Here is a 222626-nt window from a genome sequence, read left to right as displayed (position 1 = left end):
TCGAGAACCAGATCACCTATCCGCTGGCGACGACGATGCTGTCGGTACCGGGTGCGCGGGTGGTGCGGGGCTACTCCTTCACGGGCGACAGCTATGTGTATGTGCTGTTCGAGGATGGTACCGACCTTTATTGGGCGCGCAGTCGCGTGCTCGAATATCTTTCCCAGGTGCAGGGACGCCTGCCGGCGGGCGCGACCGCCTCGCTCGGACCCGATGCGACCGGGGTCGGCTGGGTCTATGAATATGCCCTGGTCGACAAGACGGGCCGGCATGACCTGTCGCAGCTGCGATCGATCCAGGACTGGTTCCTGCGCTACGAGCTGAAAAGCGTCCCCGGGGTCGCCGAGGTCGCGGCGATCGGCGGCATGGTCCGTGAATATCAGGTCGTGCTCGATCCGGCCAAACTGGTGTCCTACGGCGTCACCCAGGCGATGGTGAGCGATGCCCTGAAGCGCGCCAACCAGGAGACGGGCGGATCGGTCGTCGAGCTTGGCGAGGCGGAATATACCGTTCGCGCCAGCGGCTATCTGAAGACGCTCGACGATTTCCGGGGCGTGCCGCTGAAGACCGCGGCCGGCGGCGTGCCGGTCACGCTCGGCGAGGTCGCCACGGTCCAGATCGGGCCCGAAATGCGGCGCGGCGTCGCCGAGCTGAACGGCCAGGGCGAGGTCGCGGGCGGCGTCGTCATCCTGCGCTCGGGCAAGAATGCGAGGCTGACGATCGGCGCGGTCAAGGCGAAGCTGGAGGAGTTGAAACGCAGCCTGCCGACCGGCGTCGAGCTGGTGACGACCTATGATCGCTCCGCGCTGATCGACGCCGCGGTCGATAATCTCCAGGGCAAGTTGCTCGAGGAGTTCCTGGTCGTTGCGATCGTCTGCGCGCTGTTCCTGTGGCATGCGCGCTCGGCGCTGGTCGCGATCCTGACGCTGCCGATCGGGGTGCTCATCGCGTTCCTCGTGATGCGCCTCCAGGGGGTGAACGCCAATATCATGTCGCTGGGCGGGATCGCCATCGCGATCGGCGCGATGGTCGATGCAGCCGTCGTGATGATCGAGAACGCCCACAAGCATCTCGAACGCTGGGCGCACGACCATCCCGGCGAAACCCTGGCGGGCGAGGAGCGCTGGCGGGTGATCACGACGGCGGCGAGCGAGGTCGGGCCGGCGCTGTTTCTCAGCCTGCTCATCATCACCTTCTCGTTCATCCCCGTGTTCAGCCTCCAGGGGCAGGAAGGCCGGCTGTTCGCGCCGCTCGCCTTCACCAAGACCTATGCCATGGCGGGCGCGGCTTTGCTGTCGGTGACCCTGGTGCCGGTATTGATGGGCTGGCTGATCCGCGGCCGCATCCCGGCCGAGCGCAGCAATCCGATCAACCGCTGGCTGACCGCGATCTATCGCCCGGCGCTTGACTGGGTGATGCTTCGGCCCAGGGCCACGCTCGTCCTTGCCGCCCTCGTCTTCGCCACCACGGCCTGGCCGGTCAGCCAGCTCGGCGGCGAGTTCATGCCCCAGATGAACGAGGGCGACCTCCTCTATATGCCCTCGGCCTTGCCGGGCATCTCGACCGCCCAGGCGTCGCGCCTGCTCCAGCAGACCGACCGGCTGATCAAGACGGTGCCGGAGGTCGAGTCGGTGTTCGGCAAGGCCGGCCGGGCCGAGACCGCGACCGACCCGGCGCCGATCGAGATGTTCGAGACGACGATCCGGTTCAAGCCGCGCGATCAGTGGCGCGCCGGTATGACGCCCGAAAAGCTGGTCGAGGAACTCGACCGGACGGTGAAACTGCCTGGCCTCGCCAATCTCTGGGTGCCGCCGATCCGCAACCGGATCGACATGCTCGCAACCGGCATCAAGAGCCCGATCGGGGTCAAGGTATCGGGGTCGGACCTCACCGAGATCGACCGCGTCGCGCGCGACGTCGAGCGTGTGGCGAAGAGCGTGCCCGGCGTTAGCTCGGCGCTCGCCGAGCGGCTGACCGGCGGGCGCTATATCGATGTGAGGATCGATCGCGCGGCGGCCGCGCGCTACGGGCTCAATATCGCCGATGTGCAAAGCATGGTGTCGGGCGCGATCGGCGGCGAGACGGTCGGCCAGACCGTTGACGGCCTGGCGCGCTACCCGATCAGCCTGCGCTATCCGCGCGAACTGCGCGACAGCGTCGATGCGTTGCGCAACCTGCCGGTGCTGACGCCGTCGCTCCAGCAGGTCACGCTCGGCACCGTGGCGGACATCCGCGTGACCGAGGGGCCGCCGATGCTCCGCAGCGAGAATGGCCGGCCGACCACCTGGGTCTATATCGACACGCGCGGACGGGCGCTGGCGTCGGTGGTCGGCGACATCCAGAAGGCGGTTGCCCAGGGCGTGAAGCTCTCGCCCGGTATCAGCATCGCCTATACCGGCCAGTTCGAATATCTGGAGCGTGCGGCCGAACGGCTGAAGCTGGTGATCCCGGCGACGCTGCTGATCATCTTCCTGCTGCTTTATGCGACGTTCCGCCGGCTCGACGAGGCGGTGCTGATCATGGCGACATTGCCGTTCGCGCTGACCGGTGGGGTCTGGACGCTCTATCTGCTCGGCTACAACCAGTCGGTCGCGACCGGGGTCGGGTTCATCGCGCTCGCCGGCGTGTCGGCCGAGTTCGGGGTCGTGATGCTGATCTATCTGAAACAGGCACTCGCGGCGCGCGGACCGGAGCCTTCCGCCGCCCAGACCGAGGAAGCGATCCACGAAGGCGCGTTGCTCCGCGTGCGGCCCAAGGCAATGACGGTGGCCGTGATCCTTGCCGGCCTGTTCCCGATCCTGATCGGGCACGGCGTCGGCGCCGAGGTGATGAGCCGTATAGCGGCACCGATGATCGGCGGCATGCTCACAGCACCTTTGCTGTCGATGCTGGTCGTGCCCGCCGCCTATTTGCTGCTGCGGCGGCGATCGCTGATCGATCCGGCCGGCTGATCAGGAATCGGGTTCGAACGACCCGAGAAAGGCCGCGGCCGATGACACCAGGCGCGCCGGGCATTGAGCCTCGCGCAGCAGCTCGAGCGTCGCCTGTCGGTTGGTCACGATCTCCCAATGGCCGATACCGGAGAGTGCATCGGAGGACGCGCGCGCCCGGCCCAGGCTGTCCGCCAGGATGGCAGGGTCGGGCGCATGGACCGCCATGCCATCGCCGGCAAAGGCGGCGTCCGAGATGCCGAGCTGGGCGCACGCCGCCTCCAGTGCGGCCGAGTCGTCGATCCGTGCCTGACGGTGTGCCGCCACGATCTCCTGCGTGGCCCGGTCGGCGATGACGCCGTCCTCCAGCAGGACAGGGGCTTTGGTGGCCCATGCCTCGTCAGGGCATTTTCGGGACGCCGGCGCCATCGGTGTGAATGGACGGCTTTCGAGCGGATAGATCCGACAGATTCGGGGTCTGTTCGCATAATTGCCGCAGCGCATGTCTGCCTGGAGATGCGGGCACGCCCCCTGATGGTAGGCCACCAGCATCACATGGATACGAAAGGGCATGCCGCCGATCTCGACGGCGAAGGAGGTGTCACGCCGGCTGGCAAGTTCGCGCTCGTCCGGCAATGGGTCGCGCGGCCAGGGGATCGCCTCGCACAGAACCTGGACCTGATGGCCGTTGCCGGCCCAGACGATCGCCTCGTCAAGGCTGAGCGTGAGCCGCAGATCGTGGCAGCATCGCCCGCATTGCGTGCAGTCGAAGCATATCCTCGTCGTGCTGCTCATGACGGGGAATCTCCAGACGGTGGCCACCATCTGGATGTTCGTCGCGACCCGGCATCTGGTTACAGAGGTGCGCGCACTTTGCCGTCAGGCCGCGCTGAAACGCAGGGCGGCACCGTTCATGCAGTAGCGCAGCCCCGTGGGCCTGGGGCCATCGTTGAAGACGTGCCCGAGATGCCCCGCGCATCGGGCACAATGAACTTCGGTTCGTGTCATCCCGAAATCGGTGTCGTTCCGTTCGGCTACCGCATGAGCGAGATGGTCATAGAAGCTCGGCCAGCCGGTGCCGCTGTCGAACTTGGTGGCAGACGCAAACAGCGGGAGGTCGCATCCGGCACAGGCGAAGACGCCTTTTCGGTGCTCGCCGTTGAGCGGGCTCGAATAGGGGCGTTCGGTCGCGGCCGTTCTGAGCACGGCATAGCCTTCCGGTGACAGGCGCTGCCGCCACTGGGCATCGCTGAGCTGGAAGGCCGCCGGCTTCGCGGCTGCCGTCGATCTGCCTGTTGGCAGAACAATGGCGGCAAAGGCGACGGCCGCACCGCCACTGAGGCATGTGAGGAGGTCGCGACGGTTCGGGGCGAGGATATCGGTCATGTAGGGCAATTCGCGCGCGGCGCCGATCCGGTTACAATTGTTGCCGGCAGTAACCGAAGCGCGCTGCGCAACGAATGAATGAAGGAATTTCCCGCAGGAGTGCTTGCCATGTTTGGTCCGAAATCGATCGCCGCCTTGTTGCTTGCCGGTGGCGCGCTGGTCGCCTTCAGCAATCCCGGCGTCGCTGCCGGGGCGGTCAAGCAGGTGCCGGCGTCTGCCTTAAAGGCTCCGGTCGCCGGCACGCGCGAGACCGCGATCTTCGCCGGAGGCTGCTTCTGGGGGGTGCAGGGTGTCTTCGCTCATGTGAAGGGCGTCGTGTCCACGACGGCCGGCTATGCCGGCGGCAGCGCCGCGACGGCGCACTACGAGACGGTGTCGACCGGAACGACCGGGCATGCCGAGGCGGTGAAGGTGGTGTTCGATCCGCGCCAGGTGAATTATGCCGACCTGCTGAGGATATATTTCTCGGTGGTGACCGATCCGACCGAGCTGAACCGGCAGGGCCCCGATGAGGGGACGCAATATCGCTCGGCCCTGTTCCCGCAGACGCCGGGTCAGGTGCGGATCGCACGCGCCTATCTCGCCCAATTGTCGCGCGCGCACGTCTTTGCGGGGCCGATCGTGACCAGAGTCGAACGCGCGCCGGGTTTTTACCAGGCCGAGACTTATCATCAGGCGTTCATGGCGCGGAACCCGAACTACCCGTATATCGTGATCAACGATCGGCCGAAGGTCGAGGCGCTGCGGCGCCTGTTCCCGGGCAGCTGGAAGGCCTGACCCCCGCGTTTGCGTCGGCGGTTCGCCCAATCGGCGGCGAACCTCTTCGGCGTGGGGGAATCAAGGGCAGCAGGCACAGCCGGAGCAGCAGCCAGCAGGCATATCTGACATCGGCGCCGGTGAAGAACCGTAGGTTCAACAGGCCGTGCGCCATGCGGTGCCGGAGCGCTGGGCCATCGCCGTGATCGAATAGATCGTTGGCGTTAAATGCGTACGACCAGTTGCAAGCGGGCCGACTATTCCTCTTCGGGCACCGAATGGATTTCGTGCCAGAGCCCGTTGAGGATCGCGAAGACGACGGCGAGGCCGAGGCCGAGGATCCAGGCAAAATACCACATGACGGCGCGCTCCTCAGTAAAAGTCGGGATTGGTGCGGACAGCTTCGGCCGTCACCCGGCCGAACATGACGCGGTAGGCCCATGCCGTGTACAACAGCACGATCGGGAGGAAGACGACCGTTACCAGCAGCATGATCCACAGGGTCATGTGGCTGGACGATGCGTTCCAGACTGTCAGGCTTGACCGGGCATCGATTGAACTCGGCAGGATATAGGGAAACATCGAGGCGCCGACGCTGGCGATGATTCCGATCGTCGCGAGGCTCGAACCCGTGAACGCCATGGCTGGCGCGCGGCGCAGGTGCCCGAGCCAGGCAAGCGCCGCGCCGACAAATCCGGCAACAGGTGCTGCGATCATCCATGGATGCAGGGCGTAATTGTCGAGCCAGGCACCGGCGGCATGGACGGTGCCGCTGTCCAGCGGATTGGATGGTCCGCGCGGATCGATGCCGGCGCCCATCCGGTAGCCGAGATCGGTAAAGGCGATCATCGCGAACCCGATGGCATAGAGCAGGATCGCCGTGACCGCCGCGATCTTGCCGAACCGGCGAGCCCGGTCAGCCACGGCGCCGGCTTCCACCTTCATCATCAGCCAGCCCGTCCCATGGAGCACGATCATCGCGACCGAGAGCAGTCCGGCGACGAGCGTGAAGGGTGTGAACAGGCCGAGCAGGCCGCCCGCATAGTGAAGACGCAAATCGTCGTCGAAGCGGAAGGGGGCCCCGCTCAGCACGTTGCCGACCGCGACCCCGAACACGAGCGTAGGCACGAAGCCCCCGACGAACAGCGCCCAGTCCCAGCGCGAGCGCCATGCCGCGTCCTCGTGCTTGGAGCGGTATTTGAAGCCGACCGGGCGCAGGATCAGCGAGGCGAGAACCAGGAACATCGCCAGGTAGAAGCCGGAAAAGCTGACCGCATAGACGAACGGCCAGGCGGCGAAGATCGCCCCGCCACCGAGGATGAACCAGACCTGGTTGCCCTCCCAGGTCGGGCCGACCGTATTGATGACCATACGGCGTTCTGCATCGCTTCGGGCGACGAACGGCAGCAGCGTCGCGACACCGAGATCGAAACCGTCGGTCAGCGCGAACCCGATCAGCAGCACGCCCATCAGCGCCCACCAGATCACGCGGAGCACTTCATAATCGAGGGGAATGGTCATCTGAAGAACTCCTTATTCCGCCGCGATCGGCACATAGCCACCGGGATAGGGGGATGCGGTGTCACCCGCGGGCTCGGCGACCGGTTCCGGCCCTTGGCCGATCGCGTGCAGCATCAGCCTGACCTCGATCACCGCGAGCGTGCCGTACAGCAGGGTGAAGCCAGCGATCGTCGCCCAGAGTTGCGCGACGCTCAGATCGGACGTGCCGAGGAAGGTCGGGAGCACGCCGTCGATCGCCCACGGCTGACGGCCGATCTCGGCGAGCACCCAGCCGAACTCGGCGGCCAGCCAGGGGAGGGGGATGACCCAGAGCGCCATGCGCTGGAACCAGCGCCGGTCGAACTGCCGTTTGGTCGCGAACCAGAAGGCCAGGCCGAAAAAGGCGATGAACCCGAAACCCAGGCCCGCCATGACGCGGAACACCCAGAACATCGCCGGCACGTTCGGCACCGTGGACCAGGCCGCCTTGTCGATCGTCGCCGCGTCGGCACTGCGCGGGTCGGCGACGTACCGCTTGAGCAGCAGGGCATAGCCGAGATCGCCCTTGGCGTCCTCGAACTGGGCCCGTGCGGCAACGTCTCCACGGTCCTTCTTGAGCCGCTCGACGGCATCATAGGCAAGGATGCCATGCCCGATACGGGCGCGGGCCTGGGCGACGAGTTCGGTGATGCCGGTCACTTCGCCGGTCAGGCTGCGCGTCGAGATCAGCCCCAGGACATAAGGAATCTTGATCTCATAGGCGGTCTCATGCCGGCTGTTGCTGGGCAGCCCGAACACATCGATTCCGGCAGGCGCGGGTTCGGTGTGCCACATTGCCTCGATCGCGGCGAGCTTCATGCGCTGGTTGTCGGTCAGCGCGTAGCCGCTCTCGTCGCCCAGCACGACGACCGAGAGGGACGAGGCGAGGCCGAACGCTGCCGCCACCGTGAAGGAGCGTCGCGCAAGCGGCAGCCATTTGCCCTTGAGCATGAAATAGCAGGACACGCCGAGCACGAAGACCGACGCGGTCACATAGCCCGCGCTGACGGTATGAACGAACTTCGCCTGCGCCACCGGATTGAAGATGACCGCAGCGAAGTCGGTGATCTCCATGCGCATCGTGGCGGGGTTGAAGGCGGAGCCGGTCGGATGCTGCATCCAGCCGTTGGCGACGAGGATCCAGAGCGCCGACAGGTTCGACCCCAGGGCGACCATGAAGGTCGTGAACAGATGCGCCTGCTTGGAGAGCTTGTCCCAGCCGAAGAACATCACCCCGACGAAGGTCGCCTCGAGGAAGAAGGCCATGAGGCCCTCGATCGCGAGCGGCGCCCCGAAAATGTCGCCGACATAATGCGAATAATAGGCCCAGTTGGTGCCGAACTCGAACTCCATGGTCAGGCCGGTCGCGACGCCGAGCACGAAGTTGATCGCGAAAAGCTTCGCCCAGAAGCGGGTGACCTGCCGCCAGATGGGGCGGTTGGTCATCACATAGAGGCTCTCCATGATGACGAGCATGAAGGACAGGCCAAGCGTCAGCGGCACGAACAGGAAATGGTAGAGCGCGGTCAGCGCGAACTGGAGCCGGGAAAGCTCGACTACGGCCATGTCCATCGCTGGCGTCCTTCTCTAGACTCGGTCCGGCAGCGCCGGGGCACAGGTTTCAATTACTGTATGAACGAAAGTGTGTAAATAGACCGCGCATGGACCATATTTCCCCCAAGCCAGGCATCGGTTCCGGGCCTCTCTCATGGTGGATTCTCGACGCATTGTTGGCGGCGCTGTTTTCCTTCGCGCTTGCGGCTACACTCCATTTCCTGCTCGCCGGCACTTCGTATTTATCCCTAGTCTGGGCCGGTGTGATGGCTGCCGCGGCAGGCGCCCGCGCCTGGGTCCAGGCGCGGGTCGAGGACAGCGGGATTGCCGCTGCCGGCCGGGCCAAGGCTGTCGTGCGCGGGCGTCTCTTTCCGGCGCTGCTTCGCGCGCGGCGCGCACCGGGTCGCCTGCTCGGCGAAGATGTCGCGGCAGCGGTCGACCAGGTCGGGGCGCTGACCGCCTATTTCGGGCGGTTCGAACCGCTGCGTCGAGCAGCGATCGTCTCGCCTCTGCTCATCGCGGCCATGGTGGCGTTCGCCAGCCCGGTCTCCGCGGCGATCCTGATCGCCACGCTGCTGCCCTTCGGCCTCGGCATGGCGCTTGCGGGCGGCGCTGCCCGCCGCGCCGCGGACGCCCAGGTCTCGGCTTTGGGCCGGTTGTCGGGTCTGTTCGTCGATCGCGTGCGCTCTCTGCCGATCATTCTCGCCTTCGCTGGCGAGGACCGCGTCGCACGCCAGGTCGATGCTGCCGTCCAGGAGGTTGCCGACCGCACCTATGGCGTTCTGCGGATCGCTTTCCTGTCGTCGGGCACACTTGAATTCTTCTCGGCGCTCTCGGTCGCGCTCGTGGCGGTCTATTGCGGCTTCCAGCTGCTCGGGCTGCTGCCGTTCGCGGTGCCCGAACATCTCGACCTGCCCCGCGCCTTCTTCGCGCTTGCGCTCGCGCCCGAATTCTATCTCCCGCTGCGCCGGCTTGCCGCTGCCTATCACGACAAGCAGCTCGGCGAGGCGGCCCTGGCCGCGATCGAGGCGCGTTGCGCCAGTCTGCCGGCCGAGCCCGTCATCGCCATTGTCGATCCGCAGGACGCGCACGGCCTCGCGATCGAGCAGGCGGTCATTGGCTATGAGGACGGTACGACCATCGGCCCGTTCAGCCTGACGGTCGATCGCGGCGAGATGGTAGCGCTGACGGGCCCGACCGGAAGCGGCAAGTCATCGCTGCTCGGCATGATCGTCGGCCTTGCGCCGCTTTCGAGCGGCCGGCTGCGCCTCGGCGGAACGGACATGCGGCCCGGCGCATTCAATCAGGTGATCGCCTGGGCCGGCCAGCACGTCATGCTGCTGCCGGGCACGATCGCCGACAATATCGCGATGGCGTGGCCGGATGCGCCCCTGGACAGGATCAGCGGCGCCGCCCTGCGCGCAGGTCTGGCGGGCCTGCTCGGCTCGCGCCCCGAGGGGCTGGATACCGTCATCGATGCGCGCGGCTCGGGCCTTTCCGGTGGGGAAAGGCGCAGGATCGGGATTGCCCGGGCATTGCTGGTGGACCGACCGGTGCTCGTGCTTGACGAGCCCACCGCCGACCTGGATCGCGAAACCGCCGACGCGCTGATCGCCATGCTAAAGGCGGTCGCGGTCGAACGGGCCGTGATCGTCGCGACCCATGACATGTCGCTAATCGTGGCAGCCAATCGCGAGGTCGCGATCCGATGATGCCCGGCGTGACTGAAACGCTCGCTGCCTCCGGCAGGCCTTGGCGCGGCACGCGCCGCCTGGCCGTCGCCTCAGGTGTCGCGGTCGCGGTGACGACGATCGGCCTCCTCGCTTTGTCTGGCTGGTTCATCACCGCCGCGGCGATCGCCGGCGCCGCGGGACCGATCGCAGCGCGCACCTTCAACTATCTCATCCCGAGCGCGATGATCCGGCTGCTTGCCATTGTGCGGACGACGGCGCGCTATTTCGAGCGGCTCCTCAGCCACCGCGCGTCGCTTTCCACGCTCGCCAGCTTTCGCAGCCTGTTGTTTCGCAAGGCGGCCATGGCCGAGGCTCAAGGCAGCCTGAGACTCTCCGGCGGCGACGCCGCGACGCTGCTCGTCCAGGATATCGACCAGCTCGAGGACCACCTGGTCCGGACGCCGGCCCAGGCGGGCGCGGTCGCGGGCGCGGGTTTGACCGTCACGCTCGCCGCCCTGGCGGGACCATGGCCGCCTTTCCTGGTTGCGACGGCGCTCGCGCTCGCGGGCATCGCCACCCGGTCTCTGGCGCGGCACTGGTTGCCGCTGCGTGCCCGGGATGTTGCCACAACGGTGCACGAGCTCAAAGTGGCGGTCACGGACTATACCGCCTCGGCGGCGGAGATCGCGGTCTATGGTCTGGCTGGTCGCGTGTCCGGCCTGCTCGAGTCGCTCGCCCGCCGTCACGACGAAGCACTGCGGCGCCAGGCCCGTACCGAGGCGCTGATCGGCGCCATCCTTCCCGCCGCTGCGGGCATCGGCGCCGCGCTCGCGATCGCGAGCGCGAACAACGGCCCCGCGCTCGCTGCCATGGCGGCGCTGGCGGCGGCCGCGTCGGGCGAAGCATTGCTCGGCTTTGCCCGCGGACAGATCCGGGCGCCGTCGGTCGACGCTGCCGGCCGGCGCCTCGCCGAGCTTGCCGCGATCGACCTGGTCGACCGGCCGTCGGTGCGCTTCGCTGAGGCCGACATCGGCATCGCCCTTGGCGGCGTGGTCGAGCGTCTCTCGCGTGGCGAGCGGGTCGCAATCCTCGGTGCGTCCGGGACGGGCAAGACCCGCCTGCTCCAGACATTGGCCGGCCTGCGCGCCGATGCGCCGCAACGGCCGACGATAGGTGGCGTGCCGGCAGCCGATCTCGGGCTTTTCCGGCTCCGCCAGATCTTCTCTCTAGTGCCTCAGGAGGCGACACTCATTGCCGGCACGGTTCTCGACAATCTGCGGCTCGCCCGGTCGGGTCTGGCGGAGGACGAAATCTGGTCAGCGCTCCACACCGCCTGTCTCGACGACGCGATACGGGCGCTGCCGGACGGCCTCTCCCAATGGATCGGGGACGACGGCGCGCGTCTCTCGGGCGGGCAGCGCAAACGACTCGCGCTTGCGCGCGGCCTGCTGGCAGGCCGGCCATGGCTGCTACTCGACGAACCAAGCGAAGGGCTTGACGGCGCGACCGAGGCCGAGCTGGTCAGCCGGCTCGACGACTGGCTGGACCGGACACGACAGGGCCTGATCCTGGTGTCACACCGGCCGGCGATGCTCGAGCTCGTGCAGCGTGTCTTCACGTTGGTCTGATCGGAGCTGAGATCACTCGTAGCGCCGGAGAAGCTGTGCCGCCGGCTTGCTCCGCCCGCCGCTACCGACCGAGCCGGACTTTCCGGCCTCGCGCAGCCCGCCACCGCGGCGATGAAGCTGATCGCAAGACTCGCTTGGCCTATGCGACCGGCTCGTCATCGCCTTCCCCCCGGACAATGGACGCGAGCGGCGGCTTGCGACGCAGGCGCCGCACGAGGCGCTTTATCGGTACCAGAGAACCCCGAGGAAGCCGAGGACGACGGAGGCGAAGCCGCCAATGGCGACGCTGAGAACCCCGAGGCCCAGGCCGGGACCCAGATAGGCATTGGCTGCGGCCGGCGTTACAAGCAGCATCAGAACGGCGAGATGCGCCGGACCCAGCCTCATCGGGCGCACATCGACGGTCGAAAGTCAGAATACACACCCATCCGCGCCCCCTTGTCGGCAGCATCGTCGGCGCGCGGGCGCGCTATTTCAATCGCGTTGTTTTCGGCGGTCCGTCACCGCCAAGCAGAACGCCACCGACTGTCGTTCCGTAAGCCGATTGGCGCGCCATGGTGTCGACGCTGCCGCACGCCCTTCGCAGGTGCGGGGCCGGTCAGTCCATGCCGGCGATGGCGCGCAGTCGATAGCTGGCGACGATAAGCTGGCCCTCGGCGCTGATCCGCATGCTCTCGGCCTCGATCGCCTCGCGTTCCGCGTCGAGCAGGGCGAGCTGCGGCTTGGCGCCGACCTTCACCTCGAGCCTTGTACCGGCAAGGGCTGCTTCAGTCGCGGCGACACGGGCCCGGGCGGCCTCGAGCACGGCGCGGGCCGTGCGCACCGCCTCGAAGGCCTCGATCGCCAGCTCTTCCACCGCGAGCCGCACGCCGCGCGCGTCGGCCTCGCTGGCGGTCGCGTCGGCGCTTGCAGCACGAATGCTGGCGGCATTGCGGCCGCCTGAAAACAGCGTCCACCGGCCCCGAAGCCCAACCGTCGCGGAGTTGGCCTTGTAGCCTGGGAAGAACTGGTCGCGCACGGTGGCTGCTTCGGCGAAGGCGCCGATCATCGGCATTCGCTCGGCGCGCGCGGCATCGACGCGCCCCTGCGCCACATCAGTCGTCTTCTGCGCCTGCTGGAGCCTTGGATTGCCGGCGATCGCACGATCGACCGCATCATCGGCGGTGAGCGGCGTCACCGGCGGGTTCGGCAAGCCGGCGGGGGCTGCAACCGTCATACCGGTGAGCGCGGACAGCCTCGCATTCGCCGTCGCGACCTGACCCTGCGCCTGGGCGAGGCCAGCTGCGGCTTCGGCGCGACGCGCTTGCGCCTGGGCGATCTCGGTGCTGGTGCCTTCACCCGCCTTGAAGCGGAGCCCGGCCTGACGGACGAGCTCGTCGAGCGAGGCTTGCAAATGCTCGTAGCGCTGGACGAGCTGGTGCGCGGCAAGCGCGCTCGCATAGGCCTGGGTCACCTGAACCCGCAGGTCGAGGATCAGCGCGGCGGTTTCCAGCCGCGCGATATCGCGGCCGCCGCCGGCCTGGCGCTCGGCCGCCGCGACCCGGCCGCCGGTCCAGATCGGGAATTCGGCGACCGCCTGGGCGGAGCGCGGCGTCACGTTGTCGGCCGACAGCCCGAAATAGCCCTGCGGATCGAGCCTGCCGACGCCGACCTGGCCTTCGACCCGCAGTGACGGGCCGCGTTCGGCGCGGGCACCGTCAAGCCTCGCTTCGGCCCCGGATTCGCGCGCCTTCGCGGCGGCGAGCTGAGGCGAATGCGCCATGGCCGCGGCGATGACGTCGTCGAGGCTTTGGGCCGAAACAGGCACCGCCGCGAGCAGCGCCAGCGCGACGGCCGGAAACAGGAAGCGGGCAGTCATTGATGGCGATCAGCGAAACGCATTGCCGGGACGCACCCCGAACTGCTTGAACACCATCGCGGCCGGACAGAAGCCTGTGAGGCTCGCCTGCAGCAAATTGGCGCCGGCGAAGATCGACAGCGCGATCCACCACGGATTGACGGTCACCGACAGGATCGACCCGGCGAGGACAACGAGGCCGGCAAAGGCCAGCACGGCACGATCGAGATTCATGGCTATTCTCCTGTTGGAATGGCGGTTCAGAAGCGCAGTTTCTTCACGCCGAGGACGTGGAGGGCGAGCTTCTCGTAAAAGGGCTCGCTCTCGCCCTTGCGGATCTTGCGCAGGAAATATTTCTCGAAGCCGATCTTCGCGAGGTGCACCCATTTGCCCTCGGACGACCAGTTGACGTTGCGTGGCGGGATTTGCGGCTCGGCGACGAACGCAACGCCGCCATCGCCGAAATCGGCGAGGCAGATCGCGTTCCAGGTCGCCTCGTGCTTTGCCTCGCCACCCGTGTGGAGTTCGCGCAGGTTCTTGGCGACGGCGGTCACCATGCTTTCGATCATGAACCCGGTCTTGGGCACGCCGACTGGCAACGGCGTCGGGCCGACCGGCGGGATCGCGACGCAGACGCCGAGCGCGAAGATATTGGGGAAAGCCGGGTTGCGCTGGTGCTTGTCGATCAGGATGAAACCGCGCGGATTGGTCAGGCCCTCGATTCCGTGCACCGCCGGCACGCCCCGGAAGGCGGGAAGCAGCATCGAGAAGCCGAACGGCAGATCATGGGTGCGCTTGGGCTTGCCGTCCTCGTCGACCTCCTCGACGTGCATCATGCCAGGATCGACGCTCGTCACCTTTGCGTTGGTGATCCACTTGATGTGGCGGTTGCGCATCTCGCTTTCGAGCAGCCCCTTGGTATCGCCGACACCGTCGAGGCCGAGATGGCCGATATAGGGCTCGGGCGTGACGAAGGTGATCGGCACGCGATCGCGGATCTTGCGGCGCTTGAGCTCGGTGTCGAGCGTCATCGCGAACTCATAGGCGGGACCGTAGCACGACGCCCCCTGCACCGCGCCGACGACGATCGGCCTGGGGTCGGCGCAGAGCTCCTCGAACCTGGTGAAGGTGTGGGCGGCGTGGTCGGTCTGGCAGATGGAGAGCGTATTGGCGGCCGGGCCGAAGCCCGGAATCTCGTCAAAGGCGAGATCTGGGCCCGTCGCAATTACGAGATAGTCGTAAGTAAGTGACGTGCCATCATTGAGCTCGACTCGGTTTTCCTTCGGATGAACCCGCGCCGCACCGACTGCCGTAAAGCCGATGCCGTGCTTGGCCATTACCGGCGGAAGATGCACCCTGATCGCGTCGGGCTCGCGCCAGCCGACCGCAACCCACGGATTCGACGGCACAAACCAGTAATCCTCCGAGCTGGAGACGACTGTGACCTCGGCCTTTCCCTTGAGGGCGGCGCGAATCTCATAGGCGGCGATCGTTCCGCCCAGTCCGGCGCCCAATATGATGATCTGCGATTGCGCCATTTCGGCTCTCTCCAACTGATTGTGCTTGACGAATATTACACTTACACGATACACGCAATCATTAAATTGAAAGGCTCAGACAATGCTCGGTTTCGGAAAGCAAGCGGTCGCCAGGGAAATTGCGGTGGGCGACCTCAAGCGGTTGCTCGAGAATGACGCGGCCATCGTCGTCGATGTGCGCGAGCCCGACGAATTCGCCGCCGGCCACATTCCCGGCGCCGCAAATCTTCCCCTGTCGCGATTCGATCCTGCCTTCCTGCCCGAGACGAACGGTAAGCTGCTGGTCCTGAACTGTGCCGCTGGCCGACGCTCGGCTGCGGCCCTTGCACAATGTGCGAAGGCCGGGGCTCCGGTCGATACGCATATAACCGGAGGGTTTTCGGCGTGGCAGCATGCAAGGTTGCCCATCGCTTTCGGCCACTGAGGATTGACGATGGTCAGACACCGCACGCTAATCCTGCTCGCCTTGCCGGCAGCTCTCGCGCTGGGAGGATGCGGCAGCAAGGAGGCGGTTGACACGACGCGGGTCGTGGCGCCCGCGGGACCGCGCCTGGCCCTTCGCGCTGTCGAGACGACCGAGTGGAAGGAGGTGGGCGCGGAACTCACGACCACCGACCGGGCCGATGCGCGCGCCCGTATTCCGGGCGTGCTGGAGAGTCTCACCGTCCGCAAGGGCGACATGGTGCGCAAGGGCCAGGTGATCGGCCACATCGTCGACACGCGCCTGGCCTATGAAGGCAGCGCCTATGGCGCCCAGGCCGCCGCCGCTCAGGCGCAGGCCGTCCAGGCCCAGGCAGAGCTCGCACGTATTCGCTATCTCTATGACAATGGCGTCTATGCAAAGGCCAGGCTCGACCAGGCCCAGGCCGGCGCCGCGGCCGCCCGCGCGCAGGTCGCGGCCGCTCGTGCGCAGCAATCCGCTGTTGGTGCGGTTGCCGGGCAGGGGGCCGTCGTCGCGCCTGCCGATGGGCGCGTGCTGACCGCCGACATTCCCGCCGGCTCGGCGGTCACGCCGGGGATGTCGATTGCCGGAATCACGGCGGGGCCGCTTGTCCTGCGCCTCGACCTTCCCGAGTCCCTTGCAGGCAAAGTGCATGTCGGATCCCGCGTCCTTGCCGACGGCGTGGCCGGCGCCGTCACCAAGGTTTATCCATCGGTTCAGGCCGGACAGATCAGCGCCGATGTGGCGATGCCTGGCCTTGACGGCTCGCTGATCGGGCGGCGCGTCGCCGCCAGGATCGCGATCGGCACCCGCACGGCACTGATTGTCCCGAGGACATTCGTCACGACGCGCTATGGGATCGACTATGTGACGGTGATCGCGAAGGACGGTCAGCTATCCACCGTCCCCGTGCAGATTACCCCGACAGCCGAATCGGGCAAGGTCGAGATTCTCTCGGGCGTCGGTTCGGGCGATACGCTGGTGGCCAGGGCTTCGCCGCGATGACCCTCGGCATATCGGGGCGGCTGACCCGCGCCACGATCCGGTCTCCGTTGACGCCGCTGATGCTGCTGGCGGCGATCCTGATCGGCCTGATCGCCACGATGACGATCCCGCGCGAGGAAGAGCCGCAGATCAGCGTGCCGATGGTCGACATCCAGGTGGCGGCGCCCGGCCTCAGCGCGAGCGATGCGGTCGAGCTCGTCGCCAAGCCGCTCGAGACGATTGTCAAGAGCGTCGACGGCGTCGAACATGTCTATACCCAGGCCGAAGACAATGGCGTGATGGTCACGGCGCGGTTTCTCGTCGGGTCCAACCCCGAGGCCGCCGCCACGCGGATCAACGAGAAGATCGCGGCCAATATCGACCGGATTCCGGTCGGCATTCCGCCGCCCAAGGTGACGGTGCGCGGCATCAACGACGTGCCGATCGTGGTGCTGACCCTGACGCCAAAGGCCGGCGCCCCGGGACAATGGACTGATCAGTCGCTCTATGCGCTGGCCTCGCGCCTCCGCACCGAGGTGGCGAAGGTCGACAATGTCGGGTTGACCTCAGTGGTCGGCGGCCAGCAGGAGCGCATCAGGATTGCGCCGGATCCCGCCCGCCTCGCCTTGTACGGTGTGCCGCTCGGCGCGGTGATCGAGGCAGCAAGCCAGGCCAACCGGACGTTTCCCGCCGGCGGCGTACGCGAGCGCGGCGAGGCCGTTACCGTGATCGCCGGGCACACGCTGCAGGGTGCCGAGGATGTCGGGCTGCTGACCGTCCGTTCGGTGCGCGGCGAGAAAGTCTATCTGCGCGATGTCGCACGGGTCGAGCAGGGTCCGGGCGAGGATCAGGCGCGCTCGTGGCGCTGGGCGCGCGCCGAGGATGGCGGCTGGGCGATGGCGCCCGCCGTCAGCCTTGCCGTCGCGAAGCGCGCCGGCGCCAACGCCGTGACGGTATCAAGCTCGATCGTCGGTCGCGTTACGGTGCTCAAGGGGAGTCTCATACCCGACAGCGTTACCGTGACGGTCACGCGCAACTATGGCGAGAGCGCCAACGAGAAGGCGAACGAGCTGCTGTTCCACCTCGCGCTCGCGACCGTCTCAATCGTCATCCTGATCGGTTTCGCGATCGGCTGGCGCGAGGCCGGCGTGACCGCGATCGTCATTCCAACAACGATCCTGCTGACGATGTTCGCGTCCAACGTGATGGGCTTCACCATCAACCGGGTGAGCCTGTTCGCGCTGATCTTCTCGATTGGCATCCTGGTCGACGACGCGATCGTGATGATCGAGAACATCGCCCGCCATTGGGCGATGGCCGACGACCGAACCCCAGTGGACGCCGCGGTCGACGCCGTTGCAGAGGTCGGCAATCCGACGATCGTCGCGACGCTCACGGTGGTCGCGGCGCTCCTGCCCATGCTGTTCGTGTCGGGGCTGATGGGGCCCTATATGGCGCCGATCCCGATCAATGCCTCGGCGGCGATGGTCTTCTCCTTCTTCGTTGCAGTGATCATCGCGCCCTGGCTGATGGTCCGCTTCGCCCGGAAAACGCTTGGCGACGGACACCATGCCGACGCGCATGGCGGGAAGCTCGGCGCGCTCTATGGTCGAGTCGCGCGCCGTGTGATCGGCAGCCGCAAATCGGCGCGAACCTTCCTGATCGCGGTCGGCGTCGCCACGTTGGTCGCCTGCTCGATGTTCTATTTCAAGGCGGTGACGGTCAAGCTGCTGCCGTTCGACAACAAGTCCGAGGTGCAGCTCGTCGTCGACATGCCCGAGGGAACGAGCCTGGAAGGGACGGCGCGCGTGCTCGAGCAGGCCGCGGCGGTGACGCGCGGCGTGCCCGAGGTGACCGCAATGGAGGCCTATGTCGGCACCTCGGCGCCGTTCAACTTCAATGGCCTAGTCCGCCATTATTTCCTGCGCGCCAAGCCCGAAATGGGCGACCTGATGGTGACGCTGAAGGCCAAGGGCGATCGTTCGCGGTCGAGTCACGCCATCGCGGTCGCGTTGCGTGATCGGCTCAGATCCGTGGCACTGCCGGCGGGCGGGTCGATCAAGGTGGTCGAGACGCCGCCGGGGCCGCCCGTGCTCGCCACCCTGCTCGCCGAGATCTACGGTCCGGACGAAGCCGCACGCCGGGCGACCGCCGCCCAGGTCGAAAAGATCTTCCATAGCGTCCCGTATATCGTCGATGTCGACAACAGCTTCGGCCAGCTGCGGCCTGAATTGCGCCTGACGCCCGACCGCGCCAAGCTCGACTCCTATGGTCTGTCCGAGCGCCAGGTGTTCGACAGCATCCGCGCGCTGATGGGCTCACAGACCGTCGGCTATGCGCCGCGCGGTGACGGTCGCGATCCGCTGCCGATCGAGATCGCGCTCGATCAGTCGCAGCGCAGTTGGTCGACGGCGCTCGCCTCGACTCCGGTCGCGGCGACGCAAGGGTCATCGGGTCCGCAGTTGATCGAGCTGGGTCAGGTCGTCGACGCGCGTATGACCGAGGGAAGCCACGCGCTGTTCCGGCGCGACGGTCGGGCCGCCGACATGATCACCGCCGAAATGGCCGGGGCCTATGAGGCGCCGATCTACGGCTTGATGGCGGTCGATGACGCGATCGGGAAGTTCGACTGGAAGGCGCATGGGCTGGTCAAGCCGGAAATCCGGATGAACGGTCAGCCGACCGACGAGAGCAAGCCGTCGCTGCTGTGGGACGGCGAATGGGAAATCACCTGGGTGACGTTCCGCGACATGGGCGCCGCCTTCATGGTCGCGCTGCTCGCGATTTATGTCCTTGTCGTCGGCCAGTTCCGCAGCTTCACCCTGCCGCTCGTGATCCTGACGCCGATCCCACTTACGCTGGTCGGTATCGTCATCGGCCACATGATCTTCGCGGCACCCTTCACGGCGACCTCGATGATCGGTTTCATCGCGCTGGCCGGGATCATCGTGCGGAACTCGATCCTGCTGGTGGATTTCATCCGCCACGCGCGGAGTCCGGAAAAATCGCTGCGCGACACATTGCTGGAGGCGGGGATGATCCGGTTCAAGCCGATCGTGCTGACCGCGGCGGCGGCGATGATCGGCGCTGCCGTCATCCTGACCGACCCGATCTTCCAGGGGCTGGCGATCTCGCTCCTGTTCGGGCTTGCCTCCTCGACGATTTTGACGGTGCTTGTGATCCCGGCGATCTACATCGTCTTGCGCGATGATGGGCGCCCCGCCACGGTTACGGAATGATCAGCAGTGAAGCCATAAAGGCGCTTTATGACAATGCGGCCGAGGTCGCCGATCGGCTTCGCGTCATGGCCAACCGCGACCGGCTTCTCCTGCTGTGCCGCCTGGCGGCGGGCGAAGCCTCAGTCGGCGAGCTCGTCGCGGTGACTGGCCTTTCGCAGTCGAGCGTATCGCAACATCTGGCCGTGCTTCGCGAAGCGGGCGCGGTGCGGGTTCGCCCCGAACAGCAGACCCGCCATTACAGTCTCGCCGATCCCCGGATGCATCGGCTGATCGAGGCGCTGTGCAACGCGAGCCGTCCGATCGGGGAGCGATGATATGACCGAAGCTCATATCGTCTGTGCGAACTGCCGGGCGGTCAATCGCCTGCCCGAAGCGCGGCTGGCCGACGGACCGAAATGCGGACGCTGCGGCAAGCCGCTGCTGACCGGTGCCCCGGTCGCCGCCGATACGGCCCTGTTCGACCGGTTGGTCATGTCCGGCAGCCAGCCTGTCCTGGTCGATTTCTGGGCGAGCTGGTGTGGGCCGTGCAAGATAATGGCGCCGGCTTTCGCCGCAGCGGCAGCCGAACTCGAGCCACTGGTCAGGCTGGCGAAGGTCGATACCGAACAGGCGCCGGATCTGGCGGCGCGCTATGCGATCCGGTCGATACCGACGCTCATCCTCTTCGCAGGCGGCAAGGAGGTCGCGCGGCGATCAGGGGCGCTGGACCGCGCAACCATCATTGGCTGGACCCGGTCGATGCTCGGCCAACGACCACAATAGCCGTTCCGCCTCGCTCGGTGGGTGCCGCCGCACCCGGGGGGCGGGTGCGGCGGCGTCTCCGGCCGCAAAGGGAGGGCGACGGTCGGAGAATGGCGGGAACTCTGGCTTGCAGGTACTGAACATCCAGGCTGCACAGTGCTGTCCGGCGTCGGCGCGCGTCAACCTTGTCGGCGGTTTTCGGGCCGGCACGACAACCGGCTCACCGGGCTGTTTGCTTCATCGCGGTGATCGAGGGCGCACGCGCGAAATTGCAGCGACCGAATTGCTGCTCGCTATTCCATGCGTGCGAAAACCGCCGCCCCGCCACCGCTGCGCAGGTGGGCGGCCGCCGCTTCCGCGTGGGTGACGGCGACGGTGCCGGCAAAGGCGTCCAGCAGCGCACTCACATCCGCGATCCTGGCCTGGTTCAGCCGATAGAAGACCAGTTTCGCCTCGCGCCGCGTCAGGACCAGATCCGCCTTTCTGAGTATCGCGAGTTGTTGCGACAGGCCCGGTTGTCCGATTTTCGTGATCCCTTCGATCTCGCCGACCGATCGCTCGCCCCCGACCAGGGTCCGCATCAGGTCGAGCCGGACCCCGTGCGCGAGCGCGCGGAGCAGTTCGGCGGTCGCGTCCAGATCGAGCGTGGCAATATCGGCGTTCATTTGCCCGGCTCGTCGGGGACCGGGGCGTAAAACCAGTCAGTCGCATCGGGCGCGCCATGCACGGCCTCGGCGGTCTCGCCGGGTGGCCGAAGCAAATCCGCGCCCGGCGTCCATCCTGCCGGCGCGAGGACGTCGCCGGCATGGACGCGCTGCAAGGCTGCGATCATCCGGATCATCTCGTCGACTGACCGGCCGACCGTGGCGGGGTAGCAGGTCATTGCACGGAGGATGCCGTCCGGGTCGACGAAATAGCTCGCCCGCACCGCCGATGCGTCCTGCGCTTTGGGTCCGAGCATCCCATAGGCGCGCGCGATCACCATCGACGGATCCTCTATGATCGGGAAGTCGATCCTCACGTCGAACCGGTCATGGATCATCCGGATCCAGGCGAGATGCGAGAACAGGCTGTCGACCGACAGCGCGACGAGCGCGCAATCGAGCGCGGCGAAGCGATCGGCCGCCCTCGCGATCGCGACGAATTCGCTGGTGCACACCGGGGTGAAATCGGCCGGATGCGAGAAGAGCACAACCCAGCGGCCGCGCAGATCGGCGAGCGAGAACAGCCCCTGTGTGCTGCGCGCGGTAAAACCGGGGACCTCGTCGCCCAGACGGAGCGGGGCGGTGATGACGGGGGAGGGGAGTGGCGGCGGGTTCAGATCTGTCATTTTCGCTGGCTCGCATGAGGCTTGAATTGACGCAACACGATTACATACTTATATGGTTTCCGTAATCGAGTAAATAATTCTTTGGGAGACCCCGATGCCCGGCAACGATCTCCACGTCGATCATGCGATGAATTCGGCCACAAGGATCGTCAGCGAGGCCCGCCTTGGCGGCATGCCGACGCCAATGGTCAAAACCTTCTTCGACGAGGCGACGTTTACCGCCAGTCATGTCGTCCATGATCCGTCGACCGGCGCTGCTGCAATCATCGACTCGGTGCTGGACTATGATCCGGCGTCAGGTCGGACCAGCCACCGTTCGGCCGACGCGATTATAGGCCATGTCGACGAGCATGGCCTGAAGGTCCTCTGGCTTCTGGAGACCCATGCGCATGCCGATCACCTGTCCGCCGCGCCCTATCTGAAAGAGAAGCTGGGCGGCGCGATCGCGATCGGTCGCGACATCACCCGCGTACAGGAAGCGTTCGGCAGGATTTTCAACGCGGGCGATGCTTTCCCGCGCGACGGATCGCAATTCGACCGGCTGTTCGACGATGGCGAGTCTTTCGAGCTTGGCTCGATCGCGGCGACGGTTCTGCACGTACCGGGGCATACGCCCGCCGACCTCGCCTATGTGATCGGCGACGCGGTATTCACCGGCGACACGATCTTCATGCCCGATTTCGGGACCGCGCGTGCGGATTTTCCAGGCGGCGACGCACACCAGCTCTACCGGTCGATCCGGCGCCTGCTCTCGCTGCCCCGCGAGGCGCGGCTTTACCTGTGCCATGATTACAAGGCGCCCGGTCGTGACGCCTATGCCTGGGAGACGACGGTCGGCGCCGAACGGGACGGGAACGTCCACGTCCATGACGGCATTGGAGAGGATGCCTTTGTCGCGATGCGGACCGCGCGCGACGCGACGCTCGACATGCCAAGGCTGATCCTGCCGTCGGTGCAGGTCAACATGCGCGGCGGCCGGTTCCCCGAGCCGGAGGCGAACGGCGTGCGCTACCTCAAGATACCGATCGACGCGCTGTGACGATGGACGGCCGATGCTGACCACAGTCCAATATGTACTGGGCGCCCTGTCGGGTGGTCTGGTCGGGTTCACGCTTGGCCTGGTGGGCGGCGGCGGGTCGATCCTCGCCGTGCCGCTGATGGTCTATCTCGTCGGCGTCTCCAATCCGCACGTCGCGATCGGCACCAGCGCGCTGGCGGTGGCGGCGAATGCCGGCGCCAATCTGATCCCGCACGCCCGCCGGCACATGATCAAATGGCGGTGCGCGGGCATGTACGCCGCCGCCGGCGTGCTCGGCGCGCTGGGCGGCTCGACGATCGGCAAGGCGATCGACGGCCAGAAGCTGCTGGTGCTGTTCGCGGTGCTGATGGTCGTGGTCGGCGTCTTGATGCTGCGCGGCCGCGGGAACCCGGGCAACGCCGATGTGCAATGCTACCGCGAAAACGCACCCAGGGTGGTCGGCTATGGTGCTGCTACGGGACTGTTTTCGGGTTTTTTCGGGATCGGCGGCGGTTTCCTCATCGTCCCAGGCCTGATGGCGTCGACGGGCATGCCGATCGCCTATGCGGTAGGATCGTCGCTGGTCGCGGTCGCGGCGTTCGGGCTGACGACCTCGCTCAACTATGCCTGGTCGGGTCTGGTCGACTGGCCGCTCGCCGCCATATTCATCGGCGGCGGGGTGCTTGGCGGCTTTGTCGGCGCCTGGGCATCGCGGGCTCTGGCCACAAGGAAAGGTCTGCTCAACGGGGTGTTTGCGACGCTGATCTTCGTCGTCGCGGCCTATATGCTTTGGAAGAGCTGGAACGCGCTCTAGCCGAAACGGGAGGGAGGGAATCATGACCGCATCGATACCGACGAGCGATGAACTGAACGCGGAGGACTGAGCCGGCGCGATGGGCGTGAAGTGGCTCGCCAATATCGACCGTTTCGAGAGCATGATCGCGCCGGTCGGCGCCGCGTTCCTTGCGCGCGCGGCGTTCCAGCCCGGCGAGCGGGTCATCGACATCGGCTGCGGCGGCGGTGGGACCAGCATTGCCATCGGCGCGCAGGTCGGCCCCGACGGTTCAGTCCTGGGCCTCGACATCTCCCCGGACCTGGTCGCCTACGCCACGGCGCGCGCGCGGACGGCCGGCGCCGGGAATGTTTCGTTCGCACAGGCCGACGCGTCGGTCGCGTCACCGTCCGGCGCGCCCTTCGATCGCCTGTTCTCGCGCTTCGGCTCGATGTTCTTTGCCGAGCCCGGCCGGGCGTTCGGTAACCTGAAATCGCTGATCCGGCCGGGCGGCCGGGCCGACCTCGCGGTCTGGGCACCGGCGCGCGACAATCTGTGGATTGCGGCGATGATGGGGGTGCTCGGCCGATATCTAGAACTGCCGGCCCCCGTACTCCGCGCGCCCGGCCCCTTCGCCCTCGATGATCCCGATTACATTCGCGCCTTGCTGGGCGGCGCCGGGTTCGTCGACATCGACATCGCCGCCTGGGATGGCATGCTACAGGTCGGCGGTGCGGGGTCGAGCCCCGAAAGCGCGGTTGCCTTCGTTCTCGAAGCACTGTCGTTCGGCGAACTGCTCGCGGATGCCGCGCCGGCCGTTCAATCGGCGGTTTCTGGTGAGCTGATCGCGCTCTTCGCGCAGCATGTCGGTCCCGACGGGATCTCGATGCCCGCGCGGGCGTGGTTCGTTACCGCGTGTGCCTAGTCGATGCGCACTGGCCGACTGACGGCCGCCAGGGTCTGCGGGATTGCGATCCGGGCCTGACGATCATCTTTGGGGATCCGCAGGTGCGCGGGAACGGCCCCGACTTGGCTGCGGTATTATTGGGTTGCGATCAAGGAAGTGCGGCCCGGAAGCCCGGAGGTCACCAATGCTTTTTCGGCGATGGTGCGCTCGACACCATGGCCGGGGGTCATGGCGTTCGCGATCTCGGTGGCGATCCGCTGTGACGGCTGCGGCGCCTTTCATGCGGGCGCCGCGTACGGTCGCGATTTCGCAATGTTCGTCGATCGCACCGAGCCTGTGGCGCAGATAGCCGCTGTGGACGTCGATCAGATTCGCCTCCTTGCCGGCCTCGAGGCCGCCTCGAGGATCGGGTTTCGGCTGACCGTCCCGCCATTGAGCAGCACTGCATGATACTGCATCTGTCCGCGCCGGAGTCTCTGTGGCGTCGCGCCGCGCGCTGTTTGCCTCGTCGTAGTCTCACGGCACCGTGAGACTACGTATCCCCGGCGTGACGAAGGGGTTGTAGACGCTCGAATTCGGACCGCTCGGCGTCGCGGCAATTGCATTGTCGCTGACGGGCAGAAGCCAATCCGGACGTGATGGAAGATTGGGTCAGTCTATGAACGATACCTCCCCGCTCGGTTTGCCGCGATTCATGAGCCGGCCCACTCGCTTCCTGTTCTTCACGGGCAAGGGCGGCGTGGGCAAGACTTCGGTCGCGTGCGCGGCGGCCCTGTCGCTTGCCGACAGGGGCAAGTCAGTCTTGCTGGTCAGTACCGATCCGGCCTCCAATCTCGACGAGATACTGGACGCACCGCTGACGAATCACCCGGTCGCGGTACCGAATGCTGGCCGTCTGGATGTCCTGAACATCGATCCGTCTGCCGCGGCCGAAGCCTATCGCGCGCGGGTGCTGGCGCAGATGGATGTCGGGACAAGTGCGCAGGAGCGCGACACGGTTCGCGAACAGCTTTCCGGGGCGTGCACCACCGAGATCGCTGCGTTTGATGCATTTGTCGGACGCCTTGCCGACGGGGACGGCGCCTATGATCACATCGTCTTCGACACCGCGCCGACAGGGCATACCCTGAGACTGCTCAGCCTGCCCAAAGCGTGGAGCGGCTTCCTGGCGGACAACGACCAGGGTGCGTCGTGCCTGGGACCGCATTCAGGACTCAAGACACAGGAACAGCGCTTCAGATTGGCAATGACGGCGCTGTGCGATCCGTCGGTTACGACCGTCGTCCTTGTGACCCGGCCGGAACGCGGGGCGATCGTGGAGGCGGGCCGGACCTCGACCGAATTGCGCGTGCTGGGGCTCGGCAATCAGCACCTGGTCGTGAACGGCCTGTTCCACGCGAGCGACCCGTCAGATGCGACAGCCAGGTCATTGGAGGCCCAGGGGCAGCAGGCGCTGGCCGAAATGCCGGCCGTGCTTCAAGCGCTTCCGCGTGACGACATCCCGCTCCGGCCCTTCGAGATGATGGGCCTCGATGCGCTGCGTTCGCTGCTGCAGTCTCGTCCGTGGTCGGCGCGTGATGCTGGGTCCGCTATCGCTGCGCCATGGGTCGGCGACCTGCCTGCTCTCGATCAACTGATCGACCTGCTCGCGGCGGAGGGCAAGGGGCTGATCATGGTCATGGGGAAGGGTGGCGTGGGCAAGACCACCATCGCCGCTGCCATAGCGATCGGGCTGGTCGAGCGCGGCCATGGCGTCCATCTCAGTACCACCGATCCCGCCGCGCACCTGGAGATGACGATGGCCGGGGATGTCCCGGGCCTTCTGGTGGATCGCATCGACCCCAAAGTGGAAACCGAGCGCTACATCGCCAAGATCATGGAACAGCGCGGCAGCACGCTCGATGCTGAAGGGCAAGCGCTGCTGCGGGAGGACCTGGCCTCGCCCTGCACGGAGGAGGTCGCCGTATTCCACGCCTTTTCGCACATTGTTGCCGAGGCGCGCAGCGCGTTCGTCGTGCTGGACACGGCACCCACCGGGCACAGTCTGCTGCTGATGGACGCCACCGGCGCCTATCACCGACAGATGACGCGCCAATCGGCTATGCAAGCTCTTTCCGGTCGTATCACCACGCCGCTGATGCGGCTCCAGGATTCCGATTACACGCGAATCCTGCTGGTCACCCTCGCCGAAACCACGCCGGTTTCGCAGGCCGGCGCGCTGCAGGACGATCTGCGGCGCGCGCAAATCGAACCCTATGCGTGGATCATCAACAAGAGCCTGCTGGCGGCCGGCTCGGACGACGTGCTGCTGCGCCAGCGGCTCGCGGGAGAGCGGAAGCAGATCGATCGCATACGCGGCGCGATGGCGAAGAGGCTCTTCTTCGTGCCCTGGCAGGCCACGCCCCCGGTTGGCGTCACCGCGCTCGAAGGGCTCGCACATGGCCGTCCCATCCACAACGGTGAACTGCCGGAGCTCTCCGAGGTCATTTAGTGGAGGACATTTATTCGATGCCGGCCAGCCAGGGGAAGCCGGCCGGCACCGAGCGCTGGTTCAACGGGGGGGGCAGTTTGGCCAGCGCAGCCTTGTAAGCCTCATAATGCGCGCCTTCATCGGCCGCGATCTGACGGAACATCGCCGCGACCTTCAGGTCGCCGTTCGCTTCGGCCTGCTTTGCGAAGTCGATATACATGGTGACGTTCTCGTAATGCTCGCCGGCCATCGCATCCTCGAGATTGGCCGCGTCAGCGCCGCCGAGTTGCAACGCCTGCGCCTCGCGATCGAAATGTTCGCTCGCCTCGATATTCGCTGAATCGCGGAACAGCCTGGCGAGCTCGGGCCGGCCGGCGGCTTCGGCCTGGTCGGCGTACCGCAGATATTTGAGATTGGCATAGGCCTCGCCGTGCATCGCGGCTTCGAGATTGGCCCGGGTTTGCGGCGCGAGCGGCTTCGTCTCTGGGGGAGTGGCAATCGCGCCGGTGGAGAGAAAAGCGGCAACACCGGCCGCCGCCGAGAGCAGGATATGGTTCATGATGAAATCTCCGGTGCGCCGTGGGAGGGGCGACGACCGGTTTGTCGGCCAGGCTCCTGACACAATCCTGACGCGGGGCACAGAAAGCCGGATTTTCGAGTCGACCGAAAAATGTCGTTGCCTGTCAGGTTTCCGTCAGGCCCCCGGTGCAGATCGATCGGGCCGGGCAAGCATGTCCGACCTGTTGATCAAGGATATCCGCCATGAAGCGTTCCGCCCCGTTCAAGATCCTCTTTGCCACCGCCGCCCTGTCGATCGCGTCGATGGCCGCTGCCGCGCCTGTCTGCACCAAGCTGCCCCAGGCCAAATGGCTGACGCCGGCGCAGATGAAGGCGAAGATCGCGACGATGGGGTATCGCGACATCAAGGTCTTCCAGGTTTCGGGCAGCTGCTACGAGATTTATGCGCATACGAAGGACGGCAAGCGCGCCGAGGTCTATTTCAACCCGGTGACCGGCGCCGTCGTCCAGAACAATATCGATTGATCATGGACAAGGCCGCCACCCCGGTCGTTCCTCCTGATCCGGGCGCGTCCCGGGTCAGGGTATGGGACCCGCTCGTCCGTCTGTTCCACTGGGCGGTTGCGGCCGGCGTCATCGCCAACCTGACTTTTCTCCGCCACGAGGAGAAACCGCATATTTATGTTGGCTATGCCGTGGTCGCGGCACTGCTGGCCCGGCTCGCCTGGGGTTTCCTGGCCCGCGGACATGCCCGGTTTGCCAGCTTCGTGCCGGGCCGGCGTGGGCTGATCGCCTATTTTCGCGCGATGCGGGCGCGTCGCGAGCCGCGCTATGTCGGGCACAATCCGGCCGGCGCAGCAATGATCGTGCTGCTGATGGCACTGCTCGCGATCATCGGCGCGACCGGCTGGATGATGGGACTCGATGCCTTCTGGGGCGTCGCCTGGGTCGAGGCAGTGCATGAGGTGACGGCGAACATCCTGATCGGTGCCGTCGCGCTGCATGTGACCGGTGCGATCGTCGAGAGCGTGCGCCACCGCGAGAATCTGCCGCTCGCGATGATTACCGGCTACAAGCGGGCCGCCAAGGGGACTGATATCGATCATGCGCCTGTTGCTCGTTGAAGATAATGCCCGGCTGGCAAGCCTGATCCGCGAGGGTCTCGATCGCCAGGGTTTCGCGGTCGACTGGTGCGAAACCGTCGAGGGGGCCGAGCATGCGCTCCGGATCAATGATTATGACCTGATGCTGCTCGACCTTGGCCTGCCCGATGGCGAGGGTCTCGATCTCGTCCGCGGCCTTCGCCGCCGGAAGGACATGATGCCGATCCTGGTCCTGACGGCCCGCGGTGGACTCGACGATCGGGTGATGGGCCTGGATGCCGGTGCCGACGACTATCTGGTCAAGCCATTCCAGATCCCCGAACTGGCCGCGCGCTGTCGCGCCTTGTTGCGGCGTCCCGGCGCCTCGCTCGGCACCCATCTGACCGTCGGCAATGTCATCCTCGATTCCGCCGAGCGCTCCGTGACGGTTGGCGGAATTCCGATCGACGCCTCGCCCCGCGAGGTCGACCTGCTCGAATGCCTGCTGCGGCGCGCGGGCCATGTCGTCGCCAAACCGGCGCTCGAGGGCGCGCTTTATTCGATGGATGCCGAGGTGACGCCGAACGCGCTCGAGGCGTGCATGTCGCGGCTGCGCAAGCGCCTCACCGCGGCGGTCGCCGACGTGCAGATCCGCACGGTCCATGGGGTCGGCTATGCCTTGTTCGCACCCGTCGCCGTCGATGGATAGCGCCGGTAATCGCAAGCGCGGGCCGATGGGTCCGACACTGTTCCGTCAGATTGCAACCCGGCTGATCTGGTTCACGCTCCTGTTCGCGCTGCTCGATGTGGCGATCGTGGTGATCACTTATAGCCGCCAGCCGGAATCGCTCGCCCAGGAGTTGCTGACTCTGGAAGCTGGCAAGGCGCAGGCGGCGACCGCCCGGGCGCCTGACTTTCTCGCCGGCCCCCCGGGTGCCGAACGCTGGTCCGCGCGCTATGTCGATCAACCCGACGAAGCCGCAGCCTCGCCGGCTACCGGATCGGGCGCGGTCTCCGGTACGTTGATGGACTGGACGCGGCGGGAACGTATTCCCGAGGGCTATCGGATTTCGGGCGTCCGTTCGGTCGTTCAGGATGGCCGGCGACGCTGGCTGTTCATGCAGTTCGAAGGCGACGGCATCCGGCCCTATGTTCCCGTCATCGTCAACGAGATCGTCCAGCATGTCGCGCTGCCGCTGATCCCGCTATCGGTCCTGCTGCTGCTGTTCAACATTGTCGCGGTCCGGCGGGTTCTCACCCCGCTCAAGCGCGCGGAAGCCGAGGTCGATGCGCTTGACCCGGAGAATGGTCTGTCGCGCCTTTCGGAAGTGTCCGAGCCGCGCGAGGTCAATACGCTGGTGCGTGCGGTCAACCGCGCGCTGACGCGCCTCGATGAATCGATGGCGATCCTGCGCGGCTTCACCGCCAACGCTGCCCACGAACTGCGCACGCCGCTATCGATCATGCAATTGTCGCTCGACCGGCTGCCGCCGAGCGAGGTGCGCGACGAACTGCAGGCCGATACCCAGCATATGACCCGGCTGGTCGGGCAGATGCTCGATCTGGCCCAGGCCGATGCGCTGGCGGTCGAACCCCATGGGCTGGTGGATCTCGCCGAGATCGGACGCGACGTCGTCGCGGCGATGGCACCCAAGGTGTTCGCCGCAAACCGTGATCTGCGATTCGAGGCGATCGGCGAGACCAGGGTGCTGGGACATGCCGAGGCAATCACTCGCATCTATCGTAACCTGATCGACAACGCGCTCGCCCATGCGCCCGGCGAAACCCCGATCGACGTGACTGCGGGCCCCGGGCCCCAGCTCAGCGTACGCGACTATGGCCACGGCATTGCTGACGAAGACCTCCCGCATATATTCGAACGGTTCTGGCGCAAGGACCGCCGCAAGACCGATGGTGCCGGGCTGGGCCTTGGTATCGTCCAGCGGCTCGCGCAGGCGCATGGCGGCTGGATCACAGTCGAGAATGCGCCTCTTGGTGGCGCGCTGTTCCGCGTCACCTTTGCGGCACCCGAACCGCCACACCGGACCTGACCCGTCAGGCCTTCGTCAGGAGTCAGGACCAGGGTCACCGAACAATGGAGGTGATCATGTCCGACCTGTCGATTCCCCATCCCCCGTCTTCTACAGCTGTCCGCGTATGGGATCTGCCCGTTCGGCTGTTCCACTGGCTGCTGGTCGCCACGATCCTTGCGGCCTTTCTGTCCTCGGAAGAAGACAGCGCGCTCGCGCGCTGGCATGTCCCCGCTGGCTGGGTCGCCGCCGTGCTGATCGCGTTTCGCCTGGTCTGGGGCCTGGTCGGCGGCGAGCATGCCCGCTTCGTCAATTTCCTGAAGCCTGGCCAGATCGCGCATCATCTCGGCGGCCTGTTCAGAGGCAAACCCGAGCGGTCGGTCGGCCATAACGCGCTCGGCGGCCTGGCGATCGTCGCTCTGCTCGGCACGACGGGCGCCATCATCTATTCCGGCGCGACGATGCAGGGCGAGGGGGGCGAAGGCCTGCACGAAACGCTGGCCAACATCCTGCTCGGTCTGATCACACTCCATGTCGCAGCTGTCATCGCCATGTCGCTGCTCACCCGCGACAATCTCATCGGCGCCTTCATTACCGGCAGGAAACGGGCAGGCCTTCATCCCGGTGTGCCCGATGCCCGGCCGCCCGCAACGCTGGCGGTACCGCTCGCGGTGATCGCGATCGGGGGAACTACCTATGGAGCGACGGTGATCGACCCCCTAGCCTTTACCCCGGGTGCGCATGCCGGGGCTGCCGAACGGAGCGGTGGCGAGGCTGCATAGGGCGAGCATGACGATGACTAGACTTCACCTCCATCCCGAACGCCATCTCGTCTCGCGGGTCGGTTGGCTGCGCGCTGCGGTGCTCGGCGCCAATGACGGCATCGTCTCGACCGCGAGCCTGATCATCGGCGTCGCGGCGGCGGCAGCGAAACCGGCAGACATCTTGGTGGCGGGCGTTGCTGGTCTCGTCGCCGGGGCGATGTCGATGGCGGCCGGCGAATATGTCTCGGTCAGCTCCCAGTCGGACACCGAGCGGGCGGATCTTGCGCGCGAGCGCGGCGAGCTGGCGGGCAATGTCGAGTTCGAGGTGCACGAACTGGCCGGCATTTATGTCGGGCGTGGGGTCGATCCAGCCACCGCCGACACCGTGGCGCGCCAGTTGATGGCGAATGACGCGCTCGCCGCCCATGCTCGTGACGAGCTCGGCATTTCGGAGATGACGACCGCGCGGCCGATTCAGGCCGCGCTGACCTCGGCCGCGACCTTCACTGCTGGCGCCGCGTTACCGCTGGGAATCGTGATCGTCACGCCCGGTGGCTGGCTGGTCATGACCGAAGCCGTCGCATCGCTGCTGTTCCTTGCGCTGCTGGGTGGGATCGGCGCGCGTGCTGGCGGAGCCCCGGTGTGGGTCGCGACCTTGCGGGTCACATTCTGGGGTGCCCTGGCCATGGCGCTCACCGCCGGCATCGGGCGGGTTGTCGGGACGGCGGTGTGATGTCGGGCGACGTCCATGACGCGGGGGCGAAACCTTCCCGGCGATTGCGCGAGCGACCGCGCTTGCGCTTCTCGGCTATATTTCCACGGCCTTGCTGCTTCGGGTGGCGCTTGCCGTTGCCGTGGCGCTTCATCGCAGGGCTCCGACAGTACAAGCGGATGCCGCGAACGCAGACATCCGCCCGAGCGAGAGCGAGGCGGCATTGGCAGGCCTTCGAGTGTTTCGCGTAAGTCGCCGCGACTGTGAAGACGATACGCTCGACCAGTGCACGCCGCTCTTCGCCAAGGCGCGCGAGGCGCTTGCAAACCAGCCCGATCGTGCGATCCATCTTTTCTACGGCGTGCGCGACAGCCGCGAGCCGGTGTTCGAGACGGCAATCGACGCGATGCGAGACTACAAGATAAAGTGCATCTCAGGCGACATTCGTCGCTCGCCTACCAGCTGCGATGTGCTTCGCTGTCAATCCACCGGGCGATGCGATCATAGCGATCCGCTATGTCGCCGATTGCCCGGCGGTCTCCCTCGCGGCACTCGTGGCGCTGCCTGTCCTCCAGGCGATCGATCGCTCCGTGGATGCGATCGGCATCATCGTCATCGATCTCGTCTTCGGCAACTTCGTGGCGAAGTCGATCCTCGAGCATATGGGCTCGCTGCCCCGAACAGATGACCCGCGCCAAGCCATCATCGTTGTCGTCATGGTCACGATAGTAGCGGGGATACCCGCCACCTGTTCCAACATAAGCGCTCCAACTCTGGGCATTGGCCGAACCACTTGCGATGAGGCTCGCGCCCAGCACAATGACACTCCAAACCCTGCGCATAATCGCTCCTGACCAAATAGGACCTCGTCCGGGATTGCCGATTACGAAAGGTCTCTTGGCGGAATGCTGAATACGCCGTCGTGCCAGGCTTATATGCGACCGGCAGGCTCATTTCTGCGCTGGGCGATGGCGTGCCGGTAGCTGTCAGATGCGATTGAACGAACCGAACGGTTCAAGGTATGCCGCCAAATCGCTCATGTTCTGGTCATCATCACGCTCCGGCGAAGCCGGCTGCGCGAACCGGGACCCGTGCCAGCAACTGCAGGACAGCTACACCAATTCCGCAACAAGTCTGAAACGGGAGCTCGCGCAAAATCCGAGATACAAGGGCTCGCAAACACGCCCTTGCCGACATGTAAGCCGTACTCGACAGTTACAAACAGGCTCGTTCGGAACAGGCAGTTCGGAGACGTCGACCGCGGCCTGAGCTGGACGGCTTGGCTCTTGCCTGAAGAGTGATATACCCGCTGACGGCATTTCCGAATGCAGAGTCGGGCGCGGTGCTAGGCGTCGAAAGGTGAGAAAAACGTCCGACTGTCACCGATCGTTGGTGGAACCTGAAAATAAATTTTCGTCCGACTTTTCTTTTAAAATCAACAGCATAACATTTTGTCGGTTCCCGTGTCGGGATTTGTTCCCGGACGGAAATTATTTGCGTGTTATTTCAACATGTTATATTGCAATCAGACAATGGAGTGGGAGTGACGGATACCGTGGCGTGGAGCGGCGTAGTTTTTCCAGCTTGGCCGACATCCTTCGCAGCGACTTGCCGCTCGGCAAAACAGGCCTGTCGATCCCGGTCTGAGTCAGCATCCCGCCCAACGGGAATCCTGAATCTCAACGGGCTTCAGACTGGGAGATCATCCGGCGCTTTGCAAATCCGACCCCAGTCATAATCAAAATCTATGGGGTTCATCGAAATTCCGTCACTAGCATGGCATACCGTCCGCCTCCCATAATTTTATGACCGATACAGGGGGGCAAGATGAACGACCGGGAGGTCCTGACTGCAGCCGCATCGCGGGAGGAGCCGGAAGGAATGCGGTCGCGAAGCAGGGCGCGCCGGTTTTTCATAGCGGCGCGCGAACAACTGTACCGCATGTTCATGGCGCGGGCGGGCCTCGCCATCCCATCCCCCGGAACGCCCGGAAGGCAGGCTGTCCGAACGCGCCCGTCCGGATAGCGAGCAAGACACGACGAGCAGTATGGCAGGCACCGGACGAACGGTGCGGCTTCACCGTCACGCCAGGTTGCGCAACCGTATGACAGGACGGTAGCGACCCGATCTGCACCGCCAGCCCGGCATTCGGCGAGGAGTGGCATGCCATATCCGGTTTTATGATTGAATCGCCGCCGGCAAAATGGGCTGTGGGGGAGAACGGCGGGAGATATATTACGCCACCTTTGTCCCATATCTATGGTCCTCCACCTCGGCGAGGTTGGTCCATAAATATCGTGATAAAGCAACTATCTAGCGTAAAATTTGCTACTTTGAGGGAGGCCGGCGCGGGACTCGCGGAAATCCTGGAGGTAGAGCCCTCCGATAGGCGACGGTATTCCGGCGCGCCGAGTGGACCTAAACACGGGCCCCCGATACGACGTCCAATAGGGCATAGCGGTGGACGCAGTCATCGCGCACCCTTGCATCAATTTCATCTATGGTCCGAGACCAAGCCCGCATTATCCTTGAAATGCGGGCATATCCAATTCGGCTGATTCGAAACCCGCCTCAGCAGAAAGGCGACGCATGCCTGATCCGACGCCGTTGACAGACAAGAAGTTCGCGAGCCGCGTCGACTGGAACCTGATGCGCACCTTCGTAGATATCGTGCGGGCCGGCGGTATTGGGGCGGCTGCCCGGCAACTCAACAAGCAACAGCCAAGCATCAGCGCTGCGCTCAAACGGCTGGAAGACCATGTCGGAGCCGCCCTCCTGCATCGTACGGCCACTGGCGTGGAGATGACGGCCGCCGGCAAGGCCATGATGACATTGTGCGAGGACATGCTGGAGTCGGCGAGGATGATGCCGCACCAGATCGCGCAGGCGACGAAACGTGTCGAAGGCTTTGTCCGCATTCAGATTGTATCGGGCCTCGTTTCGCCCGAGTTCGATGAGGCCATAGCCAGCTTCCACAGGCGCAATCCCGATATTCACATCGAGATCCGCGTCTCTCCGTGGCGTCAGGTGCTTGATGCGCTCGAGCGCGGCGAGGTCGAGATCGGGGTGGGTTATGACAGCGATGTTCGCGGTAGTCTGGTGTACGAGCCGCTGTTCGTAGAGCGCCAGCAGCTCTATTGCGCACGCAGCAACCCCTTGTTTGGGCATCGCGTAAGTCGCCTCAACGAGCTTAAGGACGAAGGATTCGTCCTTACCGGCGACGACGAGATCGAGACGGTTACCCACCTTCGCCGCCGCTATCGGCTCGGCACCCATGTAAGCGGGCTTGCTGAGGATATAAACGAGGCGCGGCGGCTCATCGTCCAGGGGGTAGGCATCGGGTTTCTCCCGATTCTCGCTGTCGAGCAGGAGGTGGTCAAGGGAAGGCTCTGGCCTATGCTCCATGCCGACTCCGAGCCGTTTTACGACATCTTCCTCCTCGCGCGCTCCGAGCCGGCGCGGGACACAGCTACGCAGCTTTTCCTGGATGAAGTGGTCAGGCGCATACGTGCGCAGCGCAGGTCATAATGTAGATCTATGCCGTTCATTGCAAATTAGCGCCTGCCTCCATGGCGCGCGTTGGCGCATCGTCGCGACACTGAATGGAGGCGCGTCTGCGACTACGCCACAAAGCGATTGTTCAGCTCCGGGGCAAGCCGGAGAGGCATAGCGATGCCCCGGCCAGCCTACATCCGGACACCGCACGAGGCGCAACGGCGGCATGACGGCTGCGCGCGTCAGGCAGATCAGCGCAGCGCGCAGTGCACTGTTCCGGGGGGATCTTAACTCGACGCACAAGTTTGCCGCCGCGCAGGTGGCTGCCGATCCCGAGGATGCCGAAGGCCATTTTCTGCTCGGCATCGCGGAATCGAGCACGGGGCGTGTCCAGGCCGGCATCCAGCATGTCGGCCGAGCCGTCATGCTGGATCCGCAAGGCGAATATCGGGCGCAGCTCGCGAAACTCTTCACGCTTGTCCGACGCGATGGTGACGCCGCTGCGACGTTGCGGGATGCGGAACAGGCGCTGCCGACCGATGCGCTCAGCCGCGATACGATGGGCTGCGTCTATGCCCGGCTCGGTGACCACGCCGCTGCACTCCCCCATTTTGCCGAGGCTGTGGGACTTGAACCTCGAAACACCGAATATCGCTACAATTTGGCGGCCACCCTCAACTTTCTGGGCCGGACCGACGAGGCCGACGCCGCGCTGGAGGCGCTGATCGCTATGGCGCCGGGGGATGCCCGCGCCCATCACCTCCTCGCCGGGCTGCGCAAGCAGACGCCGGAGCGAAATCACGTCGGGCGGCTCGTTCGGACACATGCCGGGTCGCGGGACGGGCGCGGGAGACTGCTGCTCGGCTATGCGATTGCGAAGGAGCTGGAGGATGTCGGCCAGCCGGACGAGGCGCTGGACAGGCTTTGCGCGGCGAATGCCGAACATCGCAGGACGCTGCCCTACGCTTTTGCGCGCGATGCGGCGGTCTTCGACGCAATCGAAGCGAACTGGCCGAAGCAGGCGGCGGCGCCTGCGACCCAGGGGCCCTCCGACGCGCCGATCTTCATCATCGGCATGCCGCGCACCGGCACCACTCTGGTCGACCGAATCCTCTCGTCGCATCCGGAAGTCGAAAGCGCGGGCGAGCTGCAGGCCATGCCCCTCGCGGTGAAGAAGGCGGCGGGCACGCTCAGCCCCACGGTCATGGACCCCGAAACGATCGCCGCGGCCACGATCAGCGACATGGGGGCGGTCGGGCGCGATTACCTGCAGCGCGCACGCCATCACCGACGCGATCCCAGCCTCAGGTTCACGGACAAGTTTCCGGGCAATTTTCAGTATGCGGGGTTCATCGCACAGGCGCTGCCCTTGGCCAGGATCGTCTGCCTGCGCCGCCATCCCATGGACACCGTGCTCAGCAATTTCCGCAACCTGTTCGCGGTCAGCTCGCGCTACTACGACTATAGCTACGACCTCCTCGACATCGCCGCCTACTATGTCCGCTTCGATCGGCTGATGAGCCTGTGGCGCGAGGCCTTGCCGGGCCGCGTGATCGAAGTCCGCTACGAGGATCTGGTCGCCGACCAGGAGGGGGAAACCCGGCGCCTCCTGGCCCATTGCGGACTGGTCTGGTCGAACGACTGCCTGTCGTTCCACACCAACCATGCCCCGGTTTCGACCCCGAGCGCCGCGCAAGTCCGCCGACCGATCTACCGGGACTCGGTCGCGCGGTGGAAGCGGCACGCGGCGGTCCTGGAGCCGGTCCAGCGCTTCTTCGAAGAAGCCGGCATCGATCTCGACTGAAAAGGAGCACGCGCCATGTCCATGCCGTTTTTCTCTCGCGCGCGGATATTGGCGCTGGCTGCAATCCCGGTCGCTGGCCTTGTCGCCGCCCTCTCCTCGCCGGCATATGCCGCGACGGAGCCCAGGGCGCGGCTGGTGGCCTGCGAGGCCGGAAGTTGCCTGCTCGTGACAGGGTACCGTGCGAACACCGCATCGGCCGTGAGCATCAACGGGCGCGCGGTTCCCGCCGAAGGGGCGCGCAAATGGCGCGTCCGCGTGCCGGTCGATACCGTGCGCGAATGGTCCGCCCCCTTCGCGCGGACGATCACCATTTCGGTGGTCGACGCTGAAACCCGAACCGACGCCACGGCGGAGGTAGATTTGCCGATCGGATTGCTTGGACAGGTCGATCTTGCTGTGCTGGTCGTCAGCGCGAAGTAATAACCAGGCCCATGCCAAGTAATAAAATCATAAATGTCGGACCAGTATTGTAACTTTCATTGCCTGACACTATGTGAGCCGTAGTCGCCGGAGAGCGACGCCCGTTACGCACAGGAGAAGATGATGAAAACTGGCCTCATGGCCCTGGCCGCATTCGCCTTGGTGACCTCAGCATCCGCAAGCGCGACCGACAACCCCTTCGCCCAGGACAAGGCGACGCTCAACCTCAAGGGGCTCGATCTCTCGACCTCCGATGGACAGCAGCGCCTCGCCATCCGCATGGACCAGGCCGCGCGCGCAGTATGCGGCGAGCGTCTCGCGAGCGTGCACCTTGCCCTCGAACGTCAGGCGCAAGACTGCCGCACCGCCGTGATCGCGGATGTCCGCGCCCAGATCGAAACCCGCACGGCGCACGCCGCGACCGCGTCGCCGGTCCACCTGGCATCCAACCGCTAAGCTAACGGCCTCGTCCGCAGCCCGGAGCCCGGGCTGCGGAAGGTCATTTCTCGAATTGCGCCGGCTTGGGCCACCAGGTCAGGGTGTGGACGTCATGGGCTGACGTCCACAGACCCGCATGCGTGTAGCGCAGCGCGCCGCTCCCTTCCGGCTTTCCCACACGGGCGCGAACCGCCATGGTTTTCGGATCGATCACCGCGAAGGTCTGATCCTCGGTGGTGCGCAGCCACACCATTCCGCGACCCGTGTCGATGTCCCCGTATTTCAGCGCCGCCCCGACCTTGACCCGGCCGGATACTTCGCCGGTCCGACGGTCGATGCGGGCGACGGTACCGTCGCCCTGCTCCTGGACCCAGACCGCGCCAGCGCCGGCGGCGAGAAAGCCGGGTTCCTTCCCCAAGGCTGTGCTCTTGACGACAGTATTGGTGCGGGGATCGATGCGCTGAATGGACTGGCGTTCGCTGCTGACCGCCCAGAGGGATCCATGTCCGAACGCGAGATAATAGGTTCCCGGATCCACGGGAATGGAGGCGATTACGCGATTGCTGACGGGATCAACGCGGGCAATCACCCCCTTGGCGTCGCTTGCGACCCAGATCGATCCCGCCCCCGCCACAACATTGAGCTCCCCCTTGGGATTGGCGATTCCCGTGGCGATTGTGGCAGTCTTCTCCGCTCTCAGCGTATCGATCCGGTTGAGCGTGCCGTCTTTGCAATCGGCAACCCACAAGGTGTGATGCGTAATAGCCATAGCGCCGCACGGGTGGGACATGGCGACCTCAGCGAGCTTGCCCTGCCTCGACCAGCGCTCGACTCGCCCCTGGTTCGTGGCCCAGACGGTCTTCCCCTCGACCGCCAGGAAGTCCGCGAAGCCCGGCACGGTGATGACCTGCTCGGTCTGCGCTCCGGCAGCGGACGCAATCGACACACAGCCCGCTGCCATTGCCATGACCATTCCCCTGAGCTTTTGCATGACTTCCCCCCTTCGTTTCCGGTGGCTGCTATTGGTCAGTCGTCAGCTGCGCTGCGCGATATAGGCACGCCAGCCGCCAAGGCTGGTGATGTCCTCGGCATTCGTCTGCGCGCGCGGCTCGGCGACGAAACCCTTCACGCTGCTGCCGTCGGCCAGCGTCACGGTGCCGATGGCGAGCGGTGCCGGCACCTCGACCACGAAGCTGCCGAATTCGGCGACCCCCAGCTCATAGACTTCGACCGCGATCGCCCCGCCATCTTCGCTGTGCACCAGCGCCGGCTTGGGCGGGACGCTGTCCGCCATGGCGTAGAGCCGGTAGGTCGGCGCGGTCTCGAAGGCGCCGACGAATTTGGCCTCGCGGGAGGTGAGCTGCCAGTGCAGCGGCATGTCCTTCAGATGAGCGCCGACAACGGCGAGTTTCACGGTCTGCATTTTACCCTCCAGCTCGAGTGTTGGTGGTGACGGAAGATCCGCCACGGAGATGTACGCATCGGCCGCGTCCAGCAGGGCGATGTCGCTGTCCGCCGGGCCGATCAGCGTGATGCCGAAGCCGGTGGCATTGGCGCGGATCCCGGCGGGCACGGCGACGGCGGCCATGTCCAGCAGGTTCACGAAGTTGGTGTAGAAGCCGAGATTGCTGTTGAGCGCGATCGGTGCCGCCAGGATCTCGGCGACGCGGTAAGTCGTGCCGGTGGTCGGGAACGCCAGCATGTCGATGTCTGTCCAGAGCGTGTCCGCGTGGCGCTTGAGCTCGGCCAGGCGATAGATGCCGTTGAACAGCTCGACGGCGCTCATAGCCGCACCCGGCTCGACCACGGCGCGCACCGTCGCATCGACGGCATCGGGATTGTTGGCCAGGATGCCCGCCATGGCAGCGGCGCGTTCAGCTACCCAGGGGCCGCTATACAAGAGCTGCGCGGTCTCCTTCAGCGGCTCCAGATCGACTTCGACGATCTCCGCCAGGCCGGCGAGCGAGTCGAGCGCACGGTCGTAGAGATATTCGGATTCGGCATCGCCGAACCAGACGCGCTGGTCGCGGCGCGGCACGCCGATGGTCTTGCGCCCGAGCGGCCGGTCCGCCAGCACCTTCGAATAGGGGTCGGCCGGATCGAACGATGCGATCACCTGATCGACCAGGCGGGCATCCGCTATATCGTCGGTGAAGACAGTGATGCAGTCGAGCGTGCGGCATGCCGGCACCAGGCCTCGCGTGCTCCAGCGCCCCTTGCTCGGCTTGAACCCGATCAGATGCTGGAAGGCCGCCGGAACGCGGCCCGAACCCGCAGTATCGGTCCCGAGCGCGAAAGGCACCAGCCCGGCCGCCACGACAACCGACGAGCCGGCGCTCGATCCGCCGCTGACATAGGCGAGGTTATAGGCGTTGCGAGGACTGCCATAGGGGCTGCGCGTGCCGTTCAGCCCGGTGGCGAACTGGTCGAGATTGGTCTTGCCGACGCACAGGGCCCCGGCCGCCAGCAGGTACTCTACCACCGTGGCGGAGGCTTGTGGGCGATAGGCGAAGGCAGGGCAGGCCGCCGTGGTCTCGAACCCCGCGACGTCGATATTGTCCTTCACCGCGAACGGGACGCCGGCCAGCGGCAGGACTTCTCCGGCGGCCACGCGCGCGTCGACGGCGCGGGCGGCCGCAACGAACTCTTCCTGTGTCGCCCGGCTGATCCAGATCTGCGGCTGGACCGCATCATAGGCAGCGATGCGCGCCATCGTCTCTTCGGCCACCGCGACGGCGCTCGTCCGCCCTGTGTTGACGGCGGCGGCGATTCCCGCCGCGCTGCGACGATCCATCACGGTCATGTTTGCCTCGTGAGCGCCACCATCGGGGCGCCGGGTTGGAGCGACTGGGTCTCCCGGACGTAAAGCGCCGCGACCGTTCCCGCCGTGGGACTGCCGACGGCGCATTCCATCTTCATGGCCTCGAGGACGGCGATCGTATCACCGGCCTTCACTTCGTCTCCGACCGCAACGAGCAGCTTCCAGACGCTCCCGCCGAAGGGTGCCTCGACGAGGTCGGCGCCATCGGGGATGTCGATACGATCGGCCTGAGGGGCTTCGACCTCCGCCAGGTCGGTGATCCGGTCGAACTCGCCACGCCGCCGCCACTCGCTGCGCTCCTCCTCGAACGCGACCTGTCGCTGTGCCTCGAAACTTGCGATCGGCTCCGCATTCTGCGCGAGGAAGGCGCGGTAGTCGGCGAGACGGAATTCCGATTCCTCGATGCGGATCGAGCGCCTGCCGGTTGGAAAGTCGCGGCGCCAGTCGGTGAGTTCTTCCGCGCTCACGGGATAGAAGCGGATCTGATCGAAGAACCGCAGCAGCCACGGTTTTCCTTCGATGAAGGCGTCGGTCTGGCGATGGGTGTTCCAGACCTGAATGGTTCGGCCGAAGAGCTGATAGCCGCCCGGGCCTTCCATGCCGTAGATGCACATATAGGCGCCGCCGATGCCCACGACATTGGGCGGCGTCCAGGTGCGCGCCGGATTATACTTGGTCGTGACGAGCCGGTGCCGCGGATCGACCGGGGTCGCTACCGGGGCACCGAGATAGACGTCGCCCAGGCCCAGGACGAGATAGTTCGCCTCGAAGATCAGGTTCTCAACCGCAGCGACATCGGGCAGGCCGTTGATCCGCCGGATGAACTCGATATTGTCCGGGCACCAGGGCGCGTCGGCGCGGACCGCACCCATATATTTCTCGATCGTCTCGATCGTCGCCGGATCCCGCCAGCTCAGCGGAAGATGGACGATGCGAGAGGGGATGGCGAAGTCCTCAAGGTCGCCTAGCCGCTCCTCGGCGGCGATCAGCGCGGCCAGCGCCGCACGCTGGGTCATCACCGCACCGTCGAAATGGACCTGCAGCGAGCGGATGCCCGGGACGATATCGACAATGCCGGGCAACGCGAGCCGCTCCAGCTCCGTCATCAGGGCGTGCACCCGGATGCGCAGCTCGATATCCAGCACGATCGGCCCATATTCGACGAGAATGTTCCGGTCGCCCTGCTGGCGATAGACGGTGCGCGGGCAGCGCGGCCGTTCGGCGATCTCGGCAAGGATGGGGGAGAGCGTCTCCAGGGATCTGGCGGGACCCGACCCGGGCATCGTGCCCGTTGCAATCAGCTTGCGCTGCAAGGTGTCCGCCATGGTCGCATCGCCGATGTTGACCGGCTCGAAGCGGATCCTGTCTCCGGGGACCAGCTGGCCGATCTTCCAGCGATCGGCGGCGATGATCACGAAGGGGCAAACGAAGCCGCCGAGAGAGGGGCCGTCCGGGCCGAGGATGATCGGCATGTCGCCAGTAAAGTCGATGGCGCCGATCGCGTAGGGATTGTCGTGGATGTTGGAGGGGTGCAGGCCCGCCTCGCCGCCGTCAGCGCGGGCCCATCGCGGCTTGGGCCCGACAAGGCGGACGCCGGTGCGATTGCTGTTGTAGTGGACCTGCCACTCGGCGGCCACGATCACGTCGATATCATCATCCGTGAAGAAGTCGGGCGCGCCGTGCGGGCCGTAAAGCACCCTTATCGTCCAGTCGGTCGACAACTCGGGGAGTTTTACCGAGGGGAGGGGCTCCCCGGTGGCCTCGCCGGCCAGATGCAGCGTGTCACCAGCCAGCAGCCGGCGGGCGGCATGGCCGCCGAACTGGCCTAGCTCGAACGTGCTGCGGCTGCCGAGATAGGGCGCGATGTCGAACCCACCGGCGACGAGCAGATAGCCCCGCATACCGCCGCCTGAGGCGCGGCCAAGAACCAGCGTTTGTCCGGTGCCGACGTGGATCGCCTCGCCGCGCGGAAGCGGAACGCCGTCGAGTGTCGCGCCGAAGTCAGCGCCTGTCAGGCAGATGCGCGCGGGCGCGGTGAAGGACAAAGTCGGCCCGGTGAAGGTGATCTCGAGGCCCGCCGTCCCTTCCGGGTTTCCGAGCAGCCGGTTGCCGAGACGGAAGGATTGGTCGTCCATCGGCCCGGACGGAGGGACGCCTACCGCCCAGAGCCTTTGCCGGCCCGGCCAATCCTGCACGGTGGTCGCCGTGCCGCCGGTGATCACCCGGATGCTGCGGGGGGTGTAGGCGATATCGTCGAGAACGCGGGTCGAAACCTCGCCGCTGACGAACGCCGGCGATCGCACCACCTCGCGGAGCCATCGCAGGTTCGTCTCCATCCCGTCCACGCGGCTGTGCTCGACGGCCGCCTGCGCGGCCAGAACCGCTTCTGTGCGGGTCGGCGCGTGTACGATCAGCTTTGCCAGCATCGGATCGTACCAGGCGCTGACCGTGCTGCCTGCCATGCACCATGTCTCGACGCGGATGTCAGCGGGAAATTCGACGGCGGTCAGCGTGCCGGATGTGGGGCGATAGTCGAGCGCCGGATCCTCCGCGTAGAGCCGGACCTGGACGGAATGCCCCTGCGGCCTGGGCGGCTCGGCATCGAGGAAGGCGAAATCCTCGGCCCCGCCGCGGATCATCCATTCGACGAGGTCGATGCCCATCACTTCCTCGGTGACGCCATGCTCGACCTGGAGGCGGGTGTTCATCTCCAGGAAGAAGAACTCCTCGCGCCCGGCGTCGTAGAGGAACTCGACCGTACCCGCCGACCGGTATTGCGCGGCCTCGCCAAGCCGGACAGCGGCTGCGATGAGATCCTGGCGCACGGTGTCGGGCAGCAGCGGTGCCGGAGCCTCCTCGACGACTTTCTGATTGCGGCGTTGAAGCGAACAGTCGCGTTCGCCGAGCGGCACGATCCGACCCTTGCCGTCGCCGAATATCTGTACCTCGATATGCCGGGCCCGCCTGACATAGCGTTCGAGGAAGACGCCCGCATCGCCGAAATTGCCCAGGCCCTGGCGGGCCACGGCGGCGAATCCCTCGCGGACGGCCTCCTCGTCCTCACAGATGCGCATGCCGATGCCGCCGCCGCCGGCGGTGGCCTTCAGGATCACCGGGAAACCGATATCCTGCGCGGCCAGCACCGCTTCGGCTTCATCCGTGAGCAGGTCCGTGCCGGGCGCCAGCGGAACGTCGTGCGCGGCGGCGAGCGCGCGCGCGCTGTGCTTCAGGCCGAAGGTTCGGATATTGTCCGGCGTGGGGCCGATGAACACGATGCCGGCGGCGGCGCAGGCCTCCGCGAAATCGACATTCTCCGCGAGGAAGCCGTATCCCGGGTGGATGGCGCCGGCGCCCGTTCGGCGCGCCGCTTCCAGGATCGCGGCGATGTTGAGATAACTCTCCGATGCCCGCGCGCCGCCAATGCACACGGCCTCGTCTGCCTGGGAAACGTGGAGCGAGCCCTCGTCCGCTTCGGAATAAACGGCGACCGAGCGCAGGCCCATTCGCCGCAGCGTGCGGATGATGCGGGTAGCGATCGCGCCCCGATTGGCGATCAGAACGGTATCGAAGGTCATGCGGTCACGATCATCCGGACGGGCGTCGGGTTGAACCCGTTGCAGGGATTGTTGATCTGCGGGCAGTTGGAGACGACGACGACGACATCCATCTCCGCGCGTAGGTCCACGGTCAGCCCGGGCGCGGATATGCCGTCGACGATCCCGAGTGAGCCGTCCTCTTCGACCGGCACGTTCATGAAGAAATTGATGTTGGAGACGATGTCGCGCTTGCCTCTCCCTTCGGAGAGGTTCGCTTCGAGGAAGTTTTCCACACAGGCATGCTCGGCCCTGGTGTGATGACCATAGCGCAGCGTGTTGGATTCGCACGAGCAGGCGCCGCCGATGGTGTCGTGATAGTCGACGGACGTCGCGGCGATGGTCATCATCGGCCGGCCCTCGTTCGATCGCAGCACCGTGCCCTCGCGAAGGAACAGATTGCCCTGCGCTGCGACCGTGTCCTGCGCGCTGTAGCGCTCCGCATCGTCGGCGGCGGCGTAGAGGAGAAAGTCGACGGCCTGGTTGCCCTCCAGATCGACGATACGCAGGATCTGGCCGGCCGCGACATGATGCAGCCAGGGCGCCCGCGCGGGCACGACGACATCGTGGACGACGGTGCCCGGAAGGCCGGACAGATGGGGATCAACGCTCATTCGGGCATGGTCCTTGATTAACGGCGGAAATAGTCTTCGACATTCTCGAAGGCGCGCAGACCCTCGGGCGTCGCGTTGCGGATGGCGTCGTCGGCGGGCGTGACGGGACCGCGCCAGGCGGTTGCGCGTAACGGGGTCACCGTCCAGTCAGTGCGCGGATCGAGAACATGCGGGCAGTTCGCGATCACGACGATCGTGTCCATTTCCGCGCGCAGGACCATTGTCCGGCCCGGCGGAAACGGCCCGATCTGCGGCATGATCACGCCGTCGGCTTTGATCCTGGCGCCCTTGAACAGCGTCACGCAGGGATGGACGTCGCGGCGCTGAAGCCCATGCTTGGCCACGCCGAGGAGGAACCGGTCGCGTCCGCTGGGGCAGGGGCCGCTATTGCTGCCATTCCCATATTTGGCAGCGTTGGTCGCGGCGTTGGAGGTCCCGCAAAAGCTGTCATGCGTGCCGGCATCGTCTTCCAGAATGCTCACGAGCACGCGGCCCATGTCCGACAGCAGCAGCTTGCCCTGGCCGAGATAGGCGTTCCATTGCACCTTCACCGTGTCCGCGACGTTGAGCCGTTCAGTCGGCATCTCGGCGTTGAAGAGGAGCAGCGAAGCGCACGCGTCGCCCTTGACGTCGATCAGTCGCAGGCGAGCACCGCGCGAGAGGCGCCGCGTGGCATAGCCGCCTGCCGCGATGGTTTCTTCCCACAGCAATGCGTCCGTGGGCACGCCCGCCGGCAGATCGTCCGCAACCGGCGGCAGCACCGGCATCGCTTCCACCACCGTGCCCGCCATGCCGCGCGCATGGTCGCGCGCAGCCAGTGGATTCGCCAGGGTATCGGTCATGCGGCGGCTCCCGCAGCCTTGCTGTTCTCGGCCTCCTGCTCATGTAGAGGCGGCAGGAGCGCGGTGGTCGCGACGAGTTCGAGTTGCTGCACGCCCCGGACGCGCCGGAGCGCGTCGCACAATTCCTTCAGCCTCACGGCCGGGCCCTGCACCAGCAGAACCTCGAGCGACTGGTCATCCTCCAGAAACACGTGCTGGGAGGAAATAACCTCCTTGAGATAACGGGCCTGCGTTTGGGCCAGCTGATGCCGCACGCGGCCACGATCGCCGCGGTAGACCATCGTGATCGTGCCGGCGAGCAGATCGTCGGGCCGGGTGAACGCCTCGTGCTGGGCAAGGGCATGACGGATCAGTTCCGCCATGAGCTGAGAGCGCGACGGCAGTCCGCGCTCCTCCACCATCATATCCAGCTGGCGAAACAAATCCCCGGGAAGGCTCATGCTGAGCCTGGCCAGGCCGACGGGTTCGGTACTCATGTCCAATCCTCAACTGATTGATAATATTTCATTTGTTGGAATGCCGGGCTCTTCATCGGCCGTGCGGCCGGCCCTGTTCCGGAGCGGAAGGTCGTAGACGGCCGTCGCGCCAAACCGGTGGGGCGCGTGCGGATCGTGACGGCGCTTGTCGAGCGCGATCACGCGCGTTCCCAGGGCGAAGGCCTCGTGGATGTCGTGGGTCACCATGATGATCGTCAGCGCATAGTCGCGCCAAAGCCGGGTGATGAGCGCGTGCATGTCCGCGCGGATACCGGGATCCAGTGCGCCGAACGGCTCGTCGAGCAGGAGGATGCGCGGGCGCTTGATCAGGGCCTGGGCGATTGCCAGCCGCTGCTGCATGCCGCCGGACATCTGCGCGGGATAGAGGTGGAGGCTGTCGCCCAGACCGACTGCGTTCAACATCTCGACCGCTTCGTCCATCGCCGCACGCCGCGCCGCGCCGAACAGTCGCGCCGAAAGCGGAGCCTTTGCGCATTCGAGCCCGAAAACCGTGTTCCGCAATACCGACAGGTGAGGAAACACCGAATAGCGTTGGAAAACGACGCCCCGATCCGGGCCGCACTCCGGCGAGAGCGGAATCCCGTCGAGGAGGATGGTTCCGCGGGTAGGCACCTCCTGCCCGAGAATGATGCGTAGAAGGCTGCTCTTGCCCGCCCCCGAAGGCCCGATGATCGAGACGAAGGAACCGGCCTCGACGTTGAGGTTCACCCTCTCGAGGACGATCTTGTCGCCATATTCGACCCAGATGTTGCGAAGGCCGAGGAGCGCGCTCAATGGCTCGTTCCATGCGCCCAGGGAAACAGGCGCTCGCTCAGAAAGACCAGCGTCACGTCCAGCAGGATTGCCAGGACGGCGATCCAGGCGACGTACGGGATGATGACGTCCATGGCGAGATAGCGGCGAACGAGGAAGATCCGGTAGCCCAGGCCCACGTCGGATGCGATCGCCTCCGCGGATATGAGGAACACCCAAGCCGGACCGAGCGACAGGCGCACCGCGTGGAGAAGACGCGGCATGGCCTGCGGCAGCGCGACGCGGATCATGATCTGCCAGCTGCTTGCACCCAATGTCTGGGCCTTGACGATTTGCTCTCTCGGCAAGGCGCCGACATGGGCGGCGATGTCGCGCACCATGACGGGCGCTATTCCTATGACGATCAGGGCGATCTTTGCCGTTTCGCCCAATCCCAAGGCGATGAAGAGGATCGGAAGCAGGGCGATCGGCGGGATCACGGCGATGGCCGTCACCAATGGCCCCAGCGTGGCGCGTACCGGTGGCAGAATGCCCAGCACGAGCCCAATAGCGAGCGCCGCCAAGGTCGCGATCCCGAGCCCGATACCCAGCCGCTGAAGGCTGGCCAACGTATCGGCCCAGAAGAGCAGCTGACCGGAAAGCTGGTCCGGCTGGAAAAGAAGCGCGGCCATGGCCTGGGCCATGCCGCTGGGCAATGGGAAGATTTTGTCTGCCGGATTCGCGGCGTGGCGCTGCGCCGCCATGAAGAGATAAAGCAGCACCAGAAGCAGGATCGGCAGCGACCCCAGAAGGATACGGTCGCTCCGGCGAACTTGACGATTCACCCAACGCATGTCCTCACATTACCTTCGATGAGCAGGGGGCGATAAAGCCGAGCAAAGACGATCAGAGCTTCCCGTCGGCCGCCAACTTCATGAAGCTCTCGTCGAATCGAAGCGTCACATGCTGGGGATCGCCAAGGGTCTTTCCGCCCGGAAAAGCCATGCCGACCGCACCGGCAGACGACGCTCCTTTGAACAGCCCCTTGGAAAAGCTGAAATCACGCACCAGCGTCATGGTTTTCACGAGTGACGGAGCCGATGTCGCCGCCACGGCGGCCTTGGGGTCGGAATAGAGGTAGGTCGTCGCAAGCTGCCTGTCGAACGCCTCGGGACTCGTGCCGGACAGCTTCGCCATGGCCGCGCGCGCTTCCTTGCCCTTGGCATCCTGACGCTTCATCAGGGCCGTCGTCTCATACCAGATCCCGGCGAGCGCCTTGCCAAGGTTCGGATTGGCCTTGAGCGTGGCTGTATCTACGACCAGCAGGTCGAGGATTTCACCGGGAATGTCGGCGGAACTGAAGACCTGCTTAACGCCCGGTTCTGCCTTCATCACCGAAAGCTGCGGGTTCCATGCGACAGCCGCCTTGACGTCCGGACTGCCGAAGGCGCCGACGATGTCGGCGTCGGACGTGTTCACCGTTTTGACGTCGGTCGCCTTCATACCGACCGATTCCAGTCCGCGCGCCAGCAAATAGTGGGAAACCGACAACTCGACCAGATAGACTTGCCTACCCTTGATCGCACTGAGCTGGTCGGCGCCCTTGAGCAGGATACCGTCGTTGCCGTTCGAATAGTCCCCGACGATGATGGCGCTGGTGTCCTTGCCGCCCGCGGCGGGGATGGTGAGGGCATCCATGTTGGCGACGGTCACGCCGTCGAACTTGCCGGCAGTGTACTGGTTCACCGACTCCACATAGTCGTTCACCTGAACGATGTGGATCTTGATCCCGTATTTGTCCTCCCACTTCTTCACGATGCCGGCCTGTTGGGCATAGGGCCAGGGCATCCAGCCGGCGTAGATCGACCACCCGATATTGAACTCGTGGCGCGGCTCGGATTTACCGCCCGGCGCTTGGGAACACGACGCGACCAGAAGCGCTCCGGCCATCAGCGCCACTCCGCTCACCCTGCCAAACCCCTTGATCATGATTCGATCCCCTTTCGCATTGCAGCATCTCTGCAATCGAGAGGTTTGTCCATTAAAAATATTACGGACTACAGCATAGGTAATACCTTATCGATGGAAGCAAGCTGTTGTAACGACCGCTCCCGGCCCATCGAGCCGGACGGGTACGAGATGCCGGTGCGGCGCTCGTTCAGATCACCTCCGCCAATTTACGCGGATAACACCATCCCGGGCGACTCGGCTTTGCGATGATTCGGGAATCGGAGAGCGGGACAGCGATTCGACGGATGGATCGGGAGCGGTGCGCATTCGGCAACGCCAGTGGCGACCGGGTGGTGTCGTTTGAAATGTGACAGTTTTGTGCAGCGCAGCGCATCCAGACTTCATACTGAGCAACTGCAAAATTATTACGCTTGACGTATTCCGTAATATCCATACCTTTCCATGGTTGCTCCGTGAGGCGGCGGAGAGGAAAGGGTTCGGCAACGCCGTCATCGCCGGCTGAAAGTGGGGGTTCCGTGGATCGGAAGCTGGTCTGCAATGCTGCACTAATGGGCAAGTTGCCGCCGGTCGTCGGCGATGCGCGGCGCGCGGGCCGGCTTGGTTGGTCATGCGACCGTCCAGGCATGCACGACCTGTTTTTGGGGGATTCGCGGAGCCTCGGCAAACCTGTCGCACGCAGTGGCAGGGGCCGCGGAATATTGAAGACGACAGGACGCAAATCGACCGAAAAGGCGCCGGCTTAGCCAGAGCGCCAATGGGAGGGATGTCACTTTTCGACGGGCTCTATCGAAGGGGTCGAAGTGACTATGACATTGATTCGCAACACATTGCTTTGCGCGACCATGCTGATGGGCGTCGGAACCACGTCTGCGTTCGCGCAGGATGCGCCCGCCGGTAGCGGCGCCGAGGGCGACCCCAATGAGATCGTCGTGACCGGCAGCCGCCGCCAGACGACGCTGCAGGACGCGCCGATCAACATCAGCGCGGTCAGCTCGGAGCAACTCTCCAAACAGCGCATCGATGATATCAGGTCGTTGGCCGTCTTCACGCCGGGCATGACGGTGGTTGACACTGGGCCCGCTTCGACCGGCACGATCATCATGCGTGGCATCAACTCCAGCGACACGAGCGTCACCGGCTCGCAGCGCGAGAGCGCGGTCGGGGTATATCTCGGAGAAGTCCCGCTTTATTACGACTTCAAGTTGATCGACATCAGCCGCGTCGAAGTGCTGCAGGGCCCGCAGGGCACGCTTTACGGTCTCGGCACGCTTGCGGGTGCGGTGCGCTACATGCCCAATCGTCCGGACACTGACGACTGGTCGGTCGACGCGCATGGCCGCCTGTTCGGCATGTCGCATAGCGGGAGCTTCGGCTTCAACGGCGACGTGGCGGTCAACGTGCCGATTGTGACAGACCACATCGCCTTCCGCACCGCTACCGGCTATTTCGATAGTCCCGGCTTTATCGATTACAATTATCTGCTTCAGAAACCGGGCATATCGGACCCGCAGCCGGGCCGCAGCGCGACCGGCGCGGGGGGCTCGTTCGGCACGGCGGCCCAGCAAGCGGCCAACTTCTACCGCAAGAAGGACGTGAACTACGAACAGACCTTCACGACGCGCAACCAGCTCCTTCTGGAAGCCAATCCGGACATCAAACTCTACCTGACCTATGCGCATCAGCAGACCGCGACCGGAGGGCGCCAGGCCAATGGTGCCGGTGTCCTGGGCACCGGTGAATATGAAGGTCCGTGGCGCTATCTCGAGCCCACCGACCGCAAGGCAGATCTCTACGCGGCCGAGCTCAACATCAATCTCTTCGGCTTCGCGCAGCTCGTCAGCACGACCGCCTACACGAACCAGAAGATCGTCTCGCACCGCGACAATACCGACCTGCTGCTCGATCTCGATTATGGCTACGAGGCTTTCCCCGCTTTCTCGTCCTACAACGACTCGACCGCCTATTATCGCCAGTTCAACGAAGAGGTTCGCCTGGTCTCATCGCATGGCGGTCCGTTTAGTTGGGTCATCGGCGGGTTCTACAATAATTTGAGATACTATAATAACTACCAGGAACACACGCCCGGCTTCGCCAACTTCGCCGGGGTCAACCGACCGGACGATCTCGAATATATCTCTTTCGTCAATACACGCACCAAGGAGAAGGCGGCCTATGGCGAGGGCACCTTCCATATCACCGATGCGTGGCAGGTGACCGGCGGCATCCGCTATTTCAAATATGATGCGTTCGCGACCGGAGGCACCGACACGCCGCTGTTCGGTGGCGGTCTTACCCGTACGCCCTATCCGCTGATCCAGTTCGCGCCGAGTCGTATCAAGTCGGGCAGCACCGGCGATGACGGCGTCGTCTGGAAGGCGAACACGTCCTACAAGTTCAGCAACGACCTTCTGGCCTATTTCACCTACAGCACCGGCTATCGCACCGGCAATGTGAACCGCGTCGCGCCTTGTATCCTGCCGTTGCCGCCGGGCCAGAACGTCTGCGCGCTTCCCAGCGAGCTAGCCTATGGGCCGGACAAGACGCGCAACCTGGAAATCGGTGTCCGCGCCTCGCTGTTCGACAAGCGCCTTCAGTTCAGCCTGGACGGCTTCCACGTCGATTGGAGCGACATCCAGGTCGCGAGCCAGACGGTGAACGGCGCCGTGGGCATTACCGTGAACGGGGGCAAGGCCGTATCGCAGGGTGTGGAGTTCACCGGCCAGTTCAAGGTCACGCCGCGGCTCCTGGTGCAAGGCACCTATTCCTACACCGACGCGCACCTGACCGAGACCGCGCCGGGCGTGGTCGTCAGCCAGGGTGTCCAATATGACGCCCCGAACGGTGGTCGCCTGCCCGGATCGACCAAGCACTCGGGCAGTGCCGGGATCACCTATACCCACCCGCTGGCCGACGATCGTGACCTGGAGTTCAACTGGACCGCAACCTATACGGGAGACATTTATTCGCGCATTGGCCTTGCGGGCAACGGCGAGATCATCCCGGACTATACCACGCACCGCGCCTCGATCACCTATCGTTCGAAACTGGTCGATGTCAGCGTCTTCGCGGACAACATCTTCGACAAATATGCGGTCATCGCGGTCGAGAACGACGTCAGCTCATTCAATCAGGTCCGGACCGACGTGGTCGAGCGCTATTATGCCTATGGTGTGCTGACGCCGCGCCGGGTGGGTATCGACTTCCGCTTCCACTATTGATGCGAATGCCAGGCCTGAAAGGCCAGCGACAGGCCTGGCATAGCTGCTGGACATATCCGTTCGATCCAAAATTTTGAGCGTGCCCTCTTGGGCAAGGGCCTGATCAAGGTAGGAATGGCATGAAGCAAAAGCTCTTCAACCTCGTACCTCCGGCGACGGTCGCCATGGTCATATTGTTCTGGGTGTTCGGCCCCGCGTCCTGGATCGCAAGCCCATGGTCGCTCGTCGTGGCGGGCGCCCTCATAACGGCGTTCGTGCAAGCGCTTGAGGGGATCCACGAGCGGCATGTCGGCTGGCGGCTGAACAAGCGCGAATTTGCGACGGATCTTTTCTATGTGATCCTGAGCTATACCGTAATTGCGTGGGCCTCGACCAAGCTGGCCGAGGATCCGCTGAAGGCAGCCAAGCATTCTCTTGGCATTACCACCGAATGGGCCATGCACATGCCGTTTCTCGTGCAGGTTGCCTTGGTGGTTTTCCTTATCGAGTTCGGCCAGTACTGGTTGCACAGGCTGATGCACAATAATTCATTCTTTTGGTCGACGCACGCGCCGCATCACCATATCACGCAGTTGAACGCAATGAAGGGTGCAGTGGGCAACCCCCTTGAGTTGTTCCTGATCAGCCTCAGTGTGGTCGCGCTGTTTGATTTGCCACAAGCTGCCGTGTTCTGCGCGTTGAACGTCCTGACTGTGATTTCCACGTTCGCACACGCCAATGTGCGGTCTGACCCACCCCGATGGTACGCATTCTTTTTCACGACGATCCAGCATCACAGCCTTCATCATACTGCCTTGAGCTATGAAGATACGCGCTGCAACTACGGCAACTCGCTGATTTTGATCGATCGGATATTCGGCACATATCGCGACGGCGAATCGGCGATCGTGGGCCAGGACGAACGCAAAAGACTGTCGATCTGGGAACAGTTCATCTTCCCTGCCCGGCCGTTGATCGCGAGGATCAAAGAGAAACAAGCCCAATCCAGGTCGGTGGTCAGCTAGCCCATCGGCCAGGCTGGTGCCGCGCTCGCCACAAATACGCCCGCTCCGGATCCCACTGGTGGGTGGCCAACAGGCCAGGTCGAGCCGTCGCGCGGACGTGGCTTATATTTCGTGAGGAGTACGACTCAAATGGGGCTGGGCGCGGTATTTTCCCGATCGGGTTGGAAGGCAAATGTCTGTTTGGCTGGGATGCTCGCCAATGGGGTGCTGATCGCTCCGGAGGTGATGGCGCGGAGCGCCCCGGTTCCTGCGCTGTTCCACGAAAAGTGGATCGACGGCACGGGCGGCTCCGAACCGGAGGCGCAGGTCCAGTCGCTAGACCGCGACACTTATGTCATTCGGCAGTCGGTCAAGACCAATTTCGAGGCGCCTTTCCTCTACCTCATCTTCGGGCGGGACAAGGCGCTGCTGGTCGATACCGGGGCGGAGGACGGCAACATAAGGCCGGTCATCGACCGCCTAGTGGCAAACTGGCTGGCCGCGCATCATCGCAATGCTATTCCGCTCGTCGTCGCGCACAGCCACAGTCACGGCGACCATATCGCAGGCGACAGCGCATTTAGAGACCGTCCGAATACCGTCGTCGTCGGGCTCAAGCCCGCGGATGTGGCCGGTTTCTTCGGCATCAGGAACTGGCCGGACGAGGTTGGCCAGTTCGATCTCGGTGGTCGCGCCCTCAGCATCATTCCGACCCCAGGGCACCAAATCGCCCACATCATGATTTACGACCCCCGATTGAAGATTCTTCTGTCTGGCGACGTCCTTTATCCCGGTCGCCTGTACGTGCCGGTCAATCACATGGCCGAAGAGCGCGCCAGCATCGATCGCGTCGCTGCCTTTGCCGCCACGCACCGTATTCGTGCGCTGCTGGGAGCGCATATAGAGATGTCACGCACTCCCGGGCGCGATTATCCTCAAGCCGTGACGGAGCACCCGAACGAGCATCGCCTCGAATTGTCGGTGGAGAGTATCCGTGAGCTGCAAATCGGTTTGCGGGCGCCGCTCGATATCCCGGAACGCTCGCAGGTCCATGACCATTTCATCATTTATCCGGTGCCATGGCGCCTATCCGCTCTCTCATCGAAGTTGTCGCCGGCGCGGTCCGTTGCGCCCCGGCAGCGCCCATGAGCCGGGGCCGAGGGTAACCCCAATGATCCGTCGGTTTCGATCCACTCCGTAACCCCGACGAGCGCCTTGCCAGGGTAACCAGTCGGGCCGACGATGCGGCCTGAACAGGGCTATGCGCCCAGCAACCGCTTTTTGAACAGCCTCTTGACCAACCAAGCCTCGAGGATTCGTCCGATGAGATAGAGAGCGGCGAAGATCCCCGCAAAGACATAGGCGGCCGTGGGCGAGTGTTTCTTCTTTTCCTTTTCGGCCTTGTCGGCGCCGTCTTTTTTGGGCTTTTCGGGTGCGGGTGAGCCAAGGGCCTTGTCTATCGGGTTTTGCGGCAGTGCCGCCTGCTTTTTTTCGGGCTTTTTCGACGCGTCCGAAGCCTTGCCGGATTTGCCCGCTGCTTCGGTTGACGGTTTGTTGAGCTTGCCAAGGGCTATGGTGATCTGGGCGAAGCCCAGAAACAGCAGCGGCGCCAGAAAGCAGAACAGCAGTGCCCGGCTGGTCAGATGATAGCGCAGCACGGGCCCGGCCGCGCCTTTTTCGATTTGCAGGACGCCACCATCGAAAATGGACATCTTGTCCTGGGCCGCCTGGTCCTTCTTGCGGAAAGTCAGCGTGTCCCTTGTCCGATCGTGGCTGGTGCCGGCCTGGCGGAACAGGGTATCGAGCCTGCCAAAGGCTTCATCGCCCGATTGCCCGGGGGCGAGTTCCAGGCTGCCCCTGATGTGCCAGATCCAGTCGATGAAGCGCCGGTTCACATGATCTCCTGTTGAGATGGCTTTTCGATGCCGGCCCAGGGCGGGAAAGCTCAGGTGGCGGGCCTCAAGCGGCAAGGCTCAGGAAGCCGCTGATGGCGGCCCGGGCCTGGGCAGCACGAATGAGTAGCGGAAGGGTGTGCGGGCAGAGCAGTTCCGTCACTCGGCCGGCACCGCCTCCGGTTGGCCAGATCCTTCCCTGCCAAATCGTGCCTGGATCGACTTCCAGCCCTCGGTGAAGGGATAGGTCATCTGCTCGCGGATCGACATGCGGCGCCCGCCTTCCATGCCCAGCAGTTCCGCCTCGCCGTCGATGCAGGTACCGAACAGGCGGTCGATGAAGATAAAGGTGCCGGAATAATTGCAGCGGGTGGCTTCATAGTCCTGCGAATGGTGCAGGCTGTGATGCTCGGTGGTGTTGAACAGGAAGCGCCACCAGCGCGGCGTGTTGAAGCGAACATTGATGTGCTGATAGGTCCCGATTGCCAGGCCCAATGCGCCGGCGAGAAGGGCTGCCCTTGGCAGGAAGTCAAAGAATCCGTCCAGCGCAAGACCGATCAGGAAAAGTTCGACGGGGTTGCCGACCGCACCCTTGTTGATGTTCAACTGGGTGATGTAGTGATGCACCGAATGGGGCAGCCATAGCGGCTCCCAGTTATGCATCCCGCGATGCATCCAATATTGCCCAAAATCGACGATCAACGCGATCAGCAAGGCCTGCACCAGCAGCGGCAAGCCGGTGAACCATGCCAGCTTCTCCCAGTTGAAATTGTGCTGGACGGCTTCGATCACGGCGTCGCTGCCGATATAGCCGTCGACCATGCGGATAAGCGTATAGGTGAGCCCGACATAGAACAGGTCGGTGGCCGCCTCCTTCCAGGTCAGGCGCCAGCTCTCGTAGCGTGGATTGACCCACTCAAGCGCCAGCAGCAGCACCTTGAAGCCGATGCCGATGCCAACGGCGGTCGATGCCTTTGCAATGGAATTGGGCGCGTAATACCAGAACGCGATCAGCGCGAACAACGCTACGGGCTGGAACCAGGTGAAGACGAACTGCTTCACCGGGCCGCCTTCCACCCGGGGTATGTTTTCCCACCCCACGGTGACCGGCGACTGGGTGCCTATCAGCCTTTTACCTACGCGAACTCCGTCCATATGCGTGCTCTCGCAATGCTTGTCCTATCTCGCGGTTTTGTCCGGCCCGCCAAGGGACGAGGATGATGTCCGCAATAGGTTCAGCATCGTGAGAACGCATCCATCACGCCAGATGCCGTTAAAGTATGTATCTCATAGATACTGTCTATGCCGTCGTGTTTGGGTGGCGAGACGTCGAGCTAGGCAGGCGAACCGTTTCTATAGAAGCGGTGCCAGCGTCCGACGGTCAAATCCACGGCCCTTCGGTGTATCAGAGGTATTTTCGGGCGATCGATGCCGAACGTCTCCGGAATCTGAAAAATATCTTCTTCCCGCTTTTTCCTTGTAAATCAAAAAGCGTAGTTTTTGACGGCTTCCCAGTCGGGATTACGTCGTAATTTTAATAAATATCATTTAATATCAGATTGTTGCCTGTAATGTGAACAATTGAGTGGGAATGAGGATATAAACGGCGGGCGTGCACTCGCGTCGAGCGGCGCGCTTCCAGCGTCGAAAAAAATTGCAGGACCGCGTCGATTCCCGACAATCTCGTTCGTCGTCCCGATGAGACGCCAAAGGGGCGGGCTCGAACAAGGAGACAGACGATGCGGGTTATGGTGTTTGCGATAGCCACCGAGGACAGCGAAGCGGGCCTTGCCCCCACGCCCGAGGCACTCGAGGCGTGGGAGGCGATGGACCGGTTCACCGAAGAACTGGTCAGTGCCGGCGTGATGGTGGCCGGTGCCGGCCTGAAGCCCACCGCCGAGGGCAAGCGCATCGTCAGCGAGGGCCCCGGCCGCACGGTCATCGACGGACCGTTCGCCGAGAGCCGCGAGATCGTCGCCGGCTTCTCGATCTGGGAGGTCAAGGACATGGACGAGGCCGTGGCATGGGCGAAGCGCAGCCCCAATGCCATGCAGGGCCGGAGCGTGATCGAGATTCGGCCGTTCTACGAGGCGGCGGATCTGGCCGAGTTCATCACGCCGGAGGAACTCGCGACGCCGCGTGATGGAGAGCGCGGGAAGCTCGGCGTCGCCTGATACTGCCGCTGAAGCGGGCCAGGCGCATCGCGTGCCTGGCCCGTGTGGTGCGGACTATCGATCTTGCCGCGGAGCCGGCACGGGCTGCGCCGCATGCCTGCGCTATTTCCCCAACACCCCGCACAGATGCTCGGCCAGCCGGATCGAGAGCGTGATGATCGTGAAGGTCGGGTTGGAGATCCCGGTCGACGCAAAGACCGAGGACCCGGCGACGTAGAGATTGTCGAGCGCGTGCACCTTGAGATTCGCATCGACCACGCCCTGGGTGGGATCGGCCGACATGCGCGTCGTTCCGATATGGTGCCCGTTGACGATCAGCTGGTCCTTCACGCTTCCCCAGGAGGGGAAGTACACGTCGCCGTTCAGGGCGTTGACGGCGGTTTTGAACAGCTCGGTCGACTTGGTGTAGGTCGCCTCGTCCCTTGGGCCGAGCTCCCATGTGATCCGGGTCTGTTGCTGGCCGAAGACCGGATCGAGCGTGTCGGCAAGCGTGACCCGGCTGTCGGGATTTGGCGCCATCTCGAAATAATATTGGCCACCGCCGGCCCAGAACCAGCAACTGCCGATGCCCCACGCCCTTTGCTGATCGGCATTGGGGGAAAATCTGCCCGTGACCGTTACGCCATTCTTGTCCTTCCACCCGTCACCCTGCCGGGCTCCGGCGAGCGTTTCGCCGTTCATCAGCCTGGTTTCGCCGTCGGTAAGATAATTTCCCGTGATCGAGACGACGCCACTGGCGGAGAGCGGGTGGCACATGAAATAGCGGCCGACTTGGTCGTGCTCGTTCCCCGCGTTCGAAAGCAGGAGCTGGCGGGCGTTCGCGACCGCGCCGCATGCCAGCACGAAAACGTCGGCCTTGATGGTGAACTCGGTCGCCTTTTGCGGGGGCGATTGATCGTCCATGCTGGCCACTCGCAAGGTTTGCACACTACCTTGCGTATGATCGATATCGAGCAGGCTGGCGTTGAGGATCACATCGACTGCGCTCTCGCCGATCGTGATTCCATCGAACGTCCGGGTCGCGAAATTCAGATAGCTGGAACCCATGAACTGGTACATCTCGGTGTCGAAGCCGGAAAGATGGGGGACCTCGGCTCCCAGGACTTCCGCCCAATATTCGGCGCTGAAATCGTCACTATGGAGCGCGCAGAAAGCGGCGGCCTTCGCATAATAGGGGTCCAGGTCGGCGCGGCTGATCGGCCATCCGGGAAAACCGGGCCGCTCTTCGAAGGTGATCGGGTCGAGCGGGCGGGATTGGCCGCCCCAGTGAGAAGAGGTGCCGCCGAAGATACGCTCGCGTTCCCAGGCGCTGTTGCCCGGTCCGTAATAGGGCTGAAGCAGGAACTCGGGCTCGTTGGTCGCGAACAGGCCATCCGACGTCCCGTTGTAGAGGAAGACCTTGTCGGGCCAGCTCGCACGATAGTCGCCAGCTGAGCGAAAATCGCGGCTTCCCTCGATCAGGGTGACGTTCAGGCCAGCCTTTTGCAGATACCACGCCGCGGTGATACCGGCGGGGCCGGAGCCGATGATGCATATCTGAGTGGAAACCACAGAACCGCTGGCGATATCTTTGCCATTTCTGATCATCGAATCCCTCCCAAAGTTGTTTCTGAGCTAGAACGCGCCTCTAAATTTAGTCAAGAGTCAGGCGATCGCTTCGGTAATAACTCTAGAATCACGTTGATTATGATAATCAGCGGAAAAGACTTAATGTTGGGACTTAATTTCCTGGTGTGACAAGATAATAAAAACATCGAGATTTGGTTGTATCATGCTCATGCTTCGACGGCTTCTGTATTTTTACTGAGTACTTCGTGAATAGTTTAAACGGTGACGCGCAAGTGGGTGTGCAGCCGAGCAGCCTTGCTGTCGGACTCTTGCCTGCCAATCGGCTTGTCATAGAGATTGGGCGCGTGTCGCGGTCTTGCCGCCTTGCGTGCCCCCTGGAGATAGTCCCGTTCTGGCGACATCCGGCGCCGCCGGAGGCGGCTGCGGGTAAAGTCTGGCGCTCGCCGTTCGATACGCGGAGCGACCGGGCCTGAAGGATTCCGACCCGGTACCCCTATCTCACGCCCTGCACGCGTGCCTTTGCCCGTTCCTTGCCCCTGATCTCGATCTCGATCTCATGCGCCCGGGCCATCTGCGCCTCGGCGCTGCGCGTCAGGGCGTCCGCCACCTGGTCATTGCCCTGCTGGCGGTTGCTGGCGGCATTCTGAAGCTCGAGGACGGCATTGGTGCGGTGCTGCGCCACCTGCTTCAACTCCAGGATGATCTCGTCGTCGATCGCCTGGATGGCGCGCGCGACTCCGTCGCCCACCGTCGGCGCGGGGCGCGGGCCAGGTGGGGCGCCGGCAGCCGCTGGAGGCTTGGCGAACGGGTCCACCCCGTCGAGGATCGCGCAAGCGATTGCGCAGAGGTGCAATGGAACGCCTGTCGCCATGCACGCTTCGATGCATTTCTTCTGGCCAGCGGCGAAGATGGGCGGCCAGGGCGCTTCGGGCGGCCAGCCGGGCGGTGGCTCCTTGGGCCATGGCAGCGGGGTTGCCTGACGTTCGGCGGCGCCTGGTTTCTCGGGCATGAATCCCTCCAACGCTGGTGAGTGCCGCCGGCAAGAGGCCGTCAAACGGCACGGGCTCGCAATAGGTCGATAATGCTGCTCCCACAGATTCTAGATTGCAAATATAATCCGTAACTATTGATCATCATTGATGATTATACATCCGAATCCGGATGGATAAAATTGTAAGGAATCGACATTCATCACTTAAGTTATTGAATGACTGATCTATTGGATTGTCCGTATTAGTACATTTCGACTCGGCTCCGTCGTGGACAGTTCGTCGAGAGCAAGGCGCACCGTTGTGGCGAATTGCTGGTGCGGCACTGATTGCCGCCCGATCCCGATTGCCTTACGCCGGGCCATCCGGGAGCAGGGGGCTTCAATGCAGATCGAAAGTCGTCGCAGCGCCTCGCTTCCTTTTGCCCTGGTCGCGTGCGTCCTCGCGGCGGCCGTCGCCCGCGCCGATGCGCCGGTGGATGCTGGGCCACCCGTCTGGGCCTATCCCGGCAATGTTCCCGGTGCCGCGCAGCCGCCGCAGGACGCCGACGAAAAGCTGCGCGTGCCCGACAGCACAGTCTCCTTCGCCCGCAAGGAACTGCGCAACCTGTTCGCCGTGCCAGACTGGTACCCGGGGGATCATCCGGCGATGCCCGATGTGGTCGTGCATGGCCGAGCGCCAGGCGTACGCGCCTGCGGCTTCTGCCACCTGCCGAGCGGCGACGGCCGTCCGGAGAACGCCCCGCTTGCCGGCCTGCCCGAATCCTACATCGTCCAGCAGATGGCCGACTTCAAAAGCGGCGCGCGCACATCGTCGGTCCCGCATCGTCTTCCCACTGATTGGATGGCGGAAATCGGCAAGGTGACGACGGATGGGGAAGTCCGGAGTGCCGCCGCCTATTTCGCAAGGCTGCCGCTGCGATCGCACCTCTCGGTCATCGAGACCCCGACCGTCCCGCGCACCGTCGCCAAAGGCTGGCTGCTCACCCCGGTGCCCGACGGCGGCACTGAACCGCTCGGCGACCGCATCGTCGAGACGCCCGCCGACCTCGAACGCTTCGAGCAACGCGACGCCCATGTCCCGATCCTCGCTTATGTGCCGCCCGGCAGCATCGCCCGGGGCAAAGCGCTCGCAAATGGCGACGACACCAGGGGCATCCCGGCCTGCGCCGCCTGTCACGGCGACGATCTCGGCGGCACTGACGCGATCCCTTCGCTGGCTGGCAAGTCGCCCAGCTATGTCGTCCGCCAGCTCTATGATTTCCGTTCCGGCGCGCGTTCCGGCCCTTCGGCGGAACCGATGAAGCCTGTCGTCGCACCGATGAGTCAGGCCGACATGCTGAACCTCGCTGCCTATCTCGCCTCGCTGAAGCCAAAGCCGGCGAAACCCTGATCCCATTTCCTGTTTGACGACCGTCCAACAAGCGGGAACAACAAGCGGTGAAGAGCAGGAGGGAATGATGTCCAGGCTGGTTGTGCGCGTCCTCGGGCTGGCGGCCGTGATAGCGGCATCGTCACCCGTGTTGGCGGAAACGCTCTATGTCCGCGCCGGAAAGCTGGTCGATACCGAAAAGGGTGTGGTCCTTCCCGACCGCCTGATCCGCATCGACGACGGCCGCGTGACTGCCGTGACGCCCTGGGCGCCGCCGCCGCCGGGCGCGGCGCTGACCGACTGGAGCGGATACACGGTACTGCCCGGCCTCATCGACATACACACCCATCTCGCCGACACCGAACAATCGGCCAATGTCGCCGAGCCGCTGCTCCATTCGGGCGCCGACATTGCGCTGCTCGGTGCGAAGCACGCCCGCGATACGCTCGCTGCCGGCTTCACCAGCGTCCGCGACGTCGGCACCTTCCGTGCGTTCGGCGATGTGTCGCTGCGCAATGCGATCGATACCGGGATGGTCGAGGGCCCGCGGATGAGCGTCGCCGGCGCCTATCTCACCGTCCCCGGTGGCGGCGGCGAAGTCACCGGCATGGCGCCCGATGTGGAGGTCCCCGCGATCATGCGCATGGGCGTGGTCACGGGGCCGGCGGACATGACGGTCAAGGCGCGCCGCCTGTTCCAGGGCGGCGCCGATTTCCTGAAGCTGATCGCGACCGGTGCCGTGCTTGCCGCCGGTACCGAGCCCGGTGCGCCCGAGCTGACCGAGGAGGAGATGCGCGCCGCCGTCGCCGAAGCCGTCCGCAACGGCAGCTACGCCACCGCGCATGCGCACGGTGCCGAGGGCATCAAGCTGGCGATCCGCGCCGGCGTGCGCTCGATCGAGCATGCCTCGCTGATCGACGACGAAGGCATTGCGCTGGCCAGGGCGAAGGGCGTCTGGCTGGTGATGGACATCTATGATGGCGACTATATCGATCAGGTCGGCAAGCGCGACGGCTGGCCCGCCGAGATCTTGCGCAAGAACACCGAAACCACTGACGCGCAGCGCGACGGTTTCCGCAAGGCCGTTCGTGCCGGCGTGAAGATCGCATACGGCACCGATGCCGGCGTCTATCCGCACGGCCTGAACGCGCGGCAATTCCGGTACATGATCCGCTACGGCATGACGCCGATGCAGGCGATCCAGTCCGCCACCACCAGCGCTGCCGCGCTGATGGGCAAATCCGCCGATGTCGGTGCGGTCTCCCCCGGCCATTATGCCGATCTGATCGCGGTGACGGGCGATCCCGTCGCCGATATCGGTGTGCTCGAAAAGGTCGATCACGTCATGAAAGGCGGCAAGCTCGTTCGCTGAGGTCGATCAACGCGCACAGGCGCCATCTCTTCCCCCCGCTCGTTTCGGCATCGTTCAGAAGCGCCTCGCTACCCTGCGGCTGGATCGAATCGACAGGGGTGGCTTTATGGCGCGTTCAATCGGGTGGCGTGCGGGCGCCCTGGCGGCAACGATCGTCACGGCGAGCCCCGCGCTGGCCGAGGATTACAAGCCCGTCGCCTGCACTGCACACCAGCTCTGGCAAGGCCGCCCACTCCATGCGCCAGTGACGCCAGTGTTGGAAGGCGCCATCCCGGAAACCGCGCTGCCGTCCGCCACGGCCGCTCAGCTCGACAGCCTCTTCGACACCATGCGCAGCGCTGCCAGGGCTCAGGCGCTCGGCATCGCAGTCGGCCGGACAGGGGAGGGACTCTGGTCCCGCATCGAGGCACCCGCGGGAAAGCGCCTCTGGTGGGCCAGTGCCGGCAAGACCTTCGTCGCGGTCGTCGTCCTCCAACTCGCCGAGGAAGGCAAACTCTCGCTCGACGACTCAGCCTCGCGCTGGATCAAGGGCGTGCCGAACGGTGACGCCGTCACCGTGCGCGACCTGCTTGCCCATACCAGCGGCGTGTTCAGCGCCAATGAGGATCTGCGCATCCGCGCCAAGCCGCATTACCTGCCGCCCGCGGAAACGCTGGCGATCCTCCGCCGCCATGGTGCGATGTTCTGTCCGGGCTCGAACTGGCGCTATTCGAACAGCGGCTATGATCTGCTCGCGATGATCGTCGAGGCGGTCGATCGTCGTCCGCTGCCCGAGGCGATCGCGGCGCGCATAGCAAAGCCGCTCGGCCTCACCTCGATCGTCGCCTTGCGCGCCGGCCAGCCAACGCCGGACGTCGTTCCGCCCGCATTGTCGAGCGGCACGCCCATTGATGTCTCCACGGTCGGCGCGGGTGGCCCGATCGCCGGCGATCCCGCGGACATGGTTCGCTTCTGGAGCGCTCTGCTTGGGGGCAGGCTGCTCCGCCCTGCGACCATGAACCAGATGTTCGGCCAGCTCCATCCGATGTTCGATCCCGGCACCTGGTACGGGCTCGGCGTGATGGTCCTCGACGTCACTGACGGCGCGCGCACTGACATATGGCTCGGCCATGCCGGCGGCGCCCCTGGCGCCAGTGCGATGCTGGCCTGGTCACCCGCCGACCGAACGATCGTGGCGGTCGCGCTGACCGGAGACGGGCCCGCCGCCGCCGTAGCGAACGCTGTCCTTAAATCGCTCCGCGCCCCGCTGCGTTAGGCGCAAGATGCATTAGTATTGACTAATGCATTAGTGGTGACTAATGATTCGCGCATGCTCGAAGCCGCCGCCATCACCGCCGTCATGCGCACCCTTGCCGATCCCACGCGGCGCGGCATCTTCGAGCGCGTCTTCAACGCGGATGAGATCACCGTCGCCGAATTGACCAAAGGCAGCGGCGTCACCCAGGGCGCCATCTCGCAACACCTCAAATCGCTCAAACAGGCCGGTCTCGTCGCTGAGCGACCCGAGGGCCGCAACGTCTATTACCGCGCCCGGCCCGACGGCCTCGCGCCCCTGGTCGACTGGATGGACCATTATGGGGTCTTCTGGCGCGACCGTTTCGCCGACCTCCGCTCCCTGCTCAAGGAAATCGACCCATGAACCAGCTTGCCCAGAAGACCCGGGAATCCCGGGCCGGAACCAGCGACATCGTCGTCGACGAGGTCTTCCCCCATGCGCCCGAGACGATCTGGAAGACGCTGACCGACGGCCCCGTCATGGGCCGCTGGCTGATGGCGCCGACCGGGTTCGAGCCGGTGGAGGGCACCAGCTTCACCTTCCAGACTACCCCGGCGGGCGAATGGGACGGCGTCATCCATTGCCAGGTGCTTGAGGTCGTCGAGAACCAGCACCTCGCCTTCGCCTGGAAGGGCGGGCACGAGGGCAACAGGGGCTATGGATCGCCGCTCGACACGATCGTCACCTGGACGCTCGCTCCGGCCGAGGGCGGCACCCGGGTTCGCATGGTCCATTCGGGCTTCGATCTGCCGAAGAACGAGAGCGCGTTTTCCAATATGAGCCAGGGCTGGAAGAAGGTCGTGCCGGCCATGGCCAAGGTGGCCGGCGAGCTGGATTCGTAAAAGGCCCGATTCCGACCACCACCTCCTGCTGAATAAGGAAGAAGATGAGCGAACCCTATACCGGCGGATGCGCTTGCGGTGCGATCCGCTACTCGATCGCCGCCGAACCGATGTTCCAGAACGATTGCCAGTGCCGCGACTGTCAGCACAAGAGCGGCACCGGCCATGGCTCCTACCTCACCTTCGCGCAGCGCGCCGATGTGACGCTGAACGGCGAGGCGACTCATTGGGACATGGTCGGCGACAGCGGCAATGTGAAGACGCGCGGCTTCTGCCCGACCTGCGGGTCGCCGGTCTATCTCGGCTTCTCGGCCATGCCCGATCTGTTCACCGTCCACGCCGCCAGTCTCGACGATCCCGGCCGCTACCGCCCGCAGGCGGTGACCTATACGGTGCGCGGCCATGCCTGGGATCGCCTCGATCCGGCGCTGCCGGCATTCGCCACGATGCCGCCGATGTAGGGGAGAGGACTAAACCGGTAAGGGGTGAAGCAAGCGGCACCCGGATTGGCCGCACCGGCAAGCTCCGTTGCCAGTCCTCATCGAGCCACGTTCCCGCCAAGGATAATTGGGCCGGTCGATCTGCCTGCGATTGATACCTGTCTCGTCGATATGCCCGCCGGCCTCTTGCCGCCGCGAACACCCGTCGCTTTTTTTTGGAATAGAACGGGTTTGATCGCAAGGCACGGGATGTCGCCAAGTCCAAACCCGGTACGCTGGCATTATACAGCCGGGAGTTATTTCGATGGATTTGCGTGGCAAGACGATCATTATTACTGGCGCAAGCAGCGGTATTGGCGCGGCGGCTGCCTTGTTATTTTCCGACGCCAAGGCAAATCTTGTGCTTGGCGCTCGTCGCTCCGCCGAACTGGAAGCGATCGCATCGCGGATCCGCGGGCAAGGCGGCAATGTGGCAATCCTCAGCGGGGATGTGATCGACGAGGGATATGCCGACGCGCTCGTGAATCTCGCGAGGAGCGAATTCGGGGCCCTTGATGGCGCTTTCAACAACGCCGGAGTGGTGGGGGATATGTGCCCCGTGTCGAAGATGCCGATCGACAATTGGAACAAGGTAATCGCGACCAACCTCACCAGCGCGTTCCTCGCCGCAAAGGCTCAGATACCGGCGATGGTGGCCCGTGGGCGCGGCTCCATTGTGTTCACGTCTTCCTTCGTCGGCCATAGCAATGGCGGCATGCCCGGCATTGCTGCCTATGCCGCATCCAAGGCGGGCCTGATTGGCTTTGTGAAGTCGCTGGCGTCGGATCACGCGGCGGATGGCGTCCGCGTGAATGCGTTGCTGCCGGGCGGAACGATCACGCCGAGCGGCGGTGAGGGTGATCCCGCGACCTTGGAATTCATCGCAAGGCTGCACCCCATGAAACGCATGGCGGACGCCCGTGAAATCGCCGAGGCCGCTTTGTTTCTCCTCTCCGACCGCTCCAGCTTCATGACGGGATCCCCCATGCTGGTCGACGGGGGCATCTCCGTGCGGCTGGTCTAACGCCGGCGCAAAGGTGACGATGTGCGCTGCTCGGTCACCGAAACAATCTTTCCCTCATCGCGGATTGTCTATTAAGATACTGATAAATAAGTATAATATAGGACGATCAAGATGGCGAAAATGTCAGCAACCCTACTGACATTCTCAACACGCGCTCCCGATTAAAACCGTCCGCAAAGCCCGATAGACCCGTGGCTTGGCGGCGCACGCGCATCGCCTCTTTCTCATCGTTGCATCTGGTTCTTGCCTCACGAAACCTTGCGCCGCGCGCGCTGCTGGGCGACAGCGCGGCGATGCCGGATCTGTCCGAACCCACGCCCCGCGAAGCGACCCCCGCCGACGCGCCCGCAGTCATCGCCCTCTGGGAAGCCTGTGGCCTCACCCGCCCATGGAATGACCCGCTGGCCGATTTCACCCGCGCACTCGCCGGCCCGATCTCGACGATCCTGATCATGGGGCAGGGGCCTCTTGCCGGTTCGGTCATGGTCGGTTTCGACGGGCATCGCGGCTGGGTCTATTATCTCGCGGTCGCGCCCGATCACCGCCGGCATGGTCTCGGCCGTATCCTGATGGCCGAGGCGGAGGCCTGGCTTCGCGCTCGCGGTGCCCCCAAGATTCAGCTCATGGTGCGCGACGACAATCACGCCGCGCTCGGTTTCTACGAAGCGCTCGGGCTCGAACCGCAAAAGGTCGTGACGCTCGGCAAATTCCTGAAGGATTGACAATGGCTGCCACGCTCTATGGCATCAAGAATTGCGACACGATGAAGAAGGCCTGGACCTGGCTCGACGCGCACGGCGTGGCCTATGACTTCCACGACTACAAGAAGGCCGGCATCGACGAGGCGACCCTGCGCGGCTGGGCGGGGCAGGTGGGCTGGGAAGTGCTGCTCAACCGCGCCGGCACCACCTTCCGCGCGCTGCCCGATGCCGACAAGGCGGATATCGGCGAGGACAAGGCGATCGCGCTGATGCTGGCCAATCCCTCGATGATCAAGCGGCCGGTGCTCGATAGCGGCGGCAAGCTGCTGGTCGGCTTCAAGCCCGACATCTATAGTGCGGCAGGGCTTGGATAATCCGGGAGAAATTGAATGCCGACCGCACGCTGGAACGGGACTGTCATCGCTGAATCCGACGATACGGTGGTGGTCGAGGGCAATCATTATTTCCCGCCCGAAAGCGTGAACGCGGCCCTGCTTGAGGCGAGCGACTCGCACACGCACTGCCCGTGGAAAGGCGAGGCCAGCTACAAATCGATCGTGGTGGACGGAAAGCGCAATCCCGACGCGGCCTGGTTCTACCCCGATCCCCTGCCTGCCGCGGCGGAAATCAAGGGCCGCTTCGCCTTCTGGAAGGGCGTTCAGGTCGATTAGGCCATGTCGCCCGAAGATGACGGAGGGGCTGGAAGATCTCGTCGGATTAGGTCCGATTCAGCTGTAAATATTGCCATTTCGCCCCGGAAGGCGCACCATCCTTCTTCTCACCAATGGAGGGGAGAAGGTCATGACAGAGGACGGCGAACAGCCACCTGTTTGGTACTATGTCGTTGGCGGCGTGCTGGCGCTCTGGAGCGCGATCGGCTGCTATTTCTGCTACATGCAGTTCATCCACGGCGCCGAAGCGATGGGTCCCGCAACGGCATATGATCTCCAACTCTACGCAAGCATGCCTGCCTGGTACAATTATGTCTTCGCGCTCGCGGTGATCACCGGCCTGCTCGGCGCGATCGGCCTGCTCACCCGCTCGCGGGCGGTACGCATCCTCTTCATCGTCTCGCTGGTCGCGGCCGTCATCCAGTTCGGCTATCTCTTCGCGACGACCGACGTCATCGCGCACAAGGGTGCCGGCGCGACGCTGCCCTTCCCGATCCTGATCATTGCCATCGGGATCTTCTCGGTCTGGTTCGCCGGGCTCGCGAAGAAGCGGGAATATCTGCGCCCCTGAGGGGCAATGCTGGTGGGAGGAGGGTCACTCCTCCCACTGGAACACATCGTCGAGCGGCTTGCCGAACACTCGGGCGATCCGGAACGCCGCCTCGAGCGAGGGAGAATATTTCCCCGCCTCGATCGCGGCAATCGTCTGTCGCGTCATCCCGATCCGCGCACCGAGATCGGCCTGAGTCATCTCGCCCGCCATGAAGCGCAGGGTGCGGATCTGGTTCGTGATCGGGGTGTTAGCCATGCCGGCCTCGGCGATAGGCGAAGATGGCGGCGCCGTAGCGCAGGATCTCGGCGGTCACGAGCGCAAACAGCGCGGTGTTGGTGATCGCCTGGCCCTGTGCTTCGAACGGCATGATGATCCCGACCAGGATCATGCCTGCCATCAACGCATAATATGCGGTCGCGGCTGACCGTGCGGCGATCGCCCGGTCGCGCTCATCCGGCGGCAGGCGAGCGTCGGCGCCAGATCGGGCCCTGATCACGATCGTCCCGACAGCGAGAATCAATAATCGTATCGCCGTGGCGATGGCGAACAGCGCGACCAGGGTGAGCGTGTCGTGCGGCTCGCCCCGTTGCTCAACCATGCTCGCCGCGATGAAATAGGGGCCATAGGCCACCACCATCGCCACCACCGCGATCCACGCGGTCTTTTCGCGAAAGGGCGTGCCGGCGTCTGCGGTGCCGGACTGAGGTGCGAACTGGGTCATCTCAACTCCCCCGGCGATACAGGAACAACAGCGTTCCGGCCCGCACCAGTTCGGCGAGGACCAGCGCCAGCAACAGCGCGTTGCTGATCACGATCGGCACCAGCGTGACGGGCTTGCCGTTCAGCCAGGCCGGGGCGGTCGCCATGGTCAGCGGCGCCACCACGGTGAGCGTTGCAACGAGTGCGCTCAGAGTGACGAAGGCTGGCCGATAGGCCAGCAGCGCGAACTCCCGCTCGCGGTCGTCGGCCGGCGCGCTCGCCTCTTTCGGCGAGAGGATCGCCAGCACGACTGCCACCACCACCTGGACGACGGTCAGCGCCACCACTGCAAAGATGAAATTGCCCACCTCGGCGCCGACGTTGAAACGCGGTCCGTCCAGCGCGCGCATGAACCCCAGGAAATACCAGCCCCAGATCACGATCGTTGCCGCGACCGAGCCCCACATCATCTTTTCCCGAAACGCCATTCTCGACCTCCAATGTCAGGCTTATGCGACTCGATGTAAAATATATCTAACATTGAGTCAAATAATGAGAACATTGTCTCGGCCCTGGCGTTCGCTGTGGCTGGCGTCTCACCGGCGGCGGCGCTAACAGCGGGGCCATGTCCACGACCTTCACGATCGACACCTCGACCAGCCGCGCGAATCCCACGCCGGCACCGATGAAGCGGCTCACCATCCCGGCCCTGCGCAAGGCCAAGGGCGGCACGCCGCTGGTGATGCTGACGGCCTATACGGTGCGCACGGCGCAGCTGCTCGATCCGCACTGCGATCTGCTGCTCGTCGGCGACAGCCTTGGCCAGGTCGTCTACGGCCTGCCTTCGACGGTACCGGTCACGCTGGAGATGATGGCAGCGCATGGGGCGGCGGTGGTGCGGGGCAGTTATCATTCGGTGGTGATCATCGACATGCCGTTCGGCAGCTACGAGGCTTCGCCCGAAAAGGCGTTCGAGAGCGCCGCCTGGCTGCTCAAGCAGACCGGCGCCGCGGGCGTGAAGATGGAAGGCGGCGAGGCGATGGCGCCGACTGTCCGTTTCCTGGTCGAGCGCGGCATTCCGGTGATGGGTCATGTCGGCCTCACGCCCCAGGCGGTGAACGTCCTCGGCGGCTATGGCGCGCGCGGTCGCACGCCCGAGGAAGCCGCGAAGATCGTCGCCGATGCGGTCGCGGTGGCGGATGCCGGTGCCTTCTCGATCGTGATCGAGGGCGTGGTCGAGCCGATCGCCATCGAGATCACGCAGAAGGTCGCGTGCCCCACCATCGGCATCGGCGCGTCGGCCGCGTGCGACGGGCAGGTGCTGGTGGCGGAGGACATGCTCGGCCTGTTCGAGCGCACCGCGCGCTTCGTGAAGAAGTTCGACGACATGGCCGGCCGCATTTCCGCCGCGGTTGAAACCTATGCGGCTGACGTCCGATCCCGCAGTTTTCCGGGTCCGGAGCAGACCTACGCCCCCAAGGATTGATCCCTTCCGTTTGTGCGCGGCCATCGCTAAGGTCCGCGCCTTTCCAGCCTTCACATGGAGCATCACTTGGCCGTTACGCCGAATACCGACGAAGCATTCCTGCGTGAGGTCGATGAGGAACTTCGCCGCGATCAGCTCGCGAGCATGTGGACGCGCTATGGCCGCTGGCTGATCGTCGCGATCGTCGCCGGTCTCGCTGCGTTCGGTGGGTTCCTTTACTGGGAGCATCACAGCGCGGAGGTTGCGGGCGAGCAAGGCGAGAAGCTGCAGGCGGTCTATGACGACGTGGCCGTGCAGAAGATCGGCAGCGCCGAAAAGGGGCTGGCTGAACTCGCCGGGTCAAGCATCGCCGGCTACCGCGCGATGGCCCTGTTTACGCAGGCGGATCTCCTGCTGAAGAAGGAAGACGTGAAGGGCGCTGCCGCCAAATTCGGTGCGATCGCCGCCGACGGTTCGATCGGCCAGCCGCTGCGCGATCTGGCGCTGATCCGCCAGACCTCGGCGGAATTCGATACGTTGAAGCCCGACGTCGTCGTCAACCGGCTGCGGCCGCTGGCGGTGAAGGGCAATCCCTGGTTCGGCAGCGCGGGCGAGCTCGTCGGTGCGGCCTATCTCCAAATGAACAAGCCCGATCTCGCGGCACCGCTCTTCGGGCAGATCGCCCGGGACGAGACGGTACCCGATACGATCCGTCAACGCGCGGTTCAGATCGCGGGCACCATGGGCATCGACGCGGTCGGCCCGGTTGAGGAAAAGAAAGCGCAATGATGTACAAGAACCGGGCGGTGCTGGCCGGCGTCGCGCTCCTCGCGCTCAGCGGCTGCGGCATCTTCAAGGGTGGCGGCAAGAAGACCCCCGTGCTGGGCGATCGCGTGCCGATCCTGATGGCTGAATCCGAAGTGACTTCGGACAAGAGCCTCGCCGACGTACAGGTGCTGTTGCCCCCGCCCGAGGTCAACGACAGTTGGGCGCAGCCCGGCGGCAATGCCTCCAAGTCGATGGGCCAGCTGGCACTGGGTGCCACGCTCTCGCGCGCCTGGAGCGTCTCGATCGACGGCGGCTCCAATCGCCAGCGGCTCGCCGCGCCGCCCGTCGTCGCTGACGGCCGGCTTTATGCGATGGACGTGGACGCCAATGTCCATGCCTTCACCGCCGATAGCGGCTCGCAGGTCTGGACCACCAACATAGCCAAGGGCGACAAGAAGACGAACAGCGCTCGCTTCGGCGGCGGCGTCAGCTTCGATGGTGGCAAGGTCTATGCGACGGACGGTCTCGGCGACGTGGTGGCGCTTGACGCCGCGACCGGCGCCGAGGTCTGGCGCGCCAAGCCGGGCGGCCCGCTACGCGGCTCGCCGACCATCGACAATGACAATCTCTACGTGCTGAGCCAGGACAACCAGCTCTTCGCGCTGGCCAAGGCAACCGGCGCGGTTGTCTGGACTCAGTCCGGCTCGCTCGAGACGCAGGGCGTGTTCGGCGTTGCCGCACCGGCAATGGGCCAGGGCACGATCATCGCCGGCTTCTCTTCCGGTGAGCTCAACGCCTATCGCTACGAGAATGGCCGCACCCTGTGGCAGGACGCGCTGTCGCGTTCCACCATCTCCACCTCGGTGTCGTCGCTCGCCGATATCGACGCGTCGCCGGTCATCGATCGCGGCCTAGTCTTCGCGGTCGGACAGGGCGGCCGCATGGTCGCACTGGAAATCGTCTCGGGCCAGCGCATCTGGGAACAGAATTTCGCTGGCATCTCGACCCCCTGGGTCGCGGGCGAGTGGTTGTTCCTCATCACGGACGACGCCCGGCTCGTCTGCCTCGCCCGCGCGACCGGCAAGGTACGCTGGATCCAGCAGCTCCGCCATTATGGCAGCGAGAAGAAAAAGAAGAACCCGATCACCTGGTATGGTCCGGTGCTCGCGGGCAACCGCCTGATCCTGACCAACTCGCGCGGCGAGATCGTGTCGGCCTCGCCGGATACGGGCGAGCCCGGGACGGTGATCGAGGGTGGCAAATCGTACAGCCTCCCGCCGATCGTGGCGAATTCCACGCTGTACGTGCTCGATCAGAAGGGCCGGATCTCCGCCTATCGCTGATCGGCGGCGACTGCTTCGTGACCCCGGTGCGACTCCGGGGTGACGAATGCGGCGCGGCAGGCTAAGGCGCGCCATGCCCAATCTTCCCGTGGTCGCGATCATCGGCCGGCCCAACGTCGGCAAATCGACTCTGTTCAACCGCCTTGTCGGCAAGAAACTCGCGCTGGTCGACGATCGGCCAGGCGTCACCCGCGACCGGCGGGAGGGCGATGCGACGCTTGTCGGCATGGAATTCCGCGTTATCGACACCGCTGGTTATGAAGACCAAGACGCGGCCTCGCTGCCCGGCCGCATGCGTGCGCAGACCGAGGCGGCCGTCGCCCAGGCCGATGTCGCGTTGTTCCTGATCGACGCCCGTGTCGGCCTCGTCCCGCTCGATGAAGAGATCGCCCGCTGGCTGCGCGGATCGAAGACGCCCGTCATCCTGGTCGCGAACAAGGCCGAAGGCCGCGCCGGCGAGAGCGGCATCCTCGAATCGCTGTCGCTCGGCTTCGGCGATCCGGTCGCGCTGTCGGCGGAACATGGCGAGGGCATGGTCGAATTGTTCGAGGCACTACTGCCGCACGTCGAGAAAGACGAAGACCCCGAAGCAGTCGTCGAGGAGATCGATGAGGAAAGCCTCGATGCCCCGCTCAAGCTCGCCATCATTGGTCGCCCCAATGCGGGCAAATCGACCCTGATCAACCGCATGCTCGGCGAGGAGCGGCTGATCACGGGGCCAGAGGCCGGGATCACCCGCGATTCGATCGCGATCGACTGGACCTGGCACGATCCCGAGGGCGACGCCCGCGCCGTCCGGCTGATCGATACGGCGGGCATGCGCAAGCGCGCCAATGTGCAGGACAAGCTCGAGAAGCTATCGGTCGCCGATGCACTCCACGCCATCGACTTCGCCGAAGTGGTCGTGCTGTTGCTCGATGCGACGCGCGGGCTCGAGGCGCAGGATCTGCGCATTGCCGACGCGGCGCTGCAGGAGGGCCGCGCGCTGGTCGTTGCGATCAACAAATGGGATGTGGCGGAGAACGCCAGCAGCCTGTTCAACGGCATCCGCGGGGCGCTGGAGGAAGGCCTGTCGCAGGTAAAGGGCATTCCGGTGCTCACCGTCTCGGCGGCGACCGGCAAGGGCCTTGATACCCTGCTCAAGGTCGCGTTCGAGACGCGCGAGGCCTGGTCGCGCCGAATCGGCACGGGCGAGCTCAACCGCTGGTTCGAAAAAGCGATCGAGGCCAACCCGCCGCCGGCGCCCGGGGGCAAGCGGATCAAGCTGCGCTACCTCACTCAGGCCAAGACGCGGCCGCCCGGCTTCGTGCTGTTCGGCACCCGCGTCGATCAGTTGCCGACAAGCTATCAGCGTTATCTGATCAACGGCATCCGCCGCGATCTTGGCTTTGGCGCGGTGCCGGTGCGGCTGACCTTGCGCGCACCCAAGAACCCGTTCGACCGCTGAAAGCGGCGGCTGCGGCTGCGGAACTAGATTAAACAGTGATTTACCGGCTCATCCGGTCGAATACGCATCGCCGCGTCAACCCATCCTTTACCCCGTTTGCCTAAGAGCAGGGTATATCTTCGCGGTCTTGGTGGCCTCGGAGTGGGAGATTGCGGTGTCACTCGAAGATCCTGGCCTGATCGACTGGACGGTGTTTTCGCAGGCTCGTAGCGAGCTTGGCGCTGGCTTCGTGCGCATCCTGGGATATTTCCGGGAAGACGGCGTGAAGTCGGTCGCAGCGATCGAGACGGCCATGCGGGCGCTGAACGCTGCTGCCATGGTCCTGCCCGCACACACGCTCAAAGGAGAGGCCCGGCAGTTCGGGGCCGAGCCGCTGGGCGAGCTGGCGGAGAAGATCGAGACGATCGCCCGCGATTGCGTCGAGAATCGCGACACGCCCGATCAGGCGCTGCAGTCAGTAGTCGAACTCCGGCCGCTGTTCGACAAGACGCTGACAATGCTGGAGCGCGAATCGAACCCGCTGGTCGAGCGACGGCCCGCCGCCTTCGGCCGCCGCGCACTCTAATTCCCTAGTTTCTCAGCCGCTCGATCGCCTGGGCGAGGGCGACATAGAGTTTGCCCATATCCGACGACAGCAAGGTTACGCCCAGCGGCGACCCGTCGCGCTGCGCCAGGATCGCGCGCAGCATCGCCTCGAAATCATGGATATAGCGGTTGACCTGCTCGCGGAACGCCACGTCGTCGTCATAGAGTCGGACGATCTCGCGCGCCTCGCCGGCTTCGAGCAGGCGCACCGCGCGCCGCGTGAAGACACCGCGATCGCCCTTGAGATAGGCCGACCAGGCACTGTCCGACACCTCGGTCGAGAAGGATTTGGTGATGTCGATCGAGGCCGAGTTGAGCGACTCGATCAGCAACGAGACGCGGCGGGCGAAGGTGTCCTTGTCCGCATTCTCGCGCTCGGTGCGCGCTTCCTCGATCCGGCTTTCGACCGTTGCGGTTGAATCGGCGATCGCCAGCATCTGGCGGGTCAGCCGTTCGGAAGTGCGCTGGGCGGCCTCGGCCGCGGCGTCGCCGGCTTCGGTGATCGCCGCGATCTGCTGATCCAGCGCCACCGACGAGGCGCGCCGCATTGCCTCGGCGCTGGCATTCTCCAGCGCCATGGCGGCTTCCGGGATGACCGTGGCGAGCGTCTCGCGGGCGCGATCGGCCGCGGCGCTGGCGGTGTCGCGGACGCGCAGCAGCGCCTCGACCAGGCGCGGCGCGGCTTCCTCGGCGAAACGATGCGTCCGGCCGATCGTCTCTTCGACCATGTCGCCAAGCGCGTCGGCCTTGGTGCGGCCACTGTTGAGCGTCTCGATCAGCTTGCTCGACAGCTTGTCGACCGTGTCGCGCTGGCCGGCGATGACATGAGCGATCGCTTCGATCGCGTCGTGCGTGCTTTCGGCGGCGGTGACGAGCGCCAGCAGCTCCGGCTTCGCGTCGCCGACCACGCGCCGGCTGTCGGAAATCCGCGCATCGAGCCGCGCGAGCGCATCGGGCAGGGTTTCGTCGATCTCGCGCGCCGCGGCATCGAGCGCCGTCAGCAGCCGGTCGGTGGTATCGATCGCCGTGGTCGCGATCGCGTCGCCGGTCTTCAGCGCTTCGGTCATGGCATCGGCCGAGCCGCCGAGCGCGCTGATCGAGGCGGCAAGGGTCTGGGTGCGATCGACGCCCTGCGCATGGAGCGCGTCGAGCTGGCGGGAAACCCGGGTCAGGCCGGTATCGAGCTCGCCGATCACCATCTCGCTGGACACACGTTGTTCGCCCAGCCGGGCAGCGATCCGGTCGATGATCTCTTCGATCGCACCGATACGGGCCGCAAGCGCTTCGGCGCTGTCGCGGCTGACCCGGTCGAGCGCTGCCTGGTTGGTGCCGAGCATCGCCAGCATCGCCTCGCCCTGCGCGGCGATACCCTTGCGCGCTTCGTCGACCGCGCCGGCGGTGCGCCCGAGCAGCCCGTCGACCGCAGCCGACATTTCGCCGGTAACTGCCTCGAGGCGGGCGCCCGCCGTCTCGCTGGTCGATTCCATGCGGGTGATGTGCGCCGCGAGCTTCTGCGCGGCGCCGCCGGCGACGGCATCCGCTTCGCGCCCGCGTTCAGCGAGCGCGACCAGTTGCGCGTCGAGCGCACTGGCATGCTGGCCCGCGGAAATGCCGGTCTGTTCGAGCAGCTTTGCCAGGCCCTCGGTCTCGCCATGTGCCCTGGGCAAGGTAGCGAGCAGGATGCCGAGGCTGTTTTCCGCGGCGGCGGCGGCGGTGGCGAGCTTGTGTGCCTGTGCGTTGGCCAGATCGACCTGTTCGGCAATGCCGTTCCCGACACCGGCGAGCTTTGCGACCGCGCCGTCGCCCATCGCCATCAGGCTGGTGGTCTGTTCAGCAAGTCTCGCCCGGTTGGCCTCGATCGCTTCCGACAGCGTCGCGACCGTGCGTTCCAGGCTCGTGGCCTCGGCGCGCATGGCGCGGGCGGTGCGACCGAAGCGCTGCGCTTCGGCGGTGCTGGTGCGCAGGGCGAGCAGCATCAGGATGCCGATCAGCGCCGGGGGCACGCACAGAGCGGCGATGAAGCCGGTCAGTTCGATCGGCAGCGCGCGTTGCAGGCTGGGCCAGGCGAACCACAGCATGCCCGTGATCCAGCCGAGCGAGACGAGAATAGCGAGGGTGGGGGCGATCCAGCGGGCGCGCTGCGGCTCCGGCTCGTCTTCATGGTCTTCGATGGCCTGGTACAGCTCCAGCGGCTCCACCGCTTCAGCGCGCGGTGAGGACACATCTTCGGAGGACGCGGCGGGGCCGGTCCCTGGCCGAAGATCGATGATGCGCGAACCCCCGTTCATATCAGCTGTTTACCATGATTTCCGCCTGCGGGAAGCGAATAGCGAAACCTTCCTTTAAGCGCTTCCCTGTAGAAATACAGGCATGGCTTATGATCCTGGTGCAATCGATGCGACTCTGGCGGCGGCGGTGGGTGACGAACCCCAGCTGATTGCGGAGCTGCGCGAAGCCTTTCTCGATGGCGTCCGCCGCGGTCTCGACAATCTCGAGCGTGCCCGTGGCGGCGACGAATGGCGCAGCGCGGCGGCGCGCCTCAAGGGGCTTGCCGCGAGCTTCGGGGCGATCCGCCTGATGGCGATCGCGTCCGAGGCAGCCGATGCGGTGCCGCAGGATGTTAACCTGCTTCGCCGCCTGCGCCGGGCAGCCGAGCGCCTTTAAACGGGCGCACCCTTCCGACACCTTTGCCATTGGCGGTCGTTCCGCCTAACAGCCCAGCATGTTGGCCGGGCTGATTTTTGCGACCGAGGATGCCGATGACCGGCCCGGAACGCTTGCCGCGACCCTGCCGTTCGGCGGGTTGACCCTTATCGAGTTCCAGGCGCGGCTGCTCGTCGCGGCGGGCGCATCGCAGATCATCCTCGTCATTGCCCGGCTCACACCGGAGCTGCTCGGCGCGATCAACCGGATCGGCCGGCGCGGCGTCGCCGTCGATGCCGTCCGCACTGCAGCCGAGGCGATGGAGAAACTCCATCCCTTGTCGCGCGTGCTCGTCGTCGCGGACGGCGTGATGACGACCGGCGAGGTCGTGACGTCGCTCGCGGCGGAAACTGGCGACGCGCTGCTCGTCACCGACGATCAGGGCAGCGGTACCCCCTTCGAGCGAGTCGGCGCCTTGACTGCCTGGGCCGGGCTGGCCCTGCTCGATCCGAAACGGATCGCCGAGGTGGCAGCGATGCCGAAGGACTATGATTTCCAGTCGACCCTGTTGCGCGTTGCCGCACAGGCCGGCCCCGCGAATATCCGCCTGCCCGCGGGTGCGGCGGGCGGCGCACATGGCATCGAACGCGATTCGCGGCGGCTGGCCGAGCGGGGCAGGGCGATCCTGTCAGCGCTCGCGCCGGTACCGACGCCCTGGGCAGACCGCTATGTGCTGGCGCCGCTGGCGCGCCTCGCCTTGCCGCATCTGGTCGGGCGCAACATTCCCAGCATCGCGCTCACCGCGCTTGGTTTCGCCTTCGCACTGGGAGGATTTGCTGCGCTGTATTTTGCCTGGCCGGTTACCGGCCTCGTGCTGACGATCCTGGCGATGGCGGGATTCGCGGTCGGCGCGACGGCATCGGCTTTGCGTGACGAGACGATCGAACTGCGGATCCAGCAAGGTGCCACGCTGACCGTCCCGGCGCTGTCCGTACTGCTGCTTGGCCGCGATTCGGTCGTGGGTCTCGTTGCAGCGGGGACCGTCATCGTCGCGGCGGGGCTGGTCGAGCGGGCCGGCAATGTGCGAATCCGTCGCCGCTGGTGGGCCAGCCCGGCCGCTTACCCGATGCTGATGCTGCCCCTGGTGGCCGTCGGACAGCCACTCGCTGCCCTCGTCGCCGCGGGAATCTATGCTTTTACGACACTTGGCGGCGCCATTGAGGCATTTCGCGAAAAGCCTTAGGCTGGTCTTAACGACAAATCCCGTAGCAGAGGCGCATGTCGAGCGATGTTGGCGACATGGATGATGGCACCCAATGGGGGGTCGGCCGGCTGCTCGCTCGCGCGGCGGCTGCGGACCTGTGCGCCGATGAAAGGTTGGCGGTCGCCATCGACGATTTCTTTCTTCCCGCCGAATCGCGGCTCGACGAACGGTCGCGTTCCGCCCTTGGCGGAACACTCACCGGACTGGTCTCCGCCGTCGAAGGCGCAGTGGGCCAGCACGCTGCCCGTCTGCTCGCCGCGCGTGAGGCACCGGCGCTTGCCGAGGCATTGGCCAATAGCGAGCCGCTTGTCCTGGGCCGACTGGTCTCGTCCGGCCTGTTGCGGGATGCCGAGCTGATGCGCGAACTGGTCGGCCGTGCGCGTCAGGAGGTACTTGCGGGCGCCTTGCCGGTGACGGCACCGGAAGATCCCGATCGCGCCAGCCTGCTCGCGCGGTTGATCCAGAATAGCGATGGCGTGGTCGCCGGCGCGGCCATGGCGCTGCTGGCGGCCGAAAGCCGACGTCAGGGCGATGCCGACGCGATGGCGACGCGGACCGATCTTCCCGCCGAACTGCATCATCGCCTGACCTGGTGGACCGCGGCGGCGCTTCGCGAACATTTCATCGACATTGCGGGCGACAGCCTTTCAGTGCTCGATCGCGCGCTCATCGACGCGGCGATGCGCAGCGTTTCCTCGCATGACGAAGGCGATCGGCTCGAAGCCGTGGCGATGCGCCTCGCGGCTGCGCTTGATCCGCGTGCCGACGAACTCGCCCCGCTGCTGGTCGAATCCCTGGCGGATCGCCGCCTCTCGCTGTTCGTGGCGCTGATCGGTCATGCGCTCGGCCTGGACTATGCCGATGCGCGCGAGATCGTGCTCGACCCCAGCGGCGACCGCCTCTGGCTGGTGTTGCGCGCGCTGGAGCTCGATCGCGAATCGATCGCGCGGATCGGGCTGGCATTGAGCGAAGCCGATCCCCGCCGCGATCTCGACAGCTTTGCCGAGGCGCTCGACGGCATCGCCGCCACACCGTCGACCAATGCGCGCGCCGCACTCGCACCGTTGCTGCTGCATCCCGATTATCGCGGCGCCCTGCTCGCCCTTGCGCGAGGGGCACGGGCATGAACGTGAACGAACCGATGCTGCCGCCGGTGCGCGGGCTGGTCGATCGCGAGGGCCGGCTGGTCCAGGCCGACCAGCGGCTGATGGATCTCAATATCCGTGCGGGTGGCGGCATCGGTCAGCCGATCGCGATTCCACAGATCGCGAATCTGGCGCGGCTCGCACAGCGTCTCGGCATCCTCGTGTCGCGCGGTGTGGTCGCGGCCGACGGTGACGACGATGTCGAGCTGTGGGTCAGGGCCGAGCCCGAAAAGGCCGGCGTCCGTCTGATGATCACTGGCTGGCGCAGCCGCGCGGCCTGGTATCCCGAGGCCGCGCAGGGCGAACGCGAGGGCGATTTCCTGCGCAGCGCGGGCGACTGGTCGTGGGAGACGGATTCGGCGCTGCGCATCACGTTCCTGTCGATCAGCGCCGGCGCCAAGCACGGGTTCGATTCGGCATCGATGCTCGGCCAGCCGCTGACCCGGTTGTTCGCACTCGGCGAGGATCAGGAAGGATCCTTCCCGATCCTGGGCGGTCTCGCCATGCACCAGCGGTTCGATGGCCAGAATGCGACGATTCGCGCGACCGGCCGCACCGTGCGGCTGTCGGCGACGCCGCGCACCGATGCGGCCGGCGTCTTTGCCGGCTTCATCGGCGCGGCGCACATGATCGAGGATGCGCCGCTCGTTACGCCGCAACCCGAGGCGAGCCCCGAGGATTTGACCGATGCCTTCGCGGCGCGGCTCGACCAGGCGCTGCGCAGCCCGCTCGGCCGGATCATCGCCAATGCCGACAGTATCAACGCCCAGTCGGAAGGGCCGCTGCGCCAGGATTATGCCGATTACGCCGCGGACATCGCGAGCGCTGGCCGGCATCTGATGGGGCTGGTCGACGATCTGGTCGATCTCCAGGCGATCGAGCGCCCCGATTTCGTCGTCGCGCAGGAGCCGGTCGACATGGCCGATGTCGCGCGCCGTGCTGCGGGCCTGCTCGGCGTGCGGGCGTCCGAGGCGCAGGTACGCATCGACAAGCCGGCGCCGCAGGACATGCTGTCTGCGACGGGCGAATTCCGCCGCGCGTTGCAGGTGCTGGTCAATCTGATCGGCAACGCCGTCCGCTATTCGCCGCGCGAGGGCATGGTGTGGATCCGCACCGAGCGCGAGAACGGCATCGCCGCGGTGATAGTCGCCGATCAGGGCAAGGGCATCGCGCTGGAAGACCAGGCGCGCATCTTCGAGAAATTCGAACGCGTCGATCCGCGCGAGCCCGGCGGCAGTGGCCTCGGACTCTACATCGCGCGCAAGCTGGCGCGCGCGATGGGCGGCGACGTGACGGTCGACAGCGCGCCGGGGCAGGGCGCCCGGTTCGTGTTCACGCTACCCTATCGGGACTGATCGCTGCGTCAGGATTTCCCTGTTCCCGTTGCAGGAACAGGGAAATAACAGGGAAATTCTTTTATTTTTGGCTTGAAAGCGTGATTCTGGCGTAGAATATCGCTTCTTTTACAGCTACTTAATGGCAATTTCCCTGTTATCGAATAACAGGGAATTTCGCCGGAATAACAGGGAAAATTCCTGCCAGAACAGGGAAATCCATTTCTGCGACCATGAGAAAGAGCGGGTCGGTGCCCGAAAGCTCCGTCCAGCGCTATCCTGCGGCGAATTATACTTCAGTTGAATCGACGGCCCAACTTCCGTTCGCCCTGAGCTTGTCCAAGGGCTGCCCTTTCTTGCGCGAAAAGAAGAACAAGGCTTCGACAAGCTCAGCCCGAACGGTGGGGAGGCGACCAGCTGCGTTTGTTATCGCCGCCCGATCCTGATCAGCACGATGCCGACAACCGCCAGCAACGCGCCCCATAGCGCCCAGATGCGCTGATCGATCATGAAGCTGGACGCCGGCCACTGGATGTAGCCGGTGCCCTGACCGATCCACAGCAGCCCCATCAGCAACACCAGGAGGCCGCCGATGGTGACTGCGGCGCGCATCACCGGCTCGAGACCGGCGTGTAATCGCGCTGAGTCGGCCCGGTGTAAAGCTGGCGCGGACGGCCGATCTTCTGCGCGGGATCGGAGATCATCTCGTTCCACTGCGCGACCCAGCCGACGGTGCGGGCGAGCGCGAAGAGCGCGGTGAACATCGTCGTCGGGAAGCCGATCGCCGACAGGATCACGCCCGAATAGAAATCGACGTTCGGGAACAGTTTCTTCTCGATGAAGTACGGATCGTTGAGCGCCATTTCCTCGAGATGGAGCGCCACGTCGAACACCGGATCGTTGACGCCCAGCGCCGCGAGCACCTCGCGCACGGTCTGCTGCATCACCGTCGCGCGCGGATCGTAGTTCTTGTAGACGCGGTGGCCGAAGCCCATCAGGCGGAACGGATCGTTCTTGTCCTTGGCGCGCTCGATATAATGCGGGATGCGATCGACCGTGCCGATCTCGCGCAGCATGTTGAGCGCCGCTTCGTTGGCGCCGCCATGCGCCGGGCCCCAGAGACAGGCGATGCCGGCCGCGATGCAGGCGAACGGGTTCGCGCCCGACGAGCCGGCGAGCCGCACGGTCGAGGTCGACGCGTTCTGCTCGTGATCGGCGTGCAGGATGAAGATGCGGTCGAGCGCCTTTTCCACCACCGGGTTCACCACGTAAGGCTCGGCCGGAACGCCGAAGGTCATGCGCAGGAAGTTGCCGGTGTAGGACAGGCTGTTGTCGGGATAGAGGAAGGGCTGACCGACCGAATATTTATACGCCATCGCCGCGATCGTCGGCATCTTCGCGATCAGCCGGTGGCTGGCGATCATGCGCTGGTGCGGATCGGTGATGTCGGCCGAGTCGTGATAGAAAGCGGACAGCGCGCCGACGATGCCGCACATGATCGCCATCGGATGCGCGTCACGGCGGAAGCCGCGATAGAAGGTCGCGAGCTGCTCGTGCAGCATGGTGTGGCGCGAGATGGTGTAGCTGAAGCCTTCGAGCTCCTTCGCGTTCGGCAGCTCGCCGTTCAGGAGGAGATAGGACACTTCCATGAAGCTCGACTGCTCGGCGAGCTGGCCGATCGGATAGCCGCGGTGGAGGAGCACGCCCTCGTCGCCGTCGATATAGGTGATCGCTGAGTCGCAGCTTGCCGTCGAGGTGAAGCCGGGATCGTAGGTGAACATGCCGGTATCGGCATAAAGCCGCCGGATATCGATGACGTCGGGCCCGGTACTGCCAGACATCACCGCATAGTCGTGCGCAGTCCCTGCCACGTCCAGCTTCGCGGTGTTGCTCATCGATATGTCCTTTCTCGAACCCGTCAGGCAGCCATCCGGTCGGCGATGCGGCCCAGGCTCTCGTCGCGCCCGAGCAGCTCGAGCACATCGAAGATCCCGGGCGATGTCTTGCGCCCGGTCAGCGCCGCCCGCAACGGCTGCGCGACCTGACCAAGCTTCACCCCCGCATCGTCCGCGACCCGGCGGACCGCGTCTTCGAGAGCCTCTGCATCCCAGTTGCCAACCGCGTCAAGAGCGGCATGCAGCCGCCCCAGCAACGCCGGCGCGTCGCCCGAGACGAGCGATGCTGCATCCGCGTCCATTTCCAGTGGGCGCGTGCGAAAAAGAAAGGCCGTGCCGGTCGTAAGCTCGTTGAGATTGGCGGCACGGGGCTTCAGCGATTCCATGCTGCGCTGAAGCAATTCGGCCTGCGATTCGGTGATTTCGAAACCGAGACGGGGGATTACCAGCTCGGCCAGCCGCGCATTGTCGCTGCTGCGGATATAATGACCGTTCAGGTTCTCGAGCTTCTTCAGATCGAACCTGCTTGGTGATTTTCCGACATCGGCCAGATCGAACCACTCAGTCGCCTGCTCGCGGCTGATGATCTCGTCATCGCCGTGACCCCAGCCGAGCCGGAGCAGATAATTGCCGAGCGCCTCGGGCAGGATGCCGAGCTCGTCGCGGTAATATTCGACGCCGACCGCGCCGTGGCGCTTCGACAGCTTGCCGCCGTCGCTGCCGTGAATCATCGGAATATGTGCGTAGACCGGCACGGGCCAGCCCATCGCCTTGATGATCGGCAGCTGGCGGAAGGCGTTGTTGAGATGGTCGTCGCCGCGGATGACGTGCGTGACGCCCATGTCGTGATCGTCGACCACCACCGCGAGCATATAGGTCGGCGTGCCGTCCGAGCGCAGCAGGACGAGATCGTCGATCTCCTCATTCTGCACGGTGACGGATCCCTGGACCCGGTCGACGATGGTCGTCGCGCCTTCCTTCGGCGCCTTCAGCCGGACGACGAAGGGTGCGCCCTCGGGCGCCTCGGAAGGGTCGCGGTCGCGCCAGCGGCCGTCATAGCGCATCGGTTTGCCCGCGGCCTTCTGGCTCTCGCGCAGCGCGGTCAGTTCGTCGGGCGTGGCGTAGCAGCGATAGGCGTTGCCCTGCTCGACCATCTGATAGGCGACTTCGGCGTGACGCTTGGCACGCTCGAACTGGTAGACGGTGTCGCCATCCCAATCGAGGCCGAGCCAGGTCATCGAACTGAGGATCGCGTCGATCGCCGGCTGAGTCGAGCGGGCGCGATCGGTATCCTCGATGCGCAGCAGGAACTTGCCGCCGTGATGGCGCGCAAACAGCCAGTTGAACAGCGCCGTGCGGGCGCCGCCAATATGCAGATAACCGGTGGGCGACGGCGCGAAGCGCGTCACCACTGCGGACGTATCGGGCGTGCCGGTATCGGCCGCCGCGGTATCAGACCTTGCGCCCAAACGCGCTTGCTCCCAGACTTGAAAATCGATGGCCAGTACAGCCGCCGAGGCCCCTAGCACGCGACCCCCGTGGCTTCAAATCGTGGCCGGCGATCGGTTGCGCAAGGTGAAGGCATCGATCGAGTTGTGGCTCGAGGCGGAGCGCGATCAGCTTTTCCTGTGGGTGCCGGTATCGTTCGGGGCGGGGATCGCCGCGTGGTTCATGCTGCCCGATCCGGCGTGGTGGTGGACGGTGGTGCTGGCGCTGGCCGGCGTGGCGTTGTTTGCTGTCGCCATTGCACGAGGCGGACGGGCGGGGCGCGTGGTGGCGGTTGGGTCGCTGCTCGCCGCGGCGGGACTCGCGCTGATCTGGTGGCGGGCGGTGAGCTCGGACGGGCAGGTGCTGGCCCGGCCGGTGATCGCGACCTTCGAGGCGCGGGTGGAACGGGTCGAGCCGCTGCCGTCGCGTGACCTGGTTCGGTTGCGGCTGACGCCGATCCGCGTCGTTGCCGTTCCCGCGCGTCCAGGACGCAAGGATACGCGACCGCTGCCGACTCTGCCCCAGCACGTCCGCGTCAATCTGGCCGAGGCGGACGTACCGGCGGGGCTGTCGCGGCGCGCGACGATCCGGCTTGGCGCACGATTGATGCCGCCGCCCCAGCCGGCGGTGCCGGGGGCGTACGACTATGCCCGGGTCGCGTGGTTCGACGGAATCGGTGCGACCGGGCGCGGGTTCGGGCCGGTCGCCATCGTCAGCCCGGGGGCGTCGAGTGGTGCTGGCCTGCGCGAACGGCTGTCGAAACATATCCAGGCAAGCGCACCGGGCGGCGGCGGGGCGATCGCCGCGGCGCTCGCGACCGGGGACCAGGGCGGCATCTCCGAGGAAGATGCCGAAGCGATGCGGCGGTCGGGGCTGGCGCATCTCCTGTCGGTCAGCGGGCTGCACATCACTGCGGTCGTCGGGGCGGTGATGCTGCTGGTGCTGCGGCTGCTTGCGCTCAGCCCGTGGCTGGCGCTTCGCTTCCGCTTGCCGCTCATCGCTGCTGGAGCCGGTGCCGTGGCGGCGATTGGCTATACCTGGCTGACGGGCGCCGAGGTTCCCACCATCCGGTCCTGCGTCGCGGCGCTGCTGGTGCTGATCGCCATGGCGATGGGGCGGGAGGCGATCACCTTGAGGTTGGTCGCGGCCGGCGCCTTCATCGTGTTGTTGCTCTTCCCCGAGGCGCTCGCCGGGCCGAGCTTCCAGCTGTCCTTCGCGGCGGTTGCGGCGATCGTCGCGCTGCACGAGCATCCGCGCGTGAAGGCGTGGTTCGCGCCGCGCGAGCAGAGGTGGTGGCAGAAACTCGGGCGGACCTTGCTGTCGCTGCTGCTGACCGGCGTGGTCGTCGAGCTGTCGCTGATCCCGATCGCGTTGTTCCATTTCCACAAGGCGGGCATCTATGGCGCGGTCGCCAATATCGTGGCGATCCCGTTGACGACCTTCATCGTCATGCCGCTCGAGGCGCTGGCGCTGTTGTTCGACCTGGCCGGGATCGGCGCGCCTCTGTGGTGGCTGACGGCGCGATCGCTCGACCTGCTGCTGTGGATCGCGCATGTCACGGCGAGCATCCCCGGATCGGTCGCGGCACTCCCGGCGATGCCGGGCGGGGCGTTCGGGCTGATGGCGTTCGGCGGGCTATGGGTCGCCCTTTGGCGAACGCGCTGGCGAAGGCTCGGCGCGGTGCCGTTTGCATTGGGGGCGGCCTGGGCGCTGTCGACGCCGACGCCCGACCTGCTCGTTACCGGCGACGGCCGGCATGTCGCCATCCGCACGGCGCGGGGCGGACTGGCGCTGTTGCGTGAGCGGGTCGGCGACTACACCTCCGACATGCTCGCCGAGAATAGCGGGGTCGACGGCGAGCCCCTGTTTCTTTCCGATCAGCCCGAGGCGCGCTGCAGCCGCGATCTCTGTCTGGTCGAGCAGAAGGCGGGCGAGCGGACCTGGCGGATCCTGGCGACGCGGAGCGCTTATCTGGTGCCGGCGGGCGAGCTGATCGCGGCATGCGCCACTGCCGATATCGTGGTCAGTGAACGCTGGCTGCCCGACGGCTGCCGCCCGCGCTGGCTACGGCTCGACCGCGACATGCTGGCCAGGACCGGCGGAGTCGCAGTGACGCTGCGCACTGGCCATGTCGTCACCGTGCTCCAGCCGGGCGACCGCCACCCCTGGCGGGTGGCGGCGCCGGTACCGGTCAGACGTAGCGGCGGAGCAGGCCGGCGAGTTTACCCTGCACGCGCACCTGATCGGGAGAATAACGCTGGGGATCGTACGCGCGGTTCGCCGGGTCGAGGCGGATCATCGCGCCCTCCCGGCGGAAATATTTGAGCGTCGCCTCGCTCTCCTCGATCAGCGCCACGACGATCTCGCCGTCGCGCGCGGTGTCGGCGCGGCGGATAAGCGCATAGTCACCGTCGAGAATACCGGCATCGACCATCGAGTCACCCGAGACTTCGAGCGCATAATGCTCGCCGCCGCCGAGCAGCGCGGCGGGCACCGCGAGCATCGACTGCCCCTCGAACGCCTCGATCGGCACACCGGCCGCGATTCGGCCGTGCAGCGGGATCTCGATCACGTCGTTCGCGGGCTCGGGGATTTTCTTCACATTGCCGGTCGGTGCGGCAACGGCAGCAGCGCCCTTGCGCACTGCCTCGGGCCGCTCCGGCATGCGCAGCACCTCGAGCGCGCGGGCGCGGTTGGGCAGGCGGCGGATGAACTTGCGTTCCTCGAGCGCGCTGATCAGGCGGTGGACGCCCGATTTGGATTTGAGGTCGAGCGCCTCCTTCATTTCCTCGAACGAGGGCGAAACGCCGCTCGCCTCGAGCCGGTCGTTGATGAAGCAGATCAGCTCGTGCTGCTTGCGGGTAAGCATCCCAATTCCTCCGTCGGAACAGACTGGGAACGTTTATGCAATGTTCCGCCGCCGTGTCAAGCGAATGGAAGGATTTCCACCACTTCTCCCGCGCCGAGTACTGGTGCGTGGGGCGGACGGACGATCAGGCAGTCGGCGCGCGCCAGCGTCAGGAGCATCGAGCTGTCCTGTATGGACGCGGCGAAGACATGGCCGTCACGGGTGACGGCGCGGAGATAATCCTGGCGCTGGTCGTTGGCTGGCAGGTCTTCGCCGAGGATCGCGGTGGCGGTGCGGGGCAGCGGATCGAGCGCCCCGGCCATGGTCGCAATGAGCGGGCGGAGGAAGAGGAAGGCCGTGACGAAGGCCGAGACCGGGTTGCCCGGCAGGCCGAGCACCACCGCGTCGCCCAGCCGCCCGGCCATCATCGGCTTGCCCGGGCGGAGCGCGATCCGCCAGAAATCGATGCTGCCGCCCGCCGCTTCGAGCGCGGGGCGGACCAGGTCGTGATTGCCGACCGAGGCGCCGCCGGTGGTAACGATGATATCGGCATCGACTGAAGCGAACGCTGCGGTGGTTACGTCCAGCCGGTCGGGCAGGATGCCCAGGTCGGCCACCTCGACGGGCAGGTCCGCGAGCAGGGCGGCCAGCATCGCGCCGTTTGACTCGGGCAGCGCCGCCTCGGTCAGCGCCGCCTCGGTCAGCGCGGTGCCGGGTGCGACCAGCTCGTCGCCGGTCGCGACGATCGCGACGCGCAGGCGGCGGGTGACGGGGAGGGCGCCGTGCCCGCCGGTCGCCGCCACCGCGATGCGCGCCGGGGTGAGGCGCGCGCCCTGCGGGATGAGCAGGTCGCCGGTGGAGAAATCGAGACCCTTGCGGCGGACGCTCTTGCCCTTCGCGCTGGGCCCTTCGCCGGTGAGCAGGATCAGGTCGCCCTCCTGCCGTGCCTCTTCCTGCACCAGCACGGTGTCGGCTCCCGATGGCATGGCGGCCCCGGTGAAGATGCGCGCCGTCTCCATCGCGCCGACGCTGCCGGTAAAGGGCCGGCCAGCCGCGCTTTCGCCGATCAGGGTGAAGGGGCCGGGCAGGTCGGCGAAGCGGATCGCATAGCCGTCCATCGCCGAGAGATCGCTGGCGGGTTGAGTCCGAACGGCGACGATGTCCTGCGCCACCCATCGACCCGCGGCGTCGCGCAGGGGCACCGTCTCCGTCTCGATCGGAGGCGCGAGCGCGAACAGGCGGGCCTGGGCTTCAGTGACGGAGATCATCCTGCTTCCCTATCCGCGGGGGCGGCAGGGGTCGAGACGGCAAGCGCGTCAGTTACCGCTACCATCTTGCAAACGAGTGTTATAGCAATCGCTTCGGTAGCAGACCGGCCGCGACAAGTCGGCGGGGTGCTTCGCATGGCCGCAGGCTATGTCACGGGGGAAGATGCATGACCGAAGCACCGGCGCCTGACGCCTATAACCGTACTGCCCTGTTCTGGATCTGCGTGCTGGCGCTGTTCACCGCCGCGGTCGCCTTTTCGATGCGCACCGCCGCGTCGGATGCGATCCGCCAGGCGGTGTTCGACCCGATCGACCCGGCCAATTCGGGCCGGATGATCGGCGGCGCGCTCGGTGCGGCGTTCAGCGGGTTCGCTTTCTCGCTGCTGGTGTTGAGCCCGTTCCTCGACGTGATCGGGGCGAAGCGCGTGCTGCTGCTGGCGGCGTGCAGCTTTGTCGGCGGATCGCTGCTGATGGTGCTGGCACCGAGCATGGGTAGCGGCGCCGGCATCGGCACGCTCGTTACGCTCGGCATGGCGCTTACCGGCGTGGGCTGGGGCTGCACCGAGGCCTCGATCAACCCGATGACGGCGGCGCTCTATCCGACCGACAAGACGCACCGGCTCAACGTACTTCACGCCTGGTGGCCGGCGGGCATCGTCGTCGGCGGGCTGGCGAGCATCGGCGTCGGGCAGATCGGGCTCGACTGGCGTTGGGACATCGCGCTGATCATGGTGCCGGGCATCGCCTTCGGCCTGTGGACGCTCACCCAGAAATTCCCGCCGACCGAAAGCGCTGCGCTGGGCGTCGGGTTCGGCGAGATGATCGCGGTGCCGTTCAAGCGGCCGACCTTCTGGATCTTCTTCGCGATCATGTTCCTGACCGCTTCGACCGAGCTGGCGCCGGGGTCCTGGGTCGATGTCGCGCTGACTCACACGGTAGGCATGAAGGGCATCCTCCTGCTCGTCTATGTCTCGGCGATCATGTTCGTGATGCGGCATTTTGCCGGGGTGCTGTCGCATCGCGTCTCCGACATGGGGCTGTTGTGGCTGTGCACCGTGCCGGCGGCTTTGGGCCTGTATCTGCTGAGCGTCGCCTCGTCGCCGGTCACCGCTCTGGTCGCGGCGACGGTATGGGCGGTCGGCGTCGCCTTCATGTGGCCGACCATGATTGCGGCGGTGTCGCATCGCTATCCGCGCGGCGGGCCCTGGACGATCGGGCTGGTCGGTTTTGCCGGCGCGATGGCAATCCAGCTGGTGCTGCCCAAGCTCGGCGCGATCTACGACAAGGCCAAGCTGGAGCGGGCAGGGGGCGAGGCAGCGTTCGCCGCGCTGCAGCCGGGGCCGGTGCTGAACGATGTGCTGGCCTATGCGGCGACGCGCTCCTTCCAGGTCGTGGCGCTGATCCCGGTCGTGTTGTTCGTGATCTTCGGCGTGGTGCGCATCCTCGAACGGAAACGCCGGCTCGGCGGCGGAGACGACTGACCGCGCTACCCAAGCGCCGCCGCGCTGCTATGCTCCGGCTTTGGCTGCGAAGAGGTAAGAGCATGCGGTTGTTGAGCGGGCTTGGTCTCTGGGTTTTGTCGCTGGTCGCACTGGCGCCGGTCCAGGCCGAGACGATCGCCTTTACCGGCGCGCGGGTGATCGACGGCACCGGCAAGGCGCCGATCGCGAACGGCGTGGTGGTGGTGACCGACGGCAAGATCGTCGCAGTCGGCACCAAGGCGGGGACCCGGGTCCCCGCCGGCGCCACGGTGATCGACGTGACCGGCAAGACGATCATGCCCGGCATCGTCAACGCGCATGGCCATCTGTTCTTCGACGCGAAGTCGGCGGTGCCGCCGCGCACGCAGCTCACGGACCAACTCGCGCTTTATGCCCGGTACGGCGTCACCACCGTCTACAGCCTGGGCGATGACGGGGTGGAGACGGTGAAGCTGCGCGACGAGTTGCGCACCGCGCCGTTCGGGCCCGGCATGGCCCGGCTCTATGTCTCGGGGCCAGTGCTCAATGCGAAGACGCCCGAGGAAGGCCGGGCCAATGTGACCGCCAATGCCGCGCGCGACGTCGACATCATCAAGATCCGGCTGGAAGGGCCACCCGACGCGCCGATCCGCACCCCGGCCGTCTATGGCGCGATGATCGACCAGGCGCATCTCGAGAAGCTGCGCATCGCCGTCCATATGTTCACCGCCGACGAGACAAAGGGCGTGGTCGATGCCGGCGCCGACCTGCTCGCTCACAGCATCCGCGACCGCGATGCCGATCCGGCGCTGATCGCCGCGATCAAGGCGAACGGCGTGGGTTATATCCCGACCTTGACGCGCGACCTGTCGGTATTCGTCTATGAATCCACCCCCGATTTCACGACCGATCCCTTCTTCACGAAGGAAGCGGCCTATCGCGCCCCGCTCGCCCCGCTGCTCGACCCGGAGGCTCAGGCCAGGGTGAAGGCGAGCGCCAGTGCCCAGGCGATCAAGCCGGCGCTGGAACAGGCCAAGCGCAACCTCAAGCTGCTGTCCGATGCCGGCGTGCAGATCGCGATGGGGACCGATACCGGCGCCCCCACCGGCCGCTGGCAGGGCTATTTCGAGCATCTCGAAATGCAGATGATGGTCGAAGCCGGCCTGACGCCGATGAAGGTGCTGGTCGCCGCGACGGGCGGTGCCGCCAAGGTGATGCGGATCGACGACATGGTCGGCACGCTCAGGCCCGGGCGGCAGGCCGATTTGCTGGTGCTCGGCGCCAATCCGCTGGCCGATATCCGCAACACGCACAGCCTGGAGCAGGTCTGGATCGCCGGCCGCAAGCTGGATTGAGGATTTCCAACAACGACTCGGATGTATCGCCGTTTCAGCGGTATTATTTTTTCTTCCGCTGTTATGTTGGATTTTCGGCTCGATTTTTCGACCTGTTTCCAGCGCGTTAGGCTGCGTTTTCCCTGTTACGGATAACAGAGGAAAAAATCGGCTGATTCTGGCGAAACAGACGAAGTTTTCCGCTGTAACGCGCTAGCCGAGCCAGCAACATTCAGGACTACGATGAGAAAGAGCGCCGGATTCCCGGCGGCGTCCCGCTCGCACAGATTGTTTCCCGGTTGAATCGAGCCGATCGTTCCGCCACCGAAATCACCCTGTCATTCCTTGGACTTATTCCGGGCCTAGGGCCCCGACCCGTGGGGCTCGTCCAGCGAAATCGATAACGATTCGAGGGACCGTGACGTTCGTCTCGGTTCGGGAAAAGCCGCGCGCCTTGTTCAGATTAAAAGGGATTCCCCGTGTCCAGATCGACCGTTGCCAAATCTTCGCTCCTGTTCGGCGCCGCTATCAGCGCGCTGCTCTGTTCGACCGGGGCTTTCGCCCAGGAAGCCGCCGCGCCGGCGGCGCAGGAGTCGACGGACGCCGGGTTGAACGACATCGTGGTGACGGCGGAGCGGCGCCCCGAGACGGTGCTGAAATCGCCCCTGTCGGTCACGGCGCTCACCGGTGATTCGCTGCGCTCCTTCCAGACCGGCGGCGACGACATCCTGTCGCTCTCCGGCCGCGTGCCCGGCCTCTATGCCGAGACCACGACCGGTCGCATCTTCCCGCGCTTCTACATCCGCGGCCTCGGCAATATCGATTTCTATCTCGGCGCGTCGCAGCCGGTGTCGATCATCCAGGACGATGTCGTGCTCGAACATGTCGTGCTGAAGTCGAACCCGGTGTTCGACGTGGCGCAGACCGAAGTGCTGCGCGGTCCGCAGGGGTCGCTGTTCGGCCGCAACACCACGGCGGGCATCATCAAGTTCGACACGATCAAGCCGACCCAGCAGTTCGAAGGCCGCGGGCAATTCTCCTATGGCAGCTACAACACGATCACGGCCGATGCCGGCGTGGGCGGCCCGATCGTTCAGGACCTGCTCGCGTTCCGCGTCTCGGCGCTCTACCAGCACCGCGACAACTGGGTCGACAACACTTTCACCGGTGTCAGCGCCGACGGCACCGTCTCGCCGCAGAAGGATGCGATGGGCGGCTTCGACGAGCGCGACGTCCGTCTCCAGCTGCTCTTCACCCCGGGCGACCGCTTCTCGGTCAATATCTCGGCGCACGCGCGCGACTATGACGGCACGTCGACCCTGTTCCACCGCGCCGCGCTGAAGAAGGGCTCGAACAGCGTCGATGCCGAGCCGCGCGACAAGGTCGCGTTCGACGAGGCGATGAACAACCCGCAGGCCTATACGACCTATGGCGAGTCGGTTCGCGCCGCCTATGATTTCGGCGGCGTCGTGCTGACCTCGATCAGCGCGTACGAGACGACCCAGGGGTATAGCCGCGGCGATACCGATGGCGGCGCGGCCGCCAATTTCGGCGGCACCGGCTTCGGTGAATCGCAGGGCAATGTCCGCAGCCTCGACCAGCTCACCCAGGAAGTCCGGCTCGCCAGCGACGGCGACAACCCCTTCAAGTGGCAGGTCGGCGGCATGTATTTCGACCAGCGCGACATCACCGATTTCTACCAGCGCGCCTATTTCCTCACCACCGCCGCGCGGAACCCGAACAACTGGGTGCGCCTGCATGACGTGAACACTTCGTGGGCAGCGTTCGGCCAGGTCAGCTACAAGATCCTGCCGGGCCTGACGCTCACCGCCGGCGGCCGCGTGACCGAGGACAAGAAGACCACCCAGCTGCTGAAGACGGCCAACACCGCGGCGAACGCCGTGACCTATACCGGCCGCCGCTTCGTCGAGCTGAAGGACACGCAGCCGAGCTGGGATTTCAGCGCGCTGTACGAGGCAAGCTCCGACCTGAGCCTCTATGCCCGCGTCGCACGCGGCTTCCGCGGCCCGACCATCCAGGGCCGTTCGGCCGTGTTCAATTCGGACTTCACCACGGCGAATTCGGAGACGATCCTGTCCTGGGAAGCTGGCTTCAAGAGCCGGCTGTTCAACAACATGCTGAGCCTGAACGCGACGGCCTTCACCTACACGGTCGACGACATCCAGCTGAACGGCAATGATTCCAACGGCAACGGCGTGCTGTTCAATGCGGACAAGGCCAAGGCATACGGCCTGGAAGCCGAGGCGGAGTTCCGCCCCACGTCCAATTTGAGCCTCGGCCTGGGCCTCAGCCTGCTGCACAGCGAGATCAAGGACAAGCGCGTCTATGCGCAGGTCTGCGCGCTGAACGGCGTGGTGGTCTGCACCGTGCAGAACCCGACGATCACGGTGCCCGTCTTCGGGTCGCCGGCGGTGTTTGCGCAGATCGACGGCCAGCCGCTGCCGAACGCGCCGGAATATACCGTCAATTTCAACGGCCGCTACGATGTGCCGCTGGGCAATGGCGGCAAGGTCTTCCTCGCCACTGACTGGAACCTGCAGGGCTATACGAACTTCGTGCTCTACAAGACCAAGGAGTTCTATTCGGACGGCACCTTCGAGGGCGGCCTGAAGGTCGGTTACACCGCGCCGGGCGGGGCCTATGAGGTTGCGCTGTTCGGCCGCAACATCACCAACGAGAAGAACCTGAAGGGTGTGATCGAGAATTACATGGCGGCGGTGTTCAACGAACCGCGCGTCATCGGCATCTCGGTGAGCGGCAAGTTCCGCTAAGCACTGTGACCTGATCGCCGCCCGTCGCACCTTGGTGCTGACGGGCGGCGCTCGGTATTTGCTCAGCCGGCCATGCGGGCGAGTTCCTCGCCCAGCTTGTCGAGCGTCTGGCTCCAGCCCATCGGCGCGCCCTGGACCATCATCGGCGCCAAGGTCATGTCGGCGAAGACATAGGTCTGCACGACGTCGATCCGCGTGCCGCCGGCCTCGTCCGAGAAATTCACCTCGGTCCACGCGTTGAACAGCAATTTCCCGTCGCCGCCCTCGGCGCGCAGATCGAGTACCAACCGTTCGTCCGGTACGAGCTCGGCCACGCTCCCACGCGACCAATGCTCCGTGCCGTCCGGCCCGCGCATGCAGACGTCGAAGGTGCCGCCGATCCGCATGTCGACGGTCGCCTCGGGGACCGTGAACACCGCGGGCGCGAACCATTGCTTCACATGCTCGGCCGTACTCCAAGCCTCGAACGCGAGCGCGCGCGGCACCGGATAGACGCGCGAGATGCGCAGGGGTTCAGCCGTTTCAGCCTTTTGTGCCATGATCTTCTCCTTTGTTCATGAGCGTTTCGAGATAGTCGCCGAGCCGGTCGAGGCGGTGATCCCATTCGACGCGGCGCTGCTGGATCCATTGCTCCGCCTGGCCGAGCGCCGCGGTATCGAGGCTGCAGGTGCGCACCCGGCCGATCTTTTCCGACCGGACGAGCCCCGAGCTTTCGAGCAGGGAGAGGTGCTGCATCACCGCGGGCAGCGACATGGCGAGCGGGCGGGCAAGCTCGCTGACCGAGGCCTCGCCACGCGACAGCCGCTCGACGATCGACCGGCGCGTGCGGTCGGCCAGGGCGCTGAAGGCGAGATCGAGCGAATCGTGTTGGTTAAGCATATGCCTAACTATCGCGACGACAATAGTTAGGCAATAGCTTTAGTGTTGGGCAGGCGCGGTTTCGCTGTTCGCCGCGAGTTCTGCAAGCAAGGCACGAACGGGCGGCGAGTCGACCAGGGCCGGGCGAGTGATGGCCTGAACTTGACGTCGCAACGTCATGCCTGTCGGGATCTTGCACTCCACAGAGTCAGCCCCAGGTGTTTGAACCGCCAGTTGTGGAACGAAGCTGACACCCAGCCCGGCCGCCACGAGCCTGAGGATGAGCTCATAATCATCGACTTCATGGGTCACGCGCGGCGCGAAGCCAGCTACGGCGCAGGCGCGATCGAGCAGTATACGGTCATATGCATGGCGGGAGCCCACAATCCACTCGGCTTCCTCGAATTGCTCCAATCGAACGGCGCGCGGTCGAGAGGTAGGTGTGCCCGGCACGGCAAGCAGCACCGGTTCATCCAGCAGCGGCTCGACCACGAGGTCCCTGGTTCCTGGCCGGGGCACGAGATTATAGCTGAAGGTGATTGCAAGATGGCAGCGGCCCGAGCGAACCGCAGCGACAGCATCCGCTGGCTCAAGCTCATGGACCACCACATGAATGTCCGGATACCGTGCCTTCGCGCGCACGATGGCGGGTACGAGGCGGGCCTTCGCAAAGGATGAAAAGCACGCGATGGCCACTTCGCCTCTGGGCGATCCCTTGTCCGTCGCCATGTCGAGGCGTGCCGTTTCCGCAATCTGCAGAATCGCCTCCGCATGAGCTGCCATCCGCTTGCCTTCGTCGGTGAGCTGAACGCGACGGCCTATTCTTTCGAACAACGATGCGTTGACCTCGCGCTCGAGCACCGCGAGCTGCTGCGAGACCGCGGAGGACGTCTGGCCGAACGCCTCGGCAACCGCCGACATCGTTCCGCGACGTGCAAGCTCCCGAAGCAGCCTCAGGCGAGCAAGGTCAAACATCAAGATATTCTTACATGATCGTTTACATCTGTGAAGTGGACCTGAAGGAAAGAATAGCGGAAAAACGGGTATTCGAAGGAGGCGATCAGTGAGGAACGGGATCGTCCCCGCCGCGGGCGGCACAGCGCTTTGGCTGAGTGAAGGTCAGCAATTGCGGGTGATAGACAGCGAAGGCGGGCAAACGGGTGATCTCGTCGCCTTCTCCGCCGATGGGAAAGAGCGTCTCTCGAATGGTCGGTCATTCGACTATGAGGGCACGATCTACCTCTCGACCGGAAACGTCCTTTGGTCGGACCTCAGCAACCCCATGCTCACGATCGTCGCGGACGATGTCGGCAAGCATGATTTTCTCTACGCCAGTTGCAGCGTCGAAATGTATCGGCGCGAATATCATGTCGTCGGCGACCATCCGAACTGCGTCGACAACCTGTGCATGGCGCTCGAGAGCATCGGCGTTGATCCCCGCCCGCTGCCACCCACGTTCAACTTTTTCATGAACGCCCGGGTCTCGGGCGACGGTGGTCTCACGATTCTGCCCCCGACGACATCCCCGGGGAAATCCGTGACATTCCGTGCGGAGATGGACCTTGCCATCGGCCTGTCTGCATGTCCGGGCGTCACCTGCAATGGTGGCGCAATGCCGCGGTCGCTGGCCTATGAGGTCTTCTAGGTTTGGGACTCGCTTGATTTCCATAGCGGCTGGCGCGTCCGGTGTCGGCTTCGTTCAAGCAGCGGTGATGGAATCAGGCCCTCCAATCGCCTGATTTACCGCCGGTCTTGGTCAGCAGGCGGACGCCGCCGATCGTCATGCCTTTGTCGATCGCCTTGGCCATGTCGTAGATCGTCAGCAGCGTGACCGAGACGGCAGTGAGCGCTTCCATCTCGACGCCCGTCTTGCCCTCGGTCGCGGCGGTGGCGGTGGCGGTCACGCCGGTTTCGTCCACGACCAGGTCGATGGCGACACGGGTGAGGGGCAGGGGATGGCAGAGCGGGATCAGCTCAGCGGTGCGCTTGGCGGCCATGATGCCCGCGACGCGAGCGACGGCCAGGACATCGCCTTTGAGCGCGGTGCCGTCGCGGATGGCGGCGGCGGCTTCGGGCGACATGTCGATGCGGCCGGTGGCCCTGGCTTCGCGGGCGGTGACGGGTTTGCCCGAGACGTCGACCATGTGCGCCGCGCCGGTGTCGTCGAGATGGGTTAGGTTGGTCATCTTCCGCCGATCATTCTGCACGCCCTGTTTCTCGACTACGCTCGAAACGAACGGAAGGAAAATCGGGTCTTTGCTCCCTGATTCACCCGCTTTGCCAAGTACACTGACCGTCACCCCGGACTTGTTCCGGGGTCCATGGCTCCGCACACGCACCGGCGGCAGCTCTTGCGGAGACATGGATGCCGGAACAAGTCCGGCATGACGGAGGGGAAGGGGGCGCGAAAATCTCGCGATCCGGCTACCCTACCAGGGCCCGCGTCGCCGCCTCGACATCATGCTGGCGCATCAGCGCCTCGCCGATCAGGAAGCAGTGCACGCCGTGTTCCGCCATCTGGTCGAGATCCGCGCGGATGGTGAGGCCGCTTTCCGCGACGAAGGTGCAGTCCGCCGGCGCCTTGCCGATCAGGCGATAGGTGTTGTCGAAATCGACGCTGAAATCGCGCAAATTGCGGTTGTTGACCCCGATCAGCCGCGACTTGAGCTTCAGCGCGCGCTCGAGCTCCTTCGCGTCGTGCACCTCGACCAGCACGTCCATGCCGCAGTCGATCGCACTTGCCTCGATCTCGGCAAGCAGCCCGTCGTCGAGCGCGGCCATGATCAGCAGGATCGCATCCGCCCCGATCGCGCGGGATTCGGGGACCTGCCACGGATCGACCATGAAATCCTTGCGCAGCACCGGCAGGCTGCAGGCGTCGCGCGCCGCGGTGAGATAGGCGTCAGCGCCCTGGAACCAGGGCTCGTCGGTCAGCACCGAGAGGCACGCCGCGCCGCCGGCCTCATAGGCGCGGGCATGGGCCGGGGGATCGAAATCGGCGCGGATCAGGCCTTTCGAAGGGCTCGCCTTCTTGATCTCGGCGATCAGCGCATGGCCGGTCTTCGCCTTTGCGTCGAGCGCGGCGCGGAAGCCGCGCGGCTTCGACTGGCGTTCGATGCAGGCGTCGATCTCCGACAGCGGCATGGTCGCCTTGCGCGCGGCGACTTCGGCGCGCTTGGTTTCGAGGATACGTTCGAGGATATCGGTCATGGGTAAGCGATCCAGCGATCGAGCAGGGCGTTGGCCGCGCCGGAATCGATCGCCTCTGCGGCGAGCGCCGCGCCTTCGACCAGGTCGGCGGCCTTGCCCGCGACCATCAGCGCGGCAGCCGAGTTGAGCAGGACGGCGTCGCGGTATCCGCCCTGCTCGCCGGCGAGCAGGCGGCGCAGCGCCGCGGCATTGTATTCCGGGTCGCCGCCGCGGATCGCCGCGATGGCGTGGCGGGGCAGGCCCGCATCCTCCGGGACGATGCGCGTCGGCATCGAGAGGCTGCCGACGCTGACCGTGATGGTCGGGCCGGCGCCGGAGACTTCGTCCAGGCCTTCCTCGCCCGACACGACCAACGCCGCCTCGGTGCCGAGCTGCTCCAGCGCCTGGGCATAGGGTGCGGCATAATCGGGGCGGGCGATGCCGATCAACTGGCGCGTGACGTGTGCCGGATTGGCGAGCGGCCCCATCAGGTTGAAGATGGTGCGGCGGCCGATATGGCGGCGGATCGGCGTGATGCGCTTCATCACCGGGTGATGGTTGGCCGCGAACAGGAAGGCGATGCCGATATCGCGCAGGCTCGCCTCGGCATTCAGGCCGGCGCGTTCCATGTTCAGGCCGAGCGCTTCGAGCGTGTCGGCGGCGCCGGCCTTGCTCGACGCGGCACGGTTGCCATGCTTGGCGACCGGCACGCCGCAGCCCGCGACGATGATTGAGACGGCGGTGGAGACGTTGAGCGTGTGGTGCCCGTCGCCGCCGGTGCCGCACACGTCGATCGCGCCGTGCGGCGCGTCGATCGGGATCAGGCGGGCGCGCAGCGCCTTGGCGGCCTCGGCGATCTCGATGCTGGTCTCGCCCCGGTCGCTGAGCGCGATGAGGAATTCGGCGATCGCCTCTTCCGAGGTCTTCGCGTCGAGGATGTCGGCAAACGCCTGCGCCGCGCTTTCGTGGGAAAGCGGCGTGGAGGGGTCGGGGAGCGGGGTGAAGACGGTCAAGCCAGCGCCTTCACGTCGATACCCGCAAGCCGCACGAAATTCGCCAGCAGCGCATGGCCATGTTCGGTCGCGATGCTCTCCGGGTGGAACTGCACCCCGTGGATCGGCAGGGTCGCGTGGCGGAAGCCCATCACCGATCCGTCGTCGGCGGTCGCGTTGACGATCAGGTCGGCGGGAATGTCCTCGACGATCAGCGAGTGATAGCGGGTCGCGGTGAAGGGCGAGGGCAGGCCTTCGAACAGGCCGGTGCCATCGTGCGAGACGGGCGAGGTCTTGCCGTGCATCAGCCCCCCGCGCACGACCTGGCCCCCGAAATGCTGGCCGATCGCCTGATGGCCGAGACACACGCCCAGCAGCGGCTTTTCCGCCTGCGCACACGCCGCGACGAGGTCGAGGCTGATGCCCGCCTCGTTCGGCGTGCAGGGACCGGGCGAGATCAGGAACCCTTGCGCGTTGCTCTCGATCGCCTCGCGCGCGGTGAGGGCGTCGTTGCGTACCACCTTCACTTCGGCGCCCAGCTCCATCAGATAATGGACCAGGTTCCAGGTGAAGCTGTCGTAATTGTCGATGACGAGGATCATGCGCGAGGGCGCTAACGCTTTTGCAGGGCAACCACAATCGGCCCGATCTTGGGGCGGCCGTGCTTTTGCTTGTCGCCGGGACGGGGCGCCTCCGAAATCGGGCTATCGCACCAAGGTATGCGTTACGAAGCATAGCGCTATGCCTTTATCGTACCTAGATTATGGCCAATTGCCGCTCCATTCAGGGTGGAGCAATCGCCAGTCGCGGACGTTGATACCGCCCAGGAGGTCGCCCTTATGTTTCGTACCATCGCCATTGCCGCCTTGTTCATGCTTCCCGGTGTGGCGAGCGCGCAGGACCAGCAGGCCGAATCCGGCAAGCCGCCCGAGCGCATTCGCAACGTGACGCTGACCGGCGCTGAATCATGTCCCAAGCCGGTCGATGGCGAAGTCGTGGTGTGCAGCACGCTCGAGGAGCCCTATCGCATCCCGAAGGCGCTGCGCGAGACCAAGAAGAGTGCGGCGACCAACAGCTGGGTCAATCGTGCCGCCACGCTCGACGAAGTCGGGCGCGAGGCGGGCGGCTTGCCCGATACCTGCTCGCCGGTCGGGTCGGGCGGCCAGACGGGTTGCGCGCTGAAGATGAACCAGCAATTCGCGGCCGAGCGGGCCGAGAAGAAGCGCCAGGAGAGCGTCGTTCCCTGATCCTTGTTTCCCTCCCTGAAAGGGAGGGGTGAGGAAGGGTTATTGCCCGAACCCCACTGACGAGGCCTGCGCCACCGCTTCGCGCGCCGCCGCGAGAAGCGCGCCCGCCTTGGCTTCGCATTCGCGCTGCTCGTACGCGGGGTCGCTGTCGGCGACGATGCCGGCGCCGGCCTGGACGTGCATGACGCCGTCCTTCACCACCGCGGTGCGCAACACGATGCAGCTGTCCATCGATCCGTCGGGCGAGAAATAACCGACCCCGCCGGCATAGGCGCCGCGCACTTCCTGCTCCAGCTCCGCGATCACGCCGCAGGCGCGCACTTTCGGCGCGCCGCTGACGGTGCCCGCCGGGAAGCCCGCGAACAGCGCATCGAGCGCGTCGTGATTCTTGTCGAGCCGCCCGACCACGTTCGACACGATGTGCATGACATGGCTGTAGAGTTCGGTGGTGTAGCTCGCCGTCACCTTGACTGAACCCGCCTCCGCGACACGGCCGACATCGTTGCGGCCGAGATCGAGCAGCATCAGATGCTCGGCGCGTTCCTTTGGGTCGGCGAGCAGGCTCTGGCGGTTGACCTCGTCCTCGGCCGCCGTCTTGCCGCGCGGCCGGGTGCCGGCGATCGGGCGGATGGTGACCTCGCCGTCGCGCACGCGCACCAGGATCTCGGGGCTCGACCCGGTCAGCGCGAAGCCGGGCAGGTCGAGATGGTAAAGGAAGGGCGACGGGTTGATCCGGCGCAGCGCACGATAGAGCTCGAACGCGGGCAGCGCGAAGGGCGCAGTAAAGCGCTGGGCGAGCACGACCTGGAAGATATCGCCCGCGACGATATAGTCCTTGGCGCGCGCGACCATCTCGGCATAGCGCCCCTCGGGCAGCACCGGCGTGAGCGCGATCTCGGCAAGGTCGACCGCGCGCACCGGCGCGGGGAGCGCGGCGGTGGCGAGGCGGGCTGCGACCGCGTCGATCCGGTCCTGCGCCTCGGCGACGATCGCGCCCGGCTGGCGCGACGCATCTGGCCAGACGGGCGCGACGAGGAACAGCGCGTCGGCCAGCCGGTCGAAGATCAGCACCACCGTCGGGCGCACGAACATCATGTCGGGCAGGCCAAGCGGATCGTTCGCCGGGCGATCGAGCTTTTCGACCAGCCCGACCGTCTCATAGCCGAAATAGCCGACCAGGCAGGCCAGCGCCGGGGGCAGCTCGGGCGGCACGTCCATGCGGCAGGTCGCGACCAGCGCGCGCAACGCCTCCAACGTCGGCGCCGCGCACGGCTCGAACGCTGCCTTGTCGGTCAGCCAGTGACGGTTGATCTCGGCACGCGCCCCTTCCGCGCGGAACACCAGGTCGGGGGCGAGGCCGATCAGGCTGTGCCGGCCGCGCGTCGCGCCGCCTTCGACCGATTCGAGCAGGAAATCGCCCCGGCCCGGCTCGATCAGCTTGAGCGCCGCCGCGACCGGGGTTTCGGTGTCGGCGATCTGGCGGCGCCAGACGAGCGCCGGCTTCCCCGCCGCGAGGGCGGAGATTGCGGCCCCAGTCATCGCGGAAGCCCCAGGATTAATTGGAGCCGCCCTGGCCGGTGAGCGCCGCGCGGACCACGCCGATCGCCTTGTCGTTCTTCTTCACGCCGACCGAACGGCGCACTGCCTCGGTGAGCTGCTGGATATATTCGCGGCCGATCGTCTGGCCGATCTGGGCGCGGGCGCGGTCGATCACGGGCTTCTGGCCCGCCGCGTTGCCGCGCTCGATATGGTTCAGATAGACGATGAGCCAGCCGCTCTTGTTGGGCGCCTCGATCATGCGCGCCTTCTTCTCGGTCATGCTGAACATCAGCGTGATCGCCGGCGGCACCTGGGCCCCGGCATTCTCGATCTGCCCGCGCGCGATGGGGGGGACCGGCTGCGGCCCGGGGATGCCCAGCTTGGTCTCGGCGATGGACTGGGCGAGCGGCATGCCCTTGTTAACGCGCGCGGTGACCTCGACAGCCGCCTGGCGCGCCAGGCGCTGCGCGCGGTCGATGACGAAGTCGCTGGCGATCTTCTCGCGGATCTGGGCGAGCTGGCGGGGTGCCGCGGGCACCACGCGGGCGAGCGACACCACCGAGAAGCTGCCGTCCTCGCCGGCCGGCACGAGCTGCGGATCGTCGCCCTGCTCGGCGGCGAAGGCGGCAATCAGCGCCTGGGCAAAGGCGGGATCGGGCTTGGACGCGGGATCGTCGGGGTTGAGGCCCGCCGCGGTAAGCGGGACGGAATTGGCGGCGGTGAGCTTCTGGTCGGCAATGATCTCGTCGAAGGTCGAGCCGTTGCCGATCGCATTGTCGATCGCGTCGCGCCTGGTCTGCATCAGGGCCACCGCCTTTTCGGCGCTGATCTGCGCGATCAGCTCGGGCCGGGCCTGTTCGAGCGACTTCGCTTCGACCTTCTCGATCCCGTCGACTCGCAGCACGGTGAAGCCGAGCGCGGTGCGGAATGGCCCAAGCACGGCGCCCTTCGCGGCGGCGAAAGCGGCATTGGCGATCTCGGGTGAATTGGCGGTGGTATAGGCGGGCTTCTCGGCGCCCTTCAGCGTGTTCGGCTCGAACCCGCCGGCGCGGGCGGCTTCCTCGAGCGAGCCGGTCTTCGCCTTGGCCACCAGCGCATTGGCCGCTGCCTGGCCCGGCACGACGACCTGCACGATGTCGCGCTTCTCGGTCGCCTGGAACTTCTTCTTTTGCAGCTCATAGCCCTTGGCGATCTCCGCCTCGGTCGGGATCGCGCTGGCCTTGATGGCGTCCATCGTCACCGTTGCGTAGCGCACGATGCGGCGCTCCGGCACGGTGTAGCGGGCGAGGTTGCGCTTGTAGAAGGCGGCGAGCTCCGCATCGGTGGGCGGCGCGCCCTTGCCCATGGCGGGTGTGGGAATGAAGGCGACCTGCCCGTCGCGCTTTTCCAGCAGCAGCGAGGCGAAGGGCGTGGCGACCTTGACCGAGACATAGCCTTCGGAGGCGGGCACGACCACGAACTGCGCCATCGTCTCGCTCAGCAGGTCGGAACGCACCTGCTTGTCCGTCAGGCGGTTGCGCGCAAGGAACTGCTCATAGGCCGACTGGCTGAAGTTGCCGTCGAACCCGCGTACGCCGGGCAGGCTGGCGATCCGGCCGTCGATCAGGCGCTTCGACGCGACCAGGCCCTGGCGCTGCGCGAATTCCTGGAACGCCAGGATATCGATGCTGCGGTTGAGCGTGGAATCCAGCCCGCCCTGGTTGACGAACTGGACCATGTCGATCGTGGGCTGCTCGCGGCGCAGGGCGTCCAGCTGGTTCTGGGCGCGTTCGCGCAGCGCGATCTCGCTGATCTCCATCTTGCCGACCTTCACGACCGAATCGCCCGACACGCGCCCGCTGCCGCCCAGGCCGGTGATGTCGCCCATGCCGAACATGAGTGCGATCACGGCAAGCACGCCGAGGGTGATGACGACACCCACCTTCGAATTGACGGCGCGGCGGATGAGACTGAGCATGGTCGAGAAGAGCCGATCTATGGGGGCTGACAGGAAACGAACTGCGACGCTTTACGGGGAGCGACCCGCTCCTTCAAGCTTGTGCGATTCTGAACGCGCGTTATCGGCTGCGCCAGCACATCGGGAGACGGGGCTTTGGCACGACGCAGGCTGATCGCAGGCAATTGGAAGATGAACGGCAGCCTGGCCGCGCTGGCCGAGCTGGACGGCATCGCCGCGGCCGCCGTGGCGGCGCCCGGCGTGGATGTCGCCATCGCCGTGCCGGCGACCCTGATCGCTGCCGCTGCCGCCCGCGTGCCGGGCTTCGCGATCGGCGCGCAGGACGTGCACCCGGCGGACAAGGGCGCCCATACCGGCTGCATCTCGGTCGCGCTGGTGAAGGAAGCGGGCGCGGTCTTCTCGATCGTCGGCCATAGCGAGCGCCGCGCGGACTGCCACGAGACCGACGCAGAAGTGAAGGCCAAGGCCGAGGCGCTGCACCGCGGCGGGCTGAGCGCGATCCTGTGTGTCGGCGAGACGCTGGCCGAGCGCGACGCCGGCCGGGCGGAGGAGGTGGTGACGGGCCAGCTCGCCGCCTCGCTGCCCGCGGGCGCGGCGGCCGGCTGGCTGTCGATCGCGTACGAGCCGGTCTGGGCGATCGGCACCGGGCGTACGCCGACGGTGGGCGACGTCGCCGCGATGCACGGCGCGATCCGGGCGCGGTTGCGCGCGCTGATCGGGGCCGAGGCGGAGGCGGTGCGGATATTGTACGGCGGGTCGGTGACGGGCGACAATGCGGCGGAGCTGCTGGGGGCGGGCGATGTCGACGGCGCGCTGGTTGGGGGCGCGAGCCTGACCGCGGCGAAGTTCGTGCCGATTATCGAGGCGGGCGCGGCGCTGAAGTAAAGGCGAAATATCCGTGTTGGAAGCTGCATGCACCCGGCAATAGTCGCTGATTTTCGCGACCCACCTGCGAGAGGGCCGAATCGCGACGGTACTTGCGGCCTGCGGCGGGATCGGAATATTCGATACTATAGATCGGCGTGAGCCGTGGCGCCGGGTACGAAAAGGTGCGGCAAGGAAATTTGGCGCGTTCTTGCCGAATTTCGCGACCCCTATCAGTATTAGTGTCGGCTTTACTTGCGAATAGGTGCGGTGAGATGCCTGTAGTGTCATCGCATATCCCTGGGGCGCCGTGAGCAGCCATCGGCATGGGCAGTCTATGCCGGCGCGGAGGCTGGTTGAATTGATCTGGTCCATGCCCAGACGAGGTGCGGCGTCAAACCTGTTCCAAACGGGCTCCAAGAGCGATCATTCCGGGTAAGTTACCAATTTTTTACGATATTTTTCGGCGGATTGCTCCGGATCGGTTGTAGATTCCATCGCGTTGCGTGCGACGATGCCGCATCTCCATCACATCCGTTCGTCGGATCGGCGCGCGGATTCGCGGAACGTTTCCTACGTTTTGCGCACCGGGGGAGTATTGCATGCGCGCGCGCTCGTTGTTGCTTGCCGGAGCGGCAGGCTCTGTCCTGCTTGCCGGACAATATCTCGCGGCACAGGAAACGACGACCTATCGCTACGACACGCTCGGTCGCCTGATCGGCAGCAACCGCACCGGCGGCCCGAGCAACGGCATCCAGATGGGGACCTGTTTCGATCCGGCCGGTAACCGCACGCGTTACGATATTGCGGGATCGGCACCGGCTTCCTGTCCGACCCCAACACCCACGCCCACGCCCACGCCGACCCCCACACCGACCCCGACCCCCACACCGACCCCGACCCCGACCCCCACGAACCATGCTCCGGTAGCGGTCAATGACAGCGTTCAGGTTTCGACCTGCTCCGAGGTATGGATCAACTTGTTGGCCAACGACAGCGATCCCGATGGCGACGCCATCAGCTTCGTGAGCTTCTCCAACTCCAGCTATTATGGCACGGCCTATGATACCGGCGGCGGGCTGATCGATTACTGGTCGAACAACCATACCGGCACCGACACGCTGACCTATACGATCCAGGATACGCACGGCGCGACCGCTACCGGTACCGCGTCGATCGCGATCTCGGGCAGCCCTAACTGCGAGTTTGGCAGGTCCGCCGGAAATCCGGGCGAAGGCCAATGATCGGCCGCGCCACCCCCATCGGAAAAGCAAAGGGCGATATACGCATGCGTCGACCGGCTCTGTCGAATGGCATCCTGGGCATCGGGCGCTTTGGCGCTCTCGCGGCTTTGGCAGGTCTATGGAGTTCCGCTGCCATAGCCGATGTCATCCCGCCCAAGGTGATGACGATGACGCCCACGGGCATCAGCATCTCCGACGCATCGTACAATTACAACGTCACCGATTTGTCGATCGGGACCCTGACCCTGGAGCGCTTCTATCATATGAGCCCGGGCACAGCGCTCGATCCCGACGCGATGTTCAATGGAATGCGCACCAGCAACAACTTCGATATATTCGTGACGCCCAATTATGTGCCGGCAACAGGCCTTCCCTTCAACATCCCGGCCCATTCCAGGCCGATCGTGCATATGGGCTCCGCGGCGAGCGGCGTTTACCGCCAGACCAATTTCACCACCACGCCGACGGTCATCCCGAACAGCGGCGAAGCGGAGAATGGCGTTCTGCAGTTCGTCAGCGCCAGCACGTACATTTACACCGATCAATCGGGCACGGTTTATACCTTCAATCCTGCGGTGCCGGTGGTGGGCGTCAATGCGGGCGTCTATTCGTCTCGTGCGCAGCGCATCGGAACCATCGCTTATCCTGATGGTCGCGTCCGGTCCTTCTCCTACAACGCGTCCGGACAGCTCAAGATGGTGGCTGACTCCACCGGGTACGCGATCGTCTTCGATTACGGATCGACATCCTCATCGGACATGAAGATCACCGCCGCCTGCGGTTTCGATCTTTCGCAGAATTACGTGACGGCAAGTTCAACCTGCTCGGGAGCAACGCTCAAGGTTGCTTACGGATATACCGGCAACCTGCTGACAAGCGTGGTCGATGTGACCGGGCAGACGACCAGCTATGCCTATTCGAGCGCGTATGTTTCCACCTATCTCTCCTGCATCACGCCGCCGGGCTATTCGACCTGCAAGGTCGCGAACAATTATCCCAACGGCCAGACGCTGGTCCAGACGCACGCCGATGGTTCCGTCTGGACCGTGTACTGGGGCAGTGTCTTTCAACAGGACGAAGACTTTATCCCATCGGACGGGGACAATCAGACCAACCTGGTCGACCCGGCGGGCAAGACCTCGACCTTCTACTTCACCGGCTCGACGCCCTATACGGCGACGGATGCGGTCGGGAATACGACATCCTACCGCTACACTGGCGCTATTCAGTATGACTCGATGGCCCCGGCAACCGCGGCGGGCAGCATATTGACCGAGGTCACGCTTCCCGAAGGCAATAAATATCTGGCCGAGAATTACGGCCCGTACACGACGATCAGCAAACAGACCTTTCAAGCGAAGCCGGGCAGCGGCCTGGCCGACACTGTGGTTCTCATCAGCTATTCCTGCCCGGGCGGCACGTTGACGCCGACTTGCACCAAGCCGATCACGAAGACTGACGCGAAAGGCAACGTCACCAATCTGGACTATTATGCCTGGGGCGGCATCAAGTCGGAGATGCAGCCGGCCCCGACCGCGGGCGCGGCGCGGCCGCTGAAGCTAAGCACGTACGTCCAGAAGTACCCGTACATCAAGAATTCGGGCGGGTCTTTGGTGGCCGGGCCGAACCAGCTCTGGGTGCCGGATACCGAGACACTCTGCCAGACGGTCGCGGGCAGCAACACGCCGACCTGTGACAGCGGCGCGCCGATCACCGTCACCACCTTTGAATATGGCGCGAACGGCACGGCGGACAATCTGCTGGTACGCGGCAAAGTGGTCACCTCGGGCGGCGTCAGCCTGCGTACCTGCTTCGGGTACGACGCGCAAAGCAACAAGATCTGGGAAACCAGTCCGCGGGGCACGACCTCGGCGGTCTGCTCGTGAGCGCGGCGGGGGAGATGCGCATCATGCCGAACCGCCTGGCCTTCGGGCTCGCCACCTTGCTAGCCATGCTGCCGGCCGTCCCGGCTGCGGCGCAGAGTGCGGCGTCGCCGTTCACCTCGGCGACGCGCTACGACATTGCGCACCGCGTGGTCGGCACGATCGCACCCGACCCCGACGGGGCGGGGCCGCTGAAGCATGCGGCGACGCGCAACAGCTATGATATCAACGGGCGCCTCGTCCTGGTCGAGAGCGGGCAATTGGAGGTCTGGAAACCCGAGGGCACCCTCCCTTCGGCCTGGGGTGCCGACTTCGTCGTCGCGAAGCGGATCGATACGACCTATGATCTGCTCGATCGCAAGATCAAGGAAGTGATGTCCGGGGTCGGCCCGAGCCCGACCTTCACCGTCACGCCTTATGCGGTCACTCAATATAGCTACGATAGTGTCGGGCGCCCCCAGTGCACAGCGGTGCGCATGAACCCGGCCGTGTGGGGCAGCCTGCCGTCGAGCGCCTGCACGCCGGGAACTGCTGGTGCCGACGGCGAAGACCGGATCACCCGCAACGTCTATGACGACGCGGGCAAGGTGCTGACCGTGCAGAAGGCGTACGGCACCGCGCTCCAGCAGGATTACGTCAAATACAGCTACACGCCGAACGGGAAGCAGGCCTCGGTCACCGATGCGAACGGCAACCGGGCGGCCTATGCCTATGACGGGCTCGACCGGCTGTCGATCTGGGCGTTCCCGAGCACCACAACGCCCGGCGCCCCGAGCACGACCGACTTCGAGCAATATGGCTATGACGCGAACAACAACCGCACGAGCCTTAGGAAGCGTGACGGACGCACGCTGACCTACACCTATGACGCGCTCGACCGGGCGACCGTGAAGACGGTCAGCGGTGCCTGCGTGTCGGGCTATGCCTGCACCACGCCGCCGAGCTGGGCGGTGCGTAACGTCTATTCCAGCTATGATGCTCGGGGGCAGTTGACCTCGGCCCGGTTCGACAGCGCCAGCGGCACGGATGCGGTGGTCAATGTCTATGACGGGTTCGGCCGGCTGACCTCGAGCACCGTCAGCATGGGCGGCGTGAGCCGCGCGGTCGGTCGTCTCTATGACGCGGACGGCAACCGCATTCGTGTGACTCATCCGGACGGCAATTACTTCACCTATGACTATGACGGCCTGAACCGGATGAGCGCGATCCGGCAGAATGGCAGCACCCAGGTCGCCAGCTATGATTATGACTGGAAGACGCAGCGCTGGCATGCGGCGCGCGGCGCCGTGCTGACGACCTATGATTATGATGGTCTCTCACGCCTCACGAGCCTCGACGACAATCTGTCGGGGACGACAGCCGATATCACGTCGTCCTTCGGTTATAATTATGCGAGCCAGATCATCAGCTTCGGCCGCTCGAACACAGGCTACGCCTATGCCGCCTATACGACGGCGAGCAATGCCTATGCGGTCAATGGGCTGAACCAGTACACGACGGTCGGGGTCGGTTCGCTCGGTTATGATTCCAACGGCAACCTGGCCTCGAACGGCGGGACCAGCTTCACTTACGATGTGGAGAACCGGCTGGTGTCGGCGGCCGGCACGCTGACCACGACGATGGTCTATGACTCGCTGGGGCGGCTGTTCCAGACCTATGACGGCGGCTCGGTGACGCGGCAGTTCCTGTATGACGGGGATGAGCGGATCGCGGAATATAGTGGCGCGTCCGGATTGCTGCGGCGCTATGTCCACGGGCCGGGGGATGATGATCCGCAGCTTTGGTATGAGGGTTCGGGCCTCACCGACCGGCGCAGCGTGCAGAGCAACCATCAGGGCTCGATCGTGTCGTCGGCGGATGCCTCGGGGGCGATGCTCGCGATCAAGGCCTATGATGAATATGGCGTGCCCAGTGGGGGCGATGTCGGTGCGTTCCAGTATACCGGACAGGCTTGGCTGCCGGACCTGGGGATGTATTATTACAAGGCGCGGATTTACTCAGCGAAGCTTGGGCGGTTTTTGCAGACTGATCCGATTGGGTATAAGGATCAGAATAATCTCTACGCGTATGTCGGCAATGATCCGGTCAACGCCGCTGATAGTACGGGCTTGGCAACGGGATCCCTATTTTCGAATGTCACTCCGTCGCGCTTTGGCTGCTCCGGCAATTGCAGCATGTTCAGTACCAGCATCGTTACGAACAATGCGGCTCCCAATCCGACCGGGAAAGGGCCGAAGCCGGAAGTAGGGAAAGGCGCTCAAGCAGGAACTGGCCAACCTCCTGAGACTTCGATCCCCGAACCGCCCTCCGATCTACCGAACGGTCCTTACACCCCTGCTGGGCCAGGGCAAAGGCCAGGAACTTTTTATGGGCCAAAGCAAGCCACTGGACCTCGCCCTACAATTACATATGTTCCCCCTGAATCAGAGGGCGGGCCCGGTGGCTCTAAAGGATATTGGAAAGCCCCAGAACAGAGATATAGCCTCGAAGGACACCCCATATCGGAGAGTGAAGCTCATCCGGACTGGACTGCAAAAGAAAAATCCGCGGGAAGACAAGGTCCGGCGAAAACTTCAGGAATTTCACCAACGACCGCAATACGATTTGGAATCGTTGGAGTGATAATATGTGCTCTTATATGCTTAATTCCCTCTGCTTATTAGAGATTTATCGTAATATAATACTATAATATTTGTGAGTGAAAATGGCATACGATCAAATAGATCGCACTCTTCAATCTTGGGCTACGTCTCTCAATGTGCCCATTTTTAAAGAGTTCGGCGGGCGAGAATGTAGATTTTTGTATCTAACAAATTTGAAGAATGACTGCTATCAGATTGATATTAAAGATAACGGAAATTCAAAATTTTGTATATCAATTTATTTTATCGATGGTGATAGTTATAAAGAAGGGTATGAACTTCACATTCCTACATCGATAGATAAATTATCAAACGATTTGCACAAAGCTCACACTATAATATTATCTCTATAAATATAATGCCGTGTAATTTAAGTAGTACCAAGTATAGATGTACAGAATTACGGGAATTACGGTGACAGTGCACTAATTGTGCTCACCGTCTGCTCACGCTAGCCTGCTGGGATGGCACGTCTAGCACGCGCGGTATTTCCGGGTCATTCCCATCATGTCACGCAGCGCGGCAACGGGCGCGCGCAGACCTTCTTCAACGATGCGGATTTTGCGCTTTATCGCGATCTGCTTGCGCATCACTGCGCTGCGGCGGGCGTGGAGGTCTGGGGATGGGTGTTGATGCCCAATTACGTCCATCTGATCCTGGTGCCGGGCGATCATGATGGCCTGCGCCGTGCGCTGGCGGCGGTGCATCGCCGTTATGCGGGCCGTGTTCATGCCCGGTTGAAGCGGACCGGCCATTTCTGGCAAGGCCGTTTCGGCTGCGCTGCGATGGACGAAGCGAATCTCGGCGCGGCGTTACGCTACGTCGCGCTCAATCCGGTCCGGGCGAGGCTGGTGGAGCATGCGGTCGACTGGCCATGGTCGAGCGTCCATGCCCATCTCGGCGCTGTCGCGAATGACGGGCTCACCACCGTTGCGCCGCCGCGCGCTGATCGAGGCGGGTGAGGAAGAGGAGGCATTCGCCCGGCTACGCAAAGCCGAGACGATCGGCCGACCCGTCGGGGACTCGGTCTTTGTAGAAACATTGGAGCGCGAGAGCGGCAGGGTCTTCTTGCTGGCCAGGCGCGGCCGGAAGAGCGCTAAAAGTGCACTGTCACCGTAATTCCGTTCACGAGGTTTCACGACGAACGCTTCCCGTAACCCTTTTACGGGGGTTTGGCAGATTGCGCCGAACTGGCTGTAAATCCTGTCGCTCGAGCGGTCGAGTCCACAAGGGCATGGCGCAGCCGCACAAGCATCCGCGTCGCCGCGCCGTTTGATCCGAAACGGACATACCGAAACCGGAGTTCCGGTTGACCCCGCGATAGCCGCCTAACACGATCAGCGCGCTGGGGAAGGCGCCGATTCATTGCCTGCCTCCGTTCAACCCCGGGGGGGAAATTGCATGCGCGCGCGTTCGTTGTTGCTTGCCGGTGCGGCAGGTTCTGTCCTGCTGGCCGGCCAGTATCTCACGGCACAGGAAACCACGACCTATCGCTACGATACGCTCGGTCGCCTGATCGGCAGCAACCGCATCGGCGGGCCGAGCACTGGCATCCAGATGGGAACCTGTTTCGATCGGGCCGGCAACCGCATGCGCTACGACATTGCGGGATCGGCGCCGGCCACCTGCCCGACACCGGCGCCGACGCCAACCTACACGCCGCCCGCCACGCCGACGCCCACACCGACTCCTACGCCGACACCGACCCCCACGCCGACCGGCCATCCGCCTGTCGCGGTCAACGATTCCGTGAGCGGCCTCTGCTCCGCGGTACTGACCGCCAACCTCATCGCGAACGACAGCGATCCCGATAACAATGTGCCGCTGACGCTGACCAGCATCGATGCGACGAGCGGCTCCGCCTTCGCCACCATCGTCAGCAGCACATCGGCCGAATTCGTCTCGACCTGGCCGGGCACCTACACGTTCAACTACATCGTGACCGACAGCACCGGTGCGACGGCCATCGGCCAGGCGAGCGCCACCTTCACGGGCCCCTCGGGCACCTGTCGCGAGCCGCCTTTGTGATGCCCGATCCTGCTTTCTCAATCATGCGTAATCCACACAAGGGAAGACCTGCCTTTATGCTGCCATCGGTGATTGCACGCGGAGGGATGTTGCTCGGCAACGCCGTGGTTCTGGCGGCGATCGCCGCCGCGCAGCCGGCGTGCGCCCAGGACGTCATTCCGCCCAAGGTCTATTCGACCACACCCGGCGGCGTGAATGTGGCGGATGGGTCGTTCGTCTATTCGGAGACCGACCTCGCGATCGGGCCGTTGAAGCTCGAGCGGTCCCATGTGACGGGGCTGCGCAAGCCGAACAGGCCCTTTTTCGGCTTCAACATGACCCACAACTTCGACATTTATGTCGCGCACAACAATGTGCAGCCGTCTCCACCGCCAGCAAATCAGGCAACTCACCGCCCGATCGCGCATCTTGGCGGCTCGGCGAGCGGCACCTACACGCAGCTCGACGCGACTCCCTCCTCCATCAGCGCGTTCAACATCGACGCGGAGCGCTCGGGCAATCTGACATGGGCCGGAGGCTCGACCTTCGCCACCGGCCATTATGTCTACACGGACAGTAGCGGCACGATCTACACCTTCTCGAGCAGCGTGCCGGCAGCGAATGTCGTCACGCTGGGCGGGTCGCAGCGTATCGCCGAGATCGCCTTCCCCGAGGGGCGCACCCAGACCTTCTCGTACAATGCGAGCAACCAGCTCAAGCTGGTCAGTGACAGTTCCGGCTACGCGATCGTCTTCGACTATAACGCCGCCGGAGATGTCTCCGCGGCGTGCGGTTTCGACACCGCGCAGACCTATGTAACGGCCACGTCGACCTGCACGGGTGCCGCCCTGAAGGCGACCTATGGTTACGCCTCGGGATATCTGAACAGCGTCGTCGATACGAGCGGCCAGACTACCACTTATGACAATGTGCAGGCGGGCATCACTTGTGTGAAGCCGCCGGGTTACGCGACCTGCAAGATGGCGATGAGCTATAATGGCAGCGTGATCTTCAAGCAGACCATGGCGGACGGGGCGGAATGGAACATTGCCTCCGGTTCTCCCGACGTCATCAACGATCCGGGCAGCTCGGCATCCGATGGTGACGGCAGCGGCACCGTCACCGACCCGGCTGGGAAGGTCACGAATTTCCGTTTCACCAAGTCCTCTCCCTATTCGATCACCGATCCGAACGGGCAGGTGACCAATTATCGGTTCACCGGGGCGGTCTATTTCGAGCCGTTCATCGATGATTATCACGACGGCACCCTGCTGGTCGAAGCGACCCTGCCCGAGGGGAACAAATACCTCGCCGAATATAACGGCCCGTTCCATGCGATCACCAAGCGGACGATGGTGGCCAAGCCCGGCAGCGGAATTGCCGACCAGGTGGAGACGCTTGGTTATGGAAGTTGCTTTTCGCCCGGCAGTTTTCAGAATTGCGCCAAACCGATCTGGACGAAGGACGCGAAGGGCAACCAGACCGACTTCACCTATGCAAGCTGGGGCGGATTGCTGACGGAGATGCAGCCTGCCCCCACCGCGGGCGCAGCGCGACCGCTGAAGCTCAACACCTATGTCCAAAAATATCCTTATATCAAGAATTCGGGCGGGTCTTTGGTGGCCGGGCCGAACCAGATCTGGGTGCCGGACACCGAGACTTTGTGCCAGACGGTCGCGGGCAGCAGCACGCCGACCTGCGACAGCGGCGCGCCGATCACCGTCACCACCTATGAATATGGCGCCAACGGCACGGCGGACAATCTGCTGGTACGCGGCAAGTTGGTCACCTCGGGCGGCGTCAGCCTGCGCACCTGCTTCGGTTATGACGCGCAGAGCAACAAGATCTGGGAAACCAGTCCGCGGGGCACGGCCTCGGCGGTCTGCTCGTGAGCGGGGCGGAAGAGATGCGCATCATGCTGGATCGCCTGGCCTTCGGGCTTGCCGCCTTGCTCGGATTGCTATCGGCCGTCCCGGCCGCGGCGCAGAGTGCGGCGTCGCCCTTCACCACGGCGACGCGCTACGACATCGCGCACCGCGTGGTCGGCACCATCGCGCCCGATCCTGACGGGGCGGGGCCGCTGAAGCATGCGGCGACGCGCAACAGCTATGATATCGACGGGCGCCTCGTCCTGGTCGAAAGCGGGGAACTGCAGGTCTGGAAACCCGAGGGCACGCTGCCTTCGGCCTGGGGTACCGACTTCGTCGTCGCGAAGCGGATCGACACGACCTATGATCTGCTCGATCGGAAGATCAAGGAAGTGGTGTCCGGGGTCGGCCCGGCGCCGACCTTCACCGTCACGCCTTACGCGGTCACCCAATATAGTTACGATGTGGTCGGGCGCCCCCAGTGCACCGCGGTGCGGCTGAATCCGGCCGTGTTTGCCAGCCTGCCGTCGAGCGCCTGCACGCCGGGAACCGCCGGCGCCGACGGCGAGGACCGGATCACCCGCAACGTCTATGACGATGCCGGCCAGGTGCTGACCGTGCAGAAAGCGTACGGCACCGCGCTGCAGCAGGACTATGTCAAATACAGCTACACGCCGAACGGCAAACAGGCCTCGGTCACTGACGCCAATGGTAACCGGGCGGCCTATGCTTATGACGGGCTCGACCGGCTGACGATCTGGGCGTTCCCCAGCACCACGACGCCCGGCGCCCCGAGCACGACCGACTTCGAGCAATATGGCTATGACGCGAACGACAACCGCACGTCCTTACGGAAGCGCGACGGGCGCACGCTGACCTACACCTATGATGCGCTTGACCGGGCGACGGTGAAGACGGTGAGCGGTGCGTGCGTATCCGGCTATGCCTGCACCACGCCGCCAAGCTGGGCGGTGCGCAATGTCTATTCCGGCTACGATGCGCGGGGGCAGGTGACCTCTGCCCGGTTCGACAGCGCCAGCGGCACGGATGCGGTGGTCAATGTCTATGACGGCTTCGGGCGGCTGACCTCGAGCACCGTCAGCATGGGCGGCGTGAGCCGATCGGTCGGCCGTCTCTATGACGCGGACGGCAACCGCATCCGCGTGACTCATCCGGACGGCAACTACTTCACTTATGAGTATGACGGACTGAACCGGATGAGCGCGATCCGGCAGAATGGCGGGACCCAGGTCGCCAGTTACGATTATGACTGGAAGACGCAGCGCTGGCATGCGGCGCGTGGCGCCGTGCTGACCACCTATGGCTATGACGATGTCTCGCGCCTCACCAGCCTCGGCGACGATTTGTCGGGGACGACAGCCGATATCGCGTCGTCGTTCGGCTATAATTATGCGGGCCAGATCACCAGCTTCGGCCGCTCCAACACCGGCTACGCCTATGCTGCCTATACGACGGCGAGCAACGCCTATGCGGTCAACGGCCTGAACCAGTACACGGCGGTCGGCGCCGGCTCGCTTGGGTATGATTCCAACGGCAACCTGGCCTCGAACGGCGGGACCAGCTTCACCTATGATGTGGAGAACCGTCTGGTATCGGCGGCCGGCACGCTGAACACGACGATGGTCTATGATCCGCTGGGCAGGTTGTTCCAGACCAATGACGGCGGCTCGATCACGCGGCAGTTCCTGTATGATGGGGATGAGCGGATCGCGGAGTATAACGGCGCGTCCGGGCTGCTGCGGCGTTATGTCCATGGGCCCGGGGACGACGATCCGCAGCTTTGGTATGAGGGCTCAGGCCTCACGGATCGGCGCAGCCTGCAGAGCAACCATCAGGGCTCGATCGTGTCGTCGGCGGATGCCTCGGGCGCGATGCTCGCGATCAAGGCGTACGACGAATATGGCGTGCCGAGCGGCGGTGATGTCGGGGCGTTTCAGTATACCGGGCAGGCCTGGCTGCCGGACCTGGGGATGTATTATTACAAGGCGCGGATCTACTCTGCGAAGCTAGGGCGGTTCCTGCAAGTCGATCCCGTTGGATACGCCGATCAGAACAATCTCTATACATATGTAGGCAACGACCCAGTCGATGGGCGCGATCCTACGGGAAAGTGGCTCGATACGATTGTCGATGTGATATCTATTGCCGCAGATGTCGCCGATATAAGCCAAAACGGCCTCAATTGGACTAACGGACTCTCCCTAGGGGCGAATGTCATAAGCGCCGCGGTTCCGGGCTTGACTGGCGGCGGGGCGGCTGTCCGGGCCGGTGGAGCACTTGTCAGGCGTATCGAGCGAGGACGAGAAGCAACGCGCGCTGCTACTCGCACTTGTTGTTTCGTGGCCGGTACCTTGGTTTCGACACGAGAAGGCTTGAAGCCGATCGAGCAGATTAAGGTAGGCGATTTAGTTCTTTCCAAAGACTTAGGTACCAGCGAGCAGGGGTTTAAGCCGATAGTCGATTTGATCCAGCGGCATGACCGGGTGATCTGGAAGGTCGAGGTAGAGCAAGTTGACGGCACGAAGGCGATATTCGAGACCACTGACGATCACCCGTGGTGGAGCTCGGAGGCGCGGGCTTGGAGGCGCACCGACGAGCTTACTCCAGGCACCATGTTAGCGACCGCTAATGGGGTAGGTGTGAGGGTTGTCGGCGCTGCCGAAACTGACAGAACCGCGCTTACGTACAATTTGGAGGTTGCGGACTTTCATACCTATTTCGTTGGTGAGGCGGGAGTTTGGGTGCATAACTCCTGCGCATACACTGTGCCGGGTTCACGCACACCTAGCGGCAAAGATTATCATGGTTCGACGGGGAGAGGTGATCCCTCGCAAAGAGCAGGGAATGGCAGGGATGGGCGTAGTCGTCAGGCGCAAGACACAACGCGGCAGATGCCGGGTTCAACAAGGCGGCAACGAGAGGTGCAGGAGCAGCGTCAAATTAATGCGGATGGAGGAGTAGGCAAGGTCGATAATAAAATTAATGCTGTCTCTGAAAAGCACTGGAAGAAGTACGGTATAGACCCTCCCAAATGACATGCGATATGAAATGGAATCGCTGATGAAACTCAACCTGAGTGACCTCCGTCACCTCATGGATAATCTTGACGCATTGCCAAGTGAGGGTATTCAGGAAATTTTGACTGAAATTCTGCAAGGGAATGAATTCATTGGGTGGGAGATTGGGCCAGATCCGATAGACTATGCCGTAACAGTTCTAGCATTGAGCTGTCACGGAGATAAAGGACTTCTGAAAGATTTGGAGAAGGATATTGATTTTCCAGTCGTAGGAGATTGTTGGAGAATAGTGGTGGGGGTGCCGCCAAAATCATGGCAAGGGTATTTTGAGATAGAAAAAGATAATGGTGATGTTATACCGGTCGAAGGATGGAGTTGGAAATGGAGAGAGGTTGAGCGAGACTGTAATGGATTGACGGTGCAGGTACTGTTTCCCCCGAGTCCGATATTAGATAAGGATGATATTAAGCGAGCAGGAGAAGTGTTGCTTTTTGGTACAATAGGCGAGGTAAATGTAGCTAATCTGTTGAGCGTTGATGGATATTTTGTGATTGACAAAAACTGTATGGATTGTAGAAGTGTTAAGCATTTGAGGGAAGAGTTTGCTAGGGGTTTCCCGGAGGCGCCTTATTGTAATGAGTTAATGGATATTAAATAAGAGCTAGGCCTATGTCTGGAATTGCGGTGGCAGTACTGGACTGTACCCCCTCCCTGGGCTGCAATTCAGAGGTGAGGCGCGATAATTAGGTGACTCGATAACCGAGGAGCGATCGCCGCGAAAATGTCAGCGACCCTACTGACATTCCCAACACCGCCCGCTTGATTCAAACTGCACGCCACCGCCGCTATCCCGGCGTCATGATCTACGAACCCGACTTTGCCGATCAAGTCAGCACCCTGTGCCGCCTAGGTGCCACCGACGAGGAACTCGCCGAGCATTTCGAGGTCTGCGTCCGCACCATCTATCGCTGGCGCAGCACCCATGAGGAATTCGCCGAAGCGGTTATCGCCGGCAAGGAGCACGCCGACGCCCGCGTCGAGCGCGCGCTCTATTCCCGCGCTGTCGGTTGCACCGTCGAGCGCACCAGGGTGTTCAAAAGCGCCGGCGATCCGGACCCCGTCTATGCGACCTACCAGCATCATTTGCCGCCCGATCCCAACGCCGAGTTCCGGTGACAGTCCACTTAATTGACCGGTCAGCGATGGCGCGATAGGATGCCGCATGGCTCGCCTTGCACGCGCAGTTTTCCCGGGTCATCCCCATCATGTCACGCAGCGCGGCAACGGTCGCGCGCAGACCTTTTTCGACGATGAGGATTATGCGCTGTACCGCGACTTGCTGGGCCGGCACTGCGCGGCGGCCGGCGTGGAGATTTGGTCCTGGGTGCTGATGCCCAATCATGTCCATCTTGTCCTGGTGCCCGGCGACGAGGACGGCCTGCGCCGCGCCCTGTCGGTGGTGCACGGACGCTATGCCGGCCATATCCATGCGCGACTGAAGCGGACCGGGCATTTCTGGCAGGGCCGCTTCGGGTGCGTGGCGATGGACGAGACGCATCTCGGCACCGCTCTGCGCTATGTCGCGCTCAATCCCGTGCGGGCCGGCATCGTTGAACGGGCTGCCGACTGGCCCTGGTCGAGCGACCATGCGCAACTGGGCCGGATCGATGACGGCATTACCTGCACCGAGCCAGTACGATTGCGCTATCCCGATTTCGCGGCGCTATTGGCGGCGGGAGAGGAAGAGGAAATGGTCGCACGGCTGCGCAAGGCGGAGCGGATCGGCAGGCCGATTGGCGAGTCGTCGTTTCTCGATCGCCTCGAGCGCGAAACTGGCCGCGTCCTCAAGCCCCGCAAGCCTGGGCCGAAGCCCGCCGGGGCCAATTAAGTGGACTGTCACCGGAACCCCCAATTAAGTGGACTGTCACCGGAACCCTGGCAACTAGCTCGATCAAGGCGGGATGGATCGCATTCCGGGGCGGTGGTATTGCTGGACTAAGAGCGTTAATGGGAATGTCTGTTAAATTTACGCTATCCAACGGGCAGTTCGGAAAAAAAATGGCTCAGCACATTGGTGATTTCGGAATGGATATTGCAAATGCAACAGACAGGGCGGCATTCAAGGGAATTGTTGAAAGCATCGGCAGTCGCCCGGATGCCGTCGTAAATGGGACATTCTCGGGTGGCGGGCCTGGTGGGCGCATAGCGGCGCAATTTAGAATAAAAGGTGCAGACGTGGTTGTTACGAGTAGAAAAGGCGACTTTATCACAATACTTAAGGATGGGATAAAGAATCCTAATGTTAGAAATGCAATATCGAAATCCTGCACGGGATCGATACTTAAGAAGGTCTCTTGCTAGGAGGTTTTGCATGGATGGTAGCGTAATTGATTTTTTGAGTGCGGTATCTGGATCTAGATCGCTGCAGATTTATGTAAAATGCTTTGTCTCGGCAGTAGATGATGAGGTATACCCCATATCTCTATTCATTAAAACCGAGCGCGCGGAAGGAGAGATTAGGATTTCCGGCATTGGTCATGGCTTGATAAGCGCCCCGGTTAAGGTGCAAGTTGTTCATATGAATGGTTACGGCGAAGTCTCGTTTATAAATGAGTGGAACGGTATAAATTTTGCCGACCTTTCCAATAAAAATGTTGAGGAATGTGGCTTCTCTGGAGATGGGGGCGTTATATCTGCGATATATATTAAGATTGAAGAAATCTACATTAGTATTTTAGCTATCGATGATGAGATGCGCATTGATGCTGGAGGCGAAAATAAGAATGTACGTGAATCTGAGTGGACGGTGATTTGAGGCATGTCAGAATTGCGGTGAAGTGCGCTCGAATTACAGTGACAGTGCTGGACTGCACCCCTTGAGTGAGACAGGAGTTCCGGTGACAGTCCACTTAATTGACCGGGAGTTCCGGTGACAGTCCACTTAATTGACCGGTCATCGACAGCGCGATAATATGCCGCATGGCTCGCCTGGCACGCGCGGTTTTTCCGGGTCATCCCCATCATGTCACGCAGCGTGGCAACGGTCGCGCGCAGACCTTTTTCGACGATGAGGATTATGCGCTGTACCGCGACCTGCTGGGCCGGCACTGCGCGGCGGCCGGCGTGGAGATTTGGTCGTGGGTGCTGATGCCCAATCATGTCCATCTTGTCCTGGTGCCCGGCGATGAGGACGGCCTGCGCCGCGCCCTGTCGGTGGTGCACGGACGCTATGCCGGCCATATCCATGCGCGACTGAAGCGGACCGGGCATTTCTGGCAGGGCCGCTTCGGTTGCGTGGCGATGGACGAGACGCATCTCGGCGCTGCCCTGCGCTACGTCGCGCTCAATCCCGTGCGGGCGGGGATGGTTGAACGGGCGGCCGAGTGGCCCTGGTCGAGCGTCCATGCGCAACTAGGCCGGATTGATGACGGCATTACCTGCACCGAGCCCGTACGGTTGCGCTATCCCGATTTCGCGGCACTATTGGCGGCGGGAGAGGAAGAGGAAATGGTCGCACGGCTGCGCAAGGCGGAGCGGATCGGCAGGCCGATTGGCGAGTCGTCGTTTCTCGATCGCCTCGAGCGCGAAACGGGCCGCGTCCTCAAGCCCCGCAAGCCTGGGCCGAAGCCCGCCGGGGCCAATTAAGTGGACTGTCACCGGAACCCTAGGTGAAGGATCGATGATGCGCATCAACAAGAGCGTACTGTTGCTATCGGCCATTTTGATAAGCGAGGCTTGCATTATTTCATCCTGCTCTAACGGCAACCTTGCGACTGTTTCTCCAAGAAAAGCCGGAGAAATAGCCATACGGCACGCTCATGACCACGATCCGAGAATAACAATTTCGGAAATGCGCGCGAAAAGAATTACGGATAACGGTGCGGAGTGGAAAGTCGACATTGACGTAATTCCCGACGGGTGGGACGATCGATTGATGGAGATTGGAGTCAGAAAATCTGATGGAGTCGTTACCTATTTCCATGAAGATCAGTAATCTGAGTGAATTACGGAGTTCCGGTGACAGTCCACTCGAGTGGAGTGGAGTGCACCCCTGAGTTGAGACATAGCTAATTGAGTGACAGCGCGATATTGCCATAGTTTTGATGGTTGTTGGAGTGGCTGAGTTTGGCTTCTTCCGGTGACAGTCCACTTAATTGGTTCCGGTGACAGTCCACTTAATTGACCGGTCATCGACAGCGCGATAGGATGCTGCATGGCTCGCCTGGCACGCGCGGTTTTTCCGGGCCACCCCCATCATGTCACGCAGCGTGGCAACGGTCGCGCGCAGACCTTTTTCGACGATGAGGATTATGCGCTGTACCGCGACCTGCTGGGCCGGCACTGCGCGGCGGCTGGCGTGGAGATTTGGTCCTGGGTGCTGATGCCCAATCATGTCCATCTTGTCCTGGTGCCCGGCGACGAGGACGGCCTGCGCCGCGCCCTGTCGGTGGTGCACGGACGCTATGCCGGCCATATCCATGCGCGACTGAAGCGGACCGGGCATTTCTGGCAGGGCCGCTTCGGTTGCGTGGCGATGGACGAGACGCATCTCGGCGCTGCCCTGCGCTACGTCGCGCTCAATCCCGTGCGGGCGGGGATGGTTGAACGGGCGGCCGAGTGGCCCTGGTCGAGCGTCCATGCGCAACTAGGCCGGATTGATGACGGCATTACCTGCACCGAGCCCGTACGGTTGCGCTATCCCGATTTCGCGGCACTATTGGCGGCGGGAGAGGAAGAGGAAATGGTCGCACGGTTGCGCAAGGCGGAGCGGATCGGCAGGCCGATTGGCGAGCCGTCGTTTCTCGATCGGCTCGAGCGCGAAACTGGCCGCGTCCTCAAGCCCCGCAAGCCTGGGCCGAAGCCCGCCGGGGCCAATTAAGTGGACTGTCACCGGAACCCCGCCGCCAACGCCGCCGTCAACGGTCACTGTGGATCCAGTTCCTCCTCCGGCGCCCATACCGCCAGGGCCGCAAGTGACCGTGACGGTGACCGTGACCCCACGGCCCCCGACGCCGCCACCCCCGCCACCTCCGCCACCTTTAAAATATCGATAATGGGCTAAATGTAATGACCATTCCTGAAGATCAAACATATGCTGTGCAATTGTTGGATGCGGGAGACTATGAAAGCGCCGTGCCTATACTTCATTCTATGGCCGATCAAAACTCGCCTTATGCGCTGTTGAGTCTCGGATGGATTTATGATTCCGGTAAGATCGGTAATCGAGACGCAGAGCTCGCCGCACTCTGTTATAGGAGGGCGGCTGCGTTGGGAGCTGGCGCGGGATTCTTTGAACTAGGACGTTTGCTATATGATGAGGGAAAATTTGTCGAATCGCGCAAGGTGTTTATCGAAGGAGGGGAGGGTGGAAATATTCAATGTCTGGCGTGGTACGGCTACATGATGTCAAAAGGAGAAGGTGGCGAGAAAAATATCGAAGAGGCGGTAGTAATTCTGCGGGGTGCCGCAATCAAAGGTCAGATGTTTGCTAAGAGAATCTTGTATACGATTGAACTTGATGCTTCGAATTCAGTATTTTCTCGCGTTGCTATATACTGTAAAATACTGTGGCTCTCAGTCATTGCAATAAAAGAGACGCTCAAGGATCCATACTCAGATCGTGGCTATCGATGATTTAAGAATTAGGGTTCCGGTGACAGTCCTGGACTGCACCCCTTGAGTGAGACACGATAATTGGGTGACACCATAGCCGCGGATCAACCGCCCAAAAAATGTCAGCGACCCTAGTGACATTCCCAACACCGCCCGCTTGATTCAAACTCCACGCCAGCGCCGCTATCCCGGCATCATGATCTACGAACCCGAATTTGCCGATCAGGCCCGCACTATGTGCCGCCTGGGTGCCACCGACGAGGAACTCGCCGAGCATTTCGAGGTGTGCGTCCGCACCATCTATCGCTGGCGCAACACCCATGAGGCATTCGCCGAGGCGGTCGTTGCCGGCAAGGAGCATGCCGACGCCCGCGTCGAGCGCGCGCTCTATTCCCGTGCTATCGGCTGCACCGTGGAGCGCACCAAAGTGTTCAAGAGCGCCGGCGAAGACCCGGTCCATGCGACCTACCAGCATCACCTGCCGCCCGATCCCAATGCCGCGCTGCAATGGCTCCGCGTCCGCCAGCCGAAGAAATGGGGCGGGCAGGCAGAGGACAAGCCCGGTTCCATCACCGCCGAGATGGTCGAAAAGGCGCTCGCCCGCGCGCGGGAGCACAAGGCCGCCAAACAGATGGCCGCAGGACAGCCGCCACTGGAGGAGGTCGCGCCGGGCCCCAGCCCTGAGTCGACTCCCGCCCACGATCCCGGCACCTGTCCGGACGAGGACGATTATCCGCCGCCGCCCCCGGCGCCGCCGCCCAGGCCCATTCCACCCGGCTTCCCGATCGAGCCCGTCCGCTTCGGCTATGGCTGAGCCCGTCGATCGCAACGGGAGCGGCCACGAGCGGACGCAGTGCATACCTGAATATGATTGAACGCTTCCACCGGTCACCCCCACTTACGGCGCACAGGGGCCGTCTGTTCGGAGTATCGTCACATGAAATCCATCCTGTCCGCCATCGCGCTTCTCGCCCTGGCCGGGGCGCCGGCTCTCGCCCAAAGCAGCGCCCAGCAGGTCGAGATCGACCTGTCCAATTTCAGGTTCACGCCGGATTCGATCACGCTGCAGCATGGGCAGCCCTATGTGCTGCACTTCGTCAATCAGGCGAAGGGCGGGCATGATTTCGAGGCCGGGGCTTTTTTCGACGCCGCGAGCATCGCGCCGGCGGATCGTGCCGTGGTCGCCAAGGGCAAGGTGGAGCTGCGTGGCGGGCAGGCGGTGGATGTGCATCTGACGGCACCCGCAGCCGGGACCTATGAGGCGCATTGCACGCACTTCATGCACTCGACCTTCGGGATGACCGGGAAGATCGTGGTTCAATAGCGGTTCGCGGCGAGGCTCTCGGCGTTCGTGCTGAACGGCGGGAGCGCTTGGCGCTCGGCCCTCAGCTATATTGCGCCTTCAGCATCGCCCAGGCAGCGCGCAGGCCCAGCGCGTCGCCGCCCTTGGGCCGGCCGGGCTTGGCTGCGGGGCGCCAGGCGAAGGTGTCGAGATGCGCCCAGGGCGTGCCCTCGGGCACGAAGCGGCGGAGGAACAAGGCCGCCGTCACCGCGCCCGCATAGCCCCCGTCGGGCGCGTTGATCATGTCGGCGATGTCGGACTTGAGCATCTCGTCATAGCCGTCCCACAAGGGCAGGCGCCACAGCGGGTCGTCCACGTCGCGCGACGCAGCGAACAGCGCCTCGGCGAGCGGCTCGTCATTGACGAAGGTCGCGGGGAGATCGGGGCCGACCGCGACCCGCGCCGCGCCGGTGAGGGTGGCGAAGTCGATGATCAGTTCGGGCTTGTCCTCGCCGGCCCGCGTCAGGGCGTCGCCGAGGATCAGGCGCCCCTCGGCATCGGTGTTGGTGTTCTCGACCGTCAGACCCTTGCGCGTCTTCAGCACGTCGCCGGGGCGGAAGGCGTTGCCGGCGATGGCGTTCTCGACCGCGGGGATCAGCAGGTGAAGGCGGACCTTGAGCCGCGCCGCCATGACCAGCCCGGCCAGCGCCAGCGCATGCGCCGCGCCGCCCATGTCCTTCTTCATCAGCCGCATGCCCGAACTCGGCTTGATGTCGAGCCCGCCGGAATCGAAGCACACGCCCTTGCCGATGATCGCGATGCGCGGGTGTTTCGGGTCGCCCCATTCGAGTTCGATCAGGCGCGGCTCGCGGCCCTTCGCCGCGGCCTGGCCGACGGCGTGGACCATGGGATAGCCCTTCACCAGCGCCTCGCCCTTGGTGACATGGAGCGTCGCGCCGTGCCCCTCGGCCAGCGCGGCGACTTCGGCTTCCAGCTCGGCCGGGCCGAGATCGGACGCGCCGATATTGACCAGGTCGCGGACCTTGCAGGTCGCGGCGGCGACGCGGACGGTCTCCTCGATCCGCGCCGGCTCGCCCGAGATCAGCACGCGCGGGCCTTCGCCTTCGGGCTTGCGGTAGCGGTCGAAGCGGTATTGGCCGAGCACCCAGCCGAGCATCGCGGCGCCCGCGTCGCGGGAGGGGCGATAGCTGCCCTGGGGCAGGGTCTCGGCCAGCCTGGCGAGATCCCAGACGCCGAGCGTCGCATCCTTCACCACCAGCACGACCGACCAGTCGTCCGCCTCGCCGGGCAGGGTGGCGCTGCCGCCGGGCTTGCCGGTCAGCTTCTGCGCCGCGACCGCCGCGCGGATGCGGGGCGGCTGGCCGTTGAGCCAGGCCTCGTAGCCGGCGGTCTCGACGATCTCGATCGCATGGGCGGGCTGGCCGCGATCGGCCTGGAGCAGCTTGGTCGGCATCAGCGTTGCACCGGGGCGATGAGGAATTGTTCGATCCTGCCGCTCTGGTCGGCATAGCTGCTGATTGTCAGCGCGCGGTTGCCATAAGTGATGCGGAAGGAGCGGCCGACAAAGCCGCCGCGCAACCGGGCGCGGCCGGTCTGGGCGAAGGTCACCGGATCGCCGAGCGGGGCGAGGCTGTCCCTGAAATCGGTGATGGTGACGGGCGTGAAGTAATAATTGGCGTTCTCGGTCAGCAGGCCGCGGTCGAGCTTGCCCTCGCGGAGCTGGTCGAACACCTGCCGCGCCGTGCCGAGCGCCTGCGCATCCGCGGTGTCGACGGGCGGCGGGGGCGGCGCGGGGAGCAGCGTCTTGGCGAGCGCCTGACCGATCGTGATAAAGGCGTCGCTCGACCAGGTGTTGGTCAGCACGACGATCGCGGCCTTCTCGTCGGGGAAGACGATGTTCTCGGACAGGAAGCCGACTGCCTCGCCGGTATGCTCGATATAGCGCCGGCCATTGGCGCTGCCGATCGAGACGCCCAGGCCATAGCCGGTCGAGGTGCCGTCGTTGAGCTTGACCGGGGTTTCCTGGTGCATCCAGTCCTCGGGCGTCAGGATCCTGCGGTCGAGCCGGGCGACGTCCCATTTGGCGAGGTCGCGCGCGCTCATCGCCAGCTCGCCCGCGGCGAACAGCCAGCCATGCGCGGCGGGCGTGGCGACGCGCACCGGCCCCATCGCGGCGCGGCCATAGCCCTGGGGGAAACCCTTGCCGATCGCGAGATCCTGGTCGTAGGCGGTGATGCCGAGCGGCTTGAAGATGCGCAGCTTGAGGAAATCGAGCAGCGGGATGCCGGCGACCTTCTCGACGATCATGCCGGCGACGACATAACCCGTGTTGGAATATTGCCACTGCGTGCCGGGGGCGAAGTCGAGCGGCTTCTTCGCCCAGCGATCGACGATCTCCTGCGGTGTGACCGGGGTGGCCATCGCCTTGAAGCTGTAATCCTGCGGCCAGTAATCCTGCAGGCCCGAGGTGTGGCTGAGCAGCTGGCGGATGCTGATCTTGTCGCCATCGGTGATGCCGGGGACGTATTTCGCGACCTTGTCGTCGAGGCTGAGCTTGCCGTCATTCTCGAGCAGCAGGAGCGCTGCGGCGGTGAACTGCTTCGAGACCGAGGCGATCTGATAGGGCGCGTCGTCGCGCGGGGCCGGCATCGTCTCGGCCTGCTTGCCATAGGCCTTGGCGAAGACGATCTCGCCGCCGCGCACCACCGCGATCGAGGCGGAAGGGACTTCGGTCGCCTTCAGCGTATCGGCGACGATCCGGTCGACCTGGGTCCGTTCCTCCGCCGTGAGTGCCTGGGAGAAAGCGGGGGTGGCGGCGAACAGCGCAACCATCGTCAGCGTGGAGCGGAGCAGCATTATCGATCGGTCACCTTCCAGCGGCGGGGGCGCCCGTCTTTTCATCTTCGCGCGGCAAAGGGAAGGGGGCGGCGATGAGGATTTTGTCATGTCCTTTGTTAAGGATCGACCGGTACGTCCGTGGGCCGGGGCAGCCGGAGAGGGTCGCGATGTCGGGCTTTGGGAAAGCATTGTGCGGGCTGTTCGTCCTCTTCGCCATGTCCACAACGGCATCCGCCCAGACAGTGGCGGCCGAAGCGCCGGAAGAAGAGACGATCTGCATCACCATCCTCACGCTCTGGTCGGGCGGGTTGCAGGATGTGCGCGACATCGCCGCCGTTCCGGTGCCGGAGAGCTATCGCCGGATGCTGGGCGGGGGGCCGTGCAACTCGCTCGACGTGCCGTCGCTGATCACCTGGAACCTGTCGTTCGGCGACGAGCGCAGCACCACCGCGGCGCTGCGCTACCTCGAGCAATCGCCGCGGTTCAAGGTGCCGGATGCAGGCGTCTTCATGCGCGATCTGGACAAGCTGTGGGCGCGCGACCTGGTCGCCTATCAGGCGGCCGAGGCGCGCCGTGCCCTGCATCCGGGCAGGGATGCCGATATCGCCTTCGGCCGCGATCCGGCGGTCCGACGGGTCTTCACGCGACGCGAAACGACCGAGAGCTTCATCCTGCTGGCCGGGCAATATCTGCGTGCCGCCGAATTCTTCTCTTCCGCCACGTTGCTGGACAAGGCGGCGATCTATCTCAAGCCGCCTGGCGAGACCCTGCGCGTCACCGCCGGCGATGCGTCGATCGCGATGGCCGACGACAGCGATGTCCCACTGCCCCCATACCGGGTGAACGAGGTGCGCGATTTCGAGATGCGCGCCGCGATCCTGAAGGCGCGTTTGAGCCGCGCGCCGGCGGACCTTGCCGCAGCGAAGGCGATGCTCGACGCGAAGGACGTGGCGCTGCTGCGCAAGGCCGCGGAGAATGCCTATGAGAATGGCGACGGCGTCTGCGACGTCGGCGATGAGGAGCATCTGGCGGAGATCAAAAAGGCTTGCGACGACGAGAATGATTTCGAAGGACGCGTCCTGCGATACTGGCGGGCGCGAGCGCAGCTCGACCTGCTCGGCGACGGCCCCGTCCAGCAACGCGCGCGCGGCTTCGAGCTCGCGATGAAGCTGCTGATGCACAAGCTTCGCGCCCCCTGGGAGGCCGCCCAGAACAGCATCCGCGAGCAAGCGGCCGACGATCTGGCGGCGTTGCTGCTCCAGCGCTTCGAGGCGGAGAATGCCGCCGCCGATACGGTCGCCAACAGCAACCCGGTGCTGGCCGACGACGAGCAGCGGCGGCAGCGCAGCTATGCGCTCGGCTTCCTAATCCGGGCCGAGCGCTTCGCGCCACCGACGGAGAATGCCAGCCGCTTTCGCCAGATCGCCGAACGCTATCTCACGGTATGGCGGGCCCTCGGGCCCGATCCATCGGCGCAGGGCATGCTGCCGGCGGGGCTCGCGCGCGAGGCTGCCTATCTGGAGCGCGTGCTTTCCGCCCTGCCGCAGATCGGGAGCGGCGACGTTCCTCCCCTGAAATGAGCGCCTGACCGGTTCTGCGGCGCGCAGGCCTTGACAGGCGCGGGTGCCGTCCGTCGAATGGCGCCGATCGAAACATGGGAGAGCCGGCATGTGTGACAGCGAGATCCATCAAGGGCTGGTCGAGACCTCCGAACTGTCCCGCCGGGCGTTCGTGATGGCCGGCGTGGCGGTTGCCGGGCTGGCGACGTCGGCCTTTGCCGAGAATGTCGTCGAGACCGACGTGACGGTGAAGACGGCGGACGGCGAGGCCGACGCGGCGCTATTCTATCCCAAGGGCAAGGGGCCGTGGCCGGCGGTGCTGGTCTGGCCCGATATCCTCGGCCTGCGCCCGGTGTTCCGCGAGCTGGGGCGGCGGCTGTCGAACGAAGGCTATGTCGTGCTGGTGCCGAACCCCTTTTATCGCAGCAAGCGTGCGCCGGTCGTCGATGGCGCCTTCGACTTCAGCAAACCCGAGGACCGGGAGAAGGTCATGGGCTACCGCAAGGCGATGACCGATGCCGCCGTCGACACGGACGCGGCCGCTTTCCTCGCGTTCCTCGATCTTCAGCCGCAGACCGACAAGAAGAAGCGCGTCGGCGTGCAAGGCTATTGCATGGGCGGGCCGCTGTCGTTCCGCACGGCCGCTGCCGTATCGGGCCGGATCGGCGCAGTGGGCAGCTTCCATGGGGGCGGGCTGGTCACGGCTGAGCCGTCCAGCCCGCACCTGCTGATCCCGAAGACCAAGGCGGCCTATCTGGTCGCGGTCGCGCAGAATGACGATGCGCGGCAGCCCGAGGCGAAGGACGTGCTGAAAAAGGCGTTCGAAGCCGCGGGTCGCCCGGCGACGGTCGAGGTCTATCCGGCCGACCATGGCTGGTGCGTGCCGGGGAGCCAGACCTATAACGAGGCGGCGGCCGAGAAGGCCTGGGGCGCGTTGCTCAAGCTGTACAAGGCGAACCTGGTCTAGACTTCCGAGCGCTTGGCGTGGTGGCTCGCACGCGCTAGCCTCCCCAAAAGCGGGGAGTGAGCGATGCAGCCGATACGGGCGCGCCAGTTGGAGATCGCGGCCGGCTACACGTTGCTGATCGCGGGACCTCTCGTCTGGCTGTTGATGGCCTTGGGGCCGGACTGGAGCGTCTATGCGCCGGCCAGTTGCACGGCGACGCGGTGCTTTTGCGAAATGCCGCGGATCGGGAATCTGATCCTGCAGCCGGCCAATAGCTGGTCGTCGCTGGGTTTCGTGTTCGTCGGGTTCCTGATGATCGTGGTCGCACGCGCGGCGGACCGGGATTCGGCGATGACGCCGGTCGCGGCGACCGCGTTCGGGATCACCGCGATCATCGTCGGCCTGGGATCAGTACTGCTCCACGCGACGCTGACCTTGTGGGGGCAGTTCTTCGACGTGCTCGGCATGTACCTGGTCGGGTCGTTCCTGCTGGTGAGCGCGCTCGCTCGCTGGAGAGGCATGACGGATCGGCGTGCGATCCTGCTCTATGTGCTGTTGTGCGCCGCGCTGGTCGCGGTGCTGATCATGGTGCCCGAGGTGCGGCGATGGCTGTTCGCGGTGGTGCTGCTCGCAGCGATCGTCCTGGAGCTTGGTCTTGCCCGGCCGCGCCGGCCCGGGGTGCGCCTGCGCTTCTATCTGGCCGGGATCCTGGTCAATGCGATCGCCTTCGCCATCTGGAACCTGGACCAGCACGGGCTGGCCTGCGCGCCCGCCAGCCTGATCCAGGGACATGCGGCCTGGCATCTGCTCGGCGCGGTCGCGACCTGGCTGACCTTTGCCTATTATCGCAGCGAGCGAACCGCCTAGGATCTGCGCTTGACGTGGCGGACGGTCTGTTTCCCGATCTGGAGCGTCTGGGGATAGCATTTTGCGCCGTCAGCGCCTGAGGTCGCGCAATAGCTGGTGCCGGGGCCGACCGCGCTGACCGTCCCGGTCTCGTTCACCGCTATGGTCGCGGTGGCGGGGCTGGCATTGCCGTCGAAGCGGAAGACGCAATTGCCGCTCGACGATTTCCGACAGGTGAAGAGCGCAACGCTCTGGTCCGCATCGACATCGACTGAATAAGCGAGCTCGTCGAACCTGGCCGGGACGCAGGCGGTGAGGGTGGTCGCAAGTACCGCCAACAGGGCCGCTGTCTTGACCATTTTCATCCCCTTGTTGTCGCCGCCACAGTGTATTGTTTGCACAATACACTGTCAACGCAGCGGAACCCTCAAAATGGTGGTTGCGATAAAAGGTCAGGTCGAAGGGGACCCAAGTAAGGGCGATGTTGAACGACAGTCATGCTCCGACAACCCTCAGATCGGTGCCAACATGTCTTGAATCAGTCCGAAATGAGAGGATGCTGCGCGCGAGACACCGGCCAGTCGGACCGATGTCCGCCATTTGAAACGCAGGAGAGGTTGTCCATGGGATACGCATTCTTGGCGATGATGGGGTGGTGCGGAACTAAATGGCCGGGCTGGTGGCGCGGTCCACGGCCTCCGCAGCCGGATCCCTGGTGGTGGGTGGTCGGCCTGGCCGGCGCTGTCGGCGGCATCGTAGCGGGCACGGCATTTACGCCGATCATCGGCGATGCCGGGTTCTTCGCCGGCGCCCTGACCGGGTTTGCCGGCGGCGTGCTGGTCGGTAGTATCGTCGACGGCATCGGCGGGATGACCAACAAGGGCTAGCCGCGATCGAAAAGGGGGAGGTGGCGACCGCAAGGGCGCTGCCTCCTTTTTTGATTACGCGAGCGGCACGCCGAACAGGTCGTGCTCGTCGGCATCCTCGATCTCGACCCGGACGATATCGCCCTGGCTGAGATGGCCGGCATCGCGGAGATGGACCTCGCCGTCGATCTCGGGCGCATCGGCCTTGGAGCGGCCGGTCGCGCCGTCGCCCTCGACTGCATCGATGATCACGTCGAGCGTGCGGCCGATCTTGGCCTCCAGCTTTTCCGCCGAGATACGCGCGGTCAGCTCCATCAGGCGGGCGTAGCGCTCTTCCTTGATCTCTTCCGGTACTGGATTGGGCAGGTCGTTGGCGGCTGCGCCCTCGACCGGCTCGAAGCGGAACGCGCCAACGCGGTCGAGACGGGCCTCTTCCAGCCAGTCCATCAGATATCTGAAATCATCCTCGGTCTCGCCGGGGAAGCCGACGACGAAGGTCGATCGGATCGCGATATCGGGCTCGATCGTGCGCCAGTTCCTGATGCGCTCGAGGACCTTGGCCTCGTTGGCCGGGCGGCGCATGGCCTTCAGCACCGCGCGCGAGGCGTGCTGGAACGGGATGTCGAGATAGGGAAGCACCAGCCCCTCGGCCATCAGCGGGATGACCTGGTCGACATGGGGATAGGGGTAGACATAGTGCAGCCGCACCCAGGCGCCGAGCTTGCCCAGCTCGCGCGACAGGTCGGTCATGTGGGCGCGGACTTCATGGCCGTGCCACATGCGCGGGTGATGCCTGATGTCGACGCCGTAGGCCGAGGTGTCCTGGCTGATGACCAGCAGCTCCTTCGTGCCGGCCTCGATCAGCTTTTCCGCCTCGCGCAGGATCGCGTCGGGGCGCCGGCTGACCAGATCGCCGCGCAGCGACGGGATGATGCAGAAGGAGCAGCGATGGTTGCAGCCCTCCGAGATCTTCAGATAGCTGTAGTGGCGCGGGGTGAGCTTCAGGCCGCTTTCGGGGACCAGGTTCAGGAAAGCGCTGGGCGGCATCGGCGCCGCTTCGTGCACCGCGCCGACGACTTCCTCATATTGATGCGCGCCGGTGACGGCGAGGACGTTGGGGAAGCGGGCGCGGATGACTTCCGCTTCCTTGCCCATGCAGCCGGTGACGATGACGCGGCCATTCTCGGCGATGGCTTCGCCGATCGCTTCGAGGCTTTCTTCCTTGGCGGAATCGAGGAAACCGCAAGTGTTGACGAGCACGACGTCAGCGCCGGCATAGTCGGGCGACATCGCATAGCCGTCCGAGCGGAGCTTGGTCAGGATGCGTTCGCTGTCGACCAGATTCTTCGGACAGCCGAGCGAAACCATGCCGATTTTCGGCGGGGTGGGGAGAATTGTTGCCATGGGGAACGCGCCACATAGGCGCATTGCGCGGGATTTTCCAGTCGTTGCTTCCCGTAGGGGGCGATCGGGCATATCGTGGCGCGGACAAAAGGGGAGAAGCACCATGGGAACGGAAGTGCACTGGCTGGCGATCTTGGTCGCCGCGGTTTCGGGGTTCCTTGTCGGCGGGCTGTGGTACGGCCCGATCTTCGGCAAGGCGTGGCAGGCAGCGCGCGGCCTGAGCGACGATGCGATGAAGAACGCCAATATGCCGATGATCTTCGGCCTGACCTTCCTGCTCAACCTGTTCTCGGCCTTCATCCTCGATCACACGCTGACCACTTATGGCGCGCCGGACCTGAGCCTGTCGGTGATGATCTCCAGCGGCGTCGCGCTGGGCTTCATCGTGCCGGCAATCGGGGTGAACTATCTGTTTTCCCGCCAGTCGCTGCGGCTGTTCATGATCGATGCGGGGTATTGGCTGGTCATCTATTCGGTGATGGGGGTAGTTTTCGCGCTGCTGTGAGAAGCCATTGAGGACCTTCCTAGGGGTCTTCCCCGGCGAAGGCCGGGGTCCAGTTGGGGACGCCGGCTTGGAAGAGCAGTTCTACGTTTACATCATGACGAACCGGCGGAACGGGGCGATTTATATCGGCTCGACCAACGATCTCGTCCGTCGGGCGTGGGAACATCGCAACGGCGTCATTAAAGGGTTCACGAAGAAGTACGATTGCCGTTTGCTGGTCTGGTACGAAGTGCATGCCGATCTTGAATCGGCGCGGGTGCGGGAGGTTCGGATGAAGGAATGGAAGCGGGCGTGGAAGGTGCGTGAGATCGAGGGGTTCAATCCCGATTGGGAGGACCTTTACGAGCGGATCGCGCAACCATGACCGACATCCCGACTGGACCCCGGCCTTCGCCGGGGAAGGAAGAGGAGACGAGGGGCGCTGAGACTCTCACCCTCGTCCCGCATCCCGATTGCCCGAGCCGTGCGGTTCGATCGATTGCGGTCACAGCGCGACGGGACGGGGACAGGCTCAGCCTGACCTATCGCGTGGCCGGCGCGATCGGCGATGTGTTGTGGCCGGTGCCGGCGGCGCCCGGCTTCAGGGACGAGCTGTGGCGGCATAGCTGTTTCGAGGCCTTTGTCGGGGACGAAGGAACGCCGCGTTATGTCGAGCTCAATATCGCCCCGTCGACTGAGTGGGCCGCCTATGATTTCGACGACCACCGTACCGGGATGCGACGCGCGGCCGGTGCGGCGGTGAGCGAGGTGGTGTGGCAGCCTGCAGAGGATGTTGCCGAACTACGGGCGACCGCCGACTTGTCCGGACTGGCGGGTGTCGACTGGGACGTCGCGCTGACCACGGTGATCGAGGAGCGCGACGGCACCAAATCCTTCTGGGCGCTGGCACATCCGGCGGGTCCCGAGGATTTCCACGATCGGGATTGCTTTACGGCGCGGCTCGCGGCACCCCGCCGAGCATGAAATTCGGTATCGATCGACTGCTCGCCGACCCCGCCCTGCGCAAGCCGCTGGAGGGGAAGCGTATCGCCCTGCTCGCGCATCCCGCCTCGGTGACGGCGGACCTCGCGCATTCGCTCGATGCGTTGGTGGCGAGCGGGCTGAACGTGACGGCGGTGTTCGGTCCGCAGCACGGGGTGCGCGGCGACCTGCAGGACAACATGATGGAGTCGCCCGACTTCACCGATCCGACTTATGGCATGCCGGTGTTCAGCCTGTACGGCGAAGTGCGGCGGCCGACCGGCCAGTCGATGGGCACCTTCGATGTGATGCTGTTCGACCTGCAGGATCTGGGGTGCCGCATCTACACCTTCATCACGACGCTGCTGTATGTGCTCGAGGCGGCTGCCGAGCATGGCAAGACGGTCGTGGTGCTCGACCGGCCCAACCCCGCCGGGCGTCCGGTCGAGGGGCTGACGCTGTTGCCGGGCTGGGAGAGTTTCGTCGGCGCGGGGCCGATGCCGATGCGGCACGGCATGACGCTGGGTGAGCTCGGCCACTGGTTCGTCGCGCTGAAAGGGCTCGATGTCGATTACCGGGTGATCGAGATGGAGGGCTGGGCGCCCGAGGCTGCTCCCGGATTCGGCTGGCCTGAGGACCGCATCTGGATCAATCCGAGCCCGAACGCGCCGAACGTCAACATGGCGCGCGCCTATGCCGGCACGGTGATGCTGGAGGGCACCAATCTGTCGGAAGGGCGTGGTACCACGCGCCCGCTCGAGCTGTTCGGCGCGCCCGATGTGGATGCCCGCGCGGTGATCGCCGAGATGCGGCGGCTCGCGCCCGACTGGCTGCGGGGCTGCGCGCTGCGCGATATCTGGTTCCAGCCGACCTTCCACAAGCATGTCGGGTACTTGTGCAACGGTGTGCATATCCATGCCGAGGGGCCGTTCTACGACCATCACGCCTTTCGGCCGTGGCGGGTGCAGGCGCTCGGGTTCAAGGCGATCCGGCTGCTCTATCCGAACTATGACCTGTGGCGCGATTTCCCGTACGAATATGAATTCGGCAAGCTGGCGATCGACGTGATCAATGGCGGGCCTGGCTTGCGCGAATGGGTCGACGACGCGGCGGCGGTGGCGGGCGACCTGGATGCCGTGACGGCGCCGGACGAAGACGCCTGGATCAATGCGCGAAAGCCCTATCTACTCTATTGAGACGGGACGTTCATGGCGCGGGCGATGCCGGCTGAAGCATTGTCGGCCGGACGATTGGCAACATTGCCAGCGCGGGTTCAGAAAAAGCATACAACGAATTTGGGGATGCGAGTGATGCGTAGGACAGGATTGGGCCTCATGCTGGCCCTTGGGCTGGCGGTGCCGATGGGCGTGCTGGCGCAGGACGGGCAGGCGCAGGAAAAGCAGGACGACGTGGTCGTCACGGCACGCAAGCCGCTCGATGCGCAGGAAGCGCGGCATTTCGTCCATCAGATCAGCGCGGCGACTCAGGGGCAGATCGCCCGGTTCGATGCCGAGGTGTGCCCGCTCGCGATCGGCTTTACGCCCGAGTTCGAGAAATTGATCGTCGCGCGCATCCGCCGGGTGGCGACGGCAGTGGGTGCCGAGGTTGCAAAGCCCGATTGCCAGGGCAATGTCGTGCTGGTGGCGACCGACGACGGCGCTGCGCTGGTTAAGGGGCTGCGGTTGAGCCGGCCGGATCTGTTCGCGGGGATGCAACCGGCAGAGATACGCCGCGTCGTCGCGGGCAAGGGGCCGGTGCGCAGTTGGGCGGCGACGGCGGTGGTCAATGAGGATGGCCGGCGTCTCGGCATGCCACGGAGCGGGAACCTGCAGGACCCGCCGACGCTCGAGGTGAAGAGCGCGTCCTTCATCAACCCGTCGAGCAAGCAGGTGATCGACGCGTCAGCGGTCGTGGTCGATTCAGGCGTGATTTCGGGCAAGACGGTAATCCAGCTTGCCGATTACGCAACGATGCGTGCGTTGGCGCGGACCCGGCCGGTCGAAGACACGGATGGGATCGGCACGATCCTGACCCTGTTCGATTCCACGACGCCGCCGCAATCAGTGACGGAGACTGACGTCGCCTATCTCAAGGCGCTGTATGCGATGCCAGGCAACCGGGCGCTCAACTATCAGGTCAGCCGGATCGCGAAGGGGGTCAAGGAAGCCTCCGCTGCCAAACCCTGATCCTCACCGCTTGCGCGTCAACTCGCGCATCGCATCGTCGAGCCCGGCCAGGCTCAGCGGGTACATGCGGTCGTTCATCAGCTCGCGGAGGATGCGGACCGACTGGGAATAGCCCCATTGCTGTTCGGGCACGGGATTGAGCCACACCGCCGCAGGGTAGGTAGTGGTCAGGCGGTGCATCCACACCGCGCCCGATTCCTCGTTGAAATGCTCGACCGAACCGCCGGGATGGGTAATCTCGTACGGACTCATCGAGGCGTCGCCGACCAGCACCAGCTTGTAATCATGGCCGTATTTGTGGAGCACATCCCAGAGTGGCGTGCGCTCGGTGAAGCGACGACGATTGTCCTTCCATACGCCCTCGTACGGGCAATTATGGAAATAGAAGAATTCGAGATTCTTGAACTCGGTGGTCGCTGCCGAGAACAGCTCCTCGCAGAGCTTCACCCAGGGATCCATCGATCCGCCGACATCGAGGAACAGCAGCAGCTTGACCGCATTGTGCCGCTCGGGCCGCATCACGACGTCGAGCCAGCCCTGGCGGGCAGTGCCGTCGATGGTCGCGTCGATATCGAGCTCGTCCGCGGCGCCTTCGCGGGCGAAGCGGCGCAGGCGGCGCAGCGCGATCTTGATGTTGCGGGTGCCGAGCTCCTTGGTGTTGTCGAGATTCCTGAAGTCGCGCTGGTCCCACACTTTCAGGGCACGCTTGTTCTTGCTCTCGCCGCCGATGCGGACGCCTTCCGGGTTGTAGCCCGAATTGCCGTACGGGCTGGTGCCGCCGGTGCCGATCCATTTGTTGCCGCCCTGGTGCCGGCCCTGCTGTTCCTCGAGCCTCTTCTGCAGCGTCTCCATGATCTCTTCCCAGGAGCCGAGCGACTTGATCGCCTCCATCTCCTCGGGCGTCAGATATTTCTCGGCAACGGCGCGGAGCCATTCCTCGGGAATGTCGGCATTCTGTGCGGCGAAGCTGGTCGAGATGCCCTTGAACACCTTGGCGAAGACCTGGTCGAACCGGTCGAGCAGCCCCTCGTCCTTCACGTAGACGGCGCGGGACAGGTAGTAGAAATCCTCGGGCGTGCGCTCGATCACGTCGCGGTCGAGCGCCTCGAGCAGGATCAGATGCTCCTTCATGCTCGCCGGGATGCCGGCGGCGCGGAGCTCGTCGAGGAAGTTCAGGAACATCGTCGCGCCTTTGGAGTCACTTCAGGGTGTCCGGATCGATGTTGATGGTCGATTTTCCGTCGGGTGTGAAGGTCGTGCTCGACCGAATGATGCCGCCTTGCTTGTCGGCACCGCTCATGATGTCGCCGATCTGCGCCAGGGTCGGCATGGCGTCATAGCTGCCGAGGACATCGACGGTGCCGATGCCATAGTGTTTCACGACAAAACCCTTGCCCAGCAGCAGGGCGGGCTCGACTGCGAAAGTGCCGCCGGCATCGTCGAGCAGGATCAACGCGATCTGGCCGTCATCGGCGTTCGCTGGCGACAGTACGTCGAGCTTTCGCTGCCCCGTGTCGACGACGCCGCGAAGGCACAGTGCCTTTGCGCCGTTCTGGGGAAAGGCGAGCAGCGTCGCCCTGGTAACGGTCCCATCGGTCTTGTCGTCGATGACGATCGATCCGCCGAGCAACGAGGCCAACAACGTGTTACTCGAGGCGGCCTTGTCCTTCAGCAGCTTGGCGCGCTTTCCTTCAACCGCGGGGCAGGGCGCCGCAAGGTTCAGCGGCGAGGCTTCCATCGGCTTGTCCTTGCCGTCAAATCGCATGCCGGCAAGCAGGGCGTCGAGCGCGGCTTCGACATCGGCATTTCGTGCCGAGGGGCCGCTCACCCGCACGGCGATGATCCAGCTCCCCGCCCGGACGAAGCCCGCGGCCGTCGTCAGGGGTTTCCCGGCCGTGAGTTCGCCCTTCTGATAGATGCGCCGTACACCAGCGTGCGGGACGCCGCCCACGGTGACGACGCTGTCGGCGGCAAGCGTGACGTTCGGCCCAAAGCGTTCGCGAATCGCGCGATCCGTTGCCCAGGTCGCCAGGGCGGTATCAGCATAGCGTGGGTAGAAGACGTAGATCGTCCCCTGGATCTCATGGTCGTCCGATTCATATTGCGCGACATTGTCGACACCCTTGCCCTTGAGCGATGCCTCGCCCGTCTGGGACAGGGAAAGCGCGCCCGCCACCGCGGGAATACCGATGCCGCCTGCGGTGACCGTGGCAAAAGGGCCGTCGAGTTTCCACGCGCCGGCGCCGGGATCGACCTGGGCCAGGGCCGGCTGGGCAAAAGCCAATGAAAGCAACAGCGGAAAAGTGCGCGCAACGAGCATATGGCCCTCCCTTACGGCATCATGCCACGCGGGACGGCAGGAACAAGCTCAGCGTGCGTAGACGTCGATCATCGCGCCGACATAGTCCGGATCGTCGCCGGTCAGCTCGGACGCGGGGCGGGCCTTGGCGATCTGTTTCGCCTCGGGCGTGCCGTAGATGAAGCCATAGACCGGGTAGGTTGTCGTCCCGAGCCCGTCGCGGTCGCGGTACCAGACCTGTACTTCGCTCCAGTCATTGTCGCGCGACACGTCCGTCAGGGTCACGTCCTGCTCGGCATGGCCGCGTTCGCCGTTCATGCGTGACCAATTGGCATGAGTGACCATCACGACGCGCGACGTGACGACCCGGCTGATCACCGCGACATGGCCGAGGGGCAGGCGTGAGGTCTTGGCGAAGACGATGACCGAGCCCACCCTGGGCGTGTCGCCGCGCCTGTACTTGCCGTCAGCCTGGTCCCACCAGGTCCAGGCGTCGCCATAGATCTGGATGCCGCTGGCCGCGCGAGCAAAGGGCACGCACTCGCCGACATAATCGAGCAAGGAGGCCGCGCTGGCAGGCGACATTGTTCCGACGGGCGACAGGGCACAGGCCGCCGCCAGAACGGCAATCGAGGAAAAGATACGCATACACGGGCACCTTGATGGTGCCCCCCCAAAGCTTGCGTATCCGACAGTGGTTTACAGGAGGTAAATCATGTTTTGGCATGCGCCCTTTTTTGCCCCCTGGCGGGCAAGGACAGGGTAGCGGCGTCAGCCCTTGTTCGCCTGCCGCTTCGCCATGAACGCCAGGCGTTCGAACAGCATCACGTCCTGCTCGTTCTTGAGCAGTGCGCCGTGAAGCGGAGGGATCGCCTTGGTCGGATCGCGGTTCTGCAGGACCTCGAGCGGCATATCCTCGTGGAGGAGCAGCTTGAGCCAGTCGAGCAATTCGCTGGTCGACGGCTTCTTCTTCAGGCCCGGCACGTCGCGGACGTCGTAGAAAATATCCATCGCCCTGGAGACCAGGATCTTCTGGATACCGGGGAAATGCACGTCGACGATCGCCTGCATCGTCTCGCGATCGGGGAATTTGATATAGTGGAAGAAGCAGCGGCGCAGGAACGCGTCGGGCAGCTCCTTCTCGTTATTGGAGGTGATGACGACGATCGGGCGCTCGACCGCGCGGACCGTTTCCTTGGTCTCGTAGACATGGAATTCCATGCGATCGAGTTCCTGGAGCAGGTCGTTGGGGAACTCGATATCGGCCTTGTCGATCTCGTCGATCAGCAGGACGGGCACCTCGGGCGCGGTGAACGCCTCCCACAATTTGCCGCGGCGGATATAGTTGGAGATGTCGTGGACTCGTTCGTCGCCGAGCTGGCCGTCGCGCAGCCGGGCGACCGCGTCATATTCGTACAGGCCCTGCTGCGCCTTGGTGGTCGACTTGATGTTCCATTCGATCAGCGGCGCGCCGACGGCCTTGGCGATCTCATAAGCGAGGACGGTCTTGCCCGTGCCGGGCTCGCCCTTGACGAGCAATGGGCGGCGCAACGTGACGGCGGCGTTGACCGCGACCTTCAGGTCGTCCGTCGCGACATAGCTTTGCGTGCCCTCGAAGCGCTTCATCCAGCCGTCCAATCCCGTTTCGAATATCGGGTTTGGGGATAGAGGGAATTAAGGGCCCGGCGCAAGCCGGTGTTATTGGTGGTTGCGGGCGCTCGCGCGGGCTTCGAGCAGGTCCCACAGGCCGCGATGCTGCGCCAGGATCTGCTGCGCGCCGAACGCCATGGCGCGCTCGATCGCGGGGGTTTCGGCGAGCGCGGAGACCAGCGAGGCGGTCTCCATCTCGTCGGGCAGGTCGGACGCGGGCGGCTCGACGCCGAAGCGGCGGGCGGCAGCGTCGAGCATCACGCGCACGGCGGCCCAGTCCAGCACCAGGGCGATCGCGGCGCCGGTCGCACAGCCGGTACGATCCGACTGGGCGAGCATGTCGAGCGCATGGCGCTGGCCGGCGACGGCCGCCTCCGACTCGGCTTGGCCCGGAGTCGAGGGCAGGGGGCCGGCGGCGGCAGTGAGCCGCGCGAGATAGGTGCGTTCCTCGGTAAAGGCGGCGGCGGCCGATTCCAGCCAGTCCTGCGCGGCAGGCTGATGACTATGCGCGGCGGCGTGGTCGATCACGCCCGGGTGACGGCCGTGCAGCCAGCACAGCGCGTGCACCGCGTCGGTCAGGTCGCGTACGGCGACGGTGGTGCCCGACAGCGCGCGCGGCATCGGATGAGTCGCGGTCCCGTCGACCGACGCCAGCGTGGCAATGGTGCCCCAGCTGCCGCCGATGCGTTGACCAAGTGCCGAATCGAAAGCCATGACCCCCCGGGGTTTCTGTTTGAAAGCGCCGGCCAATCCGGCGCGAATTCATCAATGAAGGCAGGGAATATACCGAAGGGCGTAAAGACCTGGTTTAGAGGCGATTAAGCCTGTCTCAACCACGACGATTTTGCCGGGCTGAAGCCTCGGCCGGGCGCATTTCTCTTTCCGTTCACCGGTGCGGCGCACGAAAAAGCGCCCCGGAACGGGTCCGGGGCGCTTTTTGCGAGAAACAACCGTTTCCGGTCTTACTGGTCGAGGAAGCTGCGCATCTTGCGCGACCGCGACGGGTGCTTGAGCTTGCGCAGCGCCTTCGCCTCGATCTGCCGGATTCGCTCGCGCGTCACCGAGAATTGCTGACCGACCTCTTCCAGCGTGTGATCGGTGTTCATGCCGATGCCGAAGCGCATGCGCAGCACGCGCTCTTCACGCGGGGTGAGCGACGCAAGCACCCGGGTGACCGTTTCCTTGAGGTTCGCCTGGATCGCCGCATCGACGGGAATGACGGCGTTCTTGTCCTCGATGAAATCGCCGAGATGCGAATCTTCCTCGTCGCCGATCGGCGTTTCGAGGGAGATCGGCTCCTTGGCGATCTTCATCACCTTGCGGACCTTTTCGAGCGGCATCGACAGGCGCTCGGCCATTTCCTCGGGCGTGGGCTCGCGGCCCTGCTCGTGGAGGAACTGGCGGCTGGTCCGCACCAGCTTGTTGATCGTCTCGATCATGTGCACCGGGATGCGGATCGTGCGCGCCTGGTCGGCGATCGAGCGCGTGATCGCCTGGCGGATCCACCAGGTGGCGTAGGTGCTGAACTTGTAGCCGCGGCGATATTCGAACTTATCCACGGCCTTCATCAGGCCGATATTGCCCTCCTGGATGAGATCCAGGAACTGAAGCCCGCGATTGGTGTATTTCTTCGCGATCGAGATCACGAGCCGCAGGTTGGCCTCGACCATTTCCTTCTTGGCGATACGCGCTTCGCGCTCGCCCTTCTGGACCATGTTGACGATCCGACGGAACTCGTTGAGCGACATGCCCGTCGCCTGGCTGATCTCCGAAATTTCGATACGGATACGGTCGACCGCATCGCTCTCGTTCGCGACGAAGGCAGTCCATTTCTTGTCGAGCTTCGACACGCTGGTCAGGAACTGCTCGTCCAGCTCATGGCCGATATAGCGGTCGAGGAAGTCCTTGCGCGGCACCTTGTGGCGCTCGGCAAGGCGCAGCATCTGGCCGCCCAGCGCGGTCAGGCGCCGGTTGAAGGCATAGAGCTGATCGACGAGATATTCGATCTTGGCATTGTGGAACTGGACGCTCTCGACCTCGGCAGTCAGGTCCTCGCGCAGCTTCTGGTATTTGCGCTCCTCGGCACCCGACAGCTCGCCGCCCGCGGCCATCGCCTCGAGCCGCTGCTGCTGCATCTTCGAGAATTTCTTGTAGATCGCCGTGATATTGGCGAACCGCTCAAGCGCCTGCGGCTTGAGCTGTTCCTCCATCTGGGCGAGGCTGAGGGTGTTGTCCTCCTCCTCATCGTCCGACGGCCGCGGCGTGCGCCGCTCGGTCATCGAATCCTCGTCCTCGTCGGCGGCGGCCTCTTCAGGCTCTTCCTCTTCCTTGAACGACGGGCCTGCGGTCTTTTCGGAAATCTCGCCCGAACCTTCGGCATCGTCGTCGGTCAGCGACTCGGGCGCCGGGTCCTTCGACAGCATCGCGTCGAGATCGAGGATCTCGCGCAGCTGCATCGTGCCTTCGTTGAGCGCGGTCGACCAGTCGATGATCGCGTTGAAGGTGATCGGGCTTTCGCAGAGCCCGAGGATCATCGTGTCGCGGCCAGCCTCGATGCGCTTGGCGATGGCGATTTCGCCCTCGCGGCTGAGCAGCTCGACCGCGCCCATCTCGCGCAGGTACATGCGCACCGGATCGTCGGTGCGATCGATGACCTCTTTTTTCTTCACGTCGAGCGCTGGCGCGCTTTCCTCGGACGAATCGACCGATTCGACCTCGTCCTCAGGCTGATCGGCCTCTTCGCCGTCCTCGCCCGCTTCGTCATTCTCGACGATGTTGATGCCCATCTCGTTCAGCGCGGACATCACGTCCTCGAGCTGATCCGATGACATCTGATCCTGCGGCAGCGCCTCGTTGAGCTGCTCATAGGTGATGTAGCCGCGCTTCTTGGCGCGCGCGACGAGCTTCTTGATCGACGCATCGTTCAAGTCGATCAGGGGCGCATCGCTGTTCTCGGTCGTATCAGCGACGTCCGCCATTTCCGTTTTCGCCATTAATTGCCCTCGGTACCTAAAGCTCTGGCGTCTTCGTTCGCTTGCACCAGATTTGCAAGTCGTGCGTCGAGCGCCTGTTGTTCCTTCACCAGCGAAACCTGCCGTTCAAAGGCTTCGTCCGAATAACGCGCCATGAGCGCTGCCGTTGCTTCCGCCAGTGCCGCATCCACTTCCGGCCGTGCCACCAGAATGGCGATGGCTTCGTCCAGGTCCTCCCTCGCTCTCGCGGGTTCGGCACCTTTCAGCGTGAACGACCACGATAATTGGTCGGCCCGTAGCAGATTGCTGGCGATGTTATCGAATCCTGATTTCGCCAATATGGTGAGCAAGCCCTCGCTATCAAGCGCCTGATCTTCAACGGCGAGATCGACCACCGCCTCGAATAGCCGCCCGAGCGCTCCATCGGCCAGTTTCAGCGACCCTAGAACCTCCATGTGACGGGCGATTTCGGCCGGATGACGGATCAGGCCGGCGAGCACCGCCTTGGCGAGGATCCGGTCGATGCCGGTGGCGCGCACGCCCTTGGCGACCTCGCCCACGGGTGGGTCGGGCGCTTTCCATTTCTGGCCGGGCTTGCGCTTCGGCCCGGGCTGGAAGGCGCGGAAGGGCTCGCGGACCCGGGCGTACAGATCGTCGAAGCGGCGGCGGAATTCTGCCTGATATTCGATGCTGACATTCTTGTCGGCGATCGATTGGGCGATTTCGTTGAGGCGCATTTTCAGCCCGGCCTTTTGTTCGGGCGTGTTCAGCGGCTCGGCGGCGAGTTCATGCGCCCAGAGGCGATCGACCAGCGGCTCGGGCGTGCGGAGCAGCTCCTCGAACGCCGCCGGGCCCTTCATGCGGACCAGATCGTCGGGGTCGATTCCCTCGGGCAGGGTGACGAAGGCAAGGCTGCGGCCGGGGGCGAGCATGGGGAGCGCGCGATGGGCGGCGCGCATCGCTGCCTTTTGTCCGGCCGAATCGCCGTCGAAGCACAGGATCGGGATGTCGCTGAGGCGCCACAGGCGTTCGAGCTGTGCTTCGGTCAGCGCGGTACCGAGCGGGGCGACGGCCTCGCCGAAGCCGGCCTGGGCGAGGGCGATGACGTCCATATAGCCCTCGACCACCAGCACGCGGCCGGACTTGCGCGACGCGGGGGCGGCACGGTCGAGATTGTAGAGCGTGCGGCCCTTGTCGAAGAGCGGCGTCTCGGGGGAGTTGAGATATTTTGGTTCACCGTCGCCGATGATGCGGCCGCCGAAGGCAATGGTGCGGCCGCGCGGATCGCGGATCGGGATCATCAGCCGGCCGCGAAACCGGTCGTACGGTTCCTTGTCGTCGACCTTGATGAGCAGGCCCGTCTCGACCAACATCGGATCGCCGAAGTCGCGTAGCGCGGTGCGCAGCTTGCCGCGCGAATCGGGCGCGAAGCCAAGGCCGAAATCCCGCCGCGCCTGGTCCGTGATCCCCCGGCGCTTGAGCAGTGCCACCGCCTCGCCGCCATCGAGACCGCCGAGCTGCGCTTCGAACCAGTCGGCCGCGGCTTTCATCGCGTCATGCAGACCCTTGGCTTGCTCCGCCTTTTCGGCCGAGCGCGGGTCCATCGCCGGCAGTTCCATGCCGGCGGCCTGGGCCAGCTCCTTCACTGCATCCATGAAGGGCAGGCCGCGCTGGTCGGTCATCCAGCGGATCGCATCGCCATGCGCGCCGCAGCCGAAGCAATGGTAAAACGCCTTGTCGTCGTTGACGTAGAAGCTTGGGCTCTTCTCGTTGTGGAACGGGCAGCAGGCACGGAATTCCCGGCCGGCCTTTTGCAGCTTGGTGGTACGGCCGATCAGCGCCGAAAGCAGGGTGCGGGTGCGGAGCTCGTCGAGGAACTGGGGGGAGAGGCTCATTCCTCTCCTCCCTCAGGCGGGAGGAGAGGAAGAAGAGGCGGGACATCCTCCACCTTACGCCAGCGCCGCCTTCACCAGCCCGCTTGCCTTGCTCATGTCGAGGCTCTGCGCATGACGCGCCTTCAGTTCCGCCATCACGCGGCCCATGTCCTTCATGCCCGTCGCGCCCAGCTCGGCCTTGATCGCTTCGATCGCGGCCGACGTTTCCGCGTCGCTCATCTGCTGCGGCAGGAAGCGCTCGATCACCGCGACCTCGGCGGATTCGGCGTCGGCCAGTTCCTGGCGATTGCCCTTCACGAACATATCGATCGATTCGCGGCGCTGCTTGACCATCTTCTGCAGCACCTCGACCACCAGCGTATCGTCGTCCTCGGGCGCCTTGCCGGTGCGCGCCTCGATGTCGCGGTTCTTGATCGCTGACTGGATCAGGCGGAGGGCGGCGGTGCCTTGCTTGTCTCCGCCCTTCATAGCGGTGATGAGCGCGGCCTTGATGTCGTCGCGAATCATTGTCGGTCCTTTTCGGTAATCCACACCGATAGCGCGGCGGGGGAATCTTTAACAGATTGACGCTCCGCCCCGCGAGGCTTAGCGACCGCCGCTTAGCGACATCGAAACCCGAAGGAGTGCCCGCCACGATGGCCGACGCCAAACCCGTAACTGCGCCCGAAGGAGCGACGGGAGTCCTCGTCCTCGCCAATGGGGACATTGCGTGGGGGCGCGGATTCGGCGCTGAAGGCGAGGCGGTGGGCGAGGTATGTTTCCACACCGCGATGACCGGCTATCAGGAAGTGATGACCGATCCGTCCTTCGCCGGACAGATCATCACCTTCACCTTCCCGCATATCGGCAATGTCGGCGCGAACCCCGAGGATATCGAAGCGAACGACCCGCACGCACTGGGCATCATCGTCCGCGAGGACGTGACCGCGCCGTCCAACTTCCGCTCGGTCGAGCGGCTCGATGACTGGATGAAGCGGCACGACCGAATCGGCCTGTCCGGCATCGACACGCGCGCGCTGACCCGCCGCATCCGCACCGGCGGGGCGCCCAATGGGGTGATCTCGCACCGGGCGGACGGCAAGTTCGATCTTCCGCTGCTGCTGGAGATGGCCAAGGCATGGCCGGGGCTGGAGGGCATGGACCTCGCCATCTCGGTCACCACCGAGACGCATTATGGTTGGGAGGGCGGCATCTGGCGGCTGGGGTTCGGATACGGGACCATGGATTCGGGGGATGCGCGGCCGCATGTCGTGGCGATCGATTATGGCGCCAAACGAAACATTTACCGCAATCTGGTGAGAGCCGGTGCGAAGGTCAGCGTGCTGCCCGCCTCCGCCAGTTTCGAGCAGGTCATGGCACTGAAGCCCGACGGCATCTTCCTGTCGAACGGCCCGGGCGATCCCGCCGCGACCGGTGAGTATGCGGTGCCGGTGATCCAGCAGCTGCTCGAGACGCGCATTCCGCTGTTCGGCATCTGCCTCGGCCACCAGCTGCTCGGCCTTGCGGTGGGGGCGGAGACGACCAAGATGTTCCAGGGCCATCGCGGCGCGAACCATCCGGTCAAGCGGCTGAGCGACGGCGCGGTCGAGATCACCAGCATGAACCATGGCTTCGCAGTGATGAGCGAGACGCTGCCGGCAACGGCGCGCGAGACTCACGTGTCGCTGTTCGACGGATCGAACGCCGGGTTCGAGCTGACCGACCGGCCGGCCTTCAGCGTGCAATATCATCCCGAGGCGAGCCCGGGGCCGCAGGACAGCCTTTATCTGTTCGAAAAGTTCGTCAGCTCGCTGGAGAAAAGGGCATGAGCCTGCCCGAGGTGGACCAGACCCGGTTCGAGCAGGAATGGCTCGGCGACCAGGACGTGCTCGCGCGGCTCGCCGAGGGCGGCGACCGGCCCGAGCTGGAGCGGCTGGTCGATGTCAGCTTTGCCGGCGAGGAAGACGCGCTGGACCAGCTCGCCGAGGAAGCCGGGCAGTTCGGCTTCTCGGTGATCGAGCGCGAAGAGAATGAGGATGGCGGCATCTCGCTGTTCCTCGCGCGCCATCAGAAGGCCGATGCCGCGTCGATCAAGGCGCTGACCCTGCAATGCCTGCAGATCGAGATCCTGTACGACGTGGAATATGAGGGCTGGGGCTGCGCGGCCGAGACCGGGCCGGCCCATTGATGATCGCGCGCGCCGCCATCTCCAACGCCGCCCTCGCGGCCGGCCTGTTCCTGTGCGCCGGCGCGAGCATGGCGCAGGACAGCCTGACCCCGATCGCGGCGGGCTGGAAGATGGCGGATGTCGGCCACAAGCCCGGCGACGACAGCGACCGGCTGGTGACGATCGAGAAGGTCATCCCCGAGATCGACCTGATCTACCGCCCGAGCGAGAGCAACACTGCCGGCAGCATCCAGGCCGAGTTCAAGGCGATCAACGGCTGCAAGGGCCTGAGCTATAATTCGGGCTTCGACTTCGGCGATCCGCCGGCGGATCGCGCCGCGGAGGTTCGCAAGCAGGTCCATGAGGCTTTCAGCGACTTCGCCAAGACCTGCGCGGTCAAGCCGGAGACCGAAGCGGCGCTGATGACCGGCTTCGGCGAGGCCTTTGCCGCCGTCGACACGCTGATGACCGACAAACCCAACGTCTATCCGCCCGAGCCAGCAGAAGACGCGAAGGACCAAAGCACCACATAATGCCAAAACGCACCGACATCTCCTCGATCCTCGTCATCGGCGCCGGCCCGATCGTCATCGGCCAGGCGTGCGAGTTCGATTATTCCGGCACGCAGGCGATCAAGGCGCTGCGCGAGGAAGGCTATCGCATCGTCCTGGTCAATTCGAACCCGGCGACGATCATGACCGATCCCGAGCTGGCCGACGCGACCTATGTCGAGCCGATCACGCCCGAGATCGTCGCCAAGATCATCGAGAAGGAGCGGCCGGACGCCGTCCTGCCGACGATGGGCGGACAGACCGCGCTCAACACCGCGCTGGCGCTGTTCAACGACGGCACCCTGGCAAAATACGGCGTCCAAATGATCGGCGCCGATGCCGAGGCGATCGACAAGGCCGAGGACCGGCTGAAGTTCCGCGACGCGATGGACAGGATCGGGCTCGAATCCGCTCGCTCCGCCATTGCGCACACGCTGGAAGAGGCAGTGGCCGGGCTCGAGACGACCGGCCTCCCGGCGATCATCCGCCCGAGCTTCACCATGGGCGGATCGGGCGGGGGCATTGCCTATAACCGCGCCGAGTTCGAGGAGATCGTGCGCAAGGGGCTCGACGCGTCGCCCACCACCGAAGTGCTGATCGAGGAATCGCTGCTCGGCTGGAAAGAGTACGAGATGGAGGTCGTGCGCGACCGCAACGACAATTGCATCATCATCTGCTCCATCGAGAATGTCGATCCGATGGGCGTCCATACGGGCGATTCCATCACCGTCGCGCCGGCGCTGACGCTGACCGACAAGGAATATCAGATCATGCGCAACGCGAGCATCGCGGTGCTGCGTGAAATCGGTGTGGAAACAGGTGGTTCCAACGTCCAGTTCGCGGTCAATCCGAAGGACGGGCGCCTCGTCGTGATCGAGATGAACCCGCGCGTCTCGCGCTCCTCGGCGCTTGCCTCCAAGGCGACGGGCTTCCCGATCGCCAAGGTCGCGGCCAAGCTGGCGGTCGGCTACACGCTCGACGAGATCATCAACGACATCACCGGCGCGACCCCGGCCTCGTTCGAGCCGACGATCGACTATGTCGTCACCAAGATCCCGCGCTTCGCCTTCGAGAAGTTCAAGGGCGCCGAGCCGATCCTGTCGACCGCGATGAAATCGGTCGGTGAAGTGATGGCGATCGGCCGCAACATCCATGAATCGATGCAGAAGGCGCTGCGCGGCCTGGAAACGGGCCTGAGCGGTTTCAATCAGGTCGATGCGCTGGTCGGCGCACCGCGCGATGCGATCGAGGCGGCGCTGGCCCGCGCCACGCCGGACCGGCTGCTGGTCGCGGCCCAGGCGCTGCGCGAAGGCTTCACCGTCGCCGAAGTGCATGCGATCGCGAAATACGACCCCTGGTTCCTGGAGCGGATCGCCGAGATCATCGACGCCGAGGAGGAAGTGTGCCGGGGCGGCCTGCCGCAGGACGCGGTGGGCATGCGCCGGCTCAAGTCGATGGGCTTCAGCGACAAGCGGCTTGCCTGGCTCGCGCTCAAATCCGCCAATCTCCATGGCGGCATGGACCGCGGCATCGCGCGCGGGTCGGGGCTGATCCACGACGCCGTGGTGGCGATGACCGGCGGCGTGACCGAGGATGAGGTGCGCAAGCTCCGCCACAGGCTCGGCGTGCGCCCGGTGTTCAAGCGGATCGACACCTGCGCGGCCGAGTTCGAGGCGAAGACGCCGTACATGTACTCGACCTATGAGGCGCCGAGCTTCGGCGAACCCGAGAATGAGGCCATGCCGTCGGACCGGCGCAAGATCGTCATCCTGGGCGGCGGGCCGAACCGGATCGGGCAGGGCATCGAGTTCGATTATTGCTGCTGCCATGCCTGCTTCGCGCTGGCCGACGCCGGCTATGAGACGATCATGGTCAACTGCAACCCGGAGACGGTGTCGACCGATTACGACACGTCGGACCGGCTCTATTTCGAGCCGCTGACCGCCGAGGATGTGCTCGAGATCCTGCATGTAGAGCAGCAGAACGGCACGCTGGTGGGCGTGATCGTCCAGTTCGGCGGCCAGACCCCGCTCAACCTGGCGCATGCGCTGGAACAGGCCGGTATCCCGATCCTGGGCACCAGCCCGGACGCGATCGACCTGGCGGAGGACCGTGAGCGGTTCGCCGCGCTGATCACCAAGCTCGGCCTGCTCCAGCCGGCCAACGGCATTGCGCGCAGCCGCGACGAGGCGATCAAGGTGGCCGAGCGGATCGGCTATCCGGTGCTGATGCGGCCAAGCTATGTGCTGGGCGGCCGGGCGATGGAGATCGTCGACGGCCCGGCACAGCTCGACGATTATATCCAGACCGCGGTGCAGGTGTCGGGCGACTCGCCCGTCCTCATCGACCAGTATCTGCGCGACGCGATCGAAGTGGATGTCGATGCGATCTCCGATGGCACCGATGTGACGGTGGCGGGCGTGCTTCAGCATATCGAGGAAGCCGGCGTGCATTCGGGCGACAGCGCCTGCTCGATCCCGCCCTACAGCCTGTCCGACGAGATCATTGCCGAGATCGAGCGCCAGACGACCCTGCTCGCCGGGGCGCTTTCGGTGGTCGGGCTGATGAACATCCAGTTCGCGGTCAAGGACGGCCTGGTCTACCTCATCGAGGTCAATCCGCGCGCCAGCCGGACGGTGCCGTTCGTCGCCAAGGCGATCGGCGCGCCGATCGCCAAGATCGCGGCGCGGGTGATGGCAGGCGAGAAGCTTGCCGACCTGCCGAAGATCGATCGCGCGATCGATTATGTCGCGGTGAAGGAAGCAGTGTTTCCGTTCAATCGCTTCCCGGGCATCGATCCGGTGCTCTCACCGGAAATGAAGTCTACCGGCGAAGTGATGGGGATCGATAGCGATTTCGTCATGGCGTTCGCCAAGTCGCAGCTCGGCGCGAGCAATGTGCTGCCGAAAGCGGGCACCCTGTTCGTCAGCGTGAAGGACGGCGACAAGCCGGTCGTCCTGCCGGGCGTGAAGCTGCTTGCCGAGAATGGCTTCGCCATCGTCGCGACCGGCGGCACGGCGGATTATCTGTCGGCGCACGGCGTGCTGGTCGAGCGGGTCAACAAGGTGGCGCAGGGCCGGCCGCATATCGTCGACCGGATCAAGGACGGCCAGATCGACCTGATCTTCAACACGACGGAAGGCTGGCAGTCCCTGAAGGACTCGCAGCCGATCCGCGCTTCGGCGCTAAATCAGAAGATCCCGTACTTCACCACGGCCCCCGCCAGTGTCGCTGCGGCACAGGCGATCGTGGCGCTCGCGACACGCAGCCTTGAAGTGCGGCCTTTGCAATCCTATTATTCGCACTCGCACAAATAATTTCCCACATGAGAGAAGACGTGCGGGCGGGTCCGTGAGGGCCGGCTTCAAGTGATTTTTTGACGAAGGACCTAAAGGGATGGCGACCGTCGACAAGATGCCGATGCTGCAGGAGGGCTATGAAAAGCTCAATGCGGACCTGAAGCGGCTGAAAGCGGAGCGCCCGACCATCGTCGACGCGATCGAGGAAGCGCGCGCGCACGGCGACCTTTCCGAAAACGCCGAATATCATGCCGCCAAGGAGCGGCAGGGGCAGATCGAGGCGTCGATCTCCGACATCGAGGACAAGCTCAGCCGTGCGCAGGTGATCGATCCGCGCGACCTGTCGGGCGACAAGGTCGTGTTCGGCGCGACCGTCACCCTGCTCGACGAGGACGAGAAGCCGATCCGCTACCAGATCGTCGGCCAGACCGAGGCCGACGCCAAGGGCGGGCGCATCTCGTACAACTCGCCGCTCGGCCGTGCCCTGATCGGGCGCAAGGTCGATGACGAAGTCGAAGTGACGGTGCCGTCGGGCGACCGTTATTACGTCGTCTCGAAGATCGAATTCATCTGAACGGAATCGATCTTCCGCGGGGCCGGTTCACCGACGCGCTGGTTGCGCTGTCGGTCTTTACCGTCTTGCTCGCGACGGCGGTGCTCGGGCTGGATGCGGCCGCGATCTGGTTTGGCTTCACGCCCGGGGATTTCCTGGCCGGCGGGTGGAGCAACGATCCGATCCGGTCCTGGCTCTCGCCGCTCGCCTCCGCCTTCCTGGCGCGCGATTTCGTCTCGGCGATCTTCAACCTGATCTTCCTGCTGATCGCCGGCCGCTATGTCGAAAAGGCGATCAAGCCGCTCGGGCTGGGCGTGATCTTCGTCGCGGGCGCCTATGGCGGCGCGCTGGCGCGGCTGATCCTGACGCCGGGATCGGCGCTGGCCAGTGCCGGGCTCGACGCGCCGGTGTTTGCGGTGATCGGCGCCTATTTCATGCTGTACGGCGTGCCGGACGCCATTCCGATCGCGCGGCACCATAACCGGCTGACCCAGATCGCGATCCTCGCGGCCGTCTGGATGGCGATCCAGATCGCCTTTGCCGTCATCGCGCAGAGCTTTGCGGTGTCGGTGACGATCGTCGAGCCGGTCGGCGGGTTGCTTGCGGGCATCGCGCTGGCCAAACCGATGTTGGCGTGGACCTATCGCAAGGCGTGAGCCGGCGATGGCCGTCGATTCAAATGGGGTGAGGGTTGCGGGGGATGAGGTTGGGACGGCGCTTTCGGGTGTCGAGCATTCTGGCCGATTTCCGTGGCGTTCCAGCCCGCTGAATCGAGATAGATCCGCGGGGCGTAAGGGCTGGGAGATCGGCCAGGGACCTTAGCGAATGCGCCTGAAGTGGAAGTTGCGCACGAAGGGTGCACCCGTGGTATCTACGTTGGTGGCGGATTCGGTCATCTCCTTGCCATCGGCCGAAATGGTATAGACGCGCACCGCCCCCAGAACCTTGTTCTTGGCCAGGCCCATGACGAGCACGTTGGGCGCCGGAGAGTTGAACGCGGCGCTGTCCGCTTCATTCGTATCGCCTTCGGCCGGCGCCATCTTGCCGTCGCGCCGATACTGGACCGCCGAATGCCTGACGCTGTCGTTCGGCGCGACGATGTCGATCTCCGTTCGCCACTGGCCCGAGCCGGCGTCTTCGAATGTAAAGGTCACCCGCTTCGGGGGCGGGCCATAGGAATCGGGCATTCGCGTCAGGTCGAGTTCCCACGCCCCGAGGAAGGGCGACTGCCCGGCCGCCGCCGGACGCGCATTCCCTGGCTGCGCAGGGGCGGGTCCGCCAAGGAGTAAGGCTGTAGCGGCTGCGGGGAGGAGCAATGCTCCGAAGCGTGGACGGGAGTATTGCATGTGATCTCTCCTTGGTCTGGAGGCATGGCCTCTGCGTTGATTTTCCAGCGAAAAACGTCGCGTCGCATCGCGGCACCGTCTGCAGGCACACGGCCTCTATCTCCGGGGCGGTGCTCCCGAAGGTCCGGCAAACAAAGGGGCCGGAATCGTTACCCGGGCTGTTGCGTCCCAGCCGCGGGGGAGAGCTGGACATGCCACCGCGCCACCATCGAAACAGCTGCCAGTTCAATCGCCAGCACGGCGCCCTGAAGCAGCGCCTGGGTGCTGTCGAGAAAGAGCACCCCCATGAACAGGATGAGCGTCGCAGCGGCGGCCAGCATCCGCATTCCCGAGCGCGTGACACCAGCCCAATCGCGGTTCAGCATCACCCAGGCGATGCGAAGATGCCCGAGGCCGATCAACAGCTGGAGAAACGCAAGCGAAGGAATGGCCGCTTGATAGACGCCGCGCAGAAGGCCTTCATGCGTGCCTCCTTCAAGCAACGCGCCCGAAAGCCCGTGCTGTCCTGGATAGAGATAGGGAAGGCCAAGCAGGGCGCATCCGATTTGCAGGGCGGCCATCGGGATCATCACGCCGAGCACCAGGGCGTAGTTGGTCAGGACGAAGCGGCCTCGCTCCCGCGTCAGCATCTCGCGCCATGCCGCCGCGAGGCAGCCGATCGCGAACAGCAGCGGCTTTCCGTCCGTTACCGCCGCCTCGAACTCCGCGAGCATCGCCGCCGACCATTCCCGGCGGCTCTCGTCCAGGCAGCACACGGCCAGGGCCATCACCGCACGTGACACCGTCGCCTTCATGCGAGCGAGGCCTTTGAAGGAAGAGTTCCGCGATCGCCGGGCAGCTGCAGCGCGAGCGCAAAGCCGGCAGCGGTCAATCGGTAGGCGTGACGGGCGGGCCGGCCGGGCTGCGCCGGCTCGCGCCACTCAGCCTCGACGAGCCCCTGATCGGTCATGCGCATCAGCAAGGGATAGAGCGTTCCGGACGAGAGGCCGGTCTCCTTCATGAGATCATATCCATGCCGCCATTCCTGTCGTTGCGCGGATAGCGCGTCGAGGAGGGTACGCATCTGTGTCGAGGGTTGTCGTTTTCGGAGCATGATTGAGTACTACATATGTAGATTTAAGAGTCAACACAGGGCTCGCAGGCCCTATGCAGGGGGTTGCCGAACGCACCCAGGCTCGTCGCAAGCCTCAGCTTTCGAGGTCTGGCATCCCAAATTCGTTCGGCGCTTCACGACGTCTACCAGGCGTCAGGCATTCGGCGCGCGATCCCGAAGGCTGGCCATGGGTCGCACTCCGGTATCATTGCGCCCCGGACCGGTCATCAGCAGCCGCTCTGCGCCCAATCCGGTCAATCAATGAAATTGGCGCCGATCCCAAAAAGTAGCCATTCGTCGTCCGCATCTTTTGTAGAAAAAATTACGAGACGATGTCGAATATCGATCCGCTCATTCGTCGTTCCGATGCCGCTCCACGGGAGAGGCCTGCAAAACGGAGGCAAGACGATGCGTTTGATGATGTCTCGGAAAAAAGCCACTGATGGCGAGAGCCTCTTCCGCCGCTCGATTTGGAATGCAACGGCGGTGAGCTCGGTCGCCAGGCTGGCGGCCAGGGCGATATTCATGGCGTCCGCGTTGTTTGTGGTCACCGGCGCAACGGCCCAGCCGGCGGAAACATATTCCCGCATGGCCCCGATCGACGCCTATCTGATGGACCGCGACCAGGAAATCGCGCTCGCCAGGAGCGCAGCGCCCGCTTCGATTTCGAAAGATGCGACCGTTCTCGTCATGACCCCGACCGGCTACGAAACCGCCGTTTCAGGAACCAATGGCTTTGTCTGCTGGGTGGCCCGCGGCTTCGCCAGTGCCAGCGACTGGTCCGAACGATGGAATCCGAAAATTCGGGCGGCGGGTTGCGACAATCCCCAGGCTGCACGGTCGATGACCCCGATCGCCAGGCTTCGTACAGCGATGACGCTTGCCGGTCGCACCGATGCCGACATCATGGAGCGCATAAAAGCCAAGTTGCGCAGCGGCGACATTCCGCCGCTGGAAGCGGGTGCGATGTGCTTCATGATGTCGAAGACGGCGTACCTGACCGATCTGGGCACCCACGGCATGGCTCATGTGATGTTCTACATCCCGTTCAAGGACGGAACCGATTGGGGCGCCAACGCGGCCGGATCGCCCGTCATTGGCGGCAATTACTGGTTCTTCCTGCCGGAGCACGCGGCCGAAGCCGCGGCGCTTCCGCCGGTTTCGGTCGTCCTGGTCGGCACGCCGACCTGGTCTGACGGCACGCCGGCCGCGATGGCCGGGATGTAGTCGTCCTTTGCCTACCGAACACGCGAAAGGAACATTCCATGACAAAAGTTTCGGGCAATCAGCCTGCCGACACAAGAGAGGCGGAACTCCTTGTCGCCATGACGGGCAAAGCCAGTTCGGCCAAGACCGCGGAAGGGGACAAGCCGGTGTTCGCCTACATCGCCAGTTTGCCGCAGCCGCAGCGCGATATCGCCGAGCGTATCGACGCACTGGCCATGCAGGCAGTGCCTGACCTCAAACGCGCGGTGAAGTGGGGCATGGCCTATTATGGTGTGCCTGACGGTTGGTGCTTCTCGTCCGGCGCTTTTGTCGGTCATGTGAAGCTGATGTTCATACGGGGCACCGAGATCAGCCCCGAGCCTCCGGTAGCGCCTATTGGAATGGGCAAAGCCACGCGCGGCGTCGAGCTGGCATCGACGGAGGAGCTGCACGAAGCCCAGGTAATTTCATGGATGTCGCAAGCCGCGTTGAAACCGCTCGCTTCAGGGAAGAAGCCGAAATCAGGCTGATGGTCCGTGGTCGGTCGCCGGAATGCCATGTGCCGGTTCAAGCCGCTCAACCGACCGGCTCGCCGAAAGGCGAATGGCGGCATCGCGGATTTGTCGCCACCGGTTTCGCCATGGGCCGCGCCCCGATATCATTCCGCGCCGGACTCTTGTGTTCCCACCGGGGTCGAGGCACCTCCTGCGCGGATGCACACCGAGACTGACCTGGAAACCATCCTGCTGGGACCGGTCCTCGCCGATCGCGACTGCGGCGATTGCGTGGCGTGCTGCACCGTGCTCACGGTCGATACGCCCGATTTCAAGAAGCCGGCGGGGACGCCCTGCACGCACCTTTGTTCGCGTGGGTGCGGCATCCATGCGGTGCGCCCGCATATCTGCCGGACATGGTTCTGCGCCTGGCGACGGGTTGCGGACATGCCCGATGAAGCCCGGCCGGACCGGTCGGGTCTTCTCGTGTCGATCAATTTCGAGCGTGCGCCGCGCAACTGCTTCGAAGGGGTGTCGATCCATGTCCGCGCGATCGCCGGGCGTGATGCGATCGAGAATGGCATGGCTGCGACCATCCTCGACAGCCTGTGCGATCAGTTGGTCCCCGTCTGGTTCAGCGACGGGTCGAGGAAGATGCTGATGCACCCCGAGAATGAGGTCGCTTCGCTCGTCCTCTCGGGAGAGGCTGCGCCTGCGCATCTACAGGACGAAGTGGCCGCGTGGCGCGAGCGCTACGGGGTTTTCGCGGCAAACGGCTAGACTTTGAGGCAGGTGGGATGTCGTCAACGATTCCCAAAACCTGCCTGACAAGACGGCGCATGTTTGCGTGATCGGAGATCAGGGCGGCGTGGTGTGGCGCGGTTTGCGCGACCGATCCCGAGGTGCCAGCTGACGAGCGTGATAGCTGAGCGGTCAGGGGCTCAGCCGTCCAGCCAGGCGGCAAGGCCGTCCAGCGTCTGCAGCCCATATTCCACCGCGCCGAAGCCGATGACCACCCGACGCCGTTCGCGGCTGGGGTGGAGCTGGCGCATGGTCAGCACCGTCTTGCCGTCAGTCTGCTCGTCGAATGTTACGGTGACGCGGAAACGATCGGGATCGTCGGGCTCGGGCGAGCCATGGTCCATCACGATCCGTTCGTTCGGCACGATCTCCAGAAAGCGCACGAGGTTCGCGAAGCGCTGCTCCCGGCCCTCGAACACGCCCACCTCGGCCAGTGCCCTGGGATCGATCCAGGCGGCAAAGACCTTGTCGCGTGGGTGGTTGAGCAGCTTCATCAGCACGATTTCGCGATCGAGCGCCCAGGTCTCAAACGGGTTTGCCATGTCCTGCCTCATCCTCTTCGGTCTTGTCCAAATAGACTTCCAGCCGATCCAACCGTCTGGCCCAGCGCCCGCGCTCGGCTTCCATCCAGTCCGCCGCTTCGTCGAAGCGCGACTGCACCAGCTTGCACCAGCGGCTGCGCCCGCGCTTCTCGCTGACGATCAACCCGCAATCTTCCAGTACTTTGAGATGCTGGGCGAAGGAGGGCAGCGCCATGTCGAAGGGCTTGGCCAGGGTGCTGACCGGCAGCTCGTCCATGGCCAGCCGCGACAGCACGGCACGGCGGGTGGGGTCGCTGAGCGCGTGAAAGGCAAGGTCGAGGGGGGTCGAGTGGTGAGGCATGGCCTTACGTAAATTGGTCGAAGAGGCCGATCAAGGATAAAAAGGCACTTGCCTTAGTGTTTGGCCGTCAATACGAAGGCATGTGCCTTAGTATCAGGCTCCAGCCGACATCAAGGCGGTCATGCAACCACGTATCGGGAGTGCTCCAGTGGCAGTTCGAATCGACCTCAACATCTCACTCGACGGTTTCGCGACGACGACGGACCAGACGCCCGAAAAGCCGTTCGGCGAGGACTGGATGCGTCTCGTCAGCGCCTATGCTGCGACGCGAACTATGCGTGAGCGCGTCTTCAAGGACGGCACGGGAGCAGGAACCACCGGTGTCGACGACGACTATGCGCAGGCGTATTTCGCCAATGTGGGTGCCGAGATCATGGGCGCCGGCATGTTCGGCCTCCACAATTTCCCCGATGATCCCGACTGGCGTGGCTGGTGGGGCGACGAGCCACCGTTCCGCGTTCCGGTCTTCGTCCTGACCCATAAACCACGGCCATCGATTGAGATGGCGGGCGGGACCGTTTTCCATTTCATCGACACCACGCCAGCCGATGCGCTCCGGCAGGCTATCGGTGTGGCGGACGGCAAGGATGTTCGGGTCGGCGGTGGTGCCTCCGTCGCGCGCGCGTATCTGAAGGCAGGGCTCGTCGATCGCCTCCATGTTGCTATCGCCCCGATTTTGCTTGGGCGCGGCATATGCCTGTGGGACGATCTGCGCGGTTTGGAGACTGGCTACGCGGTCAAGACCGAGACGGCGCCGAGCGGCACCATCCACCTGACCTTTCACCGCTAGCTTGTGTTTACCTGACGCTCAGGCCTTGGGCGGCGCCAGCACGTCGGGTTCGAGCAGGCGGTGGAGGTGGACCACCACGAACTTCATCTCGGCATCGTCGACGGTGCGCTGGGCGGCCGAGCGCCAGGCTTTTTCGGCGCTGGCATAATCGGGGAAGACGCCGACGATCTCGATCGAATCGAGATCGTCGAAATCGAGATGGCGGGGGTCCTTGACGCGGCCGCCGAAGACCAGGTGGAGCTTGCTCATGGATCGGGCTTCCAAAGGGAGGAGTCGCCTCGTCCTTAGAGCGGGAATTCCACGAGGTGAACCGCCTGAGCGGCTTTTTGTTACTTGCTGGAAGCCTTGGCGGCAGCGGCCGATCCGGCGCTCGACAATGCCTTGACCACACCGTCGAGCAGCTTGCCGACCTGATCGCGTGCTGCGTCCTTGTTGAGGCCGAGCGCGTCGAGCTCGGCCTTGCCGGCTTCCTTCGCTGCCTGGGCGGCGCCGGCGGCAGTGTCGGTGAGGCGCTTGCCGACCGGGCCGAGCAGCTTGCCCTCCTGCTCGGTGCGCGGGATCACCGCGCCGGCGAGCACGCCGATCGCGACGCCGCCGACCAGCACGGCGAGCGGATTGGCCTCGATGCCCTGGGCGGTGCGGCGGACGGCTTCGCGCGCGGTGTCGCGTGTCGTGTCGAGCGCCCTCTCGGCGGCGGTGCGCGGAGTCGGCTTCGCGGTGGCGGGCTTGTCGGTGGTGGGGGCGTTCATTCGGAGGGTCCTTTCCGTCGGGCACGCGCCCGTTTGGGTTTCAAACTCGCGGGAGGCTCGGGAGTTTCATCGAGATAGACCTCGATGAGATGCTTGAGCGGCCCGCGGGCGAGAAGCAGGCCGACTGCCGCCGCGCCGCCGGCGAGAGTGAGCGGGTGGCGCTTGAGGCTTTCGAGGCCATCCCGGCCGATTTCCTGTGCCGCCTCCTTCAACTCCCCGATCGCTTCGCGGGCAAGCGCCTTCGGGTTGAGCCGGGCCTGGAGATCGACGAGCGTCCCCGCCAGTCGCGCCCGTGCCGCGGTGGCCCGTCGTTTCGCCGATGCCAGATCGGTGGCGTCGTCGATCGCTTCGGGAAGGTTTTTGGGCGGGCTCATTCGGGCTTGTCCGGGATGTCGGTGATCTTGCGCACCTTGGCGATGGCGAGACGGACGAGCAGCGCGGCAACGCCGAGCGAGAGGACGACGACCAGGATGGTCGCCCCGACCTCGCCGAGCGGGCGACGCAGGATCAGCAGCAGTCCGAGCACCGTCGCGATCATCGCCGACTGCGCCAGCAGCAGCGCGACCAGGCCCAGCACGATCGCGGTTCGCGCCTCGCCGACGCGGCTCAGGAACTGCGCACGGTACAGCCTGATCTCCGCGCGCACGAAGCGCTCGGCATCGTCGATCAGGCGCGAGAACAGGGCCGCGATGCTGTTGCTGTCATGCTCTTCCGGCGGTCGCTCGGCCATGTTCCCCCCGGGGCTGTCGATCAGGCGTCGTCGCGGTCGGCGGCATCGAGGCCCGACTTGATCAGCCGCACCAGCACGAACCCGATCGCGGCGGCCGTGCCGATCGCGACGGCGGGGCTCTTCTTCACGAAGCCGCGCGCATCCTCGATCAGATCGTCGAGATTCTTCTGCTTGATCGATTCCGAGAAGCCGGAAACCGCGTCAGCGGCGGTGCGGGCGTACTGGCCATATTGCGGGCCGACCTTCTCGTCGACGGTGCCGGCGGCCTCGGTCATCATCTTGGCCAGCTCGTCGAGCACGCCGCCGGCACGGGCCTTGCCGTCCTCGGCATAAGCGCGGGCCTTGTCGCCGGCGTCCTTCGTCAGCTTCGAGGCGCTGTCCTTCAGCGTCTGGGTCGCGGCCTTGGTTTCGGCCTTGAAGCGTGGGGTGGCGGTATCTGCAGTGGTGTCCACGGTCGGGCCTTTCTTCGGCTTGGCCGGCTTGGGAGCCGGCTTTGCGGTTTTTGCGGCAGGCGAGGCCTTGGGGGCGGCTACGGCCTTTCGCGGGGTAGCGGTGGTCGCGGCCTTCTTCACCGGTTTGGCCGGCTTGGGGCCTTTCGGAGTTTCGTCAGCCATTGCTGTTGCCCTTTCCTCGCTTGTCCAACTTCAACCGGTCAGCACAGTCCGCGGTTCCATCGATCGAGACGATTTGCCGCCGCCGATGATAGCCGATAGAGGCACGCCCGTCTGCCTGGGGCCTCAATCGTTAGAAGGATCATAACGTGACCGCAATCATCGACATCCATGCGCGCCAAATCCTCGACAGCCGGGGCAACCCGACCGTGGAAGTCGACGTGTTGCTCGATGACGGGTCGTTCGGCCGCGCCGCCGTTCCCTCGGGCGCGTCGACCGGGGCGCATGAGGCAGTCGAACTGCGCGACGGCGACAAGAGCGTCTATCTCGGCAAGGGCGTGCTGAAGGCGATCGAGGCGGTCAATACCGAGATCGCCGATGCGGTGCTCGGGCTCGAGGCCGAGGATCAGAGCGATGTCGACCGCGCGATGATCGAACTGGACGGCACCGAGAACAAGAGCCGGCTTGGTGCCAACGCGATCCTCGGCGTCAGCCTTGCGGTCGCCAAGGCAGCGGCCGATGCGCGCGGCCTGCCGCTCTATCGTTATGTCGGCGGCGTCTCCTCGCATGTGCTGCCGGTGCCGATGATGAACATCATCAATGGCGGCGAGCATGCCGACAATCCGATCGATTTCCAGGAATTCATGGTCGTGCCGGTCGGCGCTTCGTCGATCGCCGAGGCGGTGCGTTGCGGATCGGAGATCTTCCACACGCTGAAAAAGGGCCTGCACGACAAGGGGCTGGCGACATCGGTTGGTGACGAGGGCGGCTTTGCGCCGAACATCGCCTCGACCAGCGATGCGCTCGATTTCATCATGAGCTCGATCGAGAAGGCGGGCTATACGCCGGGCGACGATGTGATGATTGCGCTCGACTGCGCCGCGACCGAGTTCTTCAAGAACGGTAGCTACGACATTTCGGGCGAGGGCAAGATCCTCTCCAGCCACGAGATGGCCGAATATCTCGCCGACCTGACTCGCCGCTACCCGATCTTCTCGATCGAGGACGGCATGGCCGAGGACGATTTCGTGGGCTGGAAGGCGCTGACCGACCTGATCGGCGACAAGGTCCAGCTGGTCGGCGACGATCTTTTCGTGACCAACCCGAAGCGGCTGAAGCAGGGCATCAAGGACGGCCTGGCCAATTCGCTGCTGGTGAAGGTCAACCAGATCGGCACCCTGACCGAGACGCTCGAGGCCGTGTCGATGGCGCACCGCGCGGGCTATACCGCGGTCATGTCGCACCGTTCGGGCGAGACCGAGGATGCGACGATCGCCGACCTGGCCGTCGCGACCAATTGCGGGCAGATCAAGACGGGCAGCCTCGCGCGCTCGGACCGGCTCGCCAAGTACAACCAGCTCATCCGGATCGAGGAGGAACTGGACGAAGCGGCGGTCTATGCGGGGCGTTCGATTCTGCGGGCGTAATTATGTGCTTGATTCAGGTTGAGTAGGTAAAATTCCTGCTTGATCCACGAGTCGCGACCTGCGAGAATCGTGGAATGGCCAGGCGTTCCACCTTTCGCACCCTACTCCGCCGCGCCGGTCCGCCGGCTGCGTTGCTGATCGTGGGCGCGTTTTTCGGCGGCTATGCGATCATGGGTCCGAACGGCGCGCTCGCGTACGGTGACATCCAGCGCCAGCTCGACAAGCGCCAGAGCGACCTTGCCGTGCTGGAGCAGCAGCGCGCCGAGCTGAAGAACCGCGTCGCGTTGCTCGATCCGCGCCATGCCGATCCGGACATGGTCGACGAGTTGGCGCGCAAGAAGCTCAACGTGGTGCACCCTGACGACATGATCGTCGACCTGGGCAAATAGCCGCTCCGCGCTTCAGACGGCCCTGCGACGGGCTGGCGCGGCTCGATTCAACCTGCCAGCATCCCGCCATAGACGAATCAAAAGGAGCGGGTATGCGCAGGATATTGCTTGCCGGGATCGCCTTGCTGGCGGTCACGGCTTGCGGGCCGTCTGGGACGAAGCCCATCACCAACGATGCCGAGCTGGCGTTGCCGACGACCGACTGGCCGGCGTTTCGCGATGCGTTCATCGAAGGCTGGTTCAAGCTCGATCCGGCGAATGCGGTCTATCAGGGACGGCATGATTTCGACGGCGGGCTGGCCGACTGGAGCGAGGCCGGGCTGAAGCGCCAGGCCGATTTCCTGCGCGCTTCGGTCGTCAAGGCATCCGCCTTCGATGCGGGCAAGCTGAGCAAGCAGGATGCGTTCGAGCGCGACTATCTGGTGAATGTCGCCGAGGGGAAGCTGTTCTGGCTGACCGATGCCGACCAGCCGCACACCAGCCCGGCCTGGTATATCGGCAACGGGCTCGACCCGAACGTCTATATCGCACGCAACTATGCCGATGCGCCGACGCGGATGAAGGCGATGATCAAGTTCCTGCGCCAGATCCCGGGCGCGGCGGCGAACATCCGCGCGAACCTGAAGACGCCGATGCCGCTGAGCTTCATCAATTACGGCGTGGCGGGCTTCAACGGTTTCGCCGATTATTATACCGGCGACGCCAAGAAGGCATTCGCCGGCGTGAAGAGCCCGGCATTGCAGGACGAGTTCGACCAGGTGGCGGGTGCCGCGGCCAAATCGATGCACGATCTGGCCGGCTATCTCGATGGCCAGCGCGCCACGGCGACGCAGGACTTTGCGCTGGGCGCCGACAAATTCTCGCGCATGGTCAAGATGACCGAGGGCGTCGACGTGCCGCTCGACCAGCTCGAAGCGGCGGGCAAGGCGGATTTGAAGCGCAACCAGGATGCGCTGACGGCGGCCTGTGCGACGTTCGCGCCGGGCGCGACGATCCCCGCCTGCATGGCCAAGATGAACGCCAACAAGCCCGAGGGCGGGCCGGTCGCCGAGGCACGGCGGCAGATCCCGACGCTCAAGGCCTTCGTGATCGCGAAGGACATCGTCTCGATCCCCGATGCCGAACAGGCGCTGGTCGAGGAGAGCCCGCCCTATAACCGGCAGAATTCCGCCTATATCGATCCGCCGGGGCCGTTCGAGAAGGGCATCCCCTCGGTCTATTATATCTCGCCGCCCGATCCGACCTGGACCAAGGCAGTGCAGGACGCGTTCGTGCCCGGCAAGATGGACCTGCTGTTCACCTCGGTGCACGAAGTGATGCCGGGGCATTTCCTGCAGTTCCGCCATGCCAACAAGTCGCCGTCGCTCTTCGGGCGGCTGTTCGTCGGCTATGCCTATGCCGAGGGCTGGGCGCATTATGCGGAGGAGATGATGTGGGATGCGGGCCTCAACAATGGCGACCCGGAGACTCATGTCGGCCAGCTCTCCAACGCGCTGTTGCGCAATTGCCGTTATCTCTCGGCGATCGGACTGCATGCGCGCGGCTTGACCCAGGAGCAATCGTACCGGATGTTCCGCGACGAATGCTATCAGGACGAGGGCAATGCCAGGCAGCAGGCGGCGCGCGGCACTTATGATCCGGCCTATCTCAACTACACGATGGGCAAGTTGCTGATCCGCAAGCTGCGCGACGACTGGACCGCGACTCATGGCGGGCGACAGGGGTGGAAGGCGTTCCACGACCAGTTCCTGAGCTATGGCGGTCCGCCGATCCCGCTGGTGCGCAAGGCAATGATGGGCGGTGACGGGAAAGCGGTGTTTTGAGCGGGTCCGGCCTTTCCGTCGCACGGCGGATCGGCCTGATCGGGTTCGGCCAGGTCAACGGTTTCGACCTGACCGGGCCGCTCGAAGTGTTCGCCACCGCCGCAGCGGCCGATCCGGTGCGGCCGGCCTATGCGGTGGACGTCGTCGCCGCGTCGCTCGACCCGATTACGACCGAGGCGGGCATGCGGATCCTGCCCGGCTGCACCTTCGCCGATGCGCCCGCCTATGACACGATCATCGTGCCGGGCGGGGCGGGCCTGCGCGATGCCGGGGTCAATGCGGCGGTGGTGGCGTGGCTGATGCCGCGGCTGGCGACGACCCGGCGGATCGCATCCGTCTGTACTGGTATCTACGGGCTGGCTGCGACCGGTATGCTCGACGGGCGGCGGGCGACGACGCACTGGCGCTTCATCGCGGATGTGCAGCGGCGTTTCCCGGCGATCCGGATGCAGAGCGACTGCATCTATGTCGAGGACGGGCCGTGCTTCACCTCGGGTGGGGTCTGCGCCGGCATCGACCTGGCGCTGGCGATGGTGCGCGCCGATCTGGGGCCGACCCTGGCGCTGGCGGTCGGGCACGAGATGGTCGTGCCGAGCATGCGCGCCGGGCCGCAGGCGCAATTCTCCGAGCCGCTCCGCGCCCAGGCGCGGGCGCCGCGGCGGCTGGCCGATCTCGTGGCGTGGATCGGGAGCAATCTCGATGCCGACCTGTCGCTGCCGGCGCTTGCGGAACGCGCGGCGATCGGAGAACGGCAATTGTCGCGCATGTTCCGGGAAGGGCTGGGCGAGAGTCCCGGTGCGTTGGTGATGCGACTGCGCTTGGCGGCGGCGCACGACATGCTCAGCGCGAGCGCGGTGCCGGTTGGCGAAGTCGCGCGGCTGACTGGCTATCGCAGCCCCGATGCGTTCGGCCGCGCCTATGCGCGCGCGCATGGCGAGCCGCCCGAAGTGACGCGCGACCGGCGGCGCATGTCCGGAATGGCAGGATAGTCGACATCCTTGCGCGCCCGGCTGCGCCTTATGCCTCTCGTCTGGTCGAGGCGGGAGGATGGCATGCGGTTCGGACGATATCTGGTGCCGGCGGGCGCTGCAGCGGTCCTCGTCTTGTCGGTCGCCCTGGCGAAGGTGCCCGACGCGCCTGGGGCCGGGAACGCGGCGCAGTATAACGACAAGGGCGAGATGCTGTTTCCGGCCGATTATCGCAGCTGGACCTTCCTCACCTCGGGCCATGCGATGAGCTATAACGCCACCGCCAATGCTGCCTCGCCAGAGGGGCCGTTCGACAATGTCTTCGTCAATCCGCAAGCTCATGCCGCCTTCGTGAAGGCGGGGCACTGGCCCGAGGGGACGGTGCTGGTGCTCGAGATTCGCGGCAGCACCTCGAAGGGATCGATTAACAAGAGCGGTGCCTTCCAGTCGGGCGAGCCGCTGGCGATCGAAGCGCATGTCCATGACAGCAAACGCTTCAAGGGCGGCTGGGGCTTTTTCGGCTTCGACGGGAAGAAGCCCGCGGCGATGATCGGTTACGACGCGAGCTGCTATGCCTGCCACCAGGCGAATGCGGCGGTCGATACGACCTTCGTGCAATTCTACCCGACGCTGCTGCCCGTCGCGACGACGCACGCGACGCTCAGCGCCAATTACCTCGCGAACGAGAAGGCAGTGGCCAAACCCTAGCGGTTCTGCGCCTCGGGCTGGACGTTCTCCGCCTCTTCCGGACTCGGGTTGCGGATCGAGGGGCGGAGGCGGGCGATGCTGCACAGGCCGGCGATCACGGCGAGGCTGGCCGACACCATCGGCGGGATGCGGCCTTCGCCGATGCCGAGCGCGAGCAGCGCTGCGACCAGGGTTGCACCGGTGGTCTGGCCCGAGAGGCGGACGGTAGAGACCAGGCCGCCCGCCGCGGCGGCACGCTCGCGCGGGGCGGAGCCGACGAGCAGCCGGGCGTTGGGCGGCAGATAGAGGCCGAAGCCCGATCCGCACAGCGCCATGCGCCAGGCGACATCGAACAGCGTGGGATCCGCAGGCATGAAGGCCAGCAGCGAGAGGGCGATAACCGAGATCGCCATGCCGATGCCGCCCAGGATGCCGGCTGGCACCCGGTCCGACAGGAAACCCGCCGCCGGCGCGACGATCATGTTGGTGAGCGGCCAGGGCGCGATCGCAGCGCCGATCGCCGCGGCGGTGAACCCCAAAGCATGGAGGCGAAAGGGTGTGGAGATGAGCAGGGTCATCGACGCCGTGAAGGCGATGAACCCGCCGATTGCCGACAAGGCCAGCACCGGGCGGACCAGCAAGTCGATCGGCAGAATCGGGTTGGGTTCGCCGCGCTCGCGCCGGACGAAATAGATGCCGACCAGCACGCCGACCAGCACGATCGCCGCGGAGACGACCGGGCTGTCGCCATGCACCATGCTTTCCAGGCCGCCGATCACCAGGCCGAACATCGCGGCGCAGAGCACCGCGCCGAACACGTCGAACGTCGCATGGCGCGCGCGTGGATTGGGGATTGCGCGGCCCAGCGCCAGGCTGGCGAGCGCGAAGGGTACCGCGCTGGCGAATACCCAGGGCCAGGGTGCGACGGACAGGATCAGGCCGCCGAGCGTGGGTGCGATCGCGGCCGAGCTGGTCACCACGACCGAATTGATGCCGAGCCCTCGGCCGAGCTGGTTGGACGGGTAGATCTGGCGGATCAGCGCCGAGGATACGCTCAGCACGCCGGCGGCGCCGATCGCCTGCGCGGCGCGCACGATCAGCAGGAAGGGGAGGCTCTTCGCGAAGAAGCACAGGATCGTGGCGATGGTGAAGATCGCCTGGCCGGCCTGATAGGCGGTCTTCAGCCCGATGCGTTCGCCGAGGCCGGCAAAGGGCAGCAGCAGCATCACCAGCATCACCTGATAGACGGTGACGACCGAGACGACCGCGCTCTGCCCGACGCCCAGATCGCGGGCGATGGTCGGCAAGGCGACATTGGCGACGCCGCCGTCGATGATGACGAGCGCCGAGCCGAACGACATGGCGGCAATGGCGACATAGCGGCGCGGCAGCGGGAGGCCATCGCCCGTATTGTGCTTGTCGGGTTCCTGCTGGCGGCGAAAGAAGCCGAGCGCATAGCCTTGCGCACCTGAAGTCCCGGCGGCGCCGGTGTCCGCGGGAGGGGAGGGCGGAGTCGTCACGCGCGGCCTATGCGACAAAATCGGCGGCTGTGGGAAATTTTTCTAACCGGGGCGGTGCTGGTGCGCCGCCCCCGGGGGAAGTGCGATGCTCAGGCGAGCGAGACTTCGGCGACCTTGTCCTTGTAATCCTGCTTCGGATCGCGGCCGAGCAGCGTCTTCACGCCGGCGAACAGGCTCGAGCCGTTGAGCCAGATTTGTGCGCGGTCCGGATCGAGGCGAAGCAGCTGGAGCTTGGGATCGTCCTTGCCGCCTTCGAACCAGGCAGCGACGAAGGGATTCCAGAGCCGGTCGATCACCCCGCGATCCTCGGACAGCGACAGGCTGCCATGGATGCTGGCGAACAGATCATGCCCTTTGGAGGCGAAATGGGCGAGCGCGCGGTTGCCGTGGCCGTCGCGCAGTTCCTTCGTCAGATCGGCCTCTTTCGAGGTGAAGAACCAGATCGGGCCGTGATCCCCGTCGCCGTCGAGCTGGGCGGTCATCGGCTGGGCGCGGCCGTCCTCGACGCCGTCGAGACCCAACATCAGGGTCATGTCGGAACGGAGCGCTTTCCAGAACCTGGCGGTGATGTCCTGGGTGTCGGGCATGGCGGTTTCCTTCATGTTGCCGCGTCCGAACGGGTGGGGAATTGCCGAGGTTCCCCCAAATCGGGCACTCGGTTCGTCGATCTGCACTTGCTGCGATGCAGCATTTTATTGTATGACTATATCCATGAAGCTACCCATCGAAAGCGACAAGGCGGCCCCGGCGGGCCCGGTCCCGACCATTTTCGAGGCGATCGTGCGCAAGCGCTGCGTGGTCGCGACCTACAACCGCGTCACCATGACGCTCGCGCCGCACGTGATCTACACGAAGCATGGCGACCTGTTCATCGACGCCGTGGCGATCGAGAAGGACGGCAAGCCGCCGCGCGAGGAGAAGATCGGCACGTTCAAGCTCGCCGGGCTCAACGAGCTGAAGCTGATCGAGCGCGAATTCCCCGCGAGCACGCTGTTCCACGCTAACGACTCGAAATATGTCGAAGCGCTGATCGCGGTCGAAGCGGCCTAAAGCACCCACTCCACTGACAGGAAGCCCTTGGTCGTATCGGTCTGGAACCGGTCGGCCTTGTAGCGGGCGAGTCGCGCCGCGACGGTGAAGCGCTTCAGCTTGGCCTGGGCGAGCAGGTCGAGCTCATCGCCATAATGCTGCGACAGGCGGTCGCTGTCGAAATGGTGCCAGGTCGCGCCGAGACCGACGCCGCTGATCAGCCCCTTCGTCTTCCAGTTGGCGCCGAGCGTCCCGTAGAGATCGCGGATACCATTGGGCGGCGTGGTGCCGAATTTGCCTGCCCAGCCCTGGAACCGGAACAGCGAGGCGAGCGGCGTCTGGAAGCTGGTCAGCGCCGTGCCGTGATCGGCACCGAGCACCTCATAGCCCGCCGTCGCTGCCAGCACCTTGCCGCTGACATTGGCTTCGGCGAGATAATAGCTCGCGGCATAGCGGTTCGGGTTGCGGCGATAATCGCTCTGCCGGGCGGCGCTGGCGATATAGCCGATCTTCCATCCCGGGGCGATCGGCCGGCTGCCGGCAAAGCGGACCCCGTAGCTCTGGCTCGACAGGCGGAAGCCCTGCACCGCTGCCAGATTCTGATCGACGAGATAGGCGAAGCCGGTGAGCGTGCCGATCGGCGCCGTATAGCTGACCAGCCCGAACCAGTTGCTGCCCGGTATCGCGGTCGGCCGCGCGCCGGTGCCGTCGATCCCGTTCACGGTGCGGACGCTCCAGACATAGCTGGCGTCGATGCTCAGCCGGGGAAGGCCCGCCCAGGTCACGCGCACCGCGTCGAAGGTCTGCTCGTTCTGGCGCCAGGGGGCAGGGCCGACGAAGCGCTGATCGGCTAGGTCGAGAACCTGCCGCCCGGCGGTGATGCTTGCCTTGTGGGCGGCGTAGCGGATCTGGGCGCGATTGATCTCGATATTCTGCGGGTCGGCGACCAAGGGCAGGGGGCGGCCGTTCAGCCCGTCATTGTAATGATTGGCGATGCCGATCGTCGCTTCGCTCTCGACCAGCGCCGACCAGGGGCCGGTGCTCGCCTGTACGCCGCTGCGGACGCGGAGCGTGGCGGCGTCGGCCTGGTCGGCGATGCCGTCCTGATCGACATGTTCGTAACGGAGGCGTGCGTCGATCAGCGGCTTCAGCGTCACGTCCTGCGCGTGGGCGGTCTGAGCACAGGCGCCCAGTGCCGCGAGCCCCAGGGCCCGCGTCATCGTCTTGCTCATGGGCAATCCTTCGATCCGGAAAAATGGAGCGGGCGGGGGTGGGACCGCCCGCTCCAGGGGAGAAGCTCTCAGGCCGGCTTGGCGACGAGGCCGCCATCGATTGCGCCGAGTTCGCCGGAGGCGCGCGCTTCGCGGCCATAGACCAGCTCGAACAGCGGCCCGGCCATCATCGTCGTGACGATCGCCATCAGGACCAACATCGAGAAGAGCGTCGGGCCGATGATGCCCTTTTGCAGGCCGATATTGATGATGATCAACTCCATCAGTCCGCGCGAGTTCATCAGCGCGCCGATGCCGAGTGCGGTCCGGTTGTCCTCGCCCGCGAACCGTGCCGCGAGATAACAGGCGCCGCCCTTGGCCAGGATCGACGCGGCAAGCACGCCGAGCGCGATCAGCAACAAGGTGGGCGAGTTGACCATGTCCAGCCGGGTGTTGAGACCCGAATAGGTGAAGAACATCGGCAGCAGCAGGACGACCGCGAGCGGCTCGACCTTCTTCTTGAGTTCCTCGACGAACAGGCCGCGCGGCATGACCACGCCCAGGATGAAGCCGCCGAAGATCGCATGGATGCCGACCGCGTCCATCAGGAAAGCGGACATGCAGAACAGCATCAGGGTGATGGCGAGCACGGTGATGCTCATCTCCCCGGCGCGCTCGACCGCGCGGCCGAGCGGCGCCAGCAGGCGCTGGCCGAAGATGATGATGAAGGCCGCATAGGCAAGGCCTCCGCCGATCGCGAGCACGGCCACGCCCGGTCCACCGCCAAAGGTGGCCAGCACGACCGCCAGCACGCACCACGAAACGGCATCGTCAAAGGCGCCGGCGGTCAGCGAGAGCGTGCCGAGCGAGGTATTGGCAAGGCCGCGTTCGTTGATGATCCGGGCGAGCATCGGGAAAGCGGTCAGCGCGATGCAGGCACCCATGAACAACGTCGCATTGGCGGTGGAGATGCCCGGCGCGAACAGGCCCGGCACGCCGAGCAGGAAGGGTGTGATCAGGAAGGCAATCAGGAACGGCGCGGCGATGCCGGCGAAGGACACGCTCATCGCGCTTTTCGCCTTCGACTTGAACTTGTCGAGCTGGAGCGTGGTACCGACCAGGAACATGTACAGCCCGACGCCTAGTTGCGACCCGGCATAGAGCACGTTGCGGGTTTCCTTGGGGAAGATCGCGCCCTGCAGGCCCGGGAACAGCAGGCCGATCAGCGACGGCCCGAGGATCACGCCGGCGATCATCTCGCCGACGACCTGGGGCTGGCCGAGGAACTTCTTGCTGGCCCAGCCGACGACCCGGCAGGCGAGCAGGATGACCGCGAGCTGAAGGAAGAAATGAACGCTGAAGTCGCCCGGCGTATAGCTCGCGGCTGATGCCGGGACGGCCGGACCATGCGCTGACAAGATGCCGCTCGCCGTCGACCAGATACTGTTGATGACCCCTTCGGCCATGAATTCCCCCTCCTGAATTTCGGGTCTTTCCCGCGGCAATTCCAGTTGCCTGCTTATGATGGGGGCGAAATCATATGTCCGGCGCAACTGGAAAATGCAGCCGGGATGCCTCACGCTGTCATTTTTCCGGCCGGAGCCTCTGAGGTGTTGCGAAGTCGACACAGAGTAGTAATGTACCTACAAGTTAGCGTGAACATTGTAGTGATGTAGGTATGGGAATCGGCACGATGAAGCTCGTCTCAAGCCGCGATTTCAACCAGGATGTGACCGCTGCGAAGCGGGCGGCGCGACTCGAACCGGTGTTCGTCACGGATCGCGGCAAACCGACTCACGTGTTGATGAGCATCGACGCCTTCCGACAGCTTACCGGCCAGACCGAGACGATCGTCGACCTGCTGGCGATGCCGAACCTGCCGGAGATCGACCTGGCAGGCAGTGCCCATGAAGCGTGGACCCGGCATGAGGGGATCGGCTGATGTATCTGCTCGACACCGGCGTGGTCTTCGAGCTGCGCAACGCGCGCGCCGGGCAGACCGACCCGTGCTTCGCGAGCTGGGCTGCGGGGCTTGCCCGGCAAAGCCTGTTCATTTCAGCGCTGACCCTGCTCGAGCTGGACAGCGGCGTGGCGCGGACGGCGAAGCGCGACAAGGCTGCCGGGGCCGCACTGCGCCAATGGATCGACAACCAGGTGCTCGGCGCATTCGACGGGCGCATCCTGCCGGTCGATACGGCGATCGTGCGGCGGCGCGGCCAACTGCCCTTCACCGACCCGCGCGACGGATTGCTCGCCGCGACCGCCGTCGAACACGGGCTCACCCTGGCGACTCGCTATCCCGGCGCGTTCAAGGCGGGCCGGGTCAAGCTGCTGAACCCCTGGACCTACACGCCCGAGGCGGCCGACGAGGATGGCGACTGGCGCCAGGCGGCGAAGGCCGGGCCACTCTGGCTCAAAAACCTGTTCGTCAGGGCATGATCATGGGGCAAGACGGCAGCATGGACCGGAAGCGCAGCATCCTGATCGTCGGCGGCGGCACGGCCGGCTGGATGACGGCGGCCTATCTCGCCAAGTTCCTCGAGCTATCCGGCAACGAACGGCTCGAGATCAGGCTGCTCGAATCGCCGGAGATCGGCATCATCGGGGTGGGCGAGGGCACGTTCCCCACGATCCGGAGCACGCTTCAATTCATCGGCATCGACGAGAGCCGGTTCATTCGCGAGACTTCCGCCACCTTCAAACAGGGCATCCGCTTCGTCGACTGGGTGCATACGCCGAAGGAGGGGGAGCACAGCCATTTCTTCCATCCGTTCGAGGCGCCCTTCCATGTCGAGGGCGTGAGCCTCGTGCCCTACTGGCTGTTGCAGGACGAGAAGACGCGCCGGCCCTTCGCCGAGGCGATGACGATCCAGAACCGCGTGGCCGAGGCGCAACGCGGACCCAAGGGGCCGGGCGAGGGCGATTTCTCCGGCCCGCTCAGCTATGCCTATCATTTCGACGCGACGATGCTGGCGAACATCCTGGCGGAGCGCGCGCGCGAACTCGGCGTGGTACACCTCCAGGGCCTGGTCAATCATGTCGAGGTCGGCGAGACCGGCGCGATCGACCATGTCGTCACGGCCGAGCAGGGCCGGCTCGAGGCCGATCTCTATATCGACTGCACTGGATTCCGGGCCGAGCTGATCGGGCGTGCGCTGAAGGTGCCGTTCAAATCGGTCCGATCGATCCTGTTCACGGATCGGGCGCTGGCCTGCAAGATCCCGTATGAACGGCCCGACGCTCCGATCGAGAGCTACACCATCGCCGCCGCGCACGAGGCGGGATGGACCTGGGACATCGGACTGAACGGTGCGCGCGGAATCGGCTGCGTCTATTCGAGCGACCATATGTCGGACGATCGCGCCGCGGAGATCCTGCGCGACTATATCGGGCCGGGTGCCGACGAGATCGTACCGCGCCGGATCCTGTTCGAGCCGGGTTATCGCGAGCGGCAATGGGTGAAGAACTGTGTCGCGGTCGGCCTGTCGGGCGGTTTCCTGGAACCGCTCGAATCGACCGGGGTGCTGGTGATCGAGGCAGCGATCGGCATGATCGCCGAGATGTTCCCGCACAACGGCCCGATCGACGCCCCGGCGCGGCGTTTCAACGAGCTGATGGCCGCGCGCTACGACAATATCGTCAATTTCCTGAAGCTGCATTATTGCCTGAGCCAGCGCAGCGAGCCCTTCTGGCGCGACAATGCCGACCCGGCCTCGATCCCCGAACGCCTGACCGAGATGCTCGACCAGTGGCGGCACCGGCCGCCCGGGCGGTTCGACTTCACGCTCGACCTCGAATCCTTCGCCTTCTTCAACTACCAGTACATCCTCTACGGCATGGAATTCAGGACTGACCTGGCGCCGAGCCGCAGCGACTTCCCGAATGTCGGCGCGGCGGAAAAGACCTTCGCGCGCATCCGCAATTTCGGCGAGCGCGCGACGCTCGACCTGCCGCCGCACCGCGCGCTGATCCAGCAGATCAATGGCGCGGGCTGAGACCTCCCAACTGCGGTTTCGTCGCATTGCCGGCCGGGCAGTGCTGGATGCGCTTGCCAGTCGTCGGCAGGCGCCTGTAAGGCTGTGACGATATCGTAACCAGTTGCGTAACCAAGTTCATCCAGCCTGTTGTCCAGCCCAGCCATCCACCTTACGCGATCCGCGAACCTCCTTCGGGAATGTGCGGTCGTGCGTGTGGCAGGGCTGCCGCAATGCTGACCCCGATCGCGCTGATCGCGTACCTGTTCTCGACGCTGCCGACCGCTGCGGGCTTCCCCGTCCGGACCCGGATCGCACCCGGCCCCGACCAGCAGGCCCGGGCTGTCGCGCGCATGGTCGGCGGGATCATCAGCTATACGCGCTGGCCGGGCGAGCCCGTCGCGGCGACACGGCTGTGCGTGATGGGCAAGGCGCGCTTCGCCGGCCGGTTGGATGAGGCGGGTCAGGTCGTCGGGCGCACCGTCTCGGTCAATTATCTTGCGGTCGGGGCCACGACGGTCGGCCAGGGGTGCGACGTCCTCTATCTCGGCACGATGGCGGCTGGTGGTAGCCAGCGTGCGATCGCCTCGATTCGTGGCCGGGGGGTATTGTCCATCGCCGAGTCCGATCCCTCGTGCCGGGGCGGCGCGATGTTCTGCCTCGAGATCGACCCGCTGGAGATATCGTTCCGGCTCAGCGTCGATGCCATTTCGCGGGGGACGGTGCGGGTCGACCCCCGCGTGCTGCGCCTGTCGGATGCCAATGGAGATGAGTCGTGAGCGCCGCCCCGCGCCAGCTCCCGACGCTTCGCGCGGTGCTCGCGCGGGTACATTTTCGCGTCACGCTGTTCGCGGTCGGCATGGCCGGGCTGACGGTGCTGCTGGCGGGCTTCGCGACGATCGCGGGTTATGCCCAGCAGAATCTGCACCTGATCGCGCAATCGGCCAGCTACACCGTCGCGCCGGCGGTCATCTTCGACGATCCGGATGCCGCGCGCGATAGCATCGCGCCGCTCGCCGCCGCCAATGGCGTGGCCGAGATCACCGTCGTTGCGTCGCGGGGCGGGCGCGAGCTGGTCCGGTTGGGGCATGGGCGCGAGGAGCGCGACATGCTGGGGATCGACGGGCTGACCGAGCGGCTGGTCTTCCCGACCATCGTCACGGCGCCGGTGGTGCACCGCGGTGTCACGATCGGCGAAGTGCGGGTGCGCGGCGACCCGACGGTGGTCGCGGGCTATATCCGCAGCGGCCTGGCGGGGGCGCTCGCCTGCCTTGTGATCACCGCGATCGCGACCCATTTCCTGGCCAGCCGGCTTCAGCAGAGCGTGATCGGCCCGCTGCGGGAGATCGCGGCCGTCGCGCACAGCGTACGGGAAGAGCGCAGCTTCGGCCGCCGCGCGCCGCCAGCCGAGATCGCGGAGATCGACGCGCTGGGTGACGACTTCAACGCCCTGCTCGGCGAGCTGGACAAATGGCACGCGCATCTGCGGCGCGAGCATGAGGAGTTGAGCCACCAGGCGCGGCACGACACGCTGACCGACCTGCCCAATCGAGCCGATTTCGAGCATCGTCTCGCTGTGTCGCTGGAGCAGGGGCTCAGCGACGGCGAACCCTTTGCGATCCTCTATCTCGACGGCGACGGCTTCAAGGCCGTGAACGACCGCTATGGCCACGCGGCGGGCGATCATGTGCTGGTGGAGATCGCGGCAAGGCTGAAGGCATCAGTGCGAGCCCAGGACATCGCGGCACGGCTCGGCGGCGATGAGTTCGCCGTGCTGTTGCCCGCGCCGAGCGGTCGCGAGGCCGTCACGCGGATATGCGATAGCCTGGCCCAGCGCATGGCGGAACCGATCGCGCTGTCCTCGGGCGAGGCGCTCGTTCTCGGGCTGAGCGTGGGGGCCGCGGTGTTCCCCGAGGACGGCAGGGATGCGACGGCGCTGCTCGAAGCGGCGGATGCCGGGATGTACGCCAGCAAACTGGCACGCACGCAACGATCATGATCAAGGACGGTTCGACCATGATGCCACGACTGCTTCCGAGGATGTTGCTCGGCATGAGCCTGTTGCTGCTGGCGGCATGCCAGACCATGGCCAATCATGGCGGCTGGACCAGGGCGCAGATTGCTGCGCTCCGCTCCGACGGCTTCGTGAAGACGCCGCGCGGCTGGGAGTTCGGCATGCAGGACCGGTTGCTGTTCGCGACCGATGAGGGCGACATTCGGCCGGAACAGGTGACGATCATTCGCCGCATCACCGGCAGGCTGGTAGCGGTCGGGATTCGCCGCGCGCAGGTCGAGGGGCATGCGGACGATACCGGGACCGTGCGGCACAATGATGCGCTGTCCGTGCGGCGCGCGTCGGCCGTGGCCGATGCGATGGCCTCGGGCGGCATGCCGCGCGGCAACGTCCTGGTAGAGGGGCTGGGCGAACGCTATCCGATCGACACCAACGCGACCGCGGCGGGCCGTCAGGAGAACCGCCGAGTCGTGATCCTGATCGCAGCGCCCTAGCGGGGCGACCAGCCGGGCGAAGCGAGCTCGAAGCCGGAGAATTCGAAGGCGGGGGTGACGATGCAGCTCACCAGCGCCCAGCCAAGCTGCGCCTCCGCCGCCTGCCAGGCATTGGCCGGGACGATCGCCTGGGGAAGCTGGCCGGCCAGCACGTCGCCGCCGAGCAGATGTTCCTGCGCCGTGCCGTCGTCGATCAGCAGTCGCAAGGGGCTGCCGGCGTGCCACAGCCACAGCTCCGCTGCGTCGACGCGGTGCCAGTGCGAGCTTTGGCCGAGATCGAGCAGGAACAGGATCGCCGTCGCCAGCCCACGGCCCTGGTCGGACGCGGGCTGGCGAAACGTTTCGCGATACCACCCGCCCTCGGGATGGGGCTCCAGCCCCAGCCGGGCGATGAGGGCGGTGGCGTCGGTCATGCCTTGATGAAGGCCAGCAGGTCGGCGTTCAGCACATCGGGATGCGTGGTGCACATGCCGTGCGGATAGCCCGGATAGATCTTCAAGGTCGGCTGCTGGACCAGCTTGGCCGAGAGCAACGCCGCGTCCTTGTACGGCACGATCTGGTCGTCATCACCGTGCAGGATCAGGCAGGGCACGTCGATCTTCTTCAGATCCTCGGTGAAATCGGTTTCCGAGAAAGCCTTGATGCACTCGTAATGCGCCTGGGCCGAGCCCATCATGCCTTGCAGCCACCAATGATCGATGATGCCCTGGGAGGGCGTCACGCCTTCGCGGTTATAGCCGTAAAAGGGGAACGGCACATCCTTGTAGAGCTGTGCGCGGTTGGCGGCGAGCTGCGCGCGGAAGCCGTCGAACACCTCGATCGGCGTGCCCTCGGGGTTGGTGTCGCTCTTGACCATGATCGGCGGCACTGCGCCGATCAGCACGGCCTTCGCGACGCGCGACGTGCCGTGACGGCCGAGATAGCGAGCGACTTCGCCACCGCCGGTCGAATGGCCGATATGGACGGCGTCCTTCAGGTCTAGCGCTGCGGTCAGCTCGGCGACGTCATCGGCATAGGTATCCATCTCGTTGCCGAAGGATGGCTGGCTCGACCGGCCATGGCCGCGGCGGTCATGCGCGATCACGCGGAAGCCCTGGGCGAGGAAGAACAGCATCTGGGCGTCCCAGTCGTCGGACGCGAGCGGCCAGCCGTGATGGAAGACGATGGGCTGTCCGGTGCCCCAGTCCTTGTAGAAGATTTCGGTGCCGTCCTTGGTCGTGATCGTGCTCATGGCGGTATCTCCTCGGGGAATGAAGATGATCGCGGGCCGGGGCCCCCGTCCGCGATGGCCACGATCTAGGTCGGCATGACGACTCTATCCATTATCCCTAAGGATGAGCGACGTACTGCCACCAGCCGGACTGCCACTATCCCGATGAGGGCCACCAACGCCCCGGCGATCATGTCCGACAGGTAATGCGTGCCCTCGACCGGGGTGGAGAGCAGCATCGCGACGTTGAGGATGGTAAGCGGCCAGCGCAGCCGGCGGAACGGCCAGGCGGCGGCGATGTAGAGCACCGCGCTGGCAGTGTGGAAGCTGGGCGCGGACACCAGCCCGCGCAGGTCGCCGAGATCGACATGGCTCACCGCGTGGAGGCGCAGTGCGGGAATGATCGTCGACTCGGAGAGCTGGCTGACCGGCATATAGGGAATCGGGCCCCGCCACAGGAACGCCAGCGGTCCTTCCGCCGGAATGAAGCGGAACAGGATCAGCGAGATGACCGCGGCGAGCCAGAAGGACGCGATGAACGAGCGCGCCGCGCCGCGATGGTCGTGCCACGCGAAATAGCCGAGCAGGATGACGGGCGTCACGAAGATGCTCTGATAGGCGGCGATGCCGAGCAGTTGCAGCGAGCGGTGCGCTGCGACCAGATCGTACCAGGCGATCCAGTTGAAGCGCAGCATCGCATCGATCTGCTGCAAGGTGGGATCGATGAAGCCGTGACTGCCGGCCGATAGCGGATAGGTCGCGGTTGCGCCCATCAGCGAGATCAGGGTGAACAGGCCGAAATACTCGGCCACGTCGCGCGCGATACGGCGCCCCTTGGTCGGCGGATGGCGCAGCGCGTAGCGCGTGGTGGCGGCGGCGATGCCCAGCGCGGAGAAGGCGAGCGTACTGCGCGCCCAGGGATCGATCCGGAGGTCCTGCCACGCCATCAGCGCGATCAGGGCGGCGAGGCTGAGCAGGGTGCCGGCCGTTACCCATGTGCCAGGGATCGCATGGGCGGCGGCGCTGGTTGGTGAGGCGTTCTGGAGGCGGGCGGTCCGGAAGGTCGATCGGGAGAAGTGGAGCAAGCGCGTGCCTCGGATGGGGGCGCCGTGAGCGGCGAGCCTGTGATGTGATTCACGATCGCCGTGATGTGCCGACGATAGCGTGAACTGTCCGTGACGTCTGCATGAACTTGTCGATCGGAGGCAAGCGACCTGATCTGAATCAACGCCGGCCGCTAACGACTCGCAACAGGTTGAGATCGCGGAACGAACTCTCTGCGCTGCGGTTGATCCCGCGACAAACAGGAGGTTCTCATGGCCGATACGAAACAGGATGCAATCGCTCTCCTCAAGGCGGATCACCGCACCGTGGAGGCATTGTTCGAGCAGTTCGAAAGCGCGACCGGATCCGCGAAGAAGCAGAAGATCGCGATGCAGATCTGCCTCGAGCTGACCGTCCATGCCCAGATCGAGGAGGAAATCTTCTATCCGGCCTGCGAGGGCAAGATCGAGGAGGACCTGCTCAAGGAAGCCTATGTCGAGCATGACGGGGCGAAGGTGCTGATCGCCGAGATCGAAGCGGGCAGCCCCGACGATGACTATTACGACGCGAAGGTGAAGGTGCTGTCCGAGCAGATCGAGCACCATGTCGAGGAGGAAGAGAAGCGCATGGAAGGCATGTTCTCCCAGGCGCGGCATGCCGGGCTCGACATGGATGCGCTGGGCGACCAACTCCGTGCCCGCAAGGAGGAGCTGATCGCCACCTACAAGGCGTCCGGCCTGCCCAAGCCCGAAACGACGACGCTCGAGACAGTGACGGTCTAGGCCGCTTTCGAGGCTGCGCCGGTGCAATTGGCGGGGAGATCGGGCTGCCGATCGACCCGCTGCACCGGCATGAAGTGATAGATGCCCGATTCCTCCGCCGCGACGCGGGCACGCAGGCGCCGGATGAGCGTCTGGACGCTGCGACGATAACCCGGCCAGTCCTCTGCTCCGGGAAGACCTTTCCAGTCCGCCATGTGGCGTTCGAAATCGGCGTGCAGGGCGCGGAGCTGCGCAAGCGACTGGACGGCGAGTTGTGCGATATGCGGGCGCCGGTCGTCCATCAACGGCACCACCACCAGCGCCTCGTCATTGGACAGATGAGCCATCACCTCGCGCGTGAAGCTCCACAGCTTCTGGGTGAAGATGCCGGGCGCCTCGGGAAACGGGCCGGCGGCCATGGCGTCGAGCGTATCCGCCATTTCCAGGACCCGGCGGTGCTCCGCTTCCAGCTTGGCGATCGGCATTCAATTCCCCTTGTGTTGGCTCCACGCTAGCGGAAGGACGGCAACCAAGGTGTTGACGGGGGGCATCGTGAAAATACGTAGCCAGCCAATTCTCCCCAAATACAAAAATGCATCCGAAGCGCGGTGGTGAAGTGGAACGGTGGGCCGGCGAGATGGTTGTATTACCAGCGAAACAATCGAGAGGAGCATGTCGTGGGTAAAGGGATCTTGCTGTGGCTGATCGGCATTCCGCTCCCGATCATCATTCTGCTGTTGATCTTCTGGCACTGATCCGGCGCGACCCTGTGGTGCGCCGTCTGCCGAACAGCGCGGATGGGCAAGGGGCCTGTTCGCAGTGGCGCAAGCCGTTCTTGATCTGACATGCACCTGGTATCGCAGCGATTTCGTTCGATTGTGACGCCGAATTCATTGTTGCCGGATTTGCCGGAAGAATAGGGTCTTCGCTGGTTGCGGGGACGATTCCAGTGAAGACATTGTGGCGATGGGCGGCGCTCGGTGTGATCGCGGAGGTCGGGAGCGTAGCGGCGCGCGCCGCCGATGATCCGGTGAAGATCGCTGAGGCGTTCGGCGCTCAGCCCTGGGTGCAAAGCGTCGACCTTTCGCCGGACGGCAAGCATGTCGTGTTCGTCTCGCCCGGTGCGGGGCCGATGAACACGGCCGTGGTCGAGGATGTCGCGACGGGCGAGATGAAGACCGTCACCTACGCCGACGGCAAGCCGTTGCGGATCACCAGGTGCGGCTGGTCCGCCAACGACCGGCTCGTGTGCGAGCTTTACGGCGTATCGGACCTGCAGGATCGCAAGCTCGGCTGGAACCGGATCGTCGCGGTCGACGCCGACGGCACCAAGGCGCTGGCGATGGGGAAGCCCAACCGGGCGATGTATTACGGCCCCAGGACCTATGACGGCCGCGTTGTCGACTGGCTGTCCGGCGCCGATGCGCAGATCTTGATGATCCGCTTCCGAAAGGACGGCGTGATGGGCCTGGAACGGGTCGATACGCGGACGGCTGAGGGGGAGCGGGTCAAGGCGCCCGACGCCGGGAGCTATATCACCGACGGGAACGGCACGGTCCGCTTCACCGCTGAGTATAATTTCAACAACCAGTTCAATTATACGGGGAAGGTGACCTATCGTTACCAGCCGGGGCACGATGGCGACTGGCAGGTCTTCAGCCGGATCGATGTCGACGGAAAAGGCCTGAGGCCCGCGGTCGTCGATGCACAGAAGAATATCGTCTACGCTTTTCAGAAGCTGGATGGGCGAGATGCGCTGTACAGCGTCGCGCTGGATGGCTCGATGAAGACCGAGCTCGTCTTCGCGCATCCCCAGGTCGATGTGAGCGGAGTCCAGACGATCGGCCGGCACGAACGGCCGATCGGGTACAGCTACATCACCGACCAGCAGCATGCGGTCTATTTCGATCCGGAATATCGGACCCTGGCGGCGAGCCTGACCAAGGTTCTGCCCAAGCTGCCCACCATCGTGTTCGAGGGGGCAAGCGCGGACGAGCGCAAGCTGCTGGTGTTCGCCGCGAGCGACGTGGATGCCGGGCATTATTATCTGTTCGACCGGGACACCAAGCATCTGACCGAAGTGCTGCGCGCGCGTCCGCAACTCGATACCCGCAAGCTGGCCGAGCAGCGCCCGATCTCCTACCCGGCGGCGGACGGCACGATGATCCCCGCCTATCTGACCCTGCCCGTCGGATCGACCGGGAAGGGGCTGCCCGCGATCGTGATGCCGCATGGCGGGCCGGCGTCGCGCGACGTGTGGGGGTTCGACTGGCTGGCCCAGTTCTTCGCCGCGCGCGGCTATGCCGTGCTGCAACCGCAGTTCCGCGGATCTACCGGCTATGGCGACGCCTTTCTGAGCGAGAGCGGATTCAAGTCCTGGCGCATCGCAGTCGGTGACGTGATCGACGCCGGGCGATGGCTGACCAAACAGGGCATTGCTGATCCCGATCGGCTCGGCATCTTCGGCTGGTCCTATGGCGGCTATGCGGCGTTGCAGGTCAATTACCTCGATCCGGGCCTGTTCAAGGTGGTAGTCGCGGTGGCGCCGGTCACTGATCTGCAAGCGTTGCGAAGCGATCAGCGCGACCATCAGAATGCCGTGCTCGTCTCGAAATTCGTCGGCTCGAATGCCAATGCGGCCGAGGGGTCTCCAGTGCGGCACGCCGACATCTTCCAGGCACCGGTCCTGATGTTTCATGGCGATCAGGACCTGAACGTCGACATCAGGGATTCGCGGCAGATGGATTCGGCGCTGCGGGCGGCGGGGAAATCGACCCGGCTGGTCGTCTATCCGGGGCTGGACCACCAGCTCGACGACAGCAAGGTCCGCGCCGACCTGCTGGCCCAGACGGATGCCTTCCTCGCAAAGACGCTGAAGCGCGGAGACTCGGGCAACCCCGGAACGGCCTTTCCTCCCGACCGTTGAGGTGCGCAAGGAGAAGAGCCATGACCGAGACCGTTCGCGGCACCCCGGATATCCCGCCGGAAAACGGCAAGCGCGCATCGATCGATTCAGCGACGGGCGAAGTTCATGGCAGCGGCGTGGGCGCGGGGGGCGGTAGTTCGGGCGAGGATTACGACAGCGACAGCGCCGCGGGCGACGGCCCGGTGCCTCTTCCAGGTCAGCCCGAACGCCTCGCCCAACAGCGTGGGTAATCGACATGGCGCTCATCGGACGCTGTCATTGCGGACGCAATGCCTTCGAGATTGACGGGGAACTGCCCGAGAAGCTCACCCGCTGTACCTGTTCCTTTTGTTCGAAGCGCGGGCATCTATACGCTTACTACGAACCCGCGCAGCTAAAGGTGACTCAGGCGGACAGCGACGCGGTGTATCGCTGGAATTCCAGGACGGTCGCCAACCATTTCTGCAGCGCGTGCGGCTGCGACCTTTATGCCGACAGCCCGGATTTCAAACCGGACGGGAGTTGGGATGGCAAGACCCGACGGGTCGCCGTGAACGCGCGGCTATTCGAGGATTTCGAGGCAGCGGATTGGCCGGTGACGGTATTGGACGGCAAGCATCTTTGGTGAGGTGCGCATTCCACATGCGCATGATCGCCGTTAGTTCGGCACCTTCAGCCCGATCTTCTTCGCCTTGTCCGGCAGGTCCTTCTGCAGGGCGATGGCGGCGGCGATGTCCGCCTTGGCCTGGGCGGTCATGCCTTTGCGGTGCTCGGCCAGGCCGCGGCCGTAGAGCGACCAAGCCATTTTCGGTTCCAGCGCGAGCGCGGCGTTATAGTCTGCCAGCGCCTTGTCGAGATCGCCGTTGCGCAGACGGGCAAGGCCCCGGCTGTCGAGAAAGGCCGCCGTCTTCGGGCGGAGCCTGAGCGCGCGGTCGCAATCCCCGATCGCCTTGTCCAGGTCCTTGCCGGCAAGCGCGCGCGCCCAGCAGCGGCCGTTGAGCGCCATCGGCATACGGTTGTCGGCCGGATGAGCGGCGATCCAGCGATCATATTGCGCTACCGAGGCGCCCGGGTCGTCGAGCGATTCGTAATAGCTTCCGAGAGACAGGCGCAGGTCGGAGGATTCGGACAGGGCGTGTTCGACCGCGTCCACGTCTGCGCGTGCCCCCGCTTTGTCGTCGGCGCGGAACCGCACGCCTGCCCGCATCAGCTGCGCCTCAGGGTAGGCGGGTTTCAGGGTCAGTGCGCGATCCAGGTCGGTCCGCGCCTCGCCGGGTTTCTCGGTGCGGATCAGGACCAGCGCGCGCTGGTAGCGATATTCGGCATTGTCGGGCGCGAGATCGACCGCACGGGTGAGGTCGGCCAGGGCGCCCCTGAAGTCGCTGCGCGCGGCGCGGGCATTGCCGCGAAGGCTGAAGTCCTGTGCGGTCGCCGGGCCGGCGACCGCACCGGTAGAATCCGCCGGGGTGGTCTTCGCGTCCGCAGCGGCCATTGCTTCGGCCTTCCTGACGCTGAGATCGAAGACCGGCCCGCCATTATAGGTGAAGAAGATGCGGCGCTGCGCGTTCGAGACATAGACGCGGTGCGACAGGAAAAAATCCGCACCGATCAGCATGTCGAAGTCGGTCTGGTTGATATCGGCGAAGCGCAGGCGGATCTTGCGGATCTCCTCGTCGCCGATCTTCAGGCTCTGGAACGGGCCGATCCAGCTCGCGTAGGTGCGCCGCCCGATGCCGCCTGACTCGCCGGCCGGCTCGACCCCGGGCGAATCCGGCTTGATGCCGGCGCGGGCCGCGGCGCCCTTGGTGATCATCGTGGTCGCGGCACCGGTATCGAAGATCGCCCGGATTTTCACGCCGTTCAGCATCACGGTGCCAGCAGTATGCGGGGCGGCCGGCGTGGGCGTCTCGATCTCGATCACCGAGACGGCGAGCTTCTTTTCCGCCGCCCAATAAGCGAGGTTCACATTGCCGCAGTTCTTCGACTTCATCAGCCGGATCGCACCGCCGGCAAGGTCATATTCCACATCGCCGATGCCAAGGACGTTCTGGCCGAGCAATCCGGTGCCGCCCATCTCGCCGCCACCGACCATGAATTCGATATTGTGCAGATTGGCCTCGCCCAGCCCGAAATCCTTCACCCGGGCGATCGAGATGCGCGTCTCCCCGCCGATGCCGATCACCCGCATGTTCCCCGGCGCGTCGCTGAGCTTCAATCCCAGTTCGGCCGCCGAGCCCGGCGAGATGTTGCTGTAGAAGGCGCCGCTGTCGACGATGAATTTGACATCGTGACCGTTGATCCTGGCCGGCACCATCGGGCGGAGGCCGGACATGGTGACGGGCAGCTGCAGCATCTGGCCGACGGAGCATTTGGTTTCGGCCGAAGCGGGAAGGGCGACGGCGCCGGCAGCGAGCGCGGCAAGCATGGGCAGGGTCCGCACCTAAGGTCCTTCTTTTCATGGCGTTATCGCACGGCATTGGTCGCGCGCCGGCGCGGTGCGGTCAACTGGATGTTGCGCGAATTGGTTGTTTCGGCCGTGCCGTGGGTTCGTGCTACGCAACGTCATGATCAAGGCCCGCGCGGTACCCGCCCCGACCGACAGCATGCTGGCGACGCTCTACCCGGGCGCCGACCTGGTGGACGCCTATGCCGTCGCGCTGCCGGCCGATGCGACGGGCGATATCGAGCGACTGGCACGCGCCGTACTGGGACAGCCAGCGGGCTGGGCGCGCACGCTGATGCGGATACGCGATACGGTGATGGCGCCGCTGGGGGTGAAGACATCAGCTGCGATTGCGCAGGGCCAGCCGGGCGAGCGGATCGATTTCTTCCCGGTGCTGGACCGGTCGCCGCGTGAGCTGGTGCTGGGCGAGGACGACCGGCATCTCGATTTCCGGACCTCCACGCTGGTCCGCAATGCGGCCAGCGGGGAGGGGCGGGAACTGGTCGCGATCACCGTTGTGCATTGCCACAATATGCTGGGGCGCGCGTATCTCGCGGTGATCGCGCCATTTCACCGGGTGATCGTGAAATCTTATCTGACCCGGGCGGCGCAGCGAGGCTGGCCGACCGAGTCCTAGACAATCGCCGCCGTCACGCCGCGACCGCCGCCTTGCCCCGCGCCGTCATCAGGTTCTTCAGGACGGCGACCCGCTGGCGTTCCGCCGTCCAGTCCCGCGAAGGACGCGCCTGAATCTGGTCGAGTAGAGCGCGAAGTTCCTTGTCCCAGTGTGCGCCATTGATGGACATATCTGCCTCCATGCGTTGCGTTTCGTCCAGTGAACGGGGCGGCGATCTGCCGGTTCCGCATTCTATCGAAGGTACGGGGCGTGCCGGCGAACGTGACCTCGGCACGGGGCGGGCCCGAAATCCTGTCTGAAAATCAAGGTAAACCTCGATCTGCATCGACACAACCTCCATTGACTTTGATACTCCCCTGATGTGATGATGTATCAAATAACGGGAGAGATCGACGATGCGTACCCTGTTGCTGACGACGACCTGCCTCTGCCTCGCGGCCTGTGGCAGACCCTCCGACAGGGAGGCCGATTCCGCGTCGACCTCCTCCGCCCCTTCCGCTCAGATGCAGGCGCCCGCGACGTCCGAACGGGCGGTGACTTATGATGTCGCCGCTCCACCCGCCATGGTCGCGCCCGGTGGGATCGGGGTGACCGCCGCGCCGGGCGTCGCCTTTTCCTATCATTATGCTTTCCGCCTGCCCTCGGCCCGCATCGCGGCCGCGCAGGAAGCGCATGCCCAGGCGTGCGAGAAGCTCGGTATCGCGCGTTGCCGTATTACCGGCATGCGGTACCGGCTGCTCGGGGAGAATAATGTCGAGGCGATGCTTGCCTTCAAGCTCGATCCCACGATCGCGCGCGACTTCGGCAAAAAGGGTATCGGCGTGGTCGAGGCGGCCGAAGGCACGCTGGTCGATGCCGAGATTACCGGCACAGATGCCGGCGCCGCGATCGGCCGGCTGAATACCCAACGGACGCGCGCGAGCGAGGAACTGAAGCGGATCGATGCCGAGCTGGCCAAACCCAAGCTCTCCGAGGAAGAGCGCGTCGAGCTTCAGCGTCAGCGTGCCGAGATCGCGCAGAGGATCGAGGCGACCAAGGACAGTACGGCGGAGCAGCAGGAGAGCCTGGCCGACACGCCGATGGTGTTCGATTACGGATCGGGCAAGGCCGTCCGCGGCTTCGACGCAAGCTCGCCGCTGACCAGCGCGGCCGATACCGCGATTGGATCGGTCCAGGTGACGATCGCCGTCATCCTTGGCCTGCTCGCCTTTTTCGGGCCGCCGGGGATCGTCGTGCTGCTCGGCTGGCTGGCGTGGCGGCGTTTCCGGCCGCGCGAGCGCGCCGCGGCGGCAACGTCGGCGACCGAAGAACCGGCGAATGGAAGCTGAAAATCGCCGCGGGGAGATGGCTCCCCGCGGCGGCGGTTTACGCAGCGTCGGCGCGGTGCGGGAGTTTCCAGCCCGGGCGGACGAAGTGGCAGGTATAGCCGTTGGGAAGCCGTTCGAGATAATCCTGATGCTCGGGCTCGGCCTCCCAGAAATCGCCGGCTGGAGTCACCTCGGTGACGACCTTGCCGGGCCACAGACCGGAGGCGTCGACATCGGCGATGGTGTCTTCGGCGACCGCTTTCTGCTCCGGGCTCGTATAGAAGATCGCCGAACGGTAGCTGGCGCCGACATCATTGCCCTGACGGTTCTTCGTGCTCGGATCGTGGATCTGGAAGAAGAATTCGAGCAGGTTGCGAAAGCTCGTCACCTCGGGATCGAAGACGATCTCGATCGCCTCGGCATGATTGCCATGGTTGCGATAGGTCGCGTTGGGAACTTCGCCGCCGGAATAGCCGACGCGCGTCGAGATCACGCCGGGCTGGCGGCGCACCAGATCCTGCACGCCCCAAAAGCAGCCGCCGGCGAGAATTGCGGTTTCCTGGCTCATGCAACTTCCTCCACTTGGTTCAGATACGCGCCGTAACCCTGCACCTCCATCTCGTCGCGATGGACGAAGCGAAGCGAGGCGGAGTTGATGCAATAGCGCAGGCCACCGCGATCGCGCGGGCCGTCGTCGAAGACATGGCCGAGATGACTGTCGCCACCCGCCGAGCGCACTTCGATGCGCACCATGCCGAGGCTGGCATCGCGCAGCTCGCTTACGTTGGCGGGCTCGATCGGCTTGGTGAAGCTCGGCCAGCCGCAGCCGGATTCATATTTGTCTGATGACGCAAACAAGGGCTCGCCGGAGACGATATCGACATAGATACCGGGCTCCTTGTTGTTCAGATATTTGCCCGTGCCGGGGCGTTCCGTCCCGCTTTTCTGCGTGACGTAGAATTCTTCCGGGGTGAGGGCGGCGACGGCCTCGGCCGTCTTGCGATACTCGGTCATTGGGTACCTCCGTTTCGGCGACGGATATGGGGTGGCGTGTCTTGTTGTTCCAGAGGACGCCGGCTCGGGCCCGATGTCGATTCCCGCCTATATTCCGGCGCTGATCGGTCGCAGCATCGCGCCGTCGCTGATAGTGCGTCATTGCCGTCGGAGCGCGATCATGACCCGCGGATTTTTCCTGCTGTTCGGCCTCGCCGCCTATTTGATCTTCTTTGCCACCTTCCTCTATCTCGTCGCCTTTGTCGGCAACCTGCCCTGGGTGCCGCTGACGGTCGATCGCGGCGGGCCGGTCGGCGGTGCGGGGCTGGCCGCGATCGTCGATCTTGCGCTGGTCGCGCTGTTCGGCGTGCAGCACAGCGTGATGGCGCGGCCTGCATTCAAGCGGCAATGGACCCGGATCGTGCCGGAGCCGATCGAGCGCAGCGTCTATGTACTGCTGGCCAGCCTCGCGCTGATCGTCCTGTTCCTGTTCTGGCGGCCGATCCCGACGGTGATCTGGTCGGTCGAGAATCCGGCGGCCGTGATCGCGATCTATGCTCTGTTCGCTACCGGCTGGGGGATCGTGCTGCTCAGCACCTTCCTGATCAGCCATTTCGAGCTGTTCGGCCTGAAGCAGGTCTGGGGCCATGCGCGGAACGCTGCGGCGTCCGCGCCGGTGTTCCGGAAGCCTTTCTTCTACAAGCTCGTCCGGCATCCGCTGTATAGCGGCTTCATTCTGGCCTTCTGGGCGATCCCGGTGATGACCGCGGGGCATCTGCTGCTCGCTGCTTCGATGTTCGTCTATATCCTGATCGCGATCCGGCACGAGGAGCGCGATCTGGTCGGCATGTTCGGCGATCATTATGTCCAGTATCGCGACGAGGTCGGCATGCTCGCGCCGAAGCTGCGCCGGTGAGTGGCGCCGGGCCGTGCTGACCCCTTTTTTACAGCCAGGTGGCGACACAGGCGCCTAGCACGGCTGTGCCCATCAGGATGTTGAAGAGGCGCTCCCCCCGGGGCGACAGCGCGATCGTCCCGAAGACCATGCCGAGGACGAGCCATCCCAGGTCCACGACGACCATCACCGCAACGCACAGCAGCCATTTCAGCGCGCCGTCAGCAAGCCCCGCCGATGACGGCAGCAAGGCGAACGAGCCGAACAGCGACGCGAAGGCGAGATAGGCCTTGGGATTGGCGACACCCAGGAAGAAAGCGCCCTTGCTGGTGAGCGATCCGCCCGGAGCGTCGCCGATCACGGTGCCGCCGACCGGAGCCGACGCGATCGTCCAGGCCAGCCAGAGGAGATAGATCGTCGCCAGGATCATCAGCACAGTCTGCAAGACCGGAAAGGCGCTGAGGACGCCGGTTAGTCCCGCGACGCTGACTGCCGCCGCGATCGCCAGGCCCAATTGCATCGCACCATAAAATCGCACGGCCGCGCGACGTGGGAAGCTTCGCCCCACGGCGACGAGCGCAGTGATGCCTGGCCCCGGCGATCCGAGGAGGGCGGTGGCTGCCAGGACAAAGGCGAAGGCTTCAGCGATCATGGTGCGACTCATCATATAAAGATATCTTTATATCTTTATATGATGAAGATTCGGCGCCTGCAACTTCGGACATCTCACGTGGGGTCGTTCCACCGGCCAGGATGGCGGCGCCCGCTTCGACAGGATATTACCCAGCGAGTTTTCCAAGACGTCGATTGGGATGGGCGTCGAGGCAGCGGCCTCTCCTCATTCCGGCGCGTGGCAGACGAATTCCACCAGGCGATCGTCCGGATCGCGGAGATAGCCGGCATAATAATTCGGGTGGATATGCGGGGCGAGGGCCGGTTCGCGGTCTAGCTTGTGCCCGGCGTCGCGGCCGAGCGCACAGATGCGCTCGACGGTAGCGCGATCGGTCGCGCGGAAGGCGAAGTGCACATTCGCCGAAGGATTTCCCTCCAGAAGGAAGAGATCGAGCGACAGGCCGTCGCCGAAGCCCTTGGCGGGGCCATCGACCGTCAGCTTGTAGCCGAGCGGACCGAGCAGGTCAGTGTAGAAGCGCACGCTTTCGGCGAGATCGCGCGTCTTGAGTTCGAGATGGTCGATCATGATGGTCTTCCTTGGGATCGTGAGAGGGAGAGCGGCGCGTCGACATTGCCGCCGCACAGAGGGATGACGACCTTCTGCCCGCGCCACCGGTCCGGCTCGGCGATCAGGGCAGCGAGGCCGGCCGCGCCGGCTGGTTCGACGACAAGGTCGAGATGTTCGGCAATCAGCGCCATCGCGGTGCGGATCGCGTGGTCGTCGACCAGCACAACATCGTCGACAACGCGGCGGACGCATTCGACGGCGTAGGGGATCGGCACACGCACCGCGATGCCGTCAGCGATGGTGTCGGCCTGCGTGCCCATGGCCGCCTCGCCCGTGAGCACGGCCTGCGCCATCGCGGGCGCACCGGTGGCAGCGACGGCAACGATCCGCACCCCGGGCGCGGCGTGGCGGAACCAGGCGCCGACCCCCGAGACCAGCGCGCCGTTGCCGAGCGGCAGCAGGATGTGATCGAAGGCGTCCGCATCGCGCGACAATTCCATGCCGATCGAGCCCGCACCCTCCGCAATGGAGCGCGCCGCGCCGTCTTCGACATAGACCCGGCCCGTGCGGCGGGCATGGTTCTCGGCCTCGGCCTTGGCGGCGTCATAGTCATGGCCGGCGAGCCTGACATCCGCGCCGAGATCACGCATGGCGGCGACCTTGCAGGCGGCCGCGCCAGTGGCGGCGAAGACAGTGAGCGGCATGGCGCGGCGGCGTGCGGCCCAGGCGAGGCCCTGGCCGAAATTGCCGGCCGATCCGCACACCAGATGCTCCGCCCGGGCCAGCCCGGCGACGAACGCGCAGGCGCCGCGCCCCTTGAAAGAGCGGATCGGTGTGGCCGTTTCGTCCTTGAACTGCACCGTGATGCCGAGCGCGCGGTCGAGCGAGGTGGCACGGCGCATCGGCGTGTCGAGAAAGACCCGGTCGATCGACTCTCGGGCGGCGGCGATGGCAGTGGCGGAGGGGTATTGCATGGTGGGGAGGATATCGCGGACACGCACCGGAAATCGACGAAGGCGAGGGCCGGATTGCCGGAATTCGGCGCAATATCGTTATAGATGACGGATCATGGCGAAGACTGACCTGGATCGATTCGACCGCAAGCTGCTGCAGATCGTGCAGCAGGAGAACGACCTGACCGCCGACATACTCGCGGAGCGGGTCGGCCTGTCCGCCTCGGCGGTGCTGCGACGGCTGAAGCGCCTGCGGCAGGACGGGGTGATCCTGGCCAATGTCGCGGTGGTCGATCCGGTGAGGGTGGGCAAACCCGCCTTCTTCATCGTCGCGCTGGAGATCGAGCGCGAACGGCCGGAGCTGATCGGGCGCTTGCGGCAGTGGATGACGGCGGAGGAATGCATCCAGGAGATCTTCTATGTCACCGGGACGGCGGATTTCATCCTGGTCGTGACCGCGCCGGACATCGAGGCCTATGACGCGTTCATGAGCCGCTTGGTGGCGGAGAATCCCAATGTGCGCCGGTTCACGACCAATGTCGCGCTTGGTGTCGCCAAGCGCAGCCTGGCGATCCCCATCGCGCTGGACGACTGAGTTTTCCGGGAGGCTGAAGCGACCCGGGAAAGATGTTGTCCGTGCCTCCACGGAATCCCCACATCTTCCTCATGCCGCGTCCATTCCCGGGCTGTAGACGGTCGCCAAACCGTCAAGGGAGACAGGCTGTGGCGAGCGGAAATTGGAATTACCGGGCGGGCGTTGCGCTGGCGATTGCCGCCGCGTTCCTGATCACCTGGATGAATCTTGCCGTCGGGATTGCCGGCGAAGAGGACAATCCGGTCAATCTGAGCTTTTTCGGGTTGGTCGCGGTCGCCGCCGTCGGGGCATTTGCCGCCGAAGGCCGCGCCAGGGGAATGGCGCGGACCATGGTCAGCGTCGCCGCGATCCAGATCATGCTTGGCGTTATCGTCTCGACCGGACCCGTTGCGGCGCAGGAACCTTCCGGGCCAGCGGGATTGTTCGCGCTGAACGGGTTCTTCGCGCTGCTGTGGCTGGTTTCCGGCGCGCTGTTCGCAAAGGCGACGCAGGCGCGCCGGGGCCCGGCGACGACCGCCTAGTTCGGCAGGGCTTCCTTGCCGTCCGCTACATTGATGACTCGTCCGCCATCATAGGCGAGCACGCCGGGGATGGCGGCGAGCCGGTTCATCAGCAGCGTGTTGGTGTCGACGAACGGGCCCACCGCGTGAAACGTGGCAGGCGAGACGGAAGCGGGATCGAGGCCGGCCGGCATGGCATCGTCGGCGCGCTTCGGCCGGAGCGCCACCGCGAAGAGCCCGTAATCCATCACTGCGGTTCGGCCCAGATCGACCTCTCCGGCGAGCTCTGGGATGGGGGAAGGTGCCCAGGCCTTGGCGAAGAACATCGTGCCGAGATCAGTCACCGCGCCGGCGCGCGCGCTGAACCCGACCGTGCCGAAGCAGAAGCATTGGTAAAGGTAGTTGTTGAACCCCTCGCCGTAGAGGACATAGTCGCCGGGCGGAATCTCGGCGAGGACGACCGCCAGCTTGCCGGCCATGGCGACGACCTTCTTGGGTATGAGCGACAGGAAATTGGGCCGGCCCTCATAATCGAAGACGAAGGATTCGTACGGCCCCTTCTTTTTCCCGGCCTTGTCGAAGGCAGCGCGTTTTGCCGTCTCATAGGCCTGCATTTCCTCGTCCGAGGGGATGCGCAGGATATGAGCGGAGAATTTGCTGAAGTCGGTGTCGAGGCGAACCAGCACATAGGCCCTGGCGGGGGCGAGTTGAATCGGCTCGCCGGCCACGATCTGGCGGATCTCACTGCTCTCCTTCGCGGCGAGCGGACTCGCGCAGAAGACGAGGCAGGCGAGCAGGCAGCGCAGGACAGGCTTCATCACGGCTCGACCTTCGGCGTGGGGGGCACTGGGCCGGCCGCGATCCTGGCCTGCAGCCGGATCGCGCGCGGGACGTCCTCGCCCTCGTTGAGCAGCTTCCAGACATCCTCCGAGGTGCGGTAGCGGGCATAGCCGCGCGGGACCATGCACCGGTAGAGGCGCGACTGACGGATGCTCCGCTCGAGCGGCCCCGCGATGATCGCGGCGATCGCGTAACCGACAAGACCGAAACTGCCGCCGTCATAGGACACCTGGCGGGTCGCGTCGTTCCGTCGCCAGGGGACGAAGGAGGGCGACGACCGCGACACGCCGTGCGGCAGGAAGCGCCAGCAGAAGGAGAGATCGGCGCTGGCCTGCTCCACCGTCCCGCCCGGCTTGTGGAACACGATATATTTGCGGTCATCGCCCCATTGCTTGGCGGGTACCGCAAGATCGGGGAGCGCATCGTCCAGGGGCGGTGGCGCTGGCGCGGCCTGCGCGAACAGCGAGCCCGGACTGGCCAGCAGGATGATGGAAAACAGGACGCGCTTCATGGTTCCCCCCGGATTGCGGGAGGATAGGCGGCGCGTCCGACGGTTGCAACGTCCTCGCGCCTCAGGGTTGCTGACATTTCGCGCAGGCATCGCGGTACCTACCCCGCTGCGGGAATCCGGGCGATGACCTTGATCTCGAAATCGAAGCCGGCGAGCCAGGTCACGCCGACCGCGGTCCAGTTCGGATAGGGCGGCGCGCCGATCTCGGCCGCGCGCACGGCCATCACCGTCTCGAGCTGCGCCTCGGGATCAGTGTGGAAGGTGGTGACATCGACCACATCGTCGATGCTGCATCCGGCCGCGGCCAGCACGGCGCGTAGATTGGCGAATGCCAGCTTGACCTGGTCCTCGAACACCGGCTCGGGCGAGCCGTCCTCGCGGCTGCCGACCTGACCCGAGACGAAGAGGAGGTCGCCGGAACGGATGGCGGCCGAATACAGATGCGCTTCGTACAAGGCATGGCGGTCGGCGGGGAAGATGGCGTCGCGGTGGGACATGTCTGTGCCTTCATCGGTAGCGGTTGCGGGAACGTTGCGCGTATCGCGGGTTCGATCTTCCCGAGCCGACTCATATACGCTTCGTATGTCAGTTGTGTTCGCATACGCTCCGTATGTCAATGCTTCCCGTCATTCAATCCGGTCTCGACGCAGCATGGGAGGAAGGCGTAGCATTCCCCGGGGAATGCAAACGGGGGGAGAGGCAATGGCCGGCAATCGTCACAGGCGCCTGCGCGCGCTGCTCCTGGTGCCGCTGGCGGTGCCGTTGATGGCGCAGTTGAATGTGCTGGTCGATGAGGCCCGCAACGTGATCCTGGCCGATGGCGGCTCGGTGGTGCCGGGAGCGGTGGTGACCGCGCGGAAAGGCGAGGTCTTCTACCGCCAGCCGCTGGGCCGGTCGCATGCGGCGGCGCTGGAGGCGGATGTCAGCTTCTCGTTCCTTGGCCAGGCGGTCGCGATCGGCAAGGACGAGCAGCTCATCCAGTCGAGCGTGTCGGGCATGGCCGCCAGCCTGATCCGCGGCGGCGACAAACTCTATTGCACGGTCGCGAAACCGACCGGCAAGAAGCGGGTCGTCGGGCTGTCCGAGATCGGTGCGGTCGGCATGGACCTCGATGCGATCGCCAAGCTTCGGCATATACGGACTCAATCCTGCCTGATCGATGCGGGCAATGACGGCACCGCGGACAAGGCGTTCGTTGCCGATACCTCGAACCGCGAGCCGATCACGCCGGTCGAGATCCAGCCAGTCCCCATCCGCAAGCTGGGGATCGCGCGCATGCCGGGCGAGAGCGAGGTCCGCATGATCTTCGACGGGCAAGTCGGCATCATCGGGAATCTGAGCACGCATATGCAAGTCGTCGAAGAGGGGAAGCCGCTGGCGTTCAGCAACGGGCAGACGCTGTTCAGGGGCGGCGGCGCCCTGCCGCGGACGATCGAGGCCTTTGGCGCGCTCTTCACGATCCTGTCCTATGACGGCAAGACGAAATCGGCCGAGATCCGGATCGACCGGGCGTTCGCGCCGGTGGAATATGGGGTGAGGACCGAGATGCGGTATCGGTGATCGGGCGCGGGCCTTCGCCATGATGCGGTTCTAGGCGGTATGGCCCGGTGGTTGAATCGAGCGTGCGTTGGAAATGTCAGTAGGGTCACTGACATTTTCACGCCTTGCCGTAAAATAGTTTGTCTTTATTTTTCAAATAGATAAAATGAGAGTGTGGATGGTGGTCATGTCAGCGACCGGCCGCGCAGGGTGTAGCGGTTGTCGACATTGTCACCGCCGAGCCCGGCACCGCGACGGCATTCGCTTTTCGGCAAGAATTACGGATTAAGGTGCCCCGGCGCACTGGAGGCTGCAGTCCTTGATCGAGATCGAAGTCCAGAACGAGACACACCAGACCCAGATCGGGCTGCGCTTCACCTCAGTCCCGCGGATCGGCGAGGGACTGCGGCTGCGCCAGCCGGACGGTTTCTGGGCGTCGTACGATGTCATCGACGTGTGGTACCAGAAGGCCGAATTCGGCGACGTCTGGGTGCCCTATATCCATGTCCGCATGACCGATGCGGACCAGGCCGTGGTCGCCGCGGCGAGCCAGGTCCTCAGCCAGAGGGAGCCACAGCCATTCACGGTCTGATCAAGCGCCTGGGGAGCGCGGCGGCGATCGGCCGATCCGCGCCGCTCCCCGCGGATCCCTCCGAGCCGGCCGCGGCGATGCCCGAGCCCGCCGCGCCGCCACGCCAGCGGCGCTGCCTGCTGGTCGACGATTCGCGGGTGATCCGCAAGGTCGCGCACCGCATCATCTCGGGCCTGGGCTATCAGGTGATCGAGGCAGAGAATGGCGAGGAGGCGCTCGCCCGCTGCAAGACGGCGATGCCCGACCTGATCCTGCTCGACTGGGAAATGCCGGTGATGACCGGCGTCCAGTTCGTCGCCGCGCTGCGCCGGCTCGACGGCGGGGCGGGGCCGAAAGTGGTGTTCTGTACCTCCAAGTCCGAGACGCCCGACATCTACCAGGGCATCGGCGCGGGCGCGGACGAATATGTCACCAAGCCGTTCGACGAGCAGACCTTGCTGGCCAAGCTGCAGCGGATCGGGGCGGCGTAGGGCTGACCCGGGCTGTTGCGGAAGCGTCAGGTAGGATCGTCGGTAGCGGGCTTTTCGAACCAGGGCTCAACCTTCGCGCCTATCAACAGCAAGGCGGCGCCAAGGTTCAGCATCAATGCCACGACCATCAGAACAATCGTGCCCCAGCCATAAGCGCCGGACGCCACACTGATGCAGGTCCAGATTGCGCCGATCAGCGCGAATATGATGATGATCCATCTGGATATATTGGAATGGCGATACACGACGCCGAACCAGAGCAGCAGGGCTATCGTCGTTCCAATCTGCGTCGCCGCACTATCCGCCTTGTCCCAGTTCACGATCGTCAACGCGAGTTTGATGGCGAACGCGCCAAGGTAACAGCGCTCGAACCAGACGATCGCTTTCGGACGTTCCACAATTTGCCCCGCTTCGAAATATCCGCTGGCAGCCTATTCGTTAAACAGGCTGCCTTATCAAGGCGCTGAACATGCGCGCCGCCTGAGACCAGGGTGGCCGCGCGCTTTCGGGGAGCGATGCGGCAAGGAGAGGTGCGGTGGCTAGCTGCGGGCTTCCGGCTCCTGATCCCTGAGCCTGAAATGGAACAACCGGCTCGGGCCGTCTTCGGGCACGAGGAACAGGTCGCGCCCCTTCACCGCCATGCCTTCGCCCGTATACGCTCTGGCGCGGTCGGTGACGCCAGTGCGGGCCGTCCGTACGAGCTTCATCGACGGCCAGTCGATCCAGTCGATCGTCCCGCTGATCGGCGTCACCACGCCGCTCGCGACGAGCTGACCGTCGACGAACTTGATGTCCTGATACCGCGTGGGGAAGGGGTTGGGCACGACCCGGATCTGTTTCCCGCTGGGCAGGTCGAAGATGCGCAGCAACTGGCTGTCCCAATTGCCCGCGATGAGGGTGCTGCCCGCGACCGCGACGCACCCCAGATGGTCCGCGACCGGGATCCTGCGGCGTACCCGCAAACTCTCCGTGTCGATCTCCATCAGCGTGGCGGAGCTGTTCGCCGTCATTTCCGCCACGGCCACCCAGATCGACCCCTCATGGAGCGACAGCCCGCCCGGATGATATCGCGGCCCGTCGGTCAGCTCCAGGCGCCGCAGCAACCTGCCGCTGTGCCGGTCGAATTGATGGAGATAGCCCCTGTGGCCGGCGAGATCGACCGAGGTGACCCAGATGTGCCGGCTGTCGAGGTCGACGCCCTGGACGTGAAACAATTCGCCGTCGAGGGGGAGGGTCCCCACGAGCTGCGCGTGCTGGATCGGGTCGGTGCTCTCCTGCTGCGCGGCGGCCGCGGTCAGGCTCAGCAACAGCAGGGAGGCAGCCGTCAGGGCGGTCCGTATCGTCTTGCGGCTCATGTCGTGTCGCCTCCGGGGCTTTTCGGCTCATCCGCACTGGATGCGCGCCCGGTAGCGGCGGTATGCGACGGTGATGTGAATGGAGGCGATCGCCAGCGCTTTTTCCGAAAGAGCTAGGCTTCCCGTGCGAGGGCCTCGATCACGGCGGCGGCATCCGGCGAGGTCAGACGCCCGGCAGTGCCGCACAGGAACATGGTGTTGATCGCTGACGGCCCAACCGGCGCGAGCCCGAATGCCCTGCAGGCATCGACAGGCGCGATCGTGAAACCGCGCCCGTTGGAAACACTGGCGAGCGCCTCCTCGAGTTCGTCGAAGCGGTCATGGGGCAGCAGCGAAACAGGCTGGCGGCCATGGATCGCGGCGAACCAGTGCGCGAACACATAATCCGATTCGAGATAGGTGATGCAGGGATGCCGCTCCAGGTCCGGGAGCGCATGAGACGGCACGGCGCCGACGAGCGCGATCTCTTCTTGCGCCACCACCATGGTTTCGATGGGAAAGGAGGTGACCGGCCGGTAGGTGATAGCGAGATCGATCTCGCCCTGCGCGAGGGCTGACAGGACCTCGTCATGCGTCCCGCACCGGAAGTCGACGGGGCGCTCGGGCGGTATCGTGGCGAAGAGCCGCGGGGCGAGCCGATATCGGCCAAAGCCGGTGACCGTACCGATCCGCAGCGGCAGCGTCCCTTCCGGCTGGCGCAGGCCGGTGCTGACCCGGTCGATCTCGGCGAGCGCACGGTCGACCGTTTCGAACAGCCGGCGGCCTTCAGGCGTCAATTGCAGCCCGCGGCCGGCGCGCTCGGTCAGGGGCACGCCGACGAGGCGTTCGAACCGGCGCAGTTCCGCATGCACCGCGGATGGCGATCTGCCCAGCACGCGCGCCGCAGCATTGATCCCGCCGGCGACGGCTACGGCATGGAAGCCGGCGGCATACCGTAAATCGGCCAATCGTTCACTCCACAGAATAATAGAGCGCAGTCTTGTGAATTGTATAGCGGAAAGCCGAACGATACCCGTTTTTCGCAGATCGGGCGATAGTCGGAGAGAAGAGATGATCGTGACCGCGGCGTTGCTGGCCCTGATGGCGCCGCCAGCCCAATCGACGCCCGATGAGGCGGTCGATCGATATGGGAGGGCGATCGCCACCGGCAGCGCGGCGGACCTGCGCGCCGCTTTCCAGCCAAGCGCCATGATGTACTGCACGGACGGCCGCGACATTCGCGGGACATATCAGTCCCAGTGGCAGGACAGGCTGGAATCGGGCGGCCCGCCGGAACTGCCCATTGCGACGCATATCGAATGGCGGGATGCGGGGGCGACGACCGCGCTCGTTCGCGCCTCGGCCGTGCGCGGCGCAAAGACCTTTACCGACTATATCCTGCTGGCCCGCCTCGCGGGCGTGTGGCGGATCGTCGGAAAGCTTTGCCAGGACCGCGCTCAACCCGATGAGGCATCGGCCGTCGCGGTCGGTGCCGTGGTAGACACGAAAATGGCGTCCGACCGATCATGGGATGCGGATCGGCTCGCGCAAAGCATCGACGACCGGGCCTTGATCATGTCGGTCGAGAAGGGAGAGCTGGTCGCCGCGTCCCTGGCCGAGTGGCAGGCGCGTTATGTCGACCGGCGGCGAACGTCCCCCGGCAGCGCGGCCATCGAGATCGACCGGAACATCGATGCGCGCGGATCGATCGGCGTGGCACGCTGGTCCTTCAAATCGCCGTCGGGGGCCATCTGGACGGATCGAGCGCTGGTGATGAAGACGCCGTCCGGCTGGCGCATGATGGCGCTGCTTTTCGTCAAGGAGCCCTGATCGCTTCCCCGAAAGCGAACCATCAATGGGCTGCCTGCCCGTTTCCCGTTGAGCGACCGTCACCGGAATTCGCTGTCGCGGTCGTCGCCATTTCTTTCAAATATCCCACGCCAAGCGCGGTGAGGTGATGCTTCAGCCTCTCGAAGGCGTCGCGGTCGCCCTGTCCTTCGATGGCCGCTCGTGTCGGTCCCACGATCGAGGCGACCAGTACCGCGCTCACCTCCTGGGCCTGCGCGAATGTAGCGTCGCTCGCGGTGATCAGCATGTCGTGCACGGCCCGGGCGCAGCGCGCCGACTCCTGTTTGACGATGGCATCGGCATTCACCATCGCCGTCGGCAGGTACAGCGCGCGAGAGACGTCCGGCCGGCGAATCTTCGCCGCGACAAAGGCGTGCATCATCGTCGCGCACATCTCGGCCACCGATTTGCCATGCACTGACGCGCAGGCGGCAATCGTGGCGTCGACGACGTCGCCGACATGGCGGCCGACGACCGCCGCGAGCAGGGCGCGTTTGTTCGGGAAATATTGGTACAGCGAGCCGACGGAAACCCCGGCCCGGGCGGCAATCTGGATCGTGGTGATGTTGTCCAGGCCGTTGGCGAGCAAAACCTGAATGGTCGCCTCGAAGATCGTGTCGATCGTGACGCGCGAGCGGCGTTGTCGCGGCTGTTTCCTTGGGCTCAGCGAATCCGCCCGGGTCCGTTTCATATGCGAATATTCCCGCGACGTGGTTTCGGCCACAATAGCCTTCATGCACAGGTTCAGATATCCGCTTCGCATCGCACTGATGCTGTCCGCCATGGTGCTTCCCGGCCAAAGTCCGGCCTGTACCTTGCCCGCCGGGTTCGTCGACACGCCTCGTCCGGACATCGCGCCGCTCGACGCGTTGCTGGGCCATGTCGAGGAGATCCATGTCGCACGGCCGTTCGCCGCACCGGCGCGCAACCGCCCGCTGGAGGAAGCCATAAGGCCGACCAGGGACCTGCCCGGCGTCGCGGGGACGCTCAGGCTGTCGGCGACTGGCTATGGCAGCGTCGGCTCGCGCAGGCTGGTCTGCCTCACCGACGGATCCACGGCCGTCGAGGAAGTGCTGTTGACCGAGGCTGGCGCCGATAGCCGGCGTTTTCGCTATATGGTCTGGAACTATACCAGCCCGAAGTTTCGCGACGTCGAGTATGCGGTGGGCGACATCTTCAGCACCAAAGCCGCTTCTGGCATGACGCATGTCACCTGGACGTATCGGTTCGCGCCGAAGAAGGGGCTCGACGCCGGGGAGAGGGATGGTCTCCGGAAAACCTTCATCGAGAAACACTTCGCCGAGTGGATGCGCAGCCAGTTGGAGCGGGGACGATCGCATGCCGAGGCTGAACCCGGTTGAATCAGGGCCGAAGCCCGCCGGTGCATTCGAGGACCCCGAGGTCGGTCGCGGCTTGCGGGTCTTCGCCGACATCGTCATCAATCGACGCCGGGTGACAGGGGAAGCTGATGCGAAGGGCGATAACCGCAGGTGTGGCGTTGAGCGGTCTCCTGGCGCTTGGCGCGGTCGACCCGATCCCTCTGCTGATCGAGCCGGGCGCGAACGCCTATCCGGCCGACGACAGCGCCAAGGGAATCGAGGGGGACGTGCCGGTCACCCTCGCCATCGATGTAGATGGCAAAATTCGTTGCTCCGCGCACAGCGAGCCCGACCTGGGGTCGCTTCGCCGAACCAGCTGCGATCTTGTGGTTGGCCGCAACATATTCGGCCTGCGTACGGTCGAGGGCAAATTGACCGCCACCACCTACGATTTTCTGGTTCGCTGGCGTCGAAACGCCGGCAAGGATCAGTTCGGAGGCGCCGTTCCGATCGGACGCCCGGGCTGGATCACCTATGCGGACTATCCCCCGATTGCCCGGCATCAAATGTTGACCGGGCGCGTTGCCTTGAGTTTCGAGGTGAGCGAGCGCGGCACCGTCGAGAACTGCAAGGTCACTCGGACCAATGCGACCAGTTCCCTGGCAGACGCGATGTGCCCGTTGCTGTCGAGCAGGGCGATATTCTTGCCGGCGACCGATCACGAGGGGCGTCCCCGCCGCACCCTCGGCAGGTTCGTCACCGATTGGCGATGGTGCGACGGTGGCCGTTGGCAGTCATGCGTTCCGCCGGACCGGCGAGAATAGCGGATGGGGTATCTCGGTGCGCATAACGGTAGCTGTGGCCGTACCCTAGGCTTCGGCAATCGTGGACGGTTCCCATCGCATCTCGATGATGCCCGGAGAATCCGAATTGTAATTGACGTAATGCCAGGCCGGCGTGGAGGAGAAGAGCCTCAGGCTGTAATCGGATCCGCCCTCATCGGTGAAGCTGAGCGCGAGCGTTCCCGACTGGAAACCCGCCGGCCCCTGGCCGAACACCCAGATGCCATATGCGTAGCTTTCATAGCCCCTTGGCGGCTGATTGGTGACATAGGCGCTGGTGACCAGGGCGCCGGACGACCCGATCACGCAGCCCTCCAGATTGCTGTTGCCGTTGATCGCGAGCCAGCCCGCCTCGGGCATCAACGGTGTGCCGGTGAGCGCTGAGCCACCGGTTGACGCGCCGCATGTGGTGGACGTGAAATCCGCACCGATGGCGGTGGGCTGATCGGTCGGGGGCGTGTCGCTCATTGGTTGCGCGTCGCTCATAAGCACCTCCATGGGGCTCGCGGGAGCGCCGGTGCGGCGCGGTCCGGGGAGCCGGCCGCAAGAGGCCATGGCCGGGCGGGGCGCGTAAGGCCGCATCGTGGTTAAACAGCGGGACCTTGTTCTATCTCTGCGTCGGGCCCCGGCGTGGGGTTTAGGCACGCGACCGCCGTCGAAAAAATGCGGGTGAAGGCCCGCGCCGCGCGGCGGCCCGCCAGAAAGGGGCATTGGACGGTTTCGACCAGTTCCGGGGTTGCGCTCACGCAACAGGCGCCAGTACCATCACCTCGCTGCTCAATGATCCTGACGGGGAAGCACCGATGCGCAGGCGCGATTTTCTGAACGCCGTCGGAGGAATCGCCGCGCTCGGAATCTTTCCGGTAAAAAGCGCGCTGGCAGAGCCGCAAAGCGCCGTGCCGACGAACGGGATCATGACCGTGCGCGGCTGGATCGATGCTGCCACGCTCGGCACGACTCTGATGCATGAACACGCGTTGGCGAACTTCCAGGGCTATGAATCCTGGAGCCGCGCACCCATCCCCTATGATCTGGATACGGTCACCGGCGTCGTGCTGCCCCGAATGCGCCGCCTTGCCGATCAGGGAGTTCGGACGTTCGTTGATGCGACGGCCACATATCTCGGGCGAGACCCTGTCCTGTTGCGGCACTTGTCGGAGAAAAGCGGCCTGAACATCCTGACGGTCACGGGCAATTATGCGGCCTTCGACAACCGGTTCCTGCCGCCCTGGGTCCATGATCTCACGCCTGTGGAGCTCGCCGGGCGCTGGATCGACGAATGGCAGAACGGCATCGGCGGAACCGAGGTAAGGCCTGGCTTCATCAAGCTCGGCTTCAACGAGGGCAAGCTCAGCGCCGTCGAGCAGAAGCTGATCCGCGCGGCGGCGATGGCACACCGACAGACCGGGCTCACCATCGGCGCGCACACGGGGCCCGCCGTTTCCGCGTTCGAACAGCTCGCGATCCTGGAGCAGGAAGGCGTCGATCCGTCAGCGTGGATCTGGATCCACGCCCAGAACGAAAAGGACCGGGCGCGCCATGTCGAGGCGGCGCGGCGCGGCGCCTGGGTCGAGTTCGACGGGATCGACCGCGATTCCTTGCCGCTCCATGTCGAGCTGGTCGGCGCCATGAAACAAGCCGGGCTGCTGGACAATGTGCTGATTTCACAGGATGCCGGTTGGTACGACGTCGCCAAGCCGGATGGAGGAACCCCGCGAAGCTATGAAGTCCTCATCGCGGATTTTGTCCCGGCATTGAAAGCGACGGGCTTCACGGCCGCCGATATACACCTGTTGCTGGTCACCAATCCGGCCGCCGCATTGACGGTGCGGCCGCGCCTGAGCGGGGCCGCAAAGGCATGAGCAGGCGATGCTCCACGCGATGCCGCGGTTAACGCCGTAAAGCGGGGCTGAAATGCGGTTCCGGTGATAGGGCCTATCTCGGACTCAGAGGGCGCAACCGCGGCGGATGACGACCAATCAAGTGCGCTGTCACTGTTGTTCCGGTGCAAGCGCAAAAAAATGGATGGGCACTTGAATGTGCCGTCACTGTCGTTCCGACCGGACTTAATCGGTTCGAAATGACTGTCGATCAGAAGACCATCTGGAAGAGGTGGCGATGTTCAGAAGCTGGCAAGGATGTTTCGTTCTCACGGGCATCGTGTTCGTGCTTCAGCTCTTTCCGTACACCGGCATATTCCTGATGATGCTGGCGGCCCCCTACTGGTCCGTGCTGCTCATAAATCTGGCGTTTGCCCTTATGATCCGCGACAGCTGGACGGGAGCCCAACCTCGCTGGCTGATGCTCTTTCCGGCCCTCTGGTTTGGCGGTTACTTCTGCGTCGCGGCGGTGAGCCATTGGCAAGCGCATAATTTCAATGCGACGATCGTGGCGGCGAATGCCCACAAGCACATTTCGTTCGACCAGAAGAAATATGACATCCTGATCGAGCCCGATCATCGGGATAGCTCCAATGGCAGCTCCCTTACGCCTGATGTCATGGTCAAATGGTTTGGAGTCACTCGCGCCTATCAGGTAATCGGCCCTTCACCTGGCGATATTCAAGGATACGAGCTGACCGCGACGCAATGCCCCGGAACGATGGGTGCGGGTGCTGCTGGCGGCGGGACATGGCAAAGGCTGATCGACGGCGGCTACGGCACGGGCAGAAAGATGACTTTCGCCCGGAATCTCTGCCTCTTCATTTCCCCCTCGAAACCGCAGCGGCCCACGATCCGGATCCGGCCGCAGCCTCAGGTGGAGAGCAAGGGCCTCACCACGCGCGCGTCCCAGGATATCGTGGTCGCCACGCCGGACGGCCGAGCCATCGTCCTGCGATCGGGATGGGCGGACCCGCTGTCGTGGATCCCCCAGCCGGTCATGGGCTGCTGGTTGAACAGCGGCCAACCTGCGTGGCAATGCGACGCGTCATTCCTTCATGAAAAACTGTACGATCGAAAGCGGGATCGAACGCCGAACGGCGCCGACGACGTCGTCGGGCGCGCGTTGGGACTTGTGAAAACGTCCGTGCGGGAGCGATATCTTGGTGTGGAGTGGCGCTAGCGAGTTCTGTCAATTAAATGGACTGTCACCGGAACCCTGCACCGGAACCCTGATTTCACAGGATGCCGGTTGGTACGACGTCGCCAAGCCGGATGGAGGAACCCCGCGAAGCTATGAAATCCTCATCGCGGATTTTGTCCCGGCATTAAAAGCGAAGGGCTTCACGGCCGCCGATATCCACCTGTTGCTGGTCACCAATCCGGCCGCCGCATTGACGGTGCGGCCGCGCCTGAGCGGGGCGGCGCCTGCAAGGTGAGATAAGTGGAGTGTCACCGGAACACCGATGGGCAATTAAATGCACTGTCACCGGAATTCGAAACTCGCGTTCGGCCGGGGTGCCTTGAGCATAGCGAAACATACTCTCGACGTTTGCGCGGATTTCGGTGGTGCAGGCCACCAAACCTTCGGATTTCATTTGCGCTGCTCCATCACCCCAACGTCACAAAACTATCCATAACCCGCTTCCGCCCGGCACTCTCGAAATCGATCTCCAGCTTGTTCCCCTCGATCTCCGCGATCGATCCGTACCCGAACTTCTGGTGAAACACGCGCATCCCCACGGACAGATCGTCGCGCCCCTTGTTCCCGATACTCACCGCGCTCGCCCGCGCCTCCACCACCCGCGAAGGCTCCCGCGTAAACGTCCGGCTGGTGAACCCGCCACCATTCGGCGCAACCCCCGCCGCCCGCTGCCAGCCCGGCCCGCGCCCCGTCCCCCGCGCCACATCCGCAAAGGGATCGGCGCGTTCGGACCAGTTGGCGCGCCACAGGCTTTCGCCGCCGCTCATCGAATTTTCCTGCTCGATATGCGCCTCGGGCAGCTCGTTGACGAAGCGGCTCGGGATGCTCGACGTCCATTGGCCGTAGATGCGGCGATTGGCGGCGTGGAGGATGATCGCGCGGCGCCGGGCGCGGGTGATCGCGACATAAGCGAGGCGGCGTTCCTCCTCCAGTGAGGCGATGCCGCCCTCGTCGAGCGATCGCTGCGACGGGAACAGGCCTTCCTCCCAGCCGACCAGGAAGACGGTGTCATATTCCAGGCCCTTGGCGGCGTGGATCGTCATGATCGTCACCCGCGCCTCGCCGGCCTGCGCCTCGTTATCCATCACCAGGCTGACATGCTCGAGGAAGGCGCCGAGGTTTTCGTACTCCTCCATCGCGCGGACGAGCTCGGTCAGGTTCTCCAGACGCCCGGCGGCCTCGGCCGATTTCTCGTTCTGCCACAAGGCGGTGTAGCCGCTCTCGTCGAGGATCTGCCGCGCAAGCTCGGGATGGGGGATCTCACCCGCCATACCGCGCCAGCGCGCCATGTCGCCGACCAGATTGCCCAGCGCGCGGCGCGCGGCGCCAGTCAGCTCGTCGGTGTCGAGGATGCGCGCGGCGGCCACGGTCAGCGGCACGCCCTCGGCGCGGGCGAGCTGGTGGACCTTCTGCACCGCCTTGTCGCCAAGACCCCGCTTCGGCGTGTTGACGATGCGTTCGAAGGCGAGGTCGTCCGCCGGCTGCGCAACGACGCGCAGATAGGCGATCGCGTCGCGGATCTCGAGCCGCTCGTAGAAGCGCTGCCCGCCGAGGATCTTGTGCGCCAGGCCGATGGTGATGAAGCGTTCCTCGAACTCGCGCGTCTGGTGCTGCGCGCGGACCAGGATGGCGATGTCATCGAGGCTCTTGCCCGCCCGCTGGCAGCTCTCGATCTCCTCGCCGACGCGGCGCGCTTCCTCCGGGCCGTCCCACACGCCGAGGACCTTGACCTTCTCGCCCTCGCTCGCATCGGTCCATAACGACTTGCCGAGCCGACCGCTGTTATTGGCAATCACGCCCGATGCGGCGGCCAGGATGTGCGGGGTGGAGCGGTAATTCTGCTCGAGCCGGATCACCTTGGCGCCGGGGAAGTCCTTTTCGAACTTCAGGATATTTTCCACCTGCGCGCCGCGCCACGAATAGATCGACTGGTCGTCGTCGCCGACGCAGCACAGATTCTTGCTCTCCTGCGCGAGCAGGCGCAGCCAGAGATACTGGACGCTGTTGGTGTCCTGATATTCGTCCACCATGATATATTTGAAGCGGCGCTGGTAATCGGCGAGCACGCTGCGGTCGCGCTTCAGGATGGTCAGCATGTGCAGCAGCAGGTCGCCGAAATCGCAGGCATTGAGCGCCTTCAGCCGGGCCTGGTACTGCGCATACATCTCCCGCCCGCGGCCATTGGCGTAGAGCTCGCTTTCGCCGGCATCCACATCGGACGGGGTCAGGCCCTTGTTCTTCCACTGGTCGATCAGCCCGGCGAGCTGGCGCGCGGGCCAGCGTTTCTCGTCGAGATCGGCGGCGAGGATGAGCTGCTTCAGCACGCGCAGCTGATCGTCGGTGTCGAGGATGGTGAAATTGCTCTGCAGCCCGACCAGCTCGGCATGGCGGCGCAGCATCTTCGCCGCGATCGCATGGAAGGTGCCGAGCCAGGGCATGCCCTCCACCACATCGCCGACCAGTCGCCCGACCCGCTCGCGCATCTCGCGCGCGGCCTTGTTGGTGAAGGTGACCGACAGGATCTCCGACGGCCAGGCTTTCTTCGTGAAGAGCAGATGGGCCAGCCGCGCAGTGAGTGCGGCGGTCTTGCCCGTGCCGGCGCCGGCCAGGACGAGCACCGGGCCCTCGGTGGTGAGCACGGCCTCGCGCTGCGGGGCGTTGAGGCCGGCCAGATAGGGCGGGTCCTGGGGGGAAGGCGCGGGGAGACTCATCAGTGAACAGGTAGGGAACGCGGCGGTTCGGGGCAAGCGCGTGTTGGAGTTGGGGGCGCCTTCTTCTCCCTCTCCCACCGGGAGAGGGAGGGAGCCGCCAAAGGCGGCGGAAGGGTGAGGGTGACGGGATGATGCGGCTCAAGCTCGCCCTCACCCTCCCGTCGCTTCGCTCCTCCAGTGTCGGGTGAACAGCGCCCCGCGCTGTTCAGGTCATGCCGGGGCATGACCGACCCGACACTCTCTCCCGCTGGGAGAGGGACAGTCTTCACGCCGTCATTTTCATTCGGCTACAAAGCACCAGCATCCGGAGTCGCATCATCATGATTTCACGCCGAAACCTGCTCGGAGGAATGGCCGCCGCAGCGATCCTGCCCGCGGGATCGCTCCGTGCCGCGGCGCAAGCGGGGCCGGCCCTGACCATCTCCATCGCGCTGGACGCAGGGCGGGTGCTCGTCGCGTGCAGCCTGGCGGGGCAGGGACCCTTTTTCTTCGCCATGGACACCGGCGGCGTGGTGAGCCTGATCCGGGACGATCTCGCCCGGCGGCTGGGGCTGAAGAAAAGGATCAGCGCCAATCTCGCTATCGGCGGCGTAAGCCGGTCCTATCCGATCTATGAGGGCCGCGACTTCATCATCGGCGGGAGCCTGCACGACAAGGACGTCGCGCTGGCGGGAACGGAGCGGGTGAGCTTCGGCGACGACGTCTCGGGGTCGCTCGCGGCGGGGGCGATGACGGCCTTCGACAGCGAGCTCGACTTCGGCAAGGGCGAGTGGCGGATCTATCGCGACGGCATCCAGGACCGGACCGGCTATGTCCGGCTCGCCTCCGAAATCCGGCATTACAATCTGGCCAACGGATCCGCCTATATCTTCGCCGACGCGACCCTCGACGGAAAGACCTATCGCTTCCTGCTCGACACCGGCGCGCCGGTTGCCGCGAGGCTCTATGGGCCTGCCTCGCGCAGGAGCGGGTTGTGGGACGATGCCAGGCCCTGGGTGCCGCTCCCGGCACGCGGGGATCATGAGAGCCGCCTCGTCCGCGCCGGAAGCCTGCAGATCGGCGATACGCGGTTCGATGCGCCGCTGGTCGTGGTCGAGAGTGGGTCGGTCGGCCGCACCGAGATCGCTGACGGCTATATCGGCCTGCCCTTGCTGCGCCGGCTCAACCTGGCGAGCGACGTGAAGACGGGGATCATGTGGGTCCAGCCCAACCGCCTGCCGCCCGTTCCGGACCTTTATGCCATGTCCGGCATCTGGATCGACCGGAAGGGGGATGGCGTGGTGGTGGGGCAGGTCGGCCGCGGCAGCCCGGGCGAGCACGCGGGCGTGCAGGTCGGCGATGAGATCGTCGGCGAGCGGTTCGGGCCGCTGATCGGTAAACTCGGCGGGCGGCAGGGCGGCGACGCGCCGGTGCCGCTGTCGCTCCGGCGTGGCGGGCGGGTGTTGCAGGTGACGGTCAAGCCGGCACCCTATCTCTGAGGCTGGATATCTCCGGGACTGGCGAAAGCCGACCAAAGCTATAGCGGAATCGCACGCCCGGCACTAAATGCGGCGCGAACGGCGGACAAGGGCGGGCGGAGAGCCGACGGTCCCGAGTCGATCCGCCCTGTCATCAACCTGTCACATAAGCGCGCAAAGCGGTTCCACTATGGCAACGATAGTTTCAGCGCTCCCCGAGTCGGCGGAGCGCCCGTCCAGCGGGCCCCGGCTCGATCATTCGATGCACCCGGCAGGGCGCTGGCTGTTCCTCGCCGTGCTCCTGGGCGGGCTGGCCTATGCCGGGTTCAGCATCTTCACCGATACCGCGCAGGTCGGCGAGCAGATGGCGACCAGCGTGTTCCTGTTCCTCGGCCTCGCGCTGATGATCGCGCTCGGCTTCGAGTTCGTGAACGGCTTTCACGACACCGCCAATGCCGTCGCGACGGTGATCTACACCAATTCCATGCCGGCGCATGTCGCGGTGGTGTGGTCGGGTTTCTTCAATTTCCTCGGCGTGATGTTCTCGAGCGGGGCCGTGGCCTATTCGATCATCACTCTGTTGCCGGTCGATCTCATCCTGCATGTCGGCAGCAATGCGGGCTTCGCGATGATCTTCGCGCTGCTGCTCGCCGCGGTGATCTGGAACCTCGCCACCTGGTATGTCGGGCTGCCCAATTCCTCCAGCCACGCGCTGATCGGGTCGATCCTGGGCGTGGGTTTCGCCAACCAGTTGCTCTCGGCAAGCAAGGGCGGCACGTCGGGCGTCGACTGGAGCCAAGCCTACAAGATCCTGACCGGTCTCTGGATGGCGCCGCTGATCGGCTTCTTCGCCGCGATGGCGCTGCTGTTCGTGATGCGGATGGTGCTGCGCAACCCCAAGCTCTACCGCGAGCCGGAGGCCAATGCGCCGCCGCCACGGGGCATCCGCGCGCTGCTGATCGCGACCTGCACGGCCGTCTCCTTCGCGCATGGCGGGAATGACGGGCAGAAGGGCATGGGGCTGATCATGCTCATCCTGATCGGCTGCGCGCCGACCGCCTATGCGCTCAACCGCACCATGCCCGAAAGCGCGACGCCGGCCTTTGTCGCCAGCGCAACCAGCGCGGCCTCGGCATTCAGCACCCATTCCGCGGGCGCCGCCAGCAACGATGTCGGCGTGGCGCGCGATACCCTGACCCGGGCGCTCCAGACCAAGCAGGCGGCGAGCCCGCAGGTCTATGCCGCGGTCGACACGCTGTCGCGCGACGTGAGCCAGCGGATCAGCGGCTTCGGGTCGCTCGACAAGGTGCCGGCGGCGGCGACGCCGAACCTGCGCAACGACATGTATCTGGTGCTCGACACCACGCGGCTGGTGACCAAGGATCCGGCGGCGGCGAAGACCTTCTCCGAACCCGAGCTGAAGTCGATCGGCGGCTATCAGAAGCATCTCGAAGAGGGCACGCGCTTCATTCCGCTCTGGGTGAAGATCACCGTCGCGCTGGCGCTTGGCCTGGGCACGATGGTCGGCTGGAAGCGGATCGTCGTCACGGTCGGCGAGCGGATCGGCAAGACGCATCTCACCTATGGCATGGGCGCTTCGGCCGAGCTGGTCGCGGCGGGCACGATCTTCGCGGCCGAGCATTACGGCCTGCCGGTGTCGACCACGCATATCCTGACGAGCGGCGTGGCCGGCTCCTCGGTGGCGAACGGCGCGGGCCTGCGCGCACGGACGATCGGCAGCATGGCGCTGGCCTGGGTGATGACCCTGCCGGCGGCGATGCTGCTGGCGGGCGGGCTGTACTGGCTGATGCTGACCCTGCTGGATGCCTTCGCGACGCGGTGAGGGGGCCCTCTTCCCTAAATCTCCCAGCGGGAGAGGGAAGGGAGGAGCGAAGCGACGGAAAGGGTGAGGGCGACCGTCGCTCATCCTGATCACCCTCACCCTCCCACTCGGCTGCGCCGAGCGGGCCCCTCCCTCTCCCGTTGGGAGAGGTGTGAAAGGGAAAGGGAATAGTTTCTTGACCGAAAGGATCGCCCGCGCGAACCAGCGGGGATGACCTCGCTCCCCATGACCGCGCACAAGCGCGTGCTGCTCGCCAGCCTGATCGGCACCTCGGTCGAGTTCTACGATTTCTACATTTACGCGACCGCCGCCGCTTTGGTGTTCGGGCCGCTGTTCTTCCCGGCGGAGGACCAGGGCGCCCAATTGCTGCTGTCCTATGCCAGCTTCGGCCTCGCCTTCATCGCCCGTCCCGTCGGCGCCGCGATCTTCGGCCATTTCGGCGATCGCATCGGACGCAAATCCACGCTCGTCGCCTCGCTGATGCTGATGGGCGGATCGACCGTCGCGATCGCGTTCCTGCCGACCTATGCCCAGATCGGCTGGATCGCTCCGCTGATCCTGTGCATCCTGCGCTTCGGCCAGGGGCTCGGGCTGGGCGGCGAATGGGGCGGGGCATCGCTGCTCGCGGTGGAGAACGCGCCGCCGGGCTGGCGCAACCGTTACGGCATGTTCCCGCCGCTCGGCGCGCCGGTGGGCTTTATCGCGGCGAACGGCTTCTTCCTGATCCTCGGCGCCACGCTCACCGATGCGCAGTTTCGGGAGTGGGGCTGGCGGCTGCCCTTCCTCGCCAGCGCGGTGCTGGTCGCGCTCGGGCTATGGGTGCGGTTGAAGCTGACCGAGACGCCGGCCTTCCTGGAGGCGGCGAAGGAGGAGAAGCTCCCCAAGGTGCCGATCGTCACGCTGTTCCGCGATCATCTCCGCCCGACCTTGGCCGGTATCTTCGGCGTAGTGGCGTGTTTCGCGCTCTTCTACCTCGCGACCGCCTTTGCGCTTGGCTACGGCACGACGACGCTCGGCCATAACCGTCAGGCCTTCCTTGCGGTCGAGCTGGCGGCGATCCTGTTCCTCGCTTTGGGCGTGATCGTGGCGAGCGTGCTGGCGGATCGGCACAGCGCGATGGCGATACTGCGCTGGGGTTTTGCCGGCGCCGCGGTGGCGGGGCTGCTGATGGGGCCGATGCTCGGCGCCGCGTCGCTCTTCATCGTATTCCTGTGGCTTGCCTTCGCGCTGTTCGTGATGGGCTTTGCTTACGGCCCGCTCGGCGGCTGGCTGCCCGAATTGTTTCCGGCCGAGGTGCGCTATACGGGCGTGTCGATGACCTTCAATGTCGGCGGCATCCTCGGCGGCGCGCTGGGGCCGATCGCCGCGTCCTGGCTCGCGGCCAAGGGCGGGCTCGGGCTGGTCGGGGTGTATCTGATGGTGGCCGGCCTGCTCAGCTTCGGCGGGCTGGCGCTGCTGCGCAAGCCGCGCTGACGATTCAAACTCTCCGACGCGGGCGCTAGACCCGTGGATGCGCGTGCCGCGAGGGCCTCAAGTAAAGCCGGAAGAAATTCCGATACCCCTCGCGTAATTCGGCAAGTCATCTGCCCGAAACGCTGTTGGAGGGAGTTGAATACTCGTCACTATGCCGTGCAGAGCCGCCTCGAACAGCGAAAGGCCTCGTGGCAAGGTCGCGCGCAGCCGCCAAATATCGCTCGATTTTCGTCCCCTCCTAAGTGGGTCGCATAATTCCGTCATTATTTGCGGGTGCGCCCGCTGCGCCCAACACGAATACGGACAGCGCCCCGCAGACTGTGGCGGAATATTAGGCGGTACGCCGCAGCAGGGTGATCCTCATCTTGCCATGCGTTCGTTCGGCGTCCGCCGTGAAGCCTTCGACCTCGACCGTCTCGGTCTTGGCGGTCTCGATGCTGATCCAGGTCGCGTCGCTCACCCAGCCGAGCCGGTTGAGCCGGTCGAGCGCGACCATGCCGGCGCCAGTGCCGTAAGGCGGGTCCATCAGGATCACGTCGAGCGGCTGGGTGGCGGGCGGCAGGGCCAGCACCGATTGCGCGCGGACGTCCGCCTTGGTGCCCAGCTTGGCGATGTTCGCCTTGAGCGCGTCGATCGCCGCACGGTCCTGCTCGACGAAGATGCACGAGCCCGCGCCGCGCGACAGGGCCTCGAGCCCGAGCGCACCCGATCCGGCGAACAGATCGGCGACCGCCAGCCCCTCGAAGCTGCCGAGGCGGCTGGTGAGCATCGAGAACAGCGCTTCGCGCGTGCGATCGGCGGTGGGGCGGGTGGCGTCGCCCTTGGGGGCGACGATGGCGCGGCCGCGCCACAGGCCGGAGATGATACGCATGACTTATTTCCGGGTGCGGGGTTTGGGTTTGGGCTTGGCCCAGCCGGCCTTGGGACGGGGTTTGCCGGCGGGCTTGCCAGCGGGCTTGGCGGCGCGGGCGTCCGACGGGACCTCGTCGCGCGGCGGGCGCGGCGGCTTGGCGCGGACGTTGCGGCCGAGCTCCGGGTTGAATACCCGGGCCGGGCGGGTCTCGCCCGGAGGCACGGCCTTGCCGCCGCCCTTCGGCTTGGCGTCGTAGAAGCGCTTGGGCTTCACCCCTGCGGGCGAGGCTGCCGGGCGCGCGGCGCGTTCCTCGGCCGGGCGGCTGTCGCGCGGCGACCAGGTGGAAGGCTTGTCGCCATCGCGCGGCGCGCGGCGGGCCGGACGGACGTCGAAGGCGGCACGATCGGCCTTTGCGGCATCGTCGCGGGTGATGCGGGCCGGGCGCACATCGCGCTTCGGCGCGGCCGGCGCGGGACGCGCGTCGCGGGCGGCGGCCGGGCGCTCGCCATGGCGGGGCGCGCGCGGGTTCTGGGGGCCAAGCCGGACGGGCGACGGCGCCGGTGCGTGGCGCTTCAGCTCGGGCGGCGAATTGTCCGGGGTGATGTTCTTGGTCGGGTTCTTGCGGAAGGCGATGACGTCGACCTGGCGCACTTCGCCGACCTCGCCCACCGGCAGGTCTCCCAGCACGAACGGGCCGTAGCGGGTACGGATCAGGCGCGAGACGCGCAAGCCCAGATATTCGAGCACGCGGCGGACTTCGCGGTTCTTGCCCTCGGTCAGGATCATCTCGATCCAGACGTTCGCGCCGGTGCGGCGTTCGAGATTGGCGTTGATCGAGCCGTAGCGCACGCCTTCGATCTCGACGCCGTGGATCAGCTCCTCGAGCTGGGCCTGGGTGACGGCGCCATAGGCCCGGGCGCGGTAAGCACGCTCGACGCCGGTCGCGGGCAGTTCGAGCTGGCGTTTCAGCTCGCCGTCGGTGGTGAGCAGCAGCAGCCCCTCGGTGTTGAGATCGAGCCGGCCGACGGGGACGAGGCGGGGCAAGTCCTTCGGCAGCTTGTCGTAGATGGTCGGCCGGCCGGCGGGATCGCGCTCGGTGACGAGCAGGCCGCTCGGCTTGTGATAGAGATAGAGGCGCGCGGGCGCGGCGGCCTGGACGGGTTCGCCGTCGACCGTCACGCCGTGGAGCGAGGTGAGGATGGTTGCCGGCGTATCGATGACGGTGCCGTTGAGCGCGACGCGCCCTTCGGCGATCATGCGTTCGACTTCGCGGCGCGAGGCGACGCCGGCGCGGGCGAGCAGCTTGGCGATCCGCTGCTGCTCCTTGGATTCTCTGAAAATGGACACGGACGCGCTGATACCGCTTTTCTTCGCGACGACATGAAAAAAATGTTGCGCCCGATCCCGAAGCCGCGCGTTAAGGGACGGGTGCGTAACAAGGTCGGGGGAAGTTGCTTCCAGCGGCCCAGTAAAAAGGCGGATACCGGACGATGTTGTTCGGCAAGAAGAAACGACGCATTTGCAGGTTGTTGATCGTCGAGGACGAGCCTCTCGTCGCGTTCGATACGGAGCATTTCCTGCGCGAGGCGGAATTCGAGATCGTCGCGACGGTCGACCGCGTCGCCACGGCGGTGGAAGTGATTCGCACCGCGGAGGATATCGACCTGGTGCTGGTCGATATCAGCCTGGCCGATGGCAGCGGGCTCGATGTGGCGCACGAGGCGCATGGCGCCGGCATCCCGGTGCTGTTCGTGACCGGTGCTTGCCCGGAAGGCGCGCGCGACGTCGCAGCGGGATGCCTGTCGAAACCCTATGCGCAACGCGATCTGCTGGCGGCGATCGCCGCGATCGAAGCCGTGATCGAGGGCAAGAAGCCCAAAAAGCTGCCGAACGGGTTCAGCCTGTTCGAAAAGGCGGCTTGATTCAAATCTCCCTCTCCCCGTGAGACAGGGGCATCATGAGGGAGAAGGGATCAGAGGCGCGCTTCGACCTGGTCGTGGAAAGCCCTGATTCCGGTCTCCAGCGTTCCGAGTGTCACCCGATCGATCGCGCCCGAGGCAAGCCCCTCCTGACCAAGTGCGGCCGCCCGGAAATCCTCCGCCGCGAAGACGCCGCCGTCGAGCAGATTCCAGCTCTTCTCCCAATGCGCCAACGCCTTTTCGGTCGTCGGCGCCTCGGGGATCAGCATGAAGTCCTCGACCAGCACCCGGCCCTCGGACTGGGGCATCAACACCATCAGGTTCATGTAATCCGGGCTGACGATCAGCACGGTGCCCGGGAACATCTGATAGGTATAGGTGATCGCCGAGCGAAGTGTCGGCCAGTCCTCGGCCGAGCAGGCGGCGAGCGCGGCTTCGCGGCCGACGGCGGAGCGCTGGTGCGGGCCGATATGGTCGCCGGTGGAGACGCCGTCCTTGAAGAAGGGGCCGATCGTCTCCGCGTGGAGCCGCTGGACGTGATAGCTCTCCAGGAACGCGTCCATGATCAGCTTCCAGTTCGCCGCCACGTCATGCGTGCGGCGGCGGAAGAGATGCTGGCCGGAGAGATCGAACGCGTCGAAATCATGGCCGAGCGCTTCGGCTTCCGCGAAATCGGCATGTTCGTCGAACGCGAACCAGATCAGGCCGCCCGCCTCGCGCGTGGGCAGGCGCTTCAGACCGAAGCCGCTCTTGTCGAGGCCGGGGAAGCTGTCCGGACGCGGCAGGCCGGCGAGTGCGCCGTCGAGCGTGTAGCTCCAGGCATGATAGGGACAGATCAGGCGCGGCGCGCAGACCGGTTCGCTGCCTTCGACCAGGCGGGTGCCGCGATGCTGGCAGACATTGAGGAAGACCTGCGCCTTGCCCGACTTGTCGCGGGCGATGAGCAGGGGCTTGCCGAAGCCGTCATGCGGCACGGCCATGTTGTTCTGCGGCAGCAGGGCCGAGGGCGCGATGACCAGCGGTGCCTTGGCAAAGATACGCGCCTGTTCAGCGGCATGGCGTTCGGGCGCGGTATAGGCGCGCGCATCGACATGCGTGATACCGAGCTTCGGCCGGGTGCCGCCGGCGGCAAGCTGCGCGGCGAGCGCGAGCTGGCCCTGGGTCGGCACGGTAATCTTCGCGGGCGCGTTCATCTCGCCTTCCTCTCCCGATTTTTGACGCTAGTGTCTGCGCGATAAGGCCGGGGAGCAAGAGCGGGATGAGCGAGCTGGAAATCGAGCGGCCGGGCGGCTGGATGGATGGCGTCAGGCCCTATTTCGAGAAGGCCCCGCTGGCGGCGCTGGCGCTCGGCATTTCCTCGGGCTTTCCCTATGCGATGATCGGCGCCACGCTCACGACGCGTCTCGCTCAGGATGGCATCGACAAGAAGACGGTGACGGCGTTCAGCCTGGCCTTCCTGGTCTACAACCTCAAATGGATCTGGGCCTGGGCAGTCGATGGCGTGAAGCTGCCGATCATCGGGCGGCTGGGGCAGCGCGTATCGTGGCTGCTCCTCGCCGGCGTGCTGGTGATGGCAGCGGTCGCCAATCTCGCGCTGATCGATCCCAAGGCGGACATCATGGCGGCGGCGATCGCCGCGATCCTGGTGGGCGCCGCGGGCGCGACCTTCGACATCGTGATCGACGCCTATCGCATCGAGATCCTCGAACCGCGCCAGCTCGGTGTCGGATCGGGCATGTCGCAATATGGCTGGCGGATCGGATCGGCCGGTGCCGGCGCGCTGGCGCTGGTGATTGCCGCGCGGGGCGGCTGGGAATGGGCTTATCTCGCCTGCGCGATGCTGGCACTGCCGGCGATGCTGGCGGGGCTGATCGTCGGCGAGCCGGCGCGACACCGCGAGATCGCGGTACGGCGCGGCATCGGCGCCATGCTCACCTCGATCTGGGGACCGTTCGCGCAATTCTTCACCCGCGAAGGCGCAGCGATCGTGCTGGCGTTCATCCTGATCCACAAGGTCGGCGATACGCTCGCCAACCTGACCTTCCGTCTGTTGTTCGACGACCTGAAGTTCACCAATGACGAGATCGCCTTCTACGATGTCGGCATCGGCTTCTGGGCCTATCTGATCGGCATCTTCGTCGGCGGCGTGCTCTATGCGAAGATGGGCATGAAGCGGTCGGTGCTGCTGTCGCTGGTGCTGATGGCGGTGTCGAACCTCAGCTTTGCCGGGCTCGCCGCGGCGGGGCATTCCAACTGGGGCATGGCGGGCGCGATCGGCTTCGAGAATTTCGCGAGCGGTTTCGGCGGCGTCGCGGTGGTGGCCTATTTCTCGGCGCTGACCGACCTGCGTTTCACCGCCGCGCAATATGCGCTGATCTCGGCGGCGGCGAGCATCGTCGGGCGGTTCGTGACTGGCACCACGGCGGGCGGGCTGATCGAGACCTTCGGCTATGTGAACTTCTACCTGCTCACCACATTGATCGCCTTGCCCGGCGTGTTCCTGTTCTGGTGGATGATCCGGTCGGGGTTGGTCGACCGGTCGATCGGCAGTGCCGGCGGGGGCGACGAACCGCCGGTGCCCGGCGCGGGTCCCGTCGTTGCGGGGGCATCGGAGCCGCCCGCAGCATGATCATCTATCTCGCGATCTTGGCGATCCAGGTGATGCTGGTGATCGACGTCATCCGCAACGGGCGCAACCAGCTTTGGATCATGGCGCTGATGTTCCTGCCTGGGCCCAGCACGATCGCCTATCTGGTGATCGAGGTCTATCCGCGGCTGCAGGGCAATCGCCACGTCCGCACCGCGCGGGCCAAGGCAGTGGCGGCGCTCGACCCGGAGCGCGAGGTGCGGGCGGCGCGCGATGCGCTCGACCTGGCCGATACCGCTGCCAACCGCATTCGGCTGGCGGACGCGCTGGCGGCGCTGGGCCGGTATGGCGAGGCGCTGCCGCTGCTGCGCGAGGCGATCGAGCGCGGACCGGTCGATATGCGTACTGGCGAGAAGCTGGCGCGGGCGCTGTTCGAAACCGGTGATCCGGCCGAGGCATTGACGGTGCTCGACGCAAACGATCCGGCGAGCGCGCAGAGCGACCGCGATCGCCAGGGGCTGCTCCGCGCGCGCATCCTGGAGGCGCTCGGGCGCAAGGAGGAGGCGCTGGCGCTCTATGCCGACCTCGTCACCCGCCTGCCGGGCGAGGAAGGGCGGTGCCGCTACGCCGCGCTGCTGCTCGACCAGGGCTGGGAGAAAAAGGCGCGGACCGTGCTGGAGGAAGTCGAGGCGCGGATGAAGCGGCTCGACCGGCAGCAGCGCGCGGCCGAGGCCGACATGTATCGCTGGGCGATGGACCGGTTGGGGGAATTGCGCGCGGCGCGCTGAACCTCAGATCAGCTTGCGCAGCGACAGGGTCGCGGCCCGGCCGAGCGGGTTGAGATAGCCGGGCTGATAGGGGATCGGCACCGCGCCCGTGCCGTCGCGCACGTCGATATGACCATCGAAGACATTGGTGACGTCGAGCGTGACGCGCATGCTCTTCGCCCATGCCTGATCGTCGAGGCCGGACAGATTGCCGAGATCGGCGAAGAGGCGGGCGTTGAGCGTAGCGAGATCGCTGAAGCGCAGGTCGCCGGCGGGGTCGTCGCCGACCACGCGCGTGCCGCTCTTCCATTGGCCCTCCAGGCCCAGCCCGATCCCGGCGCGCGAAGCGCGGACATTGAGGATGAGTTCATGGCGTGGTTGCCCGCCGCTCGCGACGATCGCATTGCCGGCCAGCAGGTCGAGCTTGGGCAAGCCCAGGCGAAGCTGGACATCGTCGCGCAGGCGCCAGACCTGCGACAGGTCGACCACGATATTGGCCTTGTCGCCCTTCCTGGCCGATGTCAGGCCCATGGCGTTGGTCGTGGCCGCAGCGGCGGCGGCGGGCGGCCAGGAGAAGGACAGGGTCGTATTCCATTCCGACCGGTCGGCGCGATCGATATTGAGCGGCCGGCTATCGATCGAAAGCAGGGTGCCGTCCGCATTCCGCACGAAGCGTTCGGGAAAGGCCTGCTCGATCGCCGGCGTGGCCGCCGGCAATGCATAGACCGGATCGTGCAGCGTGCTTTCGACATAATTGGCGCTGATGCGGAGGCTGTTGTCGGCAAAGGGCGTCAGCGTGACGCCGGCGGTGAGGCTGTGCTTGCGATTCTCCGCGAGATCGGGATTGCCGCCCGCGATCGCGGTGACCAGTACCGAGGTGCCCGTGCGATAGTCGAACACCGGCACGTTCGGGATGCGAATGGTCGGGCTGACCAGCTGGTCGATCGGCGGTGCGCCCTCCTCGTCGTTGATGGCGAGCGAGAATTGAACCGCCGATAGCGGGCTCCAATTGCCGCCATAGCCGATCGATTTGAGCACGCCATAGTGCGAGATGCGGGTCGCCGAGGCAGTGATATTGGCGATGAGACTGCCGGCCCAGGGAAGGAAATCGGCGCGGCGGCTGGTCAGCGGCAGGAGCAGGCGAAAAATGCCGATCTCCGTGTCCTGCGCGCGTTCCGTCCGGAAAACGGTGTCGGCCTGGATGCTGGTCGCATCGGCACGGTTGGCGATGCCGGACAGGTTGATCATCGCGAAGATGTCGCCAGCGGGCAGCTTGGCGACCGGGCCGTTGAGCATTGCGTTGGCGGTGACGATATCGCTGGTGGAGTCGCCGCGATCGGAGAGCCGCGTGCCGAGCAGGCCGATGGGCAGCGGCCCGAACGGATCGATCGACGGATCGCCGGCGAGGATCGCCGCCTGGAGCGGGCGGATGTCCACGCCGCGCTCGACGATGCTGTGCGACTGGTTGCGATCGTAGCGCGCGATCGCGTTCCAGTGCCATTTGCCGAACGCGCCGTCGGCGGCGAGGCCGAGGCTGGCCGCGACGGTACGGCTGGCCTGCCGAAGCGGGCGCGCCTCTCCGAGATAGCGGTAGAGGGTCACGTCCTCGCCGAGCGTGGAGAAGGGATTGCTGGCCGGTATGGCGAGCGCCGCCACTGCCGGGCCTTGAAACGAGTGGTTCCAGGAGGCCGACAATGTGGTGGTCAACGACAAGGCGGTGCCGCCCACGTCGCCGGCAATGTTGCCGTTGAAGCCGAGAGTCTCGGTCGCGCCGCGTAGCGTGCGAGTCGATGCGAGATCCACATCGGGGCCATCGGCCGTGCCGACCAGTGTGCCGCTCGTGTCGATCAGGGTGCCAATGCCGGTGTAGGGCGGGCGGGTGGGAGGCTCCACGGCGCGTTGGCTTTCAAACAACGCGTCCGCACCCTTGTAGCTGAGGCCGAGACCGACTCGTCGCTCCTCGTCGATCCGCGAATAGACCAGAGAAGCTTCGCGCGAGCCGCCGCCGCCCCGGGTAGCGGTGGCGGCGACCAGATTGGCCTTGAGCGAACGGAATTTCTTGAGGACGAGGAAATTCACCACACGCCGGTTCGGCGGAAAGCCCAGCCGCAGCGCCTTTTCCTCGGAATAGATCTCCGTCCGCCGCAGCGCCTCGGGCGGAAGCGTGGCGATTTCCGCCGGGCCCGATACCTGCTTGCCGTTGATGAGGACGATGGGCGGTTCGCCGCCCGCGGCCGACCGGGTCAGCGGCGCGAGCGCGGCGAGGAGGTCGCCGACGGAATCCGCGCCATAGGTGCCGATATCGGCCGCATCGAGCACCGCGATCGGCGCGACATCGGGCTCGCGTTCGCCCGTCACGACGACATCGGCGGGCATCTTCGCCTGCGGGGCGGAGTCGGGTGGCGTCGGGGGCTGCTCAAGCGTCTGCGCCCCGGCGCCCGAGGCCAGCCCCGACGCGAGCAATGTCAAGCCGCAGCAGAGCGCCGCGCGATGGGATGTTCCGAACCCGAGCAGATCGCGCACCTGTCACCCTTTGAAAGCCGGGTCTCGTCACGAACCCCCTTTCAGCGAGGACGCAGGCCGTCCGGAAATCCACACTGGCCGATACTTCACACCGTGATGGGGCGCCCCGCATCGGCAAAGGCGGCGGCAAGGACGGTCGCGCTGGCCAGCACGCCGTCGATACGGCGGATGCCGAGCAGGTCGGCGAGCAGCAGCCGCGCCGTCTCAGGCGCTGTCTCGGCGCGGGCGAGAACGGTCAGCACCGCGCTTTCCGCAGCGGTCATGCGCATGCAGCAGCAGGGCGCGATCGAGATGGGGCCGTTCGCGGTGGTCGCCAGATCGGCCATCAGCGCACGCATCAGCACGAGCGGGCGGCGAAAGCCTTCGCCGAAACCGTTGAGCATGGCGTGCGCGGCATGCGCATCGGCCAGGCCATGCGCGCCGATCCGCCGGATCGCGAACAGCGCGAGCCGCCCATTGGGGCAAGTCGGCATGGCGTGCGGCAACATCTGGGTAGGGGCCGGGACTGGGGTGACCGTCATGATACGCGACTCCGTCTGCTGGGTCAGCAGCGTCGCGTTTCGGTTATTGCAAGTCAATAGCAATAAGGATCAGGTCGGCGCTTCGTCATTTGCGGCAAGCACAACGCCGGCGAGATAGAGTGAACCGAGGATCAGGACGATCGGCGGTTCGGCCGGATCGGCGGCGGCAGTGATGTCGGCGAGCGCGGTCGGCACATCGGTGGCGGTGTTCGCGATCATGCCGAAGCCGCGGGCGATGGCGACCAACGCCTCGGGCGTATGATGCTCATGGTTGGGCACCGGAACTGCGTGAAGCGTCGTGGCAAGGTCGACGAAGGGTGCGAGCAGACCGCCGGGATCCTTGTTGGACAACATGCCGAGGATGAGGTGGACTTCGCTGCGGCCGATGCCGGGAAAGGCGATCTGGCGGAGCGTCGCGGCGACCATGGCGGCGGCGGCTGGGTTGTGGCCGCCGTCGAGCCAGAGCTCGCTCCCCGGAGGGAGCAGCTCTGCCAGCGGACCGGTGCCGAGGCGTTGCATGCGCGCGGGCCAGCGGGTCGCCTCGGCGGCGATGCGATAGGCCTCGGGCGGAATGACCAGGGGCGTCTGGTGGCGGAGCATCGCGATGGCGAGGGCGAGATTCTCGGGCTGATGGGGCCCGGCGAGGTTAGGCAGCGGGGTTTCGATGCGGCCCGCGGCATCACGGTAGCCGAGCTTGCCGTCGTCCGCGGCGAAGAACCAGTCGTCGCCCGCCGCCGATACGGGCGCTCGGGCAGCGCGCGCGACCGTTTCGACGCGCTGGGCGATGGGAATGGGGTAGCGCATGGTGACCAACGGCACGCCGGGCTTGGCGATGCCGGCCTTCTCGCCGGCGATCTCCTCAGCGGTGTCGCCGAGGAAGCTTTGATGATCGACCCCGAGCTGGGCGATGCCGGTGACGAGCGGGCGGGCGATGACGTTGGTCGCGTCGAGCCGGCCGCCCAGGCCGACCTCGACGATGCAGGCATCGGCCGGCGTGCGCGAGAAGGCGAGGAAGGCGGCGGCGGTGGTGACTTCGAAGAAGCTCGCGCCGATATCGCCTGCGATATCCAGTACTTCTTTCAGGAGGGCGGCGAGGGCGTCGTCCTCGATCAGCGTGCCGGCAATGCGGATCCGCTCGTTGAAGCGAACGAGATGGGGGCTGGTATAGACATGGACCGTCAGGCCGGCCGCTTCGATTGTCGAGCGGAGGAAGGCGCAGGTCGAGCCCTTGCCGTTGGTGCCCGCGACATGGAGCACCGGCGGGAGGCTGTCCTGCGGGTTGCCGAGGCGATCGAGCAGCTCGGTGATGCGCTCCAGGCCGAGGATGTCGGCGCCAGGGGAGAGCGACCAGAGGCGGTCGAGCTGGTGCTGGACCGCGGGGGAGGTGGAGGTGGCGGAGTCGAGCATTCTAAAACTTCCTCCCCTCCCGCTTGCGGGAGGGGCTGGGGGTGGGCATCCGCTGTCCGCTGGCGGCGCGCTTACTGAAGCCGGGCGCCCGCGCCTCGGTCCCCTCCCGCAAGCGGGAGGGGAGGAAGGAGGTCACGCCGCCTTCTTCGCGCACAGATAATCGATCAGGCTGGCGAGCGTGGCGCGCAGGTCGCGCCGGTGCTTCACCATGTCGAGCATGCCGTGCTCGAGCAGATATTCAGCACGCTGGAAGCCCTCGGGGAGCTTTTCGCGGATGGTCTGTTCGATCACGCGCTGGCCGGCGAAGCCGATCAGCGCGCCGGGCTCGGCGATCTGCACGTCGCCGAGCATCGCGTAGCTGGCGGTGACGCCGCCGGTGGTCGGGTCGGTCAGCACGACGACATAGGGCAGGCCGGCATCGTGCAGCATCTGGATCGCGACCGTCGCGCGGGGCATCTGCATCAGGCTGAGGATGCCCTCCTGCATGCGCGCGCCGCCGGCGGCGGTGAAGATGATGTACGGGCAATTGTCCTCGATCGCGTTCTCGACGCCGCGCACGAACGCCTCGCCGACCGCCAGGCCCATCGAGCCGCCCATGAAGGCGAAATCCTGCACGCCGACCACGGCCTTGCGGCCCTCGATCGTGCCGCGCGCGTTGATCAGCGCATCGCCTTCCGACGTTGCAAGTCGGGCGGCCTTGATGCGATCGACATAGCGCTTGGTATCGCGGAACTTGAGCGGATCGTCCTGCACCCGGGGCAGCGGGATGATCGTGTAGCTGCCGGCGTCGAAGACATATTGGAAGCGCAGGACCGGCCCAATACGCTCGTGATGCT

Annotated in this window: 225 protein-coding genes and 1 pseudogene (2 of these 226 cut by a window edge); 129 read left to right on the top strand and 97 right to left on the bottom strand. The window is 65.0% G+C overall.

Translation table 11 applies throughout. The features are described 5' to 3' along the window. Positions 1-2951, top strand: the 3' portion of a protein-coding gene (locus WC729_RS08680; protein WP_372851660.1) for an efflux RND transporter permease subunit. The gene continues 181 nt to the left of window position 1, outside the view; the window shows 2951 of its 3132 coding nt (coding positions 182-3132); its start codon lies beyond the left edge, outside the window; the stop codon is at positions 2949-2951. Here WC729_RS08680 and WC729_RS08675 read toward each other — a convergent pair whose 3' ends face one another. Further along, positions 2952-3725, bottom strand: coding sequence for a YkgJ family cysteine cluster protein (locus WC729_RS08675; protein WP_372851658.1), 774 nt, complete (start codon positions 3723-3725; stop codon positions 2952-2954). An 84-nt stretch (positions 3726-3809) separates the two neighbouring features. Beyond that, complete coding sequence (gene msrB, locus WC729_RS08670; RefSeq protein WP_372851656.1) at positions 3810-4316, bottom strand: peptide-methionine (R)-S-oxide reductase MsrB; 507 nt, start codon at positions 4314-4316, stop codon at positions 3810-3812. Positions 4317-4424: 108 nt separating this feature from the next. Here msrB (WC729_RS08670) and msrA (WC729_RS08665) point away from each other — a divergent pair, with 108 nt between their 5' ends. Beyond that, entirely contained in the window at positions 4425-5093 is a 669-nt protein-coding gene (gene msrA / locus WC729_RS08665) for a peptide-methionine (S)-S-oxide reductase MsrA (protein WP_372851654.1), read from the top strand. Between the two features lie 236 nt (positions 5094-5329). Here msrA (WC729_RS08665) and cydX read toward each other — a convergent pair whose 3' ends face one another. The 3 genes from cydX to WC729_RS08650 are packed head-to-tail and all read right to left on the bottom strand — an operon-like array spanning position 5330 to position 8183. Beyond that, positions 5330-5431 carry a cytochrome bd-I oxidase subunit CydX gene (gene cydX / locus WC729_RS08660; RefSeq protein ID WP_372851652.1) on the bottom strand — a complete coding sequence of 34 codons (102 nt, stop codon included), beginning with the start codon at positions 5429-5431 and terminating at the stop codon, positions 5330-5332. A gap of 13 nt (positions 5432-5444) precedes the next feature. Further along, positions 5445-6593, bottom strand: a complete 1149-nt coding sequence (gene cydB, locus WC729_RS08655; protein WP_372851650.1) for a cytochrome d ubiquinol oxidase subunit II — start codon at positions 6591-6593, stop codon at positions 5445-5447. A 12-nt stretch (positions 6594-6605) separates the two neighbouring features. Further along, positions 6606-8183 carry a cytochrome ubiquinol oxidase subunit I gene (locus tag WC729_RS08650; RefSeq protein WP_372851648.1) on the bottom strand — a complete coding sequence of 526 codons (1578 nt, stop codon included), beginning with the start codon at positions 8181-8183 and terminating at the stop codon, positions 6606-6608. A gap of 89 nt (positions 8184-8272) precedes the next feature. On the opposite strand from WC729_RS08650, the gene WC729_RS08645 reads away from it, so the two are divergent. After that, on the top strand, positions 8273-9877 hold the full coding sequence (locus WC729_RS08645; RefSeq protein WP_372851646.1) for an ABC transporter ATP-binding protein/permease: 1605 nt from the start codon (positions 8273-8275) through the stop codon (positions 9875-9877). Positions 9878-9885: 8 nt separating this feature from the next. Beyond that, positions 9886-11466 (top strand): amino acid ABC transporter ATP-binding/permease protein, encoded by a 1581-nt coding sequence (locus WC729_RS08640; protein ID WP_372851644.1) that lies wholly within the window; start codon positions 9886-9888, stop codon positions 11464-11466. A gap of 222 nt (positions 11467-11688) precedes the next feature. Here WC729_RS08640 and WC729_RS08635 read toward each other — a convergent pair whose 3' ends face one another. From WC729_RS08635 to WC729_RS08620, 4 genes are all read right to left on the bottom strand, one after another. Then, a complete protein-coding gene (locus WC729_RS08635) occupies positions 11689-11853 on the bottom strand; it encodes a hypothetical protein (protein ID WP_372851642.1) in 165 nt (54 codons plus the stop codon). Between the two features lie 211 nt (positions 11854-12064). Continuing rightward, positions 12065-13324: a TolC family protein gene (locus WC729_RS08630; RefSeq protein ID WP_372851640.1), complete on the bottom strand. Its 1260-nt coding sequence runs from the start codon at positions 13322-13324 to the stop codon at positions 12065-12067. Between the two features lie 9 nt (positions 13325-13333). Beyond that, positions 13334-13537 carry a DUF2892 domain-containing protein gene (locus WC729_RS08625; RefSeq protein ID WP_372851638.1) on the bottom strand — a complete coding sequence of 68 codons (204 nt, stop codon included), beginning with the start codon at positions 13535-13537 and terminating at the stop codon, positions 13334-13336. Positions 13538-13563: 26 nt separating this feature from the next. After that, complete coding sequence (locus tag WC729_RS08620; RefSeq protein WP_372851636.1) at positions 13564-14841, bottom strand: NAD(P)/FAD-dependent oxidoreductase; 1278 nt, start codon at positions 14839-14841, stop codon at positions 13564-13566. Between the two features lie 82 nt (positions 14842-14923). On the opposite strand from WC729_RS08620, the gene WC729_RS08615 reads away from it, so the two are divergent. Genes WC729_RS08615 through trxC form a run of 5 tightly spaced genes read left to right on the top strand, consistent with a single transcriptional unit; the run spans position 14924 to position 20268 of the window. Further along, positions 14924-15265 carry a rhodanese-like domain-containing protein gene (locus WC729_RS08615; RefSeq protein ID WP_372851634.1) on the top strand — a complete coding sequence of 114 codons (342 nt, stop codon included), beginning with the start codon at positions 14924-14926 and terminating at the stop codon, positions 15263-15265. 9 nt (positions 15266-15274) lie between these two features. Then, positions 15275-16288, top strand: a complete 1014-nt coding sequence (locus WC729_RS08610) for an efflux RND transporter periplasmic adaptor subunit (protein ID WP_372851632.1) — start codon at positions 15275-15277, stop codon at positions 16286-16288. Continuing rightward, on the top strand, positions 16285-19506 hold the full coding sequence (locus WC729_RS08605) for an efflux RND transporter permease subunit (protein WP_372851630.1): 3222 nt from the start codon (positions 16285-16287) through the stop codon (positions 19504-19506). Before WC729_RS08610 ends, WC729_RS08605 begins: the two co-directional genes overlap by 4 nt. Further along, entirely contained in the window at positions 19503-19820 is a 318-nt protein-coding gene (locus tag WC729_RS08600; protein ID WP_372851628.1) for an ArsR/SmtB family transcription factor, read from the top strand. The genes WC729_RS08605 and WC729_RS08600 overlap by 4 nt, the downstream gene beginning before the upstream one ends. A gap of 1 nt (position 19821) precedes the next feature. Next, positions 19822-20268: a thioredoxin TrxC gene (trxC, locus tag WC729_RS08595; RefSeq protein ID WP_372851626.1), complete on the top strand. Its 447-nt coding sequence runs from the start codon at positions 19822-19824 to the stop codon at positions 20266-20268. Positions 20269-20540: 272 nt separating this feature from the next. Here the strand turns inward: trxC and WC729_RS08590 are convergent, their stop codons facing one another. Further along, positions 20541-20912: an ArsR/SmtB family transcription factor gene (locus WC729_RS08590; protein ID WP_372851624.1), complete on the bottom strand. Its 372-nt coding sequence runs from the start codon at positions 20910-20912 to the stop codon at positions 20541-20543. After that, entirely contained in the window at positions 20909-21577 is a 669-nt protein-coding gene (locus WC729_RS08585) for a peroxiredoxin (protein ID WP_372851622.1), read from the bottom strand. The genes WC729_RS08590 and WC729_RS08585 overlap by 4 nt, the downstream gene beginning before the upstream one ends. A gap of 94 nt (positions 21578-21671) precedes the next feature. On the opposite strand from WC729_RS08585, the gene WC729_RS08580 reads away from it, so the two are divergent. The 5 genes from WC729_RS08580 to arsA all read left to right on the top strand — a co-directional run bounded on the left by WC729_RS08580 (position 21672) and on the right by arsA (position 26765). Next, a complete protein-coding gene (locus WC729_RS08580; RefSeq protein ID WP_372851620.1) occupies positions 21672-22616 on the top strand; it encodes an MBL fold metallo-hydrolase in 945 nt (314 codons plus the stop codon). A 13-nt stretch (positions 22617-22629) separates the two neighbouring features. Further along, positions 22630-23409: a sulfite exporter TauE/SafE family protein gene (locus WC729_RS08575; protein ID WP_372851618.1), complete on the top strand. Its 780-nt coding sequence runs from the start codon at positions 22630-22632 to the stop codon at positions 23407-23409. Between the two features lie 79 nt (positions 23410-23488). Continuing rightward, a complete protein-coding gene (locus tag WC729_RS08570; protein WP_372851616.1) occupies positions 23489-24292 on the top strand; it encodes a class I SAM-dependent methyltransferase in 804 nt (267 codons plus the stop codon). 210 nt (positions 24293-24502) lie between these two features. Continuing rightward, entirely contained in the window at positions 24503-24724 is a 222-nt protein-coding gene (locus tag WC729_RS08565) for a hypothetical protein (RefSeq protein ID WP_372851614.1), read from the top strand. Between the two features lie 208 nt (positions 24725-24932). Continuing rightward, positions 24933-26765, top strand: coding sequence for an arsenical pump-driving ATPase (gene arsA, locus WC729_RS08560; RefSeq protein ID WP_372851612.1), 1833 nt, complete (start codon positions 24933-24935; stop codon positions 26763-26765). A 10-nt stretch (positions 26766-26775) separates the two neighbouring features. Here arsA and WC729_RS08555 read toward each other — a convergent pair whose 3' ends face one another. Next, complete coding sequence (locus tag WC729_RS08555) at positions 26776-27303, bottom strand: rubrerythrin family protein (RefSeq protein WP_372851610.1); 528 nt, start codon at positions 27301-27303, stop codon at positions 26776-26778. 203 nt (positions 27304-27506) lie between these two features. Between WC729_RS08555 and WC729_RS08550 the strand changes: the two genes are divergently transcribed. From WC729_RS08550 to WC729_RS08500, 11 genes are all read left to right on the top strand, one after another. Continuing rightward, positions 27507-27788 carry a PepSY domain-containing protein gene (locus WC729_RS08550; RefSeq protein ID WP_372851608.1) on the top strand — a complete coding sequence of 94 codons (282 nt, stop codon included), beginning with the start codon at positions 27507-27509 and terminating at the stop codon, positions 27786-27788. 2 nt (positions 27789-27790) lie between these two features. Next, positions 27791-28387, top strand: a complete 597-nt coding sequence (locus tag WC729_RS08545; protein WP_372851606.1) for a cytochrome b/b6 domain-containing protein — start codon at positions 27791-27793, stop codon at positions 28385-28387. Next, positions 28368-29054, top strand: a complete 687-nt coding sequence (locus WC729_RS08540) for a response regulator (RefSeq protein ID WP_372851604.1) — start codon at positions 28368-28370, stop codon at positions 29052-29054. Before WC729_RS08545 ends, WC729_RS08540 begins: the two co-directional genes overlap by 20 nt. Positions 29055-29079: 25 nt before the next feature. After that, positions 29080-30396, top strand: coding sequence for a sensor histidine kinase (locus WC729_RS08535; RefSeq protein WP_372851602.1), 1317 nt, complete (start codon positions 29080-29082; stop codon positions 30394-30396). Positions 30397-30452: 56 nt separating this feature from the next. Beyond that, positions 30453-31157, top strand: a complete 705-nt coding sequence (locus tag WC729_RS08530; RefSeq protein WP_372851600.1) for a cytochrome b/b6 domain-containing protein — start codon at positions 30453-30455, stop codon at positions 31155-31157. Between the two features lie 13 nt (positions 31158-31170). Then, on the top strand, positions 31171-31872 hold the full coding sequence (locus WC729_RS08525; RefSeq protein WP_372851598.1) for a VIT family protein: 702 nt from the start codon (positions 31171-31173) through the stop codon (positions 31870-31872). Positions 31873-32318: 446 nt separating this feature from the next. After that, the gene (locus WC729_RS08520) at positions 32319-32705 is read left to right on the top strand and encodes a hypothetical protein (protein WP_372851596.1); all 387 of its coding nucleotides are present in this window, start codon (positions 32319-32321) and stop codon (positions 32703-32705) included. 1735 nt (positions 32706-34440) lie between these two features. Next, complete coding sequence (locus WC729_RS08515) at positions 34441-35379, top strand: LysR family transcriptional regulator (RefSeq protein WP_372851594.1); 939 nt, start codon at positions 34441-34443, stop codon at positions 35377-35379. A 193-nt stretch (positions 35380-35572) separates the two neighbouring features. Continuing rightward, entirely contained in the window at positions 35573-37150 is a 1578-nt protein-coding gene (locus tag WC729_RS08510) for a sulfotransferase (RefSeq protein WP_372851592.1), read from the top strand. A 15-nt stretch (positions 37151-37165) separates the two neighbouring features. Continuing rightward, the gene (locus tag WC729_RS08505; protein WP_372851590.1) at positions 37166-37570 is read left to right on the top strand and encodes a hypothetical protein; all 405 of its coding nucleotides are present in this window, start codon (positions 37166-37168) and stop codon (positions 37568-37570) included. Between the two features lie 123 nt (positions 37571-37693). Continuing rightward, positions 37694-38026, top strand: coding sequence for a UrcA family protein (locus tag WC729_RS08500; RefSeq protein ID WP_372851588.1), 333 nt, complete (start codon positions 37694-37696; stop codon positions 38024-38026). Positions 38027-38069: 43 nt separating this feature from the next. Here the strand turns inward: WC729_RS08500 and WC729_RS08495 are convergent, their stop codons facing one another. The 9 genes from WC729_RS08495 to WC729_RS08455 are packed head-to-tail and all read right to left on the bottom strand — an operon-like array spanning position 38070 to position 49096. After that, on the bottom strand, positions 38070-38999 hold the full coding sequence (locus WC729_RS08495) for a YncE family protein (protein ID WP_372851586.1): 930 nt from the start codon (positions 38997-38999) through the stop codon (positions 38070-38072). Positions 39000-39041: 42 nt separating this feature from the next. Further along, on the bottom strand, positions 39042-40811 hold the full coding sequence (gene atzF, locus WC729_RS08490; RefSeq protein WP_372851584.1) for an allophanate hydrolase: 1770 nt from the start codon (positions 40809-40811) through the stop codon (positions 39042-39044). Continuing rightward, the gene (gene uca / locus WC729_RS08485) at positions 40808-44404 is read right to left on the bottom strand and encodes an urea carboxylase (protein ID WP_372851582.1); all 3597 of its coding nucleotides are present in this window, start codon (positions 44402-44404) and stop codon (positions 40808-40810) included. Before uca ends, atzF begins: the two co-directional genes overlap by 4 nt. Then, a complete protein-coding gene (locus WC729_RS08480) occupies positions 44401-45036 on the bottom strand; it encodes an urea amidolyase associated protein UAAP2 (protein ID WP_372851580.1) in 636 nt (211 codons plus the stop codon). The genes uca and WC729_RS08480 overlap by 4 nt, the downstream gene beginning before the upstream one ends. A gap of 17 nt (positions 45037-45053) precedes the next feature. After that, on the bottom strand, positions 45054-45878 hold the full coding sequence (locus WC729_RS08475) for an urea amidolyase associated protein UAAP1 (protein ID WP_372851578.1): 825 nt from the start codon (positions 45876-45878) through the stop codon (positions 45054-45056). After that, positions 45875-46354, bottom strand: coding sequence for a CopG family ribbon-helix-helix protein (locus tag WC729_RS08470; protein ID WP_372851576.1), 480 nt, complete (start codon positions 46352-46354; stop codon positions 45875-45877). The genes WC729_RS08475 and WC729_RS08470 overlap by 4 nt, the downstream gene beginning before the upstream one ends. A 9-nt stretch (positions 46355-46363) precedes the next feature. Further along, positions 46364-47149: an ABC transporter ATP-binding protein gene (locus tag WC729_RS08465; RefSeq protein WP_372851574.1), complete on the bottom strand. Its 786-nt coding sequence runs from the start codon at positions 47147-47149 to the stop codon at positions 46364-46366. Further along, positions 47146-47961: an ABC transporter permease gene (locus WC729_RS08460; protein WP_372851572.1), complete on the bottom strand. Its 816-nt coding sequence runs from the start codon at positions 47959-47961 to the stop codon at positions 47146-47148. The genes WC729_RS08465 and WC729_RS08460 overlap by 4 nt, the downstream gene beginning before the upstream one ends. Before the next feature lie 52 nt (positions 47962-48013). Further along, complete coding sequence (locus tag WC729_RS08455) at positions 48014-49096, bottom strand: putative urea ABC transporter substrate-binding protein (RefSeq protein WP_372851570.1); 1083 nt, start codon at positions 49094-49096, stop codon at positions 48014-48016. Between the two features lie 830 nt (positions 49097-49926). Between WC729_RS08455 and WC729_RS08450 the strand changes: the two genes are divergently transcribed. The 3 genes from WC729_RS08450 (at position 49927) to WC729_RS08440 (ending at position 54428) form a co-directional block, all read left to right on the top strand. Beyond that, positions 49927-52296, top strand: a complete 2370-nt coding sequence (locus WC729_RS08450; protein WP_372851568.1) for a TonB-dependent receptor — start codon at positions 49927-49929, stop codon at positions 52294-52296. Between the two features lie 119 nt (positions 52297-52415). Continuing rightward, positions 52416-53300 (top strand): sterol desaturase family protein, encoded by an 885-nt coding sequence (locus WC729_RS08445; RefSeq protein WP_372851566.1) that lies wholly within the window; start codon positions 52416-52418, stop codon positions 53298-53300. A 129-nt stretch (positions 53301-53429) separates the two neighbouring features. Then, positions 53430-54428 carry an MBL fold metallo-hydrolase gene (locus WC729_RS08440; RefSeq protein WP_372851564.1) on the top strand — a complete coding sequence of 333 codons (999 nt, stop codon included), beginning with the start codon at positions 53430-53432 and terminating at the stop codon, positions 54426-54428. 110 nt (positions 54429-54538) lie between these two features. Here WC729_RS08440 and WC729_RS08435 read toward each other — a convergent pair whose 3' ends face one another. Both WC729_RS08435 and WC729_RS08430 read right to left on the bottom strand, forming a co-directional pair. Continuing rightward, positions 54539-55174, bottom strand: coding sequence for a hypothetical protein (locus WC729_RS08435; RefSeq protein ID WP_372851562.1), 636 nt, complete (start codon positions 55172-55174; stop codon positions 54539-54541). A gap of 156 nt (positions 55175-55330) precedes the next feature. Then, positions 55331-56326, bottom strand: a complete 996-nt coding sequence (locus WC729_RS08430) for a sterol desaturase family protein (protein WP_372851560.1) — start codon at positions 56324-56326, stop codon at positions 55331-55333. A 584-nt stretch (positions 56327-56910) separates the two neighbouring features. On the opposite strand from WC729_RS08430, the gene WC729_RS08425 reads away from it, so the two are divergent. After that, positions 56911-57345 carry a YciI family protein gene (locus WC729_RS08425; RefSeq protein ID WP_372851558.1) on the top strand — a complete coding sequence of 145 codons (435 nt, stop codon included), beginning with the start codon at positions 56911-56913 and terminating at the stop codon, positions 57343-57345. 102 nt (positions 57346-57447) lie between these two features. On the opposite strand, the gene WC729_RS08420 is transcribed toward WC729_RS08425, so the two are convergent. Together WC729_RS08420 and WC729_RS08415 are read right to left on the bottom strand one after the other, a co-directional pair. Further along, a complete protein-coding gene (locus WC729_RS08420) occupies positions 57448-58932 on the bottom strand; it encodes an FAD-dependent oxidoreductase (RefSeq protein ID WP_372851556.1) in 1485 nt (494 codons plus the stop codon). A 475-nt stretch (positions 58933-59407) separates the two neighbouring features. Next, positions 59408-59923: a hypothetical protein gene (locus tag WC729_RS08415; RefSeq protein ID WP_372851554.1), complete on the bottom strand. Its 516-nt coding sequence runs from the start codon at positions 59921-59923 to the stop codon at positions 59408-59410. A gap of 364 nt (positions 59924-60287) precedes the next feature. Between WC729_RS08415 and WC729_RS08410 the strand changes: the two genes are divergently transcribed. The 11 genes from WC729_RS08410 (at position 60288) to WC729_RS08360 (ending at position 68210) form a co-directional block, all read left to right on the top strand. Continuing rightward, complete coding sequence (locus WC729_RS08410) at positions 60288-61295, top strand: cytochrome c (RefSeq protein WP_372851552.1); 1008 nt, start codon at positions 60288-60290, stop codon at positions 61293-61295. Between the two features lie 67 nt (positions 61296-61362). Continuing rightward, positions 61363-62646: an amidohydrolase family protein gene (locus tag WC729_RS08405; RefSeq protein ID WP_372851550.1), complete on the top strand. Its 1284-nt coding sequence runs from the start codon at positions 61363-61365 to the stop codon at positions 62644-62646. Between the two features lie 106 nt (positions 62647-62752). Then, a complete protein-coding gene (locus WC729_RS08400; RefSeq protein ID WP_372851548.1) occupies positions 62753-63901 on the top strand; it encodes a serine hydrolase domain-containing protein in 1149 nt (382 codons plus the stop codon). A gap of 54 nt (positions 63902-63955) precedes the next feature. Continuing rightward, positions 63956-64285, top strand: coding sequence for an ArsR/SmtB family transcription factor (locus tag WC729_RS08395; protein ID WP_372851546.1), 330 nt, complete (start codon positions 63956-63958; stop codon positions 64283-64285). Beyond that, positions 64282-64764 carry an SRPBCC domain-containing protein gene (locus WC729_RS08390; RefSeq protein ID WP_372851544.1) on the top strand — a complete coding sequence of 161 codons (483 nt, stop codon included), beginning with the start codon at positions 64282-64284 and terminating at the stop codon, positions 64762-64764. Before WC729_RS08395 ends, WC729_RS08390 begins: the two co-directional genes overlap by 4 nt. A gap of 44 nt (positions 64765-64808) precedes the next feature. After that, positions 64809-65225 (top strand): GFA family protein, encoded by a 417-nt coding sequence (locus tag WC729_RS08385; protein ID WP_372851542.1) that lies wholly within the window; start codon positions 64809-64811, stop codon positions 65223-65225. A gap of 283 nt (positions 65226-65508) precedes the next feature. Next, complete coding sequence (locus WC729_RS08380) at positions 65509-66267, top strand: SDR family oxidoreductase (protein ID WP_372851540.1); 759 nt, start codon at positions 65509-65511, stop codon at positions 66265-66267. 293 nt (positions 66268-66560) lie between these two features. Beyond that, positions 66561-66989, top strand: coding sequence for a GNAT family acetyltransferase (locus tag WC729_RS08375; RefSeq protein ID WP_372851538.1), 429 nt, complete (start codon positions 66561-66563; stop codon positions 66987-66989). A gap of 2 nt (positions 66990-66991) precedes the next feature. Beyond that, a complete protein-coding gene (locus tag WC729_RS08370) occupies positions 66992-67342 on the top strand; it encodes an ArsC family reductase (protein ID WP_372851536.1) in 351 nt (116 codons plus the stop codon). 15 nt (positions 67343-67357) lie between these two features. Next, positions 67358-67639, top strand: coding sequence for a DUF427 domain-containing protein (locus WC729_RS08365; protein ID WP_372851534.1), 282 nt, complete (start codon positions 67358-67360; stop codon positions 67637-67639). Positions 67640-67769: 130 nt separating this feature from the next. After that, positions 67770-68210, top strand: coding sequence for a hypothetical protein (locus WC729_RS08360; RefSeq protein ID WP_372851532.1), 441 nt, complete (start codon positions 67770-67772; stop codon positions 68208-68210). 24 nt (positions 68211-68234) lie between these two features. On the opposite strand, the gene WC729_RS08355 is transcribed toward WC729_RS08360, so the two are convergent. Genes WC729_RS08355 through WC729_RS08345 form a run of 3 tightly spaced genes read right to left on the bottom strand, consistent with a single transcriptional unit; the run spans position 68235 to position 69379 of the window. Then, entirely contained in the window at positions 68235-68447 is a 213-nt protein-coding gene (locus WC729_RS08355; RefSeq protein WP_372851530.1) for a helix-turn-helix transcriptional regulator, read from the bottom strand. Further along, positions 68440-68913, bottom strand: a complete 474-nt coding sequence (locus WC729_RS08350; protein WP_372851528.1) for a hypothetical protein — start codon at positions 68911-68913, stop codon at positions 68440-68442. The genes WC729_RS08355 and WC729_RS08350 overlap by 8 nt, the downstream gene beginning before the upstream one ends. A 1-nt stretch (position 68914) precedes the next feature. Beyond that, positions 68915-69379: a hypothetical protein gene (locus WC729_RS08345; RefSeq protein WP_372851526.1), complete on the bottom strand. Its 465-nt coding sequence runs from the start codon at positions 69377-69379 to the stop codon at positions 68915-68917. 137 nt (positions 69380-69516) lie between these two features. On the opposite strand from WC729_RS08345, the gene panB reads away from it, so the two are divergent. From panB to WC729_RS08320, 5 genes are all read left to right on the top strand, one after another. Continuing rightward, positions 69517-70377: a 3-methyl-2-oxobutanoate hydroxymethyltransferase gene (gene panB / locus WC729_RS08340; protein WP_372851524.1), complete on the top strand. Its 861-nt coding sequence runs from the start codon at positions 69517-69519 to the stop codon at positions 70375-70377. A gap of 66 nt (positions 70378-70443) precedes the next feature. After that, the gene (locus tag WC729_RS08335) at positions 70444-71145 is read left to right on the top strand and encodes a tetratricopeptide repeat protein (protein WP_372851522.1); all 702 of its coding nucleotides are present in this window, start codon (positions 70444-70446) and stop codon (positions 71143-71145) included. After that, the gene (locus WC729_RS08330; protein WP_372851520.1) at positions 71142-72467 is read left to right on the top strand and encodes a PQQ-binding-like beta-propeller repeat protein; all 1326 of its coding nucleotides are present in this window, start codon (positions 71142-71144) and stop codon (positions 72465-72467) included. Before WC729_RS08335 ends, WC729_RS08330 begins: the two co-directional genes overlap by 4 nt. Positions 72468-72540: 73 nt before the next feature. After that, a complete protein-coding gene (der, locus tag WC729_RS08325; RefSeq protein WP_372851517.1) occupies positions 72541-73914 on the top strand; it encodes a ribosome biogenesis GTPase Der in 1374 nt (457 codons plus the stop codon). Between the two features lie 154 nt (positions 73915-74068). After that, on the top strand, positions 74069-74479 hold the full coding sequence (locus WC729_RS08320) for an Hpt domain-containing protein (RefSeq protein WP_372851515.1): 411 nt from the start codon (positions 74069-74071) through the stop codon (positions 74477-74479). Between the two features lie 4 nt (positions 74480-74483). On the opposite strand, the gene WC729_RS08315 is transcribed toward WC729_RS08320, so the two are convergent. Further along, entirely contained in the window at positions 74484-76787 is a 2304-nt protein-coding gene (locus tag WC729_RS08315; RefSeq protein WP_372851513.1) for a hypothetical protein, read from the bottom strand. Positions 76788-76869: 82 nt separating this feature from the next. On the opposite strand from WC729_RS08315, the gene WC729_RS08310 reads away from it, so the two are divergent. Genes WC729_RS08310 through WC729_RS08295 form a run of 4 tightly spaced genes read left to right on the top strand, consistent with a single transcriptional unit; the run spans position 76870 to position 80906 of the window. Next, positions 76870-77163: an Hpt domain-containing protein gene (locus tag WC729_RS08310; protein ID WP_372851511.1), complete on the top strand. Its 294-nt coding sequence runs from the start codon at positions 76870-76872 to the stop codon at positions 77161-77163. Between the two features lie 58 nt (positions 77164-77221). Further along, the gene (locus tag WC729_RS08305) at positions 77222-78385 is read left to right on the top strand and encodes a hypothetical protein (protein WP_372851508.1); all 1164 of its coding nucleotides are present in this window, start codon (positions 77222-77224) and stop codon (positions 78383-78385) included. A 35-nt stretch (positions 78386-78420) separates the two neighbouring features. Further along, on the top strand, positions 78421-79533 hold the full coding sequence (locus WC729_RS08300) for a DUF2336 domain-containing protein (RefSeq protein WP_372851506.1): 1113 nt from the start codon (positions 78421-78423) through the stop codon (positions 79531-79533). Next, the gene (locus tag WC729_RS08295; protein ID WP_372851504.1) at positions 79530-80906 is read left to right on the top strand and encodes an ATP-binding protein; all 1377 of its coding nucleotides are present in this window, start codon (positions 79530-79532) and stop codon (positions 80904-80906) included. The genes WC729_RS08300 and WC729_RS08295 overlap by 4 nt, the downstream gene beginning before the upstream one ends. A gap of 405 nt (positions 80907-81311) precedes the next feature. Here the strand turns inward: WC729_RS08295 and WC729_RS08290 are convergent, their stop codons facing one another. Genes WC729_RS08290 through gltX form a run of 3 tightly spaced genes read right to left on the bottom strand, consistent with a single transcriptional unit; the run spans position 81312 to position 84249 of the window. After that, a complete protein-coding gene (locus WC729_RS08290; protein WP_372851502.1) occupies positions 81312-81497 on the bottom strand; it encodes a hypothetical protein in 186 nt (61 codons plus the stop codon). Further along, positions 81497-82780 carry a citrate synthase gene (locus WC729_RS08285; protein ID WP_372851500.1) on the bottom strand — a complete coding sequence of 428 codons (1284 nt, stop codon included), beginning with the start codon at positions 82778-82780 and terminating at the stop codon, positions 81497-81499. The genes WC729_RS08290 and WC729_RS08285 overlap by 1 nt, the downstream gene beginning before the upstream one ends. A gap of 23 nt (positions 82781-82803) precedes the next feature. Continuing rightward, entirely contained in the window at positions 82804-84249 is a 1446-nt protein-coding gene (gltX, locus tag WC729_RS08280; RefSeq protein WP_372851498.1) for a glutamate--tRNA ligase, read from the bottom strand. Positions 84250-84277: 28 nt separating this feature from the next. Here gltX and WC729_RS08275 point away from each other — a divergent pair. Then, positions 84278-86488: pseudogene (locus tag WC729_RS08275) on the top strand (ComEC/Rec2 family competence protein); the annotation flags it as partial. Here the strand turns inward: WC729_RS08275 and lexA are convergent. Together lexA and WC729_RS08265 are read right to left on the bottom strand one after the other, a co-directional pair. Next, the gene (lexA, locus tag WC729_RS08270) at positions 86460-87137 is read right to left on the bottom strand and encodes a transcriptional repressor LexA (protein WP_372851496.1); all 678 of its coding nucleotides are present in this window, start codon (positions 87135-87137) and stop codon (positions 86460-86462) included. The pseudogene WC729_RS08275 and the gene lexA sit on opposite strands and share 29 nt — an antisense overlap. A 56-nt stretch (positions 87138-87193) precedes the next feature. Further along, positions 87194-88384, bottom strand: a complete 1191-nt coding sequence (locus WC729_RS08265) for a molybdopterin molybdotransferase MoeA (protein ID WP_372851494.1) — start codon at positions 88382-88384, stop codon at positions 87194-87196. Positions 88385-88551: 167 nt separating this feature from the next. On the opposite strand from WC729_RS08265, the gene WC729_RS08260 reads away from it, so the two are divergent. The 3 genes from WC729_RS08260 (at position 88552) to WC729_RS08250 (ending at position 93970) form a co-directional block, all read left to right on the top strand. Then, complete coding sequence (locus WC729_RS08260) at positions 88552-89865, top strand: sugar MFS transporter (RefSeq protein ID WP_372851492.1); 1314 nt, start codon at positions 88552-88554, stop codon at positions 89863-89865. Positions 89866-89927: 62 nt separating this feature from the next. After that, entirely contained in the window at positions 89928-91199 is a 1272-nt protein-coding gene (locus WC729_RS08255; RefSeq protein ID WP_372851490.1) for an amidohydrolase family protein, read from the top strand. 458 nt (positions 91200-91657) lie between these two features. Continuing rightward, positions 91658-93970 (top strand): TonB-dependent receptor, encoded by a 2313-nt coding sequence (locus WC729_RS08250; protein WP_372851488.1) that lies wholly within the window; start codon positions 91658-91660, stop codon positions 93968-93970. 62 nt (positions 93971-94032) lie between these two features. Here the strand turns inward: WC729_RS08250 and WC729_RS08245 are convergent, their stop codons facing one another. From WC729_RS08245 to WC729_RS08235, 3 genes are read right to left on the bottom strand one after another with little or no spacing between them, the layout of a single operon-like run. Next, positions 94033-94509, bottom strand: a complete 477-nt coding sequence (locus tag WC729_RS08245) for an SRPBCC domain-containing protein (protein WP_372851486.1) — start codon at positions 94507-94509, stop codon at positions 94033-94035. Continuing rightward, positions 94493-94849 (bottom strand): ArsR/SmtB family transcription factor, encoded by a 357-nt coding sequence (locus tag WC729_RS08240; protein WP_372851484.1) that lies wholly within the window; start codon positions 94847-94849, stop codon positions 94493-94495. Before WC729_RS08240 ends, WC729_RS08245 begins: the two co-directional genes overlap by 17 nt. A gap of 39 nt (positions 94850-94888) precedes the next feature. Then, the gene (locus WC729_RS08235) at positions 94889-95803 is read right to left on the bottom strand and encodes a LysR family transcriptional regulator (RefSeq protein ID WP_372851482.1); all 915 of its coding nucleotides are present in this window, start codon (positions 95801-95803) and stop codon (positions 94889-94891) included. Positions 95804-95891: 88 nt separating this feature from the next. Here WC729_RS08235 and WC729_RS08230 point away from each other — a divergent pair, with 88 nt between their 5' ends. Continuing rightward, the gene (locus tag WC729_RS08230) at positions 95892-96473 is read left to right on the top strand and encodes a DUF1989 domain-containing protein (protein WP_372851480.1); all 582 of its coding nucleotides are present in this window, start codon (positions 95892-95894) and stop codon (positions 96471-96473) included. 73 nt (positions 96474-96546) lie between these two features. On the opposite strand, the gene moaC is transcribed toward WC729_RS08230, so the two are convergent. From moaC to WC729_RS08210, 4 genes are all read right to left on the bottom strand, one after another. Further along, the gene (gene moaC / locus WC729_RS08225) at positions 96547-97014 is read right to left on the bottom strand and encodes a cyclic pyranopterin monophosphate synthase MoaC (protein WP_372851478.1); all 468 of its coding nucleotides are present in this window, start codon (positions 97012-97014) and stop codon (positions 96547-96549) included. A gap of 238 nt (positions 97015-97252) precedes the next feature. Beyond that, the gene (gene trpC, locus WC729_RS08220) at positions 97253-98038 is read right to left on the bottom strand and encodes an indole-3-glycerol phosphate synthase TrpC (RefSeq protein WP_372851476.1); all 786 of its coding nucleotides are present in this window, start codon (positions 98036-98038) and stop codon (positions 97253-97255) included. Continuing rightward, positions 98035-99030 carry an anthranilate phosphoribosyltransferase gene (gene trpD / locus WC729_RS08215; protein WP_372851474.1) on the bottom strand — a complete coding sequence of 332 codons (996 nt, stop codon included), beginning with the start codon at positions 99028-99030 and terminating at the stop codon, positions 98035-98037. The genes trpC and trpD overlap by 4 nt, the downstream gene beginning before the upstream one ends. Beyond that, positions 99027-99611, bottom strand: coding sequence for an aminodeoxychorismate/anthranilate synthase component II (locus WC729_RS08210; protein ID WP_372851472.1), 585 nt, complete (start codon positions 99609-99611; stop codon positions 99027-99029). The genes trpD and WC729_RS08210 overlap by 4 nt, the downstream gene beginning before the upstream one ends. Before the next feature lie 237 nt (positions 99612-99848). On the opposite strand from WC729_RS08210, the gene WC729_RS08205 reads away from it, so the two are divergent. Further along, a complete protein-coding gene (locus WC729_RS08205) occupies positions 99849-100256 on the top strand; it encodes a hypothetical protein (protein ID WP_372851470.1) in 408 nt (135 codons plus the stop codon). A gap of 39 nt (positions 100257-100295) precedes the next feature. Here the strand turns inward: WC729_RS08205 and trpE are convergent, their stop codons facing one another. Beyond that, positions 100296-101795, bottom strand: a complete 1500-nt coding sequence (gene trpE, locus WC729_RS08200; protein ID WP_372851468.1) for an anthranilate synthase component I — start codon at positions 101793-101795, stop codon at positions 100296-100298. A gap of 16 nt (positions 101796-101811) precedes the next feature. After that, positions 101812-103752, bottom strand: a complete 1941-nt coding sequence (locus WC729_RS08195) for a peptidyl-prolyl cis-trans isomerase (protein ID WP_372851466.1) — start codon at positions 103750-103752, stop codon at positions 101812-101814. A 135-nt stretch (positions 103753-103887) separates the two neighbouring features. Here WC729_RS08195 and tpiA point away from each other — a divergent pair, with 135 nt between their 5' ends. From tpiA to WC729_RS08100, 19 genes are all read left to right on the top strand, one after another. Continuing rightward, positions 103888-104637, top strand: coding sequence for a triose-phosphate isomerase (gene tpiA / locus WC729_RS08190; RefSeq protein ID WP_372851464.1), 750 nt, complete (start codon positions 103888-103890; stop codon positions 104635-104637). A 581-nt stretch (positions 104638-105218) separates the two neighbouring features. Beyond that, positions 105219-105860, top strand: a complete 642-nt coding sequence (locus WC729_RS08185; protein WP_372851461.1) for an Ig-like domain-containing protein — start codon at positions 105219-105221, stop codon at positions 105858-105860. Positions 105861-105904: 44 nt separating this feature from the next. After that, on the top strand, positions 105905-107746 hold the full coding sequence (locus WC729_RS08180; RefSeq protein WP_372851459.1) for a hypothetical protein: 1842 nt from the start codon (positions 105905-105907) through the stop codon (positions 107744-107746). Between the two features lie 23 nt (positions 107747-107769). After that, on the top strand, positions 107770-110406 hold the full coding sequence (locus WC729_RS08175) for an RHS repeat-associated core domain-containing protein (RefSeq protein ID WP_372851457.1): 2637 nt from the start codon (positions 107770-107772) through the stop codon (positions 110404-110406). A 443-nt stretch (positions 110407-110849) separates the two neighbouring features. Beyond that, on the top strand, positions 110850-111347 hold the full coding sequence (locus WC729_RS08170; RefSeq protein WP_372851455.1) for a transposase: 498 nt from the start codon (positions 110850-110852) through the stop codon (positions 111345-111347). Between the two features lie 439 nt (positions 111348-111786). Beyond that, positions 111787-112413: an Ig-like domain-containing protein gene (locus WC729_RS08165; protein ID WP_372851453.1), complete on the top strand. Its 627-nt coding sequence runs from the start codon at positions 111787-111789 to the stop codon at positions 112411-112413. An 86-nt stretch (positions 112414-112499) separates the two neighbouring features. Further along, positions 112500-114284, top strand: coding sequence for a hypothetical protein (locus WC729_RS08160; protein ID WP_372851451.1), 1785 nt, complete (start codon positions 112500-112502; stop codon positions 114282-114284). A gap of 14 nt (positions 114285-114298) precedes the next feature. Continuing rightward, positions 114299-117316 carry a polymorphic toxin-type HINT domain-containing protein gene (locus WC729_RS08155; RefSeq protein WP_372851450.1) on the top strand — a complete coding sequence of 1006 codons (3018 nt, stop codon included), beginning with the start codon at positions 114299-114301 and terminating at the stop codon, positions 117314-117316. A gap of 25 nt (positions 117317-117341) precedes the next feature. Next, complete coding sequence (locus tag WC729_RS08150; RefSeq protein ID WP_372851448.1) at positions 117342-117956, top strand: hypothetical protein; 615 nt, start codon at positions 117342-117344, stop codon at positions 117954-117956. A 200-nt stretch (positions 117957-118156) separates the two neighbouring features. Next, on the top strand, positions 118157-118474 hold the full coding sequence (locus WC729_RS08145; protein ID WP_372851446.1) for a hypothetical protein: 318 nt from the start codon (positions 118157-118159) through the stop codon (positions 118472-118474). Positions 118475-118520: 46 nt separating this feature from the next. Then, complete coding sequence (locus WC729_RS08140) at positions 118521-119186, top strand: transposase (RefSeq protein ID WP_372851444.1); 666 nt, start codon at positions 118521-118523, stop codon at positions 119184-119186. 119 nt (positions 119187-119305) lie between these two features. Then, the gene (locus WC729_RS08135) at positions 119306-119659 is read left to right on the top strand and encodes a hypothetical protein (RefSeq protein ID WP_372851442.1); all 354 of its coding nucleotides are present in this window, start codon (positions 119306-119308) and stop codon (positions 119657-119659) included. A 10-nt stretch (positions 119660-119669) separates the two neighbouring features. Next, a complete protein-coding gene (locus WC729_RS08130; RefSeq protein ID WP_372851440.1) occupies positions 119670-120113 on the top strand; it encodes a hypothetical protein in 444 nt (147 codons plus the stop codon). A gap of 164 nt (positions 120114-120277) precedes the next feature. Then, entirely contained in the window at positions 120278-120943 is a 666-nt protein-coding gene (locus WC729_RS08125; protein WP_372851438.1) for a transposase, read from the top strand. Positions 120944-120977: 34 nt separating this feature from the next. Then, positions 120978-121292, top strand: coding sequence for a hypothetical protein (locus WC729_RS08120; protein WP_372851436.1), 315 nt, complete (start codon positions 120978-120980; stop codon positions 121290-121292). Between the two features lie 219 nt (positions 121293-121511). Then, positions 121512-122177, top strand: coding sequence for a transposase (locus tag WC729_RS08115; RefSeq protein WP_372851434.1), 666 nt, complete (start codon positions 121512-121514; stop codon positions 122175-122177). A 188-nt stretch (positions 122178-122365) separates the two neighbouring features. Further along, positions 122366-122932, top strand: a complete 567-nt coding sequence (locus WC729_RS08110; RefSeq protein ID WP_372851432.1) for a tetratricopeptide repeat protein — start codon at positions 122366-122368, stop codon at positions 122930-122932. Positions 122933-123107: 175 nt separating this feature from the next. Then, positions 123108-123725 (top strand): hypothetical protein, encoded by a 618-nt coding sequence (locus tag WC729_RS08105; RefSeq protein ID WP_372851430.1) that lies wholly within the window; start codon positions 123108-123110, stop codon positions 123723-123725. Positions 123726-123848: 123 nt separating this feature from the next. Further along, positions 123849-124235: a cupredoxin domain-containing protein gene (locus tag WC729_RS08100; protein WP_372851428.1), complete on the top strand. Its 387-nt coding sequence runs from the start codon at positions 123849-123851 to the stop codon at positions 124233-124235. Between the two features lie 61 nt (positions 124236-124296). Here the strand turns inward: WC729_RS08100 and WC729_RS08095 are convergent, their stop codons facing one another. Both WC729_RS08095 and WC729_RS08090 read right to left on the bottom strand, forming a co-directional pair. Next, the gene (locus WC729_RS08095) at positions 124297-125667 is read right to left on the bottom strand and encodes a M17 family metallopeptidase (protein WP_372851426.1); all 1371 of its coding nucleotides are present in this window, start codon (positions 125665-125667) and stop codon (positions 124297-124299) included. Then, positions 125667-127070 carry a serine hydrolase domain-containing protein gene (locus WC729_RS08090; protein WP_372851424.1) on the bottom strand — a complete coding sequence of 468 codons (1404 nt, stop codon included), beginning with the start codon at positions 127068-127070 and terminating at the stop codon, positions 125667-125669. The genes WC729_RS08095 and WC729_RS08090 overlap by 1 nt, the downstream gene beginning before the upstream one ends. Before the next feature lie 197 nt (positions 127071-127267). On the opposite strand from WC729_RS08090, the gene WC729_RS08085 reads away from it, so the two are divergent. From WC729_RS08085 to WC729_RS08075, 3 genes are all read left to right on the top strand, one after another. Next, positions 127268-128632, top strand: coding sequence for a hypothetical protein (locus tag WC729_RS08085; RefSeq protein WP_372851422.1), 1365 nt, complete (start codon positions 127268-127270; stop codon positions 128630-128632). An 88-nt stretch (positions 128633-128720) separates the two neighbouring features. Further along, entirely contained in the window at positions 128721-129578 is an 858-nt protein-coding gene (locus tag WC729_RS08080) for a dienelactone hydrolase family protein (protein WP_372851420.1), read from the top strand. A 63-nt stretch (positions 129579-129641) separates the two neighbouring features. Next, complete coding sequence (locus WC729_RS08075; RefSeq protein ID WP_372851416.1) at positions 129642-130424, top strand: ceramidase domain-containing protein; 783 nt, start codon at positions 129642-129644, stop codon at positions 130422-130424. Here WC729_RS08075 and WC729_RS08070 read toward each other — a convergent pair. Then, entirely contained in the window at positions 130421-130762 is a 342-nt protein-coding gene (locus tag WC729_RS08070; RefSeq protein WP_372851414.1) for a hypothetical protein, read from the bottom strand. The two genes, WC729_RS08075 and WC729_RS08070, sit on opposite strands and share 4 nt — an antisense overlap. A gap of 264 nt (positions 130763-131026) precedes the next feature. On the opposite strand from WC729_RS08070, the gene WC729_RS08065 reads away from it, so the two are divergent. Next, positions 131027-131290, top strand: coding sequence for a hypothetical protein (locus WC729_RS08065; protein WP_372851413.1), 264 nt, complete (start codon positions 131027-131029; stop codon positions 131288-131290). A 54-nt stretch (positions 131291-131344) separates the two neighbouring features. Here WC729_RS08065 and rimO read toward each other — a convergent pair whose 3' ends face one another. Then, positions 131345-132673, bottom strand: coding sequence for a 30S ribosomal protein S12 methylthiotransferase RimO (rimO, locus tag WC729_RS08060; RefSeq protein ID WP_372851411.1), 1329 nt, complete (start codon positions 132671-132673; stop codon positions 131345-131347). A gap of 103 nt (positions 132674-132776) precedes the next feature. On the opposite strand from rimO, the gene WC729_RS08055 reads away from it, so the two are divergent. The 5 genes from WC729_RS08055 to WC729_RS08035 all read left to right on the top strand — a co-directional run bounded on the left by WC729_RS08055 (position 132777) and on the right by WC729_RS08035 (position 136324). After that, a complete protein-coding gene (locus tag WC729_RS08055) occupies positions 132777-133178 on the top strand; it encodes a DUF1761 domain-containing protein (protein ID WP_372851409.1) in 402 nt (133 codons plus the stop codon). Between the two features lie 67 nt (positions 133179-133245). Next, entirely contained in the window at positions 133246-133542 is a 297-nt protein-coding gene (locus WC729_RS08050; RefSeq protein WP_372851407.1) for a GIY-YIG nuclease family protein, read from the top strand. Beyond that, a complete protein-coding gene (locus WC729_RS08045) occupies positions 133539-134141 on the top strand; it encodes a DOMON-like domain-containing protein (protein WP_372851405.1) in 603 nt (200 codons plus the stop codon). Before WC729_RS08050 ends, WC729_RS08045 begins: the two co-directional genes overlap by 4 nt. Then, complete coding sequence (locus tag WC729_RS08040; RefSeq protein WP_372851403.1) at positions 134138-135334, top strand: exo-beta-N-acetylmuramidase NamZ domain-containing protein; 1197 nt, start codon at positions 134138-134140, stop codon at positions 135332-135334. The genes WC729_RS08045 and WC729_RS08040 overlap by 4 nt, the downstream gene beginning before the upstream one ends. A 138-nt stretch (positions 135335-135472) precedes the next feature. After that, positions 135473-136324 carry a hypothetical protein gene (locus WC729_RS08035; protein ID WP_372851401.1) on the top strand — a complete coding sequence of 284 codons (852 nt, stop codon included), beginning with the start codon at positions 135473-135475 and terminating at the stop codon, positions 136322-136324. A 3-nt stretch (positions 136325-136327) separates the two neighbouring features. Here WC729_RS08035 and WC729_RS08030 read toward each other — a convergent pair whose 3' ends face one another. The 8 genes from WC729_RS08030 to WC729_RS07995 all read right to left on the bottom strand — a co-directional run bounded on the left by WC729_RS08030 (position 136328) and on the right by WC729_RS07995 (position 145647). Further along, on the bottom strand, positions 136328-137506 hold the full coding sequence (locus WC729_RS08030) for a VWA domain-containing protein (protein ID WP_372851399.1): 1179 nt from the start codon (positions 137504-137506) through the stop codon (positions 136328-136330). 16 nt (positions 137507-137522) lie between these two features. After that, positions 137523-138644: a hypothetical protein gene (locus tag WC729_RS08025; protein WP_372851397.1), complete on the bottom strand. Its 1122-nt coding sequence runs from the start codon at positions 138642-138644 to the stop codon at positions 137523-137525. 48 nt (positions 138645-138692) lie between these two features. Beyond that, positions 138693-139271 (bottom strand): CHAP domain-containing protein, encoded by a 579-nt coding sequence (locus WC729_RS08020; RefSeq protein WP_372851395.1) that lies wholly within the window; start codon positions 139269-139271, stop codon positions 138693-138695. A gap of 123 nt (positions 139272-139394) precedes the next feature. Next, the gene (locus WC729_RS08015) at positions 139395-140249 is read right to left on the bottom strand and encodes an AAA family ATPase (protein ID WP_372851393.1); all 855 of its coding nucleotides are present in this window, start codon (positions 140247-140249) and stop codon (positions 139395-139397) included. Positions 140250-140321: 72 nt separating this feature from the next. Then, a complete protein-coding gene (locus WC729_RS08010; RefSeq protein WP_372851391.1) occupies positions 140322-140987 on the bottom strand; it encodes a hypothetical protein in 666 nt (221 codons plus the stop codon). Between the two features lie 248 nt (positions 140988-141235). Further along, positions 141236-143266: an RNA polymerase sigma factor RpoD gene (rpoD, locus tag WC729_RS08005; RefSeq protein ID WP_372851389.1), complete on the bottom strand. Its 2031-nt coding sequence runs from the start codon at positions 143264-143266 to the stop codon at positions 141236-141238. After that, positions 143266-145140, bottom strand: a complete 1875-nt coding sequence (gene dnaG, locus WC729_RS08000) for a DNA primase (protein ID WP_372851387.1) — start codon at positions 145138-145140, stop codon at positions 143266-143268. The genes rpoD and dnaG overlap by 1 nt, the downstream gene beginning before the upstream one ends. A gap of 54 nt (positions 145141-145194) precedes the next feature. Continuing rightward, complete coding sequence (locus tag WC729_RS07995) at positions 145195-145647, bottom strand: GatB/YqeY domain-containing protein (protein WP_372851385.1); 453 nt, start codon at positions 145645-145647, stop codon at positions 145195-145197. Positions 145648-145775: 128 nt separating this feature from the next. Here WC729_RS07995 and carA point away from each other — a divergent pair, with 128 nt between their 5' ends. From carA to WC729_RS07965, 6 genes are all read left to right on the top strand, one after another. Next, positions 145776-146948 carry a glutamine-hydrolyzing carbamoyl-phosphate synthase small subunit gene (carA, locus tag WC729_RS07990; RefSeq protein WP_372851383.1) on the top strand — a complete coding sequence of 391 codons (1173 nt, stop codon included), beginning with the start codon at positions 145776-145778 and terminating at the stop codon, positions 146946-146948. Further along, positions 146945-147307: a ribonuclease E inhibitor RraB gene (locus tag WC729_RS07985; protein ID WP_372851381.1), complete on the top strand. Its 363-nt coding sequence runs from the start codon at positions 146945-146947 to the stop codon at positions 147305-147307. The genes carA and WC729_RS07985 overlap by 4 nt, the downstream gene beginning before the upstream one ends. Further along, entirely contained in the window at positions 147307-147819 is a 513-nt protein-coding gene (locus WC729_RS07980) for a hypothetical protein (protein WP_372851378.1), read from the top strand. The genes WC729_RS07985 and WC729_RS07980 overlap by 1 nt, the downstream gene beginning before the upstream one ends. Next, positions 147819-151154 (top strand): carbamoyl-phosphate synthase large subunit, encoded by a 3336-nt coding sequence (gene carB, locus WC729_RS07975; RefSeq protein WP_372851376.1) that lies wholly within the window; start codon positions 147819-147821, stop codon positions 151152-151154. Before WC729_RS07980 ends, carB begins: the two co-directional genes overlap by 1 nt. Positions 151155-151233: 79 nt before the next feature. After that, on the top strand, positions 151234-151710 hold the full coding sequence (gene greA / locus WC729_RS07970; protein WP_372851374.1) for a transcription elongation factor GreA: 477 nt from the start codon (positions 151234-151236) through the stop codon (positions 151708-151710). Positions 151711-151775: 65 nt separating this feature from the next. Next, on the top strand, positions 151776-152345 hold the full coding sequence (locus WC729_RS07965) for a rhomboid family intramembrane serine protease (RefSeq protein ID WP_372851372.1): 570 nt from the start codon (positions 151776-151778) through the stop codon (positions 152343-152345). A gap of 162 nt (positions 152346-152507) precedes the next feature. Here WC729_RS07965 and WC729_RS07960 read toward each other — a convergent pair whose 3' ends face one another. The 3 genes from WC729_RS07960 to WC729_RS07950 all read right to left on the bottom strand — a co-directional run bounded on the left by WC729_RS07960 (position 152508) and on the right by WC729_RS07950 (position 154098). Further along, positions 152508-152876, bottom strand: coding sequence for a hypothetical protein (locus WC729_RS07960; RefSeq protein WP_372851370.1), 369 nt, complete (start codon positions 152874-152876; stop codon positions 152508-152510). 308 nt (positions 152877-153184) lie between these two features. Further along, positions 153185-153829 (bottom strand): hypothetical protein, encoded by a 645-nt coding sequence (locus WC729_RS07955; protein ID WP_372851368.1) that lies wholly within the window; start codon positions 153827-153829, stop codon positions 153185-153187. Next, positions 153826-154098, bottom strand: coding sequence for a PadR family transcriptional regulator (locus WC729_RS07950; RefSeq protein ID WP_372851366.1), 273 nt, complete (start codon positions 154096-154098; stop codon positions 153826-153828). Before WC729_RS07950 ends, WC729_RS07955 begins: the two co-directional genes overlap by 4 nt. A gap of 438 nt (positions 154099-154536) precedes the next feature. Here WC729_RS07950 and WC729_RS07945 point away from each other — a divergent pair, with 438 nt between their 5' ends. The 3 genes from WC729_RS07945 to WC729_RS07935 all read left to right on the top strand — a co-directional run bounded on the left by WC729_RS07945 (position 154537) and on the right by WC729_RS07935 (position 156608). Then, positions 154537-155355 (top strand): hypothetical protein, encoded by an 819-nt coding sequence (locus WC729_RS07945; protein WP_372851364.1) that lies wholly within the window; start codon positions 154537-154539, stop codon positions 155353-155355. 38 nt (positions 155356-155393) lie between these two features. Further along, entirely contained in the window at positions 155394-155864 is a 471-nt protein-coding gene (locus WC729_RS07940; RefSeq protein ID WP_372851362.1) for a DUF1801 domain-containing protein, read from the top strand. Positions 155865-156047: 183 nt separating this feature from the next. After that, entirely contained in the window at positions 156048-156608 is a 561-nt protein-coding gene (locus WC729_RS07935) for a YkgJ family cysteine cluster protein (RefSeq protein WP_372851360.1), read from the top strand. Positions 156609-156769: 161 nt separating this feature from the next. Here the strand turns inward: WC729_RS07935 and WC729_RS07930 are convergent, their stop codons facing one another. Together WC729_RS07930 and WC729_RS07925 are read right to left on the bottom strand one after the other, a co-directional pair. Continuing rightward, the gene (locus WC729_RS07930) at positions 156770-157171 is read right to left on the bottom strand and encodes an SRPBCC domain-containing protein (RefSeq protein ID WP_372851358.1); all 402 of its coding nucleotides are present in this window, start codon (positions 157169-157171) and stop codon (positions 156770-156772) included. Beyond that, entirely contained in the window at positions 157155-157511 is a 357-nt protein-coding gene (locus WC729_RS07925) for an ArsR/SmtB family transcription factor (RefSeq protein ID WP_372851356.1), read from the bottom strand. Before WC729_RS07925 ends, WC729_RS07930 begins: the two co-directional genes overlap by 17 nt. Before the next feature lie 148 nt (positions 157512-157659). On the opposite strand from WC729_RS07925, the gene WC729_RS07920 reads away from it, so the two are divergent. After that, positions 157660-158301, top strand: coding sequence for a dihydrofolate reductase family protein (locus WC729_RS07920; RefSeq protein ID WP_372851354.1), 642 nt, complete (start codon positions 157660-157662; stop codon positions 158299-158301). 18 nt (positions 158302-158319) lie between these two features. Here the strand turns inward: WC729_RS07920 and WC729_RS07915 are convergent, their stop codons facing one another. The 5 genes from WC729_RS07915 to WC729_RS07895 form a co-directional block, all read right to left on the bottom strand. Next, positions 158320-158550 (bottom strand): DUF4170 domain-containing protein, encoded by a 231-nt coding sequence (locus tag WC729_RS07915; RefSeq protein WP_372851352.1) that lies wholly within the window; start codon positions 158548-158550, stop codon positions 158320-158322. An 80-nt stretch (positions 158551-158630) separates the two neighbouring features. Beyond that, the gene (locus WC729_RS07910; RefSeq protein ID WP_372851350.1) at positions 158631-159050 is read right to left on the bottom strand and encodes a hypothetical protein; all 420 of its coding nucleotides are present in this window, start codon (positions 159048-159050) and stop codon (positions 158631-158633) included. Continuing rightward, complete coding sequence (locus WC729_RS07905; RefSeq protein WP_372851348.1) at positions 159047-159424, bottom strand: DUF3618 domain-containing protein; 378 nt, start codon at positions 159422-159424, stop codon at positions 159047-159049. Before WC729_RS07905 ends, WC729_RS07910 begins: the two co-directional genes overlap by 4 nt. Continuing rightward, the gene (locus WC729_RS07900; RefSeq protein ID WP_372851346.1) at positions 159421-159780 is read right to left on the bottom strand and encodes a phage holin family protein; all 360 of its coding nucleotides are present in this window, start codon (positions 159778-159780) and stop codon (positions 159421-159423) included. Before WC729_RS07900 ends, WC729_RS07905 begins: the two co-directional genes overlap by 4 nt. Positions 159781-159800: 20 nt before the next feature. Continuing rightward, positions 159801-160394: a hypothetical protein gene (locus WC729_RS07895; RefSeq protein ID WP_372851344.1), complete on the bottom strand. Its 594-nt coding sequence runs from the start codon at positions 160392-160394 to the stop codon at positions 159801-159803. 146 nt (positions 160395-160540) lie between these two features. On the opposite strand from WC729_RS07895, the gene eno reads away from it, so the two are divergent. The 5 genes from eno to WC729_RS07870 all read left to right on the top strand — a co-directional run bounded on the left by eno (position 160541) and on the right by WC729_RS07870 (position 165706). Next, the gene (eno, locus tag WC729_RS07890) at positions 160541-161818 is read left to right on the top strand and encodes a phosphopyruvate hydratase (protein ID WP_372851343.1); all 1278 of its coding nucleotides are present in this window, start codon (positions 160541-160543) and stop codon (positions 161816-161818) included. A gap of 74 nt (positions 161819-161892) precedes the next feature. Next, the gene (locus WC729_RS07885) at positions 161893-162207 is read left to right on the top strand and encodes a septum formation initiator family protein (protein ID WP_372851341.1); all 315 of its coding nucleotides are present in this window, start codon (positions 161893-161895) and stop codon (positions 162205-162207) included. 92 nt (positions 162208-162299) lie between these two features. Continuing rightward, positions 162300-164030, top strand: a complete 1731-nt coding sequence (locus WC729_RS07880; protein ID WP_372851339.1) for a DUF885 domain-containing protein — start codon at positions 162300-162302, stop codon at positions 164028-164030. Beyond that, the gene (locus tag WC729_RS07875) at positions 164027-165019 is read left to right on the top strand and encodes a GlxA family transcriptional regulator (RefSeq protein ID WP_372851337.1); all 993 of its coding nucleotides are present in this window, start codon (positions 164027-164029) and stop codon (positions 165017-165019) included. Before WC729_RS07880 ends, WC729_RS07875 begins: the two co-directional genes overlap by 4 nt. A gap of 63 nt (positions 165020-165082) precedes the next feature. Beyond that, positions 165083-165706, top strand: a complete 624-nt coding sequence (locus tag WC729_RS07870; protein ID WP_372851335.1) for a cytochrome P460 family protein — start codon at positions 165083-165085, stop codon at positions 165704-165706. Here WC729_RS07870 and WC729_RS07865 read toward each other — a convergent pair. Beyond that, positions 165703-167046, bottom strand: a complete 1344-nt coding sequence (locus tag WC729_RS07865; RefSeq protein WP_372853280.1) for an MFS transporter — start codon at positions 167044-167046, stop codon at positions 165703-165705. The two genes, WC729_RS07870 and WC729_RS07865, sit on opposite strands and share 4 nt — an antisense overlap. A 248-nt stretch (positions 167047-167294) precedes the next feature. Beyond that, positions 167295-167792 (bottom strand): pyridoxamine 5'-phosphate oxidase family protein, encoded by a 498-nt coding sequence (locus WC729_RS07860; RefSeq protein WP_372851333.1) that lies wholly within the window; start codon positions 167790-167792, stop codon positions 167295-167297. A gap of 124 nt (positions 167793-167916) precedes the next feature. Here WC729_RS07860 and WC729_RS07855 point away from each other — a divergent pair, with 124 nt between their 5' ends. Beyond that, positions 167917-168255 carry a hypothetical protein gene (locus tag WC729_RS07855; protein WP_372851331.1) on the top strand — a complete coding sequence of 113 codons (339 nt, stop codon included), beginning with the start codon at positions 167917-167919 and terminating at the stop codon, positions 168253-168255. Here WC729_RS07855 and WC729_RS07850 read toward each other — a convergent pair. Continuing rightward, positions 168252-169466, bottom strand: a complete 1215-nt coding sequence (locus WC729_RS07850; RefSeq protein ID WP_372851329.1) for a hypothetical protein — start codon at positions 169464-169466, stop codon at positions 168252-168254. The two genes, WC729_RS07855 and WC729_RS07850, sit on opposite strands and share 4 nt — an antisense overlap. Before the next feature lie 68 nt (positions 169467-169534). Further along, entirely contained in the window at positions 169535-170911 is a 1377-nt protein-coding gene (locus tag WC729_RS07845; protein ID WP_372851327.1) for a cation:proton antiporter, read from the bottom strand. A 227-nt stretch (positions 170912-171138) separates the two neighbouring features. On the opposite strand from WC729_RS07845, the gene WC729_RS07840 reads away from it, so the two are divergent. The 6 genes from WC729_RS07840 (at position 171139) to WC729_RS07815 (ending at position 175927) form a co-directional block, all read left to right on the top strand. Next, positions 171139-171387, top strand: a complete 249-nt coding sequence (locus WC729_RS07840) for a type II toxin-antitoxin system Phd/YefM family antitoxin (RefSeq protein WP_372851325.1) — start codon at positions 171139-171141, stop codon at positions 171385-171387. Next, on the top strand, positions 171387-171884 hold the full coding sequence (locus WC729_RS07835) for a type II toxin-antitoxin system VapC family toxin (RefSeq protein ID WP_372851323.1): 498 nt from the start codon (positions 171387-171389) through the stop codon (positions 171882-171884). The genes WC729_RS07840 and WC729_RS07835 overlap by 1 nt, the downstream gene beginning before the upstream one ends. 2 nt (positions 171885-171886) lie before the next feature. After that, a complete protein-coding gene (locus tag WC729_RS07830) occupies positions 171887-173440 on the top strand; it encodes a tryptophan halogenase family protein (RefSeq protein WP_372851321.1) in 1554 nt (517 codons plus the stop codon). Positions 173441-173652: 212 nt separating this feature from the next. Beyond that, a complete protein-coding gene (locus tag WC729_RS07825; protein ID WP_372851319.1) occupies positions 173653-174198 on the top strand; it encodes a YfiR family protein in 546 nt (181 codons plus the stop codon). Then, on the top strand, positions 174195-175418 hold the full coding sequence (locus tag WC729_RS07820) for a diguanylate cyclase domain-containing protein (RefSeq protein ID WP_372851316.1): 1224 nt from the start codon (positions 174195-174197) through the stop codon (positions 175416-175418). The genes WC729_RS07825 and WC729_RS07820 overlap by 4 nt, the downstream gene beginning before the upstream one ends. Before the next feature lie 53 nt (positions 175419-175471). Further along, complete coding sequence (locus WC729_RS07815; RefSeq protein WP_372851314.1) at positions 175472-175927, top strand: OmpA family protein; 456 nt, start codon at positions 175472-175474, stop codon at positions 175925-175927. Here the strand turns inward: WC729_RS07815 and WC729_RS07810 are convergent. From WC729_RS07810 to WC729_RS07800, 3 genes are all read right to left on the bottom strand, one after another. Next, on the bottom strand, positions 175924-176340 hold the full coding sequence (locus tag WC729_RS07810; RefSeq protein ID WP_372851312.1) for a cupin domain-containing protein: 417 nt from the start codon (positions 176338-176340) through the stop codon (positions 175924-175926). The two genes, WC729_RS07815 and WC729_RS07810, sit on opposite strands and share 4 nt — an antisense overlap. After that, positions 176337-177158, bottom strand: coding sequence for an alpha/beta fold hydrolase (locus WC729_RS07805; RefSeq protein ID WP_372851310.1), 822 nt, complete (start codon positions 177156-177158; stop codon positions 176337-176339). Before WC729_RS07805 ends, WC729_RS07810 begins: the two co-directional genes overlap by 4 nt. A 65-nt stretch (positions 177159-177223) precedes the next feature. Beyond that, complete coding sequence (locus WC729_RS07800; RefSeq protein WP_372851308.1) at positions 177224-178222, bottom strand: phosphatase PAP2 family protein; 999 nt, start codon at positions 178220-178222, stop codon at positions 177224-177226. 231 nt (positions 178223-178453) lie between these two features. On the opposite strand from WC729_RS07800, the gene WC729_RS07795 reads away from it, so the two are divergent. Further along, a complete protein-coding gene (locus WC729_RS07795) occupies positions 178454-178963 on the top strand; it encodes a hemerythrin domain-containing protein (protein WP_372851306.1) in 510 nt (169 codons plus the stop codon). Here the strand turns inward: WC729_RS07795 and WC729_RS07790 are convergent. Then, on the bottom strand, positions 178960-179427 hold the full coding sequence (locus WC729_RS07790) for a hemerythrin domain-containing protein (protein ID WP_372851304.1): 468 nt from the start codon (positions 179425-179427) through the stop codon (positions 178960-178962). The genes WC729_RS07795 and WC729_RS07790 overlap by 4 nt on opposite strands. A 464-nt stretch (positions 179428-179891) precedes the next feature. Between WC729_RS07790 and WC729_RS07785 the strand changes: the two genes are divergently transcribed. The 3 genes from WC729_RS07785 to WC729_RS07775 are packed head-to-tail and all read left to right on the top strand — an operon-like array spanning position 179892 to position 182475. Then, positions 179892-181868 (top strand): alpha/beta fold hydrolase, encoded by a 1977-nt coding sequence (locus tag WC729_RS07785; protein ID WP_372851302.1) that lies wholly within the window; start codon positions 179892-179894, stop codon positions 181866-181868. 20 nt (positions 181869-181888) lie between these two features. Beyond that, positions 181889-182098 (top strand): hypothetical protein, encoded by a 210-nt coding sequence (locus WC729_RS07780; RefSeq protein WP_372851300.1) that lies wholly within the window; start codon positions 181889-181891, stop codon positions 182096-182098. 5 nt (positions 182099-182103) lie between these two features. Next, positions 182104-182475 (top strand): GFA family protein, encoded by a 372-nt coding sequence (locus WC729_RS07775; protein WP_372851298.1) that lies wholly within the window; start codon positions 182104-182106, stop codon positions 182473-182475. Between the two features lie 30 nt (positions 182476-182505). Here WC729_RS07775 and WC729_RS07770 read toward each other — a convergent pair whose 3' ends face one another. After that, on the bottom strand, positions 182506-184287 hold the full coding sequence (locus WC729_RS07770) for an aspartyl protease family protein (RefSeq protein ID WP_372851296.1): 1782 nt from the start codon (positions 184285-184287) through the stop codon (positions 182506-182508). A 124-nt stretch (positions 184288-184411) separates the two neighbouring features. Between WC729_RS07770 and WC729_RS07765 the strand changes: the two genes are divergently transcribed. After that, positions 184412-184927 carry a DUF2867 domain-containing protein gene (locus tag WC729_RS07765; protein WP_372851294.1) on the top strand — a complete coding sequence of 172 codons (516 nt, stop codon included), beginning with the start codon at positions 184412-184414 and terminating at the stop codon, positions 184925-184927. Between the two features lie 13 nt (positions 184928-184940). Here WC729_RS07765 and WC729_RS07760 read toward each other — a convergent pair whose 3' ends face one another. Then, a complete protein-coding gene (locus WC729_RS07760; protein WP_372851292.1) occupies positions 184941-185096 on the bottom strand; it encodes a hypothetical protein in 156 nt (51 codons plus the stop codon). Positions 185097-185322: 226 nt separating this feature from the next. On the opposite strand from WC729_RS07760, the gene WC729_RS07755 reads away from it, so the two are divergent. Beyond that, entirely contained in the window at positions 185323-186255 is a 933-nt protein-coding gene (locus WC729_RS07755; RefSeq protein ID WP_372851290.1) for a hypothetical protein, read from the top strand. A gap of 37 nt (positions 186256-186292) precedes the next feature. Here the strand turns inward: WC729_RS07755 and msrA (WC729_RS07750) are convergent, their stop codons facing one another. Further along, a complete protein-coding gene (gene msrA, locus WC729_RS07750; protein ID WP_372851288.1) occupies positions 186293-186802 on the bottom strand; it encodes a peptide-methionine (S)-S-oxide reductase MsrA in 510 nt (169 codons plus the stop codon). After that, complete coding sequence (gene msrB, locus WC729_RS07745; protein ID WP_372851285.1) at positions 186799-187248, bottom strand: peptide-methionine (R)-S-oxide reductase MsrB; 450 nt, start codon at positions 187246-187248, stop codon at positions 186799-186801. The genes msrA (WC729_RS07750) and msrB (WC729_RS07745) overlap by 4 nt, the downstream gene beginning before the upstream one ends. Positions 187249-187408: 160 nt before the next feature. On the opposite strand from msrB (WC729_RS07745), the gene mddA reads away from it, so the two are divergent. After that, positions 187409-188143, top strand: coding sequence for a methanethiol S-methyltransferase (gene mddA / locus WC729_RS07740; protein ID WP_372851283.1), 735 nt, complete (start codon positions 187409-187411; stop codon positions 188141-188143). 28 nt (positions 188144-188171) lie between these two features. On the opposite strand, the gene WC729_RS07735 is transcribed toward mddA, so the two are convergent. From WC729_RS07735 to WC729_RS07725, 3 genes are all read right to left on the bottom strand, one after another. After that, the gene (locus tag WC729_RS07735; RefSeq protein WP_372851281.1) at positions 188172-188786 is read right to left on the bottom strand and encodes a LysE family translocator; all 615 of its coding nucleotides are present in this window, start codon (positions 188784-188786) and stop codon (positions 188172-188174) included. A 174-nt stretch (positions 188787-188960) separates the two neighbouring features. After that, complete coding sequence (locus WC729_RS07730; protein WP_372851279.1) at positions 188961-189320, bottom strand: VOC family protein; 360 nt, start codon at positions 189318-189320, stop codon at positions 188961-188963. Further along, entirely contained in the window at positions 189317-190276 is a 960-nt protein-coding gene (locus WC729_RS07725) for a threonine/serine dehydratase (RefSeq protein WP_372851277.1), read from the bottom strand. The genes WC729_RS07730 and WC729_RS07725 overlap by 4 nt, the downstream gene beginning before the upstream one ends. 94 nt (positions 190277-190370) lie before the next feature. On the opposite strand from WC729_RS07725, the gene WC729_RS07720 reads away from it, so the two are divergent. Then, a complete protein-coding gene (locus WC729_RS07720; RefSeq protein ID WP_372851275.1) occupies positions 190371-190850 on the top strand; it encodes an Lrp/AsnC family transcriptional regulator in 480 nt (159 codons plus the stop codon). A gap of 128 nt (positions 190851-190978) precedes the next feature. Further along, positions 190979-191371, top strand: coding sequence for a hypothetical protein (locus tag WC729_RS07715; protein WP_372851273.1), 393 nt, complete (start codon positions 190979-190981; stop codon positions 191369-191371). Here the strand turns inward: WC729_RS07715 and WC729_RS07710 are convergent. The 3 genes from WC729_RS07710 to WC729_RS07700 form a co-directional block, all read right to left on the bottom strand. Next, positions 191368-192171, bottom strand: a complete 804-nt coding sequence (locus WC729_RS07710; RefSeq protein ID WP_372851271.1) for a hypothetical protein — start codon at positions 192169-192171, stop codon at positions 191368-191370. The genes WC729_RS07715 and WC729_RS07710 overlap by 4 nt on opposite strands. After that, positions 192168-192701 (bottom strand): hypothetical protein, encoded by a 534-nt coding sequence (locus WC729_RS07705; protein WP_372851269.1) that lies wholly within the window; start codon positions 192699-192701, stop codon positions 192168-192170. Before WC729_RS07705 ends, WC729_RS07710 begins: the two co-directional genes overlap by 4 nt. A gap of 98 nt (positions 192702-192799) precedes the next feature. Then, positions 192800-193198, bottom strand: coding sequence for a RidA family protein (locus WC729_RS07700; RefSeq protein WP_372851267.1), 399 nt, complete (start codon positions 193196-193198; stop codon positions 192800-192802). Positions 193199-193403: 205 nt separating this feature from the next. On the opposite strand from WC729_RS07700, the gene WC729_RS07695 reads away from it, so the two are divergent. From WC729_RS07695 to WC729_RS07685, 3 genes are all read left to right on the top strand, one after another. Beyond that, a complete protein-coding gene (locus WC729_RS07695) occupies positions 193404-194261 on the top strand; it encodes a hypothetical protein (protein WP_372851265.1) in 858 nt (285 codons plus the stop codon). A gap of 298 nt (positions 194262-194559) precedes the next feature. Beyond that, positions 194560-194832 (top strand): hypothetical protein, encoded by a 273-nt coding sequence (locus tag WC729_RS07690; RefSeq protein WP_372851263.1) that lies wholly within the window; start codon positions 194560-194562, stop codon positions 194830-194832. 77 nt (positions 194833-194909) lie between these two features. Then, positions 194910-195302: a response regulator gene (locus WC729_RS07685; protein WP_372851261.1), complete on the top strand. Its 393-nt coding sequence runs from the start codon at positions 194910-194912 to the stop codon at positions 195300-195302. A gap of 26 nt (positions 195303-195328) precedes the next feature. On the opposite strand, the gene WC729_RS07680 is transcribed toward WC729_RS07685, so the two are convergent. From WC729_RS07680 to WC729_RS07670, 3 genes are all read right to left on the bottom strand, one after another. Beyond that, positions 195329-195700 (bottom strand): hypothetical protein, encoded by a 372-nt coding sequence (locus tag WC729_RS07680; protein ID WP_372851259.1) that lies wholly within the window; start codon positions 195698-195700, stop codon positions 195329-195331. 141 nt (positions 195701-195841) lie between these two features. Continuing rightward, complete coding sequence (locus tag WC729_RS07675) at positions 195842-196657, bottom strand: DUF6454 family protein (RefSeq protein ID WP_372851257.1); 816 nt, start codon at positions 196655-196657, stop codon at positions 195842-195844. Positions 196658-196770: 113 nt separating this feature from the next. Beyond that, positions 196771-197604, bottom strand: a complete 834-nt coding sequence (locus WC729_RS07670; RefSeq protein WP_372851255.1) for a LysR family transcriptional regulator — start codon at positions 197602-197604, stop codon at positions 196771-196773. Positions 197605-197707: 103 nt separating this feature from the next. On the opposite strand from WC729_RS07670, the gene WC729_RS07665 reads away from it, so the two are divergent. Next, on the top strand, positions 197708-198466 hold the full coding sequence (locus tag WC729_RS07665) for a nuclear transport factor 2 family protein (RefSeq protein WP_372851253.1): 759 nt from the start codon (positions 197708-197710) through the stop codon (positions 198464-198466). A gap of 22 nt (positions 198467-198488) precedes the next feature. Here WC729_RS07665 and WC729_RS07660 read toward each other — a convergent pair whose 3' ends face one another. Next, entirely contained in the window at positions 198489-199268 is a 780-nt protein-coding gene (locus WC729_RS07660) for a TetR/AcrR family transcriptional regulator (protein WP_372851251.1), read from the bottom strand. On the opposite strand from WC729_RS07660, the gene WC729_RS07655 reads away from it, so the two are divergent. Both WC729_RS07655 and WC729_RS07650 read left to right on the top strand, forming a co-directional pair. Continuing rightward, positions 199255-199845 (top strand): hypothetical protein, encoded by a 591-nt coding sequence (locus WC729_RS07655; protein WP_372851249.1) that lies wholly within the window; start codon positions 199255-199257, stop codon positions 199843-199845. The genes WC729_RS07660 and WC729_RS07655 overlap by 14 nt on opposite strands. Before the next feature lie 107 nt (positions 199846-199952). Next, positions 199953-200627 (top strand): TonB family protein, encoded by a 675-nt coding sequence (locus WC729_RS07650; RefSeq protein WP_372851247.1) that lies wholly within the window; start codon positions 199953-199955, stop codon positions 200625-200627. A gap of 45 nt (positions 200628-200672) precedes the next feature. On the opposite strand, the gene WC729_RS07645 is transcribed toward WC729_RS07650, so the two are convergent. After that, positions 200673-201131, bottom strand: a complete 459-nt coding sequence (locus tag WC729_RS07645; RefSeq protein ID WP_372851245.1) for a hypothetical protein — start codon at positions 201129-201131, stop codon at positions 200673-200675. Positions 201132-201387: 256 nt separating this feature from the next. Further along, positions 201388-201561 carry a hypothetical protein gene (locus WC729_RS07640; RefSeq protein ID WP_372851243.1) on the bottom strand — a complete coding sequence of 58 codons (174 nt, stop codon included), beginning with the start codon at positions 201559-201561 and terminating at the stop codon, positions 201388-201390. Between WC729_RS07640 and WC729_RS07635 the strand changes: the two genes are divergently transcribed. The 3 genes from WC729_RS07635 (at position 201560) to WC729_RS07625 (ending at position 203964) form a co-directional block, all read left to right on the top strand. Continuing rightward, positions 201560-202507 carry a phosphotriesterase gene (locus WC729_RS07635; protein WP_372851241.1) on the top strand — a complete coding sequence of 316 codons (948 nt, stop codon included), beginning with the start codon at positions 201560-201562 and terminating at the stop codon, positions 202505-202507. The two genes, WC729_RS07640 and WC729_RS07635, sit on opposite strands and share 2 nt — an antisense overlap. A gap of 256 nt (positions 202508-202763) precedes the next feature. Next, the gene (locus WC729_RS07630; RefSeq protein WP_372851239.1) at positions 202764-203708 is read left to right on the top strand and encodes a hypothetical protein; all 945 of its coding nucleotides are present in this window, start codon (positions 202764-202766) and stop codon (positions 203706-203708) included. Beyond that, a complete protein-coding gene (locus WC729_RS07625) occupies positions 203692-203964 on the top strand; it encodes a hypothetical protein (RefSeq protein WP_372853278.1) in 273 nt (90 codons plus the stop codon). Before WC729_RS07630 ends, WC729_RS07625 begins: the two co-directional genes overlap by 17 nt. Positions 203965-204136: 172 nt before the next feature. Here WC729_RS07625 and WC729_RS07620 read toward each other — a convergent pair whose 3' ends face one another. Continuing rightward, entirely contained in the window at positions 204137-206440 is a 2304-nt protein-coding gene (locus WC729_RS07620) for an ATP-dependent helicase (protein WP_372851237.1), read from the bottom strand. Positions 206441-206760: 320 nt separating this feature from the next. Here WC729_RS07620 and WC729_RS07615 point away from each other — a divergent pair, with 320 nt between their 5' ends. The 3 genes from WC729_RS07615 to WC729_RS07605 all read left to right on the top strand — a co-directional run bounded on the left by WC729_RS07615 (position 206761) and on the right by WC729_RS07605 (position 211213). After that, positions 206761-207918 (top strand): hypothetical protein, encoded by a 1158-nt coding sequence (locus WC729_RS07615; RefSeq protein ID WP_372851235.1) that lies wholly within the window; start codon positions 206761-206763, stop codon positions 207916-207918. A gap of 169 nt (positions 207919-208087) precedes the next feature. After that, on the top strand, positions 208088-209740 hold the full coding sequence (locus tag WC729_RS07610) for an inorganic phosphate transporter (protein ID WP_372851233.1): 1653 nt from the start codon (positions 208088-208090) through the stop codon (positions 209738-209740). Between the two features lie 210 nt (positions 209741-209950). After that, positions 209951-211213, top strand: a complete 1263-nt coding sequence (locus WC729_RS07605) for an MFS transporter (RefSeq protein ID WP_372851231.1) — start codon at positions 209951-209953, stop codon at positions 211211-211213. 331 nt (positions 211214-211544) lie between these two features. Here the strand turns inward: WC729_RS07605 and rsmD are convergent, their stop codons facing one another. Together rsmD and WC729_RS07595 are read right to left on the bottom strand one after the other, a co-directional pair. Then, positions 211545-212084, bottom strand: coding sequence for a 16S rRNA (guanine(966)-N(2))-methyltransferase RsmD (gene rsmD, locus WC729_RS07600; RefSeq protein ID WP_372851229.1), 540 nt, complete (start codon positions 212082-212084; stop codon positions 211545-211547). A gap of 3 nt (positions 212085-212087) precedes the next feature. Further along, on the bottom strand, positions 212088-213413 hold the full coding sequence (locus tag WC729_RS07595) for a pseudouridine synthase (protein WP_372851227.1): 1326 nt from the start codon (positions 213411-213413) through the stop codon (positions 212088-212090). A 143-nt stretch (positions 213414-213556) separates the two neighbouring features. Between WC729_RS07595 and WC729_RS07590 the strand changes: the two genes are divergently transcribed. Then, positions 213557-213988: a response regulator gene (locus WC729_RS07590; RefSeq protein WP_372851225.1), complete on the top strand. Its 432-nt coding sequence runs from the start codon at positions 213557-213559 to the stop codon at positions 213986-213988. Between the two features lie 50 nt (positions 213989-214038). Here the strand turns inward: WC729_RS07590 and WC729_RS07585 are convergent, their stop codons facing one another. Further along, complete coding sequence (locus tag WC729_RS07585) at positions 214039-215178, bottom strand: aromatic ring-hydroxylating dioxygenase subunit alpha (protein WP_372851223.1); 1140 nt, start codon at positions 215176-215178, stop codon at positions 214039-214041. Between the two features lie 65 nt (positions 215179-215243). Here WC729_RS07585 and WC729_RS07580 point away from each other — a divergent pair, with 65 nt between their 5' ends. Together WC729_RS07580 and WC729_RS07575 are read left to right on the top strand one after the other, a co-directional pair. After that, positions 215244-216614 carry an MFS transporter gene (locus tag WC729_RS07580; protein ID WP_372851221.1) on the top strand — a complete coding sequence of 457 codons (1371 nt, stop codon included), beginning with the start codon at positions 215244-215246 and terminating at the stop codon, positions 216612-216614. After that, the gene (locus WC729_RS07575; RefSeq protein ID WP_372851219.1) at positions 216611-217360 is read left to right on the top strand and encodes a tetratricopeptide repeat protein; all 750 of its coding nucleotides are present in this window, start codon (positions 216611-216613) and stop codon (positions 217358-217360) included. The genes WC729_RS07580 and WC729_RS07575 overlap by 4 nt, the downstream gene beginning before the upstream one ends. A 3-nt stretch (positions 217361-217363) precedes the next feature. On the opposite strand, the gene WC729_RS07570 is transcribed toward WC729_RS07575, so the two are convergent. From WC729_RS07570 to accD, 4 genes are all read right to left on the bottom strand, one after another. Next, a complete protein-coding gene (locus WC729_RS07570) occupies positions 217364-219808 on the bottom strand; it encodes a hypothetical protein (protein ID WP_372851217.1) in 2445 nt (814 codons plus the stop codon). A gap of 140 nt (positions 219809-219948) precedes the next feature. Further along, positions 219949-220383: a DUF6628 family protein gene (locus WC729_RS07565; RefSeq protein ID WP_372851215.1), complete on the bottom strand. Its 435-nt coding sequence runs from the start codon at positions 220381-220383 to the stop codon at positions 219949-219951. Between the two features lie 69 nt (positions 220384-220452). Next, a complete protein-coding gene (locus WC729_RS07560; RefSeq protein ID WP_372851213.1) occupies positions 220453-221790 on the bottom strand; it encodes a folylpolyglutamate synthase/dihydrofolate synthase family protein in 1338 nt (445 codons plus the stop codon). 132 nt (positions 221791-221922) lie between these two features. After that, positions 221923-222626, bottom strand: the 3' portion of a protein-coding gene (gene accD / locus WC729_RS07555) for an acetyl-CoA carboxylase, carboxyltransferase subunit beta (protein WP_372851211.1). The gene runs 151 nt beyond the window's last position; the window shows 704 of its 855 coding nt (coding positions 152-855); the start codon falls outside the window, past its right edge — the gene reads right to left on this strand; its stop codon occupies positions 221923-221925.

It is taken from the genome of Sphingomonas sp., assembly GCF_041661825.1.
In the GTDB taxonomy this organism is placed as follows: domain Bacteria; phylum Pseudomonadota; class Alphaproteobacteria; order Sphingomonadales; family Sphingomonadaceae; genus Sphingomonas.
Note: the sequence above shows the minus strand (reverse complement) of the source record. Positions and strands in the feature narration are given on the sequence as shown.

Bases quoted from the DNA above. Each gene is read 5' to 3' on its own strand.
- WC729_RS07950 (WP_372851366.1), bottom strand. From the start codon at position 154,098: ATGCGTACCCTCCTCGACGCGCTATCCGCGCAACGACAGGAATGGCGG.
- WC729_RS07610 (WP_372851233.1), top strand. From the start codon at position 208,088: ATGGCAACGATAGTTTCAGCGCTCCCCGAGTCGGCGGAGCGCCCGTCC.
- WC729_RS08245 (WP_372851486.1), bottom strand. From the start codon at position 94,509: ATGGCACAAAAGGCTGAAACGGCTGAACCCCTGCGCATCTCGCGCGTC.
- WC729_RS08400 (WP_372851548.1), top strand. From the start codon at position 62,753: ATGGCGCGTTCAATCGGGTGGCGTGCGGGCGCCCTGGCGGCAACGATC.
- WC729_RS08210 (WP_372851472.1), bottom strand. From the start codon at position 99,611: ATGATCCTCGTCATCGACAATTACGACAGCTTCACCTGGAACCTGGTC.
- WC729_RS07830 (WP_372851321.1), top strand. From the start codon at position 171,887: ATGGGGCAAGACGGCAGCATGGACCGGAAGCGCAGCATCCTGATCGTC.
- WC729_RS08120 (WP_372851436.1), top strand. From the start codon at position 120,978: ATGATGCGCATCAACAAGAGCGTACTGTTGCTATCGGCCATTTTGATA.
- WC729_RS08290 (WP_372851502.1), bottom strand. From the start codon at position 81,497: ATGCGCGCCGCAGTCACCATCGGCGGCCTCCTGGTGTTGCTGATGGGG.
- WC729_RS08370 (WP_372851536.1), top strand. From the start codon at position 66,992: ATGGCTGCCACGCTCTATGGCATCAAGAATTGCGACACGATGAAGAAG.
- WC729_RS07755 (WP_372851290.1), top strand. From the start codon at position 185,323: ATGCGTACCCTGTTGCTGACGACGACCTGCCTCTGCCTCGCGGCCTGT.
- WC729_RS07915 (WP_372851352.1), bottom strand. From the start codon at position 158,550: ATGAGCAAGCTCCACCTGGTCTTCGGCGGCCGCGTCAAGGACCCCCGC.
- WC729_RS08450 (WP_372851568.1), top strand. From the start codon at position 49,927: ATGGGCGTCGGAACCACGTCTGCGTTCGCGCAGGATGCGCCCGCCGGT.
- WC729_RS07980 (WP_372851378.1), top strand. From the start codon at position 147,307: ATGATCGCGCGCGCCGCCATCTCCAACGCCGCCCTCGCGGCCGGCCTG.
- WC729_RS08545 (WP_372851606.1), top strand. From the start codon at position 27,791: ATGGACAAGGCCGCCACCCCGGTCGTTCCTCCTGATCCGGGCGCGTCC.
- WC729_RS08360 (WP_372851532.1), top strand. From the start codon at position 67,770: ATGACAGAGGACGGCGAACAGCCACCTGTTTGGTACTATGTCGTTGGC.
- WC729_RS08235 (WP_372851482.1), bottom strand. From the start codon at position 95,803: ATGTTTGACCTTGCTCGCCTGAGGCTGCTTCGGGAGCTTGCACGTCGC.
- WC729_RS07705 (WP_372851269.1), bottom strand. From the start codon at position 192,701: ATGAAGCGCGTCCTGTTTTCCATCATCCTGCTGGCCAGTCCGGGCTCG.
- WC729_RS07630 (WP_372851239.1), top strand. From the start codon at position 202,764: ATGTTCAGAAGCTGGCAAGGATGTTTCGTTCTCACGGGCATCGTGTTC.
- WC729_RS08355 (WP_372851530.1), bottom strand. From the start codon at position 68,447: ATGGCTAACACCCCGATCACGAACCAGATCCGCACCCTGCGCTTCATG.
- WC729_RS07900 (WP_372851346.1), bottom strand. From the start codon at position 159,780: ATGGCCGAGCGACCGCCGGAAGAGCATGACAGCAACAGCATCGCGGCC.
- rpoD (WP_372851389.1), bottom strand. From the start codon at position 143,266: ATGGCGAAAACGGAAATGGCGGACGTCGCTGATACGACCGAGAACAGC.
- WC729_RS08575 (WP_372851618.1), top strand. From the start codon at position 22,630: ATGCTGACCACAGTCCAATATGTACTGGGCGCCCTGTCGGGTGGTCTG.
- WC729_RS07645 (WP_372851245.1), bottom strand. From the start codon at position 201,131: ATGAGCGACGCGCAACCAATGAGCGACACGCCCCCGACCGATCAGCCC.
- WC729_RS08505 (WP_372851590.1), top strand. From the start codon at position 37,166: ATGTCCATGCCGTTTTTCTCTCGCGCGCGGATATTGGCGCTGGCTGCA.
- WC729_RS08515 (WP_372851594.1), top strand. From the start codon at position 34,441: ATGCCTGATCCGACGCCGTTGACAGACAAGAAGTTCGCGAGCCGCGTC.
- trpE (WP_372851468.1), bottom strand. From the start codon at position 101,795: ATGACTGGGGCCGCAATCTCCGCCCTCGCGGCGGGGAAGCCGGCGCTC.
- WC729_RS07775 (WP_372851298.1), top strand. From the start codon at position 182,104: ATGGCGCTCATCGGACGCTGTCATTGCGGACGCAATGCCTTCGAGATT.
- WC729_RS07805 (WP_372851310.1), bottom strand. From the start codon at position 177,158: ATGAGCACGATCACGACCAAGGACGGCACCGAAATCTTCTACAAGGAC.
- WC729_RS07940 (WP_372851362.1), top strand. From the start codon at position 155,394: ATGACAAAAGTTTCGGGCAATCAGCCTGCCGACACAAGAGAGGCGGAA.
- WC729_RS08500 (WP_372851588.1), top strand. From the start codon at position 37,694: ATGAAAACTGGCCTCATGGCCCTGGCCGCATTCGCCTTGGTGACCTCA.
- WC729_RS08295 (WP_372851504.1), top strand. From the start codon at position 79,530: ATGAACGTGAACGAACCGATGCTGCCGCCGGTGCGCGGGCTGGTCGAT.
- WC729_RS08425 (WP_372851558.1), top strand. From the start codon at position 56,911: ATGCGGGTTATGGTGTTTGCGATAGCCACCGAGGACAGCGAAGCGGGC.
- msrA (WP_372851654.1), top strand. From the start codon at position 4,425: ATGTTTGGTCCGAAATCGATCGCCGCCTTGTTGCTTGCCGGTGGCGCG.
- WC729_RS07795 (WP_372851306.1), top strand. From the start codon at position 178,454: ATGGCCGATACGAAACAGGATGCAATCGCTCTCCTCAAGGCGGATCAC.
- msrB (WP_372851656.1), bottom strand. From the start codon at position 4,316: ATGACCGATATCCTCGCCCCGAACCGTCGCGACCTCCTCACATGCCTC.
- WC729_RS08600 (WP_372851628.1), top strand. From the start codon at position 19,503: ATGATCAGCAGTGAAGCCATAAAGGCGCTTTATGACAATGCGGCCGAG.
- WC729_RS08635 (WP_372851642.1), bottom strand. From the start codon at position 11,853: ATGAGGCTGGGTCCGGCGCATCTCGCCGTTCTGATGCTGCTTGTAACG.
- WC729_RS08605 (WP_372851630.1), top strand. From the start codon at position 16,285: ATGACCCTCGGCATATCGGGGCGGCTGACCCGCGCCACGATCCGGTCT.
- atzF (WP_372851584.1), bottom strand. From the start codon at position 40,811: ATGACCGTGATGGATCGTCGCAGCGCGGCGGGAATCGCCGCCGCCGTC.
- WC729_RS08315 (WP_372851513.1), bottom strand. From the start codon at position 76,787: ATGAACGGGGGTTCGCGCATCATCGATCTTCGGCCAGGGACCGGCCCC.
- WC729_RS08620 (WP_372851636.1), bottom strand. From the start codon at position 14,841: ATGGCGCAATCGCAGATCATCATATTGGGCGCCGGACTGGGCGGAACG.
- dnaG (WP_372851387.1), bottom strand. From the start codon at position 145,140: ATGAGCCTCTCCCCCCAGTTCCTCGACGAGCTCCGCACCCGCACCCTG.
- WC729_RS08580 (WP_372851620.1), top strand. From the start codon at position 21,672: ATGCCCGGCAACGATCTCCACGTCGATCATGCGATGAATTCGGCCACA.
- WC729_RS07660 (WP_372851251.1), bottom strand. From the start codon at position 199,268: ATGGCGGACAGCATCAGTGCGATGCGAAGCGGATATCTGAACCTGTGC.
- WC729_RS08070 (WP_372851414.1), bottom strand. From the start codon at position 130,762: ATGGTCAAGACAGCGGCCCTGTTGGCGGTACTTGCGACCACCCTCACC.
- WC729_RS07620 (WP_372851237.1), bottom strand. From the start codon at position 206,440: ATGAGTCTCCCCGCGCCTTCCCCCCAGGACCCGCCCTATCTGGCCGGC.
- WC729_RS08475 (WP_372851578.1), bottom strand. From the start codon at position 45,878: ATGACCGATACCCTGGCGAATCCACTGGCTGCGCGCGACCATGCGCGC.
- WC729_RS08645 (WP_372851646.1), top strand. From the start codon at position 8,273: ATGGACCATATTTCCCCCAAGCCAGGCATCGGTTCCGGGCCTCTCTCA.
- WC729_RS08015 (WP_372851393.1), bottom strand. From the start codon at position 140,249: ATGAAGCGCTTCGAGGGCACGCAAAGCTATGTCGCGACGGACGACCTG.
- WC729_RS08145 (WP_372851446.1), top strand. From the start codon at position 118,157: ATGATCTACGAACCCGACTTTGCCGATCAAGTCAGCACCCTGTGCCGC.
- WC729_RS08025 (WP_372851397.1), bottom strand. From the start codon at position 138,644: ATGCTCGTTGCGCGCACTTTTCCGCTGTTGCTTTCATTGGCTTTTGCC.
- WC729_RS08010 (WP_372851391.1), bottom strand. From the start codon at position 140,987: ATGGCTTTCGATTCGGCACTTGGTCAACGCATCGGCGGCAGCTGGGGC.
- WC729_RS08090 (WP_372851424.1), bottom strand. From the start codon at position 127,070: ATGCTGCTCCGCTCCACGCTGACGATGGTTGCGCTGTTCGCCGCCACC.
- WC729_RS07995 (WP_372851385.1), bottom strand. From the start codon at position 145,647: ATGATTCGCGACGACATCAAGGCCGCGCTCATCACCGCTATGAAGGGC.
- WC729_RS07725 (WP_372851277.1), bottom strand. From the start codon at position 190,276: ATGCAATACCCCTCCGCCACTGCCATCGCCGCCGCCCGAGAGTCGATC.
- WC729_RS08285 (WP_372851500.1), bottom strand. From the start codon at position 82,780: ATGAGCAACACCGCGAAGCTGGACGTGGCAGGGACTGCGCACGACTAT.
- WC729_RS08535 (WP_372851602.1), top strand. From the start codon at position 29,080: ATGGGTCCGACACTGTTCCGTCAGATTGCAACCCGGCTGATCTGGTTC.
- WC729_RS08350 (WP_372851528.1), bottom strand. From the start codon at position 68,913: ATGACCCAGTTCGCACCTCAGTCCGGCACCGCAGACGCCGGCACGCCC.
- WC729_RS07910 (WP_372851350.1), bottom strand. From the start codon at position 159,050: ATGAACGCCCCCACCACCGACAAGCCCGCCACCGCGAAGCCGACTCCG.
- WC729_RS07845 (WP_372851327.1), bottom strand. From the start codon at position 170,911: ATGGCCGAAGGGGTCATCAACAGTATCTGGTCGACGGCGAGCGGCATC.
- WC729_RS08555 (WP_372851610.1), bottom strand. From the start codon at position 27,303: ATGAACCATATCCTGCTCTCGGCGGCGGCCGGTGTTGCCGCTTTTCTC.
- WC729_RS08445 (WP_372851566.1), top strand. From the start codon at position 52,416: ATGAAGCAAAAGCTCTTCAACCTCGTACCTCCGGCGACGGTCGCCATG.
- WC729_RS08155 (WP_372851450.1), top strand. From the start codon at position 114,299: ATGCGCATCATGCTGGATCGCCTGGCCTTCGGGCTTGCCGCCTTGCTC.
- WC729_RS08390 (WP_372851544.1), top strand. From the start codon at position 64,282: ATGAACCAGCTTGCCCAGAAGACCCGGGAATCCCGGGCCGGAACCAGC.
- WC729_RS08440 (WP_372851564.1), top strand. From the start codon at position 53,430: ATGGGGCTGGGCGCGGTATTTTCCCGATCGGGTTGGAAGGCAAATGTC.
- WC729_RS08105 (WP_372851430.1), top strand. From the start codon at position 123,108: ATGATCTACGAACCCGAATTTGCCGATCAGGCCCGCACTATGTGCCGC.
- WC729_RS07605 (WP_372851231.1), top strand. From the start codon at position 209,951: ATGACCTCGCTCCCCATGACCGCGCACAAGCGCGTGCTGCTCGCCAGC.
- WC729_RS07925 (WP_372851356.1), bottom strand. From the start codon at position 157,511: ATGCCTCACCACTCGACCCCCCTCGACCTTGCCTTTCACGCGCTCAGC.
- WC729_RS08045 (WP_372851405.1), top strand. From the start codon at position 133,539: ATGACCGACATCCCGACTGGACCCCGGCCTTCGCCGGGGAAGGAAGAG.
- WC729_RS07855 (WP_372851331.1), top strand. From the start codon at position 167,917: ATGAAGCTACCCATCGAAAGCGACAAGGCGGCCCCGGCGGGCCCGGTC.
- WC729_RS07665 (WP_372851253.1), top strand. From the start codon at position 197,708: ATGATCGTGACCGCGGCGTTGCTGGCCCTGATGGCGCCGCCAGCCCAA.
- WC729_RS07790 (WP_372851304.1), bottom strand. From the start codon at position 179,427: ATGCCGATCGCCAAGCTGGAAGCGGAGCACCGCCGGGTCCTGGAAATG.
- carB (WP_372851376.1), top strand. From the start codon at position 147,819: ATGCCAAAACGCACCGACATCTCCTCGATCCTCGTCATCGGCGCCGGC.
- WC729_RS08470 (WP_372851576.1), bottom strand. From the start codon at position 46,354: ATGAGTACCGAACCCGTCGGCCTGGCCAGGCTCAGCATGAGCCTTCCC.
- msrA (WP_372851288.1), bottom strand. From the start codon at position 186,802: ATGAGCCAGGAAACCGCAATTCTCGCCGGCGGCTGCTTTTGGGGCGTG.
- WC729_RS07860 (WP_372851333.1), bottom strand. From the start codon at position 167,792: ATGCCCGACACCCAGGACATCACCGCCAGGTTCTGGAAAGCGCTCCGT.
- WC729_RS07590 (WP_372851225.1), top strand. From the start codon at position 213,557: ATGTTGTTCGGCAAGAAGAAACGACGCATTTGCAGGTTGTTGATCGTC.
- lexA (WP_372851496.1), bottom strand. From the start codon at position 87,137: ATGCTTACCCGCAAGCAGCACGAGCTGATCTGCTTCATCAACGACCGG.
- trpC (WP_372851476.1), bottom strand. From the start codon at position 98,038: ATGACCGATATCCTCGAACGTATCCTCGAAACCAAGCGCGCCGAAGTC.
- WC729_RS08480 (WP_372851580.1), bottom strand. From the start codon at position 45,036: ATGAGCGTTGATCCCCATCTGTCCGGCCTTCCGGGCACCGTCGTCCAC.
- WC729_RS07700 (WP_372851267.1), bottom strand. From the start codon at position 193,198: ATGTCCCACCGCGACGCCATCTTCCCCGCCGACCGCCATGCCTTGTAC.
- WC729_RS08305 (WP_372851508.1), top strand. From the start codon at position 77,222: ATGTTGGCCGGGCTGATTTTTGCGACCGAGGATGCCGATGACCGGCCC.
- WC729_RS07935 (WP_372851360.1), top strand. From the start codon at position 156,048: ATGCACACCGAGACTGACCTGGAAACCATCCTGCTGGGACCGGTCCTC.
- WC729_RS08590 (WP_372851624.1), bottom strand. From the start codon at position 20,912: ATGAACGCCGATATTGCCACGCTCGATCTGGACGCGACCGCCGAACTG.
- WC729_RS08610 (WP_372851632.1), top strand. From the start codon at position 15,275: ATGGTCAGACACCGCACGCTAATCCTGCTCGCCTTGCCGGCAGCTCTC.
- WC729_RS07905 (WP_372851348.1), bottom strand. From the start codon at position 159,424: ATGAGCCCGCCCAAAAACCTTCCCGAAGCGATCGACGACGCCACCGAT.
- WC729_RS08140 (WP_372851444.1), top strand. From the start codon at position 118,521: ATGGCTCGCCTTGCACGCGCAGTTTTCCCGGGTCATCCCCATCATGTC.
- WC729_RS07880 (WP_372851339.1), top strand. From the start codon at position 162,300: ATGCGCAGGATATTGCTTGCCGGGATCGCCTTGCTGGCGGTCACGGCT.
- WC729_RS07815 (WP_372851314.1), top strand. From the start codon at position 175,472: ATGAGCCTGTTGCTGCTGGCGGCATGCCAGACCATGGCCAATCATGGC.
- WC729_RS08405 (WP_372851550.1), top strand. From the start codon at position 61,363: ATGTCCAGGCTGGTTGTGCGCGTCCTCGGGCTGGCGGCCGTGATAGCG.
- WC729_RS08165 (WP_372851453.1), top strand. From the start codon at position 111,787: ATGCGCGCGCGTTCGTTGTTGCTTGCCGGTGCGGCAGGTTCTGTCCTG.
- WC729_RS07765 (WP_372851294.1), top strand. From the start codon at position 184,412: ATGATCAAGGCCCGCGCGGTACCCGCCCCGACCGACAGCATGCTGGCG.
- WC729_RS08630 (WP_372851640.1), bottom strand. From the start codon at position 13,324: ATGACTGCCCGCTTCCTGTTTCCGGCCGTCGCGCTGGCGCTGCTCGCG.
- WC729_RS08240 (WP_372851484.1), bottom strand. From the start codon at position 94,849: ATGCTTAACCAACACGATTCGCTCGATCTCGCCTTCAGCGCCCTGGCC.
- WC729_RS07695 (WP_372851265.1), top strand. From the start codon at position 193,404: ATGGCCGGCAATCGTCACAGGCGCCTGCGCGCGCTGCTCCTGGTGCCG.
- WC729_RS07930 (WP_372851358.1), bottom strand. From the start codon at position 157,171: ATGGCAAACCCGTTTGAGACCTGGGCGCTCGATCGCGAAATCGTGCTG.
- WC729_RS08135 (WP_372851442.1), top strand. From the start codon at position 119,306: ATGGGAATGTCTGTTAAATTTACGCTATCCAACGGGCAGTTCGGAAAA.
- WC729_RS08625 (WP_372851638.1), bottom strand. From the start codon at position 13,537: ATGAATCTCGATCGTGCCGTGCTGGCCTTTGCCGGCCTCGTTGTCCTC.
- WC729_RS08540 (WP_372851604.1), top strand. From the start codon at position 28,368: ATGCGCCTGTTGCTCGTTGAAGATAATGCCCGGCTGGCAAGCCTGATC.
- WC729_RS08170 (WP_372851455.1), top strand. From the start codon at position 110,850: ATGGCACGTCTAGCACGCGCGGTATTTCCGGGTCATTCCCATCATGTC.
- WC729_RS08175 (WP_372851457.1), top strand. From the start codon at position 107,770: ATGCCGAACCGCCTGGCCTTCGGGCTCGCCACCTTGCTAGCCATGCTG.
- WC729_RS07840 (WP_372851325.1), top strand. From the start codon at position 171,139: ATGAAGCTCGTCTCAAGCCGCGATTTCAACCAGGATGTGACCGCTGCG.
- WC729_RS08585 (WP_372851622.1), bottom strand. From the start codon at position 21,577: ATGACAGATCTGAACCCGCCGCCACTCCCCTCCCCCGTCATCACCGCC.
- WC729_RS08085 (WP_372851422.1), top strand. From the start codon at position 127,268: ATGTCCACAACGGCATCCGCCCAGACAGTGGCGGCCGAAGCGCCGGAA.
- WC729_RS08550 (WP_372851608.1), top strand. From the start codon at position 27,507: ATGAAGCGTTCCGCCCCGTTCAAGATCCTCTTTGCCACCGCCGCCCTG.
- WC729_RS08510 (WP_372851592.1), top strand. From the start codon at position 35,573: ATGACGGCTGCGCGCGTCAGGCAGATCAGCGCAGCGCGCAGTGCACTG.
- WC729_RS08260 (WP_372851492.1), top strand. From the start codon at position 88,552: ATGACCGAAGCACCGGCGCCTGACGCCTATAACCGTACTGCCCTGTTC.
- cydB (WP_372851650.1), bottom strand. From the start codon at position 6,593: ATGACCATTCCCCTCGATTATGAAGTGCTCCGCGTGATCTGGTGGGCG.
- WC729_RS07580 (WP_372851221.1), top strand. From the start codon at position 215,244: ATGAGCGAGCTGGAAATCGAGCGGCCGGGCGGCTGGATGGATGGCGTC.
- WC729_RS08255 (WP_372851490.1), top strand. From the start codon at position 89,928: ATGCGGTTGTTGAGCGGGCTTGGTCTCTGGGTTTTGTCGCTGGTCGCA.
- WC729_RS07955 (WP_372851368.1), bottom strand. From the start codon at position 153,829: ATGAAGGCGACGGTGTCACGTGCGGTGATGGCCCTGGCCGTGTGCTGC.
- trxC (WP_372851626.1), top strand. From the start codon at position 19,822: ATGACCGAAGCTCATATCGTCTGTGCGAACTGCCGGGCGGTCAATCGC.
- WC729_RS08650 (WP_372851648.1), bottom strand. From the start codon at position 8,183: ATGGACATGGCCGTAGTCGAGCTTTCCCGGCTCCAGTTCGCGCTGACC.
- WC729_RS07895 (WP_372851344.1), bottom strand. From the start codon at position 160,394: ATGGCTGACGAAACTCCGAAAGGCCCCAAGCCGGCCAAACCGGTGAAG.
- WC729_RS07730 (WP_372851279.1), bottom strand. From the start codon at position 189,320: ATGATCGACCATCTCGAACTCAAGACGCGCGATCTCGCCGAAAGCGTG.
- WC729_RS08615 (WP_372851634.1), top strand. From the start codon at position 14,924: ATGCTCGGTTTCGGAAAGCAAGCGGTCGCCAGGGAAATTGCGGTGGGC.
- WC729_RS07560 (WP_372851213.1), bottom strand. From the start codon at position 221,790: ATGCTCGACTCCGCCACCTCCACCTCCCCCGCGGTCCAGCACCAGCTC.
- WC729_RS08410 (WP_372851552.1), top strand. From the start codon at position 60,288: ATGCAGATCGAAAGTCGTCGCAGCGCCTCGCTTCCTTTTGCCCTGGTC.
- WC729_RS08565 (WP_372851614.1), top strand. From the start codon at position 24,503: ATGGCGTTCGCGATCTCGGTGGCGATCCGCTGTGACGGCTGCGGCGCC.
- WC729_RS07585 (WP_372851223.1), bottom strand. From the start codon at position 215,178: ATGAACGCGCCCGCGAAGATTACCGTGCCGACCCAGGGCCAGCTCGCG.
- WC729_RS07615 (WP_372851235.1), top strand. From the start codon at position 206,761: ATGATTTCACGCCGAAACCTGCTCGGAGGAATGGCCGCCGCAGCGATC.
- WC729_RS08345 (WP_372851526.1), bottom strand. From the start codon at position 69,379: ATGGCGTTTCGGGAAAAGATGATGTGGGGCTCGGTCGCGGCAACGATC.
- WC729_RS08130 (WP_372851440.1), top strand. From the start codon at position 119,670: ATGGATGGTAGCGTAATTGATTTTTTGAGTGCGGTATCTGGATCTAGA.
- WC729_RS08150 (WP_372851448.1), top strand. From the start codon at position 117,342: ATGAAACTCAACCTGAGTGACCTCCGTCACCTCATGGATAATCTTGAC.
- WC729_RS07985 (WP_372851381.1), top strand. From the start codon at position 146,945: ATGAGCCTGCCCGAGGTGGACCAGACCCGGTTCGAGCAGGAATGGCTC.
- msrB (WP_372851285.1), bottom strand. From the start codon at position 187,248: ATGACCGAGTATCGCAAGACGGCCGAGGCCGTCGCCGCCCTCACCCCG.
- WC729_RS08420 (WP_372851556.1), bottom strand. From the start codon at position 58,932: ATGATCAGAAATGGCAAAGATATCGCCAGCGGTTCTGTGGTTTCCACT.
- WC729_RS08065 (WP_372851413.1), top strand. From the start codon at position 131,027: ATGGGATACGCATTCTTGGCGATGATGGGGTGGTGCGGAACTAAATGG.
- WC729_RS07835 (WP_372851323.1), top strand. From the start codon at position 171,387: ATGTATCTGCTCGACACCGGCGTGGTCTTCGAGCTGCGCAACGCGCGC.
- WC729_RS08395 (WP_372851546.1), top strand. From the start codon at position 63,956: ATGCTCGAAGCCGCCGCCATCACCGCCGTCATGCGCACCCTTGCCGAT.
- WC729_RS08570 (WP_372851616.1), top strand. From the start codon at position 23,489: ATGGGCGTGAAGTGGCTCGCCAATATCGACCGTTTCGAGAGCATGATC.
- WC729_RS07780 (WP_372851300.1), top strand. From the start codon at position 181,889: ATGACCGAGACCGTTCGCGGCACCCCGGATATCCCGCCGGAAAACGGC.
- WC729_RS08300 (WP_372851506.1), top strand. From the start codon at position 78,421: ATGTCGAGCGATGTTGGCGACATGGATGATGGCACCCAATGGGGGGTC.
- WC729_RS08100 (WP_372851428.1), top strand. From the start codon at position 123,849: ATGAAATCCATCCTGTCCGCCATCGCGCTTCTCGCCCTGGCCGGGGCG.
- WC729_RS08330 (WP_372851520.1), top strand. From the start codon at position 71,142: ATGATGTACAAGAACCGGGCGGTGCTGGCCGGCGTCGCGCTCCTCGCG.
- WC729_RS07885 (WP_372851341.1), top strand. From the start codon at position 161,893: ATGGCCAGGCGTTCCACCTTTCGCACCCTACTCCGCCGCGCCGGTCCG.
- rimO (WP_372851411.1), bottom strand. From the start codon at position 132,673: ATGGCAACAATTCTCCCCACCCCGCCGAAAATCGGCATGGTTTCGCTC.
- WC729_RS08365 (WP_372851534.1), top strand. From the start codon at position 67,358: ATGCCGACCGCACGCTGGAACGGGACTGTCATCGCTGAATCCGACGAT.
- WC729_RS07865 (WP_372853280.1), bottom strand. From the start codon at position 167,046: ATGTCGTTCGGCTCGGCGCTCGTCATCATCGACGGCGGCGTCGCCAAT.
- moaC (WP_372851478.1), bottom strand. From the start codon at position 97,014: ATGACCAACCTAACCCATCTCGACGACACCGGCGCGGCGCACATGGTC.
- WC729_RS07655 (WP_372851249.1), top strand. From the start codon at position 199,255: ATGCTGTCCGCCATGGTGCTTCCCGGCCAAAGTCCGGCCTGTACCTTG.
- WC729_RS07945 (WP_372851364.1), top strand. From the start codon at position 154,537: ATGCGTTTGATGATGTCTCGGAAAAAAGCCACTGATGGCGAGAGCCTC.
- WC729_RS08520 (WP_372851596.1), top strand. From the start codon at position 32,319: ATGTGCTTCGCTGTCAATCCACCGGGCGATGCGATCATAGCGATCCGC.
- der (WP_372851517.1), top strand. From the start codon at position 72,541: ATGCCCAATCTTCCCGTGGTCGCGATCATCGGCCGGCCCAACGTCGGC.
- WC729_RS08310 (WP_372851511.1), top strand. From the start codon at position 76,870: ATGGCTTATGATCCTGGTGCAATCGATGCGACTCTGGCGGCGGCGGTG.
- WC729_RS08460 (WP_372851572.1), bottom strand. From the start codon at position 47,961: ATGCGTTGGGTGAATCGTCAAGTTCGCCGGAGCGACCGTATCCTTCTG.
- WC729_RS08385 (WP_372851542.1), top strand. From the start codon at position 64,809: ATGAGCGAACCCTATACCGGCGGATGCGCTTGCGGTGCGATCCGCTAC.
- WC729_RS07850 (WP_372851329.1), bottom strand. From the start codon at position 169,466: ATGAGCAAGACGATGACGCGGGCCCTGGGGCTCGCGGCACTGGGCGCC.
- WC729_RS08195 (WP_372851466.1), bottom strand. From the start codon at position 103,752: ATGCTCAGTCTCATCCGCCGCGCCGTCAATTCGAAGGTGGGTGTCGTC.
- greA (WP_372851374.1), top strand. From the start codon at position 151,234: ATGGCGACCGTCGACAAGATGCCGATGCTGCAGGAGGGCTATGAAAAG.
- WC729_RS08020 (WP_372851395.1), bottom strand. From the start codon at position 139,271: ATGCGTATCTTTTCCTCGATTGCCGTTCTGGCGGCGGCCTGTGCCCTG.
- WC729_RS08380 (WP_372851540.1), top strand. From the start codon at position 65,509: ATGGATTTGCGTGGCAAGACGATCATTATTACTGGCGCAAGCAGCGGT.
- WC729_RS08675 (WP_372851658.1), bottom strand. From the start codon at position 3,725: ATGAGCAGCACGACGAGGATATGCTTCGACTGCACGCAATGCGGGCGA.
- cydX (WP_372851652.1), bottom strand. From the start codon at position 5,431: ATGTGGTATTTTGCCTGGATCCTCGGCCTCGGCCTCGCCGTCGTCTTC.
- WC729_RS08095 (WP_372851426.1), bottom strand. From the start codon at position 125,667: ATGCCGACCAAGCTGCTCCAGGCCGATCGCGGCCAGCCCGCCCATGCG.
- WC729_RS08415 (WP_372851554.1), bottom strand. From the start codon at position 59,923: ATGCCCGAGAAACCAGGCGCCGCCGAACGTCAGGCAACCCCGCTGCCA.
- WC729_RS08080 (WP_372851420.1), top strand. From the start codon at position 128,721: ATGTGTGACAGCGAGATCCATCAAGGGCTGGTCGAGACCTCCGAACTG.
- WC729_RS08525 (WP_372851598.1), top strand. From the start codon at position 31,171: ATGACTAGACTTCACCTCCATCCCGAACGCCATCTCGTCTCGCGGGTC.
- WC729_RS07810 (WP_372851312.1), bottom strand. From the start codon at position 176,340: ATGACCGACGCCACCGCCCTCATCGCCCGGCTGGGGCTGGAGCCCCAT.
- panB (WP_372851524.1), top strand. From the start codon at position 69,517: ATGTCCACGACCTTCACGATCGACACCTCGACCAGCCGCGCGAATCCC.
- WC729_RS08030 (WP_372851399.1), bottom strand. From the start codon at position 137,506: ATGTTCCTGAACTTCCTCGACGAGCTCCGCGCCGCCGGCATCCCGGCG.
- WC729_RS08530 (WP_372851600.1), top strand. From the start codon at position 30,453: ATGTCCGACCTGTCGATTCCCCATCCCCCGTCTTCTACAGCTGTCCGC.
- WC729_RS08075 (WP_372851416.1), top strand. From the start codon at position 129,642: ATGCAGCCGATACGGGCGCGCCAGTTGGAGATCGCGGCCGGCTACACG.
- WC729_RS08430 (WP_372851560.1), bottom strand. From the start codon at position 56,326: ATGGACGGAGTTCGCGTAGGTAAAAGGCTGATAGGCACCCAGTCGCCG.
- WC729_RS08115 (WP_372851434.1), top strand. From the start codon at position 121,512: ATGGCTCGCCTGGCACGCGCGGTTTTTCCGGGCCACCCCCATCATGTC.
- WC729_RS08375 (WP_372851538.1), top strand. From the start codon at position 66,561: ATGCCGGATCTGTCCGAACCCACGCCCCGCGAAGCGACCCCCGCCGAC.
- uca (WP_372851582.1), bottom strand. From the start codon at position 44,404: ATGACCTTCGATACCGTTCTGATCGCCAATCGGGGCGCGATCGCTACC.
- WC729_RS07640 (WP_372851243.1), bottom strand. From the start codon at position 201,561: ATGATCCCGTTCGTCGGCACGGCGCTTTGCGGCTCTGCCAGCGCGCTT.
- WC729_RS08265 (WP_372851494.1), bottom strand. From the start codon at position 88,384: ATGATCTCCGTCACTGAAGCCCAGGCCCGCCTGTTCGCGCTCGCGCCT.
- WC729_RS08160 (WP_372851451.1), top strand. From the start codon at position 112,500: ATGTTGCTCGGCAACGCCGTGGTTCTGGCGGCGATCGCCGCCGCGCAG.
- WC729_RS07675 (WP_372851257.1), bottom strand. From the start codon at position 196,657: ATGAGCCGCAAGACGATACGGACCGCCCTGACGGCTGCCTCCCTGCTG.
- WC729_RS07720 (WP_372851275.1), top strand. From the start codon at position 190,371: ATGGCGAAGACTGACCTGGATCGATTCGACCGCAAGCTGCTGCAGATC.
- WC729_RS08110 (WP_372851432.1), top strand. From the start codon at position 122,366: ATGACCATTCCTGAAGATCAAACATATGCTGTGCAATTGTTGGATGCG.
- WC729_RS07575 (WP_372851219.1), top strand. From the start codon at position 216,611: ATGATCATCTATCTCGCGATCTTGGCGATCCAGGTGATGCTGGTGATC.
- WC729_RS07760 (WP_372851292.1), bottom strand. From the start codon at position 185,096: ATGTCCATCAATGGCGCACACTGGGACAAGGAACTTCGCGCTCTACTC.
- WC729_RS08455 (WP_372851570.1), bottom strand. From the start codon at position 49,096: ATGATCAAGGGGTTTGGCAGGGTGAGCGGAGTGGCGCTGATGGCCGGA.
- rsmD (WP_372851229.1), bottom strand. From the start codon at position 212,084: ATGCGTATCATCTCCGGCCTGTGGCGCGGCCGCGCCATCGTCGCCCCC.
- WC729_RS07825 (WP_372851319.1), top strand. From the start codon at position 173,653: ATGCTGACCCCGATCGCGCTGATCGCGTACCTGTTCTCGACGCTGCCG.
- WC729_RS08055 (WP_372851409.1), top strand. From the start codon at position 132,777: ATGGGAACGGAAGTGCACTGGCTGGCGATCTTGGTCGCCGCGGTTTCG.
- WC729_RS07635 (WP_372851241.1), top strand. From the start codon at position 201,560: ATGACCGTGCGCGGCTGGATCGATGCTGCCACGCTCGGCACGACTCTG.
- mddA (WP_372851283.1), top strand. From the start codon at position 187,409: ATGACCCGCGGATTTTTCCTGCTGTTCGGCCTCGCCGCCTATTTGATC.
- arsA (WP_372851612.1), top strand. From the start codon at position 24,933: ATGAACGATACCTCCCCGCTCGGTTTGCCGCGATTCATGAGCCGGCCC.
- WC729_RS07685 (WP_372851261.1), top strand. From the start codon at position 194,910: ATGCCCGAGCCCGCCGCGCCGCCACGCCAGCGGCGCTGCCTGCTGGTC.
- WC729_RS08035 (WP_372851401.1), top strand. From the start codon at position 135,473: ATGCTGGCCCTTGGGCTGGCGGTGCCGATGGGCGTGCTGGCGCAGGAC.
- WC729_RS08040 (WP_372851403.1), top strand. From the start codon at position 134,138: ATGAAATTCGGTATCGATCGACTGCTCGCCGACCCCGCCCTGCGCAAG.
- WC729_RS08185 (WP_372851461.1), top strand. From the start codon at position 105,219: ATGCGCGCGCGCTCGTTGTTGCTTGCCGGAGCGGCAGGCTCTGTCCTG.
- WC729_RS07960 (WP_372851370.1), bottom strand. From the start codon at position 152,876: ATGCCCGATTCCTATGGCCCGCCCCCGAAGCGGGTGACCTTTACATTC.
- WC729_RS07565 (WP_372851215.1), bottom strand. From the start codon at position 220,383: ATGACGGTCACCCCAGTCCCGGCCCCTACCCAGATGTTGCCGCACGCC.
- WC729_RS07650 (WP_372851247.1), top strand. From the start codon at position 199,953: ATGCGAAGGGCGATAACCGCAGGTGTGGCGTTGAGCGGTCTCCTGGCG.
- WC729_RS08205 (WP_372851470.1), top strand. From the start codon at position 99,849: ATGTTTCGTACCATCGCCATTGCCGCCTTGTTCATGCTTCCCGGTGTG.
- WC729_RS08125 (WP_372851438.1), top strand. From the start codon at position 120,278: ATGGCTCGCCTGGCACGCGCGGTTTTTCCGGGTCATCCCCATCATGTC.
- WC729_RS07870 (WP_372851335.1), top strand. From the start codon at position 165,083: ATGCGGTTCGGACGATATCTGGTGCCGGCGGGCGCTGCAGCGGTCCTC.
- WC729_RS07735 (WP_372851281.1), bottom strand. From the start codon at position 188,786: ATGAGTCGCACCATGATCGCTGAAGCCTTCGCCTTTGTCCTGGCAGCC.
- WC729_RS08180 (WP_372851459.1), top strand. From the start codon at position 105,905: ATGCGTCGACCGGCTCTGTCGAATGGCATCCTGGGCATCGGGCGCTTT.
- WC729_RS08495 (WP_372851586.1), bottom strand. From the start codon at position 38,999: ATGCAAAAGCTCAGGGGAATGGTCATGGCAATGGCAGCGGGCTGTGTG.
- carA (WP_372851383.1), top strand. From the start codon at position 145,776: ATGGCCGACGCCAAACCCGTAACTGCGCCCGAAGGAGCGACGGGAGTC.